Genomic DNA, 224,653 nt, shown 5'->3' with positions numbered 1-224,653 from the left:
CACCAGGACTCGTGGGCGGCACGGATGCCGACGGTCAGGACCCCGGCGAAGTCGAGCAGCAGAGCACGGTAGCGGTGCGGCATGGAGGGCCTCCCCCACCGGAGGTCGGACGGCGCTCGGTGTCCTCACGAGTGTGCCGCACCCGGCGGGCACGGCGCGAGGCCCCGGAACGGGCGGAGGACGCAGGAACAGTGCGGCGCCGCGGTGCGATGCACCGTCGCACCGCGCGCCGCGCCGGCCTCGGTACGGCGCCCTTGTACGCGTGCTCACCTCCGTGGCGACGGGACCTTCTTCGGGGCGCAGCCGATGCGTTGGGCTTCGGCCTCCACGTAGGCGGGCAGCAGGGTGCAGGGGGGCGCGACCATGTGGTGCACGGCCCCCCCCTGGGGAGAGCTTCTTGGGAGCCGTCCGGCCCTCGGAAGCCGTACCGCGGCGCGCCCGTCAGTCGTTCCGGGCGGCCGGCCCGGCAGCGGCGTCGAGCGCGTCGAGCACCGCGTCGCCGTACTCCCTCGCCCACTCGGTCAGCGCACGGATCGGCTCGATCAGCGTCGTCCCGAGCGGGGTCAGCTCGTACTCGACACGGGGCGGCACCTCGGCGTAGGCGTGGCGGCGGACGAGGCCGTGCGCCTCCAGCAGGCGGAGCGTCTGGGTGAGCACCTTGCGGGAGATGCCGCCGATCAGCTCGACCAGTTCGCCGTGGCGCACCGGTCCCCTGCTGACGCCGTGGAGCACGACCACCGTCCACTTGTCGGCGATCAGCTCGACCGCCAGACGTGCCGGACAGTCGGCGAGAAAGGGATCACCGGGCCCGAAACCGCTCATGGCGCCAAAGGTACCTGCCGGTTCCTGTCGGAAACCTAGCCTGGTTTCCACTTCCCCCCTCCCCCTCCCGTACCAGGAGAGTCATGCGAGTCATCACGCAGGAGACGTTCGGCGGTCCCGAGGTGCTCACCATCGTGGAGGCGCCCGAGCCGCAGCCCCTCCCGACCGAGGTCCTCGTCCGCGTCAGGGCGATCGGGCTGAACCCGCTGGAGGCGCGCCTGCGCGCCGGCGAGTTCCCGCTGATCGGCCGGCCTCCGTTCGTCCTCGGCTGGGACATCAGCGGCGTGGTCGCGGACGCGCCGAAGACGTGGCGGTTCCGGCCCGGCGACGAGGTGTTCGGGATGCCGCTCTTCCCGCGGGCGGCGAGCGCGTACGCCGAGGCGGTGGCGGCGCCGGCGCTGCACCTGGCACGCAAGCCGGCCTCGCTCTCGCACGTCGAGGCGGCGGCTCTGCCGGTCGTCGGGCTGACGGCGTGGCAGGGCCTCGTCGACCTCGGCGGCGTGACCGAGGGTGACCGCGTCCTGGTCCACGGCGGTGGCGGCGGGGTCGGCCATGTCGCGATCCAGATCGCGAAAGCGCGCGGCGCGCACGTGATCACGACCGCCGGCAGGAGCAAGCGCGAGTTCGTCGAGGAGCTGGGCGCCGACGAGGTGATCGACTACACGGCGGCCGACTTCGCCGAGGCGGTCGGTGACGTCGATCTGGTGCTCGACACGATAGGCGGCGAGACCGCCGCGCGGTCGCTGGGAGTGCTGCGGCCAGGCGGTCACCTCGTGACGGCGACCGCCGAGGACGACCCGGAACTCATCGCCGCGTACGAGGCGGCGGGCATGCGCTTCAGCGGCATCGCGGTCGACCCCGACCCGGTCGCCCTGCGCGGTCTCGTCGAGCTCGTGGAAGAGGGCAGGCTCCGGGTCCATGTGCAGGAGACGTTCCCGTTCGAGCGCGTCGCCGACGCGCACCGGCTGCTGGACGGCGGCCATCTTCGGGGCAAGCTCGTCCTCACCGTCTGATCCCGCCACGGGGCCCCGTGCCAGCGCGGCCGGTGCGTGGCCGGGGTACTGGCCGACCGGACCGGAGCCAGCACGCGGGCCCTGCACTACCCACGGCGTGAGCCGCGGTGACGTGATGACGTGGTGATCCCGTGACCGTGACCGCGCAGAGCGGCCGTACGGCGGAGGCCGTACGGCGGAGACCCGGAAGGCCGGCGGACCGGCTCTTCGCCGGGCACGGGCACTGAGCCCGGCAACGGCGAAGAGCGTCCGCATGGACCGCGGGACGTGGGGCCGGACGGGCTTGCACCGGCGCTGCACCCTGCGGGTGGCTGCCGGTTCGGGCACGGCCCGGTGAGCCGGTGCCACACCCGTCATCCTCCTGGACGTCCAGATGCCGGGCATGGACGGCTACGAGACGGCGGCCCACATCAAACGGCGGCACCGCAACCGCGACATCCCTCTCATCTTCCTGACGGCCATGGGCACCGTGGACTCCGCGCGCGGTTACGCCGCGGGCGGCGTGGACTCCATCGGCAAGCCCGTCGACCCATGGGCCCTGCGCGCCAAGGTGGACGTCTTCACCCGCATCCACCTCGAACGTCTCCACCGCGGGAGATGACCGGGGCCGGGCCGCCACGCCCGGCCCCGCTCCGCGTGCGGTGCCGTCGGGGGCCGTACGACATGGCCGTCGTCCGCGGCGGCAGGCTACCCTTACGCACACGGAACAGCGTTCCGCCTGAGATGTTACGGAACACCGTTCCGCTTCGCAACAGGAGGACACCGTGAACGAGCAACCGAAGGGCGAGGGGCAGCCGCGCCGACGTGTACGCGCGGACGCGCAGCGCAGCATCGACACTCTGCTGGCCGCGGCGGCCGAGGTGTTCGCGTCCTCCGGCGTGGACGCCCCCGTCCGGGAGATCACGGCCAGGGCAGGTGTCGGAGCGGGCACCCTCTACCGTCACTTCCCGCAGCGCGCGGACCTCATCGCCGCCGTGTTCCGCCGTGAGGTGGACGCCTGCGCCGATGCCGCCGCCTCGCTGGCGGCCGAGCACGAACCGGTCGACGCGCTCGCCGGGTGGCTGCGCCGCTTCACGGGCTTCATCGCCACCAAACGCGGACTGAGCGCGGCCCTGCACTCGGGCGACCCGGCGTACGACAGTCTGCCCGCCTATTTCGACGAGCGTTTCGTACCCGTGCTGGGCGGGCTGCTCGACACCGCGGCGCGCACCGGCCGCATCCGCGCCGACATCGACCCCAAAGACCTGCTGCGCGCCGTGGCCAATGTGACCCTGCCGGCGCAGGACGACGACGGGCACACCGAGCGCGTGCTCGCCCTGCTCGTGGACGGCCTCCGCTACGGGGCGTCGCGAGCATCTTAGGGAACTAGCGTGCTTGTTAGCATCGCTCCTCGTGGGAGACGAGGAAGTGAAACAGTTCAACGTGTATCTGCCGATCGGACTGATCAAGCAGGTCAAACACCGCGCCATCGAGGCCGAGCTGTCGCTGTCGGCGCTGGTGGCCGAGGCACTGCGCGTCTACCTCGATGCCCCGCACACGGGCCCGGAGCAAGCGTCTGACAAGGAGGTCTGAATGGCGACCGAAGGCATCGAGGCCGTCTTCATGGAGACCCACAACTGGGGCAAGGCCGCGAAATTCTTCCAGAAACTCGGCTACGAGCTGGAGTTCGCCACGGACCACAACTCCGGGCAGTTGCGCCACGGCGACGGCCCCACCCTCTTCATCGCGGAGGTCCCCGAGGACCAGGAGACCGGGATGCAGCTGGTGCTGAAGGTCCCGGACGCCGACGCGTTCCGGCTCGACCCCGACGTCGAGGTGGTCACCCCGTTCGAGGAGACCCATTTCGGGACGCGGCTGATGACGGTCCGCGACCCCGACGGGCGGCTGTGGAGCCTCCAGGCGCCGGGCAAGGGCGAGCAGCGGGAAGGCGACACCGACGAGGGGTGACGTGCAGGCCGCGGCATGCACGTCACCCCGAGGGGCTGCGCTCCCCCGGCCGCAGCCCCTCGGCGATCCCCCCTGTCCCGCCTCCGGCGCCGGCTAGAACCGGCAGGGGTGCGGGGAGCCGCCGTTGCTCAGATGGGCGTCCCAGACCCAGCCGCTGCCGCGGACGTAGGACCAGGTGTTGCCGTAGCTGTTGGTGACGTAGCAGTTCACCGGCACGGAGGTCCCGGCCGAGTACGAGGTGACCTTCGTGCAGTCACCGTACGGGCCCATGCGGACCGGCGCCGTGTCGGCCGCGCGGTCCGTGGTGCTGTAGGGGTTCAGATTGCTCGGCGGCGCGCCCCGGTCCCACGAGCAGGCCTGGGCCGCAGTGACCGCTTCGGGGGCGGCGCCGGCCGCGACCGCGGCCGGGACCCCGAGGGTGCCGACGGCTGCCAGTGAGAGCACCGCGACGGCTGTCCGTACGTATGTGAGCGTCGATCCGGGCATGACCGTACCCTTCGGTCGTCGGATGGGAACCGTGCCCGCCGTGGAGAGCGGGGCACCGCGCATCGTTCGACGGCCCGGCGGCCGGGGCAAGGCGCCCGTGCCGTCCCGGACATGCGGGGCGGTGTCCGGGCTGGTCGGCGCCTCGCCCGGCCGGCGTCCCGGACAGGGCGCGCCCTCCGAGAGGGCAGTCCGCTCACTGCTGCGGGAGCAGTTGCCGGGCGGTCGCCGTGATCGTCTCCACCGCGTGAGTGAGCGTCGGGTTCCGCCGGGCACCGAGCCGGGTGACGGCCATGATGCGGCGGGCGGGCGCGGGCTCCCCGTGCAGGGGGACGCGTGCCACGGGCGAATCGTCCCGCAGCCGGGACAGGCGCGGTACGAGGATGACCCCGAGACCGTGGGCCACCAGCGCGGTGCCGGTGTCCCACTCGTCCGCGTAGTGCGCGATGTGGGGCGTGAAGCCGGCGGTCATGCACGCCGCGAGGACGAGCTGGTGGTAGGTGGTGCCCGGGCTGCCGAGGATCCACGGCTCCCGGGCCGCGTCGGCCAGGGTGACCCGCCGCCGCGCCGCCAGCGGGTGGTCCTGCGGTACGACCAGGTCCAGCGGGTCGTCCAGCAGCGGCTGCTGGTCGAAGCGGCCGTCCGTCATGGGGGGCGAGTCCGCCGTGACCACCAGCAGGGCGAGGTCGGCCTCCTCGGCGAGCAGCAGGTCGAAGCAGCGGTCGGGCTCGGCCTCCATGATCCGGACGGTCAGCCGCGGGTAGGCGTCGCGCAGTCCCGCCGCGGCCGGCGGCAGCAGCCGGCTCGCGGCTGTGGAGAAGCCGCACAGCGTGAACCGGCCGGTGGGTTCGCTGCCCGCGGCGGCCAACTCGGCACGGGCGAGCTGCCACTGCTCCTGGAGGCGCTCCGCGTGGTGCAGCAGGACCCGCGCGGCGTTCGTCAGCCGGATCCCTCTGCCCTGCTGCACGACCAGTTCCGCTCCCACATCGGCCGCGAGTCTGCGCAGTTGGTGGGAGACGGCGGAGGGGGTGTAGTGCAGCGCCTGTGCCGCCGCGGTCACCGTTCCGTGCTCGGCGACCATCTGGAGGATCCGGAGCCGAGAGTCGATCATGCAATCATTTTGCATGATCACAGCCAAAATCATTTGATTTTCCTCGCCGCTTTCCGCTCGCACACTGGCCACGTGACTGATCAGCGAGTGACACCGGAACGGAGCACACACCACAACCACCCTCTCCGAGCGCACCGGCCCACGGGCCGGGCCCGCCCGGACGGCGGCGCCCGGCGCATGCGGCGTGAGCGGATACCGGGCCGCGCCGACCGCAAGGCCGTGCGCACCGCCGGACTCCTGGTGGTCGTCCTGACCGCGGGCGCCTACCTTCCCAGCCCGCTCTACCCCGACTATCAGCGCCTCTTCGGTTACGACGACCTCGTGATGACCCTGCTGTTCGCGACGTTCGCGCTCGTCAGCGGGCCCGCGCTGCTGCTGTGCGGCCCGGCCGCGGACGCCGTGGGACACCGTCCGGTCCTGCGGCTGAGCGTGCTGCTCGCCGCCGCCGGCTCCTGCTGCTTCGCCCTCGCCCACAGCCCGGCCTGGCTCTTCGCCGGACGCGTCGGCCAAGCCCTCGCCCTGGGCGCCGCCACCGGGGCCGCACAGGCACTCATCACCTGGCACCGCAGCCCCGCGGCCCGTATCGGGGGTCCCCTGCTGGCCAGCCTGGCGTTCGCCGCGGGCACCGCCGTGGGGCCCGCCGCCTCCGGCCTGCTCGCCCGGTACGTGCCCGCACCGCTGACCACCCCCTACCTGCTCCATCTCCTCCTGCTGGCATGGGTGTGGCACCGGCTCCACCGGACCGTGCCCGAACCCGCCGCCACCCGCAGGGCGCAGCGCCGGTGGAAGCCCGTCCGGCCCCACATCCCGCGGTCCATGCGGACGCTCTTCGCCGTCGCCGGGCTCAACGGCTTCCTCGCCTGGGCCGTCGTCGGCGTCTACCTCGCCCTCCTGCCCACACTGCTGGGACGGGCCCGGCACACCGACGACCCCGCCCTGACCGGCGCCGTACTCGGCTCGGTGCTGCTCTGGTCGCTGCTGGCGCAGCTGGTGTGGAGCCGCTGCGCCCCGCACACGGCGCAGCGGTCCGGAGCCGCCGCGCTCACCGGGAGCCTGCTGCTGCTCGCGGCCACGGGCGCCACCTCGCTCCTCGCCACGCTGGGCTCCGCGCTGCTGGCGGGCGTCGGGCACGGGCTGGCCTCCGGCGGCGCCGCCCGGGCCGTGGACGCCCGCACCCCGGCGGGGCAGCGCGCCGGTATCGGGGCCGCGCTCTACCTCCTCTTCTATCTGGGGTCCGGTACGCCGGCCGTCGCCGTGGGGCTGCTCACCACCTGGATGCCGCTCACCACCGCGATGACCCGGCTGAGCTGGGCCGGTGCCGCCCTGGGAGCCGTCGCCCTGCTGGCCACGTGCTGTCTGGCGGGCTCCGCCCGGCGCCGCGGCGGTCGCAGGCCGACCTCCATGCCACCGGGAGACCTTCCCGGTCCCCTGCCCTCGGGCGCCCCGGCCTGAGCCGGACTGCCACCCGGCGCTCCCGCTCCGGGCCGCCGGGTGGCGTCGCCACCGGCGGGGTGCCGGGCGGGACGTGCCCAAGCCGTGACTCGCGCGGGCCGGGCGGGGCGTGCGCGTGCACAGGAGTCCAACGGGCGGCGCGCGTAAGTCCATGGAGCGGTCCCGGCGGCGTGGACAGAATGCGGGCACCCCCACACGGAGAAGAGGACGCGCATGTCAGTAGTCGGGACACTCCGCCGGTACGCGCTGCCCGCCGCCGTGGCCGCTGGACTGCTCGTGGCGGCCACCCCCTCGGCGGTCGCCGACGTCGGCGGCGGCAACGTGTCGGTCAGCTGGTCGATCGCCGACGCACCTTCCTCGGGGATGACCGACATCACCTTCCCCATCACCGTCAACCCGGAGACCGCCCACAAGGCCGGCATCTACTTCGCGCAGCAGTACGACTTCGCCGACGGCATGGGCTACACGGGGCTGCAACCCAGGGAGAACCAGGGCTCGCGGGAGCGGCTGTCGGCCCGTTTCTCCACCTTCACCGAGGGCGCCACCACCACCGACCCGCTGTGTCACCAGGGTGCGGACGGCGGCCCCGGCGTCACCTGCGCCGTCGACTTCGACGGCGTGTACGGCCACCGCTACGACATCACGGTGCGGAAGACCGGCACCGACACCTGGACCGGGACGGCCACGGACACCGTCACCGGCAAGGCCACCCATCTGGGCACGTACACGCTGCCCGCGGGCAGCGGCAACCTGCAAGGCTCGCAGGGCGGTTTCGTGGAGTACTACCTCGGTATCCCCAGCTGCGCGCAGATGCCCAGGTCCGACGTGGTCTTCGGGGGTCCCACCTCCACGGACGCCGGAGGTCTGCACGGTACCTCCCGGGCCAACTACGAGTACAGCGACTGCGTGGGCGAGTCCGGCTACCACGCCGAGAACGCCGGGTCGGGGACGCATGTGACGCGCGGGTTCGTCTCCTGACGCCCTGGCCGGCGCGCACCGGGGACGGCGCATAAGCGTTGGACAGCGCACCGCCGCGCGACGACCGTGGACGGATGCAGCAGCACATCTGGGACGCCGAAACCGCGCGGCGCTACGACACACCCGGTACCGGCATGTTCGCGCCCGAGGTGGTGGAACCGGCCGTGGAGTACCTGGCCCGTCTCGCCGGGGCGGGCCGAGCACTGGAGTTCGCCGTCGGCACCGGCCGGGTGGCCGTGCCGCTGGCCGCGCGGGGAGTCGCGGTCAGCGGCATCGAGCTGTCCCCGGCGATGGTCGAACAACTGCGCGGCAAGGCGGACGAGACGGCCGTCCCCGTCGTCCTCGGGGACATGGCGACCGCCCTCGCCCCCGGCGAGTACACCCTCGTCTATCTCGTCTACAACACCATCTCCAACCTGCTCACCCAGGACGAGCAGGTCGCCTGCTTCCGCAACGCCGCCCGGCATCTGACGCCGGGCGGCCGTTTCGTGGTGGAGCTCGGAGTGCCCGAACTGCGCGCGCTGCCGCCCGGCCGGACGGCCACGGTCTTCCAGTCGGATGCCGGCTACATCGGGCTGGACACCTACGACCTCCTCAACCAGCGTCTGGTGTCGCACCACTTCCGCTTCGACGGCACACGGCAGGCCGAGCTGTTCCGCAGCCACCACCGCTACATCTGGCCGGCCGAGCTGGACTTGATGGCGCGGCTCGCCGGGTTCGAGCTGGAGTGCCGGCACGCGGACTGGTCGGGCGCCCCGTTCACCTCCGAGTCGCCCTCGCACGTGTCCGTGTACCGGATCCCGCCGGCGCGGTAGCCCGGTGCGGGCCCGGCCCGGCCGGTCGCGGCGTCACGCCCGCAGTGCCCTCAGATGTGCCGTGCGGACCTCGGCGGTCTGCCCCTGGACGACGAGGAACAGTCCCTCGCGGGCCAGGCGCTGGGCCGGCGCGGACAGCCCGAAGGCACGGCCGCCGCCGGCGGCGACGGCGGCCGTGGTGGCGGCGCGCAGCACCTCGTAGGCGCGCATCTTGACGGCGAGCCTGTCGTCGAGCCGTTCGGCGGGCGGTACCTCGTCCACGAGCGCGTAGGCGTCGCGGCGGGCCGCGTCCAGGCGGGTGCGGAGGATGCCGGCGGTCTCCTTCGCCTCACCGTCGCCGGAGGCGTCGAGGAGATCGAGGGCGGCGCGGGCGACACCGAAGACGGCCGGATTGGTGTTGGTGTTCTTGGGACGGTCGTCCGTCGCCCACCGCTCGTACGGAGTGCGCAGGGCGACCGCGTCGTCGGGCAGCACCAGGCCGTCGAGCAGCAGACCGACCGTGCGGGTGCCGGTGAGGGCGGCGAGCTGGAGCGGCGGGGTGGCGGTGAGGCCGGCCTGCTCGCGGGCCTCGGCGACGGCGAAGACCACCTCACCGTCCTCGGTCGCGCCGCCCAGCAGGAACACGTCGTTGAGGCCCCAGCCCGTGTACCAGGGCACGCGCCCGTCGAAGCGCCAGCCGTCCGGCACCCGGGTGGCGCGGACCGGCAGCTTCGGGTAGGCGCGCAGATGCGAGAAGGCGATGCCCGCGAGTTGTGTGCCCTCGCTCAGCGGGCGCAGCCAGCGGTCGCGGGCCGCGCTCGGCTCCTCGCCGGCCGCGGCGAGGGTGCGTACGGGGGTGTGGTGCTGTGCCTGGACGAAGAACGTGGCGCAGCAGGCGCCCGCCAGGATCTCGGCGATCTCCCGGCCGACGGCGGCCGGCGCCCCGGCACCGCCGTACTCCGCCGGTGCGTTGACCCCCAGGACGCCGGACGCCTTGACGGCCGCGACGGCTTCGGGTGTGACGCCCTCGCGGTCGTGCCGCTCGGCCGCGGGTGCCAGGACGTCGCCGGCCAGCCGGCGGGCCGCGTCGATGAGGGGATGGTCGGGGGTGGCGGTCATGCTGTGGTCTCCTCGGGGATCGGGCGGGGCTCGCCCAGGGTGAGCATCAGGCGGTTGGCCCAGGCGAACACGGCGACGACGTGGATCAGGTCCAGGATCTCCGTGTCGCCCAGGCCCGCGTCCGTCCGCAGCGCCGCCAGGTCGAGCGGGCGCTGGGGCTCGCGGGTGAGGCGTACCGCGAAGTCGGTGACCGCGCGGCGGCGGGCGGTTCCCGTGTCCGCCGCGGTGCCGTGGCGCAGGACCGCCTCGGCGGGGGCGGCGTCCTTGGCCAGCTGGATGAAGCGCCGCGCGTGCACGGACGCGCAGTACACGCAGCCGTTGACGCGGGAGACGGCGAGTGCGGCGAGTTCCCGGTCGCGGCGGTCGAGGCCGCGCGGCGCGTACATGATGGCGTTGTAGAGCCGGGACCTCTCACGCAGCGCGGTCACGTCGTGGACGAGCGCCAGGTAGTAGGGGGAGGTCTTCGCCGTCGGCAGCGACTCCTCCAGCACGGCGAGCTGTTCGGGGGTGGCGCGGTCCACGTCCACGGTCTCCACCCACGCGTCCCACTCCAGTGCGTCGGCGGTGAACGGCCGGCCCTCGCTCGCGGCCAGGTACGCGGGCAGCTCGCCGCCCTCTGCCGGGAGGCTGCCGAGCGCCCGCAGTCCGGCGGCGAGCCGCGTCTGGTAGGTGACGAACGCGATCAGCTGCGAGGCCGTGACGATGTCCGGGGCGCTCCAGCCGGCGTCCCGCAGGGCCGCGATGTCCTCGGGGCCGGCCGTGGAGGGGGCCAGGACGAGGAGGCGGGCGTGGCGCCGCAGCGCGGTGAACCGGTCGGAGGGGGCGGGTGCCGGGCCGAGTGCCCGGTAGTGGGCGGCCAGTGCGGGCGCGCCGTCCAGTTCGGCGGTGTGGGCCGCGAGTGCCGCCCGTTCGGGGAGGGTGAGCCGGCTGCCGGCGGTGCCGCCGGTCAGCAGCGCGTCGTGGGCGCCCTGTGTGCGGGCGTACACCGTCTCGCGGTACGTGCGCAGCGCGGCGGGCGTACCGGCGACGGTGTCGATCACGTCGGACATGGATGGTGCCTTTCTCGTCATCGGGGGCGGGGGTTCGGCCCGGTCAGCCCGCCGCGTCCTCGCCGGCCCGGTAGGCGCGCAGGTACAGCCGCGCTCCCGCGACCAGCAGGATCGCCACGCACACCGCGAGCGCGGAGGCCAGCCCCAGGTCCTGGTCGGCGAAGGCGAGTTTGCGGATCTCCAGGGGGACGGTGGTCGAGGTGTCCATGGGGCCGCCGCCGGAGAGCAGGTACGGCAGGTCGAAGTCGTAGGCGGTCCAGATGGTGCGCATCAGCATGGCGACGATCAGCGCGGGCGCGATCCACGGCAGGGTGACGTGGCGGAAGACGCCGATGCGTCCGGCGCCGTCCAGGGCGGCGGCCTCGCGCAGTTCGCCGGGCAGTGTCTGGAGCCGCGCCAGGACGACGATCACGATGAACGGCACGTATTTCCAGCAGTTCACGGCGACCAGTGCGGCGATCACGGTGGCCGGGTCGGCGAACGGGTCGACGAGGCTGTCGGTGAGCCCGAGTGTGCGCAGCAGGTGTCCGGCCATGCCGGAGGTGTCGTTGAAGGCGAAGCGGAACACCATCGCGGCGACCACGGCCGGGACCACGTAGGGGAAGAGGACGAGCCCGCGTGCCAGGGTCTGGCCGCGCAGTCCGGCGTTGAGCAGCAGCGCGACCGCGACCCCGGCGACGGCCTGGATCACCACGTTCCCCGCGACCCACGCGACGCTGCGTCCGAACGCGCCCCGCACGGCCGGGTCCTCCCACAGCCGCCGGTAGTTGTCGAGGCCGAGGAAGGTGTGTTCGCGGGTGAGGAAGTCGACGTGGAAGAAGCTGTCGAAGACGGAGGCGAGGAAGGGGTAGGCCGCGAAGACGAGCAGCAGCAGGAGCGCGGGCAGCAGCATCAGGGTGCCCAGCGTGCGGTCGGACAGGCCCCGGCGCGGGGCCTTCTCGGGACGCGGGGGCCGCGCTGGGCGCGACGGGGACGGGGAGGCGGCGCCGCGCGCTGGCGGGCTTCCGGTGACGGCTGTCATTTCACGGCCCCCTGTCCGATGCCGCCGACGAGGAATTTCTGGACGAGTACGAACAGCATCAGCACGGGTGCGACGACGATCAGCGCGGCGGCCATGAGCACGCCCCACGAGTAGACGCTGGTCTGGTCCATCAGCAGGGAGAGTCCCGGGCTGAGGGTCAGCTTCTCCGGGTCGGCCATCAGCGTGGAGGCGAACAGGTACTCGCTCCAGGCGGCGTTGAAGGCGAACACGGCGGTGGCGACCACCCCCGGCACCGACTGTGGCAGCACGACCCGTACGAACGCGCCGAAGCGGGTGCAGCCGTCGACCATCGCGGCGTCCTCCAGCTCGACGGTCAGCCCGTGGAAACAGGAGCGGAGCGTCCACAGGGCGAACGGCAGCAGCGTGGCCGTGTAGATCACGACGAGCGCGGCGAGGTTGTTGGCCAGCCCGAACCGCGCCACCAGCTGCGAGACGGGCACCAGCACCAGGATCGGCGGCACCAGGTAGGCGAACAGCGACAGCTCTCCGACCCAGCGCAGCCCCGGGATGCGGAACCGGACGAGCGCGTACGCGGCGCACAGGCCCAGCACCACCACGGCGAGTGTGGAGCAGGCGGCCACGATCAGGGAGTTGACCAGGTAGGTGCCGAAGGAGGAGATCTCGAAGAGGGTGCGGAAGTTCTCGAGCGTGAACGTGTGCGGGAAGAACGTCGGCGGGTAGGAGATGATCTCCTCGTCGGGTTTGACGGCCGTGCTCACGATCCACAGCAGCGGCAGGTCGGCGACGAGAACGACGGCGGCCAGTGCCGCGTACTGGAGGGCGCGTCCCGGTCTCGGGAAAGTCATGCCGCGGGCCTCCACTCGGGGTTGGCCCTCCGCCAGTCGCGGGCGGCGAAGGCGAACTGGTCCACCGCCCTGCGCCAGGCCTGCTCGGGGTCGTCGCCGCGCAGCAGGATCGACTGCACCATCGTGGCGTCGGCCGGCGGTGGCGCCCACGCCTTGCCCGCCCAGGGGCACGGGTTGGAGAGCTTGCCGTCGTAGCGCCCGTCCACGACCGAGCCCATGGCCATGTCGGGGCTCATCGCGTGCGGGACGAGGTCGAGGATGGTGCGCACCCAGTCGCCGTGCTTCCGCAGATAGGGGTCCTGGGAGCGGCCGATCTCGTCGCGGAGCCGGTCCCTGACGGACTTCAGCGGCGGGATCAGATGGCCGGGGACGGTGAGGGAGAAGCCCAGCGCGTTGTCGCCCGTGGTCAGTTCCTTCAGGAAGGCTCTGGCCTCGCGTCTGTGCCGGGTGTGCGCGAAGACGCTGTACTGGTTCTTGCCGCCGTACGCCAGCCGGCCCGTGCGAAACGGGCCCGCCGGGACCGGCAGCACACCGGTGACCTCGGCGATCCTGGGGTTCTGTGCGGCGAGGTTCACCCCGAGCCGGCCCGCCATGGTGGCGAAGGCCGCCTTCCCGGAGATGTAGGTGTTCATCAGGTCCGGATAGTTGGTGTTGTAGGCGCCCTTGCGGCCGTACCGCATGATCGCGACATGCCGTTCGACCGCGGCGAGCACCTCGTCCTTGCCGAACAGCACCTCGCCGTCGGGTCCGTAGTAGTCCCAGCCCGCCTGGTAGACGTACGGCGCGAGGAACTGGGTCGTCATCCCCGGGGTGTTGCCTGCTCCGGAGGAGATGCCGTCGATGCCGTCCCTGCCGTGCAGTTCGCGGACGGCGCCGAGGAACTGGCCGTAGGTGCGCGGCGGTTCGATGCCGGCCTTGTCGAGGAGGTCCTTGCGGTAGTAGAGCACCGAGGCGTTGGCCTGGAACGGCATCGCGTAGTCCTCGCCGCGGTGGATGATGCGGGTGCCGGGCAGGAAATCGTCCTCGCCGATCTCCTCGATCATGCCGGTGAGGGGCAGCAGATAGCCCTTGACGGCCCAGTCGAGGATGTTCGCGGCGGGCGGTGCGAAGACCCCGATGTCGGTGCCGGTCTGCATGGCCGACTGGAGGTACTGGAGCTGGTTCTCGTCCGAGTACAGCGTCATCTTGACGGTGACGCCGGGGTGCTCGCGCTCGAACCGTCTGATGACGGAGCGGTAGAAGGCGAGCGACTTGGGGTCCGACTCGGTCGTGTAGAAGGGCACGACCTTGCCGCCGGAGGCGGCGCCGGTGCCGCAGGCGGTCAGCAGTGCGGAACCGGAGGCGGTGACGGCGGAAGCGGCGGCCAGCGACAGCAGGCCGCGCCGCGACAGCCGCCGCGGTATGCGGGCGGAGGGCATGGCGGTCCAGGGTGATGATGCGGGGAAAAGGGCGACGGGAGAGCGGGAAGGGTGCCGCTCAACATCCCGTGCTGGTGGACCGCCGCAGGTCGAGGTAGCGGCGCTGGGTGAGACGCGGAGTCGTCACGGCGCTGCCCTCCCTCGGATCCTTGTGCGACACAGGTGACCGGAAAGCTATGCGGTCGTCCGGACCGCTGTCAAAGAGCATCTGCCCTGCGGACCGGCGGTGTCCGGTTGCCGGACGGGGTGAACGGAGGAGCGGGGGCTGCCCGGCCGGGCCGCAGGGAGCGGGGTTGCGGGCCGGCCGGCGGCGGTCTGCCGCCCCGCGCACCGGCGCCCTCCTTGGGGCGGGAGGGCGCCGGTGCGCGGCAGATGTGCGGCAGGTGTGCGGTCAGCCGTTGTAGGGGGCCGCGACGTCCAGCACCCAGGTGACGCCGAAACGGTCGGTGAGCATGCCGTACAGCGGTGCCCACTGCGCGGGCTCCAGGGGCCGGCGCACCGTCGAGCCTTCCGCCAGCTTCTGCCACAGGGCGCTGATCTCGTCCGCGTCGTCACCGCGTACGGAGACGAAGAACGGGTCGGTGCCCCGGTCCCAGGGCAGGTCGGAGGGCACGTCGTAGGCCATGATGTGGAAGCCGTTGTCGCCGGCCACCTCGCCCCACACCACCCAGTCCGCCTCGTTCTCGTTCCGCACGGAGCCCATGTCCTTGTAGGTGATGGCGGACAGACGCCCGCCGAAGACGGACCGGTAGTGCTCCAGCGCCGCCCGCGCGTCGCCCCGGAAGTTCAGATGGGTGGTGGTCGTGACGGGCATGGCTTCTCCTCGGTTTTTCCATGGTTCGGGGGCACGGCCGTGCAGCACGGCGGGAGCTGTGCGGACGGCCGTCTCGTGTCCGGGGGCCGTGGGCCTCTCCGGCGGATCGTGCGGTCCACCGTTCCAGAGGTGGCGGACAGGTTGTGTCCTGCTCTCGCGGTCCCCGGTGATCGGGTGTGCGGGGCGGTTGGACGCGGACGCCGCGCGGTAAAGGTCAGGGCCGGTGCGTGCTCGCCCGGCGGGTGCCGTGCTCAGCCGGGCGAGGACACGAGCCGTCGTGCCCGCCCCGATCGCTCCGGAAGGTCGCCATGCCCCCCACCCGCGTCTCGATGCTGCGCATCTACCTCAACGACCACCTCACCGGCGCCACCGCCGGCGCCGAACTGCTGCGGCGGACGGCGGGCACCCACCGGGGCGGGCCGCTGGGGCCGGAACTGGAGGAGCTGGCCCGCGAGGTCGCCGAGGACCGGCAGGAACTCGTCGAGATCATGGTGCGGCTGGGTGTCCCCGTACGCCAGGCGCGGGTGACGGCGGGATGGGTGGCGGAGAAGGCCGGGCGGCTGAAACTCAACGGCGGCCTGCTGAGCCGTTCGCCGCTCAGTGATGTGCTGGAGCTGGAGGCCATGCGGCTGGGCGTGCAGGCCAAGACGGCGTGCTGGCGCACGCTGGCCGTGCTCGCGGACGGCGAGCCGCGCCTGGACGCGGGGAGGCTGGCCGAACTGCTGGACCGGGCGGCGGCGCAGGCCCGCAGGCTGGAGGCGCTCAGTGCCCGCGCGGTCTCCCAGGTGTGGGGCTGACGGCGGCACTTCCCGGCGAGCCGTGCCGGTGCGCTCGGCTCCGGCGGGGTGCGCCGACGCCCGTCACCAGGCCGCCGGCGCATGCGTCACCGGCCGCACTCAACCGCCTGCTCCCCCGGTGCGGTGGGTGGGTGCCGGGTCGTATGGCGGGGTCTGGCCGGAGTGTTCCGCGTACGCCGGCAGCGCCTCCCGCACCCGCAGCAGGTAGTCGGCGGCGACGGACGTGTACGCGGGCGCGAGCCGGCGGCAGGGCACCGGCGCACCGGGCGGCGGGCGGTGTTCCAGGGCGGAGAAGCCCTCGGTGGCAGCGGCGAAGCGCCGGCCGACCTCCCGGGTGAGGAAGGAGGTGTCCAGCAGCGCGGCGCAGGCCCGGAAGGAGAGCGCCGTTCGGGGGGCGGCTTCCAGCAGTGCGGCGATCCGCTCGTCGACCGTCTCGGCGAGCACTCCCTCCCTCAGCCGCGCGGAGCCGGGTGGCCGCAGCTCCGGGAGCGGCTGCGGTTCCACGGTGCGCAGCCGTTCCGTCAGGGTGTCCGCCGCGTGCCGGAAGGCGGCGACGGGAGCGGCGGCCGACGCCGGGCGGTGGTACGGCAGCGCTTGCAGGTTCACCGCCGCCCCGTGGAGCGGCGGCACCGGGATGTCGAGGACCGCGCCGCGGAAGCGGGCGAACGCGGTGCCGGCCTCCCGCGCGGGTACGGTGCGCAGCACCGCGCTCGCCTGCCGGCACCAGGCGTCGAACGCGTTCATCGTCGCAAGGGCATGGCGTGTCTGACGGCGGTTCCGCGGCGGGCCGAGACGCCGCACGGCAGCCACCCGCACGTTTGTCTGTGCCGCGATTTCCCGTACGGCCTCGACCGCGGCCTCGTGGAGGGTGCTGCGCGCCGCTTCGGGATCGGGCCACTTGCGGATGGCTGACATGCGTCGATGATGCGGCGGGCAGCGCCGTCCGCCAAGACCGCCGCTGTGTGTCAGGGGCGGGCGGCCACCAGCAGGTCGGCCACATAGATCTCCTCGACGGCCTCGTCGGGGAAGAGCGCCCGCAGCCGGTGGCGCTCCTCGTCGAGGAAGGCGCTCATCGCCTCCGTGCCGAGGGCGAGGAGCGCGGAGCGGCTGCCGACGTTGTCCAGGTGCGTGCCGAGGGGGACCACCCGGCTCCAGCGGATCTGCCGGCGGGTCACCCGCAGCCCGGTCAGGCCCGCGCGCCGGACGGCTTCGCCGTCGTCGGGGCGGGTGACCGGACGCGGTGGTACTCCGCAGTGGCGGGCGATGCGCTCGTGCTGGGCGCGGAGCCACGGCACGTCGAAGGCGGTGGTGTTCCACCAGACGGCGAGTGCCCCGCCGGAGCCGAGGACCCGCATCGCCTCGGGGACGGAGCGGGTGGTGTCGGTCCACTGCCACGACTGCGCGTACGTGAGCAGGTCGCGGGAGGCGGTGGCGAGCGGGAGGGCGTTGCCGTCGCCCCGTACGAGCGGTACTTCGGGGAGTGTGCGGCGGAACCGGGCGGCCATCGCCTCACCCGGCTCCACGGCGATCACGTCGGCGCCGCGCCGGCGCAGGAGACGGGTCGCGATGCCCGTGCCCGCGCCGATGTCGGCGGCGCGGACCTCCGCGAGCGGACGCTGGAGGAACTCCTCGACGGTGTCGAGGAGTTCGGGCGGGTAGGCGGGCCGGCTCGCCGCGTACTGGGCGGCGGCCGAGTTGAAGGCGTGAGCACGCGGGTCGGCGGTCATCCCTCCATCATCGCCTCCCCTGCCCGGCGGCCGGCGCCGGGACGGCTCGTCGCCGGGCGGCGGGCAGCTCGCCGTTGTGCCACCATGCGCTTCCGCGGGGCGAGTTGGTCCGGCGAGGGCGGCCAGGGCTTGGCGCTGTGCGGAACGCCGGGGCGGCCCCGCCCGGTGGGGAGGAGTGGCGAGGATGAGTTTCCGGCTGGCGGCGTACGGGGTGTGCGTCGAGGACGGACGGGTGCTGCTCGGCCGTCATGTGTCCTCGGACGGGCGGAGCACCTGGACTCCGCCCGGCGGCGGGGTGGAGCACGCGGAGGACCCCATCGACACGGTGGTCCGGGAGGTCGCCGAGGAGACCGGTTACGACGCGGTGGTCGAGCGCCTGCTGGGCGTGGACTCGCGGGTGATCCCCGCCGCCGAGGCGCGCCGCGGGGAGAAGCACCAGAACGTCGGCGTCTTTTACCGCCTGCGTGTCACCGGCGGCCGGCTTCGGCCGGAGCCGGACGGCGGGATCGCGGAGGCGGTCTGGACCCCGCTCGGGGATGTCGCCGGTCTGCGCCGGTCCTCGTTGGTCGAGGTCGGTCTTACCCTGGCGCGGACGCTGCCGGCGACCGGCCATGTCGCCCCCGTACCGGTGGGCGGCCTGGTCCGGCACTGAACGTGGGACCGCACCGGTTCGGGAGGGCTCTTCGGTGCCGCACCGCACCGTCGGCCCGCCGTCGAGCGTGGCGGAAGGGCGGTTAGGCTTCCTCCCGAGCAGGCAGGTCATCTGGCGTGCCACGCCGGTCAGTTGCGGCCACGAGCGGAGGAAGCATGACGTACACCCCTGAGGAGCAGGCGGGCATCTTCGAGTCCAGCGGGACGGGGCTGCGGACCCATGAGGCCCATTCAGCCCGTATGTACGACTATCTCCTCGGGGGCAAGGACAACTATCCGGCGGACCAGAAGGCCGCGGAGGCGGCGATGTCCGCGTTCCCGACGCTGCGGACCGCCGCCCGGGAGAACCGTTCCTTCCTCGGTCGTGCGGTCCGGTACGTGGTCGAGGAGACGGGCATCAACCAGTTCCTCGACATCGGTTCGGGCCTGCCGACCGCCCACAACGTCCACCAGGTCGCCCAGCAGCACGACCCTCAGGCACGGGTGGTGTACGTCGACAACGACCCGATCGTCCTGGCGCACGGGCGGGCGCTGCTGTCCACCGACGCGCGGACGACCGTCATCGAGACGGACCTCCGCGAACCGCGCTCGATCATCGACCACCCCGAGACGAAGGCGCTCATCGACTTCGAGCAGCCGGTCGCCGTGCTGGCGGTGGCGATCCTGCACTTCATCTCCGACGAGGAGGACCCGGCCGGGCTGGTGGCGCAGCTGCGGGAAGCCCTGGCCCCCGGCAGTGTGCTCGTCCTGTCGCACGCGACCGCCGAGATATCCCCCGAGACGGCACTGGGTGTGCAGGCCGCCTACCGGGCCCAGGGGGTGCCGCTCACGCTGCGGGACCGCGCGGAGTTCGCGAAGCTGTTCGACGGCTTCGAGCTGGTGGAGCCGGGCATCCAGGTGGTGTCCGACTGGCGTGCGACCGTCCCGGAGTCGGAGCGCCCCTCGCACGCGGAGGTCTCCTGGTACGGCGGCATCGGCCGGCTGGTGTGACGCGCCCGGCCCTGTGCGGTCCCGCCGTTCGCGGGGCCGCGCAGGGCCGGGGCACGAAGAAGGTGAAGGGCTGCTTGTCGGGGCAGCGGCTACTTGTCGAGGTAGCTCTTCAGGTCGTCGAGGACCTTGTCCGCCGCGGTGACGCCGAGGCCCAGGTACCAGGTCTCGTCGTTCACATCCTTGGCCTGCCCGTCCTTGACGGCGCGGAGGTTCTTCCACAGGGGGCTGTCCTGGGCCTTGGCGCGGTCGGTGGCCTTGGGGTCGCCGTAGGCGCCGGTGAAGATCCAGTCCGCGTCGGCCTCGTCCATGCGCTCGGGGCTGATCTCGGTGGCAAGGTCGTTGACCTGCTGGTTCTTCGGGCGGGGCAGGCCGACGTCCTGGAGGATGGTGCCGATGAACGACGCCTTCGCGTACAGCCGGATGGTGCCCGGCATGTAGCGGACCATCGAGACGGTGGGCTTCTTGTCGCCCAGGTCGTCGCCGAGCTTCTCGGCCTTCTGCTCGTACGCGTCCAGCTTCTTCTTCGCCTGCTCGGTGCGGTCGAGAGCCGCGGCGTTGAGGAGGTAGTTCTCCTTCCAGGTGAAGCCGGGGCGGATGGAGAAGACCGTGGGGGCGATGGCCGAGAGCTGCTTGTACTTGTCGGCGGCGCGCAGCTGGCTGCCGAGGATCAGATCCGGCTTGAGCTTGGCGATGGCTTCCAGGTTGAGGTTGTTGATGGTGCCGATGTTCTCGGGGTGGCCCGCCTGCTTCTTGAGGTAGCTCGGGATCGCGTTGTCACCCTCGGTGGGGGCGAGGCCGACGGGCTTGAAGCCGAGGGAGACGGCGTTGTCCAGCTCGCCGACGTCCAGCACCACGACCCGCTTCGGACGGTGCTTGATCTCCGTCTTGCCCATGGCGTGGGTGATGGTGCGCGGGAACTGGCCCGGCTTGGCGTCCGTGCCGAAGGAGGCGGTCTTCTTCGCGGCGCTCGCGAAGTCCTCGCCGCCCTGCGCCACCTTCTCCTTCGTTTTGCCCTTGCCGCCGCCGGAGTCGCCGCCGTCACCGTCGGAGGAGCCGCCGCAGGCGGAGAGCGTCAGCGCGGCGGCGAGGGACAGGGCGACGGTGGCGGCGGCGCGCTTGCCGCCACCGCTCAGGCGTATCGACATCAGGTGCTCCGGAAATCAGGGGGTTACCACTTAGGCAAACCTTACTTCCTTTTTCGGCCACTCCGACACGCCCCCGCCCGCCCCGCCACCCGGGGCGGTCCGCATGATGAGACATTGGCACGCATGAACATGCAGATGGGAGCTGGTCTACCCAGAACGGAAGGCTTCATTCCTGTGTTCTTGTTCATCGGCGCACAACGATCGAATTGCGCCACATACCCGGCAATTCGCCGAGGGGTGCTCGTCTAGGGTGCCACCCCATGAGCACCGCCCGGTCCACCAGCAGTCAGCAGAACAGCCCCGAAACCGCACATAACTATGCACCGTCGGCGCACGGCGGCCCCTCCGAGCGGCGGCACGCCGTGCGCGTGCTGCGGCACATATGGATCCCGCTCGAGGACGGCACGCGGCTCGCGGCGCGGGTATGGCTTCCCGAAGGCGTCCAGGGGCCCGTGCCGGCCGTGCTGGAGTACATCCCCTACCGCAAGAACGACGGCACCGCACCGCGTGACGCCACCTTGCACGGGCAGTTCGCGCAGGCCGGGTACGCCGCCGTGCGCGTCGACTGCCGGGGCAGCGGCGACTCGGACGGCGTGATGCTCGACGAGTACCACCAGCAGGAGCTCGACGACGCGCTGGAGGTGCTGGCCTGGATCGAGCGGCAGGAGTGGTCCGACGGACAGGTCGCGATCATCGGCAAGTCCTGGGGCGGCTTCAACGGTCTCCAGATCGCCGCGCTGCGCCCTCCGCAGCTGCGCTGCATCGTCACCGTCTGCTCCACCGACGACCGGTACGCGGACGACGTGCACTACGCCGGCGGCTGTCTGCTGGCGTCCGAGATGCTGCCGTGGGCGGCGACGATGCTCGCCTACAACGCCCGCCCCGGCGACCCGGCGGTCCTCGGCGACGGCTGGCGCGAGAAGTGGCTGGAGCGGCTGGAGGCGACCGTCCCGTACGCGGAGACCTGGCTCAGCCACCAGCGGCGCGACGCCTACTGGCAGCACGGCTCGGTGTGCGAGGACCACTCCGCGATCCAGGTGCCGGTCTACGCCGTGGGCGGCTGGCTGGACCCCTACCGGGGTGCCGTCTTCCGGCTGCTGGAGCACCTCGACCCGCAGCAGGCCCCCGTCAAGGCGCTCATCGGCCCGTGGGCGCACACCTACCCGCACCAGGCGGAGCCCGGGCCCGCCATGGACTTCCAGGGCGAGTGCGTGCGCTGGTTCGACCACTGGATGCGCGGCGTCGACAACGGGATCATGGACGAACCGCGGCTGCGCGCCTGGATGCCCGACCCGGCACCCGTCGGCAGCGACCACGAGGAGCGCCCCGGCCGCTGGGTGGCCGAACCCTCGTGGCCCGCTCCCGGCGTCACCGACCGGCGCCACCCGCTGAGCGCCTGGTCGGACGGCGCGGCCACGGCACTGCTGCGCTCCCCCCTCGCGCTGGGCGCGGCGTCGGGCGACTTCCTCAAGTTCGGCGACGTGCCGGGGCAGTACGGGGATCAGGCCGCGGACGACGGACGCTCGTGCACCTTCACCGGGCCCGTGCTGGAGGAGACCGTCGAGATCCTCGGGGCCCCCTCCGTCACCCTGCGCGTCAGCGCCGACCGGCCGCAGGCACAGCTGGCGGTCCGGCTGTGCGAGGTGTTCCCGGACGGCTCGTCGAAGCTGGTCACCGCCGGACTGCTCAATCTCACCCACCGGGACGGCCACGCCGCGCCCGAGCCGCTGGAGCCCGGGAAGACCTACGACGTGCGGGTGCCGCTGTTCGCCATCGGGCACGCCTTCGGCGCCGGCAACCGCATCCGGGTGTCCGTCTCGGCCTCGCTGTGGCCGTGGATGTGGCCGTCGCCGCAGCGCACCACCGTCACGGTGGAGACGGGGCACGGGGAGCTGACCCTCCCGGTGCGCGCGCCGCGGCCCGCCGATGAGGCGGCACTGCCGGCGTTCGCGCCGCCCCGCGAGGGCCCGCCGCACAGCATCGAGCTGGCCGGTATCCCGGGGGCGCGGACGGTCGCCTTCGACCAGGAGAGCGGCGAGCAGACCATCGTGACGACACCCGCCGACGGCACCATGACCGACCACGCCGACGGGCTGACCCGCACCGGCCGCGATCTGAACCGCTTCCAGCTGACCGAGGGCGACCCGCACTCGGCCGTCGTCGAGTGCGAGCGCGAGGAGACGATCCGCCGCGAGGAGTGGGCCACCCGCGTGCACACCCGTTCGCGGATGACGGCCGACGGCGAGGACTTCCTCGTCGTCAACACGCTGCGCGCCTACGAGGGGCTGCCCGGCCCCGAGGGCGAGGGCGAACGGCAGGTCTTCGCGCGCACGTGGTCCTTCACCGTCCCCCGGGACCAGGTGTGAGGGCCGGCGCGCGGCAGCGCGCGTGGGCGGGACTGCTGGCGCTGGTGTGCCTGGCGGCCCTGACCGGCTGCGGGGGCGCCGCCTCGGCGACCGGTGTGCGGCCGACCGTGGTCATCGGAGCCAAGCAGTTCACCGAGCAGTGGATCATCGGCGAGATGTACAAGCAGGCTCTCACCAAGGCCGGCTACGACGTCGAGCTGAAGAACAACATCGGCAGTACGGAGATCATCGACGGGGCGCTCACCTCAGGTCAGATCGATCTGTACCCCGAGTACACCGGGGTGATCCTCCAGGTGCTGGCCCGGGACGAGAGCATCCCGCACTCGGCGCGGGACACCTTCGTCAAGGCCAAGGCGTTCCAGGAGAAGCGCGGCCTGACGATGCTGGAGCCCACCCCGTTCCAGAACAAGAACGCGGTGGCCGTCAAGCCCGCGTTCGCGAAGAAGTACGGCCTGCGGACCATCGGTGACCTCGAGAAGGCAGGCCATGTCCGGTTCGCCGAGTACCCCGACAACATCTCCGGGGCCCTCGGCTACACCGAACTGGTCAAGAAGTACGGCCTGACCGACACCAAGGTCAGGTCCCTCAACATCGGCCTCCAGTACAAGGCGCTGGACCACGGTGACGTGGAGGCCGCCGACGTCTTCACCACCGATCCGCAGCTGGCCCGCGGGAACTACACCCTGCTCGAGGACGACAAGGGCTTCTACGGGTTCCAGAACGTGGCTCCCGTCGTGCACAAGGACGTGCTGGAGGAACAGGGGCCGAAGTTCGCCGAGACGCTGGACAAGGTCGACGCGCTGCTGACCGAGAAGGCCGTGCAGCAGCTCAACCGGGCCGTCGACACCGTGCGGCTGACCCCGGCCGAGGTCGCCGGGAAGTTCCTCGTGGCCAACGGCCTGCTGTGAGCCGGCGCGACGGCCTGCCGCACGCCGGCCGCCCCTCGCCCCGGCGCCCCCCGACCAGGAGAACCACCCCATGACTCAGGTCCGTCCTGAAACCCCTGCCGCAGCGCAGGACATCGTCTTCGACCACGTGGTCAAGACGTATCCGAACGCCACCGTCCCCGCCGTCGACGACCTGTCGCTTACCGTTCCGGCCGGTGAGATCTGTGTACTGCTCGGCCCCTCGGGCAGCGGCAAGACCACCGCCTTGATGATGGTCAACCGGCTCGCGGAGATCACCGGCGGTGACATCCGCATCGGCGGGCGCTCCATCCGCGATCTGGACCCGATCCGGCTGCGCCGCTCCATCGGCTACGTCATCCAGCAGACCGGGCTGTTCCCGCATCTGTCCATCGCCGAGAACGTGGCGACCGTGCCCAAGGTGCTCGGCTGGGGGAAGAAGCGCATCAAGGAGCGGGTCGGACAGCTGCTGGAACTGGTGGGGCTGCCCGTGGACGAGTACGGCCGGCGGTATCCCTCGCAGCTGTCGGGCGGGCAGCGCCAGCGGGTCGGCATCGCCCGGGCGCTGGCCGCCGATCCGCCGGTGATGCTGATGGACGAGCCGTTCGGCGCGCTGGACCCAATCACCCGTGAGCATGTGCAGGACGAGTTCCTGGCACTGCACGAACGTATCCGCAAGACGGTCATCTTCGTCAGCCACGACATCGACGAGGCGGTCAAGATGGGCGACCGCATCGCGATCTTCCGGGAGGGCGGCAAGCTGGCCCAGTACGACACCCCGCGCACCCTGCTCAAGGAGCCCGCCGACGAGTTCGTCGCCCGATTCGTGGGCGCCGACCGCGGCCTCAAGCGGCTGACCCTCACCCGGCTCGCCGACCTGGCCGGCAGTGGTGAGCTGTCCCCCGCCCGGCCCGACGACCGGAGCCTGCCCGTTCTGCCCGCCGATGCCAGCCTGCGCGCCGCCCTCTCCCTGATGGTGGCCGAGGGCACCGAGGGCGTCCTGGTCACCGCGGCCGAGGGCGCCCCGGACGCGGACGGTGCGGCCCGCGCCGACGGGACGCCCGCCGGCGGCACCGGTGCCGGCGGCCGGGTGCTGGGCGTCGCGTCCCTGGACGCCGTACGGAAGGCGGGTACCGCGTGAGCGCCCAGCCGCCCGTCATCCCCGACTACGGCGAGCCCAGCGCCTGCGTCGCGCGGGACGCCACCTTCTGCACCGACTGGTTCGGCGACCACTGGTGGAACCTGTTCTGGCCCGCCCTGGTGCAGCACCTGGAGCTGACCCTGATCGCCGTGGTGCTCGGCTTCGTGCTGGCCGTGGGCGCCGCCGTGCTGTGCCACTTCAAGAGCTGGCTGGCCGCACCCGTCTCCGGCGTGACCTCGTTCCTGTACACCGTGCCGCCGCTGGCGCTCTTCCAGCTGCTCGTGCCCGTCACCGGGTTCTCCGTGCTCACCGTCGAGATCGCGCTGGTGCTCTACAGCCTCTATCTGCTGTTCACCACGATCCTGACGGGACTGCGCGAGGTGCCCGAGGACGCGGTGCGCGCGGCACGCGGCATGGGGCTCACCCGCCGGCAGATCCTCTTCAAGGTGGAGCTGCGGCTGGCCGTCCCCTCGCTGATCTCCGGGCTGCGGGTGACGACCGTCATGACGATCGGGATCGTCGCCATCGCCGCCTACGTCGTGGACCAGGGGCTCGGCTCGCTGATCCTCAAGGCGCTCCAGTCACCGTTCAACACCCAGTTCATCGGCGCCGGCGCGCTCGCCGTCGCCCTCGCGCTGGCCGCCGACGGCGCCCTCGTGCTCGCCGGCCGGCTGCTCACCCCGTGGGCGCGGACGAGGAGGGCCGCATAACCATGAGCACCTTTCTCGGCTCCTTCACCTTCATGCGGGACCAGTTGTCGCTGCTGCTGGACAAGACCGGCCAGCACATCTGGATGTGCGCGGTCGTCGTCGCCGTCTCCCTCGTCGTCGCCGTACCGCTCGGCCTGTGGCTGGGCCATCTGCACAAGGGCGAGTTCCTCACCTCCGCGATCTCCAACATCGGCCGGGCCCTGCCCAACCTCGCCGTCATCGCCATCGGGCTGGGCATCTTCGGGCTGACCTTCACCAACATCGCCATCGCCCTGCTGATCACCGCGATCCCGCCCATCCTCAGCCAGGCGTACCTGGCCGTGGACCAGGTGGACCCGGACCTGGTGCGCTCGGCCCGCGGCATGGGCCTCACCCCCGCCCAGGTGCTGTTCAAGGTGGAACTCCCGCTGGCGCTGCCGCTGTTGTTCTCCGGTGTGCGGATCGCCGTCGTCTACGTCATCTCCAGTGCGACGCTCGCCACCGTGGCGGGTGGCGGCGGGCTCGGCGACATCGTGCTGGGCCAGGCCACGTACGGGCTCGAAGGCGTCATCGCCGCCGCCTTGTGGGTGGCCGTCCTCGCCCTGGCCGCCGACGGCGCACTCGCGCTCCTCCAGCGGGTGCTGGTCCCCAAGGGCCTGCGGGCGGCGCGCTGAGAACGCGGCGCTCCCCCGCCCGGGCGCCGGCATTCCGGGCGGGGGAACGCCGCGTGACCGAAAGCGGTCCTCGCGCCGGGTACGGCTGGAAGCATGCGGGATGCCGGAGGGCCCGGCGGAGAAAGAGAGGAAAGGCCGGCGTGGTGGCGCGAGAACAGGTGACGGACGGGGAGCGGCTGCGGGCGCGGCAGGACGACTTGCAGCGGGAGGCCGACGCCGTCGCGGAGGACCTGGGACTGGCCGGGCTGCTGGCGCCGCACGGACGCGTCGAGCGGGTGGGCAGCGCCGCGCTGGGGCTGATGGTGGCGGCGGACCTGGATCTGACCGTGGTCTGCCCCCGGCTGGACGACTCCGTCAAGCGGGCGGTGACCGCCGCGGGCGCCACGCTGGGGCTGCACGAGAGGGTGCGGCAGGTGACGTTCCGCGACGACACCGGGGCGTGGAACACCGACCCGCGCTATCCGGACGGCCTCTATCTGAACGTGGAGTACCGCTCCGCCGCGGGACGGGAGTGGACGCTGGACATCTGGTTCGTCGACGAACCCGACCGGCAGCCCGATCTGGCCCACGTCCGGGACCTGCCGCCGCGGCTGACCGACGCCCACCGCATCACGATCCTCGGCATCAAGCAGGCCCTCTCCGAGCGGCCGGCGGCCTCGCGGGTGCCCAGTTACGAGGTGTACCGGGCGGTGCTGGACCACGGGGTGACCGATGTGGCGGCGTTCGACGCCTGGGCGGGGCGGGAGCGCGGCTGAGCCGCGCGCCGCGCCCGCGTGCCGCCCGGGGCCGCCGGCCCGCCCTCTCGGGCGCGGGCCGGCCACTCCCCGGACGCCGGGCCTGCCGCTCAGACGCCGGCCTGCCGGCCGGCCGTCAGCGGGCGGTAGCCGTCCGCGAAGTAGTCCTCCGCCGTGCCGGCCCGGTTGACGTCCCAGGTGGCGCAGTGCAGGGAGCCGCCGTATTCGAAGACGTCACGGAAGGGGACGGTCAGCACCTCGAAGCCGAGCTTGTCGAGCAGTTCGTGCAGCGGTGCCTCCCGCTCCTCGCAGATCACCTGGGTCGGTGAGACGCTGAGCACGTTCATCGACAGCCACTTGGACGACTGGCAGTAGCGCGGCATCTCGTCGTTTCCGGTGGTCGGCTGCGGCGCCTCGACCAGTTCCCAGCCGTTGCGCAGGAACATCTGCTCCTCGCCCTCCCGCAGCGGGCGTTCCGGGTTGGTCAGCACCAGGCCGGGACGGAGCGGGACGAAGGTGCAGTCGATGTGCGAGGGGAAGAAGTCCAGCGGGAAGTGCACGGGGTGGACGCGGAAGCCACGCGGCTCCAGATGGCGTTTGAGCCAGCGGATCCCGGCCCGGTTGGTCGTCATGGACTCCTGAACCACCAGATCGCGGCCGAACCGGCTGATGTCGGCGGCGTCGAAGACGACCTCGTCCTGGGTGACGCAGAACTCCGAGGAGTGCATCTCGCGGTGCCGCTTGGCCAGCGGCCAGTCCCAGAACTCCTGGCGGTACATGCCGTCGGCCATGGACGGTTTGGGGGCCACCGTCCACACCATGCCGGGGTCGTTGTCCCAGTACTCGTAGACCAGTTTGCGGTAGGCCAGATACTCGAAGTAGCGGGCCCGGCGGGACATGGTGGCCTCGACGATCTCGTTGCCCAGGGTGATCATCACGTCCCGGGGGCACACCACGCAGTACTGGTTGGCGACCTCGAACGTGGGGGTGCGCAGCGGCGCCGACAGATCGTACGGCTCGGGCCGCCGGACGGTGACGCCGCACGACCGCAGCAGGTCGGCCAGGCCGTCCAGCTGGGCGTTGGCGCGGTCGATCATCTCCGCGGGTTTGGGCCCGGTGGGGAACGCGCCGCCCGAGCCGCGCAGTTCGGGCCGGTAGCCGGGCTCGGTCGGTTCGAAGCAGGCGCCGTCGGCGATGCCCACGACGATCTCGCGCAGCGGGTCCCACTCGTTCCAGGAGTTGACCAGGGTCGCCGGTTGGTTCACGGTTTGTCCGCCCTTTCTCTGGGGTGAGGTGCGCGGTTGCCGGAGCGAGGGGTCCTCACGAAGTGGCGCCGTCGAGGGCACCGAGGGGGAAGGAGCGCAGGGCCGGATCGCCGAGCCGGGCCGCGAGCAGCGCACAGGCCGGGCCCGCACGGTGGTCCGCGGACGGCGGGGTGATCGCGACCGGGGTGGCGGCGCCGTCCGCGACGCGGTAGTCGATGCGCGAGGTCCCGTCGCTCAGCCGCGCCGGGCCGTCGGGGTGGCCGGGCCGGGCCGCCGGGACCGACAGCGCGTACGACGGCGCCGCGGCCACCGCGTCGCGCACGAACCGCTCCAGCGCGGCGCCCCGGATGCCGTCGAGTCCGGGTACGCGCTCCTGCACGGCGCGGTGGAAGAGGTAGAGAGGGAAGTCGGGTACGGCCGCGCGCAGTCCGAGCCCCGAGGCGTGCCGGGGGTTGAGTTCGGTGGCGGTGAAGCCGTCCTCGGTGAGCAGCCCGTCCACGCTGAACAGGCCCCGGTAGCCGGTGGTGCGTACCAGTTCCTCGCCGGCGCGGCGGGCGGCGTCGCGGATCTCCCGCTCGGCGGCCTCGCCGGGCCGCCAGTGGGTGGAGGAGCCGCAGAACACCAGCCGGCCGGCCGCCGGATCGCCGAGCGTGACGATCTCGATCGGCGAGAAGACGGCGAGCGAGCCGGGCAGGGCCATGGCCAGCACGCTGCACGGCACGCCGTCGGCGAAGCGGGCCACCCGCACCCGCCGGGCGCGGCTGCCCAACTCGCTCACCGCGTCGGTGAACCGGTGCGTGCGGGGCACCCAGCGCAGGCCCAGCGAGTCACCGACGTGGCCGTGTGAGGAGTCCGCGGCCACCACCACCCCCGCCGGTCCGCCCAGCCGGTCCGCCACCCGGGGGTCGCGCAGTGCCTGGGCGACGGTCAGCACGGCGTGCGGCGGCGAGGCCACACCGATGCGGGTCCAGAGCCGGTCGATGGTGGTCTTGTCCTCGACGGCTGCCCAGCGCGGGCGCCGCCAGCCGTGCACCGGCCGCCCGCAGAACCGGGCGATCCCGGTGCGGGGGGTGCCCAGGGCCAGCCAGCGCCGGTGCGGGTCCAGCGCGTCCAGCCAGCGGTGGACCTCGGCACCCGGCTGCCGCAGCCACGCCTCGAACTGGGGCCGGGTCAGCTCCAGTCCCTCGTCGGTGCAGCGCCACACCTGAGGGACGGCGGGTGCCCCGGGTCCCGGCCCGGTGCGGCTGACGACGGCCGCCACCCGTGCCCCGCACGCGTGGAGTTCGTCCACGAGCGCGGTGGTCCGGTGGTCGAAGTCGTCGAGGAGCAGCACCGTCTCCCGCCCGTCCCAGAAGCGGTGCAGGGCGCGGGCGACGGTGCCCCGGATGTCCTCGGGGTCGGTCACCCCGGCGGGAAGAGGTGCGGCGGCCCGCTGGGTGAGGGGCATCATGCCTCCGCTTTCCGGCCCTGGGGGGCGTCTTCGGTCCTGGTCGCCGCCCCGGCGAGCCTGAGGTAGACGGCGGCGCCCACCAGCAGCGCGCAGCCCATGACGAGCCACGGGGCGCTGCCCGACGCCGAGAACAAGAAGGTGTGCACGCCGGGTCCCAGGGCGCCGGAGAGCCCCCAGGCGAGCTGGTAGAAGGCGCTGTAGCGGCCGGCTTCGTGCGAGGTGGCGTAGGCGAGCACGATGGTCATGGCCACGGCGCCGAAGACCGCCTCCCCCAGGCTGAAGACCAGGACGGGGACGCCGACCCCGGCGACGGCGCCCGCGCGGCCCAGCAGCGTCAGCGCGGCCAGTCCGCCGAACGCCGCCGCCACCAGTACCGCGGCCAGGGCCATCAGCCGCAGCGGGGCGTGCCGCCGGCCCAGCCGCAGCGCGAGCGGCTGGCAGGCGGGGATGGCGACGCAGGAGAGCAGGTAGGCGGCGGGCGGCACCCACAGGGGGGCGTCGAGGGACCGCAGATAGACGGGGAGGATCGAGTCGAAGGCGACGCTGGAGAGGGTGAGGGTGAGGGTCGCGCCGGTGAAGGCGAGGAAGCCCCGGTTGGCCAGCACCCCGCGGTACGAGGGGCGCCGTCCGCCGCTGTGGTGCCGCTCGCGGTCCGCCGTCCGCTCCCGGGCGGGGGCCAGGGCTCGGCCCACCCACCGGAAGAGCACGCCGGCGACGGCGAAGCTGGCCGCGTTCACCAGGGGGATGGCGTTCCACAGTGCGGCGTCGGCGCCCTCCAGCGAGGAGGCGAGGGCCACGGCGAGCGCGCCGACGCCCAGGCCCACGTTGCGCAGGCTGTTGAGCAGCGCGAACAGGCTGCGCTGGGCGTGCTCGGCGGAGGTGACGCTGTCCACCAGCCCGCCGTGCGCCGCCCAGTAGAGCCGGTCGCCGAAGCTGACCGTGAACGCGATCACGGCGACCGTCGCCATGTTGTCGGCCAGCAGGTAGCAGGGGAAGGCGACCGCGCGGCAGGCGCAGCTGAGGACCGCGGCGCGGTAGGGGCCCAGCCGGTCGGTGAGCGTGCCTACGGCCAGGCCGCCGGCGGCCAGCGCGGTCAGGGAGCCGGCGCTGAGCGCGGAGCCGGCGGCGGTCAGCTCCATGCCGCGTCCGTAGACGAAGTACAGCAGGGAGAAGGTGATCCACACGCCGCTGCCCAGGGCGTCCACCACCATGGCCGCCATGAAGCCGCGGGTGCGGCCGGCGGAGACGGGCGGCCGGCCGGGGGTCGTCGTCACGCCGCCCACCGCACCTCCCGCGACCACCAGTCCTCGATCTCGCGCAGCCGTTCGGTGACGTCCTGGCCGTCGTCGAGCCGGAAGACCAGCTCGGCGATGCTGTCGGTGCTCGACCGGGGTCCGTCGTGGCGGACGCCGGTCTTCCCGTAGGCGGCGAACCGGTGTGCGTACGGCAGGGGGCAGAACTCCGGCAGCCGCTCCAGGGTGGCGGCCCGGGGCGGGAACCAGGCCCAGCCGTGGCGCGGCCGGCCGGGTTCGGGGCGTGGCACCGGGAGTCCGGCCTGGCCGCGCAGCTGGGCGGCGTACAGGTTGACGCCGGTGGCCAGTTCGTGGGCCTCGACGATGCCGCAGCCGCCCGGCCGGCAGGCGATCTCGCACAGCACCAGCGTGTCGTCGGGGGTGTGGAAGAACTCGGCGTGGAAGGCGGTGGGCACGGGGACCGGCGGGAGGGCGGCGACGACGGCGGCGGTCGCCTCGGTCAGCCGGGGCGCCAGCGGGTCGCCGGGGGCGAGCATACCGCTGATGCTGGGGATGCCGTCGGTGGCCGTGTCCAGGTTGGGGTGGAGGTAGCGGGAGGGGACGGCGTGCAGCACGGTGCCCTCGGACATGAGCCCGTCGACGTGGCAGACCGTGCCGGGCACGAACCGTTCGACCAGCTGCGTGCGGTCGGCGGGCAGCGGGCAGGAGCGCAGCTGCTGCGGGTCGCGCAGCACCCGTACGCCGACGGAGCCGGCGCCGTCGGCGGGTTTGACCACCACCGGCAGTCCGTGCGCGCGGGCGAAGTCCACAAGGTCACCGGTGTCGCGCGCCACGGCCGCCTCGGGGACCGCGACCCCGTGCCGGGCCGCCAGCCGCCGCATCAGGGACTTGTCGCGGAAGGCCAGCGCGCTCGCCGTCCGCTGGCCGGGCAGCCCGTACCGCTCCCGTGCGCGGGCGGCCCGCACCACGTCGCTCTCGGCGGTGGTCAGCACCCGTTCGATCCGGCCGGAGGCGCAGAGGGTGTCGATGAGTCCGTCCACCCGCGGCGAGGTGTAGTCGTCCACGAGCTGGGTGCGGACGAAGGCGCCGGTGGGCGCGTACCGCGCGGCGCCGCGGTCGGTGACGACGATCAGCGAGGCGCCCGGCAGCCAGGCCGGTACCCGGTCCAGGACGGGCCTGCGGTTGAGCAGCAGCAGCGCCATCGGTTTCCTCTCCGGCCTGGCGGCCTCGCGAAGACGCGTCCGGTGCGGGGTGCGGGTGGGGTGGGTCAGCACTGGAGGACCAGTTGCCGCAGCGCGGCGGTGGCGTAGCAGCCGGACGGCAGCAGGAAGGAGACCTCGACGGCGTGCCGGCCGGGGAACGCGTCGTCGGGGCCGGTGCGCTCCACGGTCACCACCGTCTGGACGACGGTGGGCCGTACGGTGGCCCGTTCCACCGGCCCGTCCCGCCACGAGTAGCGGGTGTAGGGCAGCTCGTGGCAGGCGGCCTGCAGCGCGGCGACGTCCGCCCCCGAGGTGGGGAAGCGGTAGGGCAGTCCGTCGACGCTGGTCTCGACGCTGTCGCCGGGGCAGCTGGTGGCGATCAGGTCCGGCACGCGGGCGTTCCAGTCGGCGGAGGAGTGCGCGGCCAGGTAGAAGGCGGTGGTCCTGGCGTCGAGTCCGCGGCGGAAGAGGTCACGGTCGGGGCCGGTCCACCGCCGGGCGGTTCCGCTCTCGGGGGCGCCGAGCGTGGCCAGTTCGCGCCGTGCCAGCCCCCAGTCCTCCTTGAGCAGTGCCTCGCCGACCAGATGGGTGCGTTTGGGACCGCCGGGGACGCCGAAGCGCTGGGTGTCGTAGTAGTTGACGAACAGCAGGTTGCGGCGCCCGCGTTCCGCCAGCCGGGCGGCGGTCGCCTCGTCCAGGTCGCGGAGCACCACCCGGAAGCCGTTGCCGTTGAGCCGGCCGACGGTCAGCGCCTCGTGCCCGTAGCCGTAGTGGTGCAGCCGGAGCCAGCGGCCGGGCTCCTCGCTGAGGGCCGGCTCCTCCTCCACCGGTCCGCCGGCCGCGGTGCGGGCGGTGACGGGGACGGACAGCAGCTGTTCGGTCACCCCGTCCTCGTCCTTGAGCCCGGCGTAGCCGACCTCGCTGCTGGGCAGCCCCAGCCGGTCGGCCACCCAGCGCACCGCCTCCATGGTGGTGTAGCCGCACTTGTGCAGCAGGAGGTAGCGGTGGGGCGCGGACTGTGCGCGGGTGAGGGGCACCACCAGGTTCTCCCGTACGCGGAAGTCCTCGGGTCGGTGTTTGAGCACCGGGTTGCCGGTCGTCATCTGCGTCTCCGCTCCGCCGCCCGTGCGGCACGTATGTCGCGTTCGTGGTGTGTGTGGTGCGGTGCGGCCCGCGCCGGGGCCTACCACGCGGCGGCCCGCTCGCCGAGGGCGAGGGCCAGGAGATTGGTGTTGACCCGTACGGGGACGGGGACGACGGAGGCGTCGGCCACCCGCAGCCCCTGGACGCCGTGCACCCGCAGCCGGTCGTCCACCACGGCTCCGGGATCGCCGGGCCGGCCCATCCGGGCGGTGCCCATGGGGTGATGGGCGGTGCGTGCCGCCTCCCTGACGTAGGCGTCCAGCCGCGCGGGGGACTCGACGGTCCTGCCGTCCACGTCGATGATCTCCTTGGTGAGCGCGGTGAACGGTGCCTGTCCCAGCAGCTCCCAGCACAGGGCGACGCCGGCCCGCAGCCGCCGCGCGTCCTCCTCGTGCGCCGTGTAGTCGATGGCGATGCGCGGGGGGACGGCGGGGTCGGGCGAGACGGCGGTGACGGTGCCGCGGCCCAGCGGTGCCATCAGATTGGCGGTCACCATGAACGCCCTGCCGTCCGGCACCCGCGGGGCCAGATGGGGCGCGTACACGTCGAGCCGCACATGGTTGAGCGCGTAGATCTGGAGGTCGTCGGCGACGCTGGAGCCGGGCGCCGTGCAGCGCAGCACCACTTGGGCGCAGGGGTCGGCCGGGTCGCACAGACCGGGGACGGGCAGCACACCGATGGGCACCTGCGCGTGGTCGGCGAGCTGGGCGCCGACTCCGGTCAGTTCGGCCACCGGCGGCACACCGAGCGCGTCGAGTACGGGGCGGGGGCCGATGCCGGAGCGGTGCAGCAGTGCCGGTGTGCCGTAGGCGCCGGCGCACAGGGTGACGCGGTCGGCGTGCACGGTACGGGTGCGGCTGCCGGAGCGCAGCAGGACACCGGTCGCGGTGCTGCCCGAGAACAGCACACGGTCGGCCAGGGTGCCGGCCAGCACGGTCAGGTTGGGCCGGGAGCGTGCGGGGACGAGATAGGCCAAGGCAGCGGAGATGCGGGTGCCGTCCTCGGTGAGGTTGAGCGGCAGCGGTCCGACGCCGGTCGCATCGGGTGCGTTGTGGTCGGCCGTGTACGGGTGCCCGGCGGCGGTCGCGGTCTCCACCAGCGCGGCCGACAGCGGGCTGAGTCCATTGCCGGTGCAGCGCCGCAGCCGTACGGGTCCGTCGGTGCCGTGCACGGGCCCGGAGAAGTCCGTGTCGGTCTCCAGCCGGCGGAACCAGGGCAGCATGTGCGGCCAGGACCAGTCGCCGCCGGTGATCTCGTCCCAGGCGGCGAAGTCGCCGGGGGCGGGGCGCAGCGCGATGCAGCTGTTGACCGCGGAGGAGCCGCCGACGACCCGGCCGCGGGGCAGCGGCAGCCGTGCGCCGTCGTCGCGGATGCCTTCGAGTCCCCAGTCGTGGTCCACCATCGAGGGGGTGCAGCCGTCGCGCAGATCGGCGGGGAGGGCGGCCGGGTCGGGGTCGGGGCCGGCCTCGACCAGCAGGACCCGCCGGCCCGGGTCGGCCGACAGCCGGGCGGCGAGCACCGCGCCCGCCGAACCGGCACCCACCACGATGTCATCGAAGCCGTGCGGCATCCGTGCTCCTTCCGGGGGCGGGGGCAGCGGCGGCGTGGGCGCGGGCGGCGTCGCGGGCCGGGCCCAGCAGCCACCGCGACAGGGCGGCGGGCCGGGTGAAGCGCACCACGTCCAGCCGGTCCGGCACGGGCCGGCGGGCCATCTCCCGCAGGCTGTCGCGGGTCAGGTGCCGGGTGGTCCAGCCGTAGCGCAGGATGTTCTCGGGGTCGGTGAGGACCGAGCGCAGCGGCGGTTCCTGGTTGCCGCTCCAGAGCACTTCCCGGTGCAGCGACCGCAGCAGGGTGCGCAGCAGCAGGCTGGTCATGGTGAGGGGGACGGAGTAGTCCAGCCACACCAGCAACTGGGCCCGCCGGGCCAGCAGCCGGGCCACCTCCGGGTAGTGCCATTCGGTGATCCAGCGGGCGGGGCGGGTGAGCCGCTCCACGTCGTCGGGGAACTCCTCGCGCGGCTGCCAGCCTGGCCGGTAGTAGAGCGCGTCCAGGTCGATGTGGTCCAGCTCGAAGAGCGCGGCGAGTTTACGGGCGACCGTCGTCTTTCCGGCGCCGCTGCCTCCGGCGACCAGCACCCGGTCGGGGCGGTACGGCGGCGGGGACGCCGGGTCGAGCAGGCGCAGGGTCACGGGCGCGTTCCTCTCGGGTCCGGGGTGCCGGCCGGGGGCGTTCGCGGGGTGCCGCTGCCCTCCTCGGCCGACCGGAGACACGATCACCGGCGCCCGCCGCTTTGTGACCCTGACAGGTGTACGGGTGTGCAGGGCGCCCGGTGCCTGCACGATCGACGGCATGTCCCTTACCAACGTGGGAAACGACCGGCACGCCGCCGGAACGGACACGGACCGGGCCCGGGAACGCGACCGCCGCCATCTGTGGCACCCGTGGTCCTCCGTGCGTCAGCCCGCCGACGACCGGCCGATCCTGGTCGCGGGCGAGGGCTGCCGGGTCCGTGATGTGACGGGCGCCGGCTATCTGGACGCGATGGCCTCGGCGATGAACTCCAGTTGCGGCTACGCGCATCCGGCGCTGCTGGAGGCCGCACGGCGGCAGCTCGAACTGCTGCCGCACTTCGATCTGAGCGCGGCGAGCCACCTGCCCGCCGGGCTGGCCGCGGAGCGGATCGCCGGTCTGCTGCCGGCCGGGCTGGAGCGGACGTTCTTCGTCAACAGCGGGTCGGAGGCGACCGAGGCCGCGGTGCGCATCGCGCACGACCACTGGACCAACCGGGGTGAGCCGCGTGACCGTCTCGTCACCTTCGCGGCCGGCTACCACGGCACCACGCTGGTCGCCCAGCACCTGTCCGGTCTGCCGACCAACGCCATCCACGGCACCGCGCCGTTCCCCGTCACGCGTGTCGAGCTGCCGCTGGAGCCGGCCGCGCTGCGCACGCCGGAGGCGCTGACGCTGCTGGCCGACGCGTTCGAGCGGGCGGTGCTCGACGGTCCGCCGCCGGCCGCCGTGATGGTCGAGCCGCTGCTGAACGTGGGCGGCGGTGTGGTGCTGCCCGACGGGTTCCTGCGGGCGCTGCGCGCACTGTGCGACCGTACCGGCGCCCTGCTGATCGTCGACGAGGTGTTCTGCGGATTCGGCCGCACGGGCCGCATGTTCGGCTTCCAGCACGACGGCGTCACCCCGGACCTGGTCACCATGAGCAAGGGCATCAGCGGCGGTTACGTGCCGTTCGCCGCGCTCACCACCACCGACGAGGTCTACCGTTCCTTCGCCGCCGACCCGCTGCTGGGCGGGCTGCGGTACGGGCACACCACCGGCGGGCACGCGGTGGCCTGTGCCGTGGCGCTGGCCGTCCTCGACGTCATCGAGGAGCGCGGCCTGGTCGGCTCGGCGGCGCGGCTGGGCGCCGAACTCCTGGCGGGCCTTGCGCCGTTGGCGGAGCACCCGGAGGTGACGGACGTGCGGGGGCTGGGTCTGGTGGCCACCGTGGAGTGCCGGCAGCCGGAGTCGGCCGCCGCCCTGGTGGCCGAGGCGAAGCGGCAGGGTGTGCTGCTGCGGCAGCAGGGCCGCGCGGTGATGGCCATTCCGCCGCTGGTCATCGACGCAGCGGAGGTCGCCGAACTGGTGCGGGCGGTGGAGCAGGCCGTTGCCCGGCTGTGACCCGCCGCGGCGGCAGCAGCCGCAGATGGCGCTCCCCCACCAGTCCGGCGCGCAGCACCAGCGCGACGACGGCCTCCCGTTTCCAGTAGGACCGCTTGCCCTCGGTCAGCCCCGCCCATTCGGCCACCCGCAGCTTCTCGTTGGCGAGGTATTCGATGTGATGGTTGACGGCGGCACGCGTCATTCCGACCGGCCGGCAGCCGCCGTTCAGTCGCTCGATGACCTCACCGACCGTCGGTACGGCACCCGGGGGCCCGCCCCGCAACTGCGGCTCGCACAGCGCTACGAGCACCCGGAAATAGAGCGCCCGCTCATCCAGCCGCGGCCAATTCGTCACGCGGGCGGGCAATGCCGCACTGTCGGCGTTCGCCGCCGTGGCGAGATAAGGAGGTTCCGGGCCGAATATGTTCACCAGGCCCGCGCCGCGTGGTACCGCCAGCACCAGCCTCGCCAATTCGAAGGGGATGGGGGTGTCCCGGCGGCGGGGCGGCACCTTGATGAATTCTCCGCCGCCGCCCTCCATGTTCTCGACGAAACAGCTGTCCTCGGCATGCAGATTCGTCAGACACCAGTGTCCGCGCCGCGCGGTGACGACGGCGGCACCTTCTTCTCCCGGCTCCCCGCCGCCGTCGACCGGCACGAACGTGAGCACGTCCCGGTCCGCGTCGTACCGGATGACGGCGGATCCGTCCTCCGCTATCTCGCAGCGTTCCGGGCGTTGTCGGGAGGTGCTCCGCACCGTGGGGCGCGCCGGATCCTCCGCCCACCAACCGGAAAACTGCAGCGTCAATGACCACACAGTCGAAATCCTCGCCGATATCGTCGCCCGGGGCATCCAATTACGGTTCCGCTCAGTGACGAGATGTCACGTTATACAGCTGCCCCTGGCATGTGCAATGCCGCCGTGATCGATCGGACACCGCCCGCAACTCCGTTCACGATTCACCTTTCCCGGCGCGGTGACCTGAATATGTCGGTGCTTCGATAAACCTCAAGGGCGTGAAATGGCGAATCTCTTGTCACTCAACTCGGAACTGCGGCCCGCGACCACCGGCGGCGAACAGGCCGTGGCGGCGGTCACCAAGCTGCACGACTTCCTGGCGAAGGAGGCCGAGGTCACCGACCGCGAGGGCCGGTTCGCCGGCCAGAGTGTCCAAGCCCTCGCGGACGTGGGGGTGTTCGCCGCTGCCGCCCCCTCCGACCTGGGCGGATTCGGGGTGGAGCGGCTGCATGACCTGACGGTCCTGACCGCCGCCATCGCCCGGGCCGACCCCTCGGTCGCGGTCGCCCACTACATGCACACCGCGCTGGCCTGGTACTTCGCGCGGGTCGTCCGCTTCGGGGCCGACGGTGAACCCGGCTATCTGCCGCGCCGCGAGTGGCTGGAAGCCATTGGTGCCCGCCGGATGCTGCTGTGCTCGGCGGTCGCCGAACGAGGGGCCGACTACTGGAACCTGGCCACCACCGCCAAGCCCTCGTACAACGGCTGGGTCGTCAACGGCCGCAAGATCCTCGCCTCGATCTCCCCCGCAGCCACCCACTTCTACTGCCGGCTCAGGGCCGAGCGCGGCAAGGGGGCCCATCTGGCGAGCGCGATGATCCCCGCCGACACCCCGGGCGTGCACGTGGAGGACGACTGGCAGGGGCTGGGGCTGCGCGGCTCGGGCAGCGGCACCGTCGAGTTCAGCGACTGCGTCGTGCCGGAGGACGCGCTGCTGGTCCGCGGCCCGTGGGGGAAGCGGGACGCGAGCATGCTGGAGGGCAGGGCGGTCAGCGGGATGGGCCTCAACGGGGTCTACCTGGGGCTGGCCGAAGCCGCCCGCGACGAGGCCCTCGCGGCGCTGAACCGGCCTTCGGGGCGGCGCCGCACCGCGTCGGCCGCCGTCAAGACCTCGGTGGCCGAGATGGAGACGGCACTCGCGGCAGCACGCGGCACCCTGGCCACCGCCCTCCAGGACTTCGACTCATATCTGCTGACCAACAAGCCGCAGGTGACGACCGACGATGTGAGCCGGGCCATGATGAAGGAGTGCCAGACCGTCAGCACGGTGGTCGAGCGCGCCGCCACCACCGTGGTCGACCACGCCATGCGGGTGACGGGAGGGGCCAGTTACACGGCGCACCATCCCCTGGCCCGCGCCTACCGCGATGTCCGCGCCGCCGTGTTCATGCCGCCGTACTCGCCCCCGGAGGAGTCGGTGGACTTCCTCGCGGGCGTGACGCTGGGCACCAGCCCGGACTGACGGCGCGCCGCGGCCCGTCCGTCCGCCGCGCGCACCCGAGTTTCCGCGGCACCAGCCGCCGCGGACACCCCTAGGCGACCGCCGTCCAGTGATGTCACACATCGGGTCCGACCAAGGGGTGAGGCAGCGGGGCCACCACCTCGCTGCGGCGCTGCGGCCCGGCCTTCGGGCCGGGCCGCATGGACGGCTCACAGGATCGCGAGGAGACCAACCGTCCGGCGCACCGCGCGAACACACCACCGCGGGAGGGAGAAGACCGGGGAGGAAGCCGGAAAGGGCCGCGGAGGAAGAAGGACCGCGTCGTACCCATTGAAGGATTGTTCAACGATCCCTACGTTAAGGGCAGTAGCACTCCCGTTCCGACGCAGGAGTCCGCCATGTCCTCGACCACTTCCCCCGCGCACACCGACGCCCCGCAGGCGCGCGCCCTCTTCCGCGCGGGGCTGGCCACCCCGACCGCCGGCTGGGCACCCGGACGCGCCCAGGCCAACCTCATCGCCGTGCCCGCCGACTGGGCCTACGACGTCCTGCTCTTCTGCCAGCGCAACCCGAAACCGTGCCCCGTCCTGGACGTCACCGACGCGGGCGCCTGGCACACCCCGCTCGCCGAAGGTGCCGACCTGCGGACCGATCTGCCCCGCTACCGGGTGTGGGAGAGGGGCGAGCTGGCCGACGAGCCCACCGACGCGACGGCCTACTGGCGGCGGGACCTGGTGTCCTTCCTCATCGGGTGCAGCTTCACCTTCGAGGCGGCACTGACCGAGGCCGGCGTGCCGATGCGCCACGTCGAACAGGGCCGCAACGTCTCGATGTACGTCACCGACCGGCAGTGCCGGCCGGCGGGGCGGCTGCACGGTCCGCTCGTCGTCTCCATGCGCCCGGTCCCGGCCGCCCTCGTGGAGACCGCCACCCGGTGCAGCGCGCTGCTGCCCGCCGTCCACGGGGCACCCGTGCACGCCGGCGACCCCTCGCGGCTGGGCATCGCCGATCTGTCCCGTCCCGACTTCGGCGACCCGGTGGAGATGCGGCCCGGGGACGTACCGGTCTTCTGGGCGTGCGGGGTCACCCCGCAGGCGGCCGTCATGGCCTCCCGTCCGCCGTTCGCCCTCACCCATGCTCCGGGGCAGATGTTCCTGACCGACGTTGCCGACAGTCACTACCGGATCGGCTGAAACCGCCCCGTCCCCTCGTCGCCCTCCCTTCCGGGCCGGTGGGAGCGGTGCCGCTCCGCATAGCGGACGCCCTCCCCCGGGCAACGAACCTTTTCCGGCCAATCCTTTGATGCGCTCCTGACAGCCGACCCTCCGGCTGGCACTCTTCCACATGCCGCCGGGCCCATCACCCGATGGTGACCGGCCGCACGTCGTGCGCGCGGCGCTCCGTCCACTCCGCCGCCGCGCCCGCTCCACCAAGTTCTGCCTTGCTCTGCCTTGTTCTGCCCAGATCCACCGAGATCTGCCCGGACGGTGTCCCGCCGCCCGGTCTTCCCGGCCGCACACCGTCGCGGCCCGCAGAAGGAGCCAGCATTGCGAAGAACCTCCACCTCCCACAGACGCCGCTCCCACCGGAAGGCGTCCGCCGGAATCGCGCTCGGCGCCGTCGCCGCGCTGCTCTCGGTCGCCGTCCAGACCGGACCGGCCACCGCCGACGACCAGGACTCGGCCACCGCGTCGGCCGCCGGCAAGAGCGCCGACCGCGGGGAACTGCCGGTCAAGCTCTCCCCCACCCAGCGCGCCTCACTGCTGCGGCACGCCGACGCGGCCAAGGCCACCACCGCCGACAAGCTGCGCCTGGGTGCCAAGGAGAAGCTGGTGGTCCGTGACGTGGTCAAGGACCGCGACGGCACCACCCACACCCGCTACGAGCGCACCTACGCGGGGCTGCCCGTCCTCGGGGGCGACCTCGTCGTCGAGACGGACGCCGACGGAGCCACCCGGCAGGTCCACCGTGCCTCGAAGTTCGCCCTCAAGAACGTGCCGACCACGGCGAAGGTGCGGCCGGCCACCGCCGAGAAGCAGGCGATCAAGGCGGCGGACGCCGCGGGCGCGAAGAAGACGGACGCGGACAAGGCACCCCGCAAGGTGGTCTGGCTGGCCCAGGGCAAGCCGGTACTCGCCTGGGAGACGGTCGTCGGCGGGCTCCAGGACGACGGCACGCCCAACGAGCTGCACGTGGTGACCGACGCCGCCACCGGCAAGAAGCTCTTCGAGTGGCAGGGCATCCACAACGGCATCGGCAACACCCAGTACAGCGGCCAGGTCACCCTCAGCACCGCCCAGACGGGCTCGGGCTACACGTTGACGGACAACGACCGCGGCGGCCACAAGACCTACAACCTGGGCAACCGGACGTCCGGCACGGGCACCCTCTTCAGCCAGTCCTCGGACACCTGGGGCAACGGCTCGCCCTCCAACCCGGCGACCGCCGGCGCCGACGCCCACTACGGGGCCGCCGAGACCTGGGACTACTTCAAGGAGGTCCACGGGCGCTCCGGCATCCGCGGGGACGGCCAGGGCGCCTACTCCCGGGTCCACTACGGCAACAACTACGTCAACGCGTTCTGGGACGACAGCTGCTTCTGCATGACGTACGGCGACGGCTCGGGCAACTCCAACCCGCTCACCTCGCTGGACGTGGCGGCCCACGAGATGTCCCACGGCGTCACCTCCGCCACCGCGGACCTCGTCTACAGCGGTGAGTCCGGCGGGCTGAACGAGGCCACCTCGGACATCTTCGCCACCGCCGTGGAGTTCCACGCGAACAACTCCGCCGACCCGGGCGACTACCTGATCGGCGAGAAGATCGACATCAACGGCGACGGCACCCCGCTGCGCTACCAGGACAAGCCCAGCAAGGACGGCGCCTCCAAGGACAACTGGTACGCGGGCATCGGCAACATCGACGTGCACTACTCGTCCGGCCCGGCCAACCACTGGTTCTACCTGCTGAGCGAGGGCAGCGGCGCCAAGGTCATCAACGGCGTCAGCTACGACTCGCCCACCGCCGACGGGCTGCCGGTCACCGGCATCGGCCGGGACAAGGCCGCCCTGATCTGGTACAAGGCGCTCACCACCAAGTTCACCTCCACCACCAACTACGCCTCGGCGCGCACCGGCACGCTCGCGGTGGCCGGTGAGCTGTACGGCACCAGCAGCGCCGAGTACAAGGCGGTGGCTGACGCCTGGGCCGGCATAGCCGTCGGCACCCGGCCCGGCGGCGGTGACCCGGGCACCGGCAAGACGTTCTCCAACGACGCGAACGTCACCATCCCGGACTACCCCGGCCGTGCCGTCACCTCGAAGATCACCACCTCGGGTCTGAGCGGCAAGGCCCCGTCCGGCCTCCAGGTGGGCGTGAAGATCGTCCACAGCTACAGCGGCGACCTCCAGGTCGATCTGGTGGGCCCGAGCGGCAAGGCGTACCGGCTGCACAGTGTGGCGTCCGACCCGACGCCGGACATCGACACCACCTACACGGTCAACGCCTCCGCCGAGAACGCCAACGGCACCTGGCAGTTGCGGGTGCAGGACCGGGGGCCGGGTGACACCGGCTACATCGACAGCTTCAAGCTGACGTTCCCGTAATCCCGCTGCCCGCCCACCGCACGCGAGCACGCTGGGCACACGGCGTACACAGGGGCGCGCCGCACCGGTTCCGTACCGGTGCGGCGCGCCTTGGTGCTTGCCGGGGCCGCCTCACGGCTGTGCGGGGAGCTTCTCCAAAACGGTGCGGGCGCACTCCAGCACGAGGGCGCACACCCGGTCCGGGTCGGCGTCCGCGAGCGCGCCGCGCCCCACCACGCGTCCGCTCAGACCGATGCCCAGCAGCCAGGCCAGGACCAACTCGGCGCGCAGCGCGGCGTCGTCTGCGTCGGTGAGGGTGGCGAGGACGTCTGCGTAGTCCTCGGTGAGCAGCCGGCCGACCCGCGCGGCCTCGCCTCCGGCGGCCGACCGCAGGAAGATGTCCAGGGCGCGGTGCCGCCGTTCCTCGTCCCCGGCGTCCCCGGCCTCCTGCGCCAGCAGGCCGCGCAGGGCGCTTTCCAGCACGTCCTCGGCGGGTGTCCGGCGCAGGTGCCGTCTGCCCTCCCCGGCCACCACCTGTTCGAACAGCGCCTGCTTGGAGCCGAAGTAGCGGAAGAGCAGCGCCTGGTTGACGCGGGCGCGGGCGGCGATGTCGCGGACGGTGGTGCGTTCGTACCCGCGCTCGGCGAACAGCGCGGAGGCCGCGGACATCAGTGCCTGCCGCGTGGCGACGGCGCCCCTCCTGCGGTCGGTCGTCCGGTCAACGGTCATGCGTCTCCCCCGTCGGAGCAGGCCGTCAAGGCCAGCCAGCGTAGTGGTTCCGGGGCCAAGTGCGCCCCGGTGTAAGACCGTTGACTGAGGCATCCAATTACCCCTACGGTTTGTAAGCAGACGCTTACAAACCGGTAGGAGGTCAGGTGACCAGCACCGACACCGAACCCGTGGCCTACCCCTTCAACGAAGCGGCATCCCTCACCCTCGCCGAGCAGTACGACCGCGTCCGCGACCGGGACGGGCTGCAACGGGTACGGCTCCCCTACGGCGAGGCCGCCTGGCTCGTGACCCGGTACGCCGACGCCCGCCTCGTCCTCGGCGACAACCGCTTCAGCCGCGCCGTGGCCGCCACGCACGACGAGCCACGCCAGTCCGCGGGCCGGCTCACCGGCGGTCTGCTGAGCATGGATCCGCCCGAACACGCCCGGCTGCGCACCCTGGTGGCCAAGGCGTTCACCGTCAGGCGGGTGGAGAAACTGCGGCCCGCCGTGCGCGAGCTGGCCGAAAGCCTGCTGCGGGACATGGTGGAGGCGGGACCGCCGGCCGACCTCGTGGACTCCTTCGCCCTGCCCCTCCCGGTCGGTGTCATCTGCAAGCTCCTCGGCGTCCCGGAGGCCGACCGGCCCCGCTTCCGGGTGTGGAGCGACAACGCGCTGTCCAGCAGCAAGCTGACCGCCGAGGAGTTCGAGGCCAGCAGGAACGAACTGCGCGCCTACATGGCCGAACTGATCGCCGAGCACCGCAAGCACCCGGCCGACGATCTGATGACCGCCCTCATCGAGGCCCGCGACGCGCACGACAAGCTCTCCGAGCTGGAACTGGTCGACCTGTGCGTCGGCATCCTCGTCGCCGGGCACGAGACGACCGCCAGCCAGATCCCCAACTTCCTGTGCGTCCTGCTCGACCACCCCGACCAGTTCGCCCGGATGCGCGAGGACCTGTCGCTGATCCCCGCCGCGGTGGAAGAGCTGCTGCGGTTCGTCCCGCTCGGGGTCGGCGCCGGACAGCCCCGCTACGCCACCGAGGACGTCGAGGTCGGCGGGACCCTCGTCCGCGCCGGCGAACCCGTGCTCGTCGCCATCGGCGCGGCCAACCGCGACGCCCTGCGCTTCGACGACTCGGGCCGGCTCGACATCACTCGGACGGACAACTCCCATCTGGGCTTCGGCCACGGCGTCCACCACTGTCTGGGGGCCCCGCTGGCCCGCGTCGAACTCCAGGAAGCCCTGCGCGCGCTCCTGCTGACGGTCCCCGGCATCCGGCTGGCCGGCGACATCGACTGGAAGACCGAGATGATCGTGCGCGGCCCGCGCGCGATGCCGGTGGGGTGGTGACCATGACCTGGCGTGTCGAAGTGGACCGCGGCGTGTGCATCGGCTCGGGCATCTGCGCCGGCACGGCCCCCGGCGTCTTCCGTCTGGAGGGCGAACGGTCGCGTCCCGTGCAGGAGGAGATCGAACCCCAGGAAGCGGCCCTGGACGCCGCCGACTCCTGCCCCGCCCTGGCGATCACCCTGCGGACGGAGAGCGACGAGATCGTCGGCCCCCGCCCCTGACCGCTCTCCTCCTCACGGCCGCACGCCGGGCCGGCCGGGCCGCTGCCGGGCCGGCGGCACTCACGGGCCGGGCCGCCGGTGAGCACCGTGCACCCGGCGCAGGGCGAGGAGGGTGGCCACGGTCTCCAGCCACCGGGCCACCCGCTCCTCCCCCTCCAGGTCGGTCGGCCCGAGGACGGACGAGGCCGCGGTCAGCCAGTCCCCGGCGAGTGCGGTGGCCGCCCGGCCCGGCAGGGGTTCGGGGAGCAGGGCGGCACGGCGCAGTCCGTCGCGGCGGACGACCTCGGCCAGATAGGTGAGCGCGCGCGGCAGGACACCCGCCTCCTCCACGGCCAGCGCGGCGGCCACCGCACCGTCACCGAAGAGGGCGGTGCGGTGGGCGCCGTCGGGCGTCAGCCCGTAACGGAGCAGCAGGCTCACGTCGTAGGTGCGCAGTTCGGCGTCGGTCGTCCGCTCGGGTGGCACGGCGCGCCTCACTCCTTCACGGTGATACGGAAGACCACCTCGGGTCCCTTGCGGCCGGCCTTTGCGGCCTTCTCCTCCTCGCCGCCGCACGCGAAGCAGTCCTTGCGCAGCCGCACCCGGGTGCTGCCCTCGGCCTCGGCGCGGTAGTCGAAGAAGTGGTCCCCCGGGGAGCCCATGCGGTCGGGGTCGTCGGCCTTCGACCGTTCGCCGGTGCGGACCACGACGGCCGGGTCCGGTGCGGGACTGGCAGGTTCCCAGTCGTATCCGGCGCTCGGGCTGATCCGCAGCTTCAGCGCGAAGGTCTCACCGGGGGCCACCTCGATCTCGGTGTGGTCCTTGCCGAAGACCTTCGCGGGTGCGGGCTGCGACGGCCGGGCGGAGCCGGAGGCCGACGGGGACGGGGCGGAGGAAGCGGCTTCGGGGGACGGCGCACTGCCGGCCGCCGCACCGTCGTCCGCACCGCCGCACGCGGTGGTCAGGAGACACAACAGTGCGACGACGGAGACGGCCGCGCGGCGCGGGGCGCGGAGTGTGTGGGTCATGGCTGCGGTTTCTGCTTGGGGAGCTGGATGTCCGTCGGGGTGGGGTGGCGGCCGTCGGTCGCACCGCCCATGGTGCCGTTGACGAAGTCCTCCTCGCTCACCCAGGTGGTGTAGCCCCAGGGATTGTAGATCTGGAGCTTGCCGCCGTCCTGGCCGATGACGACCATCTGGTGACCGAACTGGTCGTCTTTGCGGGCGCCGAAGGGCACGGGCTGACCGTTGTTGACCGCGTCGCGGATGGCCGGCAGCGCGTCCTTGCGGGCCTGCTCGGACTCGACGAAGCGCAGTTCGTAGTCGGTTCCGGTGTGCGCCCCGATCTCCTCGTCGGCCACCATCTCGCCCTCCGCACCGTTCATGCCCTCCTTGTCGCCCTCGCGGCGCGCGTAGACGCGGCTCTCCTCGGCACGCAGCCGCTCCTCGAAGGCGGCACCGCTGTCGTGCTCCGGATCGCCGGGGTGCCCGCCGGTGGTCAACTCCAGGGCGTAGACCGGGTCCGTCTGGGCGTGCATGGTGACGGTCGAGAAGGCCACGCAGGTATTGCCCTCCTGCTCCCACTCCCGGCCGTCGAAGGTGACCGTCTGCGAACTGTCCCCGCTGACGCGCGAGTCGTCGCGGCGGGTGACGATCGGCGTCAGGTGCTGCTGGAGCCAGGCGGGCCTGTCGCCGTAGGGGTGGATCTTGCGGGCGAAATCCGTGATCGTCGGCATCGGGTAGCCGACGGCCAGTGCCTTCATCAGATAGGCGCGTTCCTGCGGCGATTTGGCGGCGTCCAGCAGCTTGTCGTAGGCGGCCCGGTCCCCGGCGCTCAGCCGGTCGAGGCGCAGCCCCGCGCGTTCCAGATCACCGGTGGAGAGGATCTCGTTCTCCGCACGGTCCCCGCCCCACGCCCCCGCGTCGGCGAGGACGATCCGGTCGGCGTCCGTCATGTGCCGGCTGTCCAGCCGGCCCGCCCGTGCCTCGGAGGTGAGCTTGTCCAGCTCGCGTTCGGCCCGCTCCCCGGCCGCCTCGGCCACCGTCACGCCCGACTCCAGGTAGCGCAGCCCGTCGAGCGCGGCCTGCCGGGCGCGGCCCGCCGTCTCGGCCGGGGCGAAGAACGCGTTGCCGCCGTCGGGCAGCATGCCGCGGGCGGTGCGCAGCGCGTCGAGGCCGAAACCGTGCTTGCTCTGCGCGGTGTCGATGCCCTCGGCCAGCAGAGCCAGTTCCCGCGCCGCCGTACCGAACTTCTCCGCCATCTGCTCGGCGTTGCGCGCGGCGGCCTTCGTCACGTCGCTCGCCTTGGAGCCCGCCTCGCCGATCCAGGTGGCGGGAAGCCCGGCCGTGGCCACCGCCCGCACCCCGGCCCCCACCTCGTCCGCGACGGCCGCCGCACGGCGGTAGGCGGCGGCCTTGGCCGCCACCTCGTCGGGGGACCCCTCCGGGGCGGGGAAGTCCAGCGCCTGCTGGATGAGACGGGTGAGCACGAGGTTGCTCTCGTCCCCGTCGAATCCGCCCTTGCCGTGGAACTCCAGCTCTTCCAGCTTGCCCCGCAGCGTGTCCAGGTGATCCTTGCGGCGGCGGCCCAGCGCTGTCACCGCCGGTGCTCCGCGGGGCGGCCGATGCCGTGCAGTGCGCTGCGCACGCCGTGGTCGGTGTGCGTGTTGAGGGCGACCCCGTCCCCGATCTTCCCGCGGATCTGTCGCAGCGCCCCGGCGAGGACCTCGATCTCCTCGTCCCACGCCCGGGCGAAGGAGGTGAACGCCTGCTGCCCGCCGTACTCGCCGAAGGCCGCGTCGGCGAAGGGGTTGAGCGCCAGGCCCGCCAGGCCCGCGAACGGCGCGCCGCCCAGCCCCTTGCGCATTCCGTCGAGCGCACGGGCGGCCTCGTCCAGCCGGTCTCCCTGACTGAGTGTCGGCCTGTGCTCCAGCCCGAGCCCCGGCCTGCCCTCTCCCATGGCTCTCCGCCTTCCCACGCCACGGCGGCCCATCAGGTCCGCGTCAAATGGCGGTCATCATAACGATCCCCCGCCGCGCTCCGGTCCGGCCCCGGGCCACCCGGCGGCACCGGGGCCGGACGAGACCGGACGAGAATCGGGACGAGAATGGTGCGGGCCGGTGCCAAGGCGGTACGGACAGGTACGCCGGCCGGCGGCCGGACCGGACGGGCCGGACGGAAGAGGACGCCGGCCGGCGGAACGGCCGATGCGCGGGAAGGGACAGACATGACGGCACGACGGCCGCTCGCGGTGTTCGACCTGGACGGCACGCTCGCCGATGTCCGGCACCGGCTGTCCTTCGTCGAACAGCAGCCCCGCGACTGGGACGCCTTCTTCGCGGCGGCCGTGGACGATCCGCCGCTGACCGCGGGTGTCGCGCTGGCGAAGGAGACCGCGGAGACGGCCGATCTGGCGTACGTGACGGGACGGCCGGAGCGGTGCCGCGCCGACACCCTGGCGTGGCTCGCCGAGCACGGCCTGCCCGCCGGACGGCTGGTGATGCGGGCGGGCGGGGACCGCCGTCCCGCCCGCGTCACCAAGCCCGAGCTGCTGCGGCGGCTGGCCCGGCAGCGGGAGATCTGCCTGGTGGTGGACGACGACGAACTGGTCTGCGCCGCCTACGAACGCGCGGGCTTCCGAGTGCTGCGCGCCGACTGGATGGCCGCCCAGCCCCTGCTGGAGGTCGTCCAGGAGGACGAAGGGCGCACCTGACACGGCCCCGCCCGGGGTGGTGCGGGCCACGGCCGCACCACCCCGGGCGGGCCGGGAACGAGCGGAGGGGTGGTCAGGCGGGCGTCCCGTCAAGCGGCCGGACGGTGAACCCGCCCCGCCCGTCGAAGCGGACCTCCAGCACGGCGTCGAAACCGTCGTCGCGGCGCGGTCTGCGCAGCTGCCGGAACGTGGCGCGCAGCCCCACCTCGGGTACCCGGGTGCGGCCCTCGCGGGCCGCGTTGCGCTCCAGCGAACCGGCCAGGTCGGGCGGGAACCAGTAGGCCGTCACCGTCGCCCCGTGCGCGTGCCCGCAGGCGATCAGCGGCTCCCATTCGCGCGGTGAGGGATTGGTGTTGTCGACGGCGACGGACCGCCCCGCGGCGAGCGCTTCACCGAGCAGGCGCATCTGCCGCCGCTGCCTGTGGCGCGCCGACCGCGGGAAGCGGTCCTTGCTCACCAGCACATGATCGTGCGCGAGGTGACGGCGGTAGAAGGTGCTCTTCCCGGACGCCTGGAGCCCCACGAGCACCGCCGTCCGCAGGTGCGCCGGCCCGCCCTCGGCCCCGTCCGCCTCGTCACCCATCCCCGCGTCCTCTCCTTCCCCGCCGGATGCGGCACGTGCCCCAATGTGACACGGCCCGGCGTGCCCCGCTGGCCGCACCGCACGCCGGGGGACGATCATGACCGGGCCGCAGCGCAGGGGACGGGCCGGCCGACAGTGAGGATCGACGCCGTGGCTGACGAGGGAACGACCGCCCACGCTTCCGGAACCGGCCGGGAGCCGGGGCGACGGGTGCTGGGACTGATCGCCGAGCCCGGACCGGCCGAGGAGGTGGCGCACAAGCTCGCCGGGCAGTTGCCCGAACTGCTGGCCCGCTCCTCGGACGACGCGCCGGATCCGGACACCTGGCAGGTGGAGGTGGAGCGCAAGCTGCTGCCGCTCGAAGCCGACGGCAGCCTTCCGCTGATCGAGGTCGGCCGCGAACACCGCAGGGAGCACGACTGGGACGCGGTCGTCGTGCTGACCGAGCTGCCGCGCCGTGCGGGCAGGCGGCCGATCCTCGCCGACTGCGCCCCCGAGGAGCGGGTGGGTCTCGTCTCGCTGGCCGCGATGGGCGCCCTGCGCGTGACCCACCGCGCCCGCGCCACGCTCGTCCATCTGGTGGCCACCTATCTGACCCCCGCGCCGGGCCGGACCGGCGGTGCCGCACCCTCTCGCAGAACACTGCGGACGGCGGGCCTGTCCCGTTCCCGCACGGTCGACGAGCGGGAGGCGCGCCAGGACCCGGACAGCGAGGCGGAGCGCACGGTGGACGCCAACGTACGGCTGGAGGGGGCGGGGCTGCATCTGATCCTGCCCGGCAGGCGGGGGCAGCTGAGGCTGCTGGCGGGGATGGTCCGGATGAACCGTCCCTGGCGGCTGGTGCCGTCGCTGTCGCCGGCCCTGGCCGGTGCCATGGCCGGTGCGGCGTTCGGCGTCTTCTACTCCAGCATCTGGCAGCTCGCGGACGCCTCCGGCACACTGCGCCTGCTGCTGGTCACCGCCCTCGCCGTGCTGGCCATGATCGCGTGGCTGATCCTCTCCAACGGGCTGTGGGAGCGCTCGCCCGATCCACGGCTGAACGCCTTCTCGGCGCTGTACAACGCGGCGACCGTGGCGACCGTCTCGTGCGGGGTCGTGGTGATGTTCCTGCTGCTGTTCGCGGCGACGTTCGTGGCCGCCTGCGTCATCATCCCGCCGCCCTACCTGGCGAAGACGCTGAAGCATCCGGCCGGGCTGTCGGACCTGGCGACCGTGGCGTGGCTGGCCGCGTGCCTGGGCACCGTCGCGGGAGCGCTCGGTTCCGGGCTGGCCGACGAGGAGGCCGTACGGGAGGCCGCCTACAGCCGGCGGGAACGCCAGCGCCAGGAGTGGCGGGAGAGGCGGGAGGCGCAGGCGGGGGGCGAGGAGCCGGGAAGGGCGCACACAACCCCCGCATCCTGACCGTCGCCATGTCCGCTGCGGCGGCGCATCCTTGTCGCACCACCACGGAACCGCGGCCCGGCCGGGGTGGGCCGGGGGAGGCGAGGAGGGAGCGGCGATGCCCATACCCGTGTGCTCACTGATCCTGAACGAGCAGCAGTCGGTCGCCGAGGGGACGTACCACGTGGTGCGCTTCCCGTTCGGCGGCGGCGAGTCCTACGACGCCGAGGGGATGCACCAGGTACGGCAGCCGGACGGTTACGAGGTCACCGACTGGCGCCGCGACGACAGATCGGGGCTCATCTGGCCCTCGGTGGACGGCTGGGGCTCCCTGACGGCGATGATCTTCTGGGAGGCCGGCAACTACAGCGAACTGCGCGACCAGTTCGTCCGCGATCCGCTCGGGCTGACGGACGACCCGATGGACACGACGGCGACCGATCACCGGCCCCCGTCACCGGGCATGCAGTGCTTCACCAAGCACCACGAACTGTTCGTGCACCCGGACGTACCGCTCGCCCTGCGCGTGGCCCACCAGGGGCGCGGCACACGCCGTCTGGCACACGCCCAGTTCAAGCTCGCCATCCACACCTGACCCGGTCCGGCACCCGCACGGACGGCACGGGCCGTGCCCCGGACCTCGGGCGGTACGGCCCGTGCGGGCGGGCCCGCGTGGTACGAAGGAGGCGCCGGGACACCGCGGTGACTCTTCCGGGCGGGCAGCGGCAGCCGCGGCCGGGGGCGCCGCACACGCCGCAGGCCCCCGCTCCGGGGGGACCGACCGATACCGGAAGGACGCCGCACATGGACGAGAGCACGCTGCGTGCGCTGTACGAACGCTGGCTGACGGAACTGTGGAACGGCGACCTGTCCGTGGCGCCGGAAATCGTCTCGGCCGGCTTCGCGATCCACCACGGAGCGATCCAGCCGGGCACCGAGCGGGAACTGACCGGCCCGGAAGGCATCGCCCGGCTGGTCTCGCAGGGACGCGCCTTCTTCTCCGAGCTGACCTTCGAGCCCGAGCTGGGACCGCTGGTGCAGGGCGATCTGCTGGCGGCGCGCTGGGTGGGCCGCGGGACGTACGCGGGCGGCGTGCCGGGCGCCACCGCCGCGCCCGGAACCGAGATCGTCTTCCGGGGCAACGACATCCTCAAGGCTGCCGACGGCCGGTTCACCGCGTACTGGGTCTGCTCCGACGGCGCCTGGTTCAACGAGCAGTTGGGCATCGGCTGACCCGCCCGGCGGGGACGGGGCAGCGGGCTGTCCCGCCCGCGGCAGGCGCTGCCACGGGCGGGAGGGCCGCCGCTCAGGCGGCCGGGCGCAGCACCACCGGAAGGCGCTCGTGGCCGTTGGTGATGAGGGAGGGCACCGGGCGCAGTTCACCGGCCGGGACCGCCAGCCGGGCGTCGGGGAACCGGGCGAAGAACCTCTCCAGTGCGGTGACGCCCTCCAGCCGGGCCAGCGGGGCGCCCAGGCAGAAGTGCACGCCGTGTCCGAAGGCCAGGTGCTCGGGGCCGGGTGCCGTGCGGGTCAGATCGAAGGAGTCGGCGCTCTCCCCGTGCCAGTCCGGGTGCCGGTTGGCCGCCGCGTACGAGGCGAGTATCGGCTCGCCCTTGGCTATCACCTGGCCGTCGGGCAGGGATATGTCCCGTACGGCGAAGCGCAGCGGCAGGTGCTTGACCGCCGGCTCGTAGCGCAGGGTCTCCTCCACCACGTCGGACCAGCTGGCCCGGCCCTCGCGCACGTGCGCCATCTGCTCGGGGTGGGTGAGCAGCGCGGTGATGGCCTGATCGAGCAGGTTGACGGTGGTCTCGTAGCCGGCGCTGATCATCAGCAGCAGCGTGTCGCGGAGTTCCGTCTCCGTCAGCGCCGACCCGTCCCCCTCCTCGTCACGGGCGGCGATCAGCATGGAGGTCATGTCGTCGCCGGGGTGGTCCCGTTTCTCGGCTATGAGGGAGTCCAGCACCTCGTACAGCTTGACGGTGTTGTCGGCGGCCTCCTGCGGCGTGAGCGTGGTGGCGAAGACGTTGTCGACCAGTGCCCGGAAGTCCTCCTGGTGGTCCTCCGGCACGCCCATCAGATGGCCGATGACCTTGATCGGCAGCGGGTAGCAGAACCGCTCGCGCAGGTCGGCGGCCTCGCCGTCGGGAGTGGTGGCCGCCAGCGCGTCGAGCAGTTCGTCGACGATGCTCTCCACCCTCTCGCCGAGCGCCGCCACCCGCCGGGCGCTGAAGGAGGGCGCCACCATGCGGCGGAGCCGGCGGTGGTCGCTCCCGTAGGAGGTGAACATGTTCTCGACGGCGACCCACAGGGCGAGCGGCCAGGTCGGGACGGTCTCGGCGAAGGCCGGCCAGTGGTGGCGGGCGTCCTTGGACACGTCCGGTCCGGTCAGCAGCTTCTTCAGAAGCGCGGGCTCGCTGACGGACCAGGCGGTGACGCCCAGGATGTCGACCCGGGTCGCCGGGCCGCGCTCGCGCAGCGCCAGGTGTTCACCGTGCGGGTCGCTGCCGGTCGGGTCCAGGGTGAGGGGCTCGGAAACGTCCACGGTGCGTCGCAATCTCCGTTCGAGGGGCGTTCACGGCTGTTGTTGGCTGATCTTGGCCGAATGAGGTCGTGAATCGTTCAGTGGGTGTTCGAAGCTGACGGTCGGACAGCTGACAACAGTAAGAGTCGATCAAGCTTCCGGGTAGAGGGCTTCACGACAAGATCCACAACGGGGCCCGGCTCCGCGGCCCCCGCCCCTGCCGCCGAGCACCCCGGCGGACCTCATCCGGCGTACAGCTCGACGGCCCGCCCGTCCGGGTCCCGCACCACATGCCGGCCGGGCGGCAGCGGCGGCGTCATCTCCCGTCCGGCCACATGGAATCCGAGCCGGACGCGCGAGACCGGGCGCCCCTCCCCCGCCGGGAAGAGTTCGAGGACGGTGCCGTCCGGCAGGGTGCACGCGTAGTGGACCGGCCCCGCGCCGTGCTGTTCCCGTACGAAGGCAAGACCGAGTCCGCAGTAGAAACGGTGCGCCTCTTCGAGGTGATCGGTGTAGACGACCAGCAGCGCCAGATGTGCGGCGCCGGCCGGGTGACGGTCGGTCACGAGAACCCCCCACGGTTGTCCCCCACAGTCGTACCCGCCCCTGGTTCCCCGCACGGCCCGCACACATGACGCCGCCGTGCGGGCGCCGCGCCTCATCGCCCCCGGCGGTTGGAGCACCGCGACGGCGGACGTGCCCCCGTCCCGGCGCGCGACACGGGAACGCGCCCCCGGCGCACCACCGTGGCGCCGCCTGCCGTCCGCCCCGTCCGCGCCTCCCGGCCCACCGGCCCGTCCTGCTCCGCCCCGGCCCCACCGGCCCCGGGCCGGGTGCGGCCCCGCGCGGGCCGGCTCGGCGCGGCACGGCCCATTCCGGCGTTCGCCGGTACACACGGGCGGTTGTGCGGCATTCTCGGGCCCACGGGACCCGTGCCCGGGTTGCGAGGCCGCCGCGAGGAGGATTCATGGCGTGGAGGAACGAGGAGTTCGGCGCTTCCCACGAGGGGTGGCCGGGGGCGGTGCTGGCCGACGGAAGCGAACCCGGGCCGGCCTGCCTGGACGCGGGCAGCGGCGCCCACATGGCGCAGACCCGCGAGTGGTGGGCCTACAGCGGCCGGCTCGCCACGCCCCGGGCGGCAGGCGTGCGGGCCGCCTGCGCCTGCGGCTGGCGGGGTGAGCGCGACTACCCCGTCGACTGGGAAGAGCTGGGCAACTGGCGCGACTTCGACGACTCGGCCGCCTGGCAGGACTGGAGCGAGCACATCAACGACGTCGAGGCCCGCTCCGTGCCCCTGCCCGTCCAACTGGAGGAGACACTGGAGAGCCTGGCCGCCCGGCTCATGGCGCTGGCCGACGAGGCACCGCTGGCCGCGCTGCGCGCGGTGGGCGAGCTGGAGCGGATCACGGCCGCCGGCGGGCAGGCCGCCGCCCACAACGTGCACGCCGACGAGATCCCCTGGGACACGGCGGCGCAGGCCCTGGGGCTGAGCGAACAGGCGGCCCGCTCCCGCATCATCCACTACAGCATCCGCCGCTGACCTGCCCCCGGCCCCGCGTCACGGCCTCACGCGCAGCCGATCCGGCACCGTCACGGCCAGGCGTACGTGGCGGCAGGGAACACGACGGCCCGACTCTTCGGCGAAACCGCCATGGTGTGCACCCGGCGCGCACCCCGCCACGAGGAAGACGCCCGATGCACCGGCGGCCGGCCCCCGCGTCACGGCCTCGCGCGCAGCCGATCCGGCACCGTCACGGCCAGGCGGCAGGGAACACGACGGCCCGACTCTTCGGCGAAACCGCCATGGTGTGCACCCGGCGCGCACCCCCGCCACGAGGGAGACGCCCGCTGCACCCCCACCCGGCCGCGGGGCGTGCCCTCATCGCGCCGGCTCGGATGCCACCCGGCCGTCGGCCGCCAGCCGTTCCAGTTCGGCCGCGGCGTCCCCGCGGAAGACGGCACGCGCTGCCGTGGTCTGCCGGTCGCGGTCGGAGCCCGGGGCCGCCAGCGCGCGGACCGTGCGGGCGGGTTCGCCCTGCCCGGCCGCATGGCGGGAGAGCCCGGCGCGGGCCATCTCCTGCACGCCGGCCACCGCATGGCCGGGCAGCGGCCGGTGGCCGACCACCGGCAGCCCGGCGGCCAGGGCCTGGACGGCGGTCTGTCCCGCGGCGTTGTCGACCAGCACGTCGGCCGCCGCCATCAGCCCGGGCAGGTCCGTCACCCAGCCGAGTGGCAGCACTCCCGGCAGTGCGGCGGCCCGGCGGCGGAGTCCCCCGTCGTTGCCGCACAGCAGCACCGGCAGACAGCCGTCCGCCGCCAGTTGCCCCGCGGTCTCCAGCAGTCCGGTCCCCACTCCCCAGGCCCCCGTGGACAGCAGCACGGCGGGTCTGCCGCCGGTCCGGGTGGGGGGCGCCGCGCCGGGGGCGGGCGGGTGCCCGTCCAGCAGGGCGCGCCACTGCCCGTCCGTGTCCCGGGGCGCGAAGAAACGGCCGGGCACCACGGGCCCGGTGGTGCGGGCCGGGCGTCCCGTGCCGGCCCGCGCCTGGCGGGCGGCCGTGTCGGTGACGCACAAGTGGAGGTCGTTGCCGGGGTGCAGCCAGCCGCGGTGGACGGCGAAGTCGACCACGACGACGGCTGATGGGACCGGCAGCGCACCCCGCGCCCGCAGCCGGCCGGTCACCTGGGCGCACAGGTGGAAGGTGGGGACGACGACGTCGGGCCGCCACCGGGCGACGGTGCGCAGCAGCGGACGCTCGGCCAGGGCAGCCAGCGGGGCACTGCTGGGGCGCGGCCCGGCAGCCGGTTCCCGGGCCAGGAACCCGGTGTAGACCGCCCCGTACAGGCTCGGCAGATGCCGGACGGTGGCGCGGTATCCGGCCCGCAGCGCGCGGCCGGTGCCCGCCGGCAGCAGGGTGAGGACGTCGTGGACGACGGCGGCGTGGCCGCGGGCCCGCAGCCGGTCCGCGAGTTCGTACGCGACCGTGTCGTGGCCCGCGCCCATGCCGGCACTCAGCAGCAGGAAGCGGTGCGGCATGGGGCTCCAGGGGTCGTCGGACAGCGGACCGGGCGCGGCCTGGGGCGGCGCGGCGGCCCGGCCCCGACGGCACCCCCGGTGCCGGCCCGGCCGGGCACGTCCGGGCCCGGTTCGGCCACCCGCAGACCAGTGTGCTGGGCGACCGGCGGCGACGCGGTACCGACACTCGGGGCGCCGCCCGCCGGCGCCTGCTGCGCACCGTCGCAGACCCGGCGGGGCGGCGAGCGGGCGGCGGCGGACGGCACAGAGCCGAACAGGTGGTTCGGCCGGTCCCGGCACGGCTCCGGGCGGATGTGCCGCCCGGTTGCCAGCATGCTGGATCCGGGGCGTGCCGCGCCCCGTACACGTTCCCGGCCCCGCGCGGCCCGTACTGCTCACCGGAGGCGTTAAGTGTTCGACAGGCTCGGCAGATCCGAAGGCCGTCAGGCACACTCCCTCCTCAGCGCGCAGACCCCCGCCGCCTCGCGCTCCCCGTCCCGTGCACCAGGCCGGCAGCCACCCGGCCGGCCGCCCGGGCCGGAGCCGGCCGGCCCGCCCGCGCCGTCCGGGGCCCCCGGTACGGCGCCGGGCGGGCGCGGCCATCGGCCGGTGGCGCTGGTCACCGGCGCGTCGTCCGGCATCGGGACGGCCGTCGCCGAACAGCTGGCCGCAGAGGGCGGCTGGCGGCTGCTGCTCAGCGGCCGGGACGAGGACCGGCTGGCCCGTATCGCGACCCGGACGGGCGGTGTGCCGCTGGCCGCCGACCTGAGCGACCCGCGGGCACGCGCCCGGCTCGCGGAGGAGGCACTGGCGCACAGCGGCCGGGTGGACGCCCTGGTGGCCGGCGCCGGCATCGGCTGGGCCGGACCGTTCACCACGATGCCGGCCCAGGACATCGACGACGTGCTGGCCGTCAATCTGAACGCGACACTGCACCTGGTGCGGCTGCTGCTGCCCGGCATGGTGCGGCAGCGCTCCGGCCGGCTGGTGCTGATCGGCTCCCTGGCGGGCAGCGTGGGGGTGCGGGGGGAGGCCGTCTACGCGGCGACCAAGGCGGGGCTGACCGCGTTCGCCGACAGCCTCCGCTACGAACTGGCACCCAGCGGGGTGCGGGTGTCGATGGTGCTGCCCGGCGTGGTGGACACCCCGTTCTTCCAGCGCCGCGGCGCCCCCTACCACCGCGACCGCCCGCGGCCGGTGCCCGCCGGGCACGTCGCCGGAGCGGTGTGCCGGGCGCTGCGCACCGGCCGCCCGAACGCCTATGTGCCCTCCTGGCTCGCCCTCCCCGCCTGGCTGCACGGCGCGGCCCCCGGGCTCTTCCGCACGCTCGCCCAGCGCTTCGGGTAGGCCCGCACGTGCTGTGGACGGCGGTCTCGGTCGTGCTGGCGCTGCTCGCGGCGCTGGGCAACGCCGCCGCTTCGGTACTGCAGCGGCGCGCCGCCGCCGTCGAGGGCCCCGGCCCCTCGGGGCGGCGGCTGTCGTGGCTGCCGCATCTGCTGCGCCGTCCCGTGTGGCTGTGGGGGGCCGCCACGCTGGTGCTGTCGGGGGTGTGCCAGGCGGGGGCGCTGGCCACCGGGCCGCTCGCCGTGGTGCAGCCGGTGATGACGACCGAACTGCTGTTCACGCTGATGCTGGGCAGTCTCGTCTTCCGGCAGCGGGCGGGGGGCCGGGCCTGGGGCGCGTTCGTCGCGATGGTGGTGGGGCTGGCGGCGCTGCTGGCGCTGGTGTGGCCCTCGGGCGGCAGGGCGTCGGTGCCCGACGGCCGCTGGCTGGTGGCCGCGCCCCTGGTGGCGGTACTGGTGGCGGTACTGGTCGTGGTGGCGTTCCGGCTGCCGTCCGCGCCCCGGGCGACCGTGCTGGGCTCGGCCACGGCCGTGCTGTTCGGGGTGACGGCCGCCCTGATGAAGGACGCCATCTCCCGGCTCGCCGACGACGGGCTGGTGCGGCTGCTGACGGCATGGCAGACCTACGGGGTGGTCGTCGCCGGGCTCGCCGGTTTCCTGCTGCTGCAACTGACCCTCCACGCGGGCACCCTGGTCGCCTCCCAGCCCGCGCTCACCCTCGGCGACGCGTTCTTGAGCGTGGTGCTGGGCGCCACCCTCTTCGACGAACGGCTGGCCCTGGGCTGGCTGGTCGTGCCCGAACTGATCGCCCTGGCACTGATCAGCGTGGGCAGTGTGCAGCTGGCCAGAACGCCCGCCGTGGCCGGAAAGACGGACGAGGAGGAGGGCATGTGGTGAGCTCCCGCCGTGTGGCCGCCGCCGCGGCTGCCGCGCCCGTCGCGGTGGCCGCCTGGCACATCCTGCCGGCGGCGAGCTGGCTGCCGGCGGTGCGGGCGCTGCTGCTGCCCACGCTGGACGGCCGCGGCAGTCCGGACCATGTGGCGCTGACCTTCGACGACGGACCCGACGCCCGGTCCACGCCGTACTTCCTGCGCGAGCTGGACCGGCTGGGCGTGCGGGCCACGTTCTTCCTCCAGGGGGCCGCCGTCCTGCGGCACCGGGGGCTGGTGCGGTCCATGGCCGCCGAGGGCCACGAGTTGGCCGTGCACTGCTGGGAGCACAAACCGCCGTGGCTGCCGCGCCCCGTCGCCGACCGCGAGGACCTGGCGCGCGCCGCGGCGGCCGTCCACAGCACCGGGGGCGCCCGGCCCCGCTGGTACCGGCCGCCGTACGGGGTGCTGACCGCCACCCGCTGGCGGGCCGCCCGGCGGGCGGGGCTGTGCCCGGTGCTGTGGACGGCCTGGGGCCGCGACTGGGAGCCGGGTGCCGACACCGGGGGCGTCCTGGCCCAGTTGGGCGGACGGCTCGGCGGCGGCGCGACCGTCCTGCTGCACGACAGCGACCGCAACAGCGCCCCCGGGTCCTGGCGGGTGACGCTCTCGGCGCTCCCCCACCTGCTCGCCCGCTGCCGGGACGCCGGCTGGCGGGTCGGCCCCCTGGCCGAACACGGGCTGACGGAGGGCGGCTGAGGCCGGGCCGTACCGGCGATACGGCAAGGAGCGCCGGGCCCGCGCCGTCAGCGTTCCTGGCGGGCGGCGAGAGCGTGGACCACGTCGGCCGTGGCCGGGTGGAGCCGGCGGTAGAGCCCGTACAGCTCCTCGTACCGGGCGGTGGCCGCCGGGTCGGGGGTGACGGTGTGCGCCACCGGGTTCCACGCGTCGGCCGAGGCGTCGCCGACGAGGCGGGCCGCGAGCAGGGCGGCGCCGTAGGAGGCGCCGAGCGAGACGGTGCGCAACTGCTGGGGACGGCCCGTGACGTCGGAGACGATCCGGGTCCACAGCCCGCCCCTGGTGCCGCCGCCCACCGCCACGATCCGGCGGATGTCTCCGCCGGCCCGCTCCAGCGTCTCGATGTTGTGCCGGACCGCGAACGCCGTCGCCTCCAGCGCGGCGCGGTACAGGTCGCCGCGGGTGTGGGAGAGGGTGAGGCCGGCGATGACGCCGCGGGCCTGCGGGTCCATCAGCGGGGTGCGCTCGCCCGCGAAGTACGGCAGCATCAGCAGCCCGTTGGCGCCCGGCCCGGAGTCCTCGGCCAGTGCGGTCAGTCCGGCGTAGTCGGCGTCGCCGAACAGGTCCCGCAGCCAGCCGGTGACGGCGCCCGAGGTGGCCATGCCCCCGGCGAGGCTGCGGGTGCCGGGCAGCGCACCGACGGTGCTCCACAGCGCGGGGTCGGTGAGCAGGTCGGGGACGGTGTGGACGAGGAACATCGTGGTGCCGTACATCAGCATCAGGTCGCCGGGCCGGTGGGCGCCGACGCTGAGCGCCTCCGCCCAGGCGTCGACGGTGCCGGTGATGACGGGGATGCCGGCGGGGAGCCCGGTCAGCCGTGCGGCCTCGGCCGTCACGGTGCCGGCCGCCTCCCCGGACCAGCGCAGGGGCGGCATCGGCAGGCCGGGGGCGACGAGTTCGGTCCAGGGCGTGTACCAGTCCTGGGCGTGGGTGTCGTAGAGCGGGGTGGCCTGGCTGGCCGAGTGGTGGTCCAGCACGTAGGCGCCGGTGAGTTTGCGGACCAGCCAGGAGCTGGTCATGTACAACCGCCGGGCGCGGGCGAAGAGTCCGGGTTCCTCGTCGGCGATCCAGGCGATCTTCGCCCCGGCGGCCTGGCTGGACAGCAAGGAGCCGCAGCGGCGGCGGATCTCCTCCCGGCCGAGTTCGGCGTCGAGCCGGCTGATCTGGGCGCCGGCGCGGGTGTCGACACCGTAGAGCACGGCCGGGCGCAGCGGGGTGTCGTCGGCGTCGGTGAGCAGGACGCAGGGGCCCATGCCGCTGACACCTACGGCCAGCACGTCGGCGTCGGCCCCGGCGGTCAGCTCGCGGCAGAGCGAGACCGTCTCGTCCCACCACACGCCGGCGTCCATCTCGACGTGCCCGGGGGCGGGCCGGTCGACGGTGTGCTCGCGTACGGCGGAGCGCAGCACCGTGCCGTCGGTCGCGACCAGGACGCCTTTGCTGCTGGAGGTGCCGATGTCGACGCCGAGGACTGCGTTGCGGGACATGCGCGCAGGCTTGCAGAAATCGATTTCACCGTCAACGGGCGTTGACCGGCCCCCGCGGCACGGTTGCCACCGCCACCACTTCCCGCGCCTCGTCTCCCACCCCCGGTACGTCGAACAATGCGGCAGTGCACGGCTGTTGACGTTGGTGAGCGGCCATTTCTAGACTCCCTGAAATCGATTTCTGAGGAGTCGTCGTGCTGACCGACACCCGCCCCCTGCTCGAAGTCGAAGAAGTCAGCAAGACCTTCCCCGGCGTCAAGGCCCTGGACCGGATGCGGCTTTCGCTGCGGCACGGCGAAGTGCTCGCCCTGGTCGGCGAGAACGGCGCCGGCAAATCGACACTGATGAAACTGCTTTCCGGTATCCACCGCCCCGACACGGGTCGTTTCTTCCTGGACGGTGCGCCGCTCCGCCCGACCGGTCCCCGGCACGCGCAGGAAATGGGCATCGGCATCATCCACCAGGAATTCAATCTGCTGCCCGATCTGACGGTCGCCCAGAACATCTTCATCGGCCGCGAACCCCGCCGCGCCGGATTCCTGCTCGACCGCCGGGCCCTGGACGCGCGTGCCCGGGAACTGATCGGCCGGCTCGGGCTCCCCCTGGACCCGCACCGCAGGGTCGGCGGCCTCACCGTGGCGCAGCAGCAGATGGTGGAGATCGCCAAAGCGCTCTCCCACGACCCGCGCGTCCTGATCATGGACGAGCCGACCGCCGCGCTCAACGACGCCGAGGTGCGCACCCTCCACCAGCTCATCCGCCGCTTCGTGCGCCCGGAGACCGGCGTCATCTACATCTCGCACCGCATGGCCGAACTCACCTCCCTCTGCGACCGGATCACGGTGATCCGCGACGGCCAGTACGTCGCCACCATGGAGACGGCACAGACACGGGTGCGGGACGTCATCGCCAAGATGGTCGGCCGCGAAATCGGCACCGGAACCCGGCCGCGCCCCGCACCGGCCGCCCGTGAGCCCCTGCTGACCGTCTCCGGGCTGAGCACCCGGACACTGCTGCGGGACGTCGGTTTCGCGCTGTACCCGGGCGAGATCCTGGGCTTCGCCGGCCTGATGGGCGCGGGCCGCACCGAGGTGGCCCGCGCCCTGATCGGCGCCGACCCCGTCACCTCCGGCACGGTGACCCTGCGCGGGCGGCCGGTCCGCATCCGCAACCCGGCCGACGCGGCGCGGCACCGCATCGGCTATCTGTCCGAGGACCGCAAACGGCTCGGCCTGCTGCCCGAGGACGGTGTGGACACCAACATCGCGCTCGGAGCGCTGCGGGAGCGCTTTGCCCGTTTCGGCTTCGTCCGCGACCGGGCCGTCGGCGAACGCGCCGCGGAGCTGGTGTCAGCGCTGCACGTCGCGACGCCGTCGCTCGACCGTCCCGTCCGCCACCTCTCGGGCGGCAACCAGCAGAAGGTCGTCCTGGCCAAGTGGCTCGCCAAGGACTGCGACGTGCTCGTCTTCGACGAGCCCACCCGCGGCATCGACGTGGCCGCCAAGGAGGAGATCTACCGCCTCCTCGACACGCTGGCCCAGCAGGGCAAGGCCCTCGTCATGATCTCCTCCGACCTGCCCGAGGTGCTGCGCATGGCGCACCGCGTCCTGGTGATGGCCGAGGGGCACATCACCGCGGAACTGACCGCCGCCGAGGCCACCCAGGAGAACGTCATGCACTACGCCACGCTGCGCCCCGGCCGGCCCGGAACCCGACCGGCCCCCTCCCCCGCGTCCGACCCCGCCGGCACCCCGGAGGCAGGAACCCGATGACAGCCGAGACGGCACCCGCGTCCCCACCGGACGGCTCCGCACCACCGGACGGCTCCGCCCCGCCGCGGACCGCGCACGGCGGCACCCTGCGAGGCCGCCTCCAGCAGCTCCTGGCGCTCGGCGGCCTCGTGGTGATCTGCGTGGTCTTCGCGGTCGCCGACCCGATCTTCCTCAGCTACGGCAACATCACCTCCGTCCTGTTCGCGACCGTGGTGATCGGCACCCTCGCGCTGGGCGCCACCTTCGTGATCATCTCGGGCGGTATCGACCTGTCCGTGGGCACCGGCATGGCGCTGTGCGCCGTCGTCGCCGGGGTGCTCATCACCGACATGGGGCTGCCGATCGCCGTCGGAGTCCTGGGCACCCTGCTGTTCGGCGCGCTGCTGGGCTTCGTCAACGGCTGCAACGTGTCCGTGCTGGGGCTGCCGCCGTTCATCGCCACCCTCGCGATGATGCTCGTCGCGGGCGGACTGGCGCTGGTCGTCTCGGGCAGCGCCCCGATCTACTTCGACTCCACCGCCTACACCGACATCTCCACCGGCAGCATCGTGCCCGGCACCGACTTCCCCAACGCGGTGCTCATCCTGGCGGCGGTCGCGCTCCTGGCGGGCGTGACCCTCAGCCGTACGGTGCTGGGCCGCTACACCTACGCCCTCGGCAGCAACGAGGAGGCCACCGCGCTCTCCGGTGTCGACGTACGGAAATGGAAGATCGTCGTCTACACGCTGGCGGGCCTGTTCACCGGCCTGGCCGGCATCCTGATCTCCGCCCGCCTGGGCTCCGCCCAGCCCGCGACCGGTATGGGCTACGAGCTCCAGGCCATCGCCGCCGTCGTCATCGGCGGCACCTCCCTCAACGGCGGCAAGGGCTCCATCGGCGGCACCGTCATCGGCGCGCTGATCATCTCGGTGCTGAACAACGGCCTCCAGGTGCTCGCGGTCCCCCAGGAATGGCAGAACGTGATCCTCGGCAGCGTCATCGTCGTCGCCGTCTGGGCCGACCTGGCCCGCAAACGGAGCATCCGGTGACCCCCCGGCCGCGGCGCGGCGCGGCCCTCGCCCTGGCCGTCCTGCTGGCGGCGCTCAGCGGCTGCGCGGCCGGCGAGAGGGCGGGCGAGGGCCGCAAACCGTACATCGCCATCGTCTCCAAGGGCTTCCAGCAGCAGTTCTGGCAGTCGGTGCGCAAGGGCGCGCAGCAGGAGGCGGAGCGGCGCGGCGCCGAGATCAGCTTCCAGGGCCCGGCCACCGAGAGCGACGTCGAGACTCAGGTGACCCAGGTGACCAACGCGGTCGGCAGACGGCCCGACGCGCTCGCCCTGGCGGCCCTCGACTCCCGGGCCACCGAACCGATGCTGCGCAAGGCACGGCGCGCCGGGATCCCCGTCATCGCCTTCGACTCGGGCGTCGACAGCCGGATCCCGCGCACCACCGTGGCCACCGACAACCGGGCCGCCGCGGCCGAGGCCGCCCGGCGGCTGGCAGCGGCACTGCACGGCAAGGGCCAGGTCGCCGTCATCGCGCACAGCCAGACCAGCGGCTCGGGCATCGACCGGCGTGACGGCTTCGCCCGCTGGATGGCGGACCACGCGCCCGGCATCGAACTGCTGCCCGTCCAGTACGGCGGCGGCGACCAGACGAAGTCCGCCGACATCACCAAGGCCGTGATCACCGCCAACCCCGGTGTCGACGGCGTCTACGGCACCAACGAGGGCTCCGCCATGGGCGTCATCCAGGGCGTCGAGGAGAGCGGCCGGAAGAACATCAAGACCGTCGGCTTCGACTCCGGGAAGGGCCAGATCGACGCCGTGGAGGACGGCCGGATGGTCGGCGCCATCACCCAGGACCCGCTCGCCATCGGACGCGGCGTGGTGGACGCGGCGCTCAAGGCACACGGGGGCGGCGAGCTGCCCCGCACCGTCGACACCGGCTACTACTGGTACGACCGCCACAACGTGCACGACCCGAAGATCGAGGCGGTGCTCTACCGGTAGCCGGCGGGCTGTGTGTTTACGAGCCGCGGTGCCGGATAGACGAGACGCCGAGTGCTTGGGAGTACAGGCACATCCGCGGGAGCAGCCCCGGGTGTGTCCACCCGGTCCGCACCCCCCGCGGTTGGTCCACGTGTCCACGACACAGGGAGGAGCCAACCCCATGTGCGCCGTACGGTACCGGCCCCAGCGAGCACGGCACAGCCACGACGACGCGCCCGACACCACGAAGGACTTCGAACGGCTCGCGAAGCTGCCCGAAGGCCCCGAGAGGGAGGAGCTGTGCGACCGGCTGGTCGAGGCGTGGCTGCCGATGGCCCATCGGCTGGCCGCCAAGTACCGCAGTCGCGGCGAGAGCCTGGAGGACCTGGAGCAGGTCGCCGCGCTGGGCCTGGTCAAGGCCGTCAACCGCGACGACCCGTCGCACGGCACACCGTTCGTGCCGTTCGCCGTACCGACGATCACCGGTGAGATACGCCGCCACTTCCGCGACCACACCTGGGACGTGCACGTCCCCCGCCGGGTGCAGGAGCTGCGCAACAAGGTGCGCACCGCGATCCGGGAGCTGAGCACGGGGGTGGACGACCGCACCCCGTCGACCGAGCGGATAGCCGAGCACACGGGCCTGCCGGTGGACGAGGTGGAGGCCGGGCTGGAGGCCATCGGCAGTTTCCGCTCGCTGTCCCTGGACGCCACCGCGGGCGACAGCGACGACGGTTTCTCCCTGGCCGACACCTTCGGCCACGCCGAGCCCGACTACGAGACGGTCGTCGCCAAGGAGGCGGTGAAGCCGTGTCTGCGGGAGCTGCCGGAGCGGCAGCGCCGCGTGCTGTACATGCGCTTCTTCCGCGACATGACCCAGTCCCGTATCGGGCAGGAGCTGGGCATCTCCCAGATGCACGTCTCCCGCCTGCTGAACAAGAGCTTCGAGTACGTCCGTCACCGGGTCGAGCACGAACGCCGTCCCGCCCGTCCGCGCTGCGCGGCGCGCGTCTGACCGCCCGCGCCGCACGGCCGGCGACGACACCCCCCGCCGGGACGCCCCCGGGAAAGGAGCACCCGCCATGCTGATGGCCCACCCCGCCGTTCTCCGCGATCTCGTGGAGCAGTACGAGGCGCTCAGCGCCCTGCACGCCGAGGACGGCTCGCCGGAGAGCCGGCAGCGGCTCAACGACGTCGCCTACACACTGTGCGTGTCCACCGGCACCCGCGACGTCGACGCGGCGCTGATCGCCGCCCGGCACCGGCTGCCCGGCGCCCGTGTGGAGGACGACTCCCTGCTGGACGCGCCCCAGGAGCCGCACACGACGCCGGTCCCGGCCACGGAGGCGTGAGGGAATCGCACCTGGCCGCCGGACCCCGCTCGCCCGCCCTCGTGTCCGGATGAGGGCGGGCGAGCGGCTCGGCCGGGCAGCCGCTCACTGTCCGGCGCCCCGCCCGGAAGCCTCACTCACCGACTCGTGCACCGCCTCGGCGAAACGATGCGCGACCCCCCGCCATACAGGAGTGGCCTCCTCCGCGTCCTGACGGGCCCGGTCGTGGAGGGTGCCGGGGTCGAGCCCGTGCACGGCCAGCCGCGCGGGGTCCCAGCCGAGCAGCTGGTCCGGGGCGACCTCGGGGTGGAACTGCACACCCCAGGCCCGGTCCCCCACCCGGAACGCCTGGTAGGGACAGTGCGCGCTGTGGGCGAGCCAGACGGCACCGGGCGGCAGTCGGGTGATGGCGTCCCGGTGCCGTTCGATCGCCGTCACCCGGCGCGGCAGGGCGCCGAAGAGAGGGTCGGCGGCGGCTTCGGGGCGCACGGTCAGCGGCGTGCTGCCGATCTCGGGTTCACCGTGCTCCGCGGCGACCTTGCCGCCGGCGACGTGCGCCAGGAGCTGGCCGCCCAGGCAGATTCCGAAGACCGGCGTCCGGCTGTCGAGGGCCTGCCGTACCAGTGCGCGCGTGGAGGCCAGCCAGGGGGCTCGCGTGTCGTCGTCCGGCAGATAACCCCCGCCGAGGACGATCAGGGCCTGGTGGGTCAGCCGGGCCGGCAGCGTATCGCCGCGGTAGGCGTGCACGGTGTCGGGCGTGACCCCGGCCTCGGCCAGCCAGCGGCCGAACCGCCCGGGTCCGCCGCGTGCCGTGTTCTGCACCACCAGTGCCGTGGTCATGCCTGCCTCCGCCCTCGCCGTACCCATGGCGCGCCGTGCGCACGCCGCCGCCTCATTATCCGGGCGGCCCCGGGCACGCGGACGGGGCGGAGGCCGGCGGGGCGGGGCGGCGGCCGGACGGGAAGGGGCCGTATCCAGGCGGGCCCGGGCGGCAGTTGAGGCGGCCGGCACGCCGCTCCCCGGGCCGGACGACGCGGAGGCCGGACAGGGCACGTCCGGTACTTGGGCCGTCCGGCCCGGGATGCGGCGCCCGTCAGCTCGGTCCCGTCGCACGTGGTCGGTCCCGCGGGTCGCGGTCCGTCCCGTCCGGACGTGGTCAGTCCCGCCGTCACGGACCGCCCCGCAGGACGCGGACTGCCCCACCCGTCGCGATCCGTCCCGCTGGACGCGAATGGCCCCGTCGGTCGTGGTCCGTCCCGTCGGGGACAGCAGTCCCACCGATCGCGGTCCGCCCCGCAGGACGCGGGCCGCCCCACCCATCGCGTCCGTCCCGTCCGTCGCGAGCGGCGGTCGTGCGGAAGCGTCAGTCGCGGGCGGTCGTGCGGCCCAGTGCGAAGGCGCCCGCCAGCAGCGCCACGAGTCCGCCGGCGGCGCCGGCGGCGAGCTTCTTGCGGCGCTTGACGGCTGCCAGCCCCGCCGTGGCCGCGGTACCCGCCGTGGCGGTCGCGGATGTGAGCGCGGTCTTCGCCTCCTCCCCCTTCTTCCGGGCCACTTCCCCGGCCAGGCCCGCCGCCTGTCCCGCCTTGCCGGCGGTCCTGGCAGCCGCGGCGGTCGCCTGCTGGGCACTTCCCTTCGCGTTCTTCACAGGGTCAGCCATGCGGTGGCGGGTTGCCCGGTGCGCGCCCGGCAAACCCGGGCGGGCGGGGAGGGCCGTCACGCGGGGCGCTGGGGTTCAGGCGGGTCTGAGCGCGGTGTCGGCCGACGCGCCCCGGGAAGGGGAGGACGAGGTGCCCTCCGCGGCGTCGACGAAGCTGCGCAGTCCCTTGAGAAGGGCGTCGCGTTCGCGGGGCCGCATGGTGTTGAGGATCTCCACCAGGGCCTCTTCCCGTTGTTCGCGCAGGTCGCACAGATAGGCACGGCCGCGCCTGGTCAGCCGCAGTTCCAGTTCGCGCCTGCTGACGGGGCTGGGCGAGCGTTCGACGAAACCGATGGCCTCCAGCCGGTCGCAGAGCCTGCTGACGGAGGACGGCGCGGATCCGAGCGCTTCGCCGAGCGTGCGCAGATTCATGCCCTCGTCCCGGTCCACGCAGTACATGACGCGGAGCTGGGAGGGGGAGACGGGGGCGGTGGACGCGGCGTTGCGGCCTCGCTCCCAGAGGACTTCCAGGAGTTCGATGACCTCACCCGCCCGCCGTGTGGTGTCACGGGCGTCTCGACCGGGAGGGGTAGGGTTCACGCCCATATCAGTTCCACTCCATATCGGCGGGCGTCTCAGACCGGGCGAGGGCCCTGCGCCTGCCACTGCTCGGGTCCGGTCTCGGCGGATCGGGCGGCGGCCGTCCTGGAAAAGCCTATCCCTGATCACCCCGTATGCCCGGGCAGCCGCATGTCATTCCACCGCACTCCGGCCGCCCGGTGTGCCCTGTCCCCACGGCTGTGCCCGCGGGCGGGGGCCCTCAGCCGACCCGGGGGCGGACGGCGCCGGCGGGGCGCTGCGGCGGCAGGGGGCAGGGGTGCGGCCTGGCGTGGAGCAGCGCGTCGAAGAAGGCACGCGCTTCGAGGAGCGCGGTCCGCATGTCCTCGGCCTCGGTGCCGTGCTGTGCCGGGCCGGCCTCGTGGACGCAGCGGTAGCCGTGGACGCGGCGCGCGTGGTGGACGGAGAGCGCCGCGACCCGCTCCTCCAGCGGGGCCGTCATCGGGTAGCCGCGCGCGGCGGCCAGTGCGGTCAGCAGGTCGGCGGCCTCGTCGAGTGCCTGCCGCGGGGAGTCGGCGAAGGTCTCCTCGACGGTGTTCCACCGGGCCAGGCACAGCTCGCGGGTCTCCCGGCCGAGCGGCAGCACCTGAAGGGTCCCGTACTTCTTGAGGCGGGCACGCAGTTCCCGTGACGTCCGCTTGGTGTCGCCGTGGTGCCGGGCCAGGACACGGTCGTACTCGGGGCCGAACCGCCGCTGGAGCCGCTGTCCCTCGTCGAGTGCCGCCTCCTGGCGGATGCGGAGCGCGAGACCGCCCGAGACCACCAGGATCACCGCGAGGCCGGCGATGAGCAGGATGGTGACCATGTGCGCCTTCTCCCCGGTTCCGGGCCGCTCGGCACACGGGAACCGACCTGATGAGGGGGGAAATCCGGGTGCTGGAAGAAGAAACCCGGCATCTGTCCGCGTGCCCCGAAAGTACCGGTGGAAAACCACCGAAGGGCGAAAATCCGCGCCAACCACCGCGAGGCGGAGTATTCGTGACGCCTCATCAGCGGATGCGCGACGAGCGGGCGGACGCCTCCGCGCGCCTCCCGGCGCGACATGTCGTCTCCGTCCCCGGGACGGCGTCCGCTCGCTAAGATCCGGAGCAGGTGTCCGGGCAAGGGGCCCGGGGTCGCGGTTGGGGTGGACATGGTTGCTGGGCGGGTCGTCCGGTTCGACGGTGCTCGCGGTTACGGATTCATCGCTCCGGATCACGGGGGCGAGGACGTTTTCCTGCACGCGAACGACCTGATGATGCCGGAGTCCTACGTGCACGCCGGGGTCGCGGTGGAGTTCGAGATCGAGGACGGTGACCGGGGTCTGAAGGCATCCTCGGTGCGGCTGCTGCACAACCCGGGGACTTCGTCCCCCTTCGAGTCGGCACCGGGCTCGGGCCGCTCACCGCAGAGCGGCGCGGCCCGTACGGAGGACGGTGACGAGCCGCTGTGCGACGTGCTGAGTGTCGCCGAGTACACCAGCGCCGTGACCGAGTTGCTGCTGGAGGCGGCTCCCGGCCTGACCGGTGCGCAGATCCTCGACATCCGGCGGCGGCTGGTGCAGTTCGGCAAGCACCACGGCTGGGCCGAGGACTGACCGGCCGGCCGGCGGGAGGGATGCCCCGCCGCGTCCGGTGGGGCACCTTCGGCAGGTGACGTGCCGTCAGATCCCGAACGCCGCCGGCCAGCGGATGACACCGCTGGGGACGGGATGCGCGTGCGGCCCGAGCGGGAGGGCCATCATGGCCTCGTCGGGCACCTCGATGGGCGCGCGGATGCCGAAGCGGGAGGCGCGGGCGAACCCGAACCGGGGGTAGTACTCGGGGTGTCCGAGCACCAGGACCAGGCTCTCCCCCTGTGCGCGCGCCGCGTCGAGGGCGGCGCGGACGGCAGCCGAACCGGCGCCGGTGCGCTGGTGGGAGGGGAGTACGGCGCACGGTCCGAGGGTGAGCGCCGGGTGGCCGTCGACATGGCAGCGGGTCAGCAGCGCATAGCCGACGGGGGTGCCGTCGGGCGTGCGGGCGAGGAGGGAGAGCCCGTCGATCCAGGCGTCGGCGTCGGCCCGCAACGCCTCGACGATCCCGGCCTCTTCCGCGGTGGGGAACGCCGCCAGGGTGATGGCGCGGATCGCGGCGGCGTCGGCCGCGGAGCCCGGCGTCTCGGGCCGGGTGTCCCAGTCGGTGCCCGCCGGGGCGGCGCCGGTTCCGGGGCCGGTGGCGGGGCGGGAGTCGGTGCCGTCGGGGTGCACGGGGTCTCCGTTCGGTTCCGAGCCGCGAGGTGCGACAGCGGCGTCGGCCGGTTCCGGCGTCCGGACCGGCCTGACTGCCTGTGGCGGCGCTCACGCTAACACAGCACGGCAGGCGGGCGGCCTGCCGTGCTGCGCGCACCGGTTGGGCCCGGCGGACGGTTCCTCCCGGGCCCCGGGCCGCTCACGGGCGGAGCGGACCGGGGCGTGCGGGAGGGGTGCCGGGGGCGGGACGGCCGGGCGGGGTGGGCGCGGCCGTCCGTGTCCCGGCTTGCCCGCGCCCTCGCGGCTGTTGCCCGGGGAGCGGACTTCGGGGTGCGGGTGACCGTGCGGGCCGCTCCGGGCGGCGACGCACGGGCCGGTTCTAGTACCAGCCGTGCTTGTTGTGGTGGGCGAGCGCCGCCTGCCAGGAACCGTAGCGGTCCTTGACGTAACGCTCGGCGCCGGCGTGCTGTTCGGCGACCGTGCCCCTGCCCCAGGGCTGGTCGGTCTGGAACAGCCCGTGGTATTTGCCGTTCTGAGCGTTGGGGTTGCCGCTGGACTCCCGGCGGATGATCTCCGCCTTGGCCGCGCTCTCGGACGTCGAGTGTGCGGAGGAGTCGGGTGCGCTGCGGTGGTCGGGGGCCTGTTGGGTCCCGCCACCGCCCCCCGCGGGCGGGGTCTGTGGCTCCTGGGGTGCCTGTGGCTGCTGGGGCACCTGTGGCGTGGTGTCCTGCGCGGCGGGGGGCGGGGTCGAGGGGCCGGGGCGCGGGGTCTTGGCGCCGGTCAGCTCCAGGTGCTGTCCCGGGTAGATCCGGTCCGGATCGGCGAGATGGTTCCGCTCGGCCAGTTCGGGCCAGGTCGTGCCGTGCCGTTGTGCCACCTCCGAGAGGGTGTCGCCGGGCTGCACCTCGTACCCGGTCGTACCGGTGCCGCTGGTGGTGCTCCCGGGCTGCGCGGCCTCCGCGTGGGTGTGCCTGTGCGTGTGCGTGTGCGTGTCGGCGGACTGTGCCTCCTGCGCGAACGTGGAGCCGGCCGGGACGGCGACAGCAGCCGCCGTGAGGACGCCGAAGGTGGCGATCTTGGTCTTACGCATCTGAATCAAGTCCTTACCGTCGAGTCCGGAGACTCTCTGTTGGGGTCAGAGGAAAGCCCGTCAGGGCGGTAGCAAACTCCTTCGGGCACCTTCTGGGCTGACCATCCGTTCGGCTTGGCTGATCTTTCACTCGTGCAGAGGTACCGGGCGTCCCCGATGGGCGGTATCCGCTCGGCGACCGCCAGTTGGCAGGCGCGTCCGGCCGGACGGCGGAGGAGCGGCCGGGCGGAGCGGCCGGCCGGACGGTGCGGGACAGGCCGTACGGGGGCGACCGAGCGGGCGGGAGGCGGGCAGTTGGAGGGCGCCGCCCGCATCGTCGTATCAGGGCGCGCCGTTCACCTCCCCGCGGCGGGCGGTGGTGCCGCGGACGCCCTGCCGAAGGGGTGCCGCACGTCGGCGCTCCGGCCGCCACCGGCACTCCGCGACACGCCGTACGGGCCCTGTACGCGCAGGTCGTAGGGGTCTTGTCCGCACCCCTCGTACACCGCACGGTCGCGGGCCGGGCGACCGGCGGGTGACGGTCGGCGGAGCGGTGCGTGACAGCACGGCACATCACCGCGCGGCGTCTTGACGCGTCCTGCCCCCCCTCCCTCTCCGTACGCCTTCGCCTGGTTCGCTCCGGAAGGCGCGCCCTGTCCCCGCCGGGAGCGGGGCGCGCCGGGGTGCTGCCCGTACGGACTCGGGCGGCCCATATGGCGAAACGGGCCGTGAACGGGCAGGTGCCGGGCCGGAACGGGCGGCGGTCCAGACCACCGCCCGCCAGCTGAACGCCTCTTGAGCGATCAATGATCGATCTCCGAACGGGCATAAGCGGTCACGATCGATCGGACCAGAAGGCTGGTCGTGCCCGCACGGGCCCGGTAGAACTTCCTCCACGGACGACAGCCGGGCAGGAACGGGCGGGTCCGTGACCGAACGGAGCAGCAGACGTGACGGGTCCCGACGACGGAAGGAGCGGCCGAGCCATGAGCGCGGCGGAGCGGCAGCGGCAGATCGTCGGCGAGGCGCGGCGTCTGGGCTCCGTCGAAGTGGCCCGGCTCGCCGACGAGCTCGGCGTCGCCAAGGAGACCGTCCGCCGCGACCTGCGGGTACTGGAGCAGCACGGACTGCTGCGGCGTACGCACGGCGGGGCGTATCCGGTCGAGAGTGCGGGTTTCGAGACGACCCTCGCCTTCCGCACCACCATGCACGTGCCGGAGAAGCGGCGGATCGCCGCGGCGGCCGTGGAGTTGCTGGGCGACGCGGAGACCGTCTTCATCGACGAGGGCTTCACTCCTCAGCTGATCGCGGAGGCACTGCCCCCGGACCGTCGCCTGACCGTGGTGACGGCCTCGCTGCCGGTGGCGCACACCCTGGCCACCGCCGGGGACTTCACCGTGCTGCTGCTCGGCGGACGGGTACGCGGCGGCACGCTGGCGACCGTCGAGCACTGGACGACGAAGATGCTGGCCGGCTTCGTGGTGGACCTGGCGTTCGTCGGCGCCAACGGCATCTCCCGGGAGCACGGGCTGACCACCCCCGACCCGGCGGTCAGTGAAGTGAAGGCGCAGGCGATCCGGGCTGCCCGGCGGCGGGTGTTCGTCGGACTGCACACCAAGTTCGGCGCGGTCAGCTTCTGCCGCTTCGCCGAGGTGAGCGACTTCGAGGCGCTGGTGACGTCCACTTCCCTGTCCGCCCAGGAAGCACACCGCTACGCGATGCGGGGTCCGCAGGTCATCCGGGTCTGACCACCCGCCGCCCGGGCCCGCGGGCTGCCCGTGCGGCACCGCCGGCCGGTCCCCCCAGCCCCGTCCATGCACAGCTTTGCCGTAATACAGGAATTCGCCAGGAGTGCCCATGCGCTGTCGGAGCAGAGAGCCCAGTCGAAACCCCCGCAGGCCACGTCGCATCCGGGCGGTGACCGCGACCGCCACCGCAGGGGTTCTGCTCACCCTGCCCGCCTGCGCCGGCGCGGGAGCCCTCGGACAAGGGGGTGACACGATCAACGTCCTGATGGTGAACAACCCGCAGATGCTGGAGCTGCGGAAGCTGACGGCGAAGCACTTCACCGAGGAGACCGGCATCAAGGTCAATTTCACGGTGCTTCCGGAGAACGACGTCCGCGACAAGATCAGCCAGGACTTCGCCAACCAGGCCGGCCAGTACGACGTGGCCACCCTCAGCAACTACGAGACGCCGATCTTCGCCAAGAACGAGTGGCTGCGTCCGATGGACGGCTACACCCGCAAGGACAAGAAGTTCGACCAGCAGGACATCCTGCGCCCGGTCCGCGAGTCGCTGAGCGGCGAGGACGGCAAGGTCTACGCGCAGCCGTTCTACGGCGAGTCCTCCTTCCTGATGTACCGCAAGGACATCTTCGCCAAGGAGGGGCTGAAGATGCCCGAGCGGCCCACGTGGCCGCAGGTGGCCGAGCTGGCGGCGAAGGTGGACGGCTCGGAGCGCGGGATGAAGGGCATCTGCCTGCGCGGGCTGCCCGGCTGGGGAGAGCTGATCGCCCCGCTCACCACCGTCGTCAACACCTTCGGCGGGACCTGGTTCGACAAGGACTGGAACGCCCGGCTGTCGGACCCCGCCTTCAAGAAGGCGACGAAGTTCTACGTCGATCTGGTGCGCAAGCACGGCGAGTCGGGTGCCGCCCAGTCCGGGTACGCCGAGTGCCTCAACAACATGACGCAGGGCAAGACCGCGATGTGGTACGACGCCACGGCCGGCGCCGGCTCCCTCGAAGGGGCCAAGTCGAAGGTCAAGGGCAAGATCGGCTACGTGCCGGCGCCGACGCTGCGGACCGAGAGCTCCGGCTGGCTCTACTCGTGGGCGTGGGGCATCCAGAAGGCGAGCCGCAACCCCGACAAGGCGTGGAAGTTCATCTCCTGGGCGTCCGGCAAGGAGTACGAGAAGCTGGTCGGCAAGGAGTTCGGCTGGGCCAACGTGCCGGCCGGCAAGCGGGCCTCCACCTATGAGCTGCCCGAGTACAAGGAGGCCGCCGGGGCCTTCCACGAGGTGACCCGCAAGGCCATCAGCCAGGCGCGCCCCCGTGATCCCGGCGTGCAGCCGCGGCCGACCATGGGCATCCAGTTCGTGGACATCCCCGAGTTCGCCGATCTGGGCACCAAGGTCTCGCAGGAGATCAGCGCGGCCATCGCCGGCCGCCAGTCCGTCGAGACGGCGCTGCGCAAATCGCAGGCGCTGGCCCAGGAGGTCTCCGACGAGTACGAGGGGCGAGGCCGATGAGCGCTCCGACGACCACCCCACAGGCGGGGACGCGTGACATACCGCCCGCGGCGCGGCCCCGGCCCAGCCAGGCCGGCGGCGGCCCCTCCAACCGGCTGCGCGCCTGGGTGACCAGGGCGCCGCTGCTGCCCGCGCTCGTCTTCATGATCGTCGTCACGCAGTTGCCGTTCGTGGCCACGCTCGTGGTCTCGCTGTTCGACTGGAACGCCCTCTACCCCGAGGCGCGCTCCTTCTCCGGCTTCGCCAACTACGCCGAGGTGCTGGGCGACGCCGAACTGCGGGACTCCGTGGTGACGACCGTGCTGCTGACCGCCACCGTCGTGCTGGTCAGCCTGGTGCTCGGACTCCTCCTCGCACTGCTGCTCGACCGCACCTTCAAGGGCCGCGGAGTGGTGCGGACCCTGCTGATCGCCCCGTTCCTGCTGGTGCCGGTGGCCGCGGCGCTGCTGTGGAAGCACGTGCTGTACAACCCCGAGTACGGGCTGCTCAACGGCATGCTCACCTGGCTCTTCGGTGACGACGCGCCGCAGCCGGACTGGGTGGCCGAGATGCCGCTGGGCGCCGTCGAGGTGGCACTGATCTGGCAGTGGACCCCGTTCATGATGCTGATCCTGCTCGCCGGGCTCCAGAGCCGGCCGGCCGACGCCATCGAGGCCGCGCGGATCGACGGAGCCGGCGCCTGGCAGATCTTCCGCTATCTGACGCTGCCGCATCTGCGCCGCTACCTGGAGCTGGGCGCCCTGCTCGGGTCGATCTACATCGTGCAGAACTTCGACGCCGTGTTCACCATCACCTCCGGCGGGCTGGGCACCGCCAACCTGCCGTACACCATCTACCAGACCTTCTACCAGGGCCACGAGTACGGACTCGCCTCGGCGGCCGGTGTGCTGGTGGTCATCGGTTCCCTGATCATCGCCACCCTCGCACTGCGGGTGGTCTCGTCCCTCTTCCGTGAGGAGGCCCGGTCATGAGTGCGACCGCCGCGATCGCCGCACCGCGGAAGGTGCGCCGACGGAACGCCGTGCTGGGCCTGCTGGCGTGGGTGTGCGGGATCGTCTTCGTGCTGCCCATGGTGTGGATGGTCCTCACCTCGCTGCACAGCGAGTCGGACGCCGCCACCAACCCGCCGTCGCTCGCCGCCCCGCTGACGCTGGACGGCTACCGGGAGTTCTTCGGTGTGGGCGGCGGCGCCAGCCCCTGGCCCCCGCTGGCCAACTCGCTGACGGCCTCGGTGGTCTCCACCCTGTGCGTGCTGGTGCTGGCCCTGCCGGCCGCCTACGCGCTGTCCATCCGGCCGGTCCGCAAGTGGACGGATGTGCTGTTCTTCTTCCTGTCCACCAAGATGCTGCCGGTGGTCGCCGGGCTCCTGCCGATCTATCTGTTCGCCAAGAACACCGGCTTCCTCGACAACATCTGGCTGCTCGTCATCCTCTACACCTCGATGAACCTGCCGATCGCGGTGTGGATGATGCAGTCCTTCCTCGCGGAGGTGCCCACCGCGCTGATCGAGGCGGCACAGATGGACGGCGCCCGGCTGCCCACCGTGCTCACCCGGGTCGTCGCCCCCGTCGCCGCGCCCGGCATCGCCGCCACCGCGCTGATCTGCTTCATCTTCTCCTGGAACGAGATGCTCTTCGCGCGGGTGCTGACCGGGGTCGTCGCCGAGACGGCGCCCGTCTTCCTGACGACGTTCATCACCAGCCAGGGCCTGTTCCTGGCGAAGGTGTGCGCCGCCTCCCTCGTCATCTCCCTGCCGGTCCTCGCCGCAGGGTTCGCCGCCCAGGACAAGCTGGTCCAGGGCCTGTCGCTAGGAGCTGTGAAATGAAGGCCGCACTCGTCGAGTCCGTGGGCAAGGTCTCCCTGGCGGAGGTGCCCGACCCCACCCCCGGGCCCCGCGAGGTGGTGGTGAAGGTGGCGGCGTGCGGGCTGTGCGGCACCGATCTGCACATCCTCGAGGGGGAGTTCGCGCCCTCCCTGCCGCTGGTCCCCGGGCACGAGTTCGCCGGTGAGGTGGTCGCGCTGGGCAGCGAGGTGACCGAGCTGGCCGAGGGCGACCGGGTGGCCGTCGACCCGTCGCTGTACTGCTACGAGTGCCGCTACTGTCGCACGGGCCACAACAACATGTGCGAGAAGTGGGCCGCGATCGGGGTGACCCGGTCGGGCGGAGCCGCCGAGTACGCCGTCGCGCCGGTGGCCAACTGTGTCCGGCTGCCCGAGCACGTGCGCACCCAGGACGCGGCCCTGATCGAACCACTGTCCTGCGCGGTACGCGGCTACGACGTCCTCAAGAGCCAGCTCGGTTCGCACGTGCTGATCTACGGTTCCGGGACGATGGGGCTGATGATGCTGGAGCTGGCCAAGCGCACCGGCGCGGCCAGTGTGGACATCGTCGACCTCAACCCCGACCGGCTGGCCACGGCCCGCACCCTGGGGTGCAGCGCAGCCGCGGCCGGCGCCGACGAGCTGGACCGGCCCGGCGGCTGGGACCTGGTCGTGGACGCGACCGGCAACGCCGCCGCCATCCAGGACGGCCTCGGCCGGGTCGCCAAGGCCGGCACCTTCCTCCAGTTCGGCGTCGCCGACTACGCGACGCGGGCCACCATCGACCCGTACCGCATCTACAACCAGGAGATCACCATCACCGGTTCGATGGCTGTGCTGCACAGCTACGAGCGCGCCGCGGAACTGTTCGCCGGCGGCATCCTCGACCCGGAGGTGTTCATCTCGGACCGGTTGCCGCTGGCCTCCTACCCCGAGGCGCTGGACCGGTTCGCGGCGGGCAAGGGCCGCAAGATAGTCGTCGTGCCCTGACCCGCCCCGTGCCGGGGTCTCCCCCCGTGCCCCGGCGCCGTGCCCCGGGACCGCCCCTCACAGGTGGTCCCGGGGCACGGTCTCGTTCCAGGTGCGGGAGAAGACCCGGTCGCCGCCCTCGTAGGCGTCCAGCGTGGCGTGCACGTGGAACTCCTTCCCGGTGCAGGTCAGCACGGTGCGGGTGACCGTGCGGGTCTCCCAGCCGTCCCGCCGGAACGTCATGGTCCAGGCGGACTCGCCGCCGACGGAGGTGAAGTCGTCGGCGACCGCCGTGTACCGCTCAACGGCGCGGCGCCCCACCTCCAGTCCGATATGGTCCAGGCGGGTGAGCCCCGGGTCCTTGACGATCTCCAACTCCTGCCGGTAGCCGATCAGGTCACGCTTGACCTCCCAGCGCTCCTCCGGCGGGGTCAGTGCCGTTGTCGGCAGCGGCGGGGTGCCCTCCGGCTCCCCGAACAGCCCGTGCGGCGCCTCCCCTTCCGGGCGCGGCTCGCGCACCGGCAGGGTGAGACTGCTGGTGTTCTCGTGCACCGTCAGCAGCACGGGCCTGGGCGGCGGCCAGGCCAGCGGCCAGTACGAGGTGGACAGCGACAGCCGGATGCGGTGGCCCGGCGGGAACGCCTGCGCCACCCCGTTGAGCTGCACGGTGGCCCGGTAGCGGCGGCCCGGCTCCAGCGGTTCGGGCTCGTCGGTGCCGGTGTGCCGGGTCAGGTTCAGCAGGCCGTAGGTGACCCGGGTGGCGCTGCCGTCCGGTGCCACGTCCGACAGCCGCGCGGCGACCTGGGCCACCGGTTCGCTGACCGTCAGATCCAGCTCGACGCTCGGGGCGCCCAGGATCTCCACCCGCTCGGAGAGCGGTGCGGTCTCGAAGACGAGCGAGCCGCCGTCCTCCTCCCGCTGGTCGTAGGGCAGGTCCGGCGGCGCGTTGTACGACGCCCACTTGCCGGCGAACTGGCCCACCGACAGCGGGGAGCGCACCGTGAGGGCCGCCCCCGGCTCGCCGTCCCGCGCCGCGTCGGACGCCGGGCGGATGCGGTACTGGGCGAGCGGGTGGGACACCTCCGAGACGGCCGGCGAGGGCCACTCCTCCTCCACGACCCACCTGCCCGACCGCTCCTCGTAGGCGGTGGACGGCGGCACGCTGTCCTGCATCCAGGCGCTGAGCATCGGCCCGTCCATGACCCCGTTGTCCTCGCCCTTGAGCCAGTGGTCCCACCAGCGGACGACCTCCTGGAGGTAGCCGATGGCCGGGCCCGGCTCCCCCAGGTGCGGGAACTTGTGCGACCACGGGCCGATCAGCCCCTTGCGCGGCACGTCGAGCCGGGCCAGCAGCCGGGTGACGGCGTTGGAGTAGCCGTCGGCCCAGCCGCTGGACGCCAGCACGGGGCACCGCACGGCCCGGTAGTCCTCGCACACCGAGGCGTGCCGCCAGTAGTCGTCGCGCCGCTGGTGGCGCAGCCACTCCAGCACCCACGGCTCGGTGCCCTCCAGCCGCTCCCGCCACATGCCGCGCCACCGGTCCCCGACCACGGCCGGGTCGGGCGGGCAGGTGGCGTAGGCGAACATGGTGCCCGCCTCGGCCAGATTGTCCGAGAGCAGGGCGCCGCCCATGTAGTGCATGTCGTCGGCGTACCGGTCGTCGGTGAACGAGGCGATGACGATCGCCCGCAGGCTCTCCGGCTGCCGGGCGGCCACCTGGAGGGCGGCGAACGCGCCCCAGGAGATGCCCATCATCCCGGTGGTGCCGTCGCACCAGGGCTGCGCGGCGAGCCAGGCCAGCACGTCCTCGGCGTCCCGCTGCTCCTGCTCCAGGTACTCGTCCTCCAGCACCCCGTCCGAGTCCCCGGTGCCGCGCAGGTCCACCCGGACGCACACATAGCCGTGCCCGGCGATGTAGGGGTGGTGGACGGAGTCCCGGACGGCCGTCAGGTCGCGCTGCCGGTAGGGGATGTACTCCAGTACGGCCGGGAGCGGCTGGTCGTCCGTGCAGACCGGACGCCAGATCCGGGCCGCCAGCCGGGTGCCGTCCGGGAGCGGCACGGTGGTCTGCTCTTCCTTCGTCTCGTAGGGCAGGTTGTGCACGCTGCGCATGGGCGCGGCCTCCGCTCCTTTCCGTACTGCTGTGCGCGGGCCTGCGGCCGGTCCCGTCACTCCCGGCCGCCGTCGGCGCCTCCTTGGGAGGGCTCGCCGTGCAGCCCCAGGGCGGCGATGGCGCGGTCGTACTTGTCCCGCAGCTCCTCCTCGTCGTCCCCGGCCGTGAAGACGTGGGCCAGTTCGTAGCTGTAGCTGTCCTGCTGGGACAGGTGGTCCAGCCGCTGGCCCGGCCGGGGCACCACATCGACGACGACCCCCGGTATCCGCGCCTCGACCCGGGCGATCTCCTGCTGCGAGGGCACGCGCCGGGCCACGCCGTCGGTGAACCAGCGGTGGTACCACTTGGCCGCGTACCGGTAGTTGCCCCCGCGGTGCGGCAGGGCCGGGTCGCGGCCCAGCGCGAGGGCCAGCATGCAGTGGTGGTTGGGGGCGCCGTCCACGAAGTGGAACAGCTCGGCGTGCGACTGGGAGTGCCGCGGGTTGATCTCCAGCAGCCGCACCTCGTCCTTGCCCGGGTCGTAGAAGAACTCGATGCTGAAGGTGGCCGCGTCCATCCCGATCTGCCCGATCACCCGCTTGGCGACCTCGGCCAGCCGCTCCTGCACGGGCTGGGGCAGCATGCTCGGGTACTGGTGGCGCAGGAACGAGGGCGAGTCGGGGTAGGTGATGGAGTCCAGCACCCCGTAGACGGTGACCTCGCCGTCGAGCGCGTAGCCCTCGACGGCGCACTGGAGACCGGTGAGCGTCTCCTCGGCGAGGCAGACCACACCGCCGACGCCTCGCATCTCCTCGGGCAGCTCCACCTGCTCCAGGATGTACTCGAACGGCCTGCCGACCCTGCCGATGCCCTCCTTGATCCTGGCGACGGCGTCCCTGAACTCGGCCAGGTTCTCGACCCCGTAGGCCAGTTCGGAGGAGTAGGCCAGGGCCGGTTTGACCCACATCGGGAACCGCACGCCCTCGGGGGGCTCCGGTTCGGCGGCCTCCAGATCGACGCGGCCGAAGCGGGGCACCTCCTCGATGACCTTCCGCTGCTCCAGCCGGCTCCAGTACTTGTGCTCGCACTTGACCACCGACTCAAGGCTGGTGCTGCGCGTGCCGTACTCCCGTGCCAGCAGCGGGATCATGGTGCTGACGGGGAAGTCCCAGTAGCCGACGACGGCGTCGATCCTGCCGCCGAAACCGTCCAGGACGCCGCGTGCCCGCTCCAGCAGCTCGGGCACCGAGACCTCGTCCTCCTGGAGCTCTTCGGGGGTCAGCAGCGGGTGGAAGCGGTAGCGTTCGGCGCCGGGCACCGCCTCCAGGGTGGCGCGGTTGGCCTCGTCCATACCGAGGACGAACACGTCGCTGATGCCCGTGCGGTCATCGGCGGTCCGGGAGCTGTGCGGGGGAACCGTCTCGTGCGCGGCCTCGTCCAGGGCGGTCTTCTCGGTGGTGGACACGAATCATCTCCAGGTCAGTTCGCGGATACGCCCCGGGCCGGGCCCGGGGCCGCCGAAGCACTGGCCTGACCCCGGCGGCCGGGGGCGGGTTGCCCGGCCGCCGACGGAGAAACCCCCCAAGCGGTGCGGAGCGGCACCGCCGCCTCACACCTCGGACGCGCCCCAGGCCGGCACCTGAAGCCGGTCCCCCACCGTGAGCGTGCCCGGGCGCAGCACCGAGAACTTGGCGCCGAAGGCGACACCCCCCTGTGCGGCACGGCGGTAGCCGGCCAGCGTGCGCAGGGGTTCGGGGCCCCTCTTGCGCCCCGTCTCCTGGTCGACCAGGGTGACCGCGCAGCGGATGGCCGGCTTGGCGTAGCCGAGTTCGGCCGGGCCGATCCGCAGCCGGCGGACCCGGTCCTCGGCGTGCGGCTCCTCCTCCCACCCGGCCACCACGATGTTGGGACGGAACCGGCTCATCGGCAGCGGCTCGGCACCACGGGCGGCCAGCCGCGCGTTGAGGGCGTCCAGCGAGGCGCGGGAGACCACGAGGACGGCGCTGCTGTCGGCGTAGCGACAGGTGCCGGGGATCAGCCCGTCGGTCACCCGGTCGTTGTCGGGCGGCACCCTGACCAGCCTGCTGGGCACCCCGAGCACCTGGGTGAACCAGTCGGCCGCCGTATCGCCCTGGTCGATGCCGCGCAGCGGACGCCCCAGCATCTCCACCGGGCGCCGCTCCCCCTCCGTGTCCACCTCGACGGTCAGCTCGCCCGCGCCCGGCGCCCGCAGCGACAGCAGCTCGCCGGCGCCCTCCTGCCCGTGCACCCGGGGCCGGACGCGGGCCAGCGCCGGGTCGCGGCGCTGGGTGCGGCCCACCCCGTCGGGCGTAACGACCATGAAGGCCCGGTCGTGCGCGAGACCGGCGGCGAGCAGCCGGGCCGTGGGCGCCGTCACGGGGGCACAGCCCTTGACGGGGTAGTGGACCAGTTCGACGACCTCGGCCATGCGGCTCCCTCGTGTCGGTGATGCCCGCGCGCGGTACCGCACCGCCCGCACCGGGCATCCTCCCCGAACCGCTGCCGCCCGCGGAACCGGCCTCCCGACCGCGAGCGCGCCGGAACCGGGGCGGTCACCGGTCGCTTAGCCTGGTGTGCCAGGAGGGAAGAATCCGTGACGATCTCAAGGTCCCGTCCCGCTGCCGGGGAACAGGAACGGCAGCAGGGACACGCGCAGCACGAGGCACAGCAGCGGCCGACGACGCACCCGCGCCCGGCGGTGCCCGCGCCGCAGCGGGCGCGCGCCCGGGTGCGCGAGCCCGGACCGGAGGGGCAGGAGTGCGTCCTGCTCAAGCACGGGGAGATCTTCCTCAGGGGCCGCAACCGTGCCCGATTCGAGGAACTGCTCCACCGCAATCTGCGGGACGCCCTGCAGGGCCTGCCCGGGCCCGCCTGGATCGAGAAGGGCCGCAGCGTGACGCTGGTGGGCCCCACCGCGAACAGCCCGCTGTCCCTGGAGGAGCTCGTCGCGTGCGTGCGGCGGGTGATCGGCTTCAACCTGGTGCAGCCCGCCGTGCGGGTGCCCAGCACGGTGGAGGACATCGGCGACCACGCCGTCCGGGCCCTGCGCCGGGCGTGGGAGGAGCGCTCCGGCGGGCGGGGCGTCATCACCTTCGCCGTACGCGCCAAGCGGCGGGACAAGTCCTTTCCCCTCACCTCCTCCGCGCTGGCCGCCGCCGTCGGGGAACGGGTGCGGCTGGAGACGGGCGCACAGGTGAACCTGACGGCGCCCGACGTCGAGCTGGCCGTGGAGGTCGAGCGCAAGGGCAGCTATCTGGCCTGGAAGCGCGTCGCCGGCCAGGGCGGACTGCCGGTGGGGTCCAGCGGCCGGGCGCTGGCGCTGCTGTCGGGCGGTTACGACTCGCCGGTGGCCGCCTACCGCGCCATGCGGCGCGGACTGGCCTGCGATTTCGTCCACTTCACCGGAGCGCCCTACACCGACGCCTCCTCCGTCTACAAGGCGTACGCGCTGGCCCGGGAACTGAACCGCTTCCAGCCGGACCGCACCCTGTGGATCGTGCCCCTCGGCAAGGCGCAGAAGCAGCTCGCGATCGCCGGTGCCGGACGGCTCCAGGTGGTGGCGCAGCGCAGGCTGATGGCCCGCACCGCCGGGGCCCTGGGGCAGCGGCTGGGGGCCGGCGCCCTGGTGATGGGCGACAGCCTGGGCCAGGTCGCCAGCCAGACGGTCGCGAACATGGCCGCCGTGGACGAGGCGGCCTCGCTGCCGCTGCTGCGGCCCCTGCTCGGCTGGGAGAAGCAGGAGATCATCGACGAGGCGCGGGCCCTGGGCACCGCCGAGGTCTCGGTGCTGCCGGACGAGGACTGCTGTTCGCTGCTGGCCCCGCGCCAGGTCAGCACGCACGCCCGGGTGCCGGATCTGGAACGGGTGGAAAAGCGCCTGGAAGTGGACGAACTGGTCGAGGAACTGCTCGCGGGCGCCTGGGCGATGGAGCCGGGCGCGGACTCGGCGGGCCCGGCGTCCTGCGCGGCGGCGCCGGAGCCGGGGCCCGGGCAGGACGGCTGAGAGCCGGGCCGCCGCCCCGGGGCCGGTCCGGTTGCCGGGTGCGGCGGCCCGTACGCCGCGGCCCCGCACCGGCCGCCCTCCCGGTCCGGGGGCCTCAGCGGGGTCGCGGGCCGCGGCCGGGCGCCGGGGTGCCGGCGATACGTGCGTAGGAGCTGAGCACCGCGCTGCGCAGCCAGTCGGGCAGCGGTTCGCCCTGGGTGCTGCCGGTCAGCAGGACGGCGATCTCCCGCAGTTTGGTGTTGGTGCGCTGCGAGGCGTCGACCAGGACCTGCCAGGCGGTGTGCGGGGTGCAGCGCCAGGAGGCCATCAGGACGCCGCGGGCCTGGTCGATCACGGGGCGGGTCTCCATGGCCTGCCGCAGCTGGGCCAGCTCGGTGCGCAGCGCCTGCGCCCCGTCGGCAGGGGGCGGCTGCTCACCGGAGGGGGCCGCGTCGCCCGTGTCCGGCGGGGGTCCGGCCGCCCGGGTGCCGTCAGGTGTGCGCACGGGGGCGCTGCCCTCGCCGGGGGAAGGCGCCGGTGGCCGAGCAAAACCCGGGGTGTGAGGACCGCCCCGGCTGGTCACCCGCTCCCCCAGCCGCACCGGTTCGGAGCCGGAGCCGGAGCGGCAGCGTCCCGGATCCGTCCGCGGCGGGTCCGGGACCGCGCCCTCCTGCTGCGGGCGGGCGGCGGGGTGCGCGCCGCGTGGAGATCCATAGGGTGCCCTTCGAAGACAACATTTGCCGTACGACACAGATACGCCTGCCCCGGCCCCTGTCCGGCACACCTGTTGAATGCGCGACGGGCGGGGGGACCCGCTCGTCCGGCACGCGTCCTGCTCGACCACCGTGCGGACGGCACCGTCTCGGGCACCGCCCGGGCGTGACGGGGGCGACGGCGGGTGCGTCCCCCACCACGTACGGTGGCCCGGAAGATCGACCCACCGCCGTCACGCGCGAAGGAGCCGACGCACCATGCCCGAGACCGAACCGACCGTCCTCGCCGCCAAGGACGGCCGCGTGGGCCGTCTGGTCCTCAACCGGCCCCAGGCGCTCAACGCGCTCGACCTGGAGATGGTCCGCCGTGTCGCCGCGGCCCTCGACGCCTGGGAGGACGACCCCGAGGTGGCGGCCGTCGTCATCAGCGGCGCCGGCGAGCGGGGGCTGTGCGCGGGCGGCGACATGCGCGGGGTCCACGACGACGTACGGGCGGGCGGCGGCGCCGCGTCCGCACGGTTCTGGGCCGAGGAGTACCGGCTCAACGCCCGGATCGCCCGCTACCCCAAGCCGTACGTGGCGCTCATGGACGGGATCGTCATGGGCGGCGGCGTGGGGATCTCCGCGCACGGCACCGTCCGTGTCGTCACCGAGCGGGCGCGGGTCGCCATGCCGGAGACCGGCATCGGCTTCGTCCCGGACGTGGGCGGCACCTGGCTGCTGTCCCGGGCACCGGGCGAGACGGGCACGCACCTGGCGCTGACGGCAGGCCCGGTGGGCGCCGGGGACGCGCTGCTGTGCGGGCTCGCCGACCACTTCGTACCGTCCGAGCGGCTGGCCGGCTTCTCGGCGGCGCTGGCCCACACCCCGCCGCAGGAGGCGGTCGCCCGGTACGCGGCCCCGGCCCCGCCCGCCGCTCTCGCCGCCCACCGGTCCTGGATCGACACGTGTTACGCGGCCGACGACATCGAGGAGATCCTGCGCAGGCTGCGGGACAGCGGCGCCACGGCAGCCAAGGAGGCGGCCGAGGCGATCGAGGGCAAATCGCCCACCGCGCTCAAGGTGACGCTCGCCGCGCTGCGGCGGGCCCGCGGACTGCACTCGCTGGAGGAGGCGCTGGAGCAGGAGTACCGCACCTCCGTGGCGACGCTCTCCTCGCACGATATGGTCGAGGGGGTGCGAGCGCAGCTGGTCGACAAGGACCGCAGGCCCCGCTGGTCGCCGGCCACGGTGGCCGAGGTGTCCGACGCCGAGGTCGCGCGGCACTTCGCGGCGCCGCCCGGCGGCGGGCTGGGACTGCACCCGCGCGGCTGACGGGCGCCGAGGGCGCACGGGTGACGCTTTCCCGCAGGACCGTCCGGCAGGTTACCCGTGCGTTCCTCACATTCTGTTCGTGACAGAACTGACTACCCATTCCTTTCCCGGTGCTGCACGCTTGTTCCGTGCTTCCCAGGGGAGGGGAACGATGGACAAGCGGTACGAGATTTTCTGTCTCGCGGACAGGTATTTCTACGACACACCCGACCGCTTGTCGGATTCCGCCCAGGACAGCGACGGGACACCGGACGCGGGTGCCTTTCCCGTCTCGCTCCGGCCCGTCCCCGAAGGCTGGCGGCAGACCCGCTCCGGGGACTGGCTGGAGCTGCGCCCGCAGGCAGGCGAGTTCCCGTTGCAGGGCTGGAAGATCCACGCCTCGGCGACGCTGGACAACGCCGACGCGATCGGCACCGCCGTCTGGGACCACTGCGTCCCGCGGAGAATTCCCTTCAAATTCGTCCCGCACCGCACTCTGCTGTACCTGCGGAACGCGAAATACGCCGGGCGCGGCACGAGCGGTAAATTCGCCACCATCTATCCGGCCGACGAGGGACAGCTTCAGGAAATTCTCGAAGAGCTGGGTGCCGTGCTCGACGGCAGACCCGGTCCGTACATTCTCACCGATCTGCGGTGGGGACGGGGGCCGTTGTACGTGCGCTACGGCGGTTTCGCACCCCGGTTCTGCCTCGACGCACACGGACAGCTGGTGCCGGCCGTCGAGAACGCCGACGGGCAGCTGGTGCCCGACCGCAAGGACCCCGCCTTCCGGGTGCCGGACGGGGTGGAGCTGCCCGCCTTCCTCCGCCCGCACCTGGCGGCCCGTGACTCCGCCACCGTCGCGGACCTGCCGTACCGCATCGAGCGGGCCCTGCACTTCTCCAACGGCGGCGGCGTCTACGGCGGCACCGACACCCGCGACGGGAGCCGGGTGGTGCTCAAGGAGGCCCGCCCCCACGCCGGTCTCGCCGCCGACGGGGCCGACGCGGTGGCCCGGCTGGAGCGGGAGAAAGCGGCGCTCGACCAGCTCGCCGGACTGCCGGTGGTGCCCGCCGTGCGGGACTGGTTCACGCTGGACGGCCACCGGTTCCTGGTGATGGAGGAGCTGTCCGGCAGACCTCTGAACTCCTTCTTCGCCGAGAGACATCCACTGCTGAGCCCCGATCCCGACCCGCAGGCCGTGGCCCGGCACACCGCGTGGGCGCTGCGCATGCACCGGCTGGTGGAGGAGGCCGTCACGGCGGTGCACGAGCGGGGCATCGTCTTCAACGACCTGCACATGTTCAACATCATGGTCGCGCCGGACGAGGAGTCGGTGGCCCTGCTGGACTTCGAGGCGGCGGCGCGGGCCGAGGACGACCCCCGCCAGATCGTCGCCCACCCCGGCTTCATCGCCCCGGCCGACCGCTCGGGCTACGACATCGACCGCTACGCGCTGGCCTGCCTGCGGCTGGCCCTGTTCGTCCCGATGACGACCCTGCTGGCCGTGGACCGGGCCAAGGCGGCGGATCTGGCGCGGATCGCCGCCGCCCAGTTCCCCGGCATCCCCGAGCGGTTCCTGGCCGAGGCCGTCGCCACCATCGAGGGCGGCGGGACGGGCGGGCGGCAGCCGTCGCGCGGCACCCGGCCGGCCCGTCCGGCAGGGCCCCCGGCCCCGGCCGACTGGCCCGCCGCCCGCGACTCGATGGTCCGCGCGATCCTCGCCTCGGCGACACCCGACCGCGACGACCGGCTCTTCCCCGGCGACATCGCGCAGTTCTCCGACGGCGGCGGACTGGGCCTTGCACACGGCGCGGCAGGCGTGCTGCACGCCCTGGCGGAGACCGGCGCGGGCCCCTGTCCGCAGGGCGAGGAGTGGCTGCTGCGGCACACCGACCCGCCGCCCCGCGGCACCCCCCTGGGGCTGTACGACGGACTGCCCGGCATCGCCTGCGTCCTGGCCCGGGCCGGGCACACCAAACGGGCCCTGGAGCTGACCGAGCGGGTGCTGGCGGAGAAGTGGCAGCGCCTCGGCGACTCCCTGTACGGCGGGCTCGCCGGGCTCGGTCTCGCCCTCGGCCACCTCGCCCACCTCACCGGCGAGGAGGGGCTGCGCGCCCCCGCCGAGGAGGCCGCGCGGCTGCTCGCCCGGCGGCTGGAGGAGCCCGCCGAGGAGACCGCGGGCCGCGCCAGGGCCGGACTGCTGCACGGTGCCACGGGTGCGGCTCTGCTGTTCCTGCGGCGCCACGAGCGCAACGGCGACCCCGCGGAACTGGACCTCGCCGAACGGGCGCTGGAGCGCGACCTCGGCCGCTGCGTACGCGACAGCGCCGGCACCCTCGTCGTCGACGAGGGCAGCCGCACCATGCCGTACCTGGGCGCGGGCAGCGTAGGCATCGCCATGGTGCTCGACGACTTCCTCGCACACCGGCCCGGCCACGACCGCTTCGCGCGGGCCCGGGCCGGCATCCTGCCCGCCGCGCGGATGCGCTACTACGCGCAGCCCGGCCTCTTCCAGGGCCGCGCCGGGATGCTGCTCCATCTGAGCCGGACCACCACCCCCGGCGTCACCGAACTGGACCTGGCGGCCCAGTCGGAGGGGCTGGGCTGGTACGCCATGCCGTACGGGGGCGAACTGGCCTTCCCCGGCGACCAGATGATGCGGCTGTCGATGGACCTGGCCACCGGGACGGCGGGCTGTCTGCTGGCGGCGGGCGCCGCCGCGGCCGTCCGCGAGGGCACCGCACCGCCGGCCCTGCCGTTCCTGCCGCCCGTGCCGCGCGGCCTGACCGCCGCTCCGGCCCGATCCGCGCCGGCGTCCGCGCCGGGCGGCCCACAGACCGGCCTTGGGGACGAAGGCCGTACCGAAGCACCACCGTCCCTGTAACACACATCCGATCACCCGAATGGGAAGGAACAACCACCATGGCACTTCTCGACCTGCAGACGATGGAGCCCGAGGAGCGGACCGGCGGCGGCGACGACAGCAGCGCCAGCCTCCTCCTGTGCGACAAGCACAGCTCCCACAGCACGCTCCTGTGTCTGTGACCGGGTGACCGTCGCACCCGGTGCCCCTGGGCGGGGGCTCTCCCCCGCCCAGGGGCACTCCCCCACGTCCGCGGCGCCGGCGGGAACCGGCGGCCACCCCGGTTCGGCGCAGGCCGTGCCGCCGAGGGCGCACCGGCTGCTGCGGGCGGAAGTGCGCCGGCACAAAGGACGTGTCGCGGCGCTCTTCCTGTGCGCCACCGCGGCGGCGGGTGCCCAACTGGCGCTGCCCGCCGCGCTCGGCCACACCCTCGACCTGCTGCTGGCCGGCGGCGCCCCGGGCGGGCGGGCCGGCGGCTGGCTCGCCGTGTGCGCCGCGCTGACCTGCGCCCTGGTGGTGCTGGACGCCGCCGAGACGGTGCTCACCGGTACGCTCGCCGCCCGTACGACGGCACGGCTGCGCACCGCGCTGACCGACCGTCTGCTGGCCGTCTCGCCGCTGCGCGCCGGCCGCTTCGCCCACGGCGACCTGGTCACCCGCTGCACCGGCAACGCGGCGCACGCCGGCACCACCCCCGGAAGTGCCGCCTCCGCACTGGCCGCCCTGGTCACCCCGGCGGGCGGCGTCGTGGCGCTCGTCCTGCTGGATCCGCGGCTCGCCCTGGTGTTCGCCGCCGGCATCCCGCTGCTGGTGCTGCTGCTGCGCGCCTTCTCCCGCACCTCCGCCGCGTGTGTGGCCCGCTATCAGGAGGCGCAGGCCGCCGTCGCCGGAAGGCTGGTGGAGGCCATGGCCGGTGCCCGGACCATCGCGGCGGGCGGCACCGTGGAGCGCGAACGGCGCCGCGTACTGGAGCCCGTGGCCCGGCTCTCGGAGCACGGCCACCGCACCTGGCACCTCCAGGGCCGGGCCACCGCACAGGCCGCCGTGCTGGTGCCCTTCCTCCAGCTCGCCGTCGTGGCCACCGGTGGGCTGCTGCTGAGCGCCGGTCAGCTGAGCGTGGGCGGTCTGGTGGCCGCCGCCCGGTACGCCGTCCTCGCGGCCGGCATCGGCACACTCGTCGGACAGCTCAACGCCCTGGTCCGGGGCCGTACGGCGGCGCAGCGCCTGGCCGAGGTGCTGGCGGTGCCCGCCCTGCCGCAGGGCACCCGCACGCCGCCGGGCCGTGCGGAGGGCGGGGCCGACCGGCTGGAGCTGCGCGGGGTGCACGCCTCCTACGCCGGGGAGCCGGTGCTGCGGGGCGTGGACCTGGTGGTGCCCGGCGGCTCCACCGTCGCGGTGGTGGGCCGGTCCGGGGCCGGGAAGTCGCTGCTGGCGGCCGTCGCCGGCCGTCTCGTCGAACCCGACGCGGGGCAGGTGCTGCTGGACGGCGCGGACCTGGCCGGGCTCCGGACGGCCGCGCTGCGCGACACCGTCGCCTTCGCCTTCGCCCGGCCCGTGCTCTTCGGCGGCACGGTCGGCGACGCCATAGCGGCCGGCGCCCCCGCCCGCGGCCCGCACGGGGCACGTGTGCGGGCCGCGGCTGCCGCCGCCTGCGCCGACGGTTTCCTGCGCACCCTCCCCGAGGGCTACGCCACCCCGCACGACCGGGCCCCGCTGTCCGGCGGCGAGGTGCAACGGCTGGGGCTGGCCCGGGCGCTGGTCCGCGACCCGCGCGTACTGATCCTGGACGACGCCACCTCCAGCCTGGACACGGTGACCGAACACGAGGTCACCCGGGCGCTGTGGGGCGGCCCCGACGGTGCGGCACGCACCCGGCTGGTGGTCACGCACCGCGCCTCGACCGCCGCCCGCGCCGACCGCACCGTCTGGCTCGACGCGGGCCGCGTCCGCGCGATCGCCCCCCACGACCGGTTGTGGGAGGACCCCGCCTACCGGGCGCTGTTCGCCGACGACACGGGGAGCGGCCATGGCTGAGGCCCCCGCCGTGCACCCCGCCGCCGGCAGGCACCGGCGCCCCGGGCTCGTCGGTGCCGGGCTGCGCTTCCTGGCCCGGCGGCCCCGGGTACTGGGCGCACTGGCCGGCTGGTCGCTGCTGGAGGGCGCCCACACCTTCGCGCTCGGATTCGCCCTGGCCCGCGCACTGGACGACGGTTTCCTGGCCGGGCGGCCCGCCACGGGGCTGTGGTGGCTGGCCGTCGCCGCTGCCGCGCTGGCGGTGGGCGCGCTGGGCATGGCGCGGGTCTACCGGCAGGTGGCCGCGCTGACCGAGCCGCTCCGCGACGAACTGGTGCGGCGCGTGGTGGGACGCGGACTGTACGAGGCGGTCACCGCCGCGGTGGCACCGGGCGGCGGCCGGCACACGCCGGGCAGCGGCGTCGTCTCCCGTCTCACGCACCAGGTGGAGATCGCCCGGGACAGCTTCGCCGGGATCGTGATGGTCTCCCGCTCGTTCCTCGTCACCCTCGCGGGCGCGGTCACCGGGCTGGCGGCGCTCGCGCCCCGGCTGCTGCTGGTCGTGCTGCCGCCGCTGCTGGCCGGTCTCGCCGTCTTCGCCGCCACCCTGGGCCCCCTGGCCCGGCGGCAGCGCGCCGTTCTGGTGGCCGACGAGGAACTGGCGGGCGAGACCGGCACGATGGTGAGCGCCCTGCGGGACATCGCTGCCTGCGGCGCCCAGGAGACGGTGCGGCGCACGGTGCTCCGGCGCGTCGAGACGGAACGGCGGGCCGCCGTCTCCCTCGCCCGCTGGGGCGTCGCCCGCGCGCTCGCCCTCGGGGTGGGCGGACGGCTGCCCGTCGTCCTGCTGCTGGTGTGCGCGCCGTGGCTGCTGCGGCACGGGGTGAGCGCGGGGGCGCTGGCCGGCGCCCTCACGTATCTGACGCAGGCACTGCTGCCCGCTCTTCAGAGCCTGGTGCACGGGCTGGGCGGCGCCGGGGCCCGGCTGACCGTGGTGATCGGCCGGCTGCGGGAGGGCGCGCCCGCCGGCGTACCGCTGCCTGGCCCGTCCCGGGCGCCGGCGGTGCGCGGCGGACGGCCCGCGCCGCCGGCGCTCACTCTGCGCCGGCTCACCTTCGCCTACGGAACGGCGGCCCGGCCGGTGCTGTGCGGACTGGACCTGACGGTTCCGGCGGGCGGACGGCTGGCGGTCGTCGGCCCCAGCGGCGCGGGCAAGTCCACCCTCGCGCTGCTGATCGCCGGACTGCTGCGGCCCACCGGCGGCGAGGTGCTGCTGGACGGGCGCCCGGTCGTCGCCGGCCCGCCCGGTGCGCCGGTCCGCGCGGAGGAGAGGGTGCTGATCCCGCAGGAGGCGTACGTGTTCACCGGCACCGTCCGCGAGAACCTGTGCTGCCTGCTGCCGGACCGGACCGCGCCGCCGGGCGACCCGTCGCTGCTGGGCGCCGTGGTGGCGGTCGGCGCCGCGGAGCTGGTGGACCGGCTGGGCGGGCTCGACGGACAGGTGGAGCCCGCCTCGCTGTCGGCGGGCGAGCGGCAGCAACTGGCCCTGGCCCGCGCCTGGCTCTCCCCCGCCCCGCTGGCCGTACTGGACGAGGCGACCAGCCGGCTCGACCCCGCCGCCGAGGAACACGCCGAGCGGGCCTTCGCCGAGCGCCCCGGGACACTGGTGGTCGTCGCGCACCGGATCAGCTCCGCGCTGCGGGCCGACCGCGTCCTGGTGCTCGACGGGGAACGGACGGCGTGCGGGACCCACGCCGAACTGGTGGAGCGCAGCGCCCTCTACCGGGATCTGACCGCCGGCTGGACCGCGGGGCCACGGGTGTGACCGGTGGCCACGGCGCGGCGGACGGGCGTGGCGTGACCGGTGGGCGCCGTGAACCGCGAGGCCGGGTGCGGGCTTCCGTCGTGCGGGCGGGGCGGGCCGGCCGGGTGCGGGCGGCCCGGGAACCGGTCGGTCTCGCCCGCACGCCGGAAGCCCGCGCCGGGTTCAGAGCCAGCCCGCGCCCTGGGATATCCGGATGGCGTCCACCCGGTTGCGGGCGCCGGTCTTGCGGGTGATGGCGGACATGTAGTTGCGGACGGTCCCGGTGGACAGGCCCAGCCTGCGGGCTATCTCGGGGACGGGTGCGCCTTCGGCGGCGGCGGAGAGCACCGTCAGCTCCCGTTGGCTCAGCGGCACTTCGGAGGCCCGCAGCAGGGTCTGGGCCAGGGCGTTGTCGACGAAGCGCTCTCCGTCGGCCACCCGCCGTATGCCTCTGACCAGTTGTTCGGGAAGGGCGTCCTTGCACACGAAGCCGCTGGCGCCGGCGTCGAGTGCGCGGCGCAGCGCCCCGGGGCAGTCCTGGCTGACGAGCGCCAGCAGCCGGTGCGGGCGCGGCGGGTGCCCGGCGGTGCCCGGGTGGTCGGCGAAACGGGCGAGTTCGTCCAGGGAGGTGCGGCCCGCCATGTCGGCGTCAACGACGCAGACGTCGGCGGCACGGCCCCGTACCGGCCGTACCGCGTCCTTCCAGGAGGCGGCCTCGGCCTCCATGTCGGGCTCCGCCCCGACCAGAGCGGCCAGCGCGCATCTGAGAATGCGCACATCGTGCACCAGCAGTACCCGGATCACACTGAGTCCCCCCTCAGGGCCTGATAACCGCTTTTGACAGGCGCGACTCCATACATATAAGCGCACCGGAAGGAGGAGGCGGGGAGATTTGGCCACACTCAGACACCGCGCATGTGCGATGTGTTATGGGGGCGCGCTTGGGGGCGCATTCGCCGGACCGGCACTCCGTACGCGGAATAACCGTCCGCGCGGGGGAAGTTGACGGGTGCGGCGCGCCCTGTGCGGCGCGTCCGCCGGCTTCCTTCCGCTCCGTATGTGAGGACACCGCTGATGACCACCGCACTTCCGGACGACTTGAAGAAGTACCTCGACGAATCGAACGCCTTCGCGACCGTGGCGACGCTCATGCCCGACGGGCGGCCCCACCAGACGGTGGTGTGGGTGATCCGCGACGGCGACGATCTGCTCTTCTCCACGACCGCCGACCGCCGGCAGGCCAGGAACATGGCGCGGGACCCGCGCGTGGCGGTTGTGATCAACCCTCCGGAGACGCCCTACGTCTACACCGAGGTGCAGGGCACCGTCACCCTCACCCCGGACACCGGCCACACGCTGCTGGACACCATCGCACGCAAGTACACCGGCAAGAGCTACGCGGAGTTCAACGCCGAGGCCGCCCGCACCGACGGGGAGCGGATCGCCGTCCGGGTCACCCCCGACAAGGTCACCGGCAGGCGGTGAGCTGCCCGGCGGCCCTCACCACACCAGTGCGGCGAGCAGGGTGACACCCGCCAGGGCGCAGGCGACATAGTCGCCCAGGTGCCCGGAGTGCAGCCGGCGCAGCGGCCTCGACCAGCGGGGCCGCACCCCGCTGGGCACGGTGCGCAGCGCGACGCAGGCCGCACCGGCGCCGAGGGCCGCAGACAGCAGACCGAGCAGCACACCCGTGGCCGTCCACTGCGGCACCGGCGAGTGCGGCAGCGGTTCCGCGCGGGCGAACAGCACCGTCGCCAGGTAACCGGTGTGATCGGTGAAGGAGTCCGCCGCCCGGCTGACGGCCGCCCACAGCCCGGGCACACAGCCGACCGCGAGTCCGCCCGCGAGCAGGGCCCCGGTGGCGGCGAGCATGGTGTCGGGGGCCCGGGTCACCCTGCCCTGGGTCTCCGTCGGCTCGTCGGCGCCGGTGGTCTCGGCATCGCCGTCCCCCGCCGCACTCGCCGGACCGGCACCACTCGCCGGGCCGACAGCACTCCCCGCGCCCGCCGCGCCTGCCGGGCCCGCAGCACTCCCCGTGCCCGCCGCACCGGCCGTCTCCGCAGCGCCGGTCCCGCGCGCGCCGTCCGCGTCCGTACCATCCGTACGGGCGACGCCCGCGCCTCCCGGGCCGGGACCGCCCGGTTCCGTCGCGTCCGGGGGCCGCTCCCGCGCCGGCCGGGCGGGGACGTCCGCCTCGGCGGGCGGGGCGCCCAGGCCGAGGAAGACGCCGCCCGCCACCCGCAGGACCGCCCCGCCGGTGGCGGCGGACACCAGCACGAAGACGACTGTCGCCCAGCCGCCCGCCGCCTCTTCCGAAAGTGCCTTGCCCAGTCCGGTGCCGAACGGCGGCAGTCCGGCGAGGGCCAGCCCGCCGACGGTGAACAGCACCCCCACCCGGCGCAACTCCCCTCCCCTGCCGTGCAGTTCCTGCTCGTCGACGCTGCCGAACCTGTCCACGAGGACGCCCGCGCAGCCGAACAGGGCGGCCTTGACACCGGCGTGGCCGAGGACGTACAGCGCGGTGCCGGTCACTCCCTCGGGGGTGAGGGAGGCCAGGCCGACGAGGAAGAGACCGGTGTGCGCGACGGTGGAGAAGGCCAGCAGCCGTTTGATGTGCCGTTGCAGCCAGCACAGCAGCGCCCCCGCCAGGGCGGTCAGCACGCCCAGCACCAGCAGGGTGCGCCGCACGGCCGTGCCGGGGAGCCCGCCGGGGCCGGCGAACACGGTGAAGTAGAGCCGGGCCGTGCCGTAGACACCCAGCTGCACCATCACCCCGGACAGCAGCATGCACACCGGGGTGGGGGCGACGGTGTGGGCGTCGGGCAGCCAGAAGTGGAAGGGGAAGGCGGCGGCCTTGACCAGGAAGCCGGTGGCCACCAGCACGAATGCGGCTTTCACCAGCATCCCGGCGCTGTGCGGGGCGGCGTCCAGCGCCGCACCGAGCGGGGCGAGGCCGAGCGCACCGGTGTGCGCGTACAGCAGGCCGATGCCCAGCAGTGTGGCGTAGCCGCCCAGGGAGTTGAGGAACCCGAAGGTGAGCGCCCCCTGGACGGCGCGGGCCTCCTCGACGCGGTAGCCGGTCAGCGCGTAGGCGACCACGCCCATCAGCTCGAAGAAGACGAAGGCGTTGAACAGGTCGCCGGTCAGGGTGAAGCCGCACATGGCGGCCTGGAAGACCAGGATCAGCGCGGGGAACGCCCCCGCCTGGTGGGCCGGCGGGTCGTCGAAGAAGCGCCAGGAGTAGACCAGTACGGCCGCCACCAGTACCGAGACCAGCGCCGCGAAGCCCAGTCCGAGGCCGTCGCCGACCAGGACGATGCCCACCCCGGCGCCCTGCCGGGGCCGCCAGCCGCCGGCCCACTCCACGGGGGTGGGCCGGTGTGCGGTGACGGTCAGCAGGACGAGGGCGAGGGCGGCGGTGGCGGCGGCCAGTACCGTGCCGAAGACCTCGGCGACGTACCGGGGCAGCCACCGGCCGGTGGCCACCAGCAGGGCCGCGCCGAGCAGCGGTCCGGCCACCAGCAGGGGCAGGGCGTGGGCCGCCGTCATCCGCGCAGCTCCCGCAGTTCGTCGGGGTCGACGGTGCCGTGCCGTTTGGACACCTGGACGACCAGGGCGAGCAGCAGCGCGGTGACGGTGGCGCCGACCACCACGTCGGTGAGGGTGAGCGCCTGCACCACCGGGTCCACGAGGGGGCGGGAGCCGGGTGCGATGTCGGAGTGGACCGGCGCGGTGCCGCCGCGCCGGTAGCCGATGGACAGCAGCAGCACATAGGTGGCGGACTGGCACACGGCCAGGGAGCCCACGGCGTGGATGAGGTTGCGGCTGGTGGTCAGGCCGTAGCAGCCGACCAGGAACAGCCAGCCGGCGACCAGGTACGGCAGCACGCTCACGGGCGGCCCCCTTCCGGGGCGGCGCGGGCCGCCCCGTCCGCGCGGTGTCCCCGCCCGTCCGCCGGTTCGATCACGATGGCCTGGTCGAGGAACTGCGCCAGCAGCACCACGACCCCGGCGGCGACCTCCACGCCGACGGCGGCGTTGAGGACGGGCACGGTTCCGGCGGAGGAGAGCGTGTTGAAGGTGCCCAGGGGCAGGACGTTCTCCAGGAAGGCGGCGCCGGCCACCAGGGCGGCCAGGCCGGCGAGCAGATAGCCGGCCTCCCCGGCGGCGTCGGCGAGGGTGAACAGCGTCAGCGAGCGGACCCGTTGCAGCGCCCGGTAGTCGATGGCGATGTAGAGCAGGTGCAGCGCGGTCGCGGCGACCACGCCGCCCTGGAAGCCGCCGCCGGGGCTGAGGTGCCCGTGGGCGATGACGTAGAGGCCGGTCAGCACGGTGACGGGCAGCACCAGCAGCGCGTAGCGGCGCACCGGCGCGGACACGAAGGCGGGTTCGGGTGCGGTGCGGTGTTCGTCTCCGGCCTGGCGCAGCACGACGACGGTGCCCAGTACCGAGCCGAAGAAGACTGCCTGCTCGCCCATGGTGTCGAAGGCGCGCTGGTCGAAGTTGACGGAGGCGACGGCGTTCGCGGAGTGCTGCCTCAGCGCCTCGGCCACCGCGCGCGTCCCGTACGGGTGCCAGGTGCCGCCGAAGTCCGGCATGTGCGTGAAGGCGCCCGCCAGCAGCAGGGCCACGCCGAGCCCGCCCACTGCGAGCACCCACATCCGTACCCGCAGGCTCATTCGTGCTCCTCCCGGCGTTCGCTGCGGCGCGCGTTGTGCCGGACCTTGCGCACCGACAGCAGCACCATCAGCGGGGTGAACGCGGTACCGACGGCGAGTTCGGACAGGGCCACGTCGGGCGCCTGGAGGACGGCGAACAGCACGGCGAGCGACAGCCCGAGTCCCGCGAGCACCGCCGACTGGCGCACCGGGTCGCGGGCCAGCACGACGGCCGTCCCGGCGACCGCGACCAGCAGCAGGGCCGCCATGACGGGCAGTTCGCCGGCCATCTCAGCCCTCCCCGCCCGGCGGCGAGGTCAGCGCCCGGGTGCACAGCGTGCTGCCGGCCACCAGCAGGCCGCCGATGAACAGCAGCTTCAGCGTCGTCCTGCCCCAGGTGGCCGCGGCGCAGACCGGGATCACCACCAGCGGCACGGGGGCCACACCCAGCACGGTCATGGCGCGGGTGACGCGCGGGCGCGGCCGGGCGGCCCGCAACTCGTCGCTCAGCAGCCGCTCGTACACCAGCGTGCCGACGGGCCCGAGCACGGCGAGCACCAGTGCCATGTCGGTGTAGGAGGGACGCTGGTAGCCCTGGGCGAGCAGCAGCATCACCAGGGCGGCCAGCACGGTGGCGAGGTTCTGGGCGAGCACGCGCCGCCTCAGCGGGCCGGTGCACACGCCCAGCAGGGCGGGCAGGAAACCGGCGAGGAGCAGCGCGCAGGCGGCTGCCAGCCACCCGTTCACGGCCGCACCGCCGCCAAGCGGGCCGCCCGTGCGACGAGGGCGGCGAGAAGCGCGGCGCCCGCCCCGACGCAGCACTCCAGGACGTCGACCGTCTGGACGAGGACGAGCCACAGCCCGGTGAGGGCCGCCCACCAGGCGGCCACCTCGCAGGCCGCCGCCGCCCGACGCGTCATCACGGCGCCTCCCCTCGGCGGACGGTGCCCTGGCGGGCCGGACGCGTGAGTGGGTACCACCGCTCCCGCTCCGTCAAACGGGGCGTGCCGCCCGCGGTACGCCCTCCGCCGCGCGCGTCGTTTCCCGCGGTGACCTGCGGGTACCGCGACGCTCTTGGAACCAGGCAGCCGACAGCGGCCCGTGCGGCCGACGAGCGGAACGAGCGGAGTGACGATGCGACTGACCGAGGCCACCGCACAGACACCGACCGGGACGGCGGAGAAGACGGAACTCCTGCCGCCGCTGCGGGCACGTGACGCGGCCGGGGTGGCCGCCGATGTGCTGCTCCCGGTACTGGCCCAGGGAGTGATCGTCCGCAGGCCGTCGGCCATGTCCCTGGCCGAGCGCACCGGCTGGGACCGGCGCGGTGTCGAGAGGGTGCGCGCCCTGCGGGACCGCTACGGCCCCGGGCCGCTGCCGCTGACGGTGCGGGGCCGCTCGTACGCGCTGGTGCTGGACCCGGACGACGCGGAGCGGGTGCTGGCCGACACACCGGAGCCGTTCCACCCGGCCGCGCGGGAGAAGCGCGGGGCCCTGGCCCAGTTCCAGCCGCACGGGGTGCTCGTCTCCTCCGGCCCGCAGCGCGAGCAGCGGCGGCGGTTCGTGGAAGAGGTGCTGGAGACCGCGCAGCCGCTGCACGGGATGGCGGACCGTTTCACCTCCGTCGTACGCCAGGAGGCGGCGGAGCTGCTGGCCGGGGCCGACCGCTCGGGACAGCTGGTGTGGGACGAGTTCGACGCCGCGTGGTGGCGGATCGTCCGCCGGCTGGTCCTGGGCGACGCGGCGCGGGACGACACCACGCTGACCGCGCAGCTGGGCACCCTGCGGCAGGCGGCCAACTGGTCGCTGCTCAGCCCGCGCCGCAGGCGGCTTCGCAGCGCCTTCCTCGCCCGGGTGCGCTCGTACGTGGCGCGCCCGCAGCCCGGCAGTCTGGCCGAGCGGGTCGCCGCCGTCGACGCGCCGGCCGGCACCGACCGCGCGGGGCAGATCCCGCACTGGCTGTTCGCCTACGACGCGGCGGGCATGGCGGCCGGCCGCGCGCTGGCGCTGCTCGCCACCCACCCCGACGAGGCGGACCGCGCGCGGGCCGAGGCCCTCGAAGGGCAGCCGGACACGCCCCGCACCCTGCCGTATCTGCGCGGCTGTGCGCTGGAGTCGGTACGGCTGTGGCCGACCACGCCGCTGATCCTGCGCGAGAGCACCGAGGAGACCTCGTGGGAGGGCGGCAAGCTGCCCGCCGGCTGCGTCCTGGCCGTCTACACCCCGTACCTGCACCGCGCCGAGCCCGCCGCGCCGTACCAGGACATCTTCGCGCCGCAGCAATGGACCGGGGAGACGGGACGCGCGGCCCGGGGCAACCCGGCGCTGCTGCCGTTCAGTTCGGGTCCGGCCGGCTGCCCCGGGGAGAATCTGGTGCTGCTGACGGTCAGCACCCTGCTGGCCGCGCTGCTGGAGCGGCACCGCTACTCGCTGGCCTCCCACCCGCAGCTGCGGCCCGCGGCTCCGGTGCCGGCCGCTCTCGACCACTTCGCCCTGCGGTTCCGGGTCCATCCGGCGGGCCGGGGGACTGACACGGACTGACACCTTGCGCGACACCCGGAAGGGGGTGAGGGCCTGGCCCTCACCCCCTTCCGGGTGTCTGCCGCCGTCCGGACCGTGGCGCGCGGTCACACGGCGGCGCCGTCACACCTCGTCCTCGTCCCGGGTGCGCAGGGCGTCCTCCTCGGCGGAGAGTCCCCCGCCACCGCCGCCCTCCCGGCCGTAGACGTCCTGCCGGCGCGGCGGGGTGGCCTCGGGGTCGTTGCGCAGCCGTCCGGAAGCGTCGTCGGGCGGCCCCGAGACGGCCTCCCGCTCCGAGACCTCCGGCTCCTCCTCGGCCAGCCGCTGGTCGAGGGACTCCCCCTCGCGCATCTCCGCCGGCGTGGGCGCGGCGCGGGTCACCGCGGTGGGTGCGTCGCCGGGCACCGACTCCTGCTGCGGGTCGCTGGCGCGCTCCTGCTGGGGGGTGCCGTCCTGGAGGTCGGGGATGCCCTGGTCCTCGGGGTCGGCGCCGGGGTCGCCGGGAGCGGTGTGCTCCGCCTCGGCCTCCGCCTCGGGGGTCAGGAAAGAGGTGTCGAAGCCGCCGCTGTCCCGGCCGGGGCCGCGCGGCGGCGGGTCGGACTCCACGGGCGGCTGCCACTCGCCGCGCTCGACTCGTTCGCCCGGCTGCCGGCCCTCGGCGGGCCCCGCGCCCATCTCTGCGGCGTCCTCGGTGGTGACGCCCTCTTCCGCGGGGATGTCCCGGCCGTCTCCGGTCATGGTGGCCTCCTCTCGTTCGGATGCTCCGGGTACCCACCCGGCGCGCCCGCCACGCGGGGGGACGGCCGCGTGGCGTCAGTGTCCGGCCCGGTCAGCTCGCCCGCTCCAGCCGGGCGTAGACGCTCTCGTCCAGCCGGGTGAGCAGGTCGGCGGGGTCCTGGTAGATCTCCTGGGCGCCGGCGTCCTCCAGATCGGCGCGGGGGATGCCGCCGGAGAGCACGCCGACCGCGGTGACACCGGCTCGTGAGGCGGCCTCCATGTCCCACACGGAGTCACCGATGAACACCGTCTGTTCCCGCGCGGCCCCGGCCGTCTCACGCGCCTGCTCCAGGGAGTCCGGCGCCGGCTTGCCCCGCGCCACGTCGGAGGCGCTGGAGATGTGGGAGATCAGGTCGTCGGCGTCCAGGGCGCGGCGCATCGCGGCCAGTTCTCCCGGCCCGGCGGAGGTGACCAGCACGATGAGCCAGCCGCGGTCGTGGAGGGCGTGCAGCAGTTCCCTGGCGCCCTCCAGCGCGGCGAGCCGCTCGTGCCAGGCGCCGAAGAGCGTCTTGTGGGCCGCGCTGATCGCCTCGTCCTGGTCCTGGTCGCGGCCCTCGCCCAGCGCATGGGCGATCAGGTCGTGTCCGCCCAGCCCGATGGCACGGTGCAAGGCGACGGTGGGCACTTCGTGGCCCGCCTGCCGCAGCGCCTCCCACCAGGCGGTGACGTGCAGATAGGTGGTGTCGGTGAGGGTGCCGTCGACGTCGAACAGCGCGGCGCGGGGCATGGCGGCTCCTTGCGGGGTCGGGCCCGGTTGCGGGCGTGGGCGGGTCGGGGGCGGACGGTCCCGGGGGCGCTCGGGCAGAGTGCCGTCAGCCGCCGCCGAGAGCCTCGGGGCCGTCGGCGACCGCCCGGACGGTCGTCAGGTCGGGCGAGGCGGCGTCGGGCAGGTTCATGCCGGCCGCCACACCGCTGCGCAGATAGTCGAGGACGGTGCGGGTCAGCCGTTCGCCGGGCAGCACGGTGGGGATGCCCGGCGGATACGGGGTGATCATCTCGGCGGCGACCCGGCCCTCGGCCTCGCTCACCGGGACGTCCTCGTGCCGGCCGAAGTAGGCGTCCCGGGGCAGCAGCGTCTGCTCCATCCGCAGATCGGCGGGGCTGCGCAGCCGGACGGCGGGCGAGGCGGGGAACTGACCGGCGCGGGCGGCCAGCTCCCGCAGGGCGGCCAGCAGGCGCGCGGTGGTCTCCCGGTCGTCGGCGTGGGTGAGCTGGGTGTTGATCCGCCGGTGGTCGCTGATGTGGACGTCCAGGTGGTGTTCCTCGCGCAGCCAGTCGGCGGCCTGATAGCCGGTGACCGGGAGGCCGGCCAGGTCGATGACGACGGGCAGCGGATCCAGGTCGGCGGCCTTGCCCTCCCCCACGAAGTCGTCCCGCCCGTTGACGTGCAGCCCGTCCACCGCCTCCACCTCGGCCCGCACCTGCGTGGCGAGGTCCAGGGCGTTGCCCAGGAGTTCGCGGCCGTGCTGCACCATCTGGCGGCGCCAGCCGTCCATACCGGCGTAGAGGAGCACGCTCGGGCTGGTGGTACCCAGCAGATCGGCGCGCTGGGCCAGCGTCAGCGGGTCGATGTACGGCCCCTGGAGATGGAAGACGGAGCCTTGTTCGAGGCCGCTGCCCATCTTGTGGATGCTGGTCACGCAGACGTCTGCGCCCGCGTCCATGGCCCAGGCGGGCAGATCGGGGTGGAAGGGCAGATGGGCGCCCCACGCCTCGTCCACGATGAGGGGGCGGCCCCTGCGGTGGCAGACGTCGGCGATGGCGTGGAGCTCGGCGCAGGTGCCATAGGGGGTCGGGCTGGTGACGAGGGCCCCGCGGGCATCCGGATGCTTTTCGAATGCCTGCTCGAACGCGGCTGCCGACGGTGCGTGCGCCAGCAGCCGCTCGTCGTCCCAGACGGGCTCCACCCACACCGGGCGGATCCCCGAGAGGACCAGACCCGAGACCACCGACTTGTGGGCGTCCCGGCCCACCAGCAGCTTCTCGTGCGGGCCGGCCACCGTCAGCATCGCGGACTTCACCGACAGGGAGCTGCCGCAGGTGGAGAAGAAGGTGTGCTCGGCGTGGACGGCGTCCGCCATCAGCTGTTCGGCCTTCACCAGGACGGCACCGCGCGTCCGGCGGTCGTCGAGCCCGCCGGAGGCCAGCACGTCGCCGTGGAAGACGGCGTCGCCCAGCACCTCGCGCACCCGGGGGTCGGCGCCCCGCGCCTGCTTGCGTCCGGGCGGGGAGAACCCCAGCTCCCCCGCCTCGTGGTAACGGGCCAGTGCTTCCAGTACGGGTGCGGCGTCGTGGTCCATGCGTCCCGTAGTGCCCCGCGAACGCCGGAGACAACCAGCCGGCCGGCCGGGCCGCACAGCCCCCGGCCGACCGTGGCAACCGGACCCGGCCCGGCTGACGACGGCACCCGGCCGGTCCGGCACCCGGCCCGGACGCGGGTTCGGCACCAGCGCCGGTATGACGGCGGCCCCGGCGGGGGGCGTGCCGCGAAGCTCTCAGCGGCGCTCCCTGGGCGTCTCGCGGACCACCTCCTGCGGTTTCTTGTCGTCACGCAGCCCCAGGAAGCGGGGGTGCCGCAGCATGCCGTCCCGCGTCCACTCGGTGAACCCGATCTGCGCGACGAGGCGGGGCTCCACCCAGTGCGCACCCCGCTCCCGTACGGGATCGGCGAACGGGGACCGGCGCTGCTCCAACTGGTCGAGTCCGCGCCGCAGGGCCAGCAGAGTGGCCCGGTCGTACCCGGTGCCGACCTTGCCCGCGTAGCGCAGCGCACCGCCGCCGGGCCGGTCGTAGTGGCCCAGCAGCAGGGCGCCGAAGCCCACCCGGGACCCGGCCGGTTCGGTGAAGCCGCCGATGACGAACTCCTGGCCCCCGGCGCATTTGAGCTTGAGCCAGTCGGGGGAGCGGCGGTGCTGGTAGCGCCCGTCGGCGCGTTTGGCGATCAGCCCCTCCCAGCCGCGTGCGCACGCCTCGTCCAGCCGGTGCTGCCCGCCCTCGTTGCGGTGCGTGGTGAAGCGCAGCGGCGCGTGGAAGTCCAGCGCCCGGCGCAGCAGCGATTTGCGGGTGCGCAGCGGGAGCCGGGTCAGATCCGCCCCGTCGAGCCGCAGCAGGTCGAAGACGTAGTAGGTGACGGCCACACCGCTGGCCCGGGCCTGGCGTTCGGTGCTCAGCTGCATGCGCTGCTGGAGCCGGGAGAAGTCGGTGCGGCCGTCGGCGAAGGCCACGATCTCGCCGTCCACCGTAAAGTCGGTCCCCGGCTGGGCGGCGAGCGCGTCGGCGATCTCGGGGTAGGTGGCCTCCACCCGCCGCCCGGTGCGGGAGAGCAGCCGGGTGGTGCCCTCCTCGCGCACGGCGAGCGTCCGGACCCCGTCGAGCTTGCGTTCGAAGAGCCAGCCGCCGGCGGGGAAGTCCCGGCGGTCGCTCAGTTCGGCACGCATCGGCCGCTCGGCCAGCACCGCGCCCGGCGGAGCCGGCCGCAGCAGGGCACGCTGGTCCTCCGGCAGGCTGGCGAGCAGATCGCTCACTTCCGGCCGCCCTCGCGCGTCCATTCCTCGTCCGCCTCCTCGCGCACCTGACGCAGCGTGCGGTCGCTGAGCGCGGAACGCACCCGCCACGGGTCGGGGGTACCGCGCGAGGAGGCGTGGCTGTCGTTCTTCTTGACCAGCAGCCAGGCTTCCCGGTCGCCGTCGTCCCCGCTGCGGAAGCGGGAGAGGGCCCAGTCGCCGCGCAGCTTGCCGCCGTGCATCCGGAAGGAGATGTGGCCCTTCTCCAGGGCCTTGCCGAAGTCGCGGGACAGCGGCTCGTAGGTGCCCTGGTCCCACACGATGACGGGGCCCGCACCGTACTCGCCGCGCGGGATGACCCCCTCGAAGGTGCGGTAGTCCAGCGGGTGGTCCTCGGTGGGCATGGCCAGCCGCTTGTCGTGCGGGTCCGTGGAGGGCCCCTTGGGCACCGACCACGACTTGAGCACGCCGTCCCACTCCAGCCGGAAGTCGAAGTGCAGGCGGGTGGCGTCGTGGATCTGCACCACGTAGCGCGGCTGCGCACCGCCCTGCCCGCGCTCGCCCTCCGGTTCCGCCGTACGGTCGAACCGGCGCTTGCGCCGGTACGTGCCCAGTGCGTCGTCCTCGCCACTCACGCCCGGTCCTTCCCGGCCCGGAGCCGCTCCGGTGCGCACCGCCCGGAGCCGTCTCGCGGCCCTCTCGCGTCTGCTGGTCCGCGCCCCTTCGCGTTCCCCCTCTTCCCGCCGGTCACACGGGTGCGCCCGGAACGGTTCCGGGCGCCGCGCACTCCGCCGGCCGGGCCGTCAGCCGGTACGGCGCCGGCCGCGGGGCCCGAGCTGGGACTCCCAGGGGATGAGCGGGTAGGCCAGCGGGGGCGGGTGCACGCCGCCGGGGCCGATGACGTGGTTGCCGATCCGGCCGCCGAGGTGGACGAGCCGGCCCTCGTCCTCGCGGAAGTGCACGGCCCCGTCGCCGCGCTGCACGGCGGCCACGGCCTCCGCGAGGAAGCCCAGCTCGCCGGTGTCCCGGTCGGACCACTCGTACTCGGCCCACATGTACTGGTCCACCCACAAGGTGGCGACGTCCTCGAAGTAGACGGCGATCATCGTGGAGGCGTTGCCGGGGCCGATGAGGACGCAGAACTCGTCGGTGACCAGCGGTGAGAGCGGGTAGCCGGGCACCGCCCGGGCGGCGTCGGTGAAGATCTGCACGACAGGGTTGACGGCCACCGGAGGCGCGGTACTCCGCCGGGTACCGCCGCCGGGCCGGCCGCGAAGGTGCGGGCGGCCGGGGCGCCGGAACCGGCCGGGCCGCCCGCCCTCGTCCACGTGCTCGCTCAGCTGTTCACTCACCGTCACGTTCTCCTCGTCGTCCGGCCGGCCGGTCGCACAGCCCCGCCGTCATCGACGGTATGCGCGATATGTCCGGGCGGCAGCCCGGCGCGGTACGAGGTGGTGACGGCCGGTCCCCCACGCGGGACGCACCGGCAACGGCACCCGGCCCGGGGCGTACCCCACAACCGGCGGAACTAGTTGAACCGGTGACCGGAGGGGAACGCGGCACGACGACCGCACGCCCCTCCACGGCGACGACGCACCCGCGCGCGCACCGCACCGCACACCCGGAGACGAGGAGGTCCACATGACCACGACGCCCCACTCCCCCGCCACCGCGCCCCCCGCGCCGTCCGCGACGGCCACACTCGCCGCCTGCGACCAGGAACTCGCCGCCTACCTGGCGGCACACCCGGCACCCGCCGCCGCGGTGGACGCGGTCATCCGCGACCAGCACGGGCGGCTGCTCGTCGTCGACCCGGTCTACAAGGACGGCTGGGACCTGCCCGGCGGCATGGTCGACGACGAAGGGCTGGTCGACGGACTGGTGCGGGAGCTGCGCGAGGAACTGCGGCCCGCCGCGCTCCGGGTCGGCCGCCTGCTGGCCGTCGACAACGTCCCCGCCCCCGCCTACGGCCGCGCGATGACCGCCTGCGTCTACGCCGTGCACCTCCCCCACCCGCTGACCGTCGACGATCTGCACCTGCAAGGCGACGAACTGCGCGCAGCCGCCTTCCTCCCCGAACACGAGGCCCTGGACCTGCTCCCCGAGCGGCTGCGCCGACGCACCGCCGCCGCCCTGACCGCGGAACGCGGCGCACACACGGCCCACCTGCTGGACGGTCACCCGGCTCCCCTGGACGAGAACGACCGCTGGACGCTGCTGCCGGGCCCGGCCGTGGCAGCCGCCGCCGTGGTGACCGACCCCGCCGGCCGGGTCCTGCTCGTGGACGGCGGCACCGAGAACGGCGGTGCCGCCGCCCCGTACCGGCTGCCGGGCGCGCTGGTGGGCGCCGCCGAGACCCCCGAACAGGCCGCGGCCCGGGCCCTGGCCGCCGAGGCGGGGCTCGCCGCTCCCGGCGCGGTCGGACCTCTGCTGGCCGTGGGCAGCGCGCCCTGCCCGGCCGGCAACCGGACGCTGCTGACCCATCTGTTCGCCGCGCAGCAGCCGCCCGCCGGGCACACGCTGCCCGGCGGTGCGCACTGGGCCGACCCCGCCACCGCGCCCGCGGCGCTCCCTGCGCACCAGGCGGGGCTGCTGCGGGACGCGGTGGCGCCGGGCACCAGGTCCCCGGGACACCGGCCGCGGTGACCATGCGGCCCCGGCACCACCGCCGGGACCCGGCTGCGCGGCCCGCCCGGTACCGCACCCGCTGTCGCGGCACCGGGCCGCCTTCGCATGGCCCCGAGCTGCCGCCCGTGCGGTGCGGGACGCTCAGAGCCGGTCGTGGACGGCCGACAGGTGGTCCAGCACTTCGGCGGCCGAGTCCACGGCGGGCGCGCCGAGGCGGGCCGGGGCGGTGTGCAGGGCTTCGGTCAGGGCCCGCCGGCGTTCGTCGTGCCGTGCGCGCCCTGCGTCGGTGAGGGCGACCGGCACGGAGCCGTTGTCCTCGAACCCGCGGATGCGGGTGACGTAGCCGGCCGCGACGAGACCGCTGACCGGCCGGGCGGTGGCGGCGCCGGAGGTCTTTGTGCCGACGGCGAGCCGGCGGATGCCCAGCGGGCCCTGCTCGGCCAGGACGCGGAGCGCCCGGACGTGCGTGGGGGAGAGCGCGCCGGGGTGCGGGTGGCGCGTCCACGCGACCGCGCGTCCGCGGCGCCGAGCCGGTGGGCGGCACGGGCCGGGCGGTACACCGCCGAGCGGTGCCGCACCCCCGCGGCATGGTCGCCTTCTCGATCGCGGGCCCGGGCAGGGCGAGCCGGGCGCCCGTGCCCCGAGCCCGACGAGCTGCCCGCTTCCGACCAGGCGCCCGCCTCCTTCGGACGCGTCCGCGCGCCGAAGCAACCGCGCGCCCACGTGGACGAGTTCCACCCGCTCGGCGGCGTGGCCGCCGGGGTCTTCCGCTTCGCCGCCGAGCGGCTCCGGCGCGCCCTCGACGGCGAGCCGGCCGACCCCGGCCGGGATGTAGGCCACCACGTCCACCTCGACGGCCGTACCACCGACGGCACCGCCCGTCCCGCCTGGTGGCGGGACACCGAGTGGTGGTAGCCGCCGGCGGGTGGCCGGGGCACCCGCCCACCCGCCGGGAGACGTACTCCCGCTGTTTTCCCTGCCGCCGGGCTGGAGCGGCCGGTCGCCCGGCAGTAGGGTGCGCGCCCACCGCCGTCGAGCGAACGACGCGTGGACCGCGACGTTGTGGAGGTAACGGATGAGCGCGGGCGACATATTCTTGTGGGAACTCCTCGGCACCGCCGTGCTGGTGATGCTGGGTACCGGCGTCGTCGCCAACAACGTTCTGCGCAGGACGAACGGCAAGGGCGGGGGCGTGCTGTTCGTCAACATCGGCTGGGGCTTCGCGGTGTTCACGGGTGCGAGCCTCGCGGCGCCCAGCGGCGCCCACCTCAACCCCGCCATCACCCTGGCGTTCGCCGTCGCCGACAAGACCGCGTGGGCGGACGTGCCGGTGTACGTCCTCGCCCAGATGCTCGGCGGGATACTCGGCGCCGTGCTGTGCTGGGCCACCTACAAGCTCCAGTTCGACGACCACGACGAACCGGCCGGCACCCTGGGGATCTTCTCCACCGCGCCGACGATCCGCAACACCGCCTGGAACCTGGTCACCGAGGTGCTCGGCACGTTCGTGCTGGTGGCCTTCGTCCTCTTCTCGCCCACGTACAAGGCCGGCGCGGGCGACGTCCCCACCTTCGGCAACTCCGCGCTCGGTTACGCCGGTGTCGCCTTCGTCGTACTGGTGATCGGCACCTCGCTGGGCGGGCCCACCGGCTACGCCATCAACCCGGCGCGTGACCTGGGGCCGCGGCTGGCCTACGCGTTCGTCCTGCCGATCAAGGGCAAGGGCGCGGCCGACTGGGCGTACTCGTGGGTCCCGGTGGCCGGCCCGCTGGTGGGCGCCGTGCTGGCGGCGCTGCTCTACATGGCCTACCCGGCGGCCTGACCGGCGCGCGGGCGCGGCCCTCTCGCCCCGCCCCACGCGGACCGCGTCACCCGGCGCCGAGCACCGGGTGACGCGGCCGGCCGGAAGCCGTCCGCCGCGAGGCGGTCTTCCGCTTCCGGCCGGGCTCCGGTGTGCTGGGGGTGAGCGCCGGGCGCTGTGCGCGTGCACCCGCCGGGCGCCCGTTCGAGGACGTACACCAGGAGGGAACCGCGCATGGAGACCACCACCGGAGCCGGGCGGCGGACCGGCTGGTACGTGGACGACAGGTGCACCGACTGCGATGTGGCCCGGCAGCTCGCCCCCGGCCTCGTCGAGGAGCGCGAGGGCCGCTCCGTGGTCGTCCGGCAGCCCCATGGCGAGGCGGAGGAGCGGCAGTTGCTGACCGCCGCGCTGGCCTGCCCCACCCGTTCGGTGCGGCCTCCGGGCGGCCGTCTGGACCAGAGGTGGCCGGACCCCTTCCCGCTGCCGGTGGACGACGGCGTCCTGCTGTGCGGGCACAACTCCCGGCACACGGCGGGCGCCAACTCGTATCTGCTGCGGCGCCCGGCGGGGACCTGGATGATGATCGACACGCCCCGGTTCGCCGAGCGGCTGGCGCAGCGCTACGAGACACTGGGCCGGTGCACGGACGTGCTGCTCACCCACCGCGACCACGCGGCGCACGGGAGGCGGTGGGCCGACCGGCTGGGCGCCCGGCTGTGGATCCACGAGGGCGATCTGGACGCCGCTCCCGGAGCGGACCGGGTGCTGCGCGGTACGGAACCGTCGGACATCGCCGAGGGGGTGCGGGTCTTCCCGCTGCCCGGGCACACCCGCGGCAGCGTCCTGTACGTCGCCGACGAGCGCTACTGCTTCAGCGGGGACAGCTTCTACTGGGCGCGCACCCTGGAGGACCTGGAGGTGGCGCAGAGCGTCACCTGGTACTCGATCGAGGAGCTGGCCGCCTCCCTGGCGCGCACGGTGGACGCCCTGCGCTTCGAGTGGCTGCTGCCCGGGCACGGCAGCCGCAAGCGGCTGCCCGCACCCGAGATGGCCCGCAGGCTGCGCCGGCTGACGGAACGGGTGGCGGGCTGCCGGCCGCGGCCGGTCGACTTCACGGCATTGCGCTGGTAACGGGCGGCACCGGTGGTGCCCACCTGCGCCGGGGCACCGTGGCGTCCGCGTGCCGGCTCCGGCCCGGGCCCCGGAACGGATTGCCCGCCTGCGCCGTACCCCGCGCGTACCGTCCCGCCGGTCCGGCGGGACGGTGCGGTTTCCCTGTCCGTGCACCGTCAGCAGCCGTCAGCCGAGGTACGCCATGGCTTCCGCACCCGACTCCCCGTCCCTGACCCGGGCAGATCTGCGCAGTGTCTTCGAAAGCTCCTTCTCCCCGCACGCCCGCGCCGGTGCGGCGCGCGAACTGGTCGGCATCGAGGTGGAGACGGCCGCGCTGGACCCGCACACCGGCGCCGCCGTGCCCTACGAGGGGCCCGCCGGGCTGCGGGCGCTGCTGGAGCACCTGGTGCGGGAGACCGGCGCCGTCCCCGTGTACGACCGCTCGGCGCTGACCGGGGTCACGCTGCCGGAGGGCGGCACGGTCACGCTGGAGCACGGCGGAGCGGTCGAGTACTCCTCACCGCCGTGCGACGGCGTGGCCGAGCTGGCGCGGGTCGCGGACGGGGCGCTGCGCCGGCTGGCGGCGGTGGCCCGCCGGTTCGGATTCGCGCTGGTGCCCGGTGGTCAGTACCCGTTCACGGCGCCCGGCGACGTGGCGTGGGTGCCGCACTCGCGCATGCCCGCGATGCGGCGCCACTTCATGAGTCTGGGCCCGTCCGGCGCCGACGGGGTGCAGGTGATGTCGCTGGCGCTCTCGACCCAGACGTCCTTGGACTTCACCGGCCCCGAGGACCTGACGCGGAAACTGCGCGCCCTGGCGGCGGCGTCCACCCCGGCAGCCGCGCTGTTCGTCAACGCACCGCTGGAGGGCGGACGCCCCTGCGGGCTGCTGTCCCGCCGCATGGACCACCTCAGCCGCACCGACCCCGCCCGCACGGGTGCCGTACCGGTGATGCTGGCGGCGGACGTGGACGCGGACCGGCTGGTGGACTGGGCGCTGGACCTGCCGATGATCCACCGCGCGGCCGGGGACGGGGGCCGGCGCCCTGCACCCCCTGTACCGTTCCGCACCCTGCTGACCCGGGGGTTCGGTGACGGCACCCGGCCCGGCCCCGCCGACTGGCGCGCCCACCTCTCGCAGGTCTTCACGGACGTGCGGGTCCGCGAAACCCTGGAGCTGCGGGCGGTGGACGGCCCGCCCTACCGGGCGCTGTTCTCCGTGCCCGCGTTCTGGACGGGGCTGGCCTACCACGCGCCGTCGCGCGACGCGGCCTGGGAGCTGCTGGGCGGCATCACCCCGGACGAACACCGCGCGGCGCAGGCCCACATCGCCCGCCGGGGCCTGGCCGCGCGGATCGCCGGCCGTCCGGTGCGCGAGCTGGCCACCGCGCTGCTGGACCTGAGCGCGGCCGGGCTCGCGGCGCGCGTCGCCGCCGGCACCGAGCACCCCGAGGCGCTGTCGTTCCTGGAACCGCTGCGCGAGGTCGCGGCAACGGGTGTCACCTTCGCCGAGCGTCTGCTGGCCGACCGCGCGGCCCGCCCCGCCGGTTTCCCGGCCCGCCACATCGCGCACCACCGCATCCCCTGACGTGAGCCCGGCAGGCAAGCCGGCGGGGCGGGTGCGACCGGGGCGGTGGCTCAGACCACGCCCTGGTCGCGCATCGCCTCGGCGACACGGAGGAACCCCGCCGCGTTGGCGCCCAGCACGTAGTCATCGGGGGCGCCGAACTCCTCGGCGGCCACGACGCACTGGGTGTGGATGTCACGCATCACCGCGGCCAGCCGGTTCTCGGTCTCCTCGAACGACCAGATGTCGCGGGCCGCGTTCTGCCGCATCTCCAGCGCGGAGGTCGCCACACCGCCGGCGTTGGCGGCCTTGCCCGGCCCGTACAGCACACCCGCCTCGCGCAGCACCTCGACGGCGTCCGGGGTGCACGGCATGTTGGCACCCTCGGCGACCGCCTTGACGCCGTTCTTGACGAGGCCGACGGCGTGGTCCTGGCCGAGTTCGTTCTGGGTGGCGCACGGCAGCGCGATGTCGCAGGGCACGTCGTAGACGGAGCCGGTGGTGCTGAACCGGGCCCCGGGCCGGGCCTCGGCGTAGGTGTCGAGACGGCCGCGCCGCTCCAGCTTTATCTCCTTGAGGAGTTCCAGGTCGAGCCCGGCCTCGTCCACCACGTAGCCGGAGGAGTCGGAGCAGGCGATGACCAGCGCCCCGTACGCCTGGGCCTTCTCGATGGCGAACAGGGAGACGTTGCCGGCCCCGGAGAGCACGACGCGGCGGCCGGCGATGTCCTCGCCGCGGGTGGCCAGCATCTCGCGGACGAAGTGCACGGTGCCGTACCCGGTCGCCTCCGTACGGGCCTGCGAGCCGCCCCAGCCGGTGCCCTTGCCGGTGAGGGCGCCTGCCTCGAAGCGGTTGGTGAGCCGCTTGTACTGGCCGAACAGGTAGCCGATCTCCCGGCCGCCGACGCCGATGTCACCGGCGGGCACGTCGGTGTGCTCCCCCAGGTGGCGGTGGAGCTCCGTCATGAACGACTGGCAGAACCGCATGACCTCCGCGTCGCTGCGGCCCTTGGGGTCGAAGTCGGCGCCGCCCTTGCCGGCGCCGATGCCCAGTCCGGTGAGCGCGTTCTTGAAGATCTGCTCGAAGGCGAGGAACTTCACGGTGCCCAGGGCCAGGTCCGGTGCGAAGCGCAGACCGCCCTTGTAGGGGCCCAGGGCACTGCTGAACTCGACCCGGTAGCCGCGGTTGACGTGGACCTCGCCCCGGTCGTCGGTCCACGGCACCCGGAAGAGCACCTGGCGTTCGGGTTCGACGAGCCGCTCCACCAGCTTGGCCTCGGCGTACTCGGGGCGCTTGCGCAGCACCGGGGCCAGGCTGTGCAGCACTTCGTGCACGGCCTGGTGGAACTCGGGCTCACCGGGGTTCCGGCGCAGGACCTCGGCGTACACCGCTTCGATACGGCTGCTGGCATCCACGGGCATCATCCTCGTCACTAGCCTCGGCAACCCGGCCCGGAGGGACAGGGCTGGGGAACGAGAGTACGTGCCCCTACCACAAGCCCGAAGAGCGGGTAGCGGAAAACATTTTCCGCAGAACGGTTACCCGCCAGTTCGAACACGACTGGAACACACCCGCGAGGAAGCCACTGCCCGGCGCTCTCACCCCGCGAGCCGCACCGCGCTCTCCAGCAGCACGGCGTGCACGAACGCCTGGGGGAGATTGCCGCGCAGCTGGCGCTGCTCCACGTCGTACTCCTCGGCGAACAGCCCCGCGGGGCCGCAGGCCGCACGGTTGCGCTCGAACCAGCGGTAGGCGGCCTGCCGGTCACCGAGACGGTCGGTCGCCAGGGACATTATGAAGCCGCACAGCAGAAAGGCACCCTCGGCCTCGGCCAGCGGACGGCCGTCATGACGGAAGCGGTAGACGTACCCGTCCTCGCACAGCTCCGCGCGGACGGCCTCGACGGTGCGGCCGGCACTCGGGTCGTCCCCGTCCAGGCAGCCGCGCGCCAGCGGCATCAGAAGCGCGGCGTCCGGCTTGGGATCGTCGGCGGCCCGCGCCCACACCCCGTCAGGACGCAGACACCGCCTGCGGGTCTCGGCCAGCACGGTCGCCGCCAGCTCACGGACCCGGCCGGCCTTCCGGGCGGGCAGCCGCCCCGCGAGCGCCCGCAGCCCCGTCACCACGCTGAGCCGCGAATGCGTCCACCAGCGCTCCTCCAGCTCCCACAGCCCGGCTTCGGGACGCTGCCAGTTGCGTTCGACGACGGAGACGGCCACATCGGCCGCGCGGCGCACGTCCGGGTCCTCGAAATGGCCGTGGCGCGCCGCGGCGGCGTACAGCTGGAGCACCTCGCCGTAGGTGTCGAGCTGGAACTGGCCGCCCGCCTGGTTGCCCACCCGGTCGCTGCCGCCGGGGTAGCCGCGCAGATGCAGGCTCCGCTCGGCCGGCACCGGGCCGCCGGTGACCGTGTAGCAGGGCCGCAGCGCGTCCCCGTCCTCCAGGACCCGCGCCGTCACGAAACCGACGGTCCGCTCCAGCAGCGGGTGAGCGCCGTGCGCCGCCACGGCGATACCGGCGTAGCACTGGTCGCGCAGCCAGGCGTAGCGGTAGTCGTAGTTGCGGCCCTCCCCCGCGTGCTCGGGCAGCGAGGTGGTGGCCGCCGCCGCCATGCCGCCCGCGGAACTCGTCAGCCCGTGCAGCACGGCGTACGCCAGCCGGGCGTCCCGCGAGGCCGGCAGCTCCTCGCAGCCGGGCACGACCTGCCGCCAGCGCCGCTCGGTCTCCTCCCACAGCCCGCGCGGCTCCAGCCCGCCGTCGCCGACCGCACGTCCGGAGGCGATCTCCAGCACCAGGTCGTGCCGGTCGCCCCGGCGCAGGGTGAGCGTGCCGCGCAGCGCGCCGTCGGACGACGGACGGGCGTCGGGCGCACCGGCCCAGCGCAGCCGCAGCCCGCCACCGGTGGCCGTCCACGTGCGGGAGCCGTCCCCCGTCCCCTCCTCGGGCCGCCATCCGCTCAGCGGGCCGAGCCCGAAATCGGGGCGCGGATCGAGCAGCAGCCGCACCCCGGTGCCGGAGGCGGGGGCGTCCTCCACGCTCACCTGCCGCAGCAGCACCAGCCGCTCGGGGGTGGCGGGCATCGCCAGCGCGTCCCGGGTGACGATCACCGCGTCCGAGGTGACCCACCGGGTGACGCGGATGAGGGTGCCGTCCTCGTAGAACCCGCCCGAGACGTGCCAGTTGTCCGCGGGCCGCACGGTGTACTGGCCGGCGCCGCCGATGAGCCGGGAGAAGACCGCCTCGCTGTCCCAGCGCGGTGCGCACAGCCACACGATCTCCCCGCGCGGGCCGAGCAGCGCTCCCCGCTCGCCGTCGCCGAGGAAGGAGTAGTCGCGCAGTGCCCAGGGCGCCGCCGGTCCGCCGTCGTCCTGCTGGGAAGGGCCCACCTGCGTCATGTCCGCGACCCTAATACCCGCCGGCCCCCGGCCCCGCGCACCCGGCACACCCGCCGCGCGGGAGCCGGCGCCGGGCGCGTGACGGCTGTCGGTACGGGTACCCGCCCCGCCCCGCGGCGGACGCCGAAGCCGCCGCCCGTCCGGGAGGAGAACCGGCGATGACCCAGCACGTCCGCGACGTCATGACCGCCGCACCGGTCGCTGTGGGCACGCTGACGGGGGTCGGCGAGGTCGCCCAGCGGATGCGGGACGAGGACATCGGCGCCGTACTGGTGACCGAACGTGACGAGCTGCGCGGGCTGGTGACCGACCGCGACCTGGCCGTCCGGGTGCTCGCCGAGGGGCTGGATCCCGCCCGTACGACCGTCCGCGAGGTGTGCAGCCCGCGGCTGGTGACGGTCTCCCCCGACGACGAGTCGGGCCGGGCCCTCGCCCTGATGCGCCGGCACGCGCTGCGCCGGCTGCCGGTCGTGGCGGACGGCGAGACCGTGGGCATGGTCGCGCTCGGTGACCTGGCCGTCGAGCACGACCCGGAGTCGGCGCTGGGCGAGATCAGCGCCTCGGCGGCCAACACCTGACCCCGGGCCGGCCCGTCCCCTCCTCGACGCCGAGGGCCGGGGACGGGCCGCGGTCCGCGTCCGCGCCCCGGGCCGCCCGCGTCAGTCGCCGGCGCCGCCCACGGGGCGCAGCATGGCCCAGGTGCGCGGCCCCCCGTCCGGGAGATCCACCGTGGCGGTGACGGAGAAGCCCAGCCGCTCGTACAGGGCCACGTTCCGTTCGGCGGAGGTCTCCAGGAAGGCGGGCTGCCCGGCCTCGTCCGCCGCCGCCAGCCCGGCCCGTATCACCGCGCTGCCGAGTCCGCGGCCCTGTGCGTCCGGGTCCACCCCCACGGTCCCCAGGAACCAGGCGGGTTCCTTGGGCCGGTACGGCTCGAGGGCCCGCTCGGCGGACTCGAAGGCCGCGGCGCGGTCACCCGCCAGCTCGGCCAGCAGCGGTCCGGCCTCCGCGAAGACCGGCGAGGGGTCCTTCTCGGGCGTCGTCCAGACGGCGACACCGAGCCCGCCGTCCGCCACCCATACCCGCCCGTAGGACATGCCGACGCGGGTGAGGAACAGCTCCTGGAACCGGCGCACCCGCTCCTCGTGGTCGTCCGCGGCCACGACGTGCCGGGTGAAGGCGTAGTCGGCGAACGCGCGGGTGAGCGTACGCAGCGCGACCGGCAGATCCGCGGGTTCGGCGGGCCGGACCTCGGCAGTCGGCCGCTGCCGGCCCGGTGGTTCCCGTCATGAGAGCTCCTTCTCGGCGGCGCGCTGCCGCGCCGTGGGACGTCCTTCGGCCCTCTCAACGATCAAGGAGCCGGACTCGTGCCCGCCCGTCCTCTCCCCGCATGCAAGGCGCGGATGGGGGTACCCCGTCGGCCGTGATCCCGCGCACAGCCGCGAACGGCACAGAACGCACCCTCGCAAGGTGAGGAGCCTTCTCATGTCCAAGCGCCAACCGGACCAGGCAGGCGGCGAGCCGGACCAGATCCGCGGCCCCGAGGAGCGGCGGATCCACGGCGGTATGCCGGACAGGCCGGACGACGAGGCACTGGCGAAGCGCACCGAGGAGGAACGCGTCGAGGCCGGGGTGGACGACTACGACCCCGACGACGTCCCCTCCGCGACGGAGAGCTGAGCCCCGGCGTCCGGCGGCCCGCAGGCGGCGGGCCGCCGGGCGCCGCGAGGCCCGGAGCACCCGTCCCCCGAGACCGTCAAGCACCCGAGCCGCAAGACGCTCCGGGGCCGGCCCCGGCTGGACCGGCCCGAGCGCTGAGAGGTCGCGACCATGCCCATCGCCACGGTGAATCCCGCTGACGGCGAGACCCTCAAGACGTTCGACCCGCTGTCCGAGGACGAGATCGAGCGGCGCATCGCGGAGGCCGACGCGGCCTTCCGCGGCTGGCGCACCACCACGTTCGAGGAGCGCGCCCGGCTGCTGACGGCCGCGGCGGCGCTGCTGGAGCGGGAGGCGAGCGGCGTCGCGCGGGTCGTCACCACGGAGATGGGCAAGACCCTCGGTGCCGCCGAGGCCGAGGTCGCCAAGTGCGTCAAGGCGATGCGCTGGTACGCGCGGAACGCCGAGGAACTGCTGGCCGACGAGTACCCGGCCGCCGAGGACGTGGCGGACTCCGGTGCGGTGCGGGCGCGGGTGTGCTACCGGCCGCTGGGCCCGGTCCTCGCGGTCATGCCGTGGAACTTCCCGCTGTGGCAGGTCATCAGGTTCGCCGCGCCCGCGCTGATGGCCGGCAACGTGGGGCTGCTCAAACACGCCTCGAACGTGCCGCAGACGGCGCTGTACCTGGGCGACCTCTTCCACCGGGCCGGTTTCGCGCCGGGCTGTTTCCAGACACTGCTGGTGCCCTCGCGGGCGATCGAGTCGGTGCTGCGGGACAGGCGGATCGCCGCCGCGACGCTGACCGGCAGCGAGGGCGCCGGCCGGTCGGTGGCCTCGGTCGCCGGGGACGAGATCAAGAAGACGGTGCTGGAGCTGGGCGGCAGCGACCCGTTCATCGTCATGCCGTCTGCCGACATCGACGCCGCGGCACGGGTGGCCGTCACCGCGCGGGTGCAGAACAACGGCCAGTCGTGCATCGCGGCCAAACGGTTCCTCGTCCACACCGATGTCTACGACGCGTTCGCCGAACGGTTCACCGAGGGCATGCGCCGGCTGACGGTCGGCGACCCGATGGACCCGGCCACGGACGTGGGACCGCTCTCCAGCGAGCAGGGCCGCAGCGATCTGGAGGACCTGGTGACCGACGCGCTCGCCCAGGGCGCGCAGGCGCTGTGCGGAGGCCGCCGGCCCGAGGGGCTGGAGCGCGGCTTCTACTACGAGCCCACGGTGCTGACCGGCATCACCGACCGCATGCGCATCCACCACGAGGAGGCGTTCGGGCCGGTCGCCACGCTCTACCGGGTGAGTGACGTGGACGAGGCGATCGACGTGGCGAACGACACCTCCTTCGGCCTCAGTTCCAATGTGTGGACGCGGGACGACGCCGAGACGGAACGCTTCGTGCGGGACCTGGAGGCGGGCGGCGTCTATCTGAACGGGATGACCGCCTCCCATCCGGCGCTGCCCTTCGGCGGCGTCAAGCGCTCCGGCTACGGGCGGGAACTGGACGGCCACGGCATCCGGGAGTTCTGCAACGTCACCACCGTCTGGCAGGCCGCCTGACCCCTCCCCGCCGGCTCACGGCCGGCTGACGGCGCGGTTGACGCCCGCCACGAACGTGGTGGCCAGCACCCAGCCCGCCACGATGAGCAGATAGGCCAGCCACTGGTACCAGCCCTGTGGTGCGTAGGCCTTCTCCTGGCCGAAGTCGATGATGGGCAGCAGCAGGTCCAGGGCGTAGGCGAACGCGTTGAAGCCCGGCGCCTCGTCGGCCTTGAGGGGACGCGGCGGGTGCAGCCCGAAGGCGAGGGTGCCCAGCAGGAGCAGCCCGGCCAGCCAGCCGGCGGCACGCATGGGACGGAAACCGTAGCCGACCGTCGCGTCCTGGAGGTGTCCCCACAGCCGCCCGTAGAGGGGCAGCGTGGTGCGGTGCCTGCGCTGTTTGGCCAGCTGCACGGTACGGGCGGCGGCGTCGTCCCCGATGTGCCGGTAGGCGGCGGTCAGTTGCTCGTACGCGAACGGGACGTAGCCGTCCCCGTCCCGGCCGAGCACCTCCAGCCGCTCGGCGGCGGGCAGGGTGGGGGCGAGGGTGGTGTAGACGAGACCGTCCAGGCGCACCTGCTGGGGCCACACCCCGGGTTCGGCCGCCAGCGTCTCGCAGCGGGTGCGGCGCAGATTGACGACGCCCGCGGTGATCCGCGTGTCCCGCGTCGTTGAGCCGCAGCACGCCGTCCACCCGCAGCGTGGTCGCCCACAGCTGCGGCATCCGGCAGCCGCGCAGCGTAAGCTGGCGCAGTTCCGCACCGTGGAGGCGGACGGTGCGCTCGAACACGCAGTCCGCCAGCGCCACCGGGGCGGTGACGACACCGGAGCGCAGGTCGAAGTCGCCGGTGATCCTGGCGCCCCGCAGCCGCAGCGCGGGTATCTCCCCCTCCTCCGCGGGGGCCCGCAGCAGCAGGGCGCGCAGCACCCGCGCGCGTACGGTCCGCTCGCCGTCCGCCGGGAGCACCACCTCCTCCCCGCGGGGGAACGCCTCCCACACCCGCCGTTCCGGCTCCGTCAGTTCATCGGTCTCCACGCGCGGCACTCTTTCCCGGCCGCGACCTGCGCGTCAACCGTGTGGGGCGCCGCCGGGCGCCGGGCGGTCCCGGGGGCATTACCCCGCGCGTAATCGACCCGCCACACCGTCCGGCGGCATGGTCTTCCCATGGCCGCCGGAACACCGGCGGCCACGGGGACGACAGGGAGGGCCCGAGCCATGAACGCGTACGAGCAAGCCGTGGAGCGCTACTTCGCCGCCTGGAACGCCGAGGACGCCACCAGCCGTGCCGAGGCGGTTGCCGCGGCCTGGACCGAGGACGGCGGCTACACCGATCCACTCGCCGAGGTGACCGGGCACGAGGCGGTGGCCGCCGCCATCACGGCGGCCCGCGAGCAGTTCCCCGGCTTCGCCTTCCGGCTGAGCGGTGCCGTGGACGGCCACCACGACATCGCCCGGTTCTCCTGGGAACTGGTAGCAGCGGCGGACGGCTCCGCACCGGTCGCGGGCTTCGACGTCATCACGCTCGCGGAGGACGGCCGGATCTCCTCCGTCAAGGGGTTCCTGGACCGGGTACCCGCCGCCTGACCGGCCCCGGGGCCCCGGCTACCGTGCCCGGCGTGGACAACGCGCACACCACCGCCGGCCAGGAGGCCGGGCACCGGGAGGACGCATCGGAGGAGGGCTGGCCCGTCCCGGCCGGCACCACCGCGCTCAGCGTACCGGTGCCGGAGGCGGACGCTCTGGTACGCGGCTGGCGTGCCCGGTACGACACGGCGGCCCGGTACGGGGGCACCGCCCACCTGACGGTGCTCTTCCCGTTCCTGCACCGCTCCGCGACAGGGCCCGCCGAGGTCGCGGCGCTCGGCGGACTGTTCGCGGCGCACCCGGCGTTCACCCTGACGTTCCGCCGGTGCGGGCGCTTCCCCGGCGTGCTGTACCTGGTGCCCGAGCCGGCCGCACCCCTGCGTGCCCTCACCGCGGCCGTGGCCCGCCGCTGGCCGTCCCACCCGCCGTACGGGGGGCTCTTCGGTGATCTGGCGCCGCATCTGACGGTCGCCAACAGTGGTGGCGCGGCCCTGCACCGGGACATCGAGCGGCGGCTGTCGGCGCTGCTGCCCATCTCCGCGCGGGTCGGCGCCGTCGATCTGGTCGTGCACGAGGCCGGGCGCTGGCAGCCGTGGCTGACCTTTCCGCTGGGCGGGGGCGGCGCGGTCACCGGCCGCCGGGCACCCGCCCGGTGACCGCGCCCGGTGGGGCCGCGGCTCAGGCGACGGGCCGGTGGCCGGCCGGTACCTCCTCGCCGGCGGGGACCGGTCCCGGCGGGGTGCCGTCGCCGAAGGGGCGCCCGCCCAGCTGTTCGCGGTGGTGCGGCGTCAGCCAGCCCGAGAGGTCCGGGCCGACGGGCACGATCGAGGTGGGATTGACCCCGGTGTGGACGACGTAGTAGTGCCGCTTGATGTGGTCGAAGTCCACCGTGTCGCCGAAGCCGGGCGTCTGGTACAGGTCGCGGACGTAGGCCCACAGCACCGGGTCCTCCGTCAGCTTGTTGCGGTTGCACTTGAAGTGGCCGTGGTAGACGGCGTCGAACCGCACCAGCGTGGTGAACAGCCGGATGTCGGCCTCGGTGATGGTGTCGCCGACCAGGTAGCGCTGGTCGCGCAGCCGCTCGGAGACCTCGTCCAGCCGGCGGAAGACATCGGCGTAGGCGGCCTCGTACTCCTGCTGCCCGGTGGCGAAGCCGGCCCGGTAGACGCCGTTGTTGACGTCCCGGTAGATGCCCTCGGCCACCGTGTCGATCTCGTCCCGCAGGGCTTCGGGGTACAGATCGGGGGCTCCCGGACGGTGCAGCTGCCGCCATTCGGTGGCCAGGTCGAGGGTGATCTGCTGGTAGTCGTTGGTCACCAGCTTTCCGCTGGGCACGTCCACGATGGCCGGGACGCTGACGCCGCCCGGGTAGTCCGTCTCCCGCTTGTCGTACGCCTCGTGCAGGAACCGGATGCCCAGCACCGGGTCGCGGCCGTCCGCATCCAGGGTGAAGCGCCAGCTGCGGTCGTCCTGGATCGGGTCGGTGACGCCCAGCGAGAGGGCGTCCTCCAGGCCCAGCAGCCTGCGGGAGATCAGGGCGCGGCTGGCCCACGGGCAGGCCCTGCTGACGACGAGCCGGTAGCGGCCCGCCTCGACGGGCCAGCCGTCACGCCCGTCGGCGGTGATCCGGTCGGCGAAGTGGCTCTTGGACCTCTTGAACGCCTTGCGGCCGTACTCGGTGTTCCCGGCGCCTTCGCCGGTGGCAGCGTCGCTCATTCCGGTTTCCTCTCTCGGGGTCGGGGCGGGCCCTCACCTGCCCGTGACCGGATGCCTCACGACGCATCCCATCACTGCGGGGCCGTCCTTGCCGAGTACCCGGCGCACCGGACGGGGCCGGGCGGCGGACCGGCCGGTGCGCCGGAGGGGCCGGTACGCCGAACCGGCCGGGTGCGCCGGGCGGGCCGGCGGCGCGCGGGGCGGGCCGGCCCTCGGCGCGTCACCAGCCGTTGCGGTGCAGCACCTCGGAGACCGGGCGGCGCCGCACGGGGCCGAACCTGCCCAGCGGCCAGCCCACCGGGATCGCCGCGAAGGTGTGCATCTCCTCGGGGATGCCCAGGGCCTGCTTCCACTCCGCCTCCAGCATCAGGTGCCAGACGGTGATGTTGGCGGCCAGGCCGAGACCCCGTGCGGCCAGCAGCAGGTTCTGCACGCCCGGGTAGACGCAGGAGCCCTCCGCGAGCGCGCCGAACCGCTCCTGGATGCGGGCCAGCTGCCGGGTCGCGGTCTCGCCCAGGGCGGCGGCCGACGCCTTGAGGCCCTCCTCGTCGGGTGTCTGCTCCGGCATGCGGTAGCAGGGGATGATGAGGGCGGGCGTGCGGGCGAAGTGGTCACGCTGGTACTCGATGGCGGCGACCATCCGCCCGTAGGCGGCCTCGTCCATGCCTTCGGGGGCGTGCTTGCCCGTCGTCGCCAGATAGGCGTCGACGCAGCGCTTCCACAGGGGGGCCAGCCGCGCCATGACGCCGGGGTCGGTGACCACTACGTACTCGTACCGCTGCATGTTGCCCCCGCTGGGGCCCCAGACGGCTGCCTGGACGAGCTTTTCCAGCAGCTCGTCCGGAACGGGGTCGGGCTTCAGCCGGCGCATGGCACGCATCGTGGACATGGTGTCGAAGAGCAGCGGCTGGGCGGCGGGGTTCCCGGCATCGTGAGACATGATCGAAAAGTGTAGGCCGGAGAAACCCAAAGCTCAGCCCCTGGTTTGACGGTGAGTGAGCGACAGGGGAGGGCGGCGCCTCACCCCACGAAGAACTCCCTCATCACCGGGGCCAGTTGCTCCGGCGGCACCTGATGGAACGCTCCCGGCAACTCACGGTGCACCCCACGGGGCAGCGCCTCCGCCGTGACGCGGGCCGCCTCCCTCAGCGCCGGCGTGCTCTCCCGGCTGCTGACCACGAGCACCGGGACGTCCACCGCCGCGAGGGTCTCCACCGGGAGGGAGGCGTCGCCCAGCAGCGTCGTGTCGTAGACCAGCGTGTGGGCGATCCGTTTCACGCCCTCCCAGGACGGGGACCGCCGGGCGCCCTCGACCGCCTGCGGCGGCAGCCCGACGATCCGCTCCATGAAGTACGCCACGGCGTCGCCCCGCCGGTCGCTGCCGACCAGTTCGGACAGCAGCGCGGCGTGGTTGGGCGCCTGCGGCCGGCCGGCCGCGCCGGTGAAGGGCGGCTCGAACAGCACCACCGCACCGAGTCCGCGGCCCGTGCGCGCCGCCTCGCGGAGCACCACCAGGCCGCCGGACGACATCCCGAAGGCGTACACCGGCGACGGGTCGTCCCCTCCCGGCCCCTCTCCCCCGCCGCCCAGCACCGCGACGAGCGCGGCCAGGTCCTCCGCCTCCCGCTCCGGCGCGTATCCGGGGGCGTCGCCGCTGTCGCCTCTGCCTCTGCGGTCGTAGACGACCGCAGACATGCCGGCGCCGGCAAGGTGCCGTGCCAGCGGCACCCCGGCGGTGCGCGTGCTGAGCGCTCCGCCGACGAGGACGACGGGCGGGCCCTCGCCGAACCGCTCGAAGGCCAGGACGGTTCCGTCGGCCGAGGTGACGGTCTGCACGGTCATGGTGGCCCCTTCCCTGGTGGCTGCTGGGAAGACTTCTACCAGCGGCCACCGGCATCTCCGCCCGGGCACGACGGCGCGGCACCCGCCCTGTCGCGGACCGCGCCGCCCGGCGCCGGGTCAGTCCCGGGGCGGCGGAGGCGGCGTGGGCGCACCGGGCGGGGGCGGCACCTTGGCGTACCGGCGCGGCCCCTCGCCGTCCCGGTCCGCCTCCTGCGCCGGTGCGGCGGACGGCAGCAGTGCGTCACGCCGCGCCCCGGGACTCCAGCCGGGCTCCACGACCCGCTTCTGCACCACGACGGCCCCCGCCAGCACGGCCGCGCCGAGCAGCAGCATCAGGACGATGCCGCCTGCGGTACCGGCCTTCGCCGCGAAGCCGACGAGTGCGCCGAACCATCCGAAATCGGCGTCGCCGAAAGTCGTGTTCTCCTTCCCGAAGGAGCCCAGCACCTTCAGCAGCACGGCAGGCAGGAGCGTGATCAGTACGCCGTTGCAGAACGCGCCGAGCGCCGCGCCCCGCCGGCCTCCCGTCGCATTGCCGTAGACACCGGCGGCACCGCCCGTGAAGAAGTGCGGGACCAGCCCCGGCAGCACCAGGGCCAGGCCGAAGGCCGGGTTGAGCACCCAGGCGAGCAGCGCGAGCGTGCACAGCCCGCCGGCGAAGCTGGCCAGGAAGCCGACCAGTACCGCGTTCTGCGCGTACGGGAAGACGATCGGCGCGTCGAGCGCCGGCACCGCGCCGGGCACCACCTTCCGAGCGATGCCCTGGAAGGCGGGCACCAATTCGCCGAGGATCGTCCGGACGCCGAAGAGGATGACGGCCACCGAGATGCCGAACTGGAGGCCCTGCATGACGGCCTGCATCAGATAGTCGCCCAGATCGGTGGCGCCCGCGCCGCCGTCGGCCGCGAACACCCGGAACGCCGTCCGCTCCCCCGCCTTGACGACGTACACCACGGCCATGATCACGTAGATGAGCAGCATCGACAGCGCGGTGGCCACCATGGAGTCCCGCAGGAAGCGCAGCCCTTCGGGGAGCTTCATCTCCTCGGTGCTGCGGCTGCGCCTGCCGACGAGCTGCCCCACGGCCCCGGCGGTGATGTAGCCGGCCGTCCCGAAGTGGCCGATGGCGATGCTGTTGTTCCCGGTGATCCGCTTGGTCCACGGGTGGGCGAAGGCCGGCAGGGAGACCAGCAGAATGCCCAGCAGCACACCGCCGACCGCGACCACCGCCCAGGCCGGCAGTCCCGCCGTGGCCAGCACCACCGTCAGCAGCGTCGCCATGAAGAGCATGTGATGCCCCGTCAGGAACACGTACCGCAGGGGCGTCAGCCGGGCCAGCAGCAGGCCCAGCCCGAAGCCGACGATCATCAGCCAGGCCACCCGTGCCCCGAACCGGGCCTGGGCGATACCGACGATGGCCTCGTTGGTGGGGATCACCCCGTGCGCGCCGGTGGCGCCCTGGATCATCTCCCCCAGCGGGGCGAGCGAGCCGACGACGAGGTCCGCGCCGGCGTTGATGAGCAGGAAGCCCAGTGTCGCCTTGACGGCGCCGCCGGCGATCTGTCCGGCGGGCTTCCGCAGCGCGGCCAGACCGGCCGCCGTGATGAGGCCGATGAGATACGCGGGGACGCTCAGTATCTCGTTGACGAGGAACTGCGCGATCGTGACCAGCCAGTCCATGGAGCCTTCCGGTTCGTGCGTGGTGATGGGTGCGGGCGCCGGGACAGATGAGGGGGCCGCCCGGCGGGGTGGGGACGGCGGGGGCCGTCAGACGTCGTAGGTGTCGCGGAGCACCGCGTCGACCTCCTTGACGCTGGTGAAGTCCGCCACCACCCGGACGGGGACACCCACATCACCGAGAGTGCGGGCGATCTCCCGCGAGGTGAGGACGGCCACCGCCTCGGCGGCCTTCCCCTTCGCGGAGATGGTGTCGGTCGCCTCGACGGTGACGTGGCCCTCCCAGCCCCAGCGGGCCAGGACCTGTTCCAGCGTGTTCTTGAGGAAGAGGCTGGTGCCCACGCCGTTGCCGCAGACGGTGAGGATCTTGTGCACGGCGGGTCCGTCCGCCGCCCCCTGCGCCCCCTCTTGTCCCGCGTCCTGCCGGGGCCCGCCCCCGTGGGGCGCCGCGGCGGAAGCGGCAGGCACGTCCGCGGCGGAGGCCACAGGCGCGTCCGCACCGGATTCCGCACCGGAGGCCGAAGGCGAGTCCGCGGCGGAGGCCGGGGCCGGTCCGTCGCCGCGCGAGGGGGCCCCGCCGTCCGTGGCCCGTTCGTACCGCTCCAGCACGCCGCGCAGCTCCTCGGGGCCGTTCGCCGCGCGCAGCGCCGCCTCGGCCTCCGGGTCGCCCAGCAGCCGGGCGAGGGCCGCCATGGCCGCCGTGTGCGCGCCCGGGTCCCGGGCCGCCAGCGCCACCACGAGGGTGACCGGATCGTTGCTCTCGTGCCCGAAGGCGACCGGTTCGGCCAGCCGCACCCAGGCCATACCCGTGCGCAGCACCGCGGGGGACGGCCGGGCGTGTGCGAAGGCGAAGCCCGGCGCCACGACGATGTAGGGGCCGTTCTCCTCCACGTTGCGGATCATCTCGGCGGTGTACTCGTCCGTACCGCATCCGGTGGCGGCCAGCAGCTCACCCGCCGCGCGGACGGCGCCGCGCCAGTCGGACGCGGGCAGGCCGAGACGGATGGCCCCGGTGGGCAGAAGTTCACTCAGTGACGCCATGGGCGCAGATCCTGGCACGGGTGATACCGCCAGGTCACCAGGGGTGCGGCAGTGCCGTCCCCGGAGAGGCCCGGCCCTCGGCGCGGGCCCGTGTCGGCGCCCGGAGCCGGGGGTACCCGCTCTTCCGCGGGTGGTCACAGACGCCCCTCGCGCCGCGACCACCCCCCGCGCGCACATATGCACAACGCCCTCTCGACGACCGACGACGCAGGGAGGAACCATGCGCCTCGATTCCCTCGCCCCTCTCCTCGACCGGAGCGGACCGTGGGCCACCGCCTACGTGAGCACGGCCCGTGCCACCGAGACGTCCGGGGAGGAGCGTCGCCTCACGGCCCGCGCAGCGGGGGACGAGCTGGCACGGCAGGGGGCCTCCAAGGCCACCGTGGAGGCCGTCACCGAGCATCTGGCGACGCTCTCCCCACGGGCCGAGCCGCAGGGCAGCGCGGTGTTCGCCACCGAAGGTGAGGTCGTCCTGGAGGTGCCGCTGACGCAGGCGCCCGACCGCGCCCAGGTGTGCTGGGCGACGCTGCCGCACCTGGGCCCGCTACCGGAGCTCCTGGGCGAGAACCCGCTGTGCCTGACGGCCCGCATCGACCGTACGGGCGCCGACTTCGAGCTGACGGACGCGTACGGCACCCGTCCCGCCGGCCAGGCGCGCGGTGAGGAGTGGCCGGTGCACCGCACCGCCAACGGGGAGTTCTCCGAGAAGCACTTCCAGTTCCGGGTGGAGAACACCTGGGAGAGCAACGCGGGCGTGATCGCCGAAGCCGTCGCGGCCCGCTTCGCGGAGAGCGGCGCCGACGTGCTGCTGCTCAGCGGCGATCCGCGCGAGCGGCGCGCCGTGCACGACAAGCTGCCCGAGCAGCTGCGTCAGCTGGCCGTGGAGACCTCGCACGGCGGGCGGGCCGCCGGCTCGTCCACCGAACTGCTGGACCGGGAGACCGAACGGATCCGGCAGGAGTACGCGCGGCGGCACACCGCCGAGGCCCTCACCGAGCTGCGGGCCGCGCACACGCCCGGGGCGTCCCCCGCCGGCGCGGCCGGCGGCGGCGTCGCGGAGGGTGTGCCCTCGCTGGTGGAGGCGGCACGCGAGCACCGGCTGGACACGCTGGTGGTACGGCCCGGCGGGCCGGACCGCGAACGTGAGGTGTGGGTCGGTGACGGTTCCGACCAGCTCGGTGTGCGCCGCTCCGAGCTGCAGTACCTGGGCGCCACCGACCCGTCCCCCGCGCGTGCCGACGACGCGCTGCTGCGCAACGCGGTGGCCACCGACGCCGAGGTTCTGGTCGTCCCGCCCGAGGACGAGCTCCCGGTGGGCGGTCTGGGCGCGCTGCTGCGCTGGACCCACGGCGAACCGGGCCCCGCGGCCTGAGACGGGCCCGGCAAGGTGGCCGACGCGCCGGAGCGCGGGACGGTCCGGCCGTCCCGCGCTCCCGCTGTGCGGTTCCGCCCGGCTGGATAACGCCTCCGATTTCACGCTCTTCCATGAGGGCGCCGAGGACGCCACCTGCCAGGAGCCGGAGCCGCGGTCCAGCCAGCCGGAGAGCAGCCCGAAGCAGGCGCCGGTCAGCGCGAGGAGGGCGCCCAGCCAGCTGGGCGAGGTGAGCCCGAAGCCGGCGGCGATGACCATGCCGCCGAGGGACGCGCCGAGCGAGTTGGCGATGTTGAACGCCGACTGGACGCTGGCGGACCCGAGTTCGGGCGCGTCTCTTCCGTGGTCGAGGATGCGCGCCTGCACGCTGGGGATGGCGGCCATGCCGGCGACCCCGGTCAGGAAGACGTTGGCCGCGACCAGGACGGTGTTCTGGGCCGTGAAGAGGATCATGGCCAGGGAGAGGGACAGGGCCAGCAGCGCCCCGCAGATCGTCCGCACCGGCCAGTCGGCCAGCCGCCCGCCCAGCATCGTGCCCACCGTCATCCCCGCCCCCGCCAGGGCCAGCAGTGCCGTGGCCGCGGTCGGGGTGTAGCCGCTGACCTGGGTGACCAGGGGCTGGATGTAGGTGTAGAACGAGGAGGTGCCGGCGAAGCCGAACACCACCACGGTGTAGGCGAGCCACACCTGTGGCCGTTTGAAGAGGCCGAGTTCGCCGCGCACGCTGCCGCGGACGGGGCCGGGCTGGACGGGGAGCAGCACGGCGAGGAAGACCAGTCCCAAAAGACCGATCCCGGCGACCACGATGAACGTCCACCGCCAGCCGACGGTCTGGCCCAGCAGGGTGCCCAGCGGCGAGCCGACGATGTTGGCCATCGGTACGCCGACGAGGACCACCGACAGAGCCCGGCCGCGTTTTTGGGGCTGGACGAGTCCTGCCGCCACGACCGCACCGATTCCGAAGAACACACCGTGCGGCAGCCCTGACGAAAAACGTGCCGCCAACAGAAGTTCATGGTTGGGGGCGAGAGCTGACGCGATGTTTCCGGAAATGAACAGACCCGTCATGGCGAGCAATATCGTCTTACGACGAACGCGCATACCGGCGACGGTGAGCAGGGGGGCGCCGATGACGACGCCGAGGGAGTAGAACGAGACGTAGCCGCCGGCCTGAGAGATGGATACCCCCATGTCGGAGGCGGCCTCGGGCAGCAGACCTATCATCACGAACTCGGCCGTGCCCGCACCGAATGTTGCGATGGCCAAAGCCAGGAGGGCAAGGGGCAACGGGACCTCCTTGCAGGAGTGGGGTGTTGGGGAGGGGTTCCCGGCTCGCGATGGCGAGCCGTTCCTTGCAATGAAGCGTGCCGCAATACCGGATTCGAGCAAACGGCTTCCCGATAAGGCTGCCCATAATAGGATTGCGGTCTTTCTCCGAACTCCCCCTGAAATCAAGGCAGTCGGGCTCCGCCACCACCGGAGAGCGGTGGTGCGAGAACTTTCGCCTCGGCGTGTCGCGAACGACCGCGCTGCCCCACGCACGGGGTGCGAGAGTTTACGGTGACGAATGCGTCGAATGTGGCCGCGGAATTCCGTGGTACTGGATAACTCCCGCGCGGTGGCGACTCGCAAACAGCGAATCCCAGAAGGCGACTTCCGGCGGGCCGGGCGGTACGGGCCCGGAAACGGCCTCGGCCACCCCGGGGAGGGGGTGGCCGAGGTGGTGCCCGCCGGCGGGCGGGCACCGGGGATGGTGCGGCCCCTTGCCCGCCGGTCCGGCGCGGGGCCGAAGCGGCGGGGCGGCGGGGGGTCAGCCGCGGATGTTGACGTCCACGCAGGCGTAGAACGCGTTGGCCGTGTCCGCGATGTTCCAGACGGCGAGCACCTTCTGCTTGCCGGTGAAGCCCTTGAACCCGACGTTGTGGGAGACGAACTCGCCGGGGATGGCGCCGTGGTCGTTGAACTCGGCGAGCTTGGTGTTGCCGATGAAGTACTGCCAGGTGGTGGTCGCGTGCTTGGCGGTCAGCCGCCAGTTGAAGGTCGCCGAGCTGCCGACGTCGGTGACCCTCCATCCTTTGTTGTCGTCCCGCAGGTCGGCGAAGCGGGAGTTGCCGCCGGCGCAGTCCTTGAGCCCCTTGGGCCCTTCGACGCTCTGCGGTTCCCACTTGATCTGACCGCACTGGACGACGCCCGTGGCGCACTGCGCCTGGCGGCTGGCGGGGTTGGTGACCCAGCCGTGCGCACTGGCCGGGGTCGCGGTGAGGCCCAGGACCATCAGGGGTGCGAGCCCGGCTCCGGTGAGCGCCGCTAACTTCCTGCGGCTGCGGGGGGTGTGCTTCTTGCTGGACTTGTCGCGCATCTCAGCTCCTTCGGTGAGAGGGAGAGCACGCTGTGGGGATTGGTCTAGACTTTAGCTGTTGACGGAGTCCGGTCAAGCCTTCGGGAACGCGAAACCGTATCCCTGCTCCTTCAGCCACGGCAGGTACTGCCGCAGCGCCTCGTACGACTCGGAGCGGTCCCCGCCGCCGTCGTGGAAGAGCACCACCGCTCCGTCCTTCGTCTGCTCCTCGGCCTGCCGTGTTATCTCCTCCGAGCCCGGCCGCTGCCAGTCACCCGGGTCGACGATCCAGCCCAGGGGCCGCATCCCGTGCGCGGCGGCTATCCGGCGGCTGTCCGGCGTGAAGGCCCCGCCGGGTGCGCGGTAGTAGTGCACGCGGGCCCCGCCCGAGGCCTTCTCGATCATCTTCTGCGCGTCGAGTATCTGCCGCTTCTGGTACGCCACCGGCTTGTGGTCCATACCGGTGTCGTGGTCGACGGAGTGGTCGCACAGCCGGTGCCCCTCCGCGACGATGCGCTTGACGAGATCCGGGTAGCGCTGCGCATTGGGACCTATCAGACAGAAGGTGGCCTTGACGTGGTACTGGCGCAGCAGATCGAGCGTCTTGGGCGTCCACTCCGGGTGCGGGCCGTCGTCCAGCGTCAGCGCCACCGTCCGGCCGCCCTTGGCGGTGTGGTGGCTTATCGTCCGGCTCACCTTCGGGGGCACCTTCGGCGCGGAGTGCGGCGCGGCCTTCGGCTTGCCGTGCGGTGCGGCGGCCTGCTGGGGAACACGTGCGGCACGCACACTCTCCTCCCAGCCCGGATGCCGGCCCGAGGCCACCGCCCCCGAGCTCGTCCCGATGAACGCCGTCAGCAGCCCGACCGCCACGGTTCCCGCCGCGGCTGCCATCGCCACGACCGCCGGCCTGCTGCCCCGCTTGCTGTGCAACTCCTGCTCCCAACTGCCCGTTTTCACCGTGCTTGTCAATGATGCAGACCTCTGAGGCGGTACAGCGGTTGCGTCGGCCGGATGAGAGATACGCCGCATTTGGGCCGGGCCGACGCGGGCTCGCGCACCCCGCCCTGACAGCCTGGGAGGGAACGACCGGAACGAGGAGAGCACAGACGATGGCGAGCAGCGCGGGATTCACGCAGGATGTGGCACGTCAGGTGCTGGCGGCGGCGACGGGCGGCCCCGGCGGGACGGCACAACTGCTGTCGCTGGGGGAGAACGCCGTCTTCGCCCTGGACGACACCGTGGTACGCATCGGCCGGGACCCCGGGCTGCTGGCCCGCGCCGAGCACGAACTGCGGGTCGCGGCCTGGCTGGAGAGCGAGCAGGTGCCCGCGGTCCGCGCCGCCGAGCCTGCCGCCCGGCTGGTCGGTGACCACCCGGTCACCTTCTGGCAGCGGCTGCCGGAGGCCGTACGGCCCGCGAACGCCACCGACCTGGCCGGACTGCTGCGGCTGGTGCACGCCCTGCCGAAGCCGCCGTTCGAACTGCCCCCGCGGGAGCTGATGAGCGGTGTCGAGAGGTGGCTGCGGCTGGCCGGTGACGCGGTACCGCGCGAGGACGCCGCCTTCCTGCGCGCCCGCCGGGACGACATCGTCGCCACCCTCCCGGGCCTGGTGCCCCAGCTGCCGCCCGGCCCGGTGCACGGGGACGCGCTGCCCCGCAACGTGCACGTCACCGAGCAGGGGCCGCTGCTGGTCGACCTGGAGACCTTCTCCTCGGACCTGCGCGAGCACGACCTGGTCGTGATGGCCCTCAGCCGCGACCGCTACGGCCTGCCGGAGGAGGAGTACGAGGCGTTCTGCGCCACCTACGGCTGGGACGTGCGCGAGTGGGAGGGCTGCGCCGTGCTCCGGGGCGCCCGGGAGACCGCCAGCTGCGCCTGGGTCTCCCAGCACGCGCCCGGCAACCCGGCGGCACTGGCGGAGTTCCGGCGGCGGGTCGCCTCCCTGCGCGACGCCGACCCGACGGTGCGCTGGCACCCGTTCTGACCCCCGCGGCGGCGCGGGGTGGCGGAGTCGCCGGCCTCCGCCACGAAACCGCTGCTCAGAGCATCGCCGCAGGTCAGCGGGGGTGGCGTAACGCGGACGCAACACCGCTGCCCTAGCGTCGGTGCCATGGAGACCGAATCGCCGACGGCCTGCTCCCCGCGGGCCGACCGTGCCCGGCGGGTGGCCAGTGTGCTGCGCCGCCAAGTGCTGGAAGGGGCCTTCGGCACAGGAGTGCTGCCCGACGAGCGGGCCCTGATCGCGGAGTTCGCCGTCAGCCGCAACACCGTGCGCGAAGCGCTCGCCCTGCTGCGGGACGAGGGGCTGGTGGAGCGGCGGCGGGGTGTCGGCACGGTCGTGGTCGGCCGTGCCTACGAACACCCGCTGGGCGAGCTGGCCGGCCTCGCCGAGGTCCTCCAGCACCACGGCAGCGTCGTCAACCAGGTGCGGGAGGCCCGCAGGGTACGGGCCCCGCAGGCGGTGGCGCGGCGGCTGGGCCTGGGCGAGCGGGGCGAGGCCGTCTATCTGGAGAGGCTGCGCAGCCTGGACGGGGTGCCGCTGTCGCTGGACGCGACGTATCTGCTGCCCGAGATCGGTGAGCCGCTGCTGGCGCTGGAGCGCGGGGTGCTGGAGCACCAGGACGTCTTCCAGCTCATCGGGACGGTGGCGGGCGCCGCGCTGGGCGGCGCCGAGGTCTCCGTCCAGGCGGTGACGGCCGACGCGGCGACCTGTGCCGTGCTGGGCCTGCCCGAGGGCGGCGCGGTGCTCGCCGTCGAACGGCTCACCTCGCTCGCCGACGGCCGCCCCGCCGACCTGGAGTTCATCCATCTGCGCGGTGACCGCCTGGTGCTGCGCGCCCGGGTGGGCGCGCCCGACGGACACGGGGCGGCAGCGGCGGGCCGCGATCCGGCGAGGGGGCGCCGGCCGTGAGGGAAGGTGTGCGCTCGGAGGGGGCACCGCGGCTGCTGACGGTCGCGATGTGCCTGTGCGTGACGCTGGTGGTGGGGATGGTCTCCGCCGTCAACCTGGCCATCCCCGCCCTGTCCGCGAGCGGGCTGCGCCCGTCGGCGGCCCAGGTGGTGTGGGTGGTGGACGGCTATGTGGTCGTCTTCGCCTGTCTGCTGATCCCCGCCGGGGCGCTGGCCGACCGGGCCGGGCGCAAGGGCACCCTGCTCGCGGGCATGGGCGTCTTCACCGCGGGCTGTCTGCTGTGCGCGCCGGCCCCGCACGTGGGGGTGCTGATCGCCGGCCGGGCGATCAGCGGGGTGGGGGCCGCCGCGGTCCTGCCGACGACCCTGGCGCTGCTGGTGGACGGCGTCCCGGCCCGGCGCAGGCCGCGGGCCGTGGCCGCCTGGGCGGCGATGACCGGGCTGGCCGCCGTGCTCGGCAACGTGGGCGGCGGCGCGGCGATCCAGTACGGAAGCTGGCGGAGCCTGTTCTGGTACCCGGTGCCGCTGGCCGTGGCCGCGCTGGCGCTCGCCTGGGCCGCCGCACCCGTCGTGCCCCGGCACCCCCGCCCGCTCGCCCCGGGCAGCACGGCGCTGCTGACCGGCGGCTTCCTGGCGCTCCTGTACGCCGTCGTCGCCGGCCCGCAGTCCGGCTGGACCAGCCTTCCCGTGCTGGTCGCCGGGGCCTCGGCGGTACTGCTGCTGGTGTGGTGGGTGCGGCACGAGCTGCGGGCCGCACACCCGCTGCTGGACCCGCGGCTGTTCCTGCGGCCCGCGGTACGGGCGGGCGCGCTGGGGATGACGGCGCTGTTCACCGGCATGTTCGGGCTGATGTACGGCAACGGCCAGTACCTCCAGTACGCCAAGGGGTACGGGGCACTGGAGGCGGGCGTCCGGCTGCTGCCGATGGCCGCCGGTCTGCTGGCGGGACCGCGCTGCGGGCTCCTGGTGGAGCGGCTGGCGGGGCGGCGGGCCACCGCGGCCGGCGGAATGCTGGTGCTGGCCTCCGGGCTGTGCGTGGTCTCCACGGTGACGGCCGCGACGCCGTACGCCGTCTACGGGGCGGGCGCCGCCTTGACCGCGCTCGGCTGCGGCATCGCCACACCGCTGCTCTCCCACGCGATGCTCTCCGCGCTGCCGCCCGAGCGGGCCGGGGCGGGCTCGGGCTTGCAGAGCCTGGCCCGCGAGGTGGGCAGCGCGCTCGGCATCGCGCTCGCCGGCACCGTGGTGACGGCCGTCTTCACCGGGCACCTGCCCGCCGTCCTGCGCGGGCCCGGCGCGCCCGGCACGGTGGCCGAGGCCCGGTCCCGCAGCACGGACCCGCAGGTGCGGGAGGCGGTGGTGCGCGCGTTCACCGACGGCCTGCACGCGGCCACCCTCACGCTGGCCGCCCTCGTCGTCTGCACGGCGGTGGCCGTGGCCGTCTGGTTCCCCTCCGGCCGGGAGGAGTCGCCCGGCGAGCGGCCGGACGCGCGCGGCACCGAACGGCGGACCGCACCGGCCTCCGCGCGGCCGGGCGGAACAGCCCGGGACTGAGCCCCGGAACCGAGCGGCGGACGGCACCGGCCCGAAACTGAGCCCCGGGACCGAGCGGGGCCGCTCGGGGCAGCCGGCCCGCCCGGTCCGGCCCGTCCCGGCCGGGGTCCCGTCACGCGGCCGGGAGCCAGCCCCTCTCCCGCAGGGCCTCGGTGAAGCGGCCGTAGGAGTCGTCGAGCGCCGCCTTCTCGCCGGGTACGGGCTCGACGGTCGAGCCCTGCGCGGTCATCGCCCGGGCGGCTTCCTCCAGCGAGGGGTGCAGGGTCCCGGTGGCGGCCAGCAGGGCGGCGCCGAACGCGGTCTCGGCACGGGGGACGACGTGCAGCGGGAGGCCGAGCGCGGTGGCGCGGATGCGGGTCCACAGCGCGCTGCGGCTGCCGCCGCCCGCCGCGTGGAGGGGTGCGCTCACCGGTACGCCCAGCGCGGCGACGCGTTCGAGGGCGAGCCGTTCGAGGAAGGCGACGCCCTCCAGGTCGGCACGGTGCCGTTCGGCGTCGTCGGCGGGGGTGCCGAGGGTGAAGCCGCGGGCGGCTCCGGCCACGAAGGGGAAGCGCTCGCCCTCCCGGCGCAGCGGGTAGCTGACGCAGCGGGCGGGACCGCGGGCGGCGGCGGCCTCGTCGAGGGCGGCCAGCCGGGCACCGTCCAGCGTGGCGAGGGCCTCGCCGCCGGTGTTGGAGGCCCCGCCGGGCAGCCACCAGCCGTCCGGATGGCGGTGGCTGTAGAGGGCGCCCGAGGGATCGGTGACCAGTTCGCGGGTCACTCCCTTGAGCACGTACGTGGTGCCCAGGACGCCGACGAACTGTCCGGGCGCCACGGCGCCGGTGGCGATCTGTCCGGCGCATCCGTCGGTCATGCCCAGCCGCACCTCGCAGCCGGCCGGCAGCCCGGTCGCGGCGGCGGCCTCCGCGCACACGGTGCCGGCCGGGGTGCCGGGGGCCTGGACCGGCGGCAGCCAGTGGGCGGGCACGTCCAGCGCTTCCCACACCTCGTCGGGCCACCGGCCGGCCAGCGGGTCGTAGCCGGTCTTGAGGGCGTGGCTCCAGTCGGCGGCGACCGGGGTGCCGGTCAGCGCGCGGCCGATCACCTCGGGGGTGTGCGCGATGCGGGCCGCGCCGGGGTAGCGGTCGGCGTGGCGCGCGTACCAGGCGACGCGGCCCAGCGCGGCCGTGGGGCCGACGGTCAGCCCGAGGGTCCGCCAGCGGTCGGCGCCGGCCTGCTGGGCGCGGGCGTTGAGGTCGGCGGCCCTGCGGTCGTCGTACATCAGCGCGGGCCCCAGCGGCGTTCCGTCGGTGTCGGTGAGGACGAGGGTGCCGGAGGTGGCGCAGACGGCGACGGCCCGCACCTCGGCGCCCCGCGCGGGCAGCGCGGCCGTGGCCTGGCGCAGTGCCTCGGCGGTCGCGGGCCACCAGCGGGTGGCGTCCTGTTCGCTGCGCCCGCCGGTGTCGCGGGCCGGGCGGGGCAGTGCGGCCCGGCCCTCGGCGAGCACCGTGCCGTGGACGTCCGCGCACACGACGCGGACGGCGGCCGTGGCGACGTCGATCCCGGCGACGACCGGTGCGGGGGCGGAAGCGGAGCTGTGCATGGCGGGCTTCCCTTTCGGCTGGGGGTTGGGCTTCGGACCGGCGTCACCGTCCGGTCTCCGGACCGGCGTCCACCGTCCGGTCGGCACGGCACCCGCGGGGTTTCACATGGGGTGTGAAATTAACAGTCGCCGTGTTAGGTCTCGGGCAGCGTGTCAGGTCGGAGGTCAGCCGCGTACCTGGGCGACCCGCACCTCGGTGTGCTCCCGCAGCTCGCCGACGAGTTCGCCGGGCACCCGGTCGTCCACCACCACGTGGTCGAAGCCGGCGACCGGGCAGAGCCGGTGCAGTGCGGTGCGGGCCACCTTCGAGTGGTCCATCAGCAGGGCGCTGCGCGCCCCGGAGGCGAGCATCGCGCGTTTGACCAGCACCACGTCCTGCTCCTGGTGGAAGGTCATCCGCGCGTTCATCGCCGAGGTGCTGACCAGCACCAGGTCCACGGCCACCGCCTCGATGGCCTCGACGCAGGGCACGCCGAGGAACGAGTCGTGGGTGCGCGAGTACTCGCCGCCCAGCGCGATCAGCCGTATCTCCTCGCACCCGGCGAAGGCGTCCAGCACCCGGCGGGCGTTGGTCAGCACCGTCAGCGGCGCCTTGTCGCGCAGCAGCGGGGCGAGCGCCAGCACGGAGGTGGAGTCGTCCAGCATCAGCGACATGCCGGGCTCGACCAGGTGGGCGGCCTCCCGGGCGACGGCCTCCTTCTCGGCGACGTGGACGCCCAGGCGGTAGTCGAGGTTGCTCTCGAAGACGCTGGTCGGCAGCGCGGAGACACCCCCGCGGAAGCGGCGCAGCACCCCGCGCCGGGCCAGCGCCTCCAGGTCGCGGTGGACGGTCATCACGCTGACGCCCATCGTCTCGGCGAGCCAGGTGACGGTCACGGTGCCGTGCCGCACCACGTGCTCGGCGATGCGCTGTCTGCGGTGTTCCTGGGACCGGGCGGAGCCGGCCGGTACGGAGTCGGCCACGGCCCTCACCCCGCCAGGCCGGCGGCGGTGGCGGTCTGGTCCGCCGCGCCTCGGTCCACGGCGGTGGGCACGTTGAGCGCGCGCAGCGCCGTGCGGTCGCCCGAGACCTCGATCTCGGTGACGGCCGCGTTGTCGAGGCGGGGCAGTACGTGCCGGTAGCGGCCGAGGGGGATGCCGAGCATGGCGCACAGGGCGATACGGAAGGCCGTGTTGTGGGCGACGACCAAGACGGTTCGCCCGTCGTGCTCGGCGGCCACCTCGCGCAGCGCCGCGCACACCCGGGCGGCGACCGCGCCGGGCGGCTCGGAGCCGGGGAAGGCGCCGGTCTCCGCGTCCTCCTGGAAGGCCCGCACCTTCTCGGGGTCGTCGGCGGTCATCTCGGCGATGGTGCGGCCCTCGCCCCAGCCGAAGTCCGCCTCGCGCAGCCCCTCGTGGACGGCGGGGGTCAGGCCGAGTGCCCGCGCGGCGGGCCCGGCCGTCCGGCGGGCCCGGCCCAGCGGCGAGCTGACGACGGCGTGCACCGGCGCCTCGCGGGAGCGGGCCACCGCCCACCGGGCCAGTTCCTCGGCCTGCCGCAGCCCGGCGTCGGTCAGCGGTACGTCGGAGATGCCGGCGTAGCGGTTCTCCGCGTGCCAGACGGTCTGGCCGTGCCGTACGAGCAGGAGCCGGGCGGTCATACGTCCTCCAGGACTTCGGGCGTGCGCTGCGGCGGCCCCGGGAGCCGGTCCCGGGAGGGCCATTGGGTTTCTTCACGTCGAGCGCTATAAATATAACAATCTCGATGTGGAGAAACGAGCGAGCAGTGCCCGAAAGCACTGCCGTCTGGAGGGCGCACGGCCATGAGAGAAACCGCTGGGGCGATCATCGGCGTCGACGTCGGCACGTCCGTCACCAAGGCCGTCGCCTTCGACCGGGACGGGCACACCCTGCACATCGCCTCCCGGCCCTCCGCCCTGCTGCGCGCACCCGGCGGCATCGTCGAACAGGACCTGGAGGACGTGCTCGGCAGCGTGGCCTCGGTCGTCCGCGAGGTCGCCACGGCCCTGCCCGGACCGCCCGCCGCGCTCGCCCTGACCGGACAGGGCGACGGACTGTGGCTGCGCGACGCCGAAGGCCGGGCCGTACGCAGGATGATCTCGTGGATGGACGGCCGCGCCGCCGGCCTGGTCACCGGCTGGCAGCGGGACGGCACCGTGCGGGAGATCTTCCGGCACACCGGATCCGGCATGTTCCCCGGCTGCCACGCGCCGCTGCTGGCGTGGCTGGCCGCGCACGAACCCGACACCCTGCGACGCGCCGCGGTCGCCGGCTACTGCGTGGACGCGATAGCCCAGCGGCTGACCGGCACCGTCAGCGTCGACGCCTCCGACGCCACCCTCCCCTTCCTCGACCCGGTCACCCGCACCTACTCCCCCGCCGCGCTCGCCGCCTGCGGCGTGAGCGACTGGGCGCACCTGCTGCCCGAACCCGCCGCGCCGCACACCGTGCTGGTCCTCGACGCACAGGGCGCGGCGCTCCTCGGCCTGCCCGAGGGACTGCCCGTCACCTCCGGCCCCTACGACCTGCCCGCCTGCGCCATCGGCAGCGGCGTGCGGCAGGCGGGCGACGGACTGCTCACCGTCGGCACCACACTGGCCTGCCAGGTGCTCACCGACCGCGCCGACGGCCCCCGCGACGGCGAACCCGCCGGGATGTGGCTGTGCACCCCGCGCAGCGGCCACTGGCTGCGGGCACTGCCCGCCATGGTCGGCACCGCCGGCATCGACTGGGTGCTCGGCCTGGTCGGCGCGTCCACCGGCGACCTGGAGACCCTGCTGGAGCGCAGCCCGGCGGGCGCACGCGGGGTGACCGCCCTGCCGTTCCTGTCCGAGGCGGGCGAGCGCGCCCCCTTCGTCTCCCCCGGGGCGCGCGCCTCCTTCGAGGGCATGTCCCTGGGCCACGACCGCGCCGATGTGGTGCGGGCCATGTGCGAGGCCGTCGGCTACGCGGCCCGGCACTGTCTGGAGGCCGCCGGACTGTCCCGGACACTGATCGCCTGCGGGGGCGGCACCCGCTCCGCGGGCTGGATGAAAACCTTCGCCGGAATCCTCGGGCGGCCCGTACGGGTGCCGCTGGAGCCCGAGGTGGGAGCCCGCGGCGCCGCCGTGGTGGCCCGCGCCGCGCTGGGCGACCCGGTGGACGAGGAGCAGTGGTACGCCCGCTACCGGCTGGTGGAGCCCGACGAGCGGGAGCGGGACGGCTACGAGCGCGGCTACGCGGACTACCGGGAGCGGGTGGCGGCGGCCCGGACACGCTGGGACGGGCAGCCGGCCGCCGTCTGACCGGCCGATCGTGATGTCGCATTCCCGCCGGTCCGCGCCCGGCCGGCCCGCGAGAATGGCGGGGAACCGAGAAGGGACGCGCCATGCACCGCACGCACACCGTCATCGACAGCCCCGTCGGACCGCTCACCCTGGTGGCCACCGACGGCACGCTGTCCGGCATCTACATGGACCCGCACCGGCACCGTCCCCCGCAGGAGACGTTCGGGCCGCGGGACCCGGGCGCCTTCGGGCAGGTGACCGAGCAGCTGGGCGAGTACTTCGCGGGAGACCGCAAGGAGTTCACACTGCCGCTCGCCCCCGAGGGCACCGACTTCCAGCGCACCGTGTGGCGGGCCCTGTGCGACATCCCGTACGGCGGGACGCTCTCGTACGGGGAGCTGGCCGCACGCATCGGCAGGCCCAGGGCCGCGCGGGCCGTCGGCCTGGCCAACGGGCGGAACCCGATCAGCATCGTGGTGCCCTGCCACCGTGTCGTCGGCTCGGCCGGGCAGCTCACCGGCTACGGCGGCGGCATCGAACGCAAGCGGCACCTGCTGGACTTCGAGCGGGGCGCGCTCGCCGCACGGCCGGCCGGCACGGCGGTGCCGGCGTCGGCGGGGACACCGGGCGCTGCTGCGACGACGCTGTGGTGACAGCGGGTTTACGCCCCGCGCCGACGGCCACCCGTAGGGCGGACAGGCACTCTTTCCGTCCACGTGAGGAGGACAAGATGCTCCGCGCCATCGCCGACGTGCTGCGCGCGATAGGCGGCGCCATCGCCACGGTCGTCACGCTCCCCTTCCGGGCCGTCGCCCGGCTGCTGGGCGGAGCGTCCCGCTCCGCGCACTGAGCCGACGGGGGGCGGGCGGCGGTGTGCCGCCCGCCCCCCCTGGCTCCGCGCCGCGAGCGCCTCACCTCACCCGCCGAAGTCCAGCAGGATCTTCGGCGGGCCGCTCCTCCCCCGCTCCAGCAGGGCGAACGCCTCCCCCACCGACTCCGCCGCAAGCACCTCGGCCACCAGCGGTTCCGCCTGGAGCGCACCCTGCGCGAACAGCGCGACCGTCCGGTCGTAGTGGGAGATGCCGTGCTGGATGCCGAGCACGTCCACGCCCTGGAGGGAGAGTTCCCCGGGGACGAAGGAGACCGGCTCCCTGGCGACCCCCACCAGCGCGACACGGGCACCGCGCCGGGCCATCCGCAGCGCACCGGTGAACGCCGAGGCGGCACCGGACGCCTCGATCACCAGCGAGTAGGCGCCCTGCGGGGCAGCGTCGGCGTGGTGGACGGCGTTTGCACCGAAGCGCCGGGCCAGCTCCAGGCCCGCCTCGTCGATGCCGACCGCGTCCACGGCAGCCGCGTACCGGTGCGCGAACTGGACGGCCAGCAGCCCCATCGTGCCGGTGCCGATGACGGCGACCCGGTCGTCGAACCGCAGGCGCGCCCGCTCGAACGCCTCCACCACCGAGACCGCCGGCTCGATGAGCGCACCCGCGTACCGGGGCAGCGTGGGGGGCAGCGGGGTGAGAGCGTGCACGGGCACCCGCACGTAGTCGGCGGCGGCGCCCTGCAAGCCGTACAGCCCGATCTCGCTGAGCGCGGCGCACATCTGGGTGCGGCCGGCGTGGCACCGGTCGCAGCGCCCGCACGGCACCATCGTCCGGCCGACGACGAGGGAGCCGACAGCCGGTGCGCCCTGGGGCGGTTCGTCCGCGTAGGCGGCCACCTCCCCGTACCACTCGTGGCCGAAGACGTGCGGGAAGGTGATCCGGCCGTCCTGGAGGAACGCCGAGGTACCGTGCAGGATCTCCAGATCGGTGCCGCAGACACCCACCTGCCGGGTGCGGACGAGCACCGTCCCCGCCTCCGGCTGCGGAACCGGCACGGTGGCCAGTTCCGTTCGCCCCAGGCCGGTGATGCGGGCGGCGCGCATGGTGCCGCCGGGCCAGTTCCCCTTCAACGGACGTCCTTTCGCAAGCTGCGCTGTGCGGGTCCCGGTGCGGCGCGGGCCGCACACGGGAAGCACCCACGGCGACGGCCGCCACCTGCGGTGGAGTCTGGCACGGGACGCACACCGGCCCCGCCGCGGGGTCCGGCGGACCGCACCCTCTTCCGTGTCACCGCACCGCCCGGCGCGACCGCTGCCGGTAACCTCCCCCTCTCCCCGCACGGGACGGACCGCCAAGTCCCTCACCCCACAGGGGGGACGCACACGCAAGGGCGGCGGCCCCTGGGGTGGCGGACCGTGTGGCGGCTTACTCGGACGGGACGGCCGCCGGTGGTGTGAGGCGGCGCGGCGGGGCCGGGGTGCCGTTGCGGAGGGCGACGAACTCGCGGGCGTCCTTCGACCAGTTGTCCACCGGCGTCCACCCCGTGCGGCGCGCGCTGCGGCGCAGTGCCGGGGCACCCAACCGGGCCCAGGCGAACGGAGTGCCCAGGGCGCCGTGGCCGTCCTCCATCCACACCCGGCGCCGTTCGTCCACGTCGTCCCCGGCGACCTCCGCCAGCAGCAGACCGCCGGGCCGCACCAGCCGGGCGACGCGGCGCAGCAGCCGGGCCGGGTCGCCGCCGATGCCGATGTTGCCGTCCATCAGCAAGGCGGTGTCCCAGCCGCCGGGCGCCGGGAGGGGGTCGAAGACGGAGCGGCACAGGGCGCGGCCCCCGCGCAGCACCGTACGGCCGACGGCCGCCGGGTTGACGTCGATGCCCAGCGCGGGGTGGCCGGTTGCCCGCAGGGCGCTCACCAGCCGGCCGGGCCCGCAGCCGATGTCGAGCACGGCGCCGCGGCAGCGGTCCAGCACGGTCAGGTCGGCGGCGTCGGCGGCGCCGCACCAGCGCTCGATGTCCAGCGGGAGGCTCCAGCCGCCGGGGCCGCGCAGCAGCAGCGGGCCGCGGCCCCGCCCGAGGGCCTCGGTGTAGGGGTCCTCCCGCCAGGACCCGGTGTCCGTCCGCCTCCCTTCTCTCACGCCGTACCGGACCTCCCCGCACCCTCTTCGCCACCGTCGGGCCGGGCGGCTGCGTCCTGTGCCGGCCGCCGCCACCGGGCGTGTTCGGCGGCGAAGAGGGTGCCGGGGGCCTGGGCGGCGACGGCCGCGGCGTCCTCGGGTTCGTCCACGTCCCGCAGCTCGGGCAGGTCCGTCACGGTCAGTCCGGCGGCCACCAGCCGGGCGCGCTGCACCGCCCCGGTGCGGGGGGTGGACATGGGGACGCCGCGCAGCAGCGCGGGGTCGGGTGCGGCCAGTCCGAGGGCCCAGAAGCCGCCGTCGGCAGCGGGCCCGAAGAAGGCGTCGTGCCGGTGCCAGGCGGCGGGGCCGGTGGCGGGGGCCAGATGTGCGGGGGTGAGCTGCGGGGTGTCCATGCCGACGAGCAGAGCGGGGCCGTCGCACAGCGCGAACGCGGCGGCCAGCCGTTCGTCGAGGGAGCCGCCGGCCTGCGGCACGATCTCCAGCCTGGCGCCGCCCTCGCCCGGTTCCGGCAGCCACGGTCCGGGCCGGCCGTCGAGGACGAGGATCCGCCGGCGGGCCGGCACCGCGAGCACGGTGCGCAGTGTGTCGGTGAGCGCCGCTGCGGCGAGCGCGGCGGCACCGCGCGCGGTGAACGCGGGGGCGAGCCGGGTCTTCGCCCGGCCGGGGCGCGGCTCCTTGGCGATGACGAGCAACGTGGTGCGGGCGTCGCCGGGCATCAGACGGCCCCACCGTGCCCTGACGGCCGCGGCGCCGCCCGCCCGGGGAGGGTCCCGGGGCGCGGGCTGCGGGAGAGGCGGGTGCCCGCGGTACGGGGCGGGCGCGGGGCGCGGCGGACGTACGGGGCGGCCGGCCGGCCCCGCTGCCGCGCCGGCCGCTGACACCGAGCCGGCTGCCGGTGCGGCCCCGGGCCCCGATGACGTCCCGGCTGCTGGTGCCGCTGCGGTCCTCGGTGACGTGGGGCCGGCCGGCCGGCGGCGGGGCGCGCGGCGGCGCGGTGGGGCTGCGGGGGCGGCGCGGGGCGGGGCCGGGCGGCGCCGTGACCTGTCCGGGGGTGCATGTGTCGGTCCCTCCTCGGGTCGGGCTGGGGCGGCGCGGCGCCGGCCGGGCTCCCTGGGCGGGGTGGCCGGTACGGCGGCGGTCAGAACCGGTACGGCGGCGGTCAGAAGCTGTCCGGGAGCCACGGCTGGTGGCCGGCGGCCAGTGCGTCGAGGAGGGCCAGGTCCCTCTCGTCCCCTTCGGCGGTGCCCAGCCGGGCGGCGTGGCACAGCGGCAGGGCGCCCGCGTACCAGGCGGCGAGGGTTCCCGCGGGCAGCCGTACGGTGCGGGCGGCGGCCCGGCCCGGCGGGGGGCTGCCGCGCCGGGCCTGGAGGCGGCCGTCCTCGAAGGTGAGCGCGTACGGGGTGGTTCTGCCCTCCGGGGTGACGACCTTGAGGCCGAGGGCGCCGCGCGGGTGCGGGTGCCAGCCGCGGGCTTCGAGGGCGCGCGGGACGTCGAGCAGGGTGAGCACCCACGGGTACCAGCCCTCCTCGCGCACCGTGTAGTGGTCCAGCGCCCAGTGCAGGGGCCCGGTGCGGGGCAGGACGGAGCGCCGGAAGCGCAGGTGCCGTACCTGGGGCGAGCGGGCGGTGACGGCGTCGAGCAGCGCGGGCAGGTCTTCGAGCCTGTCGTGCCACAGCTCGTGGACGACGGCGGTGACGCCCCACTGCTGGTGGGGTTCGACGGTGAAGGTCGCGTATCCGGCGAGCGTCCCCTCTCTGGTGATGCCGAGCGTCAACGCGTCGGGGAGGGTGCGGCTCTTCCACTCGTGCCACCAGGCGGGGCGGCGCAGCGGCCCGTTCCAGCGGGGCGCGAGCCGGTCGCGCAGCGCAGCGCGGGCGGCCTCGTCGGGGCGGCAGACGGTGCCGGGGCGGGCGGGGCGGGGAACGTCGGCGGGGGTGAGGGTGTGGCCGGAGGCGACGGCGACCGCCTCCCAGCCCCAGCGCCGGTAGAGGCCCGGTGCCGGGGTCCAGGCGCAGGCGAGGACGGCGCCGTGTTCGCCGCGCAGCCGGTCGGTGCCCTCGTCGGTGAGCCGGCGGGCGTGTCCTGCGCCGCGCTCCCAGGGGGCGACGGTGAGCCAGGCGACGCCGCCGGAGGGCACGGGGCGTCCGCCGAAGTGCTGGGCGAACGGGAGGAAGAGCCCGCCGCCCAGCACTTCGCTGCCGCGCACGGCCAGCGCCGTGATGCCGTGGGCGCGCAGCCGGGAGTGGCCGTAGGGCGTCTTCGCGAAGGCGTGCCGGGCGAGTTCGAGATAGCCCTCGAACGCGGCGTCGTCGGGGGCGGTGGTCACGCGGGTCTCCATCAGCCGGCCCGCGTGGTGAAGTAGCCGGTGACGGCGTGGCAGACGTGTCCGATCTCGGCGGCGTCCAGGTCGGGCCGGATGGGCAGACAGAGCGTCCGGCGGGACAGGTCCTCGGCGACGGGGCAGGGGTGGCGGTCCGCCGCGGGTCCGGCGAGGGCGGGCTGGCGGGGCAGGGGTACGGGGTAGCGGACGACGGCGTCGATGCCGGAGTCGGTCAGGTGGGCGAGGAGCCCGTCGCGCACGGTCTCGCTCTCGGTGCACACCTGGAAGAGGTGGTAGACGTGGCCGCCTTCCTCGCCGGGGTCCTGGAAGCGGAGCGGCAGCCCGGCGAGCCGTTCCCGGTAGGTGGCGGCCACCGTGGCGCGGCGGGCGTTCCAGGTGTCGAGCCGGTCGAGTTTGTGCAGCAGGACGAGGGCCTGGAGGGTGTCGAGGCGGGAGTTGTAGCCGAGGATGTCGTGCTGGTTCTGGCGGGGCTGGCCGAAGTGCCGCAGCAGCCGGAGCCGGTCGGCGAGCGCGTCGTCCTGGACGCTGACGGCTCCGGCGTCACCAGCGGCGGCGAGGTTCTTGGACGGGGCGAAGCTCCAGCAGCCGGCCGCCGAGGCGGTGCCGACGCGGACGCCGTGGCTGCGGGCCCCGATGGCCTGGGCACAGTCCTCGACGAGGGTGACTCCCGCGTCGCGTGCCAGTCGCGCGGCGCGGGGCACGTCCGCCGCCTTGCCGAACATGTGGACGAGGATGACGGCGCGGGTGCGTTCGGTGAACGCGGCGGGCAGCAGGTCGAGGTCCATCAGGAAGTCGTCGTCGCGGCAGTCCACGTAGACGGGGGTGGCGCCGCGCCGGGCGATGGCCTGGGCGGTGGCGTGGAAGGAGTTGGCGACGGTGATCACCTCGTCGCCGGGGCCGATGCCGAGCGCGTCGAGGGTGAGGATCAGCGCGTCGGTGCCGGAGTTGACGCCGACGGTGTGCGCGGCGCCCAGGTAGCCGGCCAGCCGCCGCTCGAACTCGGCGACCTCCTCCCCCAGGACGTAGCCGCCGCGCAGCAGCACCTCCCCGATCCGGTCCAGCAGCTCCCGCTCCCCGCCCGCGAACTGGGCGGGGTAGCGGTACTTGGGAACGGTGAAGCCGCCCATGCTCAGCGCTCTTCGGACGCGGGCTCGGCGTGCTCGCCGGCGATCCGCCCGTCACCGCGGCCGTAGTCGTCCTCCAGCCGGACGTTGTCCGAACCGTCGTCGTAGGTGGAGACCTCCACCAGCACGATGTCGGTGACGCCCTCCACCCGGTGGACCGCGCCCGGGTCCACATGGGCCAGCGTCCCGGCCGGCATGGGCAGGCGCAGGGTCTCGCCGTCGCGGGTCTCGCGGTAGTGCATCACCGCCTCGCCCTCGAGGATGAAGTAGCTCTCCCGTTTGTGCTCGTGGTACTGGAGCGAGGTGCGGTGGCCCGCCTTGATGCGGATGAACTTGAAACCGTAGGGGCCGTCCGGCTCCTCCTCGTGCAGCCAGCGTTCCTGGCCCCACAGCTTGACGACCTTCTTGGTGTCGGCGAACTCGATGACCCGCACTCCGGGCGCCACCTGCCGCGGGGGCCGGGACGGGTGGGCGCCGGTGTCGCCTTCCGGCTCGCTGATGGCGGTGAAGACGCCTTCGGTGGTGGGGCTGCCCATGGGTGCGGTCCTTCCGGTCGGGATGGCGGTGCGGATGGCGGACGTGCGGCTGCGCCGCGTGCGGGCGCGGTCAGCGTGCCGTGATGTGCAGCGGGGCCTGGCGGCCGTGGTCGCGGACGACGGGGAAGAAGACCTCCGGCGGCCAGGTCAGCAGGTGCCAGACGATGCCGGCGACGGAGCGGTTGTACGGCCAGGCGGCCGGGTCGGTCATGCCCCAGCGCGCGAACGCGGTCAGCAGTACCGGGTCGGCAGCCCGCCACACACCATCCAGTTCGAACTCGATCCAGTGGTGCAGGGTGGTGAACGGCGGCGCCACCAGCAGGCCCGCCCCGTGCCGGGCCCGGATGCCGCGCCGTGCGGCCTCCCGCAGCAGCAGCCGCGTGGGGATGAGGCAGTTGGCCAGACGGGTCCGACGGGAGAAGTCCTCGTCCTCGATGACGCCATCCGGCAGGACGTACAGCTCCCAGTCGGCGACGAGCGAGAGCAGCTCGGAGCGGTCGTCGTCGAACACGTAGGTGTCCGAGGGGAGACGCGCCTCGACGGTAAAGGTGCCGGGCGCGGTGTGCCGCAGGCTGCCGGGCACGCTGTGCGCGGCCAGCCCGGGTACGGGCTCGAAGGCGCAGGGGGCTGCGTGGCCCGGCCCCGCGCACTGGGCGGTCAGCTCCAGCCGGTGGCGGTGCGGCTCCCCGCTCCGGGCGGCCTCGTCCATGGCCCGCGCCTTGCGGGCCAGCGCCCGGAAGTAGGGGGAGGGCAGATTGAGGTAGGTGCTGATGTTGTGCAGGTCGGTGCGTTCGAAGCGGCGCCGGCCGGCCGGGCCGCGGTGCGGCAGGCCGTGGTCGAGGAGGGCTTCGAGCAATCCGGGCCCGATGGCCCAGGTCTCCTCGGCGAACGCCGCGTCCTTGGTGAAGGTGCGGTGCTCGTCGGGGACCCGCAGCACCCGGTCGACGGCCTCCTGAAGCGTCTCGGGCGCGGACGCCCGCGTACCGGCGGCGGTCACCGCGCCGCTCCGGGCGCCGGGCCGGCGGCGGCCGGGTCCGGGAGGGAGGCCGGGTCCTGGACGGGGGCCGGGTCCGGGACGGGCCGTGCGCCGGTGGCCCGGCCGGCTGCTGCCACCGGGGTACGGGCGGCGGCGACGGCACGGAGCGCGGCGCCGATCCGTTCGGCGACCGCCTCCCGCAGCACCGTCTCCAGCGGCGGCCGGCCCCGGCGGCTGAGGGCGTGCGCGGCCTCGGCGCGGATACGCAGGCCCTCGTCGGTGCGGAAGACGTAGTGGCCCGCGATGACGGCACGCTCGACATCGGTCGCCGTGCTGGGCTCCAGCAGCCATTTGCGCCATTTGCCGCTGTCGTGGGCGAGCCGGAGGAAGTCCTCCTTCGCCCGGGGCAGCGCCATTTCGTCCAGCACCCGCAGCAGGGCGCGGGTCTCGGTCACCCCGTACTCGGGTGCCACGTTGAACGCGTCCACGCCCGCGCGCAGCAGCAGCGCCGTCTCCTCCACCGTGAGGTAGTCGCAGTTGTGCGCCTTGAGCAGGACGCCCTCCTGGTGGCAGATGGCGGCCAGGGTGGAGACCTGGCGCAGCGTCTCGGACCGCGCGCCGGGCCGGTGGAAGCGCCCGACGTTGCGCAGCTCGGCCACCTTGGTGCCGGTCTGCGCGACGACGTACCGCGGTCTGGGCGCGCCCGCCGCCTCGATGCCCTCCAGCACGGAGCGGAGTGCCGCCTTGAACTCGTCGGGGTCGTTGGTGTCCACGTCCTGCGGTTCGAAACCGATCTCGTAGGCGACCGTGACACCGCGCGCGGTGGCCTCCGCGTGACAGCGCGCGTACAGCTCCACGAGCCGCTCTGCGGCCTCCCGCGCCGGTGCGGGCCCGGTGCCGGGCCGGCCCTCGGAGGTGTCGATGTGCAACAGGCCGAAACCGGCGTCGAGATCGGCGGTGAAGGACGCGAGGCAGGAGGCCATCGCCTCGGCCGGGTCCGTCAGCGTCGCCTCCGCGGGGTGCATCCAGGGCCCGCCGTGGTCCCGGCACAGCAGCGTGAGCCCTTCCGTGTCGTGCTCGCGCACGTAGGCGGCGAACTCGTCCGTCGTCCAGCCCAGATAGCCGCCGCCGAACTCGGCGGCGTCCACCTGACGGCGGCTGGGGATCAGCATGAGCGGGGTGCGGGTGCGCCGGGCGACCGTGAGGGCCGCGTCGACGGTCGTGCGCGAGACCGGGCCGATGCCGACCACTGGTTCCATGGGTTGCCTTCCCCTGTGTGCGGTATGTGCCGGAAAGGGCGCTGCTGCCTCAGTCGGAGCGCTGCGGACGGAACGCGGCCAGATCGCCGATCACCGCGTCGGGCGGCCAGGTGCACCAGGGGAACGTGGCGTAGGCGCCGGCTCCGGTGCCCTCGGCGTCGTACCAGTCGGCGGCGCGCGCGTGGTGCAGATGCACCATGCGGTCGCGGTGCCGGTCCATGCCGCCGTACAGGTCGGCCCGCCAGGCGAAGTCGTTGTCGGCGCCGCCCCAGCCGGCGGTGAACCGTTCGTCGTAGCCGCCGATCCGGGTGAAGAGGCTTTCCCGCAGCCAGACGCAGGCCCCCGGCGAGCGGCGCAGGAACACGCCGCGCAGCGCGTCCCGCTCCACGGCGGGCCGGCCCTCCAGACAGCGCTCGGTGACCGCCTGGTGGCTGGAGGCGGCGTCCAGGTACAGCACGTCCTCGAACGGCCAGTGGGCCTGGGTGCCGGGCACCCGGAACCGCTCCACCGCGCGCTCGACGAACCCCTGGTCGACGAGGATGTCCGCTTCCAGGACGCAGACGAGTTCGGCGGGCCGGGCCCCGTGCACCACGCCCGCGTTGATCGTCCACGAGTAGTTGAACGGGCCGGGGTTCTCCGCGAACAGATAGGTGTCGCAGTACGGGCCGTACAGCTGCTCCCAGCGCGGCTCGCCGTCCGACTCCACGACGACCACCCGGTAGCGGTCGCGCGGATGGCTCTGGTTGTTGAGGGCGTGCAGCACGGCCGCCAGATTGCGGGTGCGGTCGCTCTCGGCGCCGCGCTCCCGGAACGGGATGACGACCGCCGCGTCGACCGGCCCCTTCGTACCCGCCGCCGGCCGGGCCGTCCGCAGGATCTCCCGGGCGGCGGGCGCGCCGAGCCCGGCGGGCCGTTCGGTGCCGGTCTGCATCCGCAGCCGGGAGGAGGTCTCCGCCTCCCACACCAGCTCAGCCAGCCGCGTGGTGACCGGCTCCTCGCCGTGCCGGCGCAGCCGGTCGGCGAGCAGCGCCGTCAGCAGACGGCAGGCGGGGATGTCGGCCGGGTCCTTGGCAACCGTCTCGGCCAGGGTGCGGATCCGCGCGTCGGGAAGCGCCCCCACGGCGTCGGTGACCGCACGGTGCGCATCCCGCGACCAGGTCCAGAAGCCCGGTGCGGCCGACTGCGCGAACGGATCGGCGGCCAGGACGCAACTGCTGACGGCGGCGTCCGCGAGGGCGGCCGGGTCCTGATGCCTCCAGCTCATACGGGGTCCTCTCGGGGCGGGGGCTGAGCTCATCCTCGGACCGCCCCCGGCGGCCCGACAGCCCCGGATGGCCGCCCGGACTGAGGTGGGCGGATGGGGTACCCGATCGGCTAGGGTCCACCGCCCGCGCCGGGCACGGACGAGCCGCCCACCCCGTGAGGGCGGGCAACCGCACGGCACCCGCTCGCAAGTGGGCGCCGCCCCGTGCCTGTATCGACACCCGTGACCCTGCGCCGAGCACGCCCCACTGCCGCGCACACCCTGTCGGCGAGCAGGACATGACGGTGACCAGGGCACGGCGGTGACCAGGGCATGGCGGTGAGCAGGGATGAGGCGGCGGAATGGCAGGACCCGGCAAACGGAACGGCGCGACGACGGGCCGTCATGGCGGCGGGCGGGCGGGCCGGGGGGCCACCCGCCGGGCACGCGGCCCGCCGCGCAGGCGCCGGCAGCACCCGTCGGCCGGTGGCCGTGCGGATGCTGCGGGCCGGTGGCCGGGCGGGTGCCTGCCGGCCCGTGGTACCGACGGGCGGCTTCCGGTCGCGCCGGCGCAGGCGGCGGGGCGGCGTCCGGGAGGCGTCGGCCCCCTGGCGGGGCGGTGGGTCAGTCGGTGAGGCCGAGCTTCATGGCCGTCACCACGGCCGCCGTCCTGTTGGTGGCGTCCAGTTTCAGCAGGACGCTGCTGACCAGGCGTTTCACCCCGTGCTCCGAGATGCGCAGCCGGCGGGCTATCTCCTTGTTGCTGAGCCCGGCGACCAGTTGGTCGAGCACCTCGTGTTCGCGGGCGGTGAGCCGCACGGTGCGGGCCGGCAGCCGGTGCGCGGACTCGCCGGCGTGGCGCAGGAGTTGCCGTCCGAGCCGCAGCGGCATGGGCATCTCGTCCGCGGCGAGCTGCCGTAGTGCCCGCTCCAGCGAGACCGCGGTCAGCTCCTCGCGGAGCAGATAGCCGTCGGCGGGCAGGCGGGCCAGCGCGGTGCCGGACTCGGCGTCGGCCGGGTCGAGGACGACGAGGGTGCGCAGTCCCGGCCGGGTGTGGCGGAGCCGGGTGAGGGAGGGCAGCCTACGGGGACCGGCGGCCGTTGCGTCCCGGTGGCCGGCGTTGGCGCTGGAGAGGAGCAGGATGTGGAAGCGGTGCTCGGTCAGGGCCCGTTCGACGGCCTCGGGCCCGGAGAACAGCTCCGCGCGGTCGACGACGGCCAGCCGCGGCAGCATGGCCTCCAGGCCGAGCCGCAGCAGCTCCGCCTCGACGTACACGGCGACGGCGAGCCGGACACCGGCCTGCTCACTGGCGCCCGGCTTGCCCTGGATGTCGGTCATGCGGCTCACCCGTTTCCCCGTATGGGCCCACGTGCGCCGGGGCCCGGCGACGTGGACCGGCCCTGCTTGCCGCGAGAGATGATCTCTCAGACTCCCGCCCCAGGGAAGCGAGTTGACGCGGCGGCCGATGGTGTCCGGGTGTGCTCGCGCGGCGCCCGGGGCGGACGTGACGCGGGCTCGCCGGGGCACCTCACCCACGCCGCCACCGCGTGCGACGGTCACCCGCGTCGCGACCGTTTGCCCCCGCCTCTTGCCCGGTCCCGCCCGTTCGCGTCCCCGCTCCGCCGCTCCCCAGCCCCCCGTCGTCCCCGTCCGTCGTCCCCCGTCCCGTCTCCGACCGCCGCAGGAGGAATCCGGTGCGACCATTGAGCGGAGTGACCGTCGTCGCTCTCGAACAGGCCGTCGCGGGCCCCTACGCCACCCGCCAGCTCGCCGATCTGGGCGCCCGCGTCATCAAGGTGGAACGGCCCGGCGGCGGGGATTTCGCCCGCGCCTACGACAGCCGCGCCGGCGGCATGAGTTCGCATTTCGTGTGGGCCAACCGCGGCAAGGAGTCGCTGACCTGCGATCTGAAGCATCCACGCGGTATGGCCGTGCTGCGCGCGCTGCTGGAGCGGGCCGACGTCTTCGTGCAGAACCTCGCGCCGGGCGCCACCCGCCGGCTGGGGCTGGACGCCGCGTCGCTGCGGGAGGCGTGGCCGCGGCTGATCGTCTGCGACATCTCCGGCTACGGCCAGGGCGGACCGTACGAGACGGCGAAGGCGTACGACCTGCTGGTGCAGAGCGAGGCGGGACTGCTGTCGGTGACCGGCACGCCGGAGCAGATGGCCAAGGCCGGCATCGCGGTCAGCGACATCGCGGGCGGCATGTACGCCTACAGTTCGGTGCTGGCGGCGCTGCTGGAGCGGGGCCGCACCGGGGAGGGCAGCCACCTGGACGTGTCGTTGTTCGAGGCGACGGTGGAGTGGATGGGGTTCCCGCTGTACTACGCCTACGACGGTGCGGCACCCCCGCCGCGTGCGGGCGCCGCGCACGCGACCATCTATCCGTACGGTCCCTTCACGGCGGGCGACGGGAAGACCGTCATGCTCAGCGTGCAGAACGAACGCGAGTGGCAGGGTTTCTGCACCCGTTTCCTGGGCCGCCCGGACCTGGCGGAGCATCCCGACTTCCGCGGCAACGCGCAGCGGGACCGGCACCGGGACACCCTGGGTCCGCTGATCGCGGCGCGTTTCGCGGAGCTGACCGGGGACGAGGCCGTGGCTCTGCTGGCCCGGATACCGGTGGCCTCGGCCCGCGTCAATTCCGTGCACGAGGTGTGGCGGCACCCGCAGTTGGCGGCCCGGCAGCGCTGGCACCGGGTCGGCACCCCGGTGGGGCCGCTGCCCGCCCTGGCCCCGCCGGGTCCGACGGGTGCGGCACCCCGGATGGACCCGGTGCCGGACGTGGGGGAGCACACGGATGCCGTGCTGGCCGAACTGGGCTTCTCGGCCGAGGAGATCACCGGGCTGCGGCAGGAGGGCGCGGTGTGAGCGCGGCGGGGACCGTGCCCCGGCGCGAGTGGCCACGAGAGCGGCGGCCGGGAGCGGCGGATCCTGGCGGGCGAGCCGGCCTTGTGGCCCTCATCCGCCGAGCCGTGCCGCGACGGTGCGTACCGCGTCCCGCAGGCCGTCGGCCACCGTCTCCAGCCGTGCGGCGATCCGGCTGGTGGGCCCGGCGACGGCGACGACCGCGCGCACCGTGCCCGCCACCAGGACGGGACGGGCCGCCGCGCTCACATCGGGCAGGGTTTCGCCCCGGTTGAAGGCGACGCCCTCCGCGCGGACCCGCCGCAGCTCGTCGTGGGCGCGCTCCCGGGCCGCCGGGTCGGCCAGGAGCGCTTCCAGGCAGGCGGCACGCCGTGACTCGGGGCGGTGGGCGAGCAGGACCTTCCCGGCGCTCGGCGGGTAGAGGGGGCGGCGGGTGCGCAGCGGGGCCGAGTAGCGGATGAGCTGCGGCGACTCGGCGGCGGCCAGATAGCTGAGCGAGTCCCCCACGGCGATGCCCAGCATGGCGGTCTCCCCGAACCGGTCGCGCAGTGCCTCCAGTACGGGCACGGCGGCCTCGGCGACCTCGGGGGCGGCGGGCGGCAGCAGCCCGCCCAGTGCGGGGCCGAGCCGGTAGACGCCCGCTTCCTCGGTGAGATAGCCCTCCGCCACCAGCCCCTTGACCAGGCCGAAGACGGACGACTTGGGCGCCCCCAGTTCGGCGGCCAGTGCGTGTAGTCGGGCGCCGTCCGTGCGGGCCACGGCCTCCAGTACCCCGGTGACGCGGCTGACGGTGCGATGGGCCCGCGCCGTGGTCCCGGTCATGTCACACCCCTCCTCGCGTTCGCATATACGAACCGTACGCCTTAACACCCGCCACCCACCAGCCCGTTGGCACCTCTTCGTACCCATTGACCTGGCCGATACCCCCTCCTAGCATCGCGGCTGTCCCTGTTCCCGGCCGTATATCCGAACCGTGACCGAAGGGCGGGCTGCCGCACATGGATTTCCAGCTCACCGAGGACCAGGAAGCCATCCGGAAAGCCGTACGCGAACTGGCGGCGCGTTTCCCCGACACCTACTGGGCGGAGCAGGACGAGGCGGGCAGCTTCCCGCAGGCGTTCTACGAGGCGTTCGCCGAGGGCGGCTGGCTGGGCATGGCCGTCCCCGAGGAGTACGGCGGTGGCGGCCTCGGCATCCTGGAGGCGTCCCTGCTGCTGGAGGAGGTCGCCGCCTCCGGGGCCGGGATGAACGGGTGCAGCACGATGCACCTGACGATCTTCGGGCTCAACACCCTGGTCAAGCACGGCAGCGAGCGGCTGCGGCGGGAGATCCTGCCCCGCGCCGCCGACGGCTCGCTGCACGTCTGCTTCGGCGTCACCGAACCCGACGCGGGGACGGACACGACGCGGATCTCCACCGTCGCCCGGCGGGACGGCGACGACTACGTCATCGACGGCCGCAAGGTGTGGATCACCAAGGCCGGTCAGTCGCAGATGATCGTCCTCATCGCCCGCACCACCCCGCGCGAGGAGGTGGCCAAGCCGACCGACGGCATATCCCTCTTCCTGGCCGATCTGGACCCCGGAGCCGTCCGGCTGCGGCCCATCCCCAAGATGGGCCGGAACGCGGTCGCCTCCTACGAGGTCGTCCTGGACGGGCTGCGGGTGCCCGCCTCCCGGCGGATCGGCGAGGAGGGGCAGGGCTTCCGGTATCTGCTCGACGGGCTGAACCCCGAGCGGATCCTGCTGGCCCACGAGGCGCTGGGCATCGGCCGTGCGGCCCTCGACGCGGCGGTGCGGTACGCCGGCGAACGGGTCGTCTTCGGCCGTCCCATCGGGCAGAACCAGGGCATCGCGTTCCCGCTGGCCGAGGCGGCGACCCGGCTGGAGGCGGCGGGGCTGGCCGCCCGTCACGCCGCCTGGCGGTACGACCGGGGGCTGCCCTGCGGCAAGGAGGCGAACATGGCCAAATGGCTGTGCGCCGAGGCCGGTTTCCAGGCGGCCGACGCGGCGGTGCAGACACACGGCGGCATGGGGTATGCCCGCGAATACCACGTCGAACGGTACTTCCGCGAGTCGCGGCTGCTGCGCCTGGCGCCCATCAGCCAGGAGATGGTGCTCAACCACGTGGCCACCCATGTACTCGGTCTGCCGAGGTCCTACTGATGCGCGGCGACGGACGACAGCCCCTGGCAGGGCTGCGGGTGCTGGACCTGTCACGGGTACTGGCCGGTCCGCTGTGCACCCAGATGCTGGCCGACCACGGCGCCGACGTCGTCAAGGTGGAACCGCCGGGCGGGGACGAGACCCGCGGCTGGGGCCCTCCGTTCCTCGGCGACGAGGACGGACCGGCCCGGGTCAGCGCCTACTACCAGAACCTCAACCGCAACAAGAGGAACATCGTGCTGGACCTGTCGGGCGACGGGGGCCGCGCGCTGCTGGGGCGGCTGCTGCGGTCGGCCGACGTCCTGGTGGAGAACTTCAAGGCCGGCACCCTCGCCCGGTGGGGCTGGCCGGACGAGGAGTTGCGGACCCGCTTCCCGGCACTGGTGCACTGCCGGATCACCGGCTTCGGCACGGACGGACCGATGGGCGGCCGGCCCGGCTACGACGCGGTGCTCCAGGCGTACGGCGGCCTGATGAGCGTCAACGGGGAGGCGGACGGCGATCCGCTGCGCGTCGGCGTGCCCGTGGTGGACATGGTGACCGGCATCCTCGCCTTCTCCGGGGTGCTGCTGGCCCTCCACGAACGCAACAGCTCGGGCCTCGGCCAACTGGTGGACTGCACCCTGCTGGACACCGCCGTCGGCCTGCTGCACCCGCACTCGGCCGGCTGGCTCGCCGACGGCCGGGTGCGGCCCCGCACCGGCTCCGCCCACCCGTCGATCGCCCCGTACGACTCCTTCGAGGCGGCGGACGGCCCGCTGTTCGTCGGCGTCGGCAACGACCGGCAGTTCGCGGCGCTCGCCGGGCTGCTGGACGCGCCGGAGCTGGCCGCCGACCCCCGGTTCGCCACCAACCCCGACCGGGTGCGGAACGTCACCGCCCTGCGTGCCGAGCTGGCACCGCGGTTCGCCCGCCACCGCCGGGCCGAACTGGCGGGCAGACTGCTCGACGAGGGCATCCCCGCCTCCCCCGTGCACGATGTCGCCGAGGCGCTGTCCTCACCCCAGGTGGCGCACCGCGGCATGGTGGTGGAGCACGACGGCTACCGGGGCATCGCCACGCCCATCGGGCTGACCCGCACCCCGGGCCGGGTGCGCGGGGCGCCGCGCCCGCCGGGAGCCGACACCCGTGCGGTGCTGCGGGAGGCCGGACTCGACGAGGCGGAGATCGCGGCGGCCCTCACCGAGGGCACGGCGCGCGCCGCCGGGGAGGGCTGACCCCGGGGGACGCACCGGAGCGCGCCACCGGCCGTCGCCCGACGGCTGAGGACAGCGGCCGGCCGGCGGTGTCCACCGGGTCCGGGGAGACGATGCGGCCCGGGAAGACCGGCAGTTGCGCACCCGGAGCGGCCGGATGGCACCGGCCGTCTTCCGGTACGCCCCGGGCCGTGGCCGTCGGGTCCCCCGGCGGTGGCCGTCGAGCGGGACGCGTTCACGGCAGCGTCCCGCTCGACAGCGCACTTCCCGCCGGCCGGCCGACGGGCCGTCAGCACAGGTGTAACGGTGGGTAAGAGCCTGGTACGACACCGTACTCACCGGAAACGGCCGTGCCAGGGCGCGCAGCCACGAGCAGCGGTACCCCGGGCAACGGCAGATCGGGGCGTGACATGACGGCACAGCGACCCGTATCCGCACCCAACCCCTCCCCCGCCTCCGGATCCTCCTCGTCCCCCTCCTCCGCGAGCGCCGCCGCGGCCGGCCGGTCCGCGCCGGGGGCGCCCTACACCGACCCCACCCTCGGCATCCCGGTGGCCGCCTCCTGGCGAGGCGAGCCCCGCAACCGGCTGGTGACCATCGGCGACTCCCTCACCCAGGGCTTCCAGAGCTGCGCCGTCTTCCAGACCGGGCTGTCCTACCCCGCGATCATCGCCCACGAGCTGGGCTGGTCCGCGCACTTCCGCCAGCCGTCCTACGACGGTGCCGGCGGACTGCCGCTCAACCTGGAGATGCTGCTGCGCGAGCTGGAGGAGCACTGCGGCAAGGACATCGACTGGTGGGAGACGCCCGCGGCGCTCTTCCGGGCCCGCCGCTTCATGGACAAGGTCGAGGACCACTGGGAGCGCGGCGCGGGTGCCGCCCCGGTCTCCACGACCGCGATCAACCACAATCTGGCCGTCTTCGGCTGGGATCTGCGGGACGCGCTGGAGAAGTCGGCGGACGTGTGCCGCAAGATGATCGGCGCCCCGCACGACGATCTGATCCGGCAGATGGTCGGCAACCCCGGTGAACGCGCGGCGCTGCGTGCGCTGCCCACCCGGCCGCCCTCCGCCGGCGCCCTCACCCAGGTCGAGGCCGCACGGGTGCTGGGCGAGCGGGCGGCCGACGACGCCGGGGAGGCACGCGAACCCGATCCGGACCACGGCATCGAGACGCTGATCGTCTTCCTCGGGGCCAACAACGCGCTGTCCTCCGTCGTGGACCTCAAGGTCGTCTGGAGCGAGGCGGGCTACGACGACCTGCGCAGGAAGGGCCGGTTCACGGTGTGGCGGCCGGAGCACTTCGCCGCCGAACTGGGGCAGTTGGCGCAGGCGGTGGAACGGATAAGAGCCCGGCACGTGATCTGGTGCGCCGTGCCCCATGTGACGATCGCCCCCGTCGCGCGCGGGGTGGACGCGAAGGGCGCGGCCGGCTCCCGCTACTTCCCGTACTACACCCGGCCGTGGATCAGCGACCGGGACTTCGACCGGCGGCGCGACCCGCATCTGACCGGCGAACAGGCGCGGGCGGTGGACGCGGCGATCGACCGGTACAACGACGCGATGGCCGACGTCGTGCGCACGGCACGGCGCGCCGGACGGGACTGGTACCTGCTGGACACGGCAGGACTGCTGGACCGGCTGGCCTGCCGCCGCTACATCGAGGACGCCACGGCCCGGCCCGGCTGGTGGACCCCCTATCCGCTCCCCCGCGAACTGCGGGCCCTCGACCCGGTGCCCAACTCACGGTTCCTGCTGAGCGACGGCGAGGCGCGCAGCGACGGCGGACTGTTCTCCCTGGACGGCGTCCACCCGACGACGGTCGCCTACGGCATCCTCGCCCAGGAACTGGTCGATGTGATGCGGACGGCCGGCGTGGAGTTCCGCACCCCGTACGGGGGCGAGCCGCGCACCGGGCGGGTGCGGGTGGACTTCGAGCGTCTGGTGCGCCGCGACACGCTCATCAACCGCCCGCCCGGCAACGTCACCTCCGGGCTGCACGTCATCGGCTGGGCCGACGAGGCGCTGGACATCATGGCCCGCGCCCTGCGGTTCGGCCGGCTGGGGCTCGGCGGGAAGTAGCCGCGACGGCCCGGCGGGGAGGAGCCGCCACGGCCCGGCGCGGGGTCAGCCGCCGTTGCCGTGCCGCACCAGTGCCCACGCCAGACAGCCGAAGGCCGCGGTGTTGCAGACGGTGCGGACGATGTTCCAGCGCACCCAGGCGTCCTCGAACTCCGCACGCAGCCGGGCCATCCCCTCCGCGCTCCCGGGAAGTCCGCCGGCGTCCAGGGCGTCATTGAGCGGAACGTTGCATTTCATGGTGATCACAAGAACGGCGAGGTACAGCACCGCCGCCGCCACGATCCACGGCAGCGTGCCCGTGCCGCCCCCGCCCCACAGCCGCAGGGCACCGGCGCCCAGTATCAGCAGCAGCGAGCCGGCGAGCAGGAGCAGGAACCAGCCGTTGAGGATGGCCACATTGATGCGCTGCATCCCCTCGACGAACGTCCTGTCGCCGGCCCGCCGCAGGCCCGGCAGCACCGCGACGGCGAAGCCGTAGTAGAGCCCCGCGCTCAGCCCGGTGAGCAGCACGGCTCCCAGCAGCGCGGCGCCTTGCAGTTCCCGCATGCCCGTCTCTCCCCTTCTGTGCCACGTCCTTGGCGGGCCGCCCTCGCGCGGCCCTGCCGTGCCGCACAGTCAAGCGCGCGCCCGGGTGGCATCCCATGGCCGTGACGCTCAGCGGGATGTGCGAGCGTCCGCACCGCCACGCGTGGGACGAGTCGGGGAAAAACACACAGGCGACCGGCGTGCCGCCCGGGTTCGACAGTCGGATTTTGTCAAGGTCACTCTGCGTCATCTCGGGAGGCGGAGTCGTCCATGCCGAAACTGCTGGCAGAGTGCACAGAACGACGCGGCAGCGAGCCACAGGGACGGTTGACCGTCCTGCACCTCGCCCAGCCCGTCACGGGCGGTGTGGCGCGCGTCGTCACCGACCTGGCCCGGGCCCAGGTCGGCGCGGGCCTGCGCGTCGTCGTGGCCTGCCCGCCCGGCGGCGCGCTCGCCCACCTCGCGGCGGACTCAGGTGCGCAGGTCGTCTCCTGGCCGGCCGTCCGCGAGCCCGGCGTCCACGTCCCCGCCGAGGTGTACGGCGTACGGCGGCTGGTCCGCTCGCTCCGGCCCGACCTCGTGCACGCCCACAGCGCCAAGGCGGGGCTGGCCGCCCGGCTGGCGCTGCGCGGCCGTGTCCCCACCGTCCACCAGCCGCACGCCTGGTCGTTCGAGGCCGCCCGCGGTCGCACCGCACTGCTGGCCCGCGCCTGGGAGCGGTACGCCGCACGCTGGGCGGACCGGGTGCTGTGCGTCAGCGAGGCCGAACGCGGCACGGGAGAGGCGGCCGGCATCGCCGCCCGCTGGGCCGTGGTGCGCAACGGCATCGACCTGGACCGCTTCGCCCCGCCGGCCGGTCTCGCCCCGGGCGAGCCCGACGCGTCCGCCCGGGCCCGGCTCACCGCCTCGTACGGGGTGCCCGCAACGGCGGCCCTGGTGGTGTGCGTCGGACGGTTGTGCGAGCAGAAGGGGCAGGACATCCTGCTGGCCGCCTGGCCCCGGATCGTCGCGCGTGTCCCGCACGCGCGGCTCGTCCTCGTCGGCGACGGCCCCGATCTGGCACGGCTGCGCCGCGTCGCGCCCCCGCACGTCGTCTTCGCCGGTGCCGCCGCCGACGTGCGCGAGTGGTACGCCGCCGCCGACGTCGTCGCCCTCCCCTCCCGGTGGGAGGGCATGGCGCTCACTCCGCTGGAGGCGATGGCGTGCGGGCGGCCCGTCGTCGTCACCGACGTCGACGGCTCCCGCGAACTGCTGCCCCCGGGCCAGGAGACCACCTGTCTGGTGCCTTGCCACGACACCGTCGCGCTCGCCGACGCCGTGACCCGTCTCGCCCGCGACCAGCGGCTCCGCGCGGAGCTCGCCGAGGCCGCCGTCAAACATGTACGGGCCGGATTCGACGTGCGCGAGACCGCCGCCGCCGTGCGGGAGACGTACGCGGCCGTGCTCCGCGAGCGGGCCGCCGCCCGCACCGCCCCCTTCCGGGCCACCGGGACGCGACGGGCGGGAGCACGATGACGCCGGACAGCACCGGCGCCGTCCCCGTCCGGCCGGGCGGCACCGGGGCCACGGACGGCCTCCCCCGGGGCACCGAACAGCCCACCGACCCCGAACACGCTCAACCGCCCGACCGGACCTCCCGCACCGCGCCGGCCGTGCCCCACCCCGTCGCCACCGGCGGACCGGAGACCGGCGAGAGCGCACACCACACGCAACGACTGCCACCGCCCCTGGTGCCGTCCGCACGCGGCCCTCTGCCGGTGGCGGGACCCAAGGCCGCCGCCCGGCGCCGCCGCGCCACCGCCCTCCCGCTGGCCGCCGCCGACGCCACGGCCGCCACCGTCGCCGTCCTGGCCTGCGCCGGAGCCGACGCCGCACCGCTGCTGCTGCCACCCGTCACCGCCGGGCTGCTGGCCACCTGCCGACGCGCCGGGCTCTACCGGCCCGGCCTCGACCCGCAAGCCCTCGACGAACTGCCCGCCCTCACCGCCCGCTCCGTGGCCGCCTGGTGCATGGGCGTGACGGTGCTGGTCGCCTACGGCTGGACCGGCACCCTCTCCCTGTGCGGCATGCTGGCCGGCATCACCGGCACCGCCGCCCTCGCCTGCGCCGGGCGGGCCCTCGTCCACACCCTGCACCGCCGCCGCGGACTGCGCAGGCCGCGCACCGCCCTGGTCGTGGGCCGGGGCCCGACCGCCCGTGCGGTCACCGCGGCACTCACCGACCGTCCCCGCTACGGACTGCGGCCCGTCGGCCTCGTCGAACCCGGCCCGGGACACGACAGCGTGCCCGGCCGCACCGTCCGCGGCGACACCGCACCGCTGCCCCTCGAAGCCGAGCCCGGCATCGCCGAGCCCGGCGCGCAGGCCGGACCCGGCCACCGCGCGGAGACGCACAGCGTGGCGGCGCACACCGGCCAGGGTGCGCCCGCCGATGCCCCCGCGGCGGAGCACGCCCTCGCCGTCCAGGGCACCCCTGCCGCGGGAACGTCCGTGCCCTGCGAGGACCTGCCCTGCACGGACGGCCCGCGCGCGGGCCGGGCCGATGTGGAGGCGCGGACCCTGCCGGTCGTCGCGACGCTGGAGGAGGTCGCCCAGGAAGTGACGCGCAGCGCGGTGCAGGACGTCGTCTTCGTGGGCTCGCCCTGGGAGGACCCGCAGACCGCCGCGCTCGCCCAACTGCTGGGCGAACGCGGCGTGACCGGCTGGCTGGTACGGCCGGGCTGCGCACTCGGAGCACACGGCGGGCACGCCGGGCCCGACGGCCGGCCCGACGACGCACACCTGTGGGGCTTCAGCTGCCGGCGGCTGGTGCTCGACTGCCCACGCCCGCGCACCGGCCTGCGCAAGCGCCTGCTGGACCTGGCGCTGGTGACCCCGGCCCTGGTACTGGCCGCACCGCTGCTGGGCGCCTGCGCGCTGGCCGTCAGACTGCTGGACGGACCGGGCGTGCTGTTCCGCCAGGAACGCATCGGACAGGGCGGACGCCCCTTCAGCCTGCTGAAGTTCCGCACCGTACGCCCCACCGACGACCACGAGGCGGCCACCCGCTGGACGGTCGCCGGGGACGCGCGCACCAGCCGCATCGGCCGGCTGCTGCGCCGCACCTCCCTGGACGAGCTGCCACAGTTGTGGAACGTCCTGCGCGGCGACATGAGTCTGGTCGGGCCGCGCCCGGAACGCCCGTACTTCGTGCGGCAGTTCAGCGAACGGCACCCGGGCTACGCCCAGCGGCACCGCACGCCCGTGGGCATCACCGGGCTGGCGCAGGTCTACGGCCTGCGCGGCGACACCTCCATCGAGGACCGCGCCCGCAGCCGAAGGCCGGACAAGCACAGCCGAAGGCCGGACAAGCACAGCCGAAGGCCGGACAAGCACAGCCGAAGGCCGGACAAGCACAGCCGAAGGCCGGGCAAGCACAGCCGGAGGCCGGGAAAACGCAGCCGGAGGCCGGGCAAGCACAGCCGGAGGCCGGACAAGCACAGCCGAACGCAGGGCCGGCAGATCCGGAGGGCTCTCCCTTGTCGGTGACCGGGCAAGCAGAGCCGGAAGGCTCGCCTCAGTCGAAGGCCGGGCCGTCCCTCCCCGAGGCGGGGAAGGGCCCGTCGAGAGCCGGACGGACGGCCCAGGCGGGTAGCGGAAGCGGACCGCGAACCGACGGCACCCGGCCCCGGACGGGCGGAACCGGCGGAACGGGCGGAACCAGCGGGGCCGCACAGCCGGCCCGTGCCGCCACCCCGCACGACGCCGCCGCGCCAAGGGCTGCCGGTGGCACGGCGAAGGCACCCGGCGCCACGGCACGCGAGGCCGACAACGCGACAGAACCGCCCGGCAGCGCGGTACTCGAGGCCGACAGCCCCACAAGCGCGGCCGGCCCCCCGGCGCCGGGCGCCGACAGGGTGGCAGGCGCGCCCGGCGGCGTGGTGCGGGAGGCCGGCGGTGTCGTTCCGGCGCCGCGTGCCGCACCCGGGGAGGCGGCCGGCCGGCGGTTCTCGTACGGGCCCGTGGTGCCGGTCGTGGCGACGGTGCTGCTGCTGTGCGTCCCGCCCGGCCCGGAAGGGCCGGGCGGCAGCACCCCGGCCGATCTGGCCTCGGGCGTGCTGGTCGTCTGGTGCGTCCTGGCGCTGTTGCGCCGCCGGCGGTCCACGGCCGCAGGGCCGGGCCGCGCGGTGCCGTCCCCGCTCACTCCGCTGGCGGCGCTCGTCCTGGGCGGCCCGGCCGTGGCGTTCGCCGTCGCGACGGTCGCCTCCCACGATCCGGCAGCGAGCCTGCCCGGTTTCGTGCGCTATCTGCAACTGTTCGTCCTGGTGCCGGGTGCGGTGCTGCTGTCGTTGCGGGACGCCCGCGACGCCCGGCTGGTGTCGGCGGCGATCGTGGTGCTGGCCCTGGCCGAGGGGGCGGTCGGTGTCGTACAGGCCACCACCCGCACGGGCGCCTCCTACATGGGCCAGGACATCCGGGCGGTGGGCACGTTCGGGGCGCTCGACGTGATGGGCATGGCGACGGTCGTCTCCTACGGGCTGATGATCGCGTTCGCCTTCGCCCTGGCGCCGCCCGCCGGGGCGCACCGCCGGCTGCGGCCGTGCGCCCTGGTCTGCGCCGCCGTGTTCGTGGTGCCGCTGGCCCTCTCGTACAGCAGGGGCGCGTGGATCGCGACCGTGCTGGCGTGCGTACTGCTTCTGCTGCTGCGCGGCGTCCGTACGGCGGTCGCGGTACTGGCGGCGCTGACGGCGGCGGGCGTGGTACTGGTCGGCGGTTTCGGCGTCGGTTCCGCGCAGTTGGGGGAACGGCTGCACAGCATCACCGAGGTGTCCGACTCACCGGACCAGTCGGTCACCGACCGGTACAGCCTGTGGAGCGCGGCGTGGGACATGTGGCGTCAGGACCCGGCCACGGGTGTCGGCCCGAAGGGGTTCCCGGCGCACCGGGACGCGCACGCGCCGCTGGCCCTGTCGTCCGGCAGCGACACCGCCGGTGCGGGGGTGTCCTTCCAGCGGGAGCCGCTGCTGTCGCCGCACAACATGTATCTGCTCGTCCTGAGCGAGCAGGGGCTGATCGGTGCGGTGGCGTTCGTCGGCTCGTGGGGGGTGCTGCTGGTGTGCGGTCTGCGCCGGTTCGGGGCCGCGCGGCACGGACGCACCGCGGACTGCGGGCTGGTGGCCGTCGGGCTTCTCGTGTGGCAGGTGATCAATTTCTTCTACGGCGACATCGGCGGCCCCTCGACCGTGCTGACGGCCCTCGCCGCCGGTCTGGCCACGTGGTGGGCGCTGTCGCCCGCGAACGGGCCGGCCCGATGAGCGGCGACCGGCGCCCGCCGTCCGAACGGCCTGCTTCCGCGCGGCACATGGCCGGTGCGGGTCCCGCTGACCGGCGCCCGGACGGCACATCCGTTCCTGGCGCACCGCGGCCGGTGACCGGCCCGGACGCCCCCGCGGCGCGGGGTGGCGACGACCGCGCCGCCCCACCCGTCCACCCGCCCGCCTCCGCGTCGGGCACGGCCGCCGCCCCCCGGACCGCGCCGGCAGCCCCCTCGTCCGCTGCGGAGGACGCCCGGCAGAACGTCCCGCAGGGCACCCGGCAGGAGGCCCCGCAGAACGCACGGCTGAACGCCCCGGACGGCACCGTCGCGGACCGGCGGGCCCACCAGGGCGGCCGGGAAGTGCCGCTGGAGGCCATCGCACCGGTCACCCCGCCACCGGCCGCCCCGTCGCCGACCACTCCGCCACCGGTCACCCCGCCACCGGCCGCAGCCGCCGCGCCGACGACGGCCGCCGCCCCGGAGCCCCGCCCGGCCGACGCCGGGCGACGGGGGCGGGCCCGCCGGGTCGGTGGCGAGGAAGTGCCGCTGCTGGGGCGGTTCCTGGCGCGGGCCGCGGCGGTGACGGCGGCGCTGACCGCCGCCGGGTCGCTGTGCGGGCTGCTGCGCGACCAGGCGATCGCGCAGCTGTTCGGCGCGGACGCGGCAACCGACGCGTTCCTGGTGGCCTGGACCGTGCCCGAGCTGGCCTCGACGCTGCTGATCGAGGACGCCATGGCGCTGGTGCTGGTGCCCGCGTTCAGTGTCGCGCTGGCCCGCCGTGCCGCGGGCGGGGCCGAGGGCGACGACCCGGTGCGGACACTGGTGGCCGCCACGCTGCCGCGTATGGCGCTGTGGCTGGCGGGCGCGGCGGGGCTGCTGGCGCTGGCGGCTCCCCAAGTGGTGCGGGTGCTCGCCCCGGGGCTGGCCGACGTGAGCACCGCGGCGGCCTGTCTGCGGCTGACCGCGCTCACCGTGCTCTTCTTCGGTGTGGCCGGCTACTTCAGCGCGGCCCTCCGCGCCCACCGGCACTTCGTGGCGCCCGCCGCGATCTATGTGGCGTACAACTGCGGAATCATCGGGGTGACCGTCGCCGGGCACGGCCTGTGGGGGGTGCGGGCCGCGGCGCTGGGGGTGGCGGCCGGCGGGGCGTTGATGGTGCTGGTCCAGTTGCCGTCGTTCCTGCGCCGGCTGCCGGGCCGGGGGCCCCGTGCGGTGCGGGCCCCGCGCTGCCGGGCCGGCGCGCTGACGGCGGTCGGCCTGGGCGCGCTGGCGCCGGTGGTCACCTTCGCGGTGAGCCGCCAGGCGCAGGTCCTCTTCGAACGCTTCGTGGCCTCTTCCCTGCCGGCCGGGGCGATCTCGCACCTCAACTACGCGCAGAAGGTCGCCCAGTTGCCGATGGTGCTGTCGCTGATGGTGTGCACGGTGACGTTCCCCGTCGTGGCCCGGGCCATGGCGGACGGCGCCGCCGAGGTGGCCCGGCGGCGGGTGGAGCGGGACCTGGCGCTGGCGGGGATCGTGGTGCTGCTGGGCGCCGCGTACGTGGTGGCGTGCGCGCCGCAGATCATCGGGCTGCTCTTCCAGCGGGGCGCGTTCGACGCGCGGGACACGGCGGCGACGGCCGCGGTGATGCGGGTCTACACGTGCGGGCTGCTGGGCCACAGCATGGTCGGCGCGCTGGTGCGGCCGTTCTTCTCGGGGGACCGGCCGCCGTGGTACCCGGCGGCCTCGATGGGCGTGGGGCTGGCCGTGACGGCGGGTGCGGGGCTGCCGGCGGCCGGGCTGTGGGGGGTGTACGGCATCGCCGCCGCCAACGCGCTGGGCATCACGACGACGGCCGCGCTGCTGTTGCGGGGGCTCGGCGCCCGGGTGGTGGCCATCGACGTGCCGCGGGTGGCGGGCGGGCTGCTGCGGCTGCTGCTGGCGGCGGGCGCGGCGGCTGCGGCCGGCTGGGCCGCGGCCGGGCTGTGTGCGGCGCCGCTGGCGGGGGCGGCGCTCGGCGGGGTCGTGGTGCCGGTCGCGTTCGTCTGCGTCGGCCTGCTGGTGGGGGCGCCCGAGCTGCCCCAACTGTTCACCACCGTCAAACGGAGGATCACGCATGCGCGCTGACAACGGTTCGCGGGCGCCGTGGGTGCTCATGTACCACTCGGTGTCCGACTGCACGCAGGACCCGTACCGGATCACCGTGGCCCCCGCCCGGCTGGAGCGGCAGTTGCGCTGGCTGCGGGAGCGGGGGCTGCGCGGGGTGGGCGTCGGCCGGCTGCTGCGGGAGCGCGCGGCGGGCCGGGCGGCCGGTCTGGTGGGGCTGACGTTCGACGACGGGTACGCCGACTTCCTGACGGGCGCCCTGCCGGTGCTGCGCCGCCACGGCTGCACGGCGACCGTGTTCGTGCTGCCGGGGCGGCTCGGCGGCGTCAACGCGTGGGACGAGGAGGGTCCGCGCAAACCGTTGCTGGACGCCGACGGGGTGCGCGCGGTGGCGGCGGCCGGTATGGAGGTCGGCTCGCACGGCCTGCTGCACACCGTTCTGACGACGGCCGACGACGCCGGACTGGAACGGGAGACGGCGCACAGCCGCGCGCTGCTGACGGAGTTGACCGGCACCGCCCCGGAGGGGTTCTGCTACCCGTACGGGACGTGCGACCGGCGCGCTGTCGAGGCGGTGCGGGCCGCCGGCTACGGGTACGCCTGCGCCATCGACCCCGGGCCGCTCACCGGTCTGCACGCGCTGCCCCGCGTCCACATCGACGCGCGGGACACGGCCGTGCGGCTGTACGCGAAGAAAGTGCTGCACCCGCTGCGCCGCAGGCCGCTGCCGGCCGCCGCCGTACCGGCCGCCGGGGCGGCGGCGCAGAGCGGACCGGGCGGGCCGGGCGGGGTGCCGCGATGAGGGTGCTGCACATCATCACCGGGCTCGGGGTGGGCGGCGCCGAGGAGCAGTTGCGGCTGCTGCTGCGCCGGCTGCCCCGCCACGGGGTGCACGGCGAGGTGGTGACCCTCACCGAGCCGGGGAGCGTCGCGGCGGGCATCCGCGCGGACGGCACCCGCGTCGTGCATCTGGGCATGGCCGGCAACCGTGATCTGACGGCGCTGCCCCGGCTGGTGGGGCTGGTACGGGCCGGCCGCTTTGACCTGGTGCACACCCATCTGTACCGGGCGTGCGTCTACGGCAGGATCGCCGCCCGGCTGGCCGGGGTACGGGCGGTGGTGGCCACCGAACACTCCCTCGGCGAGGCCGTCTTGGAAGGCCGGCCGCTCACGCGGGGTGTGCGGGCCCTGTATCTGGCGACCGAGCGCCTGGGCACCACCACCGTGGCGGTCTCGGACACGGTGGCCGGCCGGCTGCGCCGCTGGGGCGTCCCGGCGGCACGGCTGTGCACGGTGCCCAACGGGATCGACGCGGACCGCTTCCGCTTCGACGCCGGGCGGCGCGCCCGGGTGCGGCGGCGCCTGGGTGTGGCGCCGGAGGAGTTCGTGGTGGCCGGGGTGGGCCGGCTGGTGCCGGGCAAGCGGTTCGACGTCCTGGTGGACGCGGTGGCTGCGGTACCCGGGGTGCGGCTGCTGCTGGCCGGGGACGGCCCGGAGGCGGCAGCGCTGCGGGAGCGTGCCCGGGCGCGGGGCGCCGGGGACCGGGTGCGACTGCTGGGCGCGTGCGCGGGCGGCCTGGACGGTGCGGCGGGGGCCTCGGCGGGCGGCGTGGGCGATGTGGTCGCCATGGCCGATGCGGTCGATGCGGCTGACGTGGCCGGTGTGGTCGATGTGCCCGGGGTGCTGGCGGCGGCGGACCTGTTCGTGTCGCCGTCGCGGGAGGAGTCCTTCGGGCTGGCCGTCCTGGAAGCGCTGGCCGCGGGGCTGCCGGTGCGTTACGCGGCGTGCCCGGCGGTGGCCGACCTGCCGCCCGGCGCCGCGCCCGGCGCCCGCCCGCTGCCGGCCTCGCCGCACGGGGTGGCCGACGCGCTCCGTGCCGAGCTGGCCGCCCACGCGGCCGGGCCGCACCGGCTTCCCGTGCCGCCCGTCGTCGGCCACTACGACATCGCGCGCTGCGCGGAGCGGCTGGCGGGGGTCTACCGCGACGCCCTCGGCGCGCCGGGCGGGCCCGGCCCCGGGAGCGGGCCGGCCGTGCCCGCCCGGCCGGCCGGTGCCGCGGCCGGCGCGGCGCCTTCCGACAGCTCGTCGACGACCAGTCCAGTCCCCTGACGCGAGGTGAGTTGATGTCCAGAACCGCTCCGGGAAAAGCCGCATCCGAGGCCGCGCCACCGGGCGCGGAGGCGGGCCCGTCCGCACCGGCGCCGCCGGCCCGGCGGCGGGGGCCGCTGCGCCGGATCCCCCGCTGGTGGCCGCTGCCGGTGTGCGCCGTGCTGGGCGTGGCCGGCGGTGCGGGTTACGCCGAAGTGGCCGAGCCCAGGTACGAGGCGTCCAGTTATGTGCTCGTCTCCCCCGGCGCCCGGGCCGACACGGCCTCGGCGCTCGGTTACGCCCAGGCGTACGGGAAGATCGCCACGGACGCCGTGGTGCTGACCGCGGCGGAGACCCGCGCGAAACTGCCGCGCGGTGTGCTGCGTGCGCACGTGCGGTCCAGCACCTCGCCGGACGCGCCGATGGTGCAGATCACCGGCGATTCGCCCCGGCCCGGCCGGGCGGCCGACTACGCCGACGCGGTGGCCCGTTCGCTGACCCGTACGGCGAAGCAGTCGGCGCACCGCACCGGGGTGCGGCTGACGGTGGTCTCGCCCGCGGCGGCCACCTTGAAGCCGGTGTTCCCGTCCCTGCCCGTCGCCGTGGCGGTGGGGGCCAGCGCGGGCGGCCTGGTGGGCGGACTGCTGCTGCTGGTCCGCCCGCAGCGGCGCCGCGATACGGGCGCCGCACCGGTGCCCGCGCCCGCGCCGGGCGGGGACGGCACGGCTGACACCTCCCCGGCGTCCGGGCAGAGCGGCGAGGCCGAGCAGCGCTCCGACGAGCTGGAGGCGGCCCGGTGACGCCGCCGCTGTCCTCACCCGCCCGGCACAGGCTGGCCGGTCCCGTGCTGGCCCGGTGGCGGGGCGGCCGGGGTGACGCCTCGGGCCGGCCGCCGGCCCGGCTGTCCGCCGCGGTGTACCGCGCGGAGGACCGCTTCGCCGCGCTGGCCGACGACTGGGAGGGGCTGCGCAGGCGGAACCGGTCGGCCACCCCGTTCCAGAGCCACGCCTGGCTGTCGTCGTGGTGGCGGGAGTACGGGCGGCGGGGCCGGCTGCGCATCGTCGTGGTGCGGGAGAACGGCAGGCTGGTGGGGGCGGCGCCGCTGATGCTCGTCCACCGGCCGCTGCCCGCACTGGTCACGCTGGGCGGCTCGATCTCCGACTACCAGGACGTGCTGCTGGACGACAGCTGCCCGCGCGCGGCGGAGGCGCTGGCGCGGGCCCTGCACGCGGCGGCACGCGGCGCCGTACTGGATCTGCGGGAGGTGCGTCCGGGCGGTGCGGCAGAGCGGCTGTACGCGGCCTGGCCGGGGGCCCGCAGATGTCTGTCCGACTCCACCTGTCTGGAGCTGCCCGGGATTCCGATCGAGGAGATGCTGGGGCGGCTCGCCCCGGCCAGCGCCAAGCGGACCCGGCGCAAGCTGCGCCGTATCGACGAACTCGGCATCGTGGCGCACCGGGTGACGGGCGAGCAGGTCGCGGACTCGGTGCGCACCATGCTGGAGCTGCACGAGCGGCAGTGGCGCGGCCGGGGCGTGACGGCGGAGCATCTGCGCCCCCGCTTCGGCACACATCTGGTGCGCGCCGCCGAACGGCTGGTGGCCGACGGGGACGCCACGGTGACCGAGTACCGGATCGGTGCGCGGGTGGCCGCCTGCGACGTCGCGTTCACCTCGCCGGACCTGGTGTGCGGCTATCTGTACGGCGCGGACCCGGAGTTGCGCGCACAGCGGGTGGACATCGCCACCATGCTGCTGCGGCACGACGCGCAGTACGCCTCGTCGACGGGCCGCGGCACGCTGAGCCTGCTGCGCGGCACCGAACCGTACAAGCTGCGCTGGCACCCGGCGACCGTCGTCAACCGGCGCTATCTGCTGGCCCGCCGGGAGCTGCGGCCCCTGCTGGAGCTGCACGCGGCCCGGGTGGCGGCCCGCAGGGCGGCGGCCGGGCTGCTGCGGGAGCACGGCCTGGGCGAGCGGATCCGGGCGCTGCGCTCCCGCACGGCCGGCCAGGGGGCCGGCCGGTGACGGTATGACGACGGTGCGGACGGTGTGCGGTACGCGGCCCGGGCGGCTAGCCGGCCGGGCCGCGCAGCCGGTCCGGGCGCAGACAGTAGGGGCCGATGCCCCAGCACCGCTCCCACCAGGGCCGGGGCGCTGCGGGCTGCTGTGCGGGCACGGGCGGGCTCGCGGGGCGCGGCGGCTTCGGGGGCCGGGGCGGGCCGGACCTGCGGGGGCGCTGCGACGCGGGTTCGCTGCGCGCCGGCGGCGTGGACGGCGGGGTGGACGGCGGGGTCGCGGGCCGGGAGAAGAGGGCCTCCCGGTAGGCGGCCGACGCCTCGGGGTTGTCGCGGCACCGCCACACGCCGTGCGGGCAGTAGTCGCTGATGGTCTCGTAGACGGGCTTGTACCGCTCCATCCAGGCGAGCATGCCGCGCACGTACTCGGGGTTGTCGCCGTTGCGGAACAGGCCCCACTCGGGGTAGGAGACCGGTTTGCCGTGGCGGCGGGCGAAGTCGATGTGCGCCTGGAGTCCGAAGGGTTCGCGCACCTGCTCCTCGAAGGGCATGCCCTTCGGCTGGTCGTAGGCGTCCATGCCGATGATGTCCACCACGTCGTCGCCCGGGTAGCACAGCGTCCAGGGGATCGCGTCGGGGCCGCGGCTGGGTGTGAAGTCGAACCGGAACCGCTGGCCCGGCACGGCCCGCATGGTGGTGACCACGCGGCGCCAGTACTCCTTCCACGCCTCGGGGTCGGGGCGGCAGCGGTGCGCGTAGGTTGCGCCGTTCATCTCCCAGCCCGGCACCAGGACGGTGTCGGCGAGCCCGTGCTCCACCAGCCGTTCGGCGAGGGTGCGGAAGTGGCCGTCGAACCGGCCGGCCGCGCCGTCCACGAGCAGGTCCCGCACCTCCTCGTCGGACAGCCCTGCCTCGTTGCGGGCCTGGAGGGGGACGTTGAGCACGAACAGGTGCCCGGGTTCCTCCCGTCGCCAGCGGGCCCAGGGCTCCAGGAACCCGGGCGGGCCCTCGATGTCGCTCCACCGCTCGCCGGGCAGGTAGGTGTGGCCCACGCGCAGATCGGTGCCGCCCAGCCACTCCTCCATGCCCCGCAGAAGACGTACGCCCTCCGGGCCGGAGCCGAGGAAGGCTCCGACAGCCCGGCCGGCGGGGCCGGACCGGGCGGCGGGCGAGTCGGCGGCGGTCGCGGAGGGGCGGCCCGGGGCGGAGTCGCCGGCCGAGGGGCGGGGCGAGAGGTCCCCGGCGGGGTCGCGTCCGCCACCGGGCAGCACGGTGCAGGAGACGAGCGCCCCCGCGGCGACGACGGCGGACAGCACCGCCCTGATCCGTGCGCGGGCGTGAGTCCTGATGCTGGCCTTGATGTCGCGGGTCCGCATGGGTCCTCCTGCTCGCCGCCGGGCCCAACGTGCGGCCTCCGGCCGGTCCGCACCCCCGGTGAACCGTCAGCGGAATTCTCACCCCGCCCGCCCGTGGCGCCCCGGCAGGACATGCCCTCGCACCGATGTGCGACACCCCGTACCGGCACCGCCGGGAGCGGACCCGCGAGAGCGCACACCGACCACGCACCGGAACACCGTCTGCACAGAGAGGGAAAGCCATGTACGACCTCGTAGTCGTGGGCGCCGGACCCTACGGACTGTCCGTCGCCTCGCACGCCGCCGCCGCGGGCCTCGATCTGCGGGTGCTCGGCAGACCGATGGCCACCTGGCGGGAGCACATGCCACGCGGCATGCTGCTGGCCTCCCGCCCCGAGGCCACCGCCATCGCGGACCCGGAGGGCAGCCGCACTCTGACCGCCTACTGCGCCGGCCAGGGGATCGGCACCGAGGACGCCCCGCTGCCGCTGGACGTCTTCGCCGAGTACGGGACGTGGTTCGCCGAACGGTCGCTGCCGCCCGTGGACGAGCAGACGGTGACCAAGGTGGCGCCGCACCGGGAGGGCTTCCGCATCGAGACCGCGGAGGGCGAGCGGCTGCTGGCCCGGGCCGTGGTGCTGGCCGTCGGTGTGCCGCTGTTCGCCCACCGGCCCCCGGCACTCGCCGGCCTGCCCGCCGAACTGGCCTCCCACAGCACCCACCACCGTGATCTGAGCCCGTTCCGGGGCCGGGAGGTGACCGTGCTCGGCGCCGGGCAGTCGGCGCTGGAGACCGCGGCGCTGCTGGCCGAGGAGGGCGCCCGGGTACAGCTGGTGGCCCGTACCTCGCACCTGGCCTGGGACGCTCCCCCGCAGCCGGAGCGCGGCCGGCCGGCCGCCCTGCGCCGGCCGGTCAGCGCGCTGGGCACCGGCTGGCCCAACTGGGTGTGGTCCCGACTGCCCGGCGCGGTGCGGCACTTGCCCGCGGCGATGCGGCTGCGCATCGCCGACACCGCACCCCGGCCCTCGGGCGCCTGGTGGCTGCGGGACCGCTTCGAGGAGGGGGTGCCGGTACTGCTGGGCCACCGCGTCACGGCGGCCGACCGCACCACGCCCGGTGTGCGGCGCCTCGGTGGCGGCCCGGGCGAGCGGGTACGGCTGTGGCTCGCCGGGGTGAACGGCACCGCCAGCACCCTGGAGACCGAACACGTGCTGGCCGCCACGGGGTTCGCACCCCGGCTGTCCCGGCTGACGCTGCTCGACTCCACACTGCGTGAGGGGCTGCGCCGGATCGGCGGCAGCGACGCGCCGTGGCTGGACGCCCGGTTCGGCTCCTCCTGCCCGGGGCTGTTCTTCGCGGGCCTGCTGACGGTGCCGACGTTCGGCCCGGCGATGCGCTTCGTGCACGGCACGCACTTCACCGCGCCGCGGCTCGTGGAGGGGGTACGGCAGCACCTGGCGGAGCTGTCGCCCGCGACGGGGGCGGCCGGCCCCGTCCCGGCCGGGTCGACCGTCCCCGACAGCACCGCCGCGCATCCGGCCCACACGCTGCACACACAGCGCACGCCCAGCGAGCGGGCGGCGTCCGAGGCCCTGGCGGAGGGGCTGGGCCGGCTGCCCGCACCCGTGAGCCGGCCGGCCGGCTCCCCCGACCGCGCCGCCGCCCACCGGCCCGGCGGCAGCACCGAATGACGGACGGGAGCGCGCCGACGGGCACCTCCTCACGGTGAGGGGGTGCCCGGACCGCGGCCGGGGCGGCCTGTCCGCGGTGCGGAGCGACCCGCCCCACGGTGAGGGGCGGCCTGTCCGCGATACGGGGTGTCCGGCCCACGGTGAGGGGCGGCGGCGCGGGATGACGGGCCGCGCCGCCGCCCAGGTCCCGGTCCCGGCTCCGGAAGGGGTCGGCGGCCGGCGGAACCCCGCACCCGTGCTGCGGCCACCGTGCTCCGGCGGTCGTGTCTCCGGGGCCGGCACGTCAGCAGCGGCCTCACAGGCCCCGATGGTCCACAGGCCAGGGCCTCACGGGGTCCGAACGCCACAAGGGCAGGTGTCATGCGACGCCGGAACACCCCGGGCCGGGACCGCCGGTCTGGGGCGGCCCGGGTGAGGGCGCCCGGCCGCGCCGGTCAGCCGCCGGTCAGCGTCCGGGCTTGCTCTCGAAGCGCGACCCGTCCGCGGCGCCGGCGCCCTGCAGTTCGGTGGCGAGGTGGTGCACGGTCACCAGATCGTGCACCAGATTGCGGGTACGGTCCTGCGGCAGGTCCGCGGCCCGCGAGATGTCGTCCAGGCTGACGGCCTCGCCCCCGTGCTGCTGCTCGGCGGTGACCAGGGCGCGGAAGACCTGCTCGTGCTCCGTCGAGTACGCGGGGCGCCCCCGGCCCTCGTACGGGCTGCGGGACTCGGCGGGGCCCACCCCGCCCTGGGGACGCGGAGCGGGTGCCTCGGCGGTGTGGCCCTGCTTGCCCTGCCGCTGGGCGGGCGTCTCCTCGTCCTGCCGGGCCGAGGGCCCGGCCCGGTGCGTGCGCTGCTTGGACGCACCCGTGGTCACGTTGCGCGCGCTGGGGGCCTCCTCGGCACGGTGTGCTTTGTGCGCCGCCGCGCGCCGCTGTTCCTCGTCTCCTTCGACCTTCTTGCGCACCATGACGGTCCTCCCTCCGGACCTCGGTCAGCGGTCGAGTTCCTCTTCCACCGGCGGTTTGGGGGCGTCGCGCAGATGCTGCGACTGCCCCGGCCGCCCGCCCTTGCGGGCCTGCTCGGCGCGCTGGGCCGGACTGTGGTCGAGGTCGGAGTCGGGGTCCACACGCACCGAGCGGGCCACTTCCTCACGGTTGGCGTACTGGTCGGGCGGTATGCCGCGCAGCGCGGAGCGGACCTGATCGGAGGCGCCGGAGGCGGCTCGGACCAGTTCGTCCTTGTCCGCCGGGAAGTCCACGTCGTCGAGCGCGGCCAGCACTTCCTTGACAGTTGTGTGAGCCATCTTTCTTCGCTGCCTTTCTCGGCGCGTCTCCCGTCCAGAGGGGCGGCGCGGGCCGCGCCGCCTCGCCGTGGACGGTGTCAGTCACCGGCGGTGCCGGTGCTGCCGGAGAAGAGGACGGAGGCCGTCTCCTCGTCCATGGACTGCCGGATCCGTTTGGTCAGTCCGCCCTGGGTCGCCTCCTCCAGCAGTTCCACGACCGTGCGGGCCTCGTGCACCGCCTTGGGCGGGTCGGTCCTGGCCCGCCGTGCCACCCGGTCGAAGAACTCGTGGCGGTCCATCCGCACCCCGGTGACCGGCTCGTCCTGCGCGTACTCGACGCGCCGCAGGTGCTCCCCCAGCTCGACGGGGAGCTGCGCGGCCAGCTTCTCGGCCATCGTGGCGGGGATGCGTTCGGCGAGCGTCTCCAGGGTGGCGCGTGTTCCGGTCTCGGCGGCGCCTCTGCTGGGCAGATGGGCCCGCGCCTGTACCTGACCGATGAACTCGTCGTGCTGCATGGTGTCTCTCCTCACTCGAGCAGACGAACACGAGTCCTTTTCCAGCATGCGCGCCGCTGGTGCGGGGCGCATGTCCGCCGGGTGACCACCGACGGCGCTCCCATGCGTCCGCATTTCCGACGCTTGCGCCCGTTTTCCGGTGTCCGTTTTCCGGCGTCCGGTTTGATGCGCCCCGCGCCCCGCACCCCGGCCCCGGCTCCGCCGGTTTGCCGGTTTGCCGGTTTGCCGGTTTGCCGGTTTGCCGGGCCGGGTCCGGGGTGACCCGGCCCGGTGGACGGGACGGGACGGGACGGCCGGACGGTGAAGGGAGACCGCAGGTGTCGCAGGTGTCCAGCTCGGCTTCCGGGCAGCACACCATGGGCCGGGGACGGGTCGCGGTCGTCACCGGCTCGGATTCCGGCATCGGCCGCGCCACCGCGGTGCGGCTGGCCCGCGACGGCATGGACGTCGGCATCACCTGGCACACCGACCGGGACGGCGCCGAGGAGACCGCGGCGGCCGTCCGGGAGGCCGGGGCCCGTGCCGAGGTGCGGCACCTGGATCTGACCCGACTGCCGGAGGCGGCCGGGGTGGTGGACGAGCTGGCCGACGCGCTGGGACGGCTCGACGTACTGGTCAACAACGCGGGCACCGGGACGTCCACCCCGTTCCTGGACATCGGCCACGCCACCGTGCGGCAGGTGCTCGACGTGGATCTCGTCGGGCCTTTCCTGTGCTCCCAGCGTGCGGCCCGGCGCATGATCGGGCAGGGCGGGGGCGGCGCCATCGTGAACGTCACCAGCGTGCACGAGCACCAGCCGCGTGTCGGGGCCGCCCCGTACTGCGCGGCCAAGGGAGGTCTGGGGCTGCTCACCCAGGTGATGGCGCTGGAGCTGGCCGAGCACGGCATCCGCGTCAACGCGGTCGCACCGGGCGAGATCGCCACCCCGATGACCGGCCGGCAGGACGCGGACGTGCACGCGGCCGAGCGCCCCGGGGTGCCGCTGCGGCGCCCCGGGGACGCCCGCGAAGTGGCCTCCGTGATCGCCTTTCTGGCCGGTGCGGACGCCGGCTATGTGACCGGCGCGTCCTGGGCGGTGGACGGCGGCATGCTGCGGATGGGTCCGCAGGCCGGCTCCCATCTGCCCGACGACTCCTGGCGCCGGCCCTGAGCCCCGCCGGGGCTCCCCGGCCCGGTGGGGCCCGCCCCCTACAGCTCGCGCACCACGCGGGCCGGGTTGCCGACGGCCAGCACACCGGGCGGCAGATCCTTGGTGACCACCGACCCGGCCCCCACGACGGTGTCCGCGCCGATGGTCACCCCGGGGCAGACGATGACGCCGCCGCCCAGCCACACGTTGTCGCCCAGCGTGATGGGCACGGCCTTCTCCCAGCCGGCGCGGCGCCGTTCGGGATCCAGCTCGTGGGTGGGCGTCAGCAGCTGCACATTGGGACCGATCTGCGCATGGCTGCCGATGGTGATGGGCGCGGCGTCCAGGAAGACGGCTCCGAAGTTGATGAACGTGTGGGCGCCGATCGACACATAGGTGCCGTAGTCGCAGTGGAAGGGCGGCCGGATGTTGACGTTCTCGCCCAGGTCGCCGATCAGCTCCCGGAGTATCCGGCGCCGCTCGGCCGGCGAGGCCGCCCCCGCCGAGTTGTACCGCTCGCACAGTGCGGCGCGCCGTTCGGTCTCCGCGAGCAGTTCGTCGTCGTCGGGGATGTACCAGTCGCCGGCCAGCATGCGCTTCTTGTTCTCGCCCACAAGGCTCCCTCCCGGATGCGGTCCGCCACCTCGTCGTGCGGCTGCCGGGAACACTCTCGCAGGCCTGCCGGCGACGGCGGCCGTACAGCCGGGGAAATACTCCCGTAACTCTTGACGGAAACCTGTCTTGCGTTCTTAACTGCTTGCCGTACGACCCGTCCTGGACGGACTCCCTACGGCCTCGCCGTAGATCTTTGGCAGGCACAGACACAGACCACCTGTCGGTGGCTCCGCTGTGTCTGCTTCCTCGCGTTGTGCCATCGGACAGGTCCTCCTGAAAAGGCGGAATGATGGCACAACCTCCGAGCGTCAGAGGCGTCGCCGACATCGTCGCGCTCATCGACGGACTCAGAACCGTGGCGGGCCGGGCACGCCTCTCGTGGTACCTCGCCTTCGGCGGGCTCTTCCTCGACGCGTACGCCAACGCCGCGCTGAGCGCCGGCCTGGGTCCGATGACGGACCAGATGAAGCTCTCCAGCACCCAGATCTCCGTGCTGACCGCGACCGCCCCCTTCCTGGCGATCATCTTCAACCCGGTCGGCGGCTGGCTGGCCAGCCGGATCGGACGGGTGCCCCCGCTGCTGATCGCGAAGGTGTTCGCGGTGGCCGGCGCGGTGCTGGCGGCCTTCTCCGGCGACTTCACGACGGTGTGGCTGGGCCGCGTACTGGTCGGCGTGGCCTACGGCGTGGACTTCGCCGTGGCCATGGCGCTGCTGGCCGAGTACACGCCCAAGGCCAGCAGCGGGCGCCTCAACCTGTGGCAGGCCGTCTGGTACATCGCCACCACCGGCAACCTCGCCCTGGCCCTCGGCTTCTACAACCTGGACGTCGGCCAGGACATCTGGCGCTGGTCGCTGGGCTCGGCCGGGGTGATCGCGGCCGTGCTGCTGGTGCTCCAGTGGCTGTTCCTGGTGGAGAGCCCGGCCTGGCTGGCCAGCAAGGGGCGGCTGCCGGAAGCGGTACGCAACCTGCGCCGGATGTACGGCATCGAGGCGGTGGCCGCCGAGCCCGAGGCGGCGCGCGACGGTGCGGGCGCCGCGCGGCCCGCGGTGGGCTTCCGCGACGCCGGCGTGCTGTTCAAGGGCGCCTATCTGCCGCGCACCGTGCTGTCGTCGGTGATCTCGCTGGGACAGGGCATGCAGTACTTCGCCGTCGGCTGGTACCTGCCCGTCATCAGCCTGGCGATCTTCGGGGAGAGCTTCGAGAAGGCGACGATCGGCTCGATGGTCTTCAACGCCGTCGGTATCGCCGGCGGCCTGGCCTCCGCCCTCTTCGGCCGCAAGCTGGGGCTGCGGCTCAGCTCCGCGTACGGCTTCGGCGGGGTCTTCGTGGCCCTGGTGGTGATGGGGCTGACGTTCGGCAAGGCGCCGCTGGTGGTGGCGTTCTGTCTGCCGGTGCTGTTCATCCTCTGCCACTCGGCCGGGCCCGGCGCCAACGGCAAGTCCATCGCCGCGCTGTCGTACACCAGTGACGTCCGTGCCCTGGGGACGGGCGTGACCGGCATGGTCGGCAGCTTCGGCTCCGTGATCGGCCTGTACGTCTTCCCGCAGATCAAGGAATCCCTGGGCCTGGGCAACACCTTCCTGGTGCTGTCGGTGGTGCCGCTGCTGGGCATGCTCACCTGCCTGGCCGTCAAATGGGACCCCATCCAGGCCACCGCCTCCCCCGACGAGGCCGCCGCCGACGGCACCGGCAGCGCGGCCCCGGCGGGCACTCCCGGCACCCCCGGCTCGGCTCCGTTCCCGGCCGCGCCGGGCAGCGGCACCGCGGCGCCGCTGGGCACCGGAGGGGGCAAGCCGTGACGCCCCGGACCACCCCGGCGGGACGGACCCGGCGCGGTGTGCTCGCCATCGACGAGGGCACCACCGGGACCCGGGCCGGCATCGTGTGGGAGGACGGCGGCGTCGGAGAGGTCTTCTACCGGCCCATCAAGGTGAGCCATCCCGACGCGCTCTCCGTCGAGCAGGACCCGATGGAGATCTGGACGGCGACGCTGGACGTGTGCCGGCAGGCCCTGGCCGCCGCCGGCGACGGCACCGAGGTGACGGCCTGCGCACTGACCACCCAGCGGGCCACCGCCATCCTGTGGGACCGGGTGACGGGACTGCCCCTGCTGCCCGCCGTGGTCTGGCAGGACCGCCGCTACGCGCAGGACCTGACCGCCTACGAGGAAGCGTGGGACCCGGTGCTGCTGGAGCGCACCGGGCGCCCCGTCGGCTCCCGCCAGCCGTTCCTGTGGGCCGCCCGGCAGCTCGCCGAACGGCCCGAGGTCGCCGCGGCCCACCGGGAGGGACGGCTGCTGTTCGGCACCGTCGACACCTGGCTGATCTGGCAGCTCACCCGGGGCGCCACCCACGCCACCACCGCCTCCAACGCGGGCTCCACCGGCGGCTACCTGCTGCACGAGCACGCCTGGGACACCGAGTGGATCGCCCACCTGGGCTTCCCCCTCGATCTGCTGCCCGCGCTGTGCTCCGACGACGCGGACCTGGGCCGCACCGACGCGGACACGCTCGGCATCTCCGTCCCGCTGGCCGCCTCCATGGGCGACCAGCACGCGGCACTGCTGGCACTGGGCGGGCTGGAGGCCGGGCTGGGCATGTGCGTCTACGGCACCGGCGCGTTCGTGGACGTGGCCACCGGCACCGAACCGGCCCTGCCGCGGACCGACATCGCCGGGGTGCTGGCCCAGCCGGGCTGGCGGCAGGGCGAGCGGACGCTCTTCAGCCTGGAGGCGTACGCCTCGACCACCGGCTCGGCGCTGCGCTGGCTCTGCGACGACCTGGGGCTGTTCGAGACGCCGCAGCAGATCGGGGAGCTGGCGGCGACCTGCGCGTACGCCCCGGGCGGGCCGCGGTTCTTCCCCGCGCTCGCCGGGGTGCGGGTCCCGGTGTGGCGTCCGGGGGCGACCGGGGCGCTGAGCGGGCTGAGCCTGGCCACCGGCAGGGCCGAGATCGCCCGCGCGGTGCTGGAGGGCATCGCGCACTCGGTGTGCGACCTGGTGGACGGGGTGGCCGACACGATGGGCGCGCCGTTCCGGCGACTGCGGGTCGGCGGCGGGGTGTCCGGCAGCGACCCGCTGCTGCGCATCCAGGCCGATCTGGTCGGCATGCCGCTGGAGCGGGTCGCCGACTCGGCGACCGCGAGCCTGCGCGGCAGCGCCTATCTGGCCGGGGTGGGCGCCGGTCTGTGGTCCTCGCTGCGCGAGGTCGTCGAGGCACAGCCGGCGGGCCGCGTCTTCGAGCCCGGTATCGGGGCGGGTGACCGCGAGGAGCGGCGCGCCGAATGGCGCGCGCTCGCGGCTGCCCACCTCGGCTGAACGGGGCCGCACGGACTCCGGTCCACACGCGGATCACGGCCACCGGCATCGGAAGGCCGGGGGCCGGCAGGCGGGCCATGGTCCGCGAGTCTGCACCGGCGCCGTCCGCACCCAGCGCGGCCGGCCCTCCCCGCGAGGCCCTGCTGGTGGCGACGGCGGTCCGTCGGACGACGGCCCCCGCGACCCACCGGCGGACCGGAGCCGCCGAGACGGACCCGCCGCACCGGATCCGCCGGCCCCGGAGCGGACCCGCCAACCGGAGCCGGCCGTCCCCGACAGCCCCCGCCGCGCCCCGCACCGTCCGGGCCGCACCCGACCGGCGCGGCCCGCCAGACCACTTGCGCGCACCGTCCCGCGGTGCACGCGACCGCACGACAGGCGGCGGCCCACCGGCCGCCGCAGGCACTACCTGGAGTTGATTGTGATCACCATGCCAGCCCGCAAGCCGGGCCGCTCGGCACGGGCGACGCGCCGTACGGCGCTGCTGCTCGACCGGCGGAGGACCACCCGGCAGCTCGCGGACGAGCAGTTCGACGTGCTTGTCGTCGGCGGCGGCATCACGGGGGCCTACACCGCGCTCGACGCGGTCTCACGGGGCCTGCGCACCGCCCTGGTGGAGCGGGACGACTTCGCCTCCGGCACCTCCTCGAAGTCCTCGAAGATGGTGCACGGGGGCCTGCGCTACATCGAGCAGGGCAATGTCAACCTCGTGCGGCACTCGCTGCTGGAGCGGCACCGCTTCCGCCGCAACGCGCCGCACCTGGTGCACCGGCTGCCGTTCCTCTTCCCGGTCCTGGAGAAGGAGGGCGTCTTCGATCCGCGGCTCGCCAAGGGCTTCGAGGGCCTGCTGTGGACGTACGACCTGGTCGGCGGCTGGCGCATCGGCAAACTGCACCAGCGGCTGACGGTCGACCAGGTGCTGGCGCACGCCCCGACGCTGCGCGCCGACCACCTCAGGGGTGGCCTGATGTACTTCGACAGCCGCGCCGACGACGCCCGCCTCACCCTCACCATCGTCCGCACCGCCGCCGCGCTCGGCGCCACCGTCCTCAACGGGGCCCGTGTGGACGCCCTGCTGACCAGCGGCGGGCGCGCCTGCGGGGCGAAGGCGCACATCGACGGCGAGGAGGTGGAGATCCGCGCACACGCCGTCGTCAACGCGACCGGTGTGTGGACCGACCGGCTCGACTCCATGGCCGACACCCACCACCGCGACCAGGTGCGCCCCGCCAAGGGCGTGCACATCGTGGTGCCCTGGCACAAGCTGCGGATCGACTGCACGGTGACCGTGCCCATCCCGGGCCGGGCCCGCCGCGCCACCTGCACCCGCTGGGGCGACACCGTCGTGCTGGGCACCACCGACAACGACTACCACGGCTCGCCCGACGACGTGCACTGCACCCGTCAGGAGATGGAGTTCCTGCTGGAGGGGGCCCGCACCGCGTTCGACGTGGAGCTGACCCCCGACGACGTGCTGGGCTCCATCGGCGGGCTGCGGCCCCTGGTCGGCAACAAGGAGGGCGCGACCCTCGACATGTCGCGTGACCACCACATCACCGTCGGCCCGACCGGCATGGTGACCGTCACCGGCGGCAAGCTGACCACCAGCCGGCACATGGGCGAGCTGGTCATCGACAAGGTGGCCGGGGTGCTGGGCCGCAAGGGCCTCAAGTCCCGCACCACGCATCTGCCGCTGCTGGGCGGCGCCGGGTACGACGCCGAGGCGGTGGCCGCCTCCGGCGGGCTGGCCGCGCACCTGGGCGAGCGGTACGGCACCGAGGCCCGGTTCGTGCACGACCTGATCGCCGATGACCCCTCCCTGGCCGAGCCCGTCGTCGCCGGGCTGCCCTACACCCGCGCCGAGGTCGTCTACGCGGCCCGCGCCGAGCTGGCCCGCTCCGTGGACGACGTGCTCTCCCGCCGGCTGCGGGCCCGGCTGTTCGCCCGGGACGCCTCCGCCGAGGCGGCGCCCGAGGTCGGCGCCCTGCTCGGCCGCGAACTGGGGCTGACCGACGAGCAGATCGACCAGCAGGTGTCCGACTACCTGACTTCCGTCCGCCACGAGAAGGCCGTCCTGTTCGGGGACGCCGAAGGAGCAGCAGCATGATCAGCCGTCAGACCATCACCCACCCCTTCAACCGGGGCCGTTACACCGTGGGCGCCCCCAGCCCCTCCGGCTGGGCCCAGCGCACCCCCGTGGGGGACGGCCCGGCCGCCCTCCAGAGCGATCCGGTCGAGGTGCCGGCCGCCGTCGTGGAACAGCTGCGCGCCTGCGCGCAGGCCGTGCACACCGCCCGCGAGGAGGTCGTGACCCGCACCCGTGACTGGTGGGCGGGCTCCATGATCGGCGAGACGGACGGCCGTCCGGCCACTCCCGACGCGGTGGTGGTGGAGGCCGCCGACGCCGATCAGGTCGCCGCCGTCCTGCGGATCTGCAACGAGGCCGGTATCCCGGTGACCGCCTCCGCGGGGCGCAGCAACGTCACCGGTGCCGCGCTGCCGGTCTTCGGCGGTGTCGTCCTGGACCTGTGCGGGCTGGACTCGATCCTCTCCTTCGACGCCGAGTCGAACATCGTGGACGTCCAGGCGGGCATGTTCGGCGACCTGTTCGAGAAGGAGCTCCAGGAGACCTACGGGGTGACGACGGGCCACTGGCCCTCGGCGTTCGCCCTCTCCACCGTCGGCGGCTGGGTGGCCTGCCGCGGCGCGGGGCAGCTGTCCACCCGCTACGGCAAGATCGAGGACATGGTCGTCGGGGTGGACGTCGTCCACGCCGACGGGACCCGCGCCACCTACGGCGACTACGCCCGCGCCGCCGTCGGACCCGATCTGCGGCAGCTCTTCGTCGGCTCGGAGGGCACCCTCGGCGTCATCGTCGCGGTGCGGCTGCGGGTGCACCCGCTGCCGGAGTACGCCAAGGCGCTGGCGTTCGGCTTCGAGACGTTCGCGCAGGGGCTCGAGGCGTGCCGCCGCATCCTCCAGCGCGGCGCGACCCCGGCCGTGCTGCGGCTCTACGACCGGCTGGAGAGCGGCGTCCACTTCGACCACCCGGACACCAACCTGCTGCTGATCGCCGACGAGGGCGACCCGACGCTGGTGGACGCCGCGTTGCAGGTGAGCCGCGAGGTGTGCGAGGAGTACGGGCCCGAGCTGGACAGCGCGGCGGTCTTCGACCGGTGGCTGGACGAGCGGATGCTGGTGGGCAAGTCCTCCGACGGTTTCAAGGCCTCCCCCGGCTTCGTCGCCGACACCCTGGAGATGGCCGCCTGCTGGAAGGACCTGCCGGCCATCTACGACGAGGTGGTGGCCGCCATCGAGGGGGTGCCCGGCACCCTGGCCGCCTCCGCCCACCAGTCGCACGCCTACACCGACGGTGCCTGCGTCTACTTCTCGCTGCGCGGCGACGTGGACCCGGCCGAACGCCGCAACTGGTACCGGTCGGTGTGGGACGCGGCCAACGCGGTGCTGATCCGGCACGGCGCCGCCCTCAGCCACCACCACGGCTGCGGTCTGCTGCGCGGGCCCTACCTGGCCGAGGCGCTCGGCGGCGGCTTCCCGACGTTCACGGCGGTGAAGGAGGCACTGGATCCGAGGGGCATCCTCAACCCTGGCAAGCTGGGGCTCCCCAGCCGCTTCGGGACCTCCCCGCTGAGCTGACGACATCCAAGGCAGGTCATGACCCCCAACGCCCGGCCCAGCGCCGCCCGACTCGACCGGAGACTGTCCGCCGCGTTCGCGAAAGTACCGGTCGTCGCCTCGGTCGTCGGCGCCCAGCACCTGAAGGACTTCCTGACGGCGCCCGCCTCCGTGTGCATCCTCGCCTCGGTGCCGGTGGGCAAGCTGCCGCAGGTGGTCCCGGCGCTGGGCCGGGCGGGCAAGACCGTCTTCGTCAACGTGGACTCCTCCCCCGGACTCGCCCAGGACCGGGGCGCCCTGGAGTTCCTCAAGCACATGGGCGCGGTCGGCATGGTCAGCACGCGGCTCTCCCTCGTCGAGAAGGGGCGCCCGCTGGGGCTGCTGACCATGCAGAAGGTGTTCGTCACCGACCGCTCCAACCTCAACCGCAGCGTCGACGCGGTCTCGCGCGGGCTGCCGGACCTGGTGGAGATCATGCCGGCGCCCATCGTCGCCCGGATGTCACCCGAGTCGCTGCGGGCCATGACCCCGCACGTGGCGGCCGGATTCGTGCAGTCGCCCGAGGACGTCGCGGCGGCCCTGGACCTGGGCGCGGTGGCCGCCGCCACCTCCGACCCCCGGCTGTGGCACCTGACCCGGGACACCCTCCCCTCCTCAGAAAAGAGCTGATAGCCATGAGTTTCGTCGTCGTCGCCCGCTACCGGGTGCGGCCCGGCGCCACCGACCAGGTCCTCGCCCTGCTGGACGAGATGGCCGCCGCCTCCCGGAAGGAGCCGGGCAACCGCCGGTACCGGGTGCACCAGGGTGTCGAGGATCCGCGGACCGTGGTGCTGTACGAGGAGTACGACAGCGAGGCCGACTTCACCGCGCACTGCGCCAGTGACCACTTCCGGCGGCTCGTCCTGGAAGGCGTCGTACCGCTGCTGGAGTCCCGCGACGTGGTGCGGCTCGACCCGCGCGAGGAGGTGACGGCGTGAAGACCGCGGCGGTCGTCCTGCGTGCGGTCGCCACCGAGCGGCCCTACACCACCACCTGTCCCGTCCAGGTCGAGGAACTGGAGCTGGGGGCGCCCCGCGAGGGCGAGGTGCTGGTGCGGATCGCCGCGGCCAGCCTCTGCCACTCCGACCTGTCCGTCGTCAACGGCGACCGGGTACGGCCGCTGCCGATGGCGCTGGGCCACGAGGCGGTCGGCGTCGTCGAGGAGACCGGCCCCGGCGTGGCCCGCGTCGCCGCCGGCGACCATGTGGCGCTGGTGTTCGTGCCGAGCTGCGGCTTCTGCGAACGGTGCGCCGAGGGCCGCCCGGCACTGTGCGCGGCAGCCGCGGCGGCCAACGGTTCGGGCGGGCTGCTGCACGGCCCGGCGCTGCTGCGGGACGCGGCGGGCGCCACCGTCAACCACCAGCTGGGCGTCTCCGCCTTCGCCCAGTACGCGGTGGTCGCGCAGGAGTCGCTGGTGCCGATCCCCCACGACGTGCCGTTCACGGTGGCCTCGATGTTCGGCTGCGCGGTGCTCACGGGTGCCGGCGCCGTCCTCAACACCGCCGGGGTGCGGGCCGGCCAGTCCGCGGTGGTCTACGGGCTCGGCGGCGTCGGGCTCTCCGCCGTCATGGGCGCGCGCGCCGCCGGGGCCTGGCCCGTCGTGGCCGTCGACCCGGTCGCCGCCAAGCGGGAACTGGCGCTGCGGCTCGGTGCCCACCACGCGTACGCGCCCGACGAGGCGGAGGCGGCCGTCGCCGACCTGACCGGCGGCGGCGCCGAGTACGCCTTCGAAGCGGTCGGCAGCCCCGGGGTGACGGCCGCCTGTCTGCGGGCCGTGGGCCGGGGCGGGAAGGTCGTCTCCGTCGGCCTGCCCGCACCCGACCGCACCCTGGACGCCGTTCCCGCCCTGGCCTTCGCCGGGGAGGGCAAATCGCTGCTCGGCTCCTACATGGGCGACGCCGTGCCCCGCCGCGACATCCCCCGGTTCCTCGACCTGTGGCGGGCGGGCCTGATGCCCGTCGAGCAGATGCACACGGGGACGCTGCGGCTGACCACCCCGGACGTCAACGCGGCCCTGGAAGCCCTGGCCGACGGCACGGCCATCCGCCAGATCCTGGACACCTCCGGACTGCTCACGACCTGACCCACGGCGCCGGGCCGGGCGCCGGTCCCATGCCGGCGTCCGGCGCGGTGGGACGGCGCCCCGGCGCGGTGGGATGGTGCCTGGCACCGTGGGACCGGCGGCCGGCGCAGCGGGGCCGACGGCCGGCACGGCGGGGCTGGCGGCCGGCACGGCGGGGCCGATGCCCCCGCGCGCACGCGCTGGGACGGTGCCCGGCACCGTGGGACCGGCGCCCCGACGCAGTGGGACAGCGCCCGGCGCAGTGCGACCGGCGGCCCCGACGCAGCAGGACAGTGCCCGACCGCGGGACCGGCGGCCGACACCGCGGAGCCGGGCACCCGTCAACGCTGGACCAGCGACCGGCGCCGGGGGACCGATGCCCCCGCGCGCTGGGACGCTGCCCGGCACCGCGAGACCGGCGGCCCCGGCGCAGTGCGACGGTGCCGGTCCGCCCCGTCCGGCGCCCGGCAGCGTGGGACTGGCCGGCGCCCAACATGACAAGCGCGGCCGGGGTGGTGCACCACCCCGGCCGCTGCCGCTGCCAGACGCCTATTCGGTTCCCGGGCGTTCGCTCTTGGGACCCCGGCCCCGTTCCGAGCGCGGACCGGTGGGACGCCATTCCGGGTCGCGCTCCAGGTCGCGCTTGGCCTGCTCGTTCGCCTCCTGCGCGTCCGCCGCGCCGCTGCGCTCCAGATCCTTGCGGCGTCGGGCGCGGTGCTTGTCGTAGCTCTTGCTGCCGGGCTCCGGCACTGCGCTCACCTCGCTCGCGGGCTTCGTCGGCCGTTGCGGGACCGGCCGCCTCCGGCTGCCGTCCCGTGCTCGCTCGCGTGCCGTGGTTCCCAGCGGGACACGGGGAAAACACTCCGCCGGTCGGCGGAAAACCCCGCCCCGCGCGGGACTGGCCGGGCCGGAAGCGGGATACCCGAGGCGACCGGCGCGGCGGGGCCGCAGGTCCCGCCGCGTGACATGGACGCGGCGGCCCCGTACGAGGGGGCCGCGCACCCGGATGTTGCGGACCGGATGTTGCGGACCCGAACCGGCGGAACCGGAGCACCGGCCGGAGCGGGACACGCGGCCGGGCCCGGAGCACACCGCGAGCCCGGCCGGGTCCCAGTGGTCCGCTCCGGGCCAGGGCCTCCGGCCGGAGGTCGCCGGACCGGCCGGAGGTCTCCAGTCCGGCCGGGGCGTGGCCCCGTACGGGGCGGGAGTGCGAGCGAGCGAGGGAACGGAGCGGAGAATGGCCACGACGGGCGAGGCCGGGGCCGGGACGGAGGCACCCGCGAGCCTGCGGCTGCCGGGGATCGTGCTGGGGGTGGGGCTCGGCGGGTTCGTCGACGGCATCCTGCTGCACCAGATCCTCCAGTGGCACCACATGCTGACCAGCACCAACGACGACCGCATCGGGGTGAAGTACTACTCCCCCCACACCGTCTCCGGACTGGAGATGAACACCGTGTGGGACGGCATCTTCCACGCCGTGTGCTGGCTTGCCGTCCTGCTGGGGCTGGCCGTCCTTTACGCGCGGGTCACCACCGGGCGCCGCAGGGTGTGGGGCTCGCGGGTGCTGTGGGGCTGGATCATCGCGGGCTGGGGCGTCTTCAACCTGGTGGAGGGGCTGCTGGACCACCAGATCCTCGGCATCCACCACGTGCACGGCGGCCCCTACCAACTGTGGTGGGACATCGGCTTCCTGGTGCTGGGCGCGCTGCTGCTGGCCGGCGGTTGTCTCCTCCAGCGCGGCGGACGTCCGGTCGGCGGCGGGGCGGGTACGGCACGGGCCGGGCGGCCGGTATGAGGGCCGCTCATCCACCGGGAGGCCCCGCCCCGGGCCATGGACACGGGGACGTGGACGGTCCGTTGGCGCCGGTGCTGACGCTGCTGCCCGTGCTGGCCGCCGTCCTGCCCGCGGCCGGCTACCTGCTGCTGGTCCGCCGTGCGCGCCGCGGCGGGCGGGGGCCGGGCTGGAGCAGCCCGCGCACGGCGGCCTTCCTGACGGGCTGCGCACTGCTCGCCGTGGCCCTGCTGCCGCCGCTGGCGCCGTGGGCGCACCACGACTTCCGGGGGCACATGGCCCAGCACCTGCTGATCGGGATGTACGCGCCGCTGGGGCTGGTGCTGGGCGCACCGGTCACGCTGCTGCTTCGTACGCTGCCCGCCGTCCGCGCGCGGCGGCTCACCGCCGTACTGCGGTCACGTCCGCTGAGGGTGCTCGCGCATCCCGCCTCGGCGCTGCTGCTGAACACCGGTTCGCTGGTGGTGCTCTACTGCACGCCCCTGTACGGCGCGGCCACCGCGCACCCGCTGGGGCACTGGCTGCTGCACCTGCACTTCCTGGCGTCCGGCTGTCTGTTCGCCTGGGTGATCGCCGGCCCCGACCCGGCGCCCGCGCGGCCCGGCGTACCGGCCCGGCTGGTGCTGCTGGGCGTGGCGATCGCGGTGCACGCCGTGCTCTCGCAGGCAATGTACGGGGGCTTCGGCGTGGACATCCCGGCCCCGGTCCCGCAGGTGCGGGGCGGGGCCGAGCTGATGTACTACGGCGGCGACATCGCCGAACTGCTGCTGGCCGCGGCCCTGGTGGCCACGTGGCGCCCCGCCCGCACGCGGGGCCGACGGGTTCAGGCGGCCTGAGACCCTGCGACGTGCGCTTGTGCCGCGCGCAGTGCGTCGCGGATGTCGCGGGTGGCGGTGGAGACGCACAGCGTGTACGAGACATCGTCCAGCTCCCGGCCGCGGCCGGGGCGGGAGCGGAGTGCCTCGTAGCGCGTGAGCAGCTCTCGCAGGGTTTCGGGGTGGGCCATCATGAGGGGCTCCTCGGGGGCGCGCGGCACGTTCGCCGGCGCGCGGACGGTGTCGGGGGGCGGCGTTCCGGATGTCCGGGCATGCGGGCGTGCCGCTCGCAGTGCCGGGCTCGGACGCCGGCGCCGGCTCCGCACGGTGCGGGGACACCACGGCGCGGGCCGGGGCCCCGTCGTGGAACCGGCGCATCCCGCCCGGTACCCGACAGCAGACCCGCAAACCGAACAAAAACCTACATTCCTCTCCTCGTTTCCTCTCCGCAGGCGGCGGGCACCACGGCACACGGGAAACGAAGGCAGAACCCGGACACAAGACCGGACGAGAGAGGAACAGCAGGAGGCTTGAGGTGACGTGATGGATTCCGTACCCGGGGTGCCATGCTGGGTCAGCCTCACCGTCCGCGACCGGCAGGCCACCGAGGAGTTCTACAGCGCCGTACTGGGCTGGACCTTCACGGACAGCCCCCTCGGCTCCGGATTCCGCACGGCCACCAGGGAAGGCAAACCGGTCGCAGGCTTCAACGAAGCCGCCGTCTCCTGGCAACTGCCCGTCCGCTGGACCGTGTTCTTCTCCACGCCCGACGCGGACCTGGCGTGCGACCGCGTCCACGAGAGGGGCGCCACCGTCGCCGTCGGACCGCTGCGCGTGGGCGAGGGCCGCGCCGCCATGGTGGCCGACCCGCAGGGAGCACCGTTCGGCCTGTGGCAGGGCGAGTTGCCGCGCGGCTGGGAGGTGGGCGCCGGACACGCACCCGCCTGGCTGGAGCTGCACACCAGCGACGCCTTCGCGGCGGCACTCTTCTACGGCGAAGTGCTCGACTGGACGAAGAACCCCAGTCATGGGGTCAGTTACGAGGAACAGCACGACGAGGTGCACATCCTGGTGGACGGAGAGACCGTCGCCGGGCTGCGTGGCGGCGGCATCGAGGCCGCGCCCGACCCCCGGCGGCGCACCCGGTAGGACGTGTACTTCCGCGCGCACGACATCGACGCGGCGCTGGCCGCCGTCGAGCGGACGGGCGGCTCGGTGCTCTCGCCCGTCCAGCAGGCGCCGCACGGTCGTTACGCGACCGTACGCGACCCGGACGGCGGGCTGTTCTCCCTGCTGGGCCCCTGACACCCCCGACGACGGTCCCCGACAACGACAGGCCGCCCCCGGCAACCGGACGTGTCCGGCTGCCGGGGGTGACCCCTGAGAGGGCGCGGGGCGGCTGCCCGCACCAGGTGATCCCAGGCGCCGAACCGGGTACCCGGCGGGTCCGGCGCCCGCCACGGTGCACACCGGCCACACACCGGCCACGGCGCGCTTACCGGCCGCACAGGACACACAGGCCGCACAGGACACACAGGCCACGCAGGCCGCAGAGGACACGGGCCGCAAGGCGGGGCGCGGTCCCCAGGCCGGCCGGCGCCCCTCGGCCCGGGCCCGGCCGCCCCGGGCGCCGGCCGAAGACCCGAACGAGACAGCGGAGGTGCCGATGAGCCGGCAGCAGGGAGCACGCGCGGGCACGGACGGCCAGGTGGTCGTGGTCACCGGCGCCAGCGGAGGCGTCGGCAGGGCGACGGCCCGCGCGTTCGGCGCGCGCGGCGCCCGTGTCGCGCTTCTGGCCCGGGGTGAGGAAGGACTGGCGGGCGCCGCCGACGACGTACGGGAGGCGGGCGGCACCGCCCTGCCGCTGGCCGTCGACGTCAGCGACCACGACGCCGTCGAGGCCGCAGCCGACCGGATCGAGCAGGAGCTGGGCCCGATCGCCGTGTGGGTGAACGTGGCCTTCTCCACCGTGTTCGCCCCCGTACGCGAGGTGAGCGCGGAGGAGTTCCGCCGGGCCACCGAGGTGACCTACCTCGGCTTCGTGCACGGCACCCTCGCCGCGCTCCACCGCATGGAGCCCCGGGGCGGCGGGACCATCGTCCAGGTCGGCTCCGCACTCGCCTACCGGGGCGTCCCGTTGCAGGCCGCGTACTGCGCGGCCAAGCACGCCATCCAGGGCTTCCACGAGTCGCTGCGCTGCGAACTGCTCCACGACAAGAGCGGCGTGCGGGTGACGATGGTGCAGTTGCCGGGGCTCAACACCCCGCAGTTCACCTGGGTCAAGTCGCGGCTGCCGCACAGCCCCCGTCCGGTGGCGCCCGTCTACCAGCCGGAGGTCGCGGCCCGCGGCATCCTGTACGCCGCCGACCACCCCGGCCGGCGCGAGTACTGGGTGGGCGGCTCCACCGTCGGGACCCTGCTGGGCGACAAGTTCGCGCCGGGCCTGCTCGACCGCTATCTGGCCAGGACCGGCTTCAAGAGGCAGCAGACGGGCCGGGACCGCTCCCCCTCCCAGCCCGACAATCTGTGGAAGCCCGCCGACGAGCACCACGACTACGGGGCGCACGGCGCGTTCGACGACGAGTCCTCACCGCGCAGTCACCAGCTGTGGGCCTCCCACCACCACGGGCTGCTCGCCGCGCTCGGCGCGACGGCGGCCGTCGCCGGGGCGGCGGCGGTCGGCCGGGCCCTGCGACGCTCCGCCTGACGGCACGGCCGGGGCACCGGGCGGCGGCCGTGAGCGGCCGGGACCGGCCGTGAACGGAAGGCCCGGCCGCCGGCCCGGTGCCGTCACCGTCAGAGACCGCCCGGTCCGCCGTCAGCGGCCGTCCGGTCCGTCAGAGACCGTCCCGTTGTCACAGACCGTCCGACCGTCAGAGACCGTCCCATTGTCACAGACCGTCCGGTCCGTCAGCGGCCGTCCGGGTGCAGCGACTCGTGACAGACGAGGCAGGTCATGCGGCGTGCGTCGTGCGCCGACCACACCCGGCCCGTCGCACTGGAGCGCCGCACGGGCTCCGGGTCCCTGTGCAGATGCCGCGGGCAGGCGCCCGCGCCGCACTCCACGCACACCGCGACGGCGACGCTCTCGACGCCCTCCTCGTAGCAGTCGTAACAGTGCATGCGACCGCTCCTTCTCCTCGTCGGGTACCGGCGGGCCGGGCCGTACCGTCCGCGAGTTCCCCGCCTGCCACCGGACACGCATGGGGCGACGGCCACCGGCGCACCCGGCAGGCGACGGTGCCCGCACGCAAGGAGGAACCCGCAGTGAACGACACACTGATCCGTGACGCCGAACTGCTCGTCACCATGGACGGGGACGAGATCCCGGGCGGCTGGGTCGCCCTGCGGGACGGCACGGTCACCGGCACCGGCCGCCCCGGCACCGAACCGCGGGCGGCCCGCACCCTTTCTGCACGCGGTGCGCTGGTGACCCCTGGGCTGATCAACACCCACCACCACATCTTCCAGAACCTGACCCGCGCCTACGCCCCCGCCACCCGCTACGAGCTGTTCGACTGGCTGGGGACCCTCTATCCCCTGTGGGCCGGGCTGGACGAGGAAGCGGTGGAGGTCTCCACCTGGGTCGGACTCGCGGAACTCGCCCTGGGCGGCTGCACCACCACCGCCGACATGCTCCACTCCCATCCGCGGCCCCGGCTGACCGACGCCCAGATCCGCGCAGCCCGCCAGGTCGGGCTGCGCTTCCACGCGTGCCGCGGCGCCCTCGACCTGTCCGAACGGGACGGCGGGCCCGCCCCCGAGGAGATCACGCAGAGCACCGACGACATCCTCGCCGACTGCGAACGTCTGGTGAGCACCTACCACGACCCGTCGCCGGGCTCCATGGTCCGCATCGCCCTCGCCCCCGCCACCCAGGCCGCCGTCAGCGAACGGCTGATGGCCGAGACGGCACGGCTCGCCGAACGTCTCGACGTACGCCTGCACACGCACCTGGCCGAGTCCCTCGACGAGGTGACCTACTGCCGCGAGACGTTCGGACGCCGCCCGGTGGACCAGTTCGAGCACGTCGGCTGGGCCGGCGACCGCGCCTGGGTCGCGCACTTCGTCTTCTCCGAACCCGGCGAACGCGCCCGGCTGGGCCGCTGGGGCACCGCCGTCGCCCACTGCCCGGGCTCGACGATGATGCTGGGCGCGGGTGCGGCGAGCCTGCCCGCCCTGCGCGAGGCGGGCGTCACCGTTGGCCTGGGCTGCGACGGTTCGGCCTCCACGGACCACGCCTCGCTGTGGCTGGAGGCCCGCACCGCACTGGCCGCGGCCCGCGAGCGCGGCGGCGCCGCCTCCACCACGGCCCGCGACGTCCTGCGCGCCGCCACCGTGGACGCCGCCGCCTGCCTGGGCCGCGAGGACGGCCTGGGACGCCTCACCCCCGGCGCCCCCGCCGATGTGACGGTCTGGGAGCTGGACGAGTTCGCCTTCGCCGGCGCCCACACCGACCTGGTCGAAGCCTGGCTCCGCTGCGGCCCCGTCCGCCCCCGCCACACGATCGTCCAGGGCCGCCCCGTCGTCGAGAACGGCACCCTCACCCTCCCCCACACCCACGACATGCTCAACGCCCACGCCCGCATCTCCCGCCGCATCCAGCGGCTGTCGGACTGACCGGCGCCCGGCGCCGGCGGACGCAGGTGGCGGTCACGGTCGGTGGAAGGTGACTTCCGGGTTGGTGGGGGTCGGGGCGTCGAGGAGGGGGCGGGGGAGGGTGCGCAGGTGGTGGTCGAAGAAGGCGGTGACGTAGCCGGTGGTGATGCGGCGGCTGCGCTCGCCGGAGAGGGGGGCCGTGGGGTCGGTGACCCCCAGCCGGGCGCCGAGGACGGGCAGGTCGGTGAAGGAGAGGTGGCCGGTGCCGGTCACGGTGAGCCAGCGTTTCCAGCCGCGTTGGCGGTGCCACTGGCGCAGCCAGGTGGTGTCCTCGGCCCGCGGGGTGTGGCCGTCCTCGGTGCCGAGCAGCAGGAGGGGGCGGCCGGTGCCCGCGCGGGGCACGGGGGCGAAGAAGGTGCCGTCCAGGTCGGCGGCGGCCCGGATACGGCGGTCCGTGCCGGCGGCCACGGCTGCCGCGTTGCCGCCGAGGGAGTGGCCGGCGGCGCCGATGCGGCGGGTGTCGATGAGCGGGGCGTAGTCGCGGGGCCGCGGGCCGGTGGCGTGCGGGGTGCCGCCCGTCAGTTCGTCGACGACGAAGGAGATGTCGGCGGCCCTGTTGCGGGCCGCGCGGGCGAGCACCTTCTTCTCCCCGGCGTCGTCCGGCGCCTGTTCCACCCGGTCACAGGCCGCGCAGGTGAGGGTGCGGGTGCCGGAGCCGGAGCGGCGGGGGAAGTCGGTGCCGAACGACTCGTGGGCGTGGTCGAGGAGGGCGACGACGTAGCCGTGCGAGGCGAGTTCCTCGGCGAGGACGCTGAGGGTGGCCCGGTGCAGGGTGAAGCCCGGTGACAGGACGACGAGCGGGTGGCGGCCCGGTGCGGGGCGGGCCCCGGTGCGGGCGTTGGTGCGGAAGGCGGCGACCTGCCGGGCCGTGACGAGCTTCGTCAGTTTCTGGCCCTCGACCAGCAGTTCGGCCTCGCGCGGCGAGAGGTACGCGGCCCGCTCGCCGTCGGCGCCGTGGCCGCGCCCGGCCGGGTAGAGGAGGGAGACGAGCACTTCACGGGCGCCGGCCGACGGCACCCAGGGGTCGCGGCGTGACGGGTCCACCAGGTGGAGGGTGTCCCGGCCGGTGGGGTGGGGGCCGGTCGGGCGGGGCAGGGTGTACCTCTCCTGCCCCGCCGGTGTCGCGGCGGTGTCCCGGGCCCGGGCCGCCGCGGGTGCCCCGTCCCCGGGGGCGCAGCCGGTGGCGGCGGGTGCGAGCAGGCATGCGGTGAGAAGGGCGGCGGCGACCGCCCTGCGCTGTGCGGTGAACATGGCCGGGAGCGTAGGAGGGGCGCTGGGGGCGGCGGCACTGTCCCAGGGGCGGGGGCGGGGCTGACTTTCGTCGTGTCCTCCGGCCGCGGATGTCAGTAGCCCGCGGAGACCCGCACGGTCAGTTCGGGCAGGTCGCCGCCGCGGAGCGTGTGCCATGCGCCGCGGAAGTCGGCGGTGATGTCGGCGTCGGTGGTGGGCCCTGCCGAGTGGGAGGTGAGGGTGGTGCGCGGCAGGTCCCAGGCGGCGTCGTCGGAGGGTGCGGGTTCGGTGGGCAGCACGTCGAGGACGGCGCGGCGTACCCGGCCGGTGCGCAGTGCCCGGGCGAGGTCGTCGGTGCGGACGGTCTCGCCGCGGCCGACGTTGAAGAACGTGGCACCGTCGCAGGCGGCGAACAGTCCCGCGCCGAACAGTCCGGCCGTCTCGGGGGTGAGGGGCAGGGTGTTGACGACCCAGCGGGCTCGGGAGAGCGCCTCGGCCAGTTCCGGTGCCGGGACACCGCTGCCGCCCGTCTCGCCGGGGTCACCGAGGGGGACGACGCGGTCGAGCCCCGGGGCGGTGCGGGCGCCGTGCGCGACGCCGACCGTGTGAATGCCGCAGCTGCCCAGCGCGCTGCCGACGGCGGAGCCGATGCGGCCGGCGCCGAAGACGACGGCGAGGGTGCCGTCGGCCAGTTCGGTGGGCAGCCGGTGCCAGGTGCGGGTCTCGTGCTGGTGCAGGAAGCCGGGCACGTTCTGGAGTTCGGCCAGTGCCCAGGCGAGGACGTACTGTCCGATCCGCTCCCCCATCCGGCCGACGGTGCGGGTCAGCAGGACTTCGCGGGGCCAGGGGGTGCGGGCGGCCAGGAGTGCGTCGACGCCGGCGTTGGTGCTGTGCACCCACAGCAGCCGTTCCCGGCCGGCCGGCTCGGGGAAGCCGGGGCCGATGTGGACGCGGGGGCCCGGGCCGGTGCCCAGCGGGCGTCCGATGATCTCCTCGATCTCCTGGTGGACGTGCGGGGGCAGGCCGGGATCGACGGTGACGACGGCACCGTCGAGTTCCTGTCCGATGCGCAGGGGGTCGGCGCCGGCGCTGGTCATGGGTTCCTCATTCCGTGCTGGTGGTGCTCATCCGGTGTGCGGTCGGGGTGGGCGGCGCCGCCGTCCCGGGCCGTCGTCCCGGTCGGTGCCGCCCGGGGTCAGGCGTCGGTGATGCGCCAGTTGCCCACCTCACGGTAGTGCGAGTCGAGGACGGCGGAGCCGTCACCGGGCACCAGCGCGTAGTGGTGAAGGTTGCCGCCCCAGTAGCGCAGGGCCCGTCCGAGTTCCGCGGCGGCCTCGCCGTCGCCGCGCATCTGGTCCATGTCGATTTCGAGTACGAATTTCACAGCCGGCCTCCTCGGGTGTGCGGGGGCTGTACCGCCCCTCGGTACCTTCCATCGTTTCATTGAACTGCTTTTTGGGACTTTTCCGAGGACGGTGGCCGGGATGTGCGGGGGTGCCTGTGCCGGAAGTCTCAAATGGTGCCGGGCGGCGCCGGTGTGCGTGCCGCGGTCCGGTACCCGCCGGGTGTTCCTGGATGCCCGGATTCCGGGGGAACATACAGCCATGCAAAGTGAGCTCTTCGCTTCGAAGAACATGGCGCAGCCGCCCACCGCCGCGGGGATGGAGCTGCAGAACGACAAGTGTGTGAAGTACACCGTCAACGGTGAGTGCCTCGCACGGCAGGGGTCGATGGTGGCGTTCCGGGGGAATCTCCGGTTCGAGAAGAAGGGGCAGGGGGTCGGCAACTTCCTCAAGCGTCAGGTGACGGGGGAAGGGCTGGCGCTGATGTCCGTGAGCGGACAGGGCGAGGCGTGGTTCGCGCACGAGGCGGAGAACTGCTTCATCGTGGAGATAGGCCCGGGTGACGCGTTGACGGTCAACGGGCGGAACGTGCTGTGTTTCGACGCCGGGCTGCACTACGACATCGGCGTCGTCAAGGGCGCGGGGATGGCCGGCGGGGGTCTGTTCAACAGTGTCTTCTCCGGGCAGGGCAAGCTCGCCGTCATCTGCGAGGGGTCGCCGATCGTGATCCCGGTCTCGACGCAGGCGCCGGTGTTCGTGGACACCGACGCGGTGGTCGGCTGGAGCGCCCAGTTGCAGACGTCGCTGCACCGGTCGCAGAGCTTCGGCTCGATGATCCGCGGCGGTTCGGGCGAGGCCGTGCAACTGCGGCTGGACGGTGAGGGCTTCGTCATCGTGCGGCCGAGCGAGAAGCAGCCGGCGTCCGCGAGCAACTGAGGGGCGGCGGCACCGGGTGGAGGTGCCGGCGCCCGCACCCCGCCGGGTGCCGGCGCGCTCACACCCGGCCCCCTCCACCCGGCGCCCGGCCCGGCGCCGCACACGCCCGCACCCGGGTGGAGCCGGCACCGGCACCCGACCGGGTGCCCGCGCCCTCACACCCGGCGCTCGCACCCGGTGCCCCGGCCCGGCACCACACCCGCCCGCACCCGGGTGGAGCCGCCCCCACCCGGCACCGGCACCCCATCCGGCACCGCGCTCTGGCATCCGGCGCCCGCACTCACACCGCGGCGAGGCCCCCGGCGCGGGCCAGCTCGCGGCGGGCCCGCAGGAAGGGGCGGGGCCGGTTCGCGGCCAGTACGGCGGTGGTGGTGCCCTCCCGTTCGTACACGGCGAGGAAGCTGCGGTCCTCGGGTGAGCCCTCCACGACGCGCACGGTGTCGCCGCTTCCGCGCCGCCCCGCGAGCTGGATGCGGATGCCGTACTGGTCGGACCAGAAGTACGGCAGACCGCTGTACGTCTCCACCGTGGTGCCGGCCAGCAGGTTGCGGGCGGCGACGGCGGCGGTCTCCATGGCGCTGGTCCAGTGTTCGGCGCGGTGTCCGGCGCTGCGGGCCACGTCGCCGACGGCCACCACGCCGGGCACGGCCGTCATGCCGCCCGCGTCGCAGACGACGCCGTCGTCCAGCGGGATGCCGGAGCCGGCCAGCCAGTCGGTCGCGGGGCGGACGCCGATGCCGACGACGACCACGTCGGCGGGCAGGAACCTGCCGTCGGACAGCTCGACCCACCCGATGCGCCGGCGGCCCTCCTGAGTGCCGGCGGCGGCGCACACGGGGGTGCCCCGGGGGCGCCGGGCGGGGTGCAGCGCGGTCACTCCGGTGCCGGTGAGCAGGGTGACGCCGTGGTCGGTGTGCAGATCGGCGCAGAAGGCGGCCATACGGGCGCCGAGTTGGGGCAGCAGCGGCTGTTCGGCCGCTTCGACGACGGTCACGTTGTGGCCGAGGGTGGCACAGGAGGAGGCGACCTCCGCGCCGATGAAGCCGGCGCCGATGACGACGACCCGCACCTGGCCGCGGCCGAGGTGTTCGCGCAGGGCGACCGCGTCGTCGAGGGTGCGCAGGGTGTGCACTCCGTCGAGGGGTTCGCCGGGCAGGGTGCGGGGGGCGGCGCCGGTGGCCAGGACGACGCCGTCGGCGGCCAGTGTGCGGCCGTTCGACAGCGTCACGGTGCGGGTGGGCGGGTCGAGTCCTTCGGCGCGGGTGCCCAGCAGCCAGTCGGCGTCGAGGCCGGCGATCTCCTCGGCGTCCGCGAGCCGGAGCCGCTCGGCGGTGAGCGCTCCGGTGAGGAATTCCTTGGAGAGGGGAGGGCGGTCGTAGGGGCGGTGGTGCTCCTCCCCCACGATCACCAGCCGGCCGTCGTAGCCGTGCTCGCGCAGGGCGAGGGCGGCGTGGAGCCCGGCGAGGGAAGCGCCGATCACGGCGATGGTCTTCATGCGGCGCTCCCTTGTCCGGCTGCGGCGGTGTGCGGCTGTGCGGCCTGTTCGGGCTCGACGTGTACCCACACGGTGCCGTCGAGCACGCTCACCCGGTGGGTGCGCACGGCCTTGCGAGCGGGGAGGCAGGTGGGACGGCCGGTGCGCAGGTCGAATGAAGCGGCATGCAGCGGGCATTCGACCAGACAGCCCTCGAGCCAGCCTTCCGACAGGGACGCGTCCTGGTGGGTGCAGGTGTCGTCGATGGCGTACAGCTCGCCGTCGGCGTTGAAGACGGCGATGGGAGGTTCGAGGTCGAGACGGACGGACTCGCCTGCGGGCAGGTCCTCAAGGCGGCAGACGGGGATCACGGTGATTCACCTCGCGAGCACGTTCGGGTGAGGAAGGTCGGCGGAGCCGGGCAGTGGAGCCGAGAAGATGCGGGGAGGCACTTCGCTACTATCCGAGTTCCGCATCGCGCACGATGGAGCGTGATGCGCAACAGAATCCAAGCGGGGAGGCTTCACGTCAAGCACTCACCGGCGTCCTTGGCCCGAACCGGGCCACCGACGGGCGCGCTCGCGCGTCCGGGCAAGCGGAACCACAACCAGGCCAGCAGGCGGTGACGTTGAGCAGATGAGCGAAAAGACGGAGGACACAGGGTCGGGACGGCAGTCCAACAGGGCAGCCGCGTCGGTGCAGTCGGTCGACCGCGCGGTGAGCGTGCTGGAGATCCTCGCCCGGCACGGCGACGCGGGAGTGACCGAAATCGCCGAGGAGTTGGGCGTCCACAAGTCCACTGCGTTCCGGCTGCTGGGCGTACTGGAGGCCAGAGGGCTGGTCTCCCAGGAGCAGGACCGCGGCAAGTACTACCTGGGCCCGGGGGTGCTGCGCCTGGCGGGCGCGGCGGCTTCCCGGCTGGACATCTCCCAGGAGGGCGCCCCGGTGTGCCGGGAGCTGGCGGAGGAGGTCGGCGAGACCGCGAACATCGCGGTGCTGGACGACGATGCCGCAGTCAACATCATGCAGGCGCGGGGGGCTTCCTCGGTCACCGCCCAGAACTGGCTGGGCAGACGGACTCCGCTGCATGCGACCTCCAGCGGCAAGGCGCTGCTGGCGCACCAGCCCAAGTCGGTGCAGGAGAGCGTGCTGTCGCGGAAGCTGCCGCGGCTGACGGAGCACACGGTGGTCTCGCCGGCCGAGTTGCGGTCGGATCTGAGAGCGGTGGTCAAGACGGGTTTCGCGGTGGCGCGGGACGAGCTGGAGATCGGGTTGCACGCGGTGGCGGCGCCGGTGCGGGCGCACGACGGCAAGGTCATCGGCGCGATCAGCGTGTCGGGACCCTCCTACCGGCTGGAGGAGGAACGGCTCCAGGAGGTCGCCAAGCGCACGATGGCGGCGGCGCAGGATCTCTCGCGCCGCATGGGTTACGCATACTGACGTCCGTCGACCGGCGTCACAATTTTCTGACGCTCCGTCAGTTCCGGCGGTGCCCCGACCTCCCATAACTGCGGGTCCGAGAAGCCTCGGGCCCGCAGTTCGCATTTCTGACACACCGTCACCAACCACTGATCCACATCTCTTGACGGCGGAGTGCGGCGTTCTCACTATGTCTCCCATAGCGCAACCAGTCGTGCACTACGCAACAACTTGCGAGGTCTGGGAATGCCACACGAGGTCCGCGCTGTCATCGCGATGAAGAAGGACGCCCCCGCCGAGGTGCAGACGGTCCTGGTACCGGATCCCGGCCCGGGGGAAGTCCTCGTCTCCGTCCAGGCATGCGGTGTCTGCCACACCGATCTGCACTACCGGGAAGGTTCCGCCGGCGACGCCGACGACTTCCCGTTCCTGCTCGGCCACGAGGCCGCGGGCATCGTCGAAGCGACGGGCCCCGGCGTCACCGATGTGCGCCCCGGCGACTTCGTCGTCCTCGCCTGGCGCGCACCGTGCGGAAGCTGCCGCTCCTGCCGCAAGGGGCGGCCCTGGTACTGCTTCGACTCGCGCAACGCCCGGCAGCGGATGACGCTGCTGGACGGCACCCCGCTCACCCCGGCCCTGGGCATCGGCGCGTTCGCCGACAAGACCCTGGTCGACGCCGGACAGGCGGTCAAGGTCGATCCCGCCGCGCGGCCCGAGGCCGCCGGACTGATCGGCTGCGGCGTCATGGCCGGCTGGGGCGCCGCCGTGCACACCGGCGGCGTCGGCCACGGCGACACCGTCGCCGTCATCGGCTGCGGCGGCGTGGGCAACGCCGCCATCGCCGCCTCCTCGCTCGCCGGGGCGCGGCGGGTGATCGCCATCGACGTGGACGACACCAAGCTCGACACCGCGACCCAGTTCGGCGCCACCCACAGCGTCAACTCGCGCGGCACCGACCCGGTGGCCGCCGTCCGCGAGCTGACCGGCGGCTTCGGCGCGGACGTCGTCATCGAGGCGGTCGGCCGGCCCGAGACGTACCTCCAGGGCTTCGCCATGCGCGATCTGGCGGGCGTCCTGGTGCAGGCGGGCGTGCCCTCCCCCGGGGTGACGATCGAGCTGCCGTTCCAGGAGCTGTTCTCGCGGGGCGGCGCCCTCAAGTCCTCCTGGTACGGGGACTGTCTGCCCAGCCGGGACTTCCCCGTCCTGATCGATCTCTATCTCAGCGGCAAGCTCGACCTGGGGGCGTTCGTCACCGAGACGATCGCCCTGGACGAGGTCGAGATCGCCTTCGAGCGCATGCTGCGGGGCAAGGTGCTGCGATCGGTGGTGGTCCTGTGAACGCGTCCGCGCCCCACGCCGCGCGCCGGCTGACCGAGCGTGTGGTGATCATCGGAGCCGGCATCGTCGGCTGCTCGCTCGCCGAGGAGCTGACCGCCCGCGGCTGGCGCCATGTCACGGTCCTGGAGCAGGGCCCGCTCCCCTCCCCCGGCGGCTCCACCTCGCACGCCCCGGGCCTGGTGTTCAGGACGAACACCTCCAGGACCCTGACCGCGTACGCGCGCTACACGGTGGAGAAGTTCAGCTCCCTGCACGTGGCGGGGCGCTCCTGCTTCCTGCCGGTCGGCGGGCTGGAGGTGGCCGCCACCCCGGCCCGCTGGCGGGACCTGCACCGCAAGGCGGGGCTGGCCGCCGCCTGGGGCGTGGAGGGCGAACTGGTGGGGCCCGCCCGGTGCGCTGAGCTGTTCCCGCTGCTGGACCCGGACACCGTGCTGGGCGGGTTCCACACCCCCGGCGACGGGCTGGCCCGCGCGGTGCTCGCCTGCCAGGCGCAGATCCGCGAGGCCGAGCGGCGCGGCGCCCGGTTCCTGGAGCGGCACACCGTCACCGGCATCGAACGCGCGGGCGGCCGGGTGAGCGGCGTCGTCACCGACCGGGGCACCTTCCCGGCCGACCACGTCGTGAGCGCGGCCGGTTTCTGGGGCCCGGTCATCGGCGCCATGGCGGGGGTGGACGTGCCGCTGCTGCCGCTCGCCCACCAGTACGCCAGGACGGCACCGCTGGCTCGGCTGGCCGGTGAGGGTGCCGAGGACGCCGAGGCGCGGCGGCCCCTCCTGCGCCACCAGGACCACGACCTCTACTACCGCGAACACCTGGACCCCGACGGCGGCCCCGGCCGCATCGGCATCGGCACCTACGCGCACCGGCCGCTGCCGGTGGACCCCTTCACGGTGCCCTCCTTCGACGAGGCACCCGTGATGCCGTCCTCGCTGCCCTTCACCGAGGACGATTTCGCACCGAGCTGGGCGGAGACCCGCCGGGTGCTGCCCGCGCTGGCCGGCTCCCGGGTGGAGGAGGGTTTCAACGGTGTCTTCTCCTTCACCCCGGACGGCATGCCGCTGCTGGGCGAGTCCCGTACGCTGCGCGGCTTCTGGCTGGCGGAGGCCGTGTGGGTCACCCACGCGGCGGGCGCCGCCCGGGCGGTCGCCGAGCTGATGACCGACGGCCGCGCCACCGTGGACCCGCACGAGTGCGACCCGCAACGTTTCGAAGGGGCCCAGCGCTCCCCCGCCTATGTCCGCGACCGCGGCGAGCGCAGCTTCGTCGAGGTGTACGACATCGTCCATCCGCTCCAGCCGTCCGGTGCGGCCCGCCCCCTGCGGACCAGCCCCTTCTATCCGCGCCAGCAGGAACTGGGCGCGTTCTTCCTGGAGTCCGGCGGCTGGGAGCGTCCGCACTGGTACGAGGCCAACGCGCCGCTGGTACCGGAACAGGCCGGCCCGCTGCCCGAACGTGACGCGTGGTCGGCGCGGTACTGGTCGCCCATCGCCGCCGCCGAAGCGCGGGCCACCCGCGAGCGGGTCGCCCTGTACGACATGACACCGCTGCGGCGGCTGGAGGTCACCGGGCCCGGCTCGCTGGACTTCCTCCAGCGGATGACCACCAACAATCTGAGGAAGAGGCCCGGTTCGGTCACCTACACCCTGCTGCTGGACGAGGCCGGCGGCATCCGCAGCGATCTGACGGCGGCCCGCCTCGGCCCCGACCGCTGGCAGCTGGGCGCCAACACGCCCGCCGACCTGGACTGGCTGGCGCGCCGTGCCCCGGAGGGCGTCCACATCCGCGACATCACCTCCGGCACCTGCTGCGTGGGGGTGTGGGGCCCGCTGGCCCGCGAACTGGTGCAGCCGCTGACCCGCGACGACTTCTCCCACGAGGGCTTCGGCTACTTCAAGGCCAAGGAGTGCTTCATCGGGCACGTCCCGGTCACCGCGCTGCGCGTCAGCTACGTCGGCGAACTGGGCTGGGAGCTGTACGCCGACGCCGATGTGGGGCTGCGGCTGTGGGACACCCTGTGGGAGGCCGGGGCGCACCTCGGTGTGGTCGCCGCCGGGCGCAGCGCCTTCAACAGTCTGCGGCTGGAGAAGGGGTACCGGGCCTGGGGCGCCGACATGACGACGGAGCACACCCCCGAGGAGGCGGGCCTGGCCTTCGCGGTCCGTCCGGCCAAGGGCGAGTTCGTCGGGCGGGACGCGCTGGCGGCACGGGGTGCGCCGCAGCGCCGGCTGGTGTGCCTGACCCTGGACGATCCCGCCGCGATGGTCATGGGCGGCGAACCCGTGCACGTGGACGGGACCGCCGCCGGATATGTGACCAGCGCCGGGTACGGCTACAGCGTGGGCCGCTGCGTGGCGTACGCGTGGGTGCCGGCGCGGGCCGCCGTGCCGGGGACGTCCGTGGCCGTCGAGTACTTCGGCGAGAAGGTCGCGGCGACGGTCGCCGAGGAGCCCCTGTTCGATCCCGAGATGGCCCGCATCCGCCGCTGAAGCGCGGCCCCGCCCCTCTCCTCCCGCCCCCCCGGGGGTGCGCCGCCGCGTCCTCCGTGCCCTGCCGCCCGTCCCGCCCCCGGCGGCCGGGTGCCTCCGGCACGCCCGGCGCCGGCGGGAGGAGGGCCGGTCGGGGCCGGAGAAGGAGGATTTCCATGAAGACGGCCCACGATGTCATCGTCATCGGTCTCGGCGGCATGGGCAGTGCCACCGCCTGCCATCTGGCGGCCCGCGGCCACCGCGTCCTCGGACTGGAGCGCTTCGGGCCGGCCCACAACCGCGGCTCCAGCCACGGCGGTTCCCGTGTGACCCGCCAGTCCTACTTCGAAGATCCGGCCTACGTCCCCCTGCTGCTGCGCTCGTACGAGCTGTTCGAGAAGCTGGAGCGGGACACGGGCCGGGACATCGTCACCCTGTGCGGCGGTCTGATGCTGGGCCGGCCCGACTCCCGTACGGTCGCCGGCAGCCGGCGCTCGGCCGAGCAGTGGGGGCTGCCGCACGAGATGCTGGACGCCGGTGAGGTGCGGCGCCGCTTCCCGACCTTCACCCCCGCCGACGACGAGGTGGCGCTGTACGAGGGCCGGGCCGGTTTCGTACGGCCCGAGGCAACCGTCACCGCCCATGTGCAGCTGGCCCTCCAGGCCGGCGCCGATCTGCGGTTCGAGGAACCGGTGACGCGCTGGGAGGTGCTGCCGGGCGGCCGGGGGGTGCGTGTGCACACCGCCGACGACGTGTACACGGCCGGGCACCTGGTGGTGTGCCCGGGGGCCTGGGCCCCGCGGCTGCTCGCGGACCTCGGCGTGCGCTTCACCGTCGAGCGGCAGGTCATGTACTGGTTCCAGCCGGAGGGCGGTACCGCCGCGTTCGACCCGCGCCAGCACCCTGTCTATGTGTGGGAGGACACCGGCGGGGTCCAGGTGTACGGCTTCCCGGCCATCGACGGCCCCCAGGACGGCGCGAAGGTGGCGTTCTTCCGCAAGGGCACCGTCTGCGATCCGGAGACCATCGACCGTACCGTCCACGACGACGAGGTGGCGGCGATGGCCGCACAGTTGCGGCCCCGCATCCCCGCGCTGCCCGGCCGGCTGCGCAAGGCCGTCACCTGCATGTACACCACCACGGCTGACGAGCACTTCGTACTGGCCCGGCACCCGGAGCACCCGGAGGCGGTGACGGTGGCCTGCGGGTTCTCCGGGCACGGCTTCAAGTTCGTCCCGGTGGTCGGCGAGATCGCCGCCGACCTGGCGCTGCACGGCACCACGGAACATCCCATCGCCCTGTTCGACCCGCTCAGGAACGAGCTGCGGCAGTCCGCGACCGAGCCCGAGGAGACGACGACATGACGACCGCTGTCGGCAGCCTGCTGGCGACCCTGCCAGGGGACCGCTACACCGATCCCGACAACTTCCGGCGCGAGCAGGAACGCATCTTCGAGACCGAGTGGTTCTGCGCCGTCCGCGCCGCCGACCTCGACGGACCCGGTGCCTTCCGCACCGTGCAGGTGGGCCGGGAGAGCGTGCTGGTGACCCGGAACCGGCGGGGCGAGCTGCGGGCGTTCCTCAACGTGTGCCGGCACCGGGGCGCCCGGCTGTGCACCGAGCAGGCCGGGCAGGTCCGGCGCAGCCTGCAGTGCCCGTACCACGCCTGGACCTACGACCTGGACGGCAGGCTGACCGCCGCCCCCAATCTGACGCGGATGCCGGATGTGGACCGCAGCGCCTTCGGGCTGCACACCGTGCCGCTGCGCGAATGGCTGGGGTACGCGTGGGTGTGCCTGGCCGCCGAGCCGCCGTCGTTCGAGGAGACGGTGATGGCGGACGTCGCCGAACGGCTGGGCGGGGGCGAGGTGATCGGGCACTACGGGATCGAGTCGCTGGCGCTGGGCCGGCGGCACACCTACGACGTGGCGGCGAACTGGAAACTGATCGTCGAGAACTTCATGGAGTGCTATCACTGCGCCACCATCCACCCCGAACTGACCGAGGTACTGCCCGAGTTCGCCGACGGTTTCGCCGCCCAGTACTACGTGGGCCACGGCCCCTCGTTCGCACCCGAGGCGGAGGGCTTCACGGTGGACGGCCGCGCCGGCTTCGCCCGCCTGCCCGGCGTCCCCGACGCACACGACCGCCGCTACTACGCGCTCACCGTCCGCCCGCAGGTCTTCGTCAATCTGGTGCCCGACCATGTGATCTGGCACCGGATGTTCCCGATGGCCGCGGACCGCACGGTGGTCGAGTGCGACTGGCTGTACGCACCGGACGTGGTGGCCTCCGGCGCGGACCTGTCGCCTTCCGTCGAGCTGTTCCACCGCGTCAACGTGCAGGACTTCGACGCCTGCGAGCGCACCCAGCCGGCCATGGCCTCCCGCGCCTACCGGCAGGGCGGTGTCCTGGTGCCCAGCGAGCACCACATCGGGGAGTTCCACACCTGGGTGACCGAACGGCTCGGTGAGGACACGGACCGGTGAGTGGTGGGCGGCCCGGTGCACCGGCGCCGGGCCGCCCACCGGGCCCGCCGGTGTCTCCCGGGAAGCGGCACCTCACCGGTGCAGCGGGATACGGGCGAGCGCGCGGGCCCCCGCATCGCCGCGTGCGGGCCACCGGAGCTGCTATCGGCCGGCGGGGTGGTCGATGACGCGACTCATGAACAGTGCCGTCTCGCCCTCGGACTCGGTTCCGCTGTAGAGGGACGTGTCCAGGCCGCAGAAGGTGAACCCCATCCGCTGGTAGGCGCGGATGGCCGGGGCGTTGATGTTCGTCACTTCCAGCCAGACGTGGCCGGCACCGCGGGACCGGGCCCAGTCGATGGCGTGGTCCATCAGTGCGCGCCCGATCCCCCGGCCCCGGTACGGTCCGGCCACCTCGATGTCGGCGATGGTCAGCCGCCGGTTCCAGGGCTCGTACTCCGTGTCGGCATAGCCGCACACATGATCGCCGTCCAGCGCGACGAACCGCCGCCGGTCCCCCGGCGCCTCTTCGCCCGCGGGCTCGTCGTCGGGGAAGACCTTGTGCACGGGCGCATCCAGCCGCGTGGGCCGAATGCTGAACCCTTCCTCGGAGCGGACCACTTCGAAGACGGTGTCCGAACTGAACTCGCCCTTGATGACAGCGGACCTGTCCCTCTCGCTCTCGGCCACGCGATAGGTGATGGCCCCCACCGCCCCGCGCCCTGCTGGTCCACTGTCGGGTAGCGTCATGCCGCCACCGTACCGGCCCGGTGCACCGCGGCGGACCGCACCGATGCGGGGGCGGCCAGGTCCGGTCCGGGGGCACCCGGATCTGTTCCCGCGCGGCGGTGAACCTGGTGCAGTCGTCGATGTTGCCGCCTCACCATGAGGACTCCGCTAGCGCGCCGCCGCCGCGATGACCTCGTCCAGGACCTCGCGGGTGTACCGCAGGTCCTGGATCGAGCGGTCGATCCGCTGACGTTCCTGCTTGAGCTGCTCGACCAGCCACGGTGTCGCCGTCTCGGCCGGGCCGCCGTCGTGGTCGCGCATGCAGGGGAGGAGGCTCGCGATCTTCTCGCCGCACAGTCCCGCGGCGAACAGCTGCTGGATGAGGATCACGCGGTCGACGGCCGCCTCCGGGTACTCACGGTGTCCCCCGGCCGTGCGCTCGGAGGCGAGCATGTGCTTCTGCTCGTAGTAGCGCAGGGAACGTACGCTCACTCCCGTGCGCCGGGACAGCTCGCCGATCTTCATGCGTCCTCCCGCCCCTCGCCCGTCCGGGGTTGAATCTGACACCGGTGTCAGATTCTACGGTTCCGGCATGACGAACAACACCGCTTCTCCTCTCCTCGCCCCCTACACCTCGGCCGCCCTCGGTCTGCCGAACCGGCTCGTCATGGCGCCCATGACCCGGTTCCGCGCACATGAGGACGGCACGCCGCTCCCGGTGGTCGCCGACTACTACGCGCAGCGCGCGGACGCCGGGCTCATCGTCACCGAGGGCATCTGGCCGCACCGCCGGGGCCAGAGCGGCTGGCGCGTCCCTGGGCTGGAGACCGAGGCACATGTCGCCGGCTGGCGCGCGGTCACCGAGGCCGTCCACGCACGCGGCGGACGGATCTTCGCCCAGCTGATGCACGGCGGGCGGCAGGGCCACCCGCGCTCCCGGCTCCTGGTCGACGTACCGGCCGGGCCGTCGGCCGTGCCGGTCCCGGGGCCCGTGCACGTCAAGGACGGCAAGGCACCGGCGCCCGTGCCCCGCGAGATGACCGTCGAGGACATCCGCACCGCGATCACGGACCATGTGGCCGCCGCGCGCAACGCCCTGCGGGCGGGCTTCGACGGCGTGGAACTCCACGGCGCCAACAGTTACCTGATCCACCAGTTCCTCGCCGACAACACCAACCGCCGCGAGGACGCGTACGGACGCGACAGGACCCGCTTCGCCGTCGAGCTGGTCACCGCGGTCGCCGACGCGATCGGAGCACACCGGCTCGGTCTCAGACTCTCCCCCGGAAACCCGCAGTTCGGCATGGCCGAGGCCGACCCGGGACCCGTCTACCGTGCGCTGGTCGATGCGCTCGATGCGCTCGGCATGGCCTACCTCCACGTGACCGACAACGACACCTACCCGGCTCTCGCGGATCTGCGGCCTCGCTGGAGCGGCACGCTCGTCGCCAACGTCGGCGAGAACCGGGCACCCACCACCCCGCGCCAGGGGGAGCGGGTGCTCACGGAGGGCCTCGCGGACCTGGTCTCCTACGGGCGCGCTTTCCTCGCCCACCCCGACCTGCCCGCGCGCATCGCCGCGGACGACCCGCTCGCCACGCCGATCAGGACGCAGGACCTGTACACCCATGGCGCGCGGGGCTACACCGACTACCCGACCCTCGAAGAAGAGCGCGCGGGGCGGCTCGTCCACGCCGCGGCACGGTGACCGGCTCGCGCAGGATTATCCGTCCTGGCGGGCGCGGACGAAGGAGAGGAAGTCCTCGGTGTGGGGGTCGCCGAGGCTGACGGGGCCGGCCTGGTGGTGTTCGGCCGGGTCGACGGTGATGCGGTCGGCCGCCGCGGCGGCCTCGACCATGGCGTGCGGGCCGGTGCGATGCGAACTGCCTCGCAGCGCGGGGCGTTCGGGACACGTTGATCGGATGTCAGCTTCGGGCGACCCGCACCACTCGTCAAGACGTGCCGCACGGATCGGGGCGCAGCGGCGTCGGGGCCGGCCGGGGTCCGGGAAACATCCGAGGTCCCTCCGGGCCCCGGGCGCGGCGAGCGTGGGGCGGCGTGATGGAGTGGGCGTATGAGCGCTCCCTCCCGCCCCTCCCCCGCACAGGCCCTCGCGGCGGCCCGGCTCGTCGTCTTCGACTGCGACGGGGTGCTCGTCGACACCGAGCGGATCGGCCCCGAGGTGGTGGCCGCGATGGCGACCGAGGCGGGGTGGCCGCTGACCCCCGCGGACGTGCTGGAGAAGTTCCTGGGCACCCCGGAGCCGTATCTGCTCGCCCAGGTGCGCGCGCACGCGACCGTGCCTGTCGGCGACGACTGGCTGGTGGAGTACCGGGCGCGGGTGGCCGCCGCGTTCGACGCCGCCCCGCACACGATGCCGGGCGTGCCCGAGGTGCTGGACGCGCTCGACGCCCGGGGCATCCCCTACTGCGTGGCGTCCAGCGGCAGTCATCCGCGCATCCGGCATTCGCTGGGGGCGACCGGCTTGTGGGACCGGTTCGCCGGGCGGGTGTTCAGCGCGGACGACGTACGGGAGGGCAAGCCGGCGCCGGACCTGTTCCTGCACGCCGCCGCGGAGTGCGGGACGCCACCCGCTCAGTGCCTGGTGGTGGAGGACAGTCCGGCCGGTGTACGGGCCGCGCGCGCCGCCGGTATGCCGGTGGTGGGTTACACCGGCGGCCCCACTCCCGCCGCGTGGCTCTCGGACGCCGACCTCGGCACGGTGGCGGACCTGCGCGCCCTGACGGCCGGGCACTCGCTCACGTGAAGGCGCCGGCCCGGGCGGCGCGGGCGGCGACATCCGCGGTGCGGCGTGCGAAGGCGGGGTCCAGCGGCTGGTGGGTGACCAGGAGCCGGTAGTAGACGGGTGCGCTCACCGCCTCGATCACCTGTGCCGCGTCCGTTCCCGCGGGCACCTCTCCGCGTGCCGCGGCGCGTTCGACGATGACGGCCACGTGCCGGGTGCGGTCCGTGAAGAAGCGGCCCATCACCCGGGAGGCGTCGGGGTGTTCGACGACTGCGGCGATCATGCCGGTCAGCAGGTTGCGGTTCCGGGGCGTGGCGTACAGCGCCAGGATGCCGTCCAGCAGGATGCGCAGATCCTCGCGCAGTTCGCCGGTGTCCGGGACGGTGACCTCCTCCACCACGGAGGCGAACAGGTCCAGGACGACGCCTTGGACGGAGCCCCAGCGGCGGCGGACGGTGGTGGCGTGCACCCCCGCGCGGGCCGCCAGCCGTTCGACGCTGAGGCGCCCGAATTCCCCCGCGCCCAGTTCCGCCAGCGCCGCGTCCAGCACGGCCTGCCGGGTCCGGGCCGTTCTGCCGCCCGGCCGTACCGAACCATGGGCCGGCCGCTGCTGCGCCATGCCACACCCCCACCGACGTCCTCGGTCCGCCGGGCAGGGCCGTGTTCCGGGCCTGCCCGGGCGGCACCGTGGGGCGCCGCGGGTGTCAGTCTCCCGCACCTCGCCGGTGTGCCCGTGTGCTAGTGTCCCCAGCACTTAATGCACCAAGCCATGCATTAAGTTTCTCCGGGACCCGCTCCCCTCCCCGCTCACGAATGAGACACCACATGCGCGCGAAGCTCACCCTCGCCGTCGCGGCGGCGTTCCTCTGCCTCGGTGCGGTCACCGGCTGCGGCCCGGAAGCGGACGGCGACGGCCCCGCGGCGGGCAAGAACGGTTCACAGGCCGCCGAGGACGGCTCGCAGGCCGGGAAGGGCAGCCCCCAGGCGTCTCCCGGCGGGACGGCGCGGAGCGACGGCGGGCAGCAGGGGAACGGCGGCACGACCGAGGGGCTCCCCCACGCCGGGTCGCTGCGCGGCGTGGAGACCTACCTGGGGAAGACGCAGCTGCCGTGCTACGACATGAGCAGCGACCCGGCGGACGACCGGCTGCCCGCCGACGGTTTCGTCGACACCGTCTCCGAGAACGCCTCCGCCGCCGCCAAGAAGGAGGCGGCGGCCTGGAGCATCAAGGAAGAGGGTGTCTGCGGCGAGGACTGGACCAACAGCTACCTGGTGTACATGCCCTCGGACATGCGGGCCTTCCAGCAGCGGTACAAGGAGTACGTCCTCGGCAACGACCGCTCGGGCGGCAGCAGTTCGCTCACCTCCGGACGGTTCCTGATCGGGGAGGACTTCGCCGTGGATCCGGCCGGGAAGATCCGCGACAGCGGTCTGCTGGCGACCGGACTGCTGCTGCTCAACTGCGATCCGGGCCTGAAGGTCCCCAGCGGCCACACCGAGCGGCCTGCCCTGGTCGACGGGTGTGTGCTGACCGACTACGTCGCCGGCTGACCCACCGCACTGCCGGTGGACGCAAGACAAGGAGAGACGAACGTGGACAAGAAGTGGGGTGCCGCCGCACTGCTGCTGACGGCGGCACTGCTGACAGGGTGCGGCTCCTCCGGCGGCGACTCCGCCGAGGACAAGGGCGGCGCGGACTCCGCCAAGGAGGAGAAGCACACCAGCGCCCCGGAGCGCTCCGCCAGCAGCGCCCCCAAGGGCGACGGTCTGGACGGTACCTGGCGTGCGGGCAACAAGGACAGCCCCTTCAAGACGCTGACGATCACCGGCACGAAGGTGAAGACGACCGGCGAACAGAGCTGCCCCGGCGAACTGTCGGGCGCCGACGGCGAGAAGCCGCGCATCGAGCTGCACTGCGCCAAGCCCGTCAACGGCCGGGAGAAGGGCGCCGTGAAGATGAAGCCCGACGGCACCAAGCTGTCCATCAGCTGGGACGGTCCCGATTGGGGCGGTTACATGGACGTATTCGAGCGCTCCTGACCCCGCCGCTCCCCGGTCCGGCCCGGCCTCCCGGGCCGGACCGGTGTCATTCCAGCGCCGCCCGCAGCCGTTCCCTGTCCGCTGCCGGCACAAGCGGCGCGTAGGAGTCGTACAGCCGTACAGAGCCTCCCGTCCCAGCCGGGCGGCACGGGAGGCGTCCGAGGCGCCGAGGGCGTCGAACAGCCCGCCGCCGCACTCGTCTCCCGGCTGTTCAGCCGGTTCGGCCGGGAGCACACCGTCACGGAGGTGGCGCCGGGGCGTCCGAGGGGGAGCGTGGGGCTGTCCATGGTCGACGACCGCCCGGCCGTGAAGATCCCGAGGACCATCTCGTGGTGCGCGGGCTGGTGACCGCCCACACCCGGTGCACGGCACGGCGCCCGGCTTCGGTGCGGTGCCCGGCACGACGGACGGTACGATCCTCACCCGCGACGCCGGTCTGCCCACCGTCGTCCACGGTCCGGGCGGCAAGTGGATCGCCCACCGCAAGGACGAGTACGTCCGGGTGCGGGAGATCGGCGAGTATGCCTTCGTGTACGCGACCGCCGCCCACCACTTCTCACCGGCGGTGCCCTGCCGGAATGGAGGCCGGCGCCTCCATGTTCGTGATGGGCAGTGTGCTGACCGTCGACGGCGGCTGGACCGCCGTGGACGGCCGGTACGACCCGGCCGTCTGACCCCGCCCGCCCGTCCCCCCTCCCCCACCCCCCGCATTCCGAAGGAGCCCCAGCAATGCCGAGTCCGCGTCCCTCACAGGGGGAGGGAAGCCCGCTGGACGGGCTCCCCCGGGTCGGAGCCAGGCGCCCGGCGCTGTGGCTCCTGCTCGTCCCGCCGGCCCTCTACTGCGCGGCGCCCCTCGTGGCCAACCGCATCGAGCCCCGCGTGCTGGGGCTGCCCTTCCTGCTGTTCTGGATCGTGGCCGCCACCGTCGTCAGCCCGCTCGTGATCTGGCTGGTCTCCCGGCTGGACCCGGCGTTCCGCAAGGATGCGGTGGAGCCCCTCCCGGCGGACGACCGGGAGGACGTGCGATGAGCGGCTCGGCCGCGGTGGCGACCACCATCTTCGGCCTGGCGATGGCGGCGACCCTGGCCATCGGGGTGCTCAGCGCGCGGGGCCGGGACAAGGGAATGGCCGAGTGGTCGGTCTCCAGCCGCGGACTGGGGGTGCTGTTCATCTGGCTGCTGATGGCCGGTGAGGCGTACACCAGTTTCTCGTTCCTGGGCACGGCGGGCTGGTCGTACTCCTACGGCGTGCCGATCCTCTACCTCGTCGCCTATCTGACGGTGGGGTACGCGGTGGCGTACGTCGTCGGCCCGGCGCTGTGGACGTACGCCGGGCGCCACGGGCTGCTGTCGATCGCGGACATGGCCGAGCACCGGTTCCGCTCCCGCCCGGTGGGCATCCTGGTGGCGGTGGTGGCGACGGTCTTCCTCGTGCCGTACGTACAGGTCCAGATCCAGGGCATGGGCGTGGTCGTCAACGCCATGACCTACGACAGCGTGGACCTGAACGTCGCCGCCGTCGTCTCGTTCGTGGTCGCGGAGGCGTTCGTCCTGGTGTCGGGGCTGCGCGGCTCGGCATGGGTGAGCGTCCTCAAGGACGTGCTCGTGATCGCCGCGGTGGCGTTCCTGGCCGTGTGGGTGCCCCTGCACTACATGGACGGATACGGCGACTTCATGGAGCGGATGGTGCGGCACCGGCCCGAGTGGCTGACGTTCCCCGGGCACGACTCGGGCGGGCTCAACGGCACCTGGTTCGTCACCACCCTGCTGCTCAACGCGGTGACCATCTCCATCTTCCCCACCACCGTCGCCGGATACCTCAGCGCCAAGAGCCCCAACGCGCTGCGCCGCAACGCGCTGCTGCTGCCCTGGTACCAGCTGCTGCTGTTCATCCCGATGATGGTCGGCGCCGTCGCCCTCTTCGCGCTGCCGGCCCTGGGTAACCCGGACCTGGCGCTGTTCCGGCTGGTGACCGACTCGCTGCCGGCACCCGTCGTCGCCGTGATCGGGGTGGCGGGCGCGCTGTCGGCGATCGTGCCGATGAGCGTCTTCATGCTCGCGATCGGCACCCTGTGCGGGCGCACCCTGCTGGGCGGCGGCAACGGCTCCGACCCGCGCAGCCGGGCCCGCCGTGACAGCGCACCCGGCGGCGCCGACGACGTCCGCGTCAAACGGCGCTCCCAGCTGGTGTGCCTGCTGGCCGGCGTCGTCGCCCTGCTGGGTGCCCTCTTCCACCCCGACACACTGGTGCAGCTGTCCGTGCTCTCCTACGAGGGCCTGGCCCAACTGGTGCCGCTGGCGCTGCTCTCCTTGTTCTGGCGGCGGCTGACCGCGGGCGCCGGGGTCGCGGGCATGCTCACCGGGCTCGCCGTGGTGGTGGGCCTGTGGTGGACGGACAACGACCCCTGGCACGGCGTCAACGGCGGCGTCCTGGGCCTGGCGGCCAACCTGCTGGTGGCCGCCGCGGTCACCTACGGGCGGCCGTCCGCACCCGTGACGGCTCCGTCCCGGCAGAGCCCGTCCCCGAAGCAGGAACCGGCCTGATCCCCGGGAAGGCGCGGGCGTGGACGTGAGAACCGGTCCGCGGACGGGGCGTGCCCTCGTGTCTGCTTCCGCCCCCCCGCATGACGGTCGTCGGCTTGAACTGTCCAGCTCAAGTCCGCCGAGAAACCGGGGGCGCCACGCGACGGAGTTCGCGAGCGTAGCGATAGAGCATGAGCGGGGGCTCATGAGGACCTGTCACGACCCGCAACCGGTAGATGTACGGGGCCGGGCCGGTCACCTGCACGATCTCCCCGGTACGGCCGCTCTTCACGTCCCACGCGGTCTCGCCGACCTCCCACATGTCACACACCCCGCAGGCCCTTCCCCCCGGACCCGGCGTCCGGGTTGTGCCCCAGGTGCAGATGCCGGCCCTGCAATGCCTCCAGATCTGCCGCGCTCCTGTCATCACCCGTCTCCCGGGCCCGACTGATCATCGTCCGGAACCATGCGCAGTCCCGGCACCCGGCGTTCACCGCCCCGCTCACACTCGCTCCCTGATCGGGCATGACCCCTGCCTCTCGCCGCTTGCCATTTGCTTGCTCTGTGTAGCGAGAACAACACAACCGGCGATACTCTCGGGGCACTTGAGCGCGAAGACGCAAGTACACGATGACGTGCGCCCGATCGCTTCAGACACATAAGGGCTGGTCGAAGATGACAAGCAAGCGGAAGCGGGTCCACGACTTGAACCCGGTGATGCCTACCTCGTTCGGGGAAGACGTCAAGCGAGTAAGGCATGCGCGCGGGATGCTGCAAAAGCATCTGGGAGCAGCCACCGGCTACAGCGAGGGGTACGTCAGCAAGGTCGAAAAAGGCACCATCACGCCGTCGATGAAGTTCGCGAAGGGCTGCGACGTCGCGTTCGGCACCGGTGACCTGTTCGCCGAACAGCTGCGGCGGCTCATGGATGTCGACCATCCGGACTGGTTCGCACCCTTCGTGGAGCTGGAGAGAGCGGCATCCGAGATCTGCGACTACAGCACGAACCTCATCTTCGGCGGCGTGCAGACCCGTGAGTACGCACGCGCGGTGCTCCGCTCCGGTCAGCCACTCGACACCCCCGAGCAGACCGCCGCGAAAGTCGATCTGCGGATGGAGCGTCGCAAACTGCACGAGAGCAATCGCCCACCGCTTCTGTGGCTGGTGCTGGACGAAGCGTGCCTGCGGCGCAAGGTCGGCGGCGAAGCGGTGATGCGTGACCAGCTTCGCCACCTGACGGCCGTGGCCGAATACCCGGCTGTCACGCTCCAGGTGTTGCCCTTCGCGTCGGGCGCGCCCCCGGCGGAGTCACCGTTCACGCTGCTGGAATTCCCGGACGACCATCCCCCTGTCCTGTACTCGGAGGGCCAGGGAATCGGCCGTGTGATTGACTCTCCGGAGCACGTACGAACCGGCCAAAACCTGTTTGACCGGCTGCGCGCGGACGCACTGTCGCCGACTCAGTCACTCAACTTGATCCGAAGCGTGATGGGAGAGCGCACCAGATGAGCACGACCAACGGACCTTGGCTCAAGAGCAGCTACAGCGGCGGTCAGGGCGGCAACTGTCTGGAGTGGGCACCCGCTTCGGCGGTGACCGGTGTCGTCCCCGTACGCGACAGCAAGGACCCCGACCGGGCACCGCTCACCTTCTCCGCAGAGGCATGGTCCGTTTTCGTCGCTACCATGAAGCAATCCGCGCGCTGACACACGACCGACGCGCCGTCACCGGCCCGGGCCCGGCTCGATTCGCAATGTGATGGGAGAGCGCACCAGATGAACTCGACCAACAGACCGTGGCTCAGGAGCAGCTACAGCGGCGGTCAGGGAGTGGGCGCCGGCTTCGGCGGTGCCCGGTGTCGTCCCCGTACGCGACAGCAAGGACCCCGAGCGGGCACCGCTCACCTTCTCGACCGCGGCCTGGGCCACATTCGTCGCCGCCGTGAAGCAATCCGCGCACTGACAGGCGGGCCGCCGGCCGTCACTCCTTGGCGGAGCCCGTCAGCATGCCCTGGATGAAGCGGCGTTGCAGCACCAGGTAGACCAGGACGACCGGCAAGGCGATCAATGTGGCGGCAGCCGCCAGCAGCGCCGTGTCCGAGGAGTGCTGGCCCTGGAAGAAGGCGAGGCCCAGCGGAACCGTCCGGTGGGCCTCGTCGCTGACCATCACCAGCGCCAGCAGGAACTCGTTCCAGGTCCACATGAAGACGATGACGGTGAGCGTGGCGAACGCGGGCCGCCCCATCGGGACGAGCACCCGGGTGAGGGTGGCGAATCCCGTGGCCCCGTCGATGCGGGCGGCCTCCAGCAGGGAGCGCGGGACGTTGCGGAAGTAGGTGCGCATCCAGAAGACGCCGAAGGCGAGGGACTGCGCGGTCTGCGGGAGGATCAGTCCCCAGTAGGTGTCGGTGAGGCCCCAGTGGCGCAGGTCGAAGTAGAGCGGGACGACCACCGCTTCCTGCGGCAGGGTCAGCCCGAGGACGAAGAGGTGGAAGAGCACCTGGGAGCCGGGGAACCGCATGGTGCCGAAAGCGTAGGCGGCGAGGGTGGCCAGCACGGTGGTGAGGGCCACCACCGCGGCGGCCACCACGACGGAGCTGAGCAGGTAGCGGCCGAAGTGGCCGCGGGTCCAGGCGTCGGCGAAATTGCGCCAGTTGAGGCCGTCGGGGAGGGAAAAGCCGGTGTCCAGCGAGGTCTGGCTGGACAGCGCCGTGGACAGGATGCCGACGAGTGGGGTGAGCGCGATCAGTGCGAACAGTCCCAGCAGGCCGTAGGTGACGGCGCGGTCGAGGGACGAGGTGGTGCCGGTGCGGGTCCGCGCCGTTCTTGCCGGCTGCCGCGCCGGGGTTTTCGTCGGGCTCATCGGGATCGGCCCTCCACGAGCCGGGTGACGACGAGGGTGAGTGCGAAGATCACCGCGGTCAGGGTGATGCCCATGGCCGACGCCGAGCCGACTTCACCGGTCTCGAAGGCGCGGCGGTAGACCTCGTAGGCGGGTACGGAGGTGGCGTTGCCGGGGCCGCCGCTGGTGGTGATGTAGACGAGGTCGAAGTTGCGCAGCGCGGCCACCACGGTGAGGGTGAGCGCCACGGAGACCTCGGCGCGCAGTCCGGGGAGGGTGACGGTGAAGAACTCCCGTACCGCGCCGGCGCCGTCGATGCGGGCCGCCTCGTACAGTTCGCGGGGGATGCGCTGGGCGCCGGCCAGGAACAGCACCAGACACAGTCCGGTCTCCACCCAGGTGCCGATGACGCCCACGGCGGGCAGGGCGAAGCGGTCGTCGCCGAGCCAGGAGCGGGTCAGCCCGTCGAGGCCGACGGCACCCAGCGCGTCGTTGAGCAGCCCGTCGGGTGCCAGGATGGAGCGCCAGGCGACGCCGACGACGACCATGGCCAGCACCTGCGGCAGGAACAGCACGGTGCGGAAGAAGGTCATGCCGCGGACGCGGAAGCGGGTGAGCGCGGCCGTCAGCAGCAGACCGGCGGCGACCGGCAGGACGGCGTAGAAGAGCAGCAGCACGGCGGCGTGCGCGAACGGTGCCCGTAGTTGCGGATCGGTCAGCAGGTCGCGGTAGTTGTCCCAGCCGGCCCAGGTGGCGCGGGTCAGGCCGTCCCAGTGCAGCAGGGACAGCCAGGCGGTCTGGCCGAGCGGCCACAGCAGGAAGAGCCCGAAGACGGCGAGGGCGGGCAGGATGTACAGATAGCCGACGGCCCGCGGCTCGCCGGGGGCCCGCTTTCGGTAGCGGCCCGCCAGGCGGCGCACCATGCCGCCGCGGTCCGGGGCGGCGGCTCTCATCGGCCGTCCCCGGCGTCCGTGCCCGCCGCGTCCTGCTGTTTTCGGAAGTCGTCGTACTGCTGCTGCATCCGGCCGGCCAGCCGACCGGGGCCGGTGCTGCCGCTGAGGACGCCTTGCAGGTCGGCGGAGAGGCTGTCGTAGAAGCCGGGTGTCGTGTAGTCGAGGTAGGGCACGAGTCCGTCGGCCTCGTTGAGCCGCTGCCAGCCGGTGAACATCCGGCCCACCGCGGTGTCGCGGTCCAGCTTGCGGGCGGCCTTGCCGAACACCACCGGCAGCACGCCTTCCTCGGTCAGCACGTCGCAGGCGTGCGCGCCGGTGAGGAAGTCCAGGTAGGCGGCGGCCACATCGGGGTGGTCGGACTTGGAGGTGATCGACCAGGGCAGGCCCTCGCCGCCGGTGGTCACCAGCGGCCGGCCGGCGGTGGGGGGCGGCGGCATGAAGCCGAGGCTGTCGCCCATGGGTTTGCGCAGATCGGCCAGCTGCCAGGTGCCGGTGATCAGGAAGGCGCCCTTGCCGTCGGCGAACTGTTTGGCCGCGTCGTCGTAGCCCTTGCCGTTGGCGCCCTTGGGCAGATAGCCCTTCTCCGCCCAGGCGGCAAGGGTGCGGGCGGCGGTGCGGGTGGCCTCGTTGTCGAAGCCCGCGCCGCGGCCGAGGACGGTTTCGCGGACCGGCCCGGCGCTGCCCGCCGCCTGGGCCTGGAGGACGCCGAAGGTGTGGATGGCGGGGTACTTGTCGAGGTTGCCGAACTGGACCGGGAGCTGTCCGGCCTTCTTCAGCTTCGGCAGGGCGCCGGTGAACTCGTCCCAGGTGCGGGGCGGCCGGATGCCGGCCTTCTTGAGCACCGACTTGTTGTAGTAGATGCCTATGTACTCCCCCTCCTGGGAGAGGCCGTAGAGCTGCCCGGTGCCGAAGCGGGTGCCGTCGGCGGAGACCCGGTTGAGGTTGAGCAGGGTCTGCGGGAAGCGGGTGTTCCAGCCGTAGAGGCCCGCGTAGCTGTCCAGCGGTGTGAGCATGCCGGCGTGTGCGAAGGCCACCATGTCGGAGTAGCCCTGGTTGGCCTGCACGACATCGGGTGGATTGTCGCCGCTGAGCGCCAGTTTGAGGGTCTTCTTCAGGTCGTTGAAGCTGCGCGCGACCCGTTTGACGGTGACGTTGGGGTACTTGCGCTCGAACTCGGCGTTGAGCCTCTCGATCGCGGCGTTCTGGCCGCCGCGCACCTGCTGGTCCCACACCGTGAGGGTGACCTTGCCCGCCTTCGACGGGTCGGGGACGGCGGTGGCCGCGCCGCCGCCGGGACCGGCCGCGCCGGAGCCGTCGGTGCCGGGCACGCAGGCGGCGGCCAGCAGCAGGGCGCACAGGGCGCCGAGGGTGCCGCCGAACCGGCGCGTTCGTGCGGAGCGGCGGCCGGGCCCGGTCATGAGCGGAACCCGATCGTGGGGGTGGCGCGCAGCAGCGGCCACTCGCCGCGGCCACCGGGCAGCAGGTCGTCCAGGAAGCTGTAGCGGCGCATCACCTCGGGGCTCTGTCCGCCGATCCGCCGTGCGTACTGCCACCAGGCGGCCACCTCGCTCCAGCCGGGTGCCGAGAGCGAGCCGCCGAAGTGCTGGACGGACAGCGCGGCGGTCAGATTGGCGAAGGCCAGCCGGTCGGCGAGCGGCCAGCCGGCGAGGGTGCCGGTGGTGAAACCGGCCATGAACACGTCGCCCGCGCCGGTGGGGTCCAGCGCCTCTACGCGGAGTCCGGGCACATCGGCCTGCTCACCGGTGGTGCCGTCGATGGCGACGGCGCCCTTGGGGCCCTTGGTGACGACGGCGACGGGGACGAGTTCGGCCAGTGCCGCAACGGCCGCCTCGGGGCTGTCGGTGCGGGTGTAGTGCATGGCTTCGGTGGCGTTGGGCAGGAAGGCGTGGCACAGCGAGAGGTCCGCCAGGGTGTCGGGGTCCCAGGCGCCGGTCTCGTCCCAGCCGGTGTCGGCGAAGATCAGGCTGCCCTCGGCGTGTGCCTGCCGTACCCAGTCGCCGACCCGGCCCGGTGCCAGGGAGGTGACGCAGGCGCGGGAGCGGGGGCGGGCGGCGACGCTGACGCACGGCCTGGGTGCCTCGTGGCCGTGGCTGACCATGGTCCGTTCGCCTTCGTAGGCCATGGAGACGGTGACCGGTGAGTGCCAGCCCTTGGCGCGGTGGGAGGGGGTCAGGTCGATGCCTTCGCTGTCGGAGAGGGCGTCCCAGCAGTAGTCGCCGTACATGTCGTCGCCGAAGGCGGCGGCGAGTGCGGTGCGCAGTCCCAGCCGGCGCAGCGCGGTCGCCATGTTGGCGACGCCGCCGGGGCTGGAGCCCATGCCGCGGGCCCAGGTCTCGGTGCCGCGTACGGGGGCGTGGTCGAGGCCGGTGAAGACGATGTCGAGGAAGACCGTCCCGGTCAGGAACACATCGGTCGCGGGGCCGCCGTCGGACCGCAGGGCGGCCAGCGGGTCCAGCGAACTCCCGGTCGGTGCCGGGTGGGCGCTCCCAGTGGTGCTCAAGGCCGCTCGCCCCTCTCAGCTATGGCCAGAAGATGCCTTCTAGGTGACTGGTGTGAGCGTTACCTTGCCCGCTCCGGTCGCCGTCGTGCAAGAGTTCGCTCACAGTCGCGCACAGACGCGCAGAACGGCTAGGGTGCCTGCCATGTTGCGCGAAACCCGGCACGAGAAGCTGCTGCGGATCCTCCGCGAGGAGGGCGTGCTACCGGTCGGCGAGATCGCCCGCCGTCTGGAGGTCAGCGAAGCCACCGCCAGGCGCGACGTCTCCGACCTCGCGGAGGCCGGCCGGCTGCGGCGCGTCTACGGCGGCGCCGTGGACCTGCCCCGCACCGAACCGGCCGAACGGCCCTTCGCCGAGGAGGAGGTGGACGACCTCCCGGCCAAGGACGCCGTCGCCGCGCACGCCGCGCAGCTGGTCGAGGACGGCGAGACGGTGCTGCTCGACATCGGCACCACCACGCTGCGCCTGGCGCGCCGGCTGCGCGGGCGGCGCCTGACGGTCGTCACCTCCAGCCTCGCCGTCTACGAGGAGCTGCGCTCCGACGCGGAGGTGACGCTCGTCCTGCTGGGCGGCGAGGTACGGCGCAACTACCGCTCACTGGTCGGCCGGCTCACCCAGGCCGCACTGCGCGAGGTCTACGCCGACCACGCCTTCCTGGGCACCAGCGGCGTCCTGCCCGACGGCCGCGTCCTGGACACCACCGAGGTGGAGGTGCCCGTCAAACGCGCCATGCTCGGCGCCGCCCGCAAGACGGTGCTGCTGGCCACCCCCCGCAAGTTCCCCGGCACCGGCAGCGCCCGCGTCTGCCAGGCCACCGACATCGACACGCTCATCACGGGCCGGGCCTGCGACCCGGCCGCCCTCGCCGCGTTCCGCGAGGCCGATGTGGAGGTAGTACAGGTATGACGGGTACGACCCGCACGAGCAGGACCCCGGACGGGCCGACGGCGCCCGGCACGGCCGGCATCCGGCTGACCGTGCTCGGCGGCGGCGGCTTCCGCGTCCCGCTCGTCCACCGCGCACTGCTGGACGACGCCGCGGCCGGATCCGCCGGCCGGTGCACCGACCTCGTCCTCCACGACACCGACCCCGGCAGGCTGGCGGCCATCGCCGCCGTCCTCGCCGAGCAGACCGAACGGCACGGCGGCCCCGCGCCCGCCGTGCACACCACCACCGACCTCGACGAGGCGCTGCGCGGCGCCGACTTCGTCTTCAGCGCCATCCGCGTCGGCGGGCTCGCCGGACGGGTCGGCGACGAACGCGTCCCGCTCGCCGAGGGACTGCTGGGCCAGGAGACCGTCGGCGCCGGCGGAATCCTCTACGGGCTGCGCACCGTGCCCGTCGCCACACACATCGCCGAACGCGTCGCCGCCGTCGCCCCCGACGCGTGGGTCATCAACTTCACCAACCCCGCCGGCATGGTCACCGAGGCCATGAGCCGGGTGCTGGGGGACCGCGTGATCGGCATCTGCGACTCGCCCGTCGGACTGTGCCGCCGCGCGGCCCGCGCCGTGGGCGCCGACCCCGACCGCGCCGACTACGACTACGTGGGCCTCAACCACCTCGGCTGGCTGCGCCGCATCGTCGTGGACGGCACCGACCGGCTGCCCGCGCTGCTGGCGGACAGCGCCGCGCTGGAGTCCTTCGAGGAGGGCAAGCTGTTCGGCGCCGACTGGCTGCGCACGCTGGGCGCCCTGCCCAACGAATATCTGCACTACTACTACCACCACCGCGAGGCCCTGGCCGCGATCCGGGAAGCGGACGCCACCCGCGGGGAGTTCCTGGCCCGGCAGCAGGAGGACTTCTACGCGCGGCCGGCCGACGGCACCGCCGCCCGCGGCGCCTTCGAGGCGTGGGAGGCCACCCGCCGCGAGCGGGAGGAGACGTACATGGCCGAGAGCCGGCAGGCGTCCGGCGGCTGGCAGCGCGACAGCTGCGACCTGGAGGGCGGCGGCTACGACCGCGTCGCCCTCGCCCTGATGCGGGCCGTCGCCGTCAACGAACGGACCACGCTGATCCTCAACGTCCGCAACCGGGGCGCCGTACCAGGGCTGGACGCCGACGCGGTGGTCGAGGTGCCGTGCCTCGTCGACGCCGGCGGGGCCCGCCCCCTGGCGACCGGTGCCGTCGCCCCGGACCAGCTCGGCCTCATGCTCCAGCTCAAGGCGGTGGAACGCGCCACCATCGAGGCCGCGACGACCAGGTCCCGCAGCACCGCCCTCCGCGCCCTCGCCCTGCACCCGCTGGTCGACTCGGTGCACGCCGCCGGGCGCGTCCTGGACGGCGCCCGCCCGCCGTTCCCGTGAGCCGGGAGGGCCGCCCCCTCAGCCGGCGGACAAGTGGGCGCCCTTCTTCCCGCTCTTCCCGCAGCGGGAGCCACGGCGCCGGGCGCGGGACCGCCACGCATGGGCCCGTGCCTGGTGCCCGGCGTCGCTGACGACGGAGAGCAGACCGCCCAGTACGGCGCCGTTCTTGGCCAGCTGCGTCCGGTGGGCCGCGCGCTGCGCCGGGTCCTCGTGCTCCCAGAAGGGGTGCCCGGCCAGCGTCGTGGGCACCAGGGAGGCGGCCAGCGCCAGTGCGGCGGTCCGCGGGGCCCGCCCGGCGGTCAGCAGCGCCCCGGCCAGGACCTGCACCGCCGCGTTCACCCGGACCAGCAGCACGTCGTCGTCCGGGAGCGCCGGGAGTCTTTCCCGCAGCCTGGCCAGGAACGGGCCGGCCAGCTCGGCCCGGGGGTCCGGTTCGCTCATCGTCTCCATACCGGCGCTGACGAAGAAGGTGCCGAGCAGGGGGCGCGCGACCAGATGAAGCGGAGTCATACGAGCGTACTTCCACACGATGCCCCCTCCCGTCGCCCCCGGCCGTCCGGCTCACCCGAATGACGGTGCCGGCGGTGCGGGGCACCCGGGCGCGGAGGACCGTGGCCAGGGGCGGCCGGCGGACGGCCGCCCGGCACCGGGGGCCGGAACGGGAGGTCGGGCGCATGAGTGGCGAGTTCGAGGGCAAGGCCGCGCTGGTCACCGGCGCCGCCTCTGGGATCGGCCTGGCCGTCGCCCGGCGGCTGGGACAAGGCGGCGCCGCGGTCGTGGTGGCCGACTACGACGAGGACGGCGCCCAGGTGGCGGCGGGCGAACTGGAGACGGCGGGGGTGCGGGCCGAGCCGCTGGTCGTGGACGTCACCGACCCGGACTCGGTCCGCGAGTCCGTACGGTTCACCACGGAGCGGTTCGGCTCCCTGGACCTGGCCGTCAACAACGCGGGAGTGGGCGGCCCCTCGATGCCCACCGGCGAGTACGAGATCACCGCATGGCAGCGGGTCATCTCCACCAACCTCAGCGGCGTCTTCTACGGGCTGCGCTACCAGCTGCCGGTGATGGCCGCCGCCGGCCGGGGCGCCATCGTCAACATGTCCTCGATCCTGGGCACCAACGGATTCGCCGGCAGCCCCGCCTACGTGGCGGCCAAGCACGGTGTCATCGGCCTGACCAAGACCGCCGCGCTGGAGTACGCCGACAAGGGCGTGCGGATCAACGCGGTGGGCCCCGGCTTCATCGACACCCCGCTGCTGCGGGAGACCGACAACCCGATGCGGGAGAGGCTCATCTCCCTCCACCCGCAGGGCCGCCTCGGCACGGCGGAGGAGGTCGCGGAGGTGACGGCCTTCCTGCTGTCGGACCGCGCCGCCTTCGTGCAGGGCAGCTACCACCTGGTGGACGGCGGGTACGCGGCACAGTGACCCGGCGCCGGTGAGGGGGCTCCTGTCCGTTGCGGAATCCGGGTGCGGGGCGGCGCGATCGTGCGTGGGGCGGCGCGATTGTGTGCGGGGCGGCGCGACTGTGTGGGGCGCCGGTGTCGGCCGCCCGTGTGCGGCGCCGGGCTGTGTTCGATGCCGGTCCGTGTGCGGTGCCGGTCGGGTGGAGGCCGCTGTCAGTCGCCGGGGCCCGCGTGGCGGGTGCGCCACAGATGGGCGCCGGCACCGAGGGCGAGCAGCACGACACAGACGGAGAAGACCAGCCCGGCGCCCCGCAGGCCGAGCCCCGTACTGAGGGCCCCCACCCCGACCACCGGCGCGGAGATGCCCAGATAGGCCACGACGAACAGGGCGGAGATGGTGCCCCCGCGGTGTTCGGCCGGAGCGCGGGCGCTCACCACGGTGAGGGCGGCGCGGAAGGCCAGCCCCTGCCCCAGGCCGCCGGTCACCGCGCCGGTCACCAGCAGCGGCAGCGACTCCAGCAGCAGCGACAACCCCACCTGCACCATCCCGAGCACCAGCCCCAGGCAGCCCAGCGGCAGCGCGATCCCTCCCGGAATGCGGCCCGCCGCCGCCTGCCCGACCGGTGAGGCGCAGAAGACGGAGAAGGCCACGGCACCGGAGGCCGCCAGATTGCCGATGTGCAGCGTGTCGGCCATGAAACCGGGCGAGACGGCGGTGAACAGGCCGAGGATGGCGAACCCGGTGAAGCAGGCCAGCCCCGCGGGCACGAACACCTGCCGGGTCTGCGGCGGGACCTCCATCCCCTGCGGGCGCAGCGGCCCGCGCGGCCGGTGCCGCCGTACGGTCTCCGGCATGGCGAGGGTGAGGACGAAACCGCAGGCCAGCAGCGCCAGATGGGTGACGTAGGGCAGGGTGAGCGGGTCGGGGGCGTACTCGGCGAGGATCCCCGCCAGCAGCGGGCCGCAGCCCAGCCCGCCCATGTTCGCCGCCGTCGCGGCGAAGCCCTTGCTGCCCGCGGGCGCCAGCTCCAGCACGGCCGCGGTCGCCGCCCCGCTGAACAGCCCGGCGGAGAATCCCGACAGCAGCCGCCCGGCGAACAGGAAGGGCAGCCCGCCCTCCAGCAGGAAACAGCCGGCGCTGGCGGCGGACAGGCCCAGCGCCGCGAACAGCACGGGACGGCGGCCCAGCTTGTCGGAGAAGTCGCCCGCGACGAGCAGCGCGACGATGACCCCGACGGCGTAGACGGCGAAGACGATCGTCACCATCAGCTCGCCGAAGCCCAGCTCCTGCCGGTAGAGGCCGTACAGCGGCGTCGGCAGCGTCGTGCCGGCCATGCCGACGGCGAAGACGAAGGCCGCCGCCGCGTACCACAGCACCCCACGCGGACCGTCCGCTCTCTCCCTCGCCGCGCCGTCTCCCCCGCCCGTCACGCGGGGGGACGCGGACCGGCGGTCCTCATCTCCGGCGGGGCTCATCCGGCCAGCAGCGCGCCGGCCGCGGGGTCCGGGCGCGGCTGCCTTGGACCGGTCGGCACGTCCTCGCTCCCGTCGTCGGTCAGGTCACCGGTGCGCATCCCTCACCTCGCTCCCGCAGGGGACACCGCGGTCCCCGCAGGGCACCGCGCCCTCCAGCATCCCGCCGGACGGGCAAAGACGCATGCCGACGGGGGTCCTCTACCGGGCGGGATGCCGTGCCAGGCCCCCGGGCGTAGCCTGGATGGGGCGCCCTGTACGCGGGGGAAGGAGCCACTTGTGAAGTCTGATACGCATCCCGACTACCACGAGGTGGTCTTCCGCGACCAGGCGGCCGGATACGCGTTTCTGACGCGTTCGACGGCCACCAGCGACACCACGATCGAGTGGGACGACGGGAACACCTACCCCGTGGTCGACGTGGAGATCTCCTCCGAGAGCCACCCGTTCTACACCGGAAAGGCGCGAGTCGTGGACTCCGAGGGCCAGATCGCCAAGTTCCGCCGCCGCTACGAGGAGACGGCACGGGGTACGACCCCTGACAATGTGCTGCACTCCGCGCCGGACAGCGAACCGACCCCCGAGGACGTCGTCCTCGCCTCCGGCCGGGACCTGAACGAGGAGAACCTCCAGTGGGCCCGGGAACGCATCGCGGCTGAGGGCAGAGCCGCACTGGACCGGCAACTGCCCTGAGCCGGCACCGACGTGACGAAGCGGGTGGGAGGGTCCTCCTCCCACCCGCTTCGGGTGTTCGCATGCGCGGTGCTGTGGTGTCGGTGCCTGTTCCGGTCAGTAGGCGGAGTCGACGTTGTCCATGGTGCCGTAGCGGTCGGCGGCGTAGTTGCAGGCCGCGACGATGTTGGCCACCGGGTCGGTGAGCTTATCGGC

General features: G+C 73.9%; 213 protein-coding genes and 7 pseudogenes (1 of these 220 cut by a window edge). 113 read left to right on the top strand and 107 right to left on the bottom strand.

Annotated features, from left to right (window positions below; translation table 11 throughout):
• Positions 1–83 carry the 5' end (the start) of an HAD family hydrolase gene (locus IO40_RS0117460; protein ID WP_031175716.1) on the bottom strand. The gene continues 562 nt to the left of window position 1, outside the view, so 83 of the gene's 645 nt are visible here — the first part of the coding sequence; it begins with the start codon at positions 81–83; its stop codon lies beyond the left edge, outside the window.
• A gap of 358 nt (positions 84–441) precedes the next feature.
• Positions 442–822, bottom strand: coding sequence for a winged helix-turn-helix transcriptional regulator (locus IO40_RS0117455; protein ID WP_031175715.1), 381 nt, complete (start codon positions 820–822; stop codon positions 442–444).
• Between the two features lie 83 nt (positions 823–905).
• Here IO40_RS0117455 and IO40_RS0117450 point away from each other — a divergent pair, with 83 nt between their 5' ends.
• The 5 genes and pseudogenes from IO40_RS0117450 to IO40_RS0117430 all read left to right on the top strand — a co-directional run bounded on the left by IO40_RS0117450 (position 906) and on the right by IO40_RS0117430 (position 3,782).
• Positions 906–1,835, top strand: coding sequence for an NADP-dependent oxidoreductase (locus tag IO40_RS0117450; RefSeq protein WP_016471227.1), 930 nt, complete (start codon positions 906–908; stop codon positions 1,833–1,835).
• A 352-nt stretch (positions 1,836–2,187) separates the two neighbouring features.
• Positions 2,188–2,436, top strand: a pseudogene (locus IO40_RS0117445) (response regulator); the annotation flags it as partial.
• Between the two features lie 163 nt (positions 2,437–2,599).
• Entirely contained in the window at positions 2,600–3,196 is a 597-nt protein-coding gene (locus tag IO40_RS0117440) for a TetR/AcrR family transcriptional regulator (RefSeq protein WP_016471225.1), read from the top strand.
• Positions 3,197–3,227: 31 nt separating this feature from the next.
• Positions 3,228–3,407, top strand: coding sequence for a hypothetical protein (locus IO40_RS0117435; RefSeq protein WP_030405520.1), 180 nt, complete (start codon positions 3,228–3,230; stop codon positions 3,405–3,407).
• Positions 3,408–3,782, top strand: coding sequence for a VOC family protein (locus tag IO40_RS0117430; protein WP_016471223.1), 375 nt, complete (start codon positions 3,408–3,410; stop codon positions 3,780–3,782).
• A 93-nt stretch (positions 3,783–3,875) separates the two neighbouring features.
• Here the strand turns inward: IO40_RS0117430 and IO40_RS0117425 are convergent, their stop codons facing one another.
• The gene (locus tag IO40_RS0117425) at positions 3,876–4,268 is read right to left on the bottom strand and encodes a hypothetical protein (RefSeq protein ID WP_016471222.1); all 393 of its coding nucleotides are present in this window, start codon (positions 4,266–4,268) and stop codon (positions 3,876–3,878) included.
• A 193-nt stretch (positions 4,269–4,461) separates the two neighbouring features.
• Positions 4,462–5,376: a LysR family transcriptional regulator gene (locus IO40_RS0117420; protein ID WP_031175714.1), complete on the bottom strand. Its 915-nt coding sequence runs from the start codon at positions 5,374–5,376 to the stop codon at positions 4,462–4,464.
• 72 nt (positions 5,377–5,448) lie between these two features.
• Between IO40_RS0117420 and IO40_RS0117415 the strand changes: the two genes are divergently transcribed.
• From IO40_RS0117415 to IO40_RS39815, 3 genes and pseudogenes are all read left to right on the top strand, one after another.
• Positions 5,449–6,828 carry an MFS transporter gene (locus tag IO40_RS0117415; protein ID WP_234315449.1) on the top strand — a complete coding sequence of 460 codons (1,380 nt, stop codon included), beginning with the start codon at positions 5,449–5,451 and terminating at the stop codon, positions 6,826–6,828.
• A 213-nt stretch (positions 6,829–7,041) separates the two neighbouring features.
• Entirely contained in the window at positions 7,042–7,806 is a 765-nt protein-coding gene (locus IO40_RS0117410) for a DUF3472 domain-containing protein (protein WP_031175713.1), read from the top strand.
• A gap of 74 nt (positions 7,807–7,880) precedes the next feature.
• Positions 7,881–8,240: pseudogene (locus IO40_RS39815) on the top strand (class I SAM-dependent methyltransferase); the annotation flags it as partial.
• Positions 8,241–8,654: 414 nt separating this feature from the next.
• Here IO40_RS39815 and IO40_RS0117400 read toward each other — a convergent pair.
• The 6 genes from IO40_RS0117400 to IO40_RS0117375 all read right to left on the bottom strand — a co-directional run bounded on the left by IO40_RS0117400 (position 8,655) and on the right by IO40_RS0117375 (position 14,848).
• The gene (locus IO40_RS0117400; protein WP_031027654.1) at positions 8,655–9,719 is read right to left on the bottom strand and encodes an acyl-CoA dehydrogenase family protein; all 1,065 of its coding nucleotides are present in this window, start codon (positions 9,717–9,719) and stop codon (positions 8,655–8,657) included.
• Positions 9,716–10,768 (bottom strand): CMD domain-containing protein, encoded by a 1,053-nt coding sequence (locus IO40_RS38845; protein ID WP_234336558.1) that lies wholly within the window; start codon positions 10,766–10,768, stop codon positions 9,716–9,718. The genes IO40_RS0117400 and IO40_RS38845 overlap by 4 nt, the downstream gene beginning before the upstream one ends.
• Positions 10,769–10,811: 43 nt before the next feature.
• Entirely contained in the window at positions 10,812–11,789 is a 978-nt protein-coding gene (locus tag IO40_RS0117390; RefSeq protein ID WP_016471215.1) for a carbohydrate ABC transporter permease, read from the bottom strand.
• Positions 11,786–12,616 (bottom strand): carbohydrate ABC transporter permease, encoded by an 831-nt coding sequence (locus tag IO40_RS0117385; protein WP_031175711.1) that lies wholly within the window; start codon positions 12,614–12,616, stop codon positions 11,786–11,788. The genes IO40_RS0117390 and IO40_RS0117385 overlap by 4 nt, the downstream gene beginning before the upstream one ends.
• Positions 12,613–14,034: an ABC transporter substrate-binding protein gene (locus IO40_RS0117380; RefSeq protein ID WP_030405512.1), complete on the bottom strand. Its 1,422-nt coding sequence runs from the start codon at positions 14,032–14,034 to the stop codon at positions 12,613–12,615. Before IO40_RS0117380 ends, IO40_RS0117385 begins: the two co-directional genes overlap by 4 nt.
• Positions 14,035–14,425: 391 nt before the next feature.
• Entirely contained in the window at positions 14,426–14,848 is a 423-nt protein-coding gene (locus IO40_RS0117375; protein ID WP_031175710.1) for a VOC family protein, read from the bottom strand.
• 308 nt (positions 14,849–15,156) lie between these two features.
• Here IO40_RS0117375 and IO40_RS0117370 point away from each other — a divergent pair, with 308 nt between their 5' ends.
• A complete protein-coding gene (locus IO40_RS0117370) occupies positions 15,157–15,645 on the top strand; it encodes a hypothetical protein (protein WP_016471211.1) in 489 nt (162 codons plus the stop codon).
• Positions 15,646–15,744: 99 nt separating this feature from the next.
• On the opposite strand, the gene IO40_RS0117365 is transcribed toward IO40_RS0117370, so the two are convergent.
• Both IO40_RS0117365 and IO40_RS0117360 read right to left on the bottom strand, forming a co-directional pair.
• Complete coding sequence (locus IO40_RS0117365) at positions 15,745–16,560, bottom strand: hypothetical protein (RefSeq protein ID WP_137016912.1); 816 nt, start codon at positions 16,558–16,560, stop codon at positions 15,745–15,747.
• Positions 16,561–16,610: 50 nt separating this feature from the next.
• Positions 16,611–17,372, bottom strand: a complete 762-nt coding sequence (locus IO40_RS0117360) for a class I SAM-dependent methyltransferase (protein ID WP_016471209.1) — start codon at positions 17,370–17,372, stop codon at positions 16,611–16,613.
• Between the two features lie 184 nt (positions 17,373–17,556).
• Here IO40_RS0117360 and IO40_RS0117355 point away from each other — a divergent pair, with 184 nt between their 5' ends.
• Both IO40_RS0117355 and IO40_RS0117350 read left to right on the top strand, forming a co-directional pair.
• Positions 17,557–18,024, top strand: coding sequence for an NUDIX hydrolase (locus IO40_RS0117355; RefSeq protein WP_016471208.1), 468 nt, complete (start codon positions 17,557–17,559; stop codon positions 18,022–18,024).
• 155 nt (positions 18,025–18,179) lie between these two features.
• Positions 18,180–19,013 carry an SAM-dependent methyltransferase gene (locus tag IO40_RS0117350; protein WP_016471207.1) on the top strand — a complete coding sequence of 278 codons (834 nt, stop codon included), beginning with the start codon at positions 18,180–18,182 and terminating at the stop codon, positions 19,011–19,013.
• 89 nt (positions 19,014–19,102) lie between these two features.
• Here IO40_RS0117350 and IO40_RS0117345 read toward each other — a convergent pair whose 3' ends face one another.
• The gene (locus IO40_RS0117345) at positions 19,103–20,158 is read right to left on the bottom strand and encodes an ABC transporter substrate-binding protein (protein ID WP_016471206.1); all 1,056 of its coding nucleotides are present in this window, start codon (positions 20,156–20,158) and stop codon (positions 19,103–19,105) included.
• A gap of 260 nt (positions 20,159–20,418) precedes the next feature.
• On the opposite strand from IO40_RS0117345, the gene IO40_RS0117340 reads away from it, so the two are divergent.
• From IO40_RS0117340 to IO40_RS0117315, 6 genes are all read left to right on the top strand, one after another.
• Positions 20,419–22,524, top strand: coding sequence for a CocE/NonD family hydrolase (locus IO40_RS0117340; RefSeq protein WP_016471205.1), 2,106 nt, complete (start codon positions 20,419–20,421; stop codon positions 22,522–22,524).
• Complete coding sequence (locus IO40_RS0117335) at positions 22,521–23,432, top strand: ABC transporter substrate-binding protein (RefSeq protein WP_016471204.1); 912 nt, start codon at positions 22,521–22,523, stop codon at positions 23,430–23,432. Before IO40_RS0117340 ends, IO40_RS0117335 begins: the two co-directional genes overlap by 4 nt.
• Before the next feature lie 70 nt (positions 23,433–23,502).
• Positions 23,503–24,570, top strand: a complete 1,068-nt coding sequence (locus tag IO40_RS33700) for an ABC transporter ATP-binding protein (protein WP_016471203.1) — start codon at positions 23,503–23,505, stop codon at positions 24,568–24,570.
• Positions 24,567–25,280 carry an ABC transporter permease gene (locus IO40_RS0117325; protein ID WP_016471202.1) on the top strand — a complete coding sequence of 238 codons (714 nt, stop codon included), beginning with the start codon at positions 24,567–24,569 and terminating at the stop codon, positions 25,278–25,280. Before IO40_RS33700 ends, IO40_RS0117325 begins: the two co-directional genes overlap by 4 nt.
• A 2-nt stretch (positions 25,281–25,282) precedes the next feature.
• On the top strand, positions 25,283–25,933 hold the full coding sequence (locus IO40_RS0117320) for an ABC transporter permease (RefSeq protein WP_016471201.1): 651 nt from the start codon (positions 25,283–25,285) through the stop codon (positions 25,931–25,933).
• A 140-nt stretch (positions 25,934–26,073) separates the two neighbouring features.
• Positions 26,074–26,688 carry a hypothetical protein gene (locus IO40_RS0117315; RefSeq protein WP_031175707.1) on the top strand — a complete coding sequence of 205 codons (615 nt, stop codon included), beginning with the start codon at positions 26,074–26,076 and terminating at the stop codon, positions 26,686–26,688.
• Between the two features lie 89 nt (positions 26,689–26,777).
• Here the strand turns inward: IO40_RS0117315 and IO40_RS0117310 are convergent, their stop codons facing one another.
• The 7 genes from IO40_RS0117310 to IO40_RS0117280 all read right to left on the bottom strand — a co-directional run bounded on the left by IO40_RS0117310 (position 26,778) and on the right by IO40_RS0117280 (position 35,169).
• Complete coding sequence (locus IO40_RS0117310; protein ID WP_016471199.1) at positions 26,778–27,932, bottom strand: arginine deiminase family protein; 1,155 nt, start codon at positions 27,930–27,932, stop codon at positions 26,778–26,780.
• Between the two features lie 55 nt (positions 27,933–27,987).
• Positions 27,988–29,379, bottom strand: coding sequence for a hypothetical protein (locus IO40_RS33695; protein WP_244190322.1), 1,392 nt, complete (start codon positions 29,377–29,379; stop codon positions 27,988–27,990).
• Positions 29,379–30,656, bottom strand: coding sequence for an MFS transporter (locus IO40_RS0117300; RefSeq protein WP_234029834.1), 1,278 nt, complete (start codon positions 30,654–30,656; stop codon positions 29,379–29,381). The genes IO40_RS33695 and IO40_RS0117300 overlap by 1 nt, the downstream gene beginning before the upstream one ends.
• The gene (locus IO40_RS0117295) at positions 30,653–31,837 is read right to left on the bottom strand and encodes an ATP-grasp domain-containing protein (RefSeq protein WP_030405501.1); all 1,185 of its coding nucleotides are present in this window, start codon (positions 31,835–31,837) and stop codon (positions 30,653–30,655) included. Before IO40_RS0117295 ends, IO40_RS0117300 begins: the two co-directional genes overlap by 4 nt.
• Before the next feature lie 65 nt (positions 31,838–31,902).
• Entirely contained in the window at positions 31,903–32,940 is a 1,038-nt protein-coding gene (gene truD, locus IO40_RS0117290; protein ID WP_031175705.1) for a tRNA pseudouridine(13) synthase TruD, read from the bottom strand.
• Positions 32,941–33,020: 80 nt separating this feature from the next.
• Positions 33,021–34,550, bottom strand: coding sequence for a GMC family oxidoreductase (locus IO40_RS0117285; protein WP_030405499.1), 1,530 nt, complete (start codon positions 34,548–34,550; stop codon positions 33,021–33,023).
• Entirely contained in the window at positions 34,531–35,169 is a 639-nt protein-coding gene (locus IO40_RS0117280) for a zeta toxin family protein (protein WP_016471193.1), read from the bottom strand. The genes IO40_RS0117285 and IO40_RS0117280 overlap by 20 nt, the downstream gene beginning before the upstream one ends.
• 160 nt (positions 35,170–35,329) lie before the next feature.
• On the opposite strand from IO40_RS0117280, the gene IO40_RS0117275 reads away from it, so the two are divergent.
• Positions 35,330–36,652: an aminotransferase family protein gene (locus IO40_RS0117275; RefSeq protein WP_016471192.1), complete on the top strand. Its 1,323-nt coding sequence runs from the start codon at positions 35,330–35,332 to the stop codon at positions 36,650–36,652.
• Here IO40_RS0117275 and IO40_RS0117270 read toward each other — a convergent pair.
• Entirely contained in the window at positions 36,588–37,451 is an 864-nt protein-coding gene (locus tag IO40_RS0117270) for a hypothetical protein (protein WP_016471191.1), read from the bottom strand. The two genes, IO40_RS0117275 and IO40_RS0117270, sit on opposite strands and share 65 nt — an antisense overlap.
• 205 nt (positions 37,452–37,656) lie before the next feature.
• Here IO40_RS0117270 and IO40_RS0117265 point away from each other — a divergent pair, with 205 nt between their 5' ends.
• From IO40_RS0117265 to IO40_RS0117255, 3 genes are all read left to right on the top strand, one after another.
• Positions 37,657–38,895, top strand: a complete 1,239-nt coding sequence (locus tag IO40_RS0117265; RefSeq protein WP_031027673.1) for an acyl-CoA dehydrogenase family protein — start codon at positions 37,657–37,659, stop codon at positions 38,893–38,895.
• 377 nt (positions 38,896–39,272) lie between these two features.
• Positions 39,273–40,067 (top strand): putative hydro-lyase, encoded by a 795-nt coding sequence (locus IO40_RS0117260; RefSeq protein ID WP_030405495.1) that lies wholly within the window; start codon positions 39,273–39,275, stop codon positions 40,065–40,067.
• Between the two features lie 354 nt (positions 40,068–40,421).
• On the top strand, positions 40,422–42,479 hold the full coding sequence (locus tag IO40_RS0117255) for a M4 family metallopeptidase (protein ID WP_016471188.1): 2,058 nt from the start codon (positions 40,422–40,424) through the stop codon (positions 42,477–42,479).
• A 111-nt stretch (positions 42,480–42,590) separates the two neighbouring features.
• On the opposite strand, the gene IO40_RS0117250 is transcribed toward IO40_RS0117255, so the two are convergent.
• Positions 42,591–43,187 carry a TetR/AcrR family transcriptional regulator gene (locus tag IO40_RS0117250; protein ID WP_016471187.1) on the bottom strand — a complete coding sequence of 199 codons (597 nt, stop codon included), beginning with the start codon at positions 43,185–43,187 and terminating at the stop codon, positions 42,591–42,593.
• A 146-nt stretch (positions 43,188–43,333) separates the two neighbouring features.
• On the opposite strand from IO40_RS0117250, the gene IO40_RS0117245 reads away from it, so the two are divergent.
• Together IO40_RS0117245 and IO40_RS0117240 are read left to right on the top strand one after the other, a co-directional pair.
• A complete protein-coding gene (locus IO40_RS0117245) occupies positions 43,334–44,524 on the top strand; it encodes a cytochrome P450 (protein WP_016471186.1) in 1,191 nt (396 codons plus the stop codon).
• A 2-nt stretch (positions 44,525–44,526) separates the two neighbouring features.
• Entirely contained in the window at positions 44,527–44,745 is a 219-nt protein-coding gene (locus tag IO40_RS0117240) for a ferredoxin (protein ID WP_016471185.1), read from the top strand.
• A 60-nt stretch (positions 44,746–44,805) separates the two neighbouring features.
• On the opposite strand, the gene IO40_RS0117235 is transcribed toward IO40_RS0117240, so the two are convergent.
• The 4 genes from IO40_RS0117235 to IO40_RS0117220 are packed head-to-tail and all read right to left on the bottom strand — an operon-like array spanning position 44,806 to position 47,682.
• Entirely contained in the window at positions 44,806–45,210 is a 405-nt protein-coding gene (locus IO40_RS0117235) for a hypothetical protein (RefSeq protein ID WP_016471184.1), read from the bottom strand.
• 8 nt (positions 45,211–45,218) lie between these two features.
• Entirely contained in the window at positions 45,219–45,752 is a 534-nt protein-coding gene (locus IO40_RS34875; protein ID WP_016471183.1) for a protease inhibitor I42 family protein, read from the bottom strand.
• Complete coding sequence (locus tag IO40_RS33690; protein WP_051719286.1) at positions 45,749–47,323, bottom strand: hypothetical protein; 1,575 nt, start codon at positions 47,321–47,323, stop codon at positions 45,749–45,751. Before IO40_RS33690 ends, IO40_RS34875 begins: the two co-directional genes overlap by 4 nt.
• Positions 47,320–47,682, bottom strand: coding sequence for a hypothetical protein (locus IO40_RS0117220; protein WP_016471181.1), 363 nt, complete (start codon positions 47,680–47,682; stop codon positions 47,320–47,322). Before IO40_RS0117220 ends, IO40_RS33690 begins: the two co-directional genes overlap by 4 nt.
• Before the next feature lie 267 nt (positions 47,683–47,949).
• Between IO40_RS0117220 and IO40_RS0117215 the strand changes: the two genes are divergently transcribed.
• Entirely contained in the window at positions 47,950–48,435 is a 486-nt protein-coding gene (locus tag IO40_RS0117215; RefSeq protein ID WP_031175702.1) for a phosphatase domain-containing protein, read from the top strand.
• Between the two features lie 73 nt (positions 48,436–48,508).
• Here IO40_RS0117215 and IO40_RS0117210 read toward each other — a convergent pair whose 3' ends face one another.
• Positions 48,509–49,018, bottom strand: coding sequence for an ATP-binding protein (locus tag IO40_RS0117210; RefSeq protein ID WP_041968762.1), 510 nt, complete (start codon positions 49,016–49,018; stop codon positions 48,509–48,511).
• A gap of 150 nt (positions 49,019–49,168) precedes the next feature.
• On the opposite strand from IO40_RS0117210, the gene IO40_RS0117205 reads away from it, so the two are divergent.
• The 3 genes from IO40_RS0117205 to IO40_RS0117195 all read left to right on the top strand — a co-directional run bounded on the left by IO40_RS0117205 (position 49,169) and on the right by IO40_RS0117195 (position 51,631).
• A complete protein-coding gene (locus IO40_RS0117205; protein ID WP_016471178.1) occupies positions 49,169–50,419 on the top strand; it encodes a hypothetical protein in 1,251 nt (416 codons plus the stop codon).
• Between the two features lie 97 nt (positions 50,420–50,516).
• The gene (locus IO40_RS0117200) at positions 50,517–50,993 is read left to right on the top strand and encodes a hypothetical protein (RefSeq protein ID WP_016471177.1); all 477 of its coding nucleotides are present in this window, start codon (positions 50,517–50,519) and stop codon (positions 50,991–50,993) included.
• A gap of 209 nt (positions 50,994–51,202) precedes the next feature.
• Positions 51,203–51,631 carry an ester cyclase gene (locus tag IO40_RS0117195; protein ID WP_016471176.1) on the top strand — a complete coding sequence of 143 codons (429 nt, stop codon included), beginning with the start codon at positions 51,203–51,205 and terminating at the stop codon, positions 51,629–51,631.
• Between the two features lie 73 nt (positions 51,632–51,704).
• Here IO40_RS0117195 and IO40_RS0117190 read toward each other — a convergent pair whose 3' ends face one another.
• Positions 51,705–52,943: a cytochrome P450 family protein gene (locus IO40_RS0117190; RefSeq protein WP_016471175.1), complete on the bottom strand. Its 1,239-nt coding sequence runs from the start codon at positions 52,941–52,943 to the stop codon at positions 51,705–51,707.
• Between the two features lie 221 nt (positions 52,944–53,164).
• The gene (locus tag IO40_RS0117185) at positions 53,165–53,488 is read right to left on the bottom strand and encodes a VOC family protein (protein WP_016471174.1); all 324 of its coding nucleotides are present in this window, start codon (positions 53,486–53,488) and stop codon (positions 53,165–53,167) included.
• A 401-nt stretch (positions 53,489–53,889) separates the two neighbouring features.
• Between IO40_RS0117185 and IO40_RS0117180 the strand changes: the two genes are divergently transcribed.
• Positions 53,890–54,462, top strand: a complete 573-nt coding sequence (locus tag IO40_RS0117180; RefSeq protein WP_031175700.1) for a hypothetical protein — start codon at positions 53,890–53,892, stop codon at positions 54,460–54,462.
• Between the two features lie 339 nt (positions 54,463–54,801).
• Here IO40_RS0117180 and IO40_RS0117175 read toward each other — a convergent pair whose 3' ends face one another.
• The gene (locus tag IO40_RS0117175; protein WP_031175699.1) at positions 54,802–55,956 is read right to left on the bottom strand and encodes an MGDG synthase family glycosyltransferase; all 1,155 of its coding nucleotides are present in this window, start codon (positions 55,954–55,956) and stop codon (positions 54,802–54,804) included.
• A 588-nt stretch (positions 55,957–56,544) separates the two neighbouring features.
• On the opposite strand from IO40_RS0117175, the gene IO40_RS0117170 reads away from it, so the two are divergent.
• The 3 genes from IO40_RS0117170 to IO40_RS0117160 are packed head-to-tail and all read left to right on the top strand — an operon-like array spanning position 56,545 to position 58,906.
• Positions 56,545–57,282 (top strand): SDR family NAD(P)-dependent oxidoreductase, encoded by a 738-nt coding sequence (locus tag IO40_RS0117170; RefSeq protein ID WP_041968763.1) that lies wholly within the window; start codon positions 56,545–56,547, stop codon positions 57,280–57,282.
• A gap of 8 nt (positions 57,283–57,290) precedes the next feature.
• Positions 57,291–58,175 carry a DMT family transporter gene (locus IO40_RS0117165; RefSeq protein WP_016471170.1) on the top strand — a complete coding sequence of 295 codons (885 nt, stop codon included), beginning with the start codon at positions 57,291–57,293 and terminating at the stop codon, positions 58,173–58,175.
• Positions 58,169–58,906: a polysaccharide deacetylase family protein gene (locus tag IO40_RS0117160; RefSeq protein WP_031175698.1), complete on the top strand. Its 738-nt coding sequence runs from the start codon at positions 58,169–58,171 to the stop codon at positions 58,904–58,906. The genes IO40_RS0117165 and IO40_RS0117160 overlap by 7 nt, the downstream gene beginning before the upstream one ends.
• A 47-nt stretch (positions 58,907–58,953) precedes the next feature.
• Here the strand turns inward: IO40_RS0117160 and IO40_RS0117155 are convergent, their stop codons facing one another.
• Positions 58,954–60,432 carry an FGGY-family carbohydrate kinase gene (locus tag IO40_RS0117155; RefSeq protein WP_031175697.1) on the bottom strand — a complete coding sequence of 493 codons (1,479 nt, stop codon included), beginning with the start codon at positions 60,430–60,432 and terminating at the stop codon, positions 58,954–58,956.
• Positions 60,433–60,626: 194 nt separating this feature from the next.
• On the opposite strand from IO40_RS0117155, the gene IO40_RS0117150 reads away from it, so the two are divergent.
• The 5 genes from IO40_RS0117150 to IO40_RS0117130 all read left to right on the top strand — a co-directional run bounded on the left by IO40_RS0117150 (position 60,627) and on the right by IO40_RS0117130 (position 65,525).
• Positions 60,627–62,204, top strand: coding sequence for a sugar ABC transporter ATP-binding protein (locus tag IO40_RS0117150; RefSeq protein ID WP_016471167.1), 1,578 nt, complete (start codon positions 60,627–60,629; stop codon positions 62,202–62,204).
• The gene (locus IO40_RS0117145; protein WP_016471166.1) at positions 62,201–63,232 is read left to right on the top strand and encodes an ABC transporter permease; all 1,032 of its coding nucleotides are present in this window, start codon (positions 62,201–62,203) and stop codon (positions 63,230–63,232) included. Before IO40_RS0117150 ends, IO40_RS0117145 begins: the two co-directional genes overlap by 4 nt.
• A complete protein-coding gene (locus IO40_RS0117140) occupies positions 63,229–64,194 on the top strand; it encodes an ABC transporter substrate-binding protein (RefSeq protein WP_031175696.1) in 966 nt (321 codons plus the stop codon). Before IO40_RS0117145 ends, IO40_RS0117140 begins: the two co-directional genes overlap by 4 nt.
• A gap of 160 nt (positions 64,195–64,354) precedes the next feature.
• A complete protein-coding gene (locus tag IO40_RS0117135; protein ID WP_016471164.1) occupies positions 64,355–65,188 on the top strand; it encodes a SigB/SigF/SigG family RNA polymerase sigma factor in 834 nt (277 codons plus the stop codon).
• A 67-nt stretch (positions 65,189–65,255) separates the two neighbouring features.
• Positions 65,256–65,525, top strand: a complete 270-nt coding sequence (locus IO40_RS0117130) for a DUF5133 domain-containing protein (protein WP_016471163.1) — start codon at positions 65,256–65,258, stop codon at positions 65,523–65,525.
• Between the two features lie 84 nt (positions 65,526–65,609).
• On the opposite strand, the gene IO40_RS0117125 is transcribed toward IO40_RS0117130, so the two are convergent.
• The 4 genes from IO40_RS0117125 to IO40_RS37655 form a co-directional block, all read right to left on the bottom strand.
• The gene (locus IO40_RS0117125; RefSeq protein ID WP_031175695.1) at positions 65,610–66,344 is read right to left on the bottom strand and encodes a type 1 glutamine amidotransferase; all 735 of its coding nucleotides are present in this window, start codon (positions 66,342–66,344) and stop codon (positions 65,610–65,612) included.
• A 523-nt stretch (positions 66,345–66,867) separates the two neighbouring features.
• Positions 66,868–67,161 (bottom strand): hypothetical protein, encoded by a 294-nt coding sequence (locus IO40_RS0117120; RefSeq protein WP_135566764.1) that lies wholly within the window; start codon positions 67,159–67,161, stop codon positions 66,868–66,870.
• Between the two features lie 75 nt (positions 67,162–67,236).
• Positions 67,237–67,746, bottom strand: a complete 510-nt coding sequence (locus tag IO40_RS0117115) for a MarR family winged helix-turn-helix transcriptional regulator (protein WP_031175694.1) — start codon at positions 67,744–67,746, stop codon at positions 67,237–67,239.
• A gap of 214 nt (positions 67,747–67,960) precedes the next feature.
• Positions 67,961–68,563, bottom strand: a complete 603-nt coding sequence (locus IO40_RS37655) for a hypothetical protein (protein ID WP_016471157.1) — start codon at positions 68,561–68,563, stop codon at positions 67,961–67,963.
• Between the two features lie 327 nt (positions 68,564–68,890).
• Between IO40_RS37655 and IO40_RS0117105 the strand changes: the two genes are divergently transcribed.
• Positions 68,891–69,334 (top strand): cold-shock protein, encoded by a 444-nt coding sequence (locus IO40_RS0117105; RefSeq protein ID WP_016471156.1) that lies wholly within the window; start codon positions 68,891–68,893, stop codon positions 69,332–69,334.
• Between the two features lie 66 nt (positions 69,335–69,400).
• On the opposite strand, the gene IO40_RS0117100 is transcribed toward IO40_RS0117105, so the two are convergent.
• Both IO40_RS0117100 and IO40_RS0117095 read right to left on the bottom strand, forming a co-directional pair.
• A complete protein-coding gene (locus tag IO40_RS0117100) occupies positions 69,401–69,865 on the bottom strand; it encodes a GNAT family N-acetyltransferase (RefSeq protein ID WP_041968775.1) in 465 nt (154 codons plus the stop codon).
• 481 nt (positions 69,866–70,346) lie between these two features.
• Entirely contained in the window at positions 70,347–71,057 is a 711-nt protein-coding gene (locus IO40_RS0117095) for a LysM peptidoglycan-binding domain-containing protein (RefSeq protein ID WP_031175692.1), read from the bottom strand.
• A 965-nt stretch (positions 71,058–72,022) separates the two neighbouring features.
• Between IO40_RS0117095 and IO40_RS0117090 the strand changes: the two genes are divergently transcribed.
• From IO40_RS0117090 to IO40_RS0117070, 5 genes are all read left to right on the top strand, one after another.
• Positions 72,023–72,784: a DeoR/GlpR family DNA-binding transcription regulator gene (locus tag IO40_RS0117090; protein ID WP_016471152.1), complete on the top strand. Its 762-nt coding sequence runs from the start codon at positions 72,023–72,025 to the stop codon at positions 72,782–72,784.
• 109 nt (positions 72,785–72,893) lie between these two features.
• Positions 72,894–74,288, top strand: a complete 1,395-nt coding sequence (locus IO40_RS0117085) for an ABC transporter substrate-binding protein (protein ID WP_016471151.1) — start codon at positions 72,894–72,896, stop codon at positions 74,286–74,288.
• Positions 74,285–75,259, top strand: coding sequence for a carbohydrate ABC transporter permease (locus tag IO40_RS0117080; protein ID WP_016471150.1), 975 nt, complete (start codon positions 74,285–74,287; stop codon positions 75,257–75,259). The genes IO40_RS0117085 and IO40_RS0117080 overlap by 4 nt, the downstream gene beginning before the upstream one ends.
• Positions 75,256–76,113, top strand: coding sequence for a carbohydrate ABC transporter permease (locus tag IO40_RS0117075; protein ID WP_016471149.1), 858 nt, complete (start codon positions 75,256–75,258; stop codon positions 76,111–76,113). Before IO40_RS0117080 ends, IO40_RS0117075 begins: the two co-directional genes overlap by 4 nt.
• Positions 76,110–77,099 (top strand): zinc-dependent alcohol dehydrogenase family protein, encoded by a 990-nt coding sequence (locus tag IO40_RS0117070; protein WP_016471148.1) that lies wholly within the window; start codon positions 76,110–76,112, stop codon positions 77,097–77,099. Before IO40_RS0117075 ends, IO40_RS0117070 begins: the two co-directional genes overlap by 4 nt.
• Positions 77,100–77,156: 57 nt before the next feature.
• Here the strand turns inward: IO40_RS0117070 and IO40_RS0117065 are convergent, their stop codons facing one another.
• The 3 genes from IO40_RS0117065 to IO40_RS0117055 form a co-directional block, all read right to left on the bottom strand.
• Positions 77,157–79,190 (bottom strand): CocE/NonD family hydrolase, encoded by a 2,034-nt coding sequence (locus tag IO40_RS0117065; RefSeq protein ID WP_031175691.1) that lies wholly within the window; start codon positions 79,188–79,190, stop codon positions 77,157–77,159.
• 56 nt (positions 79,191–79,246) lie between these two features.
• Positions 79,247–80,635 carry an ATP-grasp domain-containing protein gene (locus IO40_RS0117060; RefSeq protein ID WP_234324646.1) on the bottom strand — a complete coding sequence of 463 codons (1,389 nt, stop codon included), beginning with the start codon at positions 80,633–80,635 and terminating at the stop codon, positions 79,247–79,249.
• A gap of 144 nt (positions 80,636–80,779) precedes the next feature.
• Complete coding sequence (locus IO40_RS0117055; RefSeq protein WP_016471145.1) at positions 80,780–81,619, bottom strand: MOSC domain-containing protein; 840 nt, start codon at positions 81,617–81,619, stop codon at positions 80,780–80,782.
• A 300-nt stretch (positions 81,620–81,919) separates the two neighbouring features.
• Here IO40_RS0117055 and thiI point away from each other — a divergent pair, with 300 nt between their 5' ends.
• On the top strand, positions 81,920–83,194 hold the full coding sequence (gene thiI, locus IO40_RS0117050) for a tRNA uracil 4-sulfurtransferase ThiI (protein WP_033229302.1): 1,275 nt from the start codon (positions 81,920–81,922) through the stop codon (positions 83,192–83,194).
• A 94-nt stretch (positions 83,195–83,288) separates the two neighbouring features.
• Here the strand turns inward: thiI and IO40_RS34870 are convergent, their stop codons facing one another.
• A complete protein-coding gene (locus tag IO40_RS34870; protein ID WP_051173549.1) occupies positions 83,289–83,678 on the bottom strand; it encodes an ANTAR domain-containing protein in 390 nt (129 codons plus the stop codon).
• 466 nt (positions 83,679–84,144) lie between these two features.
• Here IO40_RS34870 and IO40_RS0117040 point away from each other — a divergent pair, with 466 nt between their 5' ends.
• The 5 genes from IO40_RS0117040 (at position 84,145) to IO40_RS0117020 (ending at position 91,883) form a co-directional block, all read left to right on the top strand.
• Positions 84,145–85,200, top strand: coding sequence for an enoyl-CoA hydratase/isomerase family protein (locus tag IO40_RS0117040; protein ID WP_031027719.1), 1,056 nt, complete (start codon positions 84,145–84,147; stop codon positions 85,198–85,200).
• A gap of 151 nt (positions 85,201–85,351) precedes the next feature.
• Entirely contained in the window at positions 85,352–88,066 is a 2,715-nt protein-coding gene (gene lanKC / locus IO40_RS0117035; RefSeq protein WP_016471141.1) for a class III lanthionine synthetase LanKC, read from the top strand.
• Positions 88,067–88,104: 38 nt separating this feature from the next.
• Positions 88,105–88,227, top strand: coding sequence for a SapB/AmfS family lanthipeptide (locus IO40_RS37000; RefSeq protein WP_016471140.1), 123 nt, complete (start codon positions 88,105–88,107; stop codon positions 88,225–88,227).
• A gap of 4 nt (positions 88,228–88,231) precedes the next feature.
• Positions 88,232–90,079: an ABC transporter ATP-binding protein gene (locus tag IO40_RS0117025; RefSeq protein WP_031175689.1), complete on the top strand. Its 1,848-nt coding sequence runs from the start codon at positions 88,232–88,234 to the stop codon at positions 90,077–90,079.
• A complete protein-coding gene (locus tag IO40_RS0117020; RefSeq protein WP_031175688.1) occupies positions 90,072–91,883 on the top strand; it encodes an ATP-binding cassette domain-containing protein in 1,812 nt (603 codons plus the stop codon). Before IO40_RS0117025 ends, IO40_RS0117020 begins: the two co-directional genes overlap by 8 nt.
• A 162-nt stretch (positions 91,884–92,045) precedes the next feature.
• Here the strand turns inward: IO40_RS0117020 and IO40_RS0117015 are convergent, their stop codons facing one another.
• A complete protein-coding gene (locus IO40_RS0117015; RefSeq protein WP_016471137.1) occupies positions 92,046–92,666 on the bottom strand; it encodes a response regulator transcription factor in 621 nt (206 codons plus the stop codon).
• Between the two features lie 270 nt (positions 92,667–92,936).
• Between IO40_RS0117015 and IO40_RS0117010 the strand changes: the two genes are divergently transcribed.
• A complete protein-coding gene (locus tag IO40_RS0117010; RefSeq protein ID WP_016471136.1) occupies positions 92,937–93,347 on the top strand; it encodes a PPOX class F420-dependent oxidoreductase in 411 nt (136 codons plus the stop codon).
• Positions 93,348–93,362: 15 nt separating this feature from the next.
• Here the strand turns inward: IO40_RS0117010 and IO40_RS0117005 are convergent, their stop codons facing one another.
• From IO40_RS0117005 to IO40_RS37990, 6 genes are read right to left on the bottom strand one after another with little or no spacing between them, the layout of a single operon-like run.
• Positions 93,363–95,411, bottom strand: coding sequence for a complex I subunit 5 family protein (locus IO40_RS0117005; protein ID WP_031175687.1), 2,049 nt, complete (start codon positions 95,409–95,411; stop codon positions 93,363–93,365).
• Positions 95,408–95,755 carry a sodium:proton antiporter gene (locus IO40_RS0117000; RefSeq protein WP_016471134.1) on the bottom strand — a complete coding sequence of 116 codons (348 nt, stop codon included), beginning with the start codon at positions 95,753–95,755 and terminating at the stop codon, positions 95,408–95,410. The genes IO40_RS0117005 and IO40_RS0117000 overlap by 4 nt, the downstream gene beginning before the upstream one ends.
• On the bottom strand, positions 95,752–96,540 hold the full coding sequence (locus tag IO40_RS0116995) for an MnhB domain-containing protein (protein ID WP_016471133.1): 789 nt from the start codon (positions 96,538–96,540) through the stop codon (positions 95,752–95,754). The genes IO40_RS0117000 and IO40_RS0116995 overlap by 4 nt, the downstream gene beginning before the upstream one ends.
• Positions 96,537–96,809: a Na(+)/H(+) antiporter subunit B gene (locus IO40_RS0116990; RefSeq protein ID WP_016471132.1), complete on the bottom strand. Its 273-nt coding sequence runs from the start codon at positions 96,807–96,809 to the stop codon at positions 96,537–96,539. The genes IO40_RS0116995 and IO40_RS0116990 overlap by 4 nt, the downstream gene beginning before the upstream one ends.
• Before the next feature lies 1 nt (position 96,810).
• Positions 96,811–97,266: a monovalent cation/H+ antiporter complex subunit F gene (locus IO40_RS0116985; RefSeq protein ID WP_016471131.1), complete on the bottom strand. Its 456-nt coding sequence runs from the start codon at positions 97,264–97,266 to the stop codon at positions 96,811–96,813.
• Positions 97,263–97,439 (bottom strand): hypothetical protein, encoded by a 177-nt coding sequence (locus IO40_RS37990; RefSeq protein WP_016471130.1) that lies wholly within the window; start codon positions 97,437–97,439, stop codon positions 97,263–97,265. The genes IO40_RS0116985 and IO40_RS37990 overlap by 4 nt, the downstream gene beginning before the upstream one ends.
• Positions 97,440–97,653: 214 nt before the next feature.
• Here IO40_RS37990 and IO40_RS39450 point away from each other — a divergent pair, with 214 nt between their 5' ends.
• Positions 97,654–99,060 carry a cytochrome P450 gene (locus IO40_RS39450; protein WP_031175686.1) on the top strand — a complete coding sequence of 469 codons (1,407 nt, stop codon included), beginning with the start codon at positions 97,654–97,656 and terminating at the stop codon, positions 99,058–99,060.
• A gap of 102 nt (positions 99,061–99,162) precedes the next feature.
• Here IO40_RS39450 and IO40_RS0116970 read toward each other — a convergent pair whose 3' ends face one another.
• The 6 genes from IO40_RS0116970 to IO40_RS0116945 form a co-directional block, all read right to left on the bottom strand.
• Complete coding sequence (locus tag IO40_RS0116970; RefSeq protein ID WP_030405452.1) at positions 99,163–99,777, bottom strand: DUF5709 domain-containing protein; 615 nt, start codon at positions 99,775–99,777, stop codon at positions 99,163–99,165.
• Between the two features lie 91 nt (positions 99,778–99,868).
• Complete coding sequence (locus tag IO40_RS0116965; RefSeq protein ID WP_031175685.1) at positions 99,869–100,543, bottom strand: HAD family hydrolase; 675 nt, start codon at positions 100,541–100,543, stop codon at positions 99,869–99,871.
• Between the two features lie 85 nt (positions 100,544–100,628).
• A complete protein-coding gene (locus tag IO40_RS0116960) occupies positions 100,629–102,116 on the bottom strand; it encodes an aminotransferase class I/II-fold pyridoxal phosphate-dependent enzyme (RefSeq protein WP_031175684.1) in 1,488 nt (495 codons plus the stop codon).
• A gap of 195 nt (positions 102,117–102,311) precedes the next feature.
• Entirely contained in the window at positions 102,312–103,364 is a 1,053-nt protein-coding gene (gene ligD / locus IO40_RS0116955; protein ID WP_016471125.1) for a non-homologous end-joining DNA ligase, read from the bottom strand.
• Positions 103,337–103,954 (bottom strand): DNA polymerase ligase N-terminal domain-containing protein, encoded by a 618-nt coding sequence (locus tag IO40_RS0116950; protein ID WP_016471124.1) that lies wholly within the window; start codon positions 103,952–103,954, stop codon positions 103,337–103,339. Before IO40_RS0116950 ends, ligD begins: the two co-directional genes overlap by 28 nt.
• Before the next feature lie 168 nt (positions 103,955–104,122).
• Positions 104,123–104,671, bottom strand: a complete 549-nt coding sequence (locus IO40_RS0116945) for a hypothetical protein (RefSeq protein ID WP_016471123.1) — start codon at positions 104,669–104,671, stop codon at positions 104,123–104,125.
• 289 nt (positions 104,672–104,960) lie between these two features.
• On the opposite strand from IO40_RS0116945, the gene IO40_RS34865 reads away from it, so the two are divergent.
• A complete protein-coding gene (locus tag IO40_RS34865) occupies positions 104,961–105,965 on the top strand; it encodes an NUDIX domain-containing protein (RefSeq protein WP_016471122.1) in 1,005 nt (334 codons plus the stop codon).
• 123 nt (positions 105,966–106,088) lie between these two features.
• On the opposite strand, the gene IO40_RS38835 is transcribed toward IO40_RS34865, so the two are convergent.
• Positions 106,089–106,250: a hypothetical protein gene (locus IO40_RS38835; RefSeq protein WP_234029832.1), complete on the bottom strand. Its 162-nt coding sequence runs from the start codon at positions 106,248–106,250 to the stop codon at positions 106,089–106,091.
• Positions 106,251–106,283: 33 nt separating this feature from the next.
• Positions 106,284–106,670 (bottom strand): annotated as a pseudogene (locus tag IO40_RS40055) (hypothetical protein); the annotation flags it as partial.
• Between IO40_RS40055 and IO40_RS0116930 the strand changes: the two are divergent.
• The 4 genes from IO40_RS0116930 to IO40_RS0116915 all read left to right on the top strand — a co-directional run bounded on the left by IO40_RS0116930 (position 106,671) and on the right by IO40_RS0116915 (position 110,452).
• Positions 106,671–106,862 carry a hypothetical protein gene (locus IO40_RS0116930; RefSeq protein ID WP_031027737.1) on the top strand — a complete coding sequence of 64 codons (192 nt, stop codon included), beginning with the start codon at positions 106,671–106,673 and terminating at the stop codon, positions 106,860–106,862. It abuts the pseudogene before it with no gap.
• 160 nt (positions 106,863–107,022) lie between these two features.
• Positions 107,023–107,769 (top strand): MIP/aquaporin family protein, encoded by a 747-nt coding sequence (locus tag IO40_RS0116925; RefSeq protein WP_031175683.1) that lies wholly within the window; start codon positions 107,023–107,025, stop codon positions 107,767–107,769.
• Positions 107,770–107,982: 213 nt separating this feature from the next.
• Complete coding sequence (locus tag IO40_RS0116920) at positions 107,983–108,882, top strand: 4Fe-4S domain-containing protein (RefSeq protein ID WP_016471119.1); 900 nt, start codon at positions 107,983–107,985, stop codon at positions 108,880–108,882.
• Positions 108,883–109,066: 184 nt separating this feature from the next.
• Positions 109,067–110,452, top strand: coding sequence for a glutamate-cysteine ligase family protein (locus IO40_RS0116915; RefSeq protein ID WP_016471118.1), 1,386 nt, complete (start codon positions 109,067–109,069; stop codon positions 110,450–110,452).
• A 50-nt stretch (positions 110,453–110,502) separates the two neighbouring features.
• On the opposite strand, the gene gdhA is transcribed toward IO40_RS0116915, so the two are convergent.
• Positions 110,503–111,855 (bottom strand): NADP-specific glutamate dehydrogenase, encoded by a 1,353-nt coding sequence (gene gdhA, locus IO40_RS0116910; protein ID WP_016471117.1) that lies wholly within the window; start codon positions 111,853–111,855, stop codon positions 110,503–110,505.
• Positions 111,856–112,029: 174 nt separating this feature from the next.
• Positions 112,030–113,826: a glycoside hydrolase family 15 protein gene (locus IO40_RS0116905; RefSeq protein ID WP_016471116.1), complete on the bottom strand. Its 1,797-nt coding sequence runs from the start codon at positions 113,824–113,826 to the stop codon at positions 112,030–112,032.
• A 158-nt stretch (positions 113,827–113,984) separates the two neighbouring features.
• Here IO40_RS0116905 and IO40_RS0116900 point away from each other — a divergent pair, with 158 nt between their 5' ends.
• Positions 113,985–114,404: a CBS domain-containing protein gene (locus IO40_RS0116900; RefSeq protein WP_016471115.1), complete on the top strand. Its 420-nt coding sequence runs from the start codon at positions 113,985–113,987 to the stop codon at positions 114,402–114,404.
• A gap of 81 nt (positions 114,405–114,485) precedes the next feature.
• Here IO40_RS0116900 and IO40_RS0116895 read toward each other — a convergent pair whose 3' ends face one another.
• Positions 114,486–114,986, bottom strand: coding sequence for a GNAT family N-acetyltransferase (locus IO40_RS0116895; protein WP_415852566.1), 501 nt, complete (start codon positions 114,984–114,986; stop codon positions 114,486–114,488).
• 322 nt (positions 114,987–115,308) lie between these two features.
• On the opposite strand from IO40_RS0116895, the gene IO40_RS0116885 reads away from it, so the two are divergent.
• Together IO40_RS0116885 and IO40_RS0116880 are read left to right on the top strand one after the other, a co-directional pair.
• A complete protein-coding gene (locus IO40_RS0116885) occupies positions 115,309–115,503 on the top strand; it encodes a hypothetical protein (RefSeq protein WP_016471113.1) in 195 nt (64 codons plus the stop codon).
• Between the two features lie 150 nt (positions 115,504–115,653).
• Entirely contained in the window at positions 115,654–117,045 is a 1,392-nt protein-coding gene (locus IO40_RS0116880; protein WP_016471112.1) for an NADP-dependent succinic semialdehyde dehydrogenase, read from the top strand.
• Between the two features lie 15 nt (positions 117,046–117,060).
• Here IO40_RS0116880 and IO40_RS35315 read toward each other — a convergent pair.
• A pseudogene (locus IO40_RS35315) lies at positions 117,061–118,060 on the bottom strand (hypothetical protein).
• A 180-nt stretch (positions 118,061–118,240) separates the two neighbouring features.
• On the opposite strand from IO40_RS35315, the gene IO40_RS0116870 reads away from it, so the two are divergent.
• Together IO40_RS0116870 and IO40_RS0116865 are read left to right on the top strand one after the other, a co-directional pair.
• Positions 118,241–118,609, top strand: a complete 369-nt coding sequence (locus IO40_RS0116870; protein WP_016471110.1) for a nuclear transport factor 2 family protein — start codon at positions 118,241–118,243, stop codon at positions 118,607–118,609.
• A gap of 32 nt (positions 118,610–118,641) precedes the next feature.
• Positions 118,642–119,265 (top strand): 2'-5' RNA ligase family protein, encoded by a 624-nt coding sequence (locus IO40_RS0116865; RefSeq protein WP_041968765.1) that lies wholly within the window; start codon positions 118,642–118,644, stop codon positions 119,263–119,265.
• A 22-nt stretch (positions 119,266–119,287) separates the two neighbouring features.
• On the opposite strand, the gene IO40_RS0116860 is transcribed toward IO40_RS0116865, so the two are convergent.
• The 5 genes from IO40_RS0116860 to IO40_RS0116840 all read right to left on the bottom strand — a co-directional run bounded on the left by IO40_RS0116860 (position 119,288) and on the right by IO40_RS0116840 (position 124,885).
• Positions 119,288–120,325 carry a glutathione S-transferase family protein gene (locus IO40_RS0116860; RefSeq protein WP_016471108.1) on the bottom strand — a complete coding sequence of 346 codons (1,038 nt, stop codon included), beginning with the start codon at positions 120,323–120,325 and terminating at the stop codon, positions 119,288–119,290.
• Between the two features lie 220 nt (positions 120,326–120,545).
• Positions 120,546–121,265 carry a nitroreductase family protein gene (locus tag IO40_RS0116855; protein ID WP_016471107.1) on the bottom strand — a complete coding sequence of 240 codons (720 nt, stop codon included), beginning with the start codon at positions 121,263–121,265 and terminating at the stop codon, positions 120,546–120,548.
• 80 nt (positions 121,266–121,345) lie between these two features.
• On the bottom strand, positions 121,346–122,167 hold the full coding sequence (locus IO40_RS0116850; protein WP_016471106.1) for an alpha/beta fold hydrolase: 822 nt from the start codon (positions 122,165–122,167) through the stop codon (positions 121,346–121,348).
• A gap of 117 nt (positions 122,168–122,284) precedes the next feature.
• Entirely contained in the window at positions 122,285–123,847 is a 1,563-nt protein-coding gene (locus IO40_RS0116845) for a PTS ascorbate transporter subunit IIC (RefSeq protein ID WP_016471105.1), read from the bottom strand.
• Positions 123,848–123,934: 87 nt separating this feature from the next.
• Positions 123,935–124,885: a PTS sugar transporter subunit IIAB gene (locus tag IO40_RS0116840; RefSeq protein WP_030405438.1), complete on the bottom strand. Its 951-nt coding sequence runs from the start codon at positions 124,883–124,885 to the stop codon at positions 123,935–123,937.
• Between the two features lie 220 nt (positions 124,886–125,105).
• Between IO40_RS0116840 and IO40_RS0116835 the strand changes: the two genes are divergently transcribed.
• The gene (locus IO40_RS0116835; protein WP_030405437.1) at positions 125,106–126,257 is read left to right on the top strand and encodes a baeRF2 domain-containing protein; all 1,152 of its coding nucleotides are present in this window, start codon (positions 125,106–125,108) and stop codon (positions 126,255–126,257) included.
• 321 nt (positions 126,258–126,578) lie between these two features.
• Here IO40_RS0116835 and IO40_RS35955 read toward each other — a convergent pair.
• The 3 genes and pseudogenes from IO40_RS35955 to IO40_RS0116820 all read right to left on the bottom strand — a co-directional run.
• Positions 126,579–127,481, bottom strand: a pseudogene (locus IO40_RS35955) (MFS transporter); the annotation flags it as partial.
• Positions 127,482–128,067: 586 nt separating this feature from the next.
• Positions 128,068–128,616 (bottom strand): lytic polysaccharide monooxygenase auxiliary activity family 9 protein, encoded by a 549-nt coding sequence (locus IO40_RS0116825; RefSeq protein ID WP_016471101.1) that lies wholly within the window; start codon positions 128,614–128,616, stop codon positions 128,068–128,070.
• Between the two features lie 72 nt (positions 128,617–128,688).
• Positions 128,689–129,564, bottom strand: coding sequence for a polysaccharide deacetylase family protein (locus tag IO40_RS0116820; protein WP_030405435.1), 876 nt, complete (start codon positions 129,562–129,564; stop codon positions 128,689–128,691).
• Positions 129,565–129,704: 140 nt separating this feature from the next.
• Here IO40_RS0116820 and IO40_RS0116815 point away from each other — a divergent pair, with 140 nt between their 5' ends.
• The 3 genes from IO40_RS0116815 (at position 129,705) to IO40_RS0116805 (ending at position 133,060) form a co-directional block, all read left to right on the top strand.
• A complete protein-coding gene (locus IO40_RS0116815) occupies positions 129,705–130,580 on the top strand; it encodes an aminoglycoside phosphotransferase family protein (protein ID WP_016471099.1) in 876 nt (291 codons plus the stop codon).
• A 126-nt stretch (positions 130,581–130,706) separates the two neighbouring features.
• Positions 130,707–131,507, top strand: coding sequence for a GntR family transcriptional regulator (locus tag IO40_RS0116810; protein WP_030405433.1), 801 nt, complete (start codon positions 130,707–130,709; stop codon positions 131,505–131,507).
• Entirely contained in the window at positions 131,504–133,060 is a 1,557-nt protein-coding gene (locus IO40_RS0116805) for an MFS transporter (RefSeq protein ID WP_234336557.1), read from the top strand. The genes IO40_RS0116810 and IO40_RS0116805 overlap by 4 nt, the downstream gene beginning before the upstream one ends.
• Positions 133,061–133,172: 112 nt before the next feature.
• On the opposite strand, the gene IO40_RS0116800 is transcribed toward IO40_RS0116805, so the two are convergent.
• From IO40_RS0116800 to IO40_RS0116790, 3 genes are all read right to left on the bottom strand, one after another.
• Positions 133,173–134,642, bottom strand: a complete 1,470-nt coding sequence (locus tag IO40_RS0116800) for an FGGY-family carbohydrate kinase (RefSeq protein WP_031175679.1) — start codon at positions 134,640–134,642, stop codon at positions 133,173–133,175.
• A gap of 165 nt (positions 134,643–134,807) precedes the next feature.
• Positions 134,808–135,605, bottom strand: a complete 798-nt coding sequence (locus tag IO40_RS0116795; protein WP_031175678.1) for a DeoR/GlpR family DNA-binding transcription regulator — start codon at positions 135,603–135,605, stop codon at positions 134,808–134,810.
• A gap of 5 nt (positions 135,606–135,610) precedes the next feature.
• Positions 135,611–136,282 carry a histidine phosphatase family protein gene (locus tag IO40_RS0116790; protein WP_033229276.1) on the bottom strand — a complete coding sequence of 224 codons (672 nt, stop codon included), beginning with the start codon at positions 136,280–136,282 and terminating at the stop codon, positions 135,611–135,613.
• 162 nt (positions 136,283–136,444) lie between these two features.
• On the opposite strand from IO40_RS0116790, the gene IO40_RS0116785 reads away from it, so the two are divergent.
• The 3 genes from IO40_RS0116785 (at position 136,445) to IO40_RS39445 (ending at position 138,758) form a co-directional block, all read left to right on the top strand.
• A complete protein-coding gene (locus IO40_RS0116785) occupies positions 136,445–137,926 on the top strand; it encodes an FGGY-family carbohydrate kinase (RefSeq protein ID WP_031175676.1) in 1,482 nt (493 codons plus the stop codon).
• Positions 137,927–138,009: 83 nt separating this feature from the next.
• The gene (locus IO40_RS0116780) at positions 138,010–138,561 is read left to right on the top strand and encodes a methylated-DNA--[protein]-cysteine S-methyltransferase (protein ID WP_016471092.1); all 552 of its coding nucleotides are present in this window, start codon (positions 138,010–138,012) and stop codon (positions 138,559–138,561) included.
• Between the two features lie 77 nt (positions 138,562–138,638).
• Positions 138,639–138,758, top strand: a complete 120-nt coding sequence (locus IO40_RS39445) for an LPFR motif small protein (protein WP_016471091.1) — start codon at positions 138,639–138,641, stop codon at positions 138,756–138,758.
• Positions 138,759–138,824: 66 nt separating this feature from the next.
• Here the strand turns inward: IO40_RS39445 and IO40_RS0116770 are convergent, their stop codons facing one another.
• From IO40_RS0116770 to IO40_RS0116725, 10 genes are all read right to left on the bottom strand, one after another.
• Positions 138,825–139,865, bottom strand: coding sequence for a zinc-dependent alcohol dehydrogenase (locus IO40_RS0116770; protein ID WP_234336556.1), 1,041 nt, complete (start codon positions 139,863–139,865; stop codon positions 138,825–138,827).
• A gap of 295 nt (positions 139,866–140,160) precedes the next feature.
• Positions 140,161–140,871: a class I SAM-dependent methyltransferase gene (locus IO40_RS0116765; RefSeq protein ID WP_031175674.1), complete on the bottom strand. Its 711-nt coding sequence runs from the start codon at positions 140,869–140,871 to the stop codon at positions 140,161–140,163.
• Positions 140,868–141,587: a TIGR04282 family arsenosugar biosynthesis glycosyltransferase gene (locus IO40_RS0116760; protein ID WP_016471088.1), complete on the bottom strand. Its 720-nt coding sequence runs from the start codon at positions 141,585–141,587 to the stop codon at positions 140,868–140,870. Before IO40_RS0116760 ends, IO40_RS0116765 begins: the two co-directional genes overlap by 4 nt.
• A gap of 443 nt (positions 141,588–142,030) precedes the next feature.
• Positions 142,031–143,197 (bottom strand): GNAT family N-acetyltransferase, encoded by a 1,167-nt coding sequence (locus tag IO40_RS0116755; protein ID WP_234029828.1) that lies wholly within the window; start codon positions 143,195–143,197, stop codon positions 142,031–142,033.
• Positions 143,198–143,208: 11 nt separating this feature from the next.
• Complete coding sequence (locus IO40_RS0116750; RefSeq protein ID WP_016471086.1) at positions 143,209–144,339, bottom strand: DegT/DnrJ/EryC1/StrS family aminotransferase; 1,131 nt, start codon at positions 144,337–144,339, stop codon at positions 143,209–143,211.
• A gap of 2 nt (positions 144,340–144,341) precedes the next feature.
• Positions 144,342–144,872, bottom strand: a complete 531-nt coding sequence (locus IO40_RS33660) for a cupin domain-containing protein (RefSeq protein WP_016471085.1) — start codon at positions 144,870–144,872, stop codon at positions 144,342–144,344.
• 70 nt (positions 144,873–144,942) lie between these two features.
• Positions 144,943–145,869, bottom strand: a complete 927-nt coding sequence (locus IO40_RS0116740) for a transglutaminase-like domain-containing protein (protein WP_016471084.1) — start codon at positions 145,867–145,869, stop codon at positions 144,943–144,945.
• The gene (locus tag IO40_RS0116735) at positions 145,866–147,107 is read right to left on the bottom strand and encodes a class II D-tagatose-bisphosphate aldolase non-catalytic subunit (protein WP_031029403.1); all 1,242 of its coding nucleotides are present in this window, start codon (positions 147,105–147,107) and stop codon (positions 145,866–145,868) included. Before IO40_RS0116735 ends, IO40_RS0116740 begins: the two co-directional genes overlap by 4 nt.
• 49 nt (positions 147,108–147,156) lie before the next feature.
• Positions 147,157–148,371 (bottom strand): glycosyltransferase family 2 protein, encoded by a 1,215-nt coding sequence (locus IO40_RS0116730; RefSeq protein WP_016471082.1) that lies wholly within the window; start codon positions 148,369–148,371, stop codon positions 147,157–147,159.
• 603 nt (positions 148,372–148,974) lie between these two features.
• Positions 148,975–149,688, bottom strand: coding sequence for a LuxR C-terminal-related transcriptional regulator (locus IO40_RS0116725; RefSeq protein WP_016471081.1), 714 nt, complete (start codon positions 149,686–149,688; stop codon positions 148,975–148,977).
• Between the two features lie 356 nt (positions 149,689–150,044).
• Here IO40_RS0116725 and IO40_RS0116720 point away from each other — a divergent pair, with 356 nt between their 5' ends.
• Positions 150,045–151,220 (top strand): CaiB/BaiF CoA transferase family protein, encoded by a 1,176-nt coding sequence (locus IO40_RS0116720; RefSeq protein WP_016471080.1) that lies wholly within the window; start codon positions 150,045–150,047, stop codon positions 151,218–151,220.
• A gap of 90 nt (positions 151,221–151,310) precedes the next feature.
• Here the strand turns inward: IO40_RS0116720 and IO40_RS0116715 are convergent, their stop codons facing one another.
• Positions 151,311–152,039: an IclR family transcriptional regulator gene (locus IO40_RS0116715; protein ID WP_016471079.1), complete on the bottom strand. Its 729-nt coding sequence runs from the start codon at positions 152,037–152,039 to the stop codon at positions 151,311–151,313.
• Positions 152,040–152,215: 176 nt separating this feature from the next.
• Between IO40_RS0116715 and IO40_RS0116710 the strand changes: the two genes are divergently transcribed.
• From IO40_RS0116710 to IO40_RS0116700, 3 genes are all read left to right on the top strand, one after another.
• A complete protein-coding gene (locus tag IO40_RS0116710; RefSeq protein WP_031175672.1) occupies positions 152,216–153,382 on the top strand; it encodes an acyl-CoA dehydrogenase family protein in 1,167 nt (388 codons plus the stop codon).
• Positions 153,382–154,599, top strand: coding sequence for a CaiB/BaiF CoA transferase family protein (locus IO40_RS0116705; protein ID WP_016471077.1), 1,218 nt, complete (start codon positions 153,382–153,384; stop codon positions 154,597–154,599). Before IO40_RS0116710 ends, IO40_RS0116705 begins: the two co-directional genes overlap by 1 nt.
• Before the next feature lie 389 nt (positions 154,600–154,988).
• Positions 154,989–156,659 (top strand): hypothetical protein, encoded by a 1,671-nt coding sequence (locus IO40_RS0116700; protein WP_031175671.1) that lies wholly within the window; start codon positions 154,989–154,991, stop codon positions 156,657–156,659.
• 45 nt (positions 156,660–156,704) lie between these two features.
• Here IO40_RS0116700 and IO40_RS0116695 read toward each other — a convergent pair whose 3' ends face one another.
• On the bottom strand, positions 156,705–157,205 hold the full coding sequence (locus tag IO40_RS0116695; protein WP_031175670.1) for an anthrone oxygenase family protein: 501 nt from the start codon (positions 157,203–157,205) through the stop codon (positions 156,705–156,707).
• Positions 157,206–157,454: 249 nt separating this feature from the next.
• Here IO40_RS0116695 and IO40_RS0116690 point away from each other — a divergent pair, with 249 nt between their 5' ends.
• The 8 genes from IO40_RS0116690 (at position 157,455) to IO40_RS0116655 (ending at position 168,678) form a co-directional block, all read left to right on the top strand.
• On the top strand, positions 157,455–158,699 hold the full coding sequence (locus tag IO40_RS0116690) for a glycosyltransferase (protein ID WP_031175669.1): 1,245 nt from the start codon (positions 157,455–157,457) through the stop codon (positions 158,697–158,699).
• Complete coding sequence (locus IO40_RS0116685) at positions 158,696–160,711, top strand: sugar transferase (protein WP_244190321.1); 2,016 nt, start codon at positions 158,696–158,698, stop codon at positions 160,709–160,711. Before IO40_RS0116690 ends, IO40_RS0116685 begins: the two co-directional genes overlap by 4 nt.
• A gap of 368 nt (positions 160,712–161,079) precedes the next feature.
• On the top strand, positions 161,080–162,477 hold the full coding sequence (locus tag IO40_RS0116680; protein WP_079128761.1) for an O-antigen ligase family protein: 1,398 nt from the start codon (positions 161,080–161,082) through the stop codon (positions 162,475–162,477).
• The gene (locus tag IO40_RS33655) at positions 162,474–164,585 is read left to right on the top strand and encodes a lipid II flippase MurJ (protein ID WP_016471071.1); all 2,112 of its coding nucleotides are present in this window, start codon (positions 162,474–162,476) and stop codon (positions 164,583–164,585) included. Before IO40_RS0116680 ends, IO40_RS33655 begins: the two co-directional genes overlap by 4 nt.
• Positions 164,575–165,366: a polysaccharide deacetylase family protein gene (locus IO40_RS0116670; protein ID WP_016471070.1), complete on the top strand. Its 792-nt coding sequence runs from the start codon at positions 164,575–164,577 to the stop codon at positions 165,364–165,366. The genes IO40_RS33655 and IO40_RS0116670 overlap by 11 nt, the downstream gene beginning before the upstream one ends.
• On the top strand, positions 165,363–166,673 hold the full coding sequence (locus IO40_RS0116665; RefSeq protein ID WP_016471069.1) for a glycosyltransferase: 1,311 nt from the start codon (positions 165,363–165,365) through the stop codon (positions 166,671–166,673). The genes IO40_RS0116670 and IO40_RS0116665 overlap by 4 nt, the downstream gene beginning before the upstream one ends.
• 14 nt (positions 166,674–166,687) lie before the next feature.
• A complete protein-coding gene (locus IO40_RS0116660) occupies positions 166,688–167,452 on the top strand; it encodes a YveK family protein (RefSeq protein WP_031029390.1) in 765 nt (254 codons plus the stop codon).
• The gene (locus tag IO40_RS0116655) at positions 167,449–168,678 is read left to right on the top strand and encodes a GNAT family N-acetyltransferase (RefSeq protein WP_016471067.1); all 1,230 of its coding nucleotides are present in this window, start codon (positions 167,449–167,451) and stop codon (positions 168,676–168,678) included. The genes IO40_RS0116660 and IO40_RS0116655 overlap by 4 nt, the downstream gene beginning before the upstream one ends.
• A 46-nt stretch (positions 168,679–168,724) precedes the next feature.
• On the opposite strand, the gene IO40_RS0116650 is transcribed toward IO40_RS0116655, so the two are convergent.
• On the bottom strand, positions 168,725–170,044 hold the full coding sequence (locus IO40_RS0116650) for a glycoside hydrolase family 26 protein (RefSeq protein WP_016471066.1): 1,320 nt from the start codon (positions 170,042–170,044) through the stop codon (positions 168,725–168,727).
• Between the two features lie 221 nt (positions 170,045–170,265).
• On the opposite strand from IO40_RS0116650, the gene IO40_RS0116645 reads away from it, so the two are divergent.
• On the top strand, positions 170,266–171,714 hold the full coding sequence (locus IO40_RS0116645; RefSeq protein ID WP_031175666.1) for an NAD(P)-binding domain-containing protein: 1,449 nt from the start codon (positions 170,266–170,268) through the stop codon (positions 171,712–171,714).
• A gap of 445 nt (positions 171,715–172,159) precedes the next feature.
• On the opposite strand, the gene IO40_RS38255 is transcribed toward IO40_RS0116645, so the two are convergent.
• The 3 genes from IO40_RS38255 to IO40_RS0116630 form a co-directional block, all read right to left on the bottom strand.
• Positions 172,160–172,663 (bottom strand): hypothetical protein, encoded by a 504-nt coding sequence (locus IO40_RS38255; RefSeq protein ID WP_016471064.1) that lies wholly within the window; start codon positions 172,661–172,663, stop codon positions 172,160–172,162.
• Positions 172,664–172,687: 24 nt separating this feature from the next.
• Positions 172,688–172,999: a DUF2795 domain-containing protein gene (locus tag IO40_RS0116635; RefSeq protein ID WP_016471063.1), complete on the bottom strand. Its 312-nt coding sequence runs from the start codon at positions 172,997–172,999 to the stop codon at positions 172,688–172,690.
• Between the two features lie 77 nt (positions 173,000–173,076).
• The gene (locus tag IO40_RS0116630) at positions 173,077–173,493 is read right to left on the bottom strand and encodes a DUF2267 domain-containing protein (RefSeq protein WP_030405403.1); all 417 of its coding nucleotides are present in this window, start codon (positions 173,491–173,493) and stop codon (positions 173,077–173,079) included.
• 356 nt (positions 173,494–173,849) lie between these two features.
• Between IO40_RS0116630 and IO40_RS0116625 the strand changes: the two genes are divergently transcribed.
• Positions 173,850–174,644 carry an SDR family oxidoreductase gene (locus IO40_RS0116625; RefSeq protein ID WP_041969073.1) on the top strand — a complete coding sequence of 265 codons (795 nt, stop codon included), beginning with the start codon at positions 173,850–173,852 and terminating at the stop codon, positions 174,642–174,644.
• A gap of 38 nt (positions 174,645–174,682) precedes the next feature.
• Here the strand turns inward: IO40_RS0116625 and IO40_RS0116620 are convergent, their stop codons facing one another.
• On the bottom strand, positions 174,683–175,237 hold the full coding sequence (locus IO40_RS0116620; protein ID WP_016471060.1) for a sugar O-acetyltransferase: 555 nt from the start codon (positions 175,235–175,237) through the stop codon (positions 174,683–174,685).
• Positions 175,238–175,527: 290 nt separating this feature from the next.
• Here IO40_RS0116620 and IO40_RS0116615 point away from each other — a divergent pair, with 290 nt between their 5' ends.
• The 7 genes from IO40_RS0116615 (at position 175,528) to IO40_RS0116585 (ending at position 184,314) form a co-directional block, all read left to right on the top strand.
• The gene (locus IO40_RS0116615) at positions 175,528–177,039 is read left to right on the top strand and encodes an MFS transporter (protein WP_016471059.1); all 1,512 of its coding nucleotides are present in this window, start codon (positions 175,528–175,530) and stop codon (positions 177,037–177,039) included.
• Positions 177,036–178,556 carry an FGGY family carbohydrate kinase gene (locus IO40_RS0116610; protein ID WP_016471058.1) on the top strand — a complete coding sequence of 507 codons (1,521 nt, stop codon included), beginning with the start codon at positions 177,036–177,038 and terminating at the stop codon, positions 178,554–178,556. The genes IO40_RS0116615 and IO40_RS0116610 overlap by 4 nt, the downstream gene beginning before the upstream one ends.
• Positions 178,557–178,977: 421 nt before the next feature.
• Positions 178,978–180,663 carry a glycerol-3-phosphate dehydrogenase/oxidase gene (locus tag IO40_RS0116605; protein ID WP_031175665.1) on the top strand — a complete coding sequence of 562 codons (1,686 nt, stop codon included), beginning with the start codon at positions 178,978–178,980 and terminating at the stop codon, positions 180,661–180,663.
• Positions 180,660–182,213 carry an FAD-binding oxidoreductase gene (locus IO40_RS0116600; RefSeq protein ID WP_016471056.1) on the top strand — a complete coding sequence of 518 codons (1,554 nt, stop codon included), beginning with the start codon at positions 180,660–180,662 and terminating at the stop codon, positions 182,211–182,213. Before IO40_RS0116605 ends, IO40_RS0116600 begins: the two co-directional genes overlap by 4 nt.
• A gap of 18 nt (positions 182,214–182,231) precedes the next feature.
• Entirely contained in the window at positions 182,232–182,861 is a 630-nt protein-coding gene (locus tag IO40_RS0116595) for a glycerol-3-phosphate responsive antiterminator (RefSeq protein WP_031175664.1), read from the top strand.
• A 5-nt stretch (positions 182,862–182,866) separates the two neighbouring features.
• On the top strand, positions 182,867–183,169 hold the full coding sequence (locus tag IO40_RS0116590; RefSeq protein WP_016471054.1) for a putative quinol monooxygenase: 303 nt from the start codon (positions 182,867–182,869) through the stop codon (positions 183,167–183,169).
• Positions 183,166–184,314: a zinc-binding dehydrogenase gene (locus IO40_RS0116585; RefSeq protein ID WP_016471053.1), complete on the top strand. Its 1,149-nt coding sequence runs from the start codon at positions 183,166–183,168 to the stop codon at positions 184,312–184,314. Before IO40_RS0116590 ends, IO40_RS0116585 begins: the two co-directional genes overlap by 4 nt.
• 528 nt (positions 184,315–184,842) lie before the next feature.
• Here the strand turns inward: IO40_RS0116585 and IO40_RS0116580 are convergent.
• Positions 184,843–185,043, bottom strand: coding sequence for a hypothetical protein (locus tag IO40_RS0116580; protein ID WP_016471052.1), 201 nt, complete (start codon positions 185,041–185,043; stop codon positions 184,843–184,845).
• Positions 185,044–185,530: 487 nt separating this feature from the next.
• Between IO40_RS0116580 and IO40_RS0116575 the strand changes: the two genes are divergently transcribed.
• Positions 185,531–186,088: a DUF2243 domain-containing protein gene (locus tag IO40_RS0116575; protein ID WP_030405396.1), complete on the top strand. Its 558-nt coding sequence runs from the start codon at positions 185,531–185,533 to the stop codon at positions 186,086–186,088.
• Positions 186,085–186,921, top strand: a complete 837-nt coding sequence (locus IO40_RS0116570; protein ID WP_078616377.1) for a cytochrome c oxidase assembly protein — start codon at positions 186,085–186,087, stop codon at positions 186,919–186,921. The genes IO40_RS0116575 and IO40_RS0116570 overlap by 4 nt, the downstream gene beginning before the upstream one ends.
• Here the strand turns inward: IO40_RS0116570 and IO40_RS0116565 are convergent.
• A complete protein-coding gene (locus IO40_RS0116565) occupies positions 186,909–187,094 on the bottom strand; it encodes a DUF5133 domain-containing protein (protein ID WP_406926729.1) in 186 nt (61 codons plus the stop codon). The genes IO40_RS0116570 and IO40_RS0116565 overlap by 13 nt on opposite strands.
• A gap of 349 nt (positions 187,095–187,443) precedes the next feature.
• On the opposite strand from IO40_RS0116565, the gene IO40_RS33650 reads away from it, so the two are divergent.
• The 3 genes from IO40_RS33650 to IO40_RS0116555 all read left to right on the top strand — a co-directional run bounded on the left by IO40_RS33650 (position 187,444) and on the right by IO40_RS0116555 (position 189,607).
• Complete coding sequence (locus IO40_RS33650; protein WP_016471049.1) at positions 187,444–188,049, top strand: VOC family protein; 606 nt, start codon at positions 187,444–187,446, stop codon at positions 188,047–188,049.
• Between the two features lie 3 nt (positions 188,050–188,052).
• The gene (locus IO40_RS38830) at positions 188,053–188,205 is read left to right on the top strand and encodes a VOC family protein (RefSeq protein WP_016471048.1); all 153 of its coding nucleotides are present in this window, start codon (positions 188,053–188,055) and stop codon (positions 188,203–188,205) included.
• A gap of 361 nt (positions 188,206–188,566) precedes the next feature.
• Positions 188,567–189,607, top strand: coding sequence for an SDR family oxidoreductase (locus tag IO40_RS0116555; protein WP_031175661.1), 1,041 nt, complete (start codon positions 188,567–188,569; stop codon positions 189,605–189,607).
• A 203-nt stretch (positions 189,608–189,810) separates the two neighbouring features.
• On the opposite strand, the gene IO40_RS0116550 is transcribed toward IO40_RS0116555, so the two are convergent.
• Complete coding sequence (locus tag IO40_RS0116550) at positions 189,811–190,023, bottom strand: DUF2180 family protein (protein ID WP_016471046.1); 213 nt, start codon at positions 190,021–190,023, stop codon at positions 189,811–189,813.
• Between the two features lie 144 nt (positions 190,024–190,167).
• Between IO40_RS0116550 and IO40_RS0116545 the strand changes: the two genes are divergently transcribed.
• Complete coding sequence (locus IO40_RS0116545; protein WP_041969066.1) at positions 190,168–191,520, top strand: amidohydrolase family protein; 1,353 nt, start codon at positions 190,168–190,170, stop codon at positions 191,518–191,520.
• A 33-nt stretch (positions 191,521–191,553) separates the two neighbouring features.
• Here the strand turns inward: IO40_RS0116545 and IO40_RS0116540 are convergent, their stop codons facing one another.
• The 3 genes from IO40_RS0116540 to IO40_RS0116530 all read right to left on the bottom strand — a co-directional run bounded on the left by IO40_RS0116540 (position 191,554) and on the right by IO40_RS0116530 (position 194,173).
• Positions 191,554–192,810 (bottom strand): alpha/beta hydrolase family protein, encoded by a 1,257-nt coding sequence (locus tag IO40_RS0116540; RefSeq protein ID WP_030405391.1) that lies wholly within the window; start codon positions 192,808–192,810, stop codon positions 191,554–191,556.
• 92 nt (positions 192,811–192,902) lie between these two features.
• A complete protein-coding gene (locus tag IO40_RS0116535) occupies positions 192,903–193,886 on the bottom strand; it encodes an NAD(P)-dependent oxidoreductase (RefSeq protein WP_031175659.1) in 984 nt (327 codons plus the stop codon).
• Positions 193,887–193,984: 98 nt separating this feature from the next.
• Complete coding sequence (locus IO40_RS0116530; protein WP_031029355.1) at positions 193,985–194,173, bottom strand: hypothetical protein; 189 nt, start codon at positions 194,171–194,173, stop codon at positions 193,985–193,987.
• A gap of 220 nt (positions 194,174–194,393) precedes the next feature.
• On the opposite strand from IO40_RS0116530, the gene IO40_RS0116525 reads away from it, so the two are divergent.
• Positions 194,394–195,068 carry an AIM24 family protein gene (locus IO40_RS0116525; RefSeq protein WP_016471041.1) on the top strand — a complete coding sequence of 225 codons (675 nt, stop codon included), beginning with the start codon at positions 194,394–194,396 and terminating at the stop codon, positions 195,066–195,068.
• A gap of 280 nt (positions 195,069–195,348) precedes the next feature.
• Here the strand turns inward: IO40_RS0116525 and IO40_RS0116520 are convergent, their stop codons facing one another.
• Both IO40_RS0116520 and IO40_RS0116515 read right to left on the bottom strand, forming a co-directional pair.
• Complete coding sequence (locus IO40_RS0116520) at positions 195,349–196,563, bottom strand: NAD(P)/FAD-dependent oxidoreductase (protein ID WP_031175658.1); 1,215 nt, start codon at positions 196,561–196,563, stop codon at positions 195,349–195,351.
• The gene (locus IO40_RS0116515; protein ID WP_016471039.1) at positions 196,560–196,913 is read right to left on the bottom strand and encodes a bifunctional 3-phenylpropionate/cinnamic acid dioxygenase ferredoxin subunit; all 354 of its coding nucleotides are present in this window, start codon (positions 196,911–196,913) and stop codon (positions 196,560–196,562) included. Before IO40_RS0116515 ends, IO40_RS0116520 begins: the two co-directional genes overlap by 4 nt.
• A 265-nt stretch (positions 196,914–197,178) precedes the next feature.
• On the opposite strand from IO40_RS0116515, the gene IO40_RS0116510 reads away from it, so the two are divergent.
• The 5 genes from IO40_RS0116510 to IO40_RS0116490 all read left to right on the top strand — a co-directional run bounded on the left by IO40_RS0116510 (position 197,179) and on the right by IO40_RS0116490 (position 204,252).
• Positions 197,179–197,982, top strand: a complete 804-nt coding sequence (locus tag IO40_RS0116510; RefSeq protein ID WP_016471038.1) for an IclR family transcriptional regulator — start codon at positions 197,179–197,181, stop codon at positions 197,980–197,982.
• Positions 197,983–198,207: 225 nt separating this feature from the next.
• Positions 198,208–199,299, top strand: coding sequence for an S-(hydroxymethyl)mycothiol dehydrogenase (locus IO40_RS0116505; RefSeq protein WP_016471037.1), 1,092 nt, complete (start codon positions 198,208–198,210; stop codon positions 199,297–199,299).
• Positions 199,296–201,785 (top strand): GcvT family protein, encoded by a 2,490-nt coding sequence (locus tag IO40_RS0116500; protein WP_078659826.1) that lies wholly within the window; start codon positions 199,296–199,298, stop codon positions 201,783–201,785. The genes IO40_RS0116505 and IO40_RS0116500 overlap by 4 nt, the downstream gene beginning before the upstream one ends.
• Before the next feature lie 155 nt (positions 201,786–201,940).
• Positions 201,941–203,128: an N-methyl-L-tryptophan oxidase gene (gene solA / locus IO40_RS0116495; RefSeq protein WP_030405387.1), complete on the top strand. Its 1,188-nt coding sequence runs from the start codon at positions 201,941–201,943 to the stop codon at positions 203,126–203,128.
• Complete coding sequence (locus IO40_RS0116490; RefSeq protein WP_030405386.1) at positions 203,125–204,252, top strand: aromatic ring-hydroxylating oxygenase subunit alpha; 1,128 nt, start codon at positions 203,125–203,127, stop codon at positions 204,250–204,252. Before solA ends, IO40_RS0116490 begins: the two co-directional genes overlap by 4 nt.
• 141 nt (positions 204,253–204,393) lie before the next feature.
• On the opposite strand, the gene IO40_RS0116485 is transcribed toward IO40_RS0116490, so the two are convergent.
• A complete protein-coding gene (locus IO40_RS0116485) occupies positions 204,394–204,981 on the bottom strand; it encodes a GNAT family N-acetyltransferase (protein WP_041969067.1) in 588 nt (195 codons plus the stop codon).
• Positions 204,982–205,128: 147 nt separating this feature from the next.
• Positions 205,129–205,485: a MerR family transcriptional regulator gene (locus IO40_RS0116480; RefSeq protein ID WP_016471032.1), complete on the bottom strand. Its 357-nt coding sequence runs from the start codon at positions 205,483–205,485 to the stop codon at positions 205,129–205,131.
• Between the two features lie 67 nt (positions 205,486–205,552).
• On the opposite strand from IO40_RS0116480, the gene IO40_RS0116475 reads away from it, so the two are divergent.
• Complete coding sequence (locus IO40_RS0116475; protein WP_030405385.1) at positions 205,553–206,668, top strand: alkene reductase; 1,116 nt, start codon at positions 205,553–205,555, stop codon at positions 206,666–206,668.
• Between the two features lie 15 nt (positions 206,669–206,683).
• On the opposite strand, the gene IO40_RS39440 is transcribed toward IO40_RS0116475, so the two are convergent.
• A complete protein-coding gene (locus IO40_RS39440) occupies positions 206,684–206,818 on the bottom strand; it encodes a hypothetical protein (RefSeq protein ID WP_262070661.1) in 135 nt (44 codons plus the stop codon).
• Positions 206,819–207,034: 216 nt separating this feature from the next.
• Between IO40_RS39440 and IO40_RS0116465 the strand changes: the two genes are divergently transcribed.
• Positions 207,035–207,727, top strand: a complete 693-nt coding sequence (locus tag IO40_RS0116465) for an HAD family hydrolase (protein WP_016471029.1) — start codon at positions 207,035–207,037, stop codon at positions 207,725–207,727.
• Here IO40_RS0116465 and IO40_RS0116460 read toward each other — a convergent pair.
• Complete coding sequence (locus IO40_RS0116460) at positions 207,720–208,325, bottom strand: TetR-like C-terminal domain-containing protein (protein ID WP_016471028.1); 606 nt, start codon at positions 208,323–208,325, stop codon at positions 207,720–207,722. The two genes, IO40_RS0116465 and IO40_RS0116460, sit on opposite strands and share 8 nt — an antisense overlap.
• A gap of 206 nt (positions 208,326–208,531) precedes the next feature.
• Here IO40_RS0116460 and IO40_RS33645 point away from each other — a divergent pair, with 206 nt between their 5' ends.
• The 7 genes from IO40_RS33645 to IO40_RS39675 all read left to right on the top strand — a co-directional run bounded on the left by IO40_RS33645 (position 208,532) and on the right by IO40_RS39675 (position 214,230).
• Entirely contained in the window at positions 208,532–209,257 is a 726-nt protein-coding gene (locus IO40_RS33645; RefSeq protein WP_016471027.1) for a hypothetical protein, read from the top strand.
• Between the two features lie 42 nt (positions 209,258–209,299).
• Positions 209,300–209,746 (top strand): hypothetical protein, encoded by a 447-nt coding sequence (locus IO40_RS0116450; RefSeq protein ID WP_016471026.1) that lies wholly within the window; start codon positions 209,300–209,302, stop codon positions 209,744–209,746.
• A gap of 729 nt (positions 209,747–210,475) precedes the next feature.
• Positions 210,476–210,775, top strand: a complete 300-nt coding sequence (locus IO40_RS0116440) for a DUF3311 domain-containing protein (protein ID WP_016471025.1) — start codon at positions 210,476–210,478, stop codon at positions 210,773–210,775.
• Complete coding sequence (locus IO40_RS0116435) at positions 210,772–212,289, top strand: sodium:solute symporter family protein (RefSeq protein ID WP_031175656.1); 1,518 nt, start codon at positions 210,772–210,774, stop codon at positions 212,287–212,289. Before IO40_RS0116440 ends, IO40_RS0116435 begins: the two co-directional genes overlap by 4 nt.
• A gap of 654 nt (positions 212,290–212,943) precedes the next feature.
• Entirely contained in the window at positions 212,944–213,777 is an 834-nt protein-coding gene (locus tag IO40_RS0116420) for a helix-turn-helix domain-containing protein (RefSeq protein WP_016471022.1), read from the top strand.
• Positions 213,774–213,974, top strand: a complete 201-nt coding sequence (locus IO40_RS35930) for a DUF397 domain-containing protein (protein WP_016471021.1) — start codon at positions 213,774–213,776, stop codon at positions 213,972–213,974. Before IO40_RS0116420 ends, IO40_RS35930 begins: the two co-directional genes overlap by 4 nt.
• A gap of 142 nt (positions 213,975–214,116) precedes the next feature.
• Positions 214,117–214,230, top strand: a complete 114-nt coding sequence (locus IO40_RS39675; protein ID WP_324604537.1) for a DUF397 domain-containing protein — start codon at positions 214,117–214,119, stop codon at positions 214,228–214,230.
• Positions 214,231–214,248: 18 nt separating this feature from the next.
• On the opposite strand, the gene IO40_RS0116405 is transcribed toward IO40_RS39675, so the two are convergent.
• From IO40_RS0116405 to IO40_RS0116390, 4 genes are read right to left on the bottom strand one after another with little or no spacing between them, the layout of a single operon-like run.
• Positions 214,249–215,130, bottom strand: coding sequence for a carbohydrate ABC transporter permease (locus IO40_RS0116405; RefSeq protein ID WP_016471020.1), 882 nt, complete (start codon positions 215,128–215,130; stop codon positions 214,249–214,251).
• Positions 215,127–216,062, bottom strand: a complete 936-nt coding sequence (locus IO40_RS0116400; protein WP_016471019.1) for a carbohydrate ABC transporter permease — start codon at positions 216,060–216,062, stop codon at positions 215,127–215,129. Before IO40_RS0116400 ends, IO40_RS0116405 begins: the two co-directional genes overlap by 4 nt.
• Positions 216,059–217,480, bottom strand: coding sequence for an ABC transporter substrate-binding protein (locus IO40_RS0116395; RefSeq protein ID WP_016471018.1), 1,422 nt, complete (start codon positions 217,478–217,480; stop codon positions 216,059–216,061). The genes IO40_RS0116400 and IO40_RS0116395 overlap by 4 nt, the downstream gene beginning before the upstream one ends.
• A complete protein-coding gene (locus tag IO40_RS0116390) occupies positions 217,477–218,583 on the bottom strand; it encodes a PfkB family carbohydrate kinase (protein ID WP_041969070.1) in 1,107 nt (368 codons plus the stop codon). The genes IO40_RS0116395 and IO40_RS0116390 overlap by 4 nt, the downstream gene beginning before the upstream one ends.
• 142 nt (positions 218,584–218,725) lie before the next feature.
• On the opposite strand from IO40_RS0116390, the gene IO40_RS0116385 reads away from it, so the two are divergent.
• Both IO40_RS0116385 and IO40_RS0116380 read left to right on the top strand, forming a co-directional pair.
• The gene (locus IO40_RS0116385) at positions 218,726–219,487 is read left to right on the top strand and encodes a DeoR/GlpR family DNA-binding transcription regulator (RefSeq protein WP_031175651.1); all 762 of its coding nucleotides are present in this window, start codon (positions 218,726–218,728) and stop codon (positions 219,485–219,487) included.
• 59 nt (positions 219,488–219,546) lie between these two features.
• Positions 219,547–220,887, top strand: coding sequence for a 6-phospho-beta-glucosidase (locus IO40_RS0116380; RefSeq protein ID WP_031175650.1), 1,341 nt, complete (start codon positions 219,547–219,549; stop codon positions 220,885–220,887).
• Positions 220,888–220,905: 18 nt separating this feature from the next.
• Here the strand turns inward: IO40_RS0116380 and IO40_RS0116375 are convergent, their stop codons facing one another.
• Positions 220,906–221,397 (bottom strand): DoxX family membrane protein, encoded by a 492-nt coding sequence (locus IO40_RS0116375; protein ID WP_030405371.1) that lies wholly within the window; start codon positions 221,395–221,397, stop codon positions 220,906–220,908.
• A gap of 164 nt (positions 221,398–221,561) precedes the next feature.
• Between IO40_RS0116375 and IO40_RS0116370 the strand changes: the two genes are divergently transcribed.
• Positions 221,562–222,314, top strand: a complete 753-nt coding sequence (locus IO40_RS0116370; protein WP_016471013.1) for an SDR family NAD(P)-dependent oxidoreductase — start codon at positions 221,562–221,564, stop codon at positions 222,312–222,314.
• A gap of 191 nt (positions 222,315–222,505) precedes the next feature.
• On the opposite strand, the gene IO40_RS0116365 is transcribed toward IO40_RS0116370, so the two are convergent.
• A complete protein-coding gene (locus tag IO40_RS0116365) occupies positions 222,506–223,768 on the bottom strand; it encodes an MFS transporter (RefSeq protein WP_031175649.1) in 1,263 nt (420 codons plus the stop codon).
• 276 nt (positions 223,769–224,044) lie between these two features.
• Between IO40_RS0116365 and IO40_RS38825 the strand changes: the two are divergent.
• Positions 224,045–224,293: pseudogene (locus tag IO40_RS38825) on the top strand (type B 50S ribosomal protein L31); the annotation flags it as partial.
• A 261-nt stretch (positions 224,294–224,554) separates the two neighbouring features.
• Here the strand turns inward: IO40_RS38825 and IO40_RS38820 are convergent.
• Positions 224,555–224,653 (bottom strand): annotated as a pseudogene (locus tag IO40_RS38820) (transglycosylase SLT domain-containing protein); the annotation flags it as partial.

It is taken from the genome of Streptomyces albus subsp. albus (assembly GCF_000725885.1).
Classification (GTDB): Bacteria; Actinomycetota; Actinomycetes; order Streptomycetales; family Streptomycetaceae; genus Streptomyces; species Streptomyces albus.
This window is presented reverse-complemented; position numbering and strand designations above follow the sequence as displayed.

Coding starts and splice junctions, on each gene's coding strand:
- IO40_RS0117455 (WP_031175715.1), bottom strand. CDS start 822: ATGAGCGGTTTCGGGCCCGGTGATCCCTTTCTCGCCGACTGTCCGGCA.
- IO40_RS0117450 (WP_016471227.1), top strand. CDS start 906: ATGCGAGTCATCACGCAGGAGACGTTCGGCGGTCCCGAGGTGCTCACC.
- IO40_RS0117430 (WP_016471223.1), top strand. CDS start 3,408: ATGGCGACCGAAGGCATCGAGGCCGTCTTCATGGAGACCCACAACTGG.
- IO40_RS0117425 (WP_016471222.1), bottom strand. CDS start 4,268: ATGCCCGGATCGACGCTCACATACGTACGGACAGCCGTCGCGGTGCTC.
- IO40_RS0117420 (WP_031175714.1), bottom strand. CDS start 5,376: ATGATCGACTCTCGGCTCCGGATCCTCCAGATGGTCGCCGAGCACGGA.
- IO40_RS0117410 (WP_031175713.1), top strand. CDS start 7,042: ATGTCAGTAGTCGGGACACTCCGCCGGTACGCGCTGCCCGCCGCCGTG.
- IO40_RS0117400 (WP_031027654.1), bottom strand. CDS start 9,719: ATGACCGCCACCCCCGACCATCCCCTCATCGACGCGGCCCGCCGGCTG.
- IO40_RS38845 (WP_234336558.1), bottom strand. CDS start 10,768: ATGTCCGACGTGATCGACACCGTCGCCGGTACGCCCGCCGCGCTGCGC.
- IO40_RS0117390 (WP_016471215.1), bottom strand. CDS start 11,789: ATGACAGCCGTCACCGGAAGCCCGCCAGCGCGCGGCGCCGCCTCCCCG.
- IO40_RS0117385 (WP_031175711.1), bottom strand. CDS start 12,616: ATGACTTTCCCGAGACCGGGACGCGCCCTCCAGTACGCGGCACTGGCC.
- IO40_RS0117380 (WP_030405512.1), bottom strand. CDS start 14,034: ATGCCCTCCGCCCGCATACCGCGGCGGCTGTCGCGGCGCGGCCTGCTG.
- IO40_RS0117375 (WP_031175710.1), bottom strand. CDS start 14,848: ATGCCCGTCACGACCACCACCCATCTGAACTTCCGGGGCGACGCGCGG.
- IO40_RS0117370 (WP_016471211.1), top strand. CDS start 15,157: ATGCCCCCCACCCGCGTCTCGATGCTGCGCATCTACCTCAACGACCAC.
- IO40_RS0117365 (WP_137016912.1), bottom strand. CDS start 16,560: ATGTCAGCCATCCGCAAGTGGCCCGATCCCGAAGCGGCGCGCAGCACC.
- IO40_RS0117360 (WP_016471209.1), bottom strand. CDS start 17,372: ATGACCGCCGACCCGCGTGCTCACGCCTTCAACTCGGCCGCCGCCCAG.
- IO40_RS0117355 (WP_016471208.1), top strand. CDS start 17,557: ATGAGTTTCCGGCTGGCGGCGTACGGGGTGTGCGTCGAGGACGGACGG.
- IO40_RS0117350 (WP_016471207.1), top strand. CDS start 18,180: ATGACGTACACCCCTGAGGAGCAGGCGGGCATCTTCGAGTCCAGCGGG.
- IO40_RS0117345 (WP_016471206.1), bottom strand. CDS start 20,158: ATGTCGATACGCCTGAGCGGTGGCGGCAAGCGCGCCGCCGCCACCGTC.
- IO40_RS0117340 (WP_016471205.1), top strand. CDS start 20,419: ATGAGCACCGCCCGGTCCACCAGCAGTCAGCAGAACAGCCCCGAAACC.
- IO40_RS33700 (WP_016471203.1), top strand. CDS start 23,503: ATGACTCAGGTCCGTCCTGAAACCCCTGCCGCAGCGCAGGACATCGTC.
- IO40_RS0117320 (WP_016471201.1), top strand. CDS start 25,283: ATGAGCACCTTTCTCGGCTCCTTCACCTTCATGCGGGACCAGTTGTCG.
- IO40_RS33695 (WP_244190322.1), bottom strand. CDS start 29,379: ATGCCCCTCACCCAGCGGGCCGCCGCACCTCTTCCCGCCGGGGTGACC.
- IO40_RS0117295 (WP_030405501.1), bottom strand. CDS start 31,837: ATGGCGCTGCTGCTGCTCAACCGCAGGCCCGTCCTGGACCGGGTACCG.
- truD (WP_031175705.1), bottom strand. CDS start 32,940: ATGACGACCGGCAACCCGGTGCTCAAACACCGACCCGAGGACTTCCGC.
- IO40_RS0117285 (WP_030405499.1), bottom strand. CDS start 34,550: ATGCCGCACGGCTTCGATGACATCGTGGTGGGTGCCGGTTCGGCGGGC.
- IO40_RS0117275 (WP_016471192.1), top strand. CDS start 35,330: ATGTCCCTTACCAACGTGGGAAACGACCGGCACGCCGCCGGAACGGAC.
- IO40_RS0117265 (WP_031027673.1), top strand. CDS start 37,657: ATGGCGAATCTCTTGTCACTCAACTCGGAACTGCGGCCCGCGACCACC.
- IO40_RS0117260 (WP_030405495.1), top strand. CDS start 39,273: ATGTCCTCGACCACTTCCCCCGCGCACACCGACGCCCCGCAGGCGCGC.
- IO40_RS0117250 (WP_016471187.1), bottom strand. CDS start 43,187: ATGACCGTTGACCGGACGACCGACCGCAGGAGGGGCGCCGTCGCCACG.
- IO40_RS0117240 (WP_016471185.1), top strand. CDS start 44,527: ATGACCTGGCGTGTCGAAGTGGACCGCGGCGTGTGCATCGGCTCGGGC.
- IO40_RS34875 (WP_016471183.1), bottom strand. CDS start 45,752: ATGACCCACACACTCCGCGCCCCGCGCCGCGCGGCCGTCTCCGTCGTC.
- IO40_RS0117220 (WP_016471181.1), bottom strand. CDS start 47,682: ATGGGAGAGGGCAGGCCGGGGCTCGGGCTGGAGCACAGGCCGACACTC.
- IO40_RS0117215 (WP_031175702.1), top strand. CDS start 47,950: ATGACGGCACGACGGCCGCTCGCGGTGTTCGACCTGGACGGCACGCTC.
- IO40_RS0117210 (WP_041968762.1), bottom strand. CDS start 49,018: ATGGGTGACGAGGCGGACGGGGCCGAGGGCGGGCCGGCGCACCTGCGG.
- IO40_RS0117200 (WP_016471177.1), top strand. CDS start 50,517: ATGCCCATACCCGTGTGCTCACTGATCCTGAACGAGCAGCAGTCGGTC.
- IO40_RS0117195 (WP_016471176.1), top strand. CDS start 51,203: ATGGACGAGAGCACGCTGCGTGCGCTGTACGAACGCTGGCTGACGGAA.
- IO40_RS0117180 (WP_031175700.1), top strand. CDS start 53,890: ATGGCGTGGAGGAACGAGGAGTTCGGCGCTTCCCACGAGGGGTGGCCG.
- IO40_RS0117175 (WP_031175699.1), bottom strand. CDS start 55,956: ATGCCGCACCGCTTCCTGCTGCTGAGTGCCGGCATGGGCGCGGGCCAC.
- IO40_RS0117155 (WP_031175697.1), bottom strand. CDS start 60,432: ATGTCCCGCAACGCAGTCCTCGGCGTCGACATCGGCACCTCCAGCAGC.
- IO40_RS0117145 (WP_016471166.1), top strand. CDS start 62,201: ATGACAGCCGAGACGGCACCCGCGTCCCCACCGGACGGCTCCGCACCA.
- IO40_RS0117135 (WP_016471164.1), top strand. CDS start 64,355: ATGTGCGCCGTACGGTACCGGCCCCAGCGAGCACGGCACAGCCACGAC.
- IO40_RS0117130 (WP_016471163.1), top strand. CDS start 65,256: ATGCTGATGGCCCACCCCGCCGTTCTCCGCGATCTCGTGGAGCAGTAC.
- IO40_RS0117125 (WP_031175695.1), bottom strand. CDS start 66,344: ATGACCACGGCACTGGTGGTGCAGAACACGGCACGCGGCGGACCCGGG.
- IO40_RS0117120 (WP_135566764.1), bottom strand. CDS start 67,161: ATGGCTGACCCTGTGAAGAACGCGAAGGGAAGTGCCCAGCAGGCGACC.
- IO40_RS0117115 (WP_031175694.1), bottom strand. CDS start 67,746: ATGGGCGTGAACCCTACCCCTCCCGGTCGAGACGCCCGTGACACCACA.
- IO40_RS37655 (WP_016471157.1), bottom strand. CDS start 68,563: ATGGTCACCATCCTGCTCATCGCCGGCCTCGCGGTGATCCTGGTGGTC.
- IO40_RS0117105 (WP_016471156.1), top strand. CDS start 68,891: ATGGTTGCTGGGCGGGTCGTCCGGTTCGACGGTGCTCGCGGTTACGGA.
- IO40_RS0117095 (WP_031175692.1), bottom strand. CDS start 71,057: ATGCGTAAGACCAAGATCGCCACCTTCGGCGTCCTCACGGCGGCTGCT.
- IO40_RS0117090 (WP_016471152.1), top strand. CDS start 72,023: ATGAGCGCGGCGGAGCGGCAGCGGCAGATCGTCGGCGAGGCGCGGCGT.
- IO40_RS0117085 (WP_016471151.1), top strand. CDS start 72,894: ATGCGCTGTCGGAGCAGAGAGCCCAGTCGAAACCCCCGCAGGCCACGT.
- IO40_RS0117080 (WP_016471150.1), top strand. CDS start 74,285: ATGAGCGCTCCGACGACCACCCCACAGGCGGGGACGCGTGACATACCG.
- IO40_RS0117075 (WP_016471149.1), top strand. CDS start 75,256: ATGAGTGCGACCGCCGCGATCGCCGCACCGCGGAAGGTGCGCCGACGG.
- IO40_RS0117070 (WP_016471148.1), top strand. CDS start 76,110: ATGAAGGCCGCACTCGTCGAGTCCGTGGGCAAGGTCTCCCTGGCGGAG.
- IO40_RS0117065 (WP_031175691.1), bottom strand. CDS start 79,190: ATGCGCAGCGTGCACAACCTGCCCTACGAGACGAAGGAAGAGCAGACC.
- IO40_RS0117055 (WP_016471145.1), bottom strand. CDS start 81,619: ATGGCCGAGGTCGTCGAACTGGTCCACTACCCCGTCAAGGGCTGTGCC.
- IO40_RS0117040 (WP_031027719.1), top strand. CDS start 84,145: ATGCCCGAGACCGAACCGACCGTCCTCGCCGCCAAGGACGGCCGCGTG.
- lanKC (WP_016471141.1), top strand. CDS start 85,352: ATGGACAAGCGGTACGAGATTTTCTGTCTCGCGGACAGGTATTTCTAC.
- IO40_RS37000 (WP_016471140.1), top strand. CDS start 88,105: ATGGCACTTCTCGACCTGCAGACGATGGAGCCCGAGGAGCGGACCGGC.
- IO40_RS0117020 (WP_031175688.1), top strand. CDS start 90,072: ATGGCTGAGGCCCCCGCCGTGCACCCCGCCGCCGGCAGGCACCGGCGC.
- IO40_RS0117010 (WP_016471136.1), top strand. CDS start 92,937: ATGACCACCGCACTTCCGGACGACTTGAAGAAGTACCTCGACGAATCG.
- IO40_RS0117005 (WP_031175687.1), bottom strand. CDS start 95,411: ATGACGGCGGCCCACGCCCTGCCCCTGCTGGTGGCCGGACCGCTGCTC.
- IO40_RS0116995 (WP_016471133.1), bottom strand. CDS start 96,540: ATGAGCCTGCGGGTACGGATGTGGGTGCTCGCAGTGGGCGGGCTCGGC.
- IO40_RS0116990 (WP_016471132.1), bottom strand. CDS start 96,809: ATGGCCGGCGAACTGCCCGTCATGGCGGCCCTGCTGCTGGTCGCGGTC.
- IO40_RS37990 (WP_016471130.1), bottom strand. CDS start 97,439: ATGACGCGTCGGGCGGCGGCGGCCTGCGAGGTGGCCGCCTGGTGGGCG.
- IO40_RS39450 (WP_031175686.1), top strand. CDS start 97,654: ATGCGACTGACCGAGGCCACCGCACAGACACCGACCGGGACGGCGGAG.
- IO40_RS0116970 (WP_030405452.1), bottom strand. CDS start 99,777: ATGACCGGAGACGGCCGGGACATCCCCGCGGAAGAGGGCGTCACCACC.
- IO40_RS0116965 (WP_031175685.1), bottom strand. CDS start 100,543: ATGCCCCGCGCCGCGCTGTTCGACGTCGACGGCACCCTCACCGACACC.
- IO40_RS0116960 (WP_031175684.1), bottom strand. CDS start 102,116: ATGGACCACGACGCCGCACCCGTACTGGAAGCACTGGCCCGTTACCAC.
- ligD (WP_016471125.1), bottom strand. CDS start 103,364: ATGGACGCGCGAGGGCGGCCGGAAGTGAGCGATCTGCTCGCCAGCCTG.
- IO40_RS34865 (WP_016471122.1), top strand. CDS start 104,961: ATGACCACGACGCCCCACTCCCCCGCCACCGCGCCCCCCGCGCCGTCC.
- IO40_RS0116925 (WP_031175683.1), top strand. CDS start 107,023: ATGAGCGCGGGCGACATATTCTTGTGGGAACTCCTCGGCACCGCCGTG.
- IO40_RS0116920 (WP_016471119.1), top strand. CDS start 107,983: ATGGAGACCACCACCGGAGCCGGGCGGCGGACCGGCTGGTACGTGGAC.
- IO40_RS0116915 (WP_016471118.1), top strand. CDS start 109,067: ATGGCTTCCGCACCCGACTCCCCGTCCCTGACCCGGGCAGATCTGCGC.
- gdhA (WP_016471117.1), bottom strand. CDS start 111,855: ATGATGCCCGTGGATGCCAGCAGCCGTATCGAAGCGGTGTACGCCGAG.
- IO40_RS0116905 (WP_016471116.1), bottom strand. CDS start 113,826: ATGACGCAGGTGGGCCCTTCCCAGCAGGACGACGGCGGACCGGCGGCG.
- IO40_RS0116900 (WP_016471115.1), top strand. CDS start 113,985: ATGACCCAGCACGTCCGCGACGTCATGACCGCCGCACCGGTCGCTGTG.
- IO40_RS0116885 (WP_016471113.1), top strand. CDS start 115,309: ATGTCCAAGCGCCAACCGGACCAGGCAGGCGGCGAGCCGGACCAGATC.
- IO40_RS0116880 (WP_016471112.1), top strand. CDS start 115,654: ATGCCCATCGCCACGGTGAATCCCGCTGACGGCGAGACCCTCAAGACG.
- IO40_RS0116870 (WP_016471110.1), top strand. CDS start 118,241: ATGAACGCGTACGAGCAAGCCGTGGAGCGCTACTTCGCCGCCTGGAAC.
- IO40_RS0116860 (WP_016471108.1), bottom strand. CDS start 120,325: ATGAGCGACGCTGCCACCGGCGAAGGCGCCGGGAACACCGAGTACGGC.
- IO40_RS0116855 (WP_016471107.1), bottom strand. CDS start 121,265: ATGTCTCACGATGCCGGGAACCCCGCCGCCCAGCCGCTGCTCTTCGAC.
- IO40_RS0116850 (WP_016471106.1), bottom strand. CDS start 122,167: ATGACCGTGCAGACCGTCACCTCGGCCGACGGAACCGTCCTGGCCTTC.
- IO40_RS0116845 (WP_016471105.1), bottom strand. CDS start 123,847: ATGGACTGGCTGGTCACGATCGCGCAGTTCCTCGTCAACGAGATACTG.
- IO40_RS0116840 (WP_030405438.1), bottom strand. CDS start 124,885: ATGGCGTCACTGAGTGAACTTCTGCCCACCGGGGCCATCCGTCTCGGC.
- IO40_RS0116835 (WP_030405437.1), top strand. CDS start 125,106: ATGCGCCTCGATTCCCTCGCCCCTCTCCTCGACCGGAGCGGACCGTGG.
- IO40_RS0116825 (WP_016471101.1), bottom strand. CDS start 128,616: ATGCGCGACAAGTCCAGCAAGAAGCACACCCCCCGCAGCCGCAGGAAG.
- IO40_RS0116815 (WP_016471099.1), top strand. CDS start 129,705: ATGGCGAGCAGCGCGGGATTCACGCAGGATGTGGCACGTCAGGTGCTG.
- IO40_RS0116810 (WP_030405433.1), top strand. CDS start 130,707: ATGGAGACCGAATCGCCGACGGCCTGCTCCCCGCGGGCCGACCGTGCC.
- IO40_RS0116800 (WP_031175679.1), bottom strand. CDS start 134,642: ATGCACAGCTCCGCTTCCGCCCCCGCACCGGTCGTCGCCGGGATCGAC.
- IO40_RS0116790 (WP_033229276.1), bottom strand. CDS start 136,282: ATGACCGCCCGGCTCCTGCTCGTACGGCACGGCCAGACCGTCTGGCAC.
- IO40_RS0116785 (WP_031175676.1), top strand. CDS start 136,445: ATGAGAGAAACCGCTGGGGCGATCATCGGCGTCGACGTCGGCACGTCC.
- IO40_RS0116780 (WP_016471092.1), top strand. CDS start 138,010: ATGCACCGCACGCACACCGTCATCGACAGCCCCGTCGGACCGCTCACC.
- IO40_RS39445 (WP_016471091.1), top strand. CDS start 138,639: ATGCTCCGCGCCATCGCCGACGTGCTGCGCGCGATAGGCGGCGCCATC.
- IO40_RS0116760 (WP_016471088.1), bottom strand. CDS start 141,587: ATGCCCGGCGACGCCCGCACCACGTTGCTCGTCATCGCCAAGGAGCCG.
- IO40_RS0116750 (WP_016471086.1), bottom strand. CDS start 144,339: ATGGGCGGCTTCACCGTTCCCAAGTACCGCTACCCCGCCCAGTTCGCG.
- IO40_RS33660 (WP_016471085.1), bottom strand. CDS start 144,872: ATGGGCAGCCCCACCACCGAAGGCGTCTTCACCGCCATCAGCGAGCCG.
- IO40_RS0116735 (WP_031029403.1), bottom strand. CDS start 147,107: ATGGAACCAGTGGTCGGCATCGGCCCGGTCTCGCGCACGACCGTCGAC.
- IO40_RS0116730 (WP_016471082.1), bottom strand. CDS start 148,371: ATGAGCTGGAGGCATCAGGACCCGGCCGCCCTCGCGGACGCCGCCGTC.
- IO40_RS0116725 (WP_016471081.1), bottom strand. CDS start 149,688: ATGACCGACATCCAGGGCAAGCCGGGCGCCAGTGAGCAGGCCGGTGTC.
- IO40_RS0116715 (WP_016471079.1), bottom strand. CDS start 152,039: ATGACCGGGACCACGGCGCGGGCCCATCGCACCGTCAGCCGCGTCACC.
- IO40_RS0116710 (WP_031175672.1), top strand. CDS start 152,216: ATGGATTTCCAGCTCACCGAGGACCAGGAAGCCATCCGGAAAGCCGTA.
- IO40_RS0116705 (WP_016471077.1), top strand. CDS start 153,382: ATGCGCGGCGACGGACGACAGCCCCTGGCAGGGCTGCGGGTGCTGGAC.
- IO40_RS0116700 (WP_031175671.1), top strand. CDS start 154,989: ATGACGGCACAGCGACCCGTATCCGCACCCAACCCCTCCCCCGCCTCC.
- IO40_RS0116695 (WP_031175670.1), bottom strand. CDS start 157,205: ATGCGGGAACTGCAAGGCGCCGCGCTGCTGGGAGCCGTGCTGCTCACC.
- IO40_RS0116690 (WP_031175669.1), top strand. CDS start 157,455: ATGCCGAAACTGCTGGCAGAGTGCACAGAACGACGCGGCAGCGAGCCA.
- IO40_RS0116685 (WP_244190321.1), top strand. CDS start 158,696: ATGACGCCGGACAGCACCGGCGCCGTCCCCGTCCGGCCGGGCGGCACC.
- IO40_RS33655 (WP_016471071.1), top strand. CDS start 162,474: ATGAGCGGCGACCGGCGCCCGCCGTCCGAACGGCCTGCTTCCGCGCGG.
- IO40_RS0116670 (WP_016471070.1), top strand. CDS start 164,575: ATGCGCGCTGACAACGGTTCGCGGGCGCCGTGGGTGCTCATGTACCAC.
- IO40_RS0116665 (WP_016471069.1), top strand. CDS start 165,363: ATGAGGGTGCTGCACATCATCACCGGGCTCGGGGTGGGCGGCGCCGAG.
- IO40_RS0116660 (WP_031029390.1), top strand. CDS start 166,688: ATGTCCAGAACCGCTCCGGGAAAAGCCGCATCCGAGGCCGCGCCACCG.
- IO40_RS0116650 (WP_016471066.1), bottom strand. CDS start 170,044: ATGCGGACCCGCGACATCAAGGCCAGCATCAGGACTCACGCCCGCGCA.
- IO40_RS0116645 (WP_031175666.1), top strand. CDS start 170,266: ATGTACGACCTCGTAGTCGTGGGCGCCGGACCCTACGGACTGTCCGTC.
- IO40_RS38255 (WP_016471064.1), bottom strand. CDS start 172,663: ATGGTGCGCAAGAAGGTCGAAGGAGACGAGGAACAGCGGCGCGCGGCG.
- IO40_RS0116635 (WP_016471063.1), bottom strand. CDS start 172,999: ATGGCTCACACAACTGTCAAGGAAGTGCTGGCCGCGCTCGACGACGTG.
- IO40_RS0116630 (WP_030405403.1), bottom strand. CDS start 173,493: ATGCAGCACGACGAGTTCATCGGTCAGGTACAGGCGCGGGCCCATCTG.
- IO40_RS0116625 (WP_041969073.1), top strand. CDS start 173,850: ATGGGCCGGGGACGGGTCGCGGTCGTCACCGGCTCGGATTCCGGCATC.
- IO40_RS0116615 (WP_016471059.1), top strand. CDS start 175,528: ATGGCACAACCTCCGAGCGTCAGAGGCGTCGCCGACATCGTCGCGCTC.
- IO40_RS0116600 (WP_016471056.1), top strand. CDS start 180,660: ATGATCAGCCGTCAGACCATCACCCACCCCTTCAACCGGGGCCGTTAC.
- IO40_RS0116595 (WP_031175664.1), top strand. CDS start 182,232: ATGACCCCCAACGCCCGGCCCAGCGCCGCCCGACTCGACCGGAGACTG.
- IO40_RS0116590 (WP_016471054.1), top strand. CDS start 182,867: ATGAGTTTCGTCGTCGTCGCCCGCTACCGGGTGCGGCCCGGCGCCACC.
- IO40_RS0116575 (WP_030405396.1), top strand. CDS start 185,531: ATGGCCACGACGGGCGAGGCCGGGGCCGGGACGGAGGCACCCGCGAGC.
- IO40_RS0116570 (WP_078616377.1), top strand. CDS start 186,085: ATGAGGGCCGCTCATCCACCGGGAGGCCCCGCCCCGGGCCATGGACAC.
- IO40_RS0116565 (WP_406926729.1), bottom strand. CDS start 187,094: ATGATGGCCCACCCCGAAACCCTGCGAGAGCTGCTCACGCGCTACGAG.
- IO40_RS33650 (WP_016471049.1), top strand. CDS start 187,444: ATGGATTCCGTACCCGGGGTGCCATGCTGGGTCAGCCTCACCGTCCGC.
- IO40_RS0116555 (WP_031175661.1), top strand. CDS start 188,567: ATGAGCCGGCAGCAGGGAGCACGCGCGGGCACGGACGGCCAGGTGGTC.
- IO40_RS0116550 (WP_016471046.1), bottom strand. CDS start 190,023: ATGCACTGTTACGACTGCTACGAGGAGGGCGTCGAGAGCGTCGCCGTC.
- IO40_RS0116540 (WP_030405391.1), bottom strand. CDS start 192,810: ATGTTCACCGCACAGCGCAGGGCGGTCGCCGCCGCCCTTCTCACCGCA.
- IO40_RS0116535 (WP_031175659.1), bottom strand. CDS start 193,886: ATGACCAGCGCCGGCGCCGACCCCCTGCGCATCGGACAGGAACTCGAC.
- IO40_RS0116525 (WP_016471041.1), top strand. CDS start 194,394: ATGCAAAGTGAGCTCTTCGCTTCGAAGAACATGGCGCAGCCGCCCACC.
- IO40_RS0116520 (WP_031175658.1), bottom strand. CDS start 196,563: ATGAAGACCATCGCCGTGATCGGCGCTTCCCTCGCCGGGCTCCACGCC.
- IO40_RS0116510 (WP_016471038.1), top strand. CDS start 197,179: ATGAGCGAAAAGACGGAGGACACAGGGTCGGGACGGCAGTCCAACAGG.
- IO40_RS0116505 (WP_016471037.1), top strand. CDS start 198,208: ATGCCACACGAGGTCCGCGCTGTCATCGCGATGAAGAAGGACGCCCCC.
- solA (WP_030405387.1), top strand. CDS start 201,941: ATGAAGACGGCCCACGATGTCATCGTCATCGGTCTCGGCGGCATGGGC.
- IO40_RS0116490 (WP_030405386.1), top strand. CDS start 203,125: ATGACGACCGCTGTCGGCAGCCTGCTGGCGACCCTGCCAGGGGACCGC.
- IO40_RS0116485 (WP_041969067.1), bottom strand. CDS start 204,981: ATGACGCTACCCGACAGTGGACCAGCAGGGCGCGGGGCGGTGGGGGCC.
- IO40_RS0116480 (WP_016471032.1), bottom strand. CDS start 205,485: ATGAAGATCGGCGAGCTGTCCCGGCGCACGGGAGTGAGCGTACGTTCC.
- IO40_RS0116475 (WP_030405385.1), top strand. CDS start 205,553: ATGACGAACAACACCGCTTCTCCTCTCCTCGCCCCCTACACCTCGGCC.
- IO40_RS39440 (WP_262070661.1), bottom strand. CDS start 206,818: ATGGTCGAGGCCGCCGCGGCGGCCGACCGCATCACCGTCGACCCGGCC.
- IO40_RS0116465 (WP_016471029.1), top strand. CDS start 207,035: ATGAGCGCTCCCTCCCGCCCCTCCCCCGCACAGGCCCTCGCGGCGGCC.
- IO40_RS0116460 (WP_016471028.1), bottom strand. CDS start 208,325: ATGGCGCAGCAGCGGCCGGCCCATGGTTCGGTACGGCCGGGCGGCAGA.
- IO40_RS33645 (WP_016471027.1), top strand. CDS start 208,532: ATGCGCGCGAAGCTCACCCTCGCCGTCGCGGCGGCGTTCCTCTGCCTC.
- IO40_RS0116440 (WP_016471025.1), top strand. CDS start 210,476: ATGCCGAGTCCGCGTCCCTCACAGGGGGAGGGAAGCCCGCTGGACGGG.
- IO40_RS0116435 (WP_031175656.1), top strand. CDS start 210,772: ATGAGCGGCTCGGCCGCGGTGGCGACCACCATCTTCGGCCTGGCGATG.
- IO40_RS0116420 (WP_016471022.1), top strand. CDS start 212,944: ATGACAAGCAAGCGGAAGCGGGTCCACGACTTGAACCCGGTGATGCCT.
- IO40_RS35930 (WP_016471021.1), top strand. CDS start 213,774: ATGAGCACGACCAACGGACCTTGGCTCAAGAGCAGCTACAGCGGCGGT.
- IO40_RS0116405 (WP_016471020.1), bottom strand. CDS start 215,130: ATGAGCCCGACGAAAACCCCGGCGCGGCAGCCGGCAAGAACGGCGCGG.
- IO40_RS0116400 (WP_016471019.1), bottom strand. CDS start 216,062: ATGAGAGCCGCCGCCCCGGACCGCGGCGGCATGGTGCGCCGCCTGGCG.
- IO40_RS0116395 (WP_016471018.1), bottom strand. CDS start 217,480: ATGACCGGGCCCGGCCGCCGCTCCGCACGAACGCGCCGGTTCGGCGGC.
- IO40_RS0116385 (WP_031175651.1), top strand. CDS start 218,726: ATGTTGCGCGAAACCCGGCACGAGAAGCTGCTGCGGATCCTCCGCGAG.
- IO40_RS0116375 (WP_030405371.1), bottom strand. CDS start 221,397: ATGACTCCGCTTCATCTGGTCGCGCGCCCCCTGCTCGGCACCTTCTTC.
- IO40_RS0116370 (WP_016471013.1), top strand. CDS start 221,562: ATGAGTGGCGAGTTCGAGGGCAAGGCCGCGCTGGTCACCGGCGCCGCC.
- IO40_RS0116365 (WP_031175649.1), bottom strand. CDS start 223,768: ATGAGCCCCGCCGGAGATGAGGACCGCCGGTCCGCGTCCCCCCGCGTG.